The 188,025-nt window shown below is 42.7% G+C and carries 205 protein-coding genes and 4 tRNA genes; 100 read left to right on the plus strand and 109 right to left on the minus strand.

Annotated elements, in window-relative coordinates; translation table 11 throughout:
- Positions 1 to 47: 47 nt before the first annotated feature.
- A complete protein-coding gene (locus tag NITUZ_RS08560; RefSeq protein ID WP_048197385.1) occupies positions 48 to 494 on the plus strand; it encodes a YbhB/YbcL family Raf kinase inhibitor-like protein in 447 nt (148 codons plus the stop codon).
- Positions 495 to 496: 2 nt separating this feature from the next.
- Here the strand turns inward: NITUZ_RS08560 and NITUZ_RS08565 are convergent, their stop codons facing one another.
- The 4 genes from NITUZ_RS08565 to NITUZ_RS08580 form a co-directional block, all read right to left on the minus strand.
- Positions 497 to 874: a PIN domain-containing protein gene (locus NITUZ_RS08565; RefSeq protein WP_320409007.1), complete on the minus strand. Its 378-nt coding sequence runs from the start codon at positions 872 to 874 to the stop codon at positions 497 to 499.
- On the minus strand, positions 855 to 2,117 hold the full coding sequence (locus tag NITUZ_RS08570) for a translation initiation factor IF-2 subunit gamma (protein WP_048197189.1): 1,263 nt from the start codon (positions 2,115 to 2,117) through the stop codon (positions 855 to 857). The genes NITUZ_RS08565 and NITUZ_RS08570 overlap by 20 nt, the downstream gene beginning before the upstream one ends.
- Positions 2,118 to 2,148: 31 nt before the next feature.
- Complete coding sequence (locus NITUZ_RS08575; RefSeq protein WP_048197389.1) at positions 2,149 to 2,532, minus strand: 30S ribosomal protein S6e; 384 nt, start codon at positions 2,530 to 2,532, stop codon at positions 2,149 to 2,151.
- Between the two features lie 202 nt (positions 2,533 to 2,734).
- On the minus strand, positions 2,735 to 2,908 hold the full coding sequence (locus NITUZ_RS08580) for a hypothetical protein (RefSeq protein ID WP_048197190.1): 174 nt from the start codon (positions 2,906 to 2,908) through the stop codon (positions 2,735 to 2,737).
- Between the two features lie 113 nt (positions 2,909 to 3,021).
- Here NITUZ_RS08580 and NITUZ_RS08585 point away from each other — a divergent pair.
- A tRNA-Gly gene (locus tag NITUZ_RS08585) sits at positions 3,022 to 3,095 on the plus strand.
- A 2-nt stretch (positions 3,096 to 3,097) separates the two neighbouring features.
- Here the strand turns inward: NITUZ_RS08585 and NITUZ_RS08590 are convergent.
- Together NITUZ_RS08590 and NITUZ_RS08595 are read right to left on the minus strand one after the other, a co-directional pair.
- Entirely contained in the window at positions 3,098 to 4,039 is a 942-nt protein-coding gene (locus NITUZ_RS08590) for a tetratricopeptide repeat protein (protein ID WP_048197191.1), read from the minus strand.
- A 13-nt stretch (positions 4,040 to 4,052) separates the two neighbouring features.
- Entirely contained in the window at positions 4,053 to 4,613 is a 561-nt protein-coding gene (locus NITUZ_RS08595) for a type 1 glutamine amidotransferase (protein ID WP_048197390.1), read from the minus strand.
- Between the two features lie 86 nt (positions 4,614 to 4,699).
- Between NITUZ_RS08595 and NITUZ_RS08600 the strand changes: the two genes are divergently transcribed.
- The gene (locus NITUZ_RS08600) at positions 4,700 to 5,341 is read left to right on the plus strand and encodes a hypothetical protein (RefSeq protein ID WP_244443855.1); all 642 of its coding nucleotides are present in this window, start codon (positions 4,700 to 4,702) and stop codon (positions 5,339 to 5,341) included.
- Positions 5,342 to 5,356: 15 nt separating this feature from the next.
- Here NITUZ_RS08600 and NITUZ_RS08605 read toward each other — a convergent pair whose 3' ends face one another.
- From NITUZ_RS08605 to NITUZ_RS08615, 3 genes are all read right to left on the minus strand, one after another.
- Entirely contained in the window at positions 5,357 to 8,203 is a 2,847-nt protein-coding gene (locus NITUZ_RS08605) for a UPF0182 family protein (RefSeq protein WP_048197192.1), read from the minus strand.
- Positions 8,204 to 8,280: 77 nt separating this feature from the next.
- On the minus strand, positions 8,281 to 9,402 hold the full coding sequence (locus NITUZ_RS08610) for a DNA primase small subunit domain-containing protein (RefSeq protein ID WP_048197193.1): 1,122 nt from the start codon (positions 9,400 to 9,402) through the stop codon (positions 8,281 to 8,283).
- Positions 9,395 to 10,405: a DNA primase gene (locus NITUZ_RS08615; RefSeq protein WP_048197395.1), complete on the minus strand. Its 1,011-nt coding sequence runs from the start codon at positions 10,403 to 10,405 to the stop codon at positions 9,395 to 9,397. The genes NITUZ_RS08610 and NITUZ_RS08615 overlap by 8 nt, the downstream gene beginning before the upstream one ends.
- Positions 10,406 to 10,504: 99 nt before the next feature.
- On the opposite strand from NITUZ_RS08615, the gene NITUZ_RS08620 reads away from it, so the two are divergent.
- Entirely contained in the window at positions 10,505 to 11,344 is an 840-nt protein-coding gene (locus NITUZ_RS08620; protein ID WP_048197194.1) for a deoxyribonuclease IV, read from the plus strand.
- Positions 11,345 to 11,380: 36 nt separating this feature from the next.
- Complete coding sequence (glyS, locus tag NITUZ_RS08625; protein ID WP_048197195.1) at positions 11,381 to 12,838, plus strand: glycine--tRNA ligase; 1,458 nt, start codon at positions 11,381 to 11,383, stop codon at positions 12,836 to 12,838.
- On the opposite strand, the gene NITUZ_RS09750 is transcribed toward glyS, so the two are convergent.
- The 3 genes from NITUZ_RS09750 to NITUZ_RS08645 form a co-directional block, all read right to left on the minus strand.
- The gene (locus NITUZ_RS09750; RefSeq protein WP_052370151.1) at positions 12,835 to 17,337 is read right to left on the minus strand and encodes a fibro-slime domain-containing protein; all 4,503 of its coding nucleotides are present in this window, start codon (positions 17,335 to 17,337) and stop codon (positions 12,835 to 12,837) included. The two genes, glyS and NITUZ_RS09750, sit on opposite strands and share 4 nt — an antisense overlap.
- Positions 17,338 to 17,504: 167 nt before the next feature.
- Complete coding sequence (locus tag NITUZ_RS08640) at positions 17,505 to 26,048, minus strand: LamG domain-containing protein (RefSeq protein WP_155991553.1); 8,544 nt, start codon at positions 26,046 to 26,048, stop codon at positions 17,505 to 17,507.
- Positions 26,049 to 27,150: 1,102 nt separating this feature from the next.
- The gene (locus NITUZ_RS08645) at positions 27,151 to 27,924 is read right to left on the minus strand and encodes a glutamate racemase (protein WP_048197197.1); all 774 of its coding nucleotides are present in this window, start codon (positions 27,922 to 27,924) and stop codon (positions 27,151 to 27,153) included.
- A gap of 106 nt (positions 27,925 to 28,030) precedes the next feature.
- Here NITUZ_RS08645 and NITUZ_RS08650 point away from each other — a divergent pair, with 106 nt between their 5' ends.
- Entirely contained in the window at positions 28,031 to 28,681 is a 651-nt protein-coding gene (locus NITUZ_RS08650; protein ID WP_048197198.1) for a Snf7 family protein, read from the plus strand.
- Positions 28,682 to 28,934: 253 nt separating this feature from the next.
- Here the strand turns inward: NITUZ_RS08650 and NITUZ_RS08655 are convergent, their stop codons facing one another.
- Positions 28,935 to 29,597: a uracil-DNA glycosylase gene (locus NITUZ_RS08655; RefSeq protein ID WP_048197199.1), complete on the minus strand. Its 663-nt coding sequence runs from the start codon at positions 29,595 to 29,597 to the stop codon at positions 28,935 to 28,937.
- Between the two features lies 1 nt (position 29,598).
- A complete protein-coding gene (locus NITUZ_RS08660) occupies positions 29,599 to 30,318 on the minus strand; it encodes a hypothetical protein (RefSeq protein WP_155991556.1) in 720 nt (239 codons plus the stop codon).
- A 180-nt stretch (positions 30,319 to 30,498) separates the two neighbouring features.
- Between NITUZ_RS08660 and NITUZ_RS08665 the strand changes: the two genes are divergently transcribed.
- Positions 30,499 to 31,161: a hypothetical protein gene (locus NITUZ_RS08665; RefSeq protein ID WP_052370153.1), complete on the plus strand. Its 663-nt coding sequence runs from the start codon at positions 30,499 to 30,501 to the stop codon at positions 31,159 to 31,161.
- Between the two features lie 25 nt (positions 31,162 to 31,186).
- Here the strand turns inward: NITUZ_RS08665 and cobM are convergent, their stop codons facing one another.
- The 4 genes from cobM to NITUZ_RS08685 are packed head-to-tail and all read right to left on the minus strand — an operon-like array spanning position 31,187 to position 33,708.
- Complete coding sequence (gene cobM, locus NITUZ_RS08670) at positions 31,187 to 31,963, minus strand: precorrin-4 C(11)-methyltransferase (protein ID WP_048197201.1); 777 nt, start codon at positions 31,961 to 31,963, stop codon at positions 31,187 to 31,189.
- Complete coding sequence (gene cobI / locus NITUZ_RS08675) at positions 31,956 to 32,669, minus strand: precorrin-2 C(20)-methyltransferase (RefSeq protein WP_048197202.1); 714 nt, start codon at positions 32,667 to 32,669, stop codon at positions 31,956 to 31,958. The genes cobM and cobI overlap by 8 nt, the downstream gene beginning before the upstream one ends.
- Before the next feature lie 34 nt (positions 32,670 to 32,703).
- Positions 32,704 to 33,291 carry a precorrin-6Y C5,15-methyltransferase (decarboxylating) subunit CbiT gene (cbiT, locus tag NITUZ_RS08680; RefSeq protein WP_048197203.1) on the minus strand — a complete coding sequence of 196 codons (588 nt, stop codon included), beginning with the start codon at positions 33,289 to 33,291 and terminating at the stop codon, positions 32,704 to 32,706.
- A gap of 3 nt (positions 33,292 to 33,294) precedes the next feature.
- Positions 33,295 to 33,708 carry an EMC6 family protein gene (locus NITUZ_RS08685; protein ID WP_048197204.1) on the minus strand — a complete coding sequence of 138 codons (414 nt, stop codon included), beginning with the start codon at positions 33,706 to 33,708 and terminating at the stop codon, positions 33,295 to 33,297.
- Positions 33,709 to 33,803: 95 nt separating this feature from the next.
- Between NITUZ_RS08685 and rqcH the strand changes: the two genes are divergently transcribed.
- From rqcH to NITUZ_RS08700, 3 genes are read left to right on the plus strand one after another with little or no spacing between them, the layout of a single operon-like run.
- Positions 33,804 to 35,723, plus strand: coding sequence for a ribosome rescue protein RqcH (gene rqcH / locus NITUZ_RS08690; protein ID WP_048197205.1), 1,920 nt, complete (start codon positions 33,804 to 33,806; stop codon positions 35,721 to 35,723).
- Positions 35,716 to 36,189 carry a Mut7-C RNAse domain-containing protein gene (locus NITUZ_RS08695; RefSeq protein WP_155991562.1) on the plus strand — a complete coding sequence of 158 codons (474 nt, stop codon included), beginning with the start codon at positions 35,716 to 35,718 and terminating at the stop codon, positions 36,187 to 36,189. The genes rqcH and NITUZ_RS08695 overlap by 8 nt, the downstream gene beginning before the upstream one ends.
- Positions 36,164 to 36,766, plus strand: coding sequence for a TIGR00296 family protein (locus NITUZ_RS08700; RefSeq protein ID WP_048197206.1), 603 nt, complete (start codon positions 36,164 to 36,166; stop codon positions 36,764 to 36,766). Before NITUZ_RS08695 ends, NITUZ_RS08700 begins: the two co-directional genes overlap by 26 nt.
- Here NITUZ_RS08700 and NITUZ_RS08705 read toward each other — a convergent pair.
- Positions 36,761 to 37,129 carry an aconitase X swivel domain-containing protein gene (locus NITUZ_RS08705; RefSeq protein WP_048197207.1) on the minus strand — a complete coding sequence of 123 codons (369 nt, stop codon included), beginning with the start codon at positions 37,127 to 37,129 and terminating at the stop codon, positions 36,761 to 36,763. The two genes, NITUZ_RS08700 and NITUZ_RS08705, sit on opposite strands and share 6 nt — an antisense overlap.
- On the minus strand, positions 37,126 to 38,277 hold the full coding sequence (locus tag NITUZ_RS08710) for an aconitase X (RefSeq protein ID WP_048197208.1): 1,152 nt from the start codon (positions 38,275 to 38,277) through the stop codon (positions 37,126 to 37,128). Before NITUZ_RS08710 ends, NITUZ_RS08705 begins: the two co-directional genes overlap by 4 nt.
- 83 nt (positions 38,278 to 38,360) lie before the next feature.
- Between NITUZ_RS08710 and NITUZ_RS08715 the strand changes: the two genes are divergently transcribed.
- The gene (locus tag NITUZ_RS08715; protein WP_048197209.1) at positions 38,361 to 39,011 is read left to right on the plus strand and encodes an endonuclease III domain-containing protein; all 651 of its coding nucleotides are present in this window, start codon (positions 38,361 to 38,363) and stop codon (positions 39,009 to 39,011) included.
- Here the strand turns inward: NITUZ_RS08715 and NITUZ_RS08720 are convergent.
- The 3 genes from NITUZ_RS08720 to NITUZ_RS08730 are packed head-to-tail and all read right to left on the minus strand — an operon-like array spanning position 38,995 to position 41,528.
- Positions 38,995 to 39,663 carry a hypothetical protein gene (locus NITUZ_RS08720; protein ID WP_048197210.1) on the minus strand — a complete coding sequence of 223 codons (669 nt, stop codon included), beginning with the start codon at positions 39,661 to 39,663 and terminating at the stop codon, positions 38,995 to 38,997. The two genes, NITUZ_RS08715 and NITUZ_RS08720, sit on opposite strands and share 17 nt — an antisense overlap.
- Positions 39,664 to 39,666: 3 nt before the next feature.
- A complete protein-coding gene (gene sat / locus NITUZ_RS08725) occupies positions 39,667 to 40,809 on the minus strand; it encodes a sulfate adenylyltransferase (RefSeq protein WP_048197211.1) in 1,143 nt (380 codons plus the stop codon).
- On the minus strand, positions 40,806 to 41,528 hold the full coding sequence (locus NITUZ_RS08730) for a phosphoadenylyl-sulfate reductase (RefSeq protein ID WP_048197212.1): 723 nt from the start codon (positions 41,526 to 41,528) through the stop codon (positions 40,806 to 40,808). The genes sat and NITUZ_RS08730 overlap by 4 nt, the downstream gene beginning before the upstream one ends.
- Positions 41,529 to 41,618: 90 nt before the next feature.
- Here NITUZ_RS08730 and NITUZ_RS08735 point away from each other — a divergent pair, with 90 nt between their 5' ends.
- The 4 genes from NITUZ_RS08735 to NITUZ_RS08750 all read left to right on the plus strand — a co-directional run bounded on the left by NITUZ_RS08735 (position 41,619) and on the right by NITUZ_RS08750 (position 44,843).
- Positions 41,619 to 42,734, plus strand: a complete 1,116-nt coding sequence (locus NITUZ_RS08735) for a hypothetical protein (RefSeq protein WP_048197213.1) — start codon at positions 41,619 to 41,621, stop codon at positions 42,732 to 42,734.
- A gap of 32 nt (positions 42,735 to 42,766) precedes the next feature.
- Complete coding sequence (locus NITUZ_RS08740; RefSeq protein ID WP_048197214.1) at positions 42,767 to 43,999, plus strand: glycosyl transferase; 1,233 nt, start codon at positions 42,767 to 42,769, stop codon at positions 43,997 to 43,999.
- A 150-nt stretch (positions 44,000 to 44,149) separates the two neighbouring features.
- Positions 44,150 to 44,434, plus strand: a complete 285-nt coding sequence (locus NITUZ_RS08745) for a hypothetical protein (RefSeq protein ID WP_048197215.1) — start codon at positions 44,150 to 44,152, stop codon at positions 44,432 to 44,434.
- 13 nt (positions 44,435 to 44,447) lie between these two features.
- Positions 44,448 to 44,843 carry a hypothetical protein gene (locus NITUZ_RS08750; RefSeq protein ID WP_048197216.1) on the plus strand — a complete coding sequence of 132 codons (396 nt, stop codon included), beginning with the start codon at positions 44,448 to 44,450 and terminating at the stop codon, positions 44,841 to 44,843.
- Here the strand turns inward: NITUZ_RS08750 and NITUZ_RS08755 are convergent, their stop codons facing one another.
- From NITUZ_RS08755 to NITUZ_RS08765, 3 genes are read right to left on the minus strand one after another with little or no spacing between them, the layout of a single operon-like run.
- Positions 44,844 to 45,629, minus strand: coding sequence for an SDR family oxidoreductase (locus NITUZ_RS08755; protein ID WP_048197403.1), 786 nt, complete (start codon positions 45,627 to 45,629; stop codon positions 44,844 to 44,846).
- Positions 45,630 to 45,674: 45 nt separating this feature from the next.
- Positions 45,675 to 46,325: a hypothetical protein gene (locus NITUZ_RS08760; protein WP_048197217.1), complete on the minus strand. Its 651-nt coding sequence runs from the start codon at positions 46,323 to 46,325 to the stop codon at positions 45,675 to 45,677.
- Between the two features lie 38 nt (positions 46,326 to 46,363).
- A complete protein-coding gene (locus NITUZ_RS08765; RefSeq protein ID WP_048197218.1) occupies positions 46,364 to 47,374 on the minus strand; it encodes a lysylphosphatidylglycerol synthase transmembrane domain-containing protein in 1,011 nt (336 codons plus the stop codon).
- 52 nt (positions 47,375 to 47,426) lie between these two features.
- On the opposite strand from NITUZ_RS08765, the gene NITUZ_RS08770 reads away from it, so the two are divergent.
- The 3 genes from NITUZ_RS08770 to NITUZ_RS08780 are packed head-to-tail and all read left to right on the plus strand — an operon-like array spanning position 47,427 to position 49,779.
- The gene (locus NITUZ_RS08770) at positions 47,427 to 48,185 is read left to right on the plus strand and encodes an ATP/GTP-binding protein (protein ID WP_048197219.1); all 759 of its coding nucleotides are present in this window, start codon (positions 47,427 to 47,429) and stop codon (positions 48,183 to 48,185) included.
- The gene (locus NITUZ_RS08775) at positions 48,185 to 49,099 is read left to right on the plus strand and encodes a homoserine kinase (protein WP_048197220.1); all 915 of its coding nucleotides are present in this window, start codon (positions 48,185 to 48,187) and stop codon (positions 49,097 to 49,099) included. Before NITUZ_RS08770 ends, NITUZ_RS08775 begins: the two co-directional genes overlap by 1 nt.
- Positions 49,096 to 49,779, plus strand: coding sequence for a 7-cyano-7-deazaguanine synthase (locus NITUZ_RS08780; protein ID WP_048197221.1), 684 nt, complete (start codon positions 49,096 to 49,098; stop codon positions 49,777 to 49,779). The genes NITUZ_RS08775 and NITUZ_RS08780 overlap by 4 nt, the downstream gene beginning before the upstream one ends.
- Here NITUZ_RS08780 and NITUZ_RS08785 read toward each other — a convergent pair.
- Genes NITUZ_RS08785 through NITUZ_RS08820 form a run of 7 tightly spaced genes read right to left on the minus strand, consistent with a single transcriptional unit; the run spans position 49,762 to position 54,460 of the window.
- Positions 49,762 to 50,016, minus strand: coding sequence for a hypothetical protein (locus NITUZ_RS08785; protein WP_048197222.1), 255 nt, complete (start codon positions 50,014 to 50,016; stop codon positions 49,762 to 49,764). The genes NITUZ_RS08780 and NITUZ_RS08785 overlap by 18 nt on opposite strands.
- Positions 50,017 to 50,051: 35 nt before the next feature.
- Positions 50,052 to 50,603 (minus strand): GTP cyclohydrolase I FolE, encoded by a 552-nt coding sequence (folE, locus tag NITUZ_RS08790; RefSeq protein WP_048197223.1) that lies wholly within the window; start codon positions 50,601 to 50,603, stop codon positions 50,052 to 50,054.
- Entirely contained in the window at positions 50,600 to 51,313 is a 714-nt protein-coding gene (locus NITUZ_RS08795) for a 7-carboxy-7-deazaguanine synthase QueE (RefSeq protein ID WP_048197224.1), read from the minus strand. Before NITUZ_RS08795 ends, folE begins: the two co-directional genes overlap by 4 nt.
- Positions 51,314 to 51,350: 37 nt before the next feature.
- Entirely contained in the window at positions 51,351 to 51,545 is a 195-nt protein-coding gene (locus NITUZ_RS08800; RefSeq protein WP_048197225.1) for a hypothetical protein, read from the minus strand.
- 46 nt (positions 51,546 to 51,591) lie between these two features.
- Positions 51,592 to 52,962 carry a hypothetical protein gene (locus tag NITUZ_RS08805; RefSeq protein WP_048197226.1) on the minus strand — a complete coding sequence of 457 codons (1,371 nt, stop codon included), beginning with the start codon at positions 52,960 to 52,962 and terminating at the stop codon, positions 51,592 to 51,594.
- Complete coding sequence (locus NITUZ_RS10310) at positions 52,959 to 54,170, minus strand: hypothetical protein (RefSeq protein ID WP_052370155.1); 1,212 nt, start codon at positions 54,168 to 54,170, stop codon at positions 52,959 to 52,961. The genes NITUZ_RS08805 and NITUZ_RS10310 overlap by 4 nt, the downstream gene beginning before the upstream one ends.
- A gap of 2 nt (positions 54,171 to 54,172) precedes the next feature.
- Positions 54,173 to 54,460, minus strand: a complete 288-nt coding sequence (locus NITUZ_RS08820; protein ID WP_177309500.1) for a winged helix-turn-helix domain-containing protein — start codon at positions 54,458 to 54,460, stop codon at positions 54,173 to 54,175.
- A 224-nt stretch (positions 54,461 to 54,684) separates the two neighbouring features.
- On the opposite strand from NITUZ_RS08820, the gene NITUZ_RS08825 reads away from it, so the two are divergent.
- Positions 54,685 to 55,149, plus strand: coding sequence for a hypothetical protein (locus tag NITUZ_RS08825; RefSeq protein WP_048197227.1), 465 nt, complete (start codon positions 54,685 to 54,687; stop codon positions 55,147 to 55,149).
- A gap of 101 nt (positions 55,150 to 55,250) precedes the next feature.
- On the opposite strand, the gene NITUZ_RS08830 is transcribed toward NITUZ_RS08825, so the two are convergent.
- The gene (locus tag NITUZ_RS08830) at positions 55,251 to 55,892 is read right to left on the minus strand and encodes a Snf7 family protein (RefSeq protein WP_048197228.1); all 642 of its coding nucleotides are present in this window, start codon (positions 55,890 to 55,892) and stop codon (positions 55,251 to 55,253) included.
- A 393-nt stretch (positions 55,893 to 56,285) separates the two neighbouring features.
- A complete protein-coding gene (locus NITUZ_RS10215; RefSeq protein ID WP_177309492.1) occupies positions 56,286 to 56,429 on the minus strand; it encodes a hypothetical protein in 144 nt (47 codons plus the stop codon).
- A gap of 208 nt (positions 56,430 to 56,637) precedes the next feature.
- Here NITUZ_RS10215 and NITUZ_RS08835 point away from each other — a divergent pair, with 208 nt between their 5' ends.
- The 5 genes from NITUZ_RS08835 (at position 56,638) to NITUZ_RS08855 (ending at position 60,113) form a co-directional block, all read left to right on the plus strand.
- Positions 56,638 to 57,549 (plus strand): transcription initiation factor IIB, encoded by a 912-nt coding sequence (locus tag NITUZ_RS08835; protein ID WP_048197229.1) that lies wholly within the window; start codon positions 56,638 to 56,640, stop codon positions 57,547 to 57,549.
- A 50-nt stretch (positions 57,550 to 57,599) separates the two neighbouring features.
- Positions 57,600 to 58,025: a hypothetical protein gene (locus tag NITUZ_RS08840; RefSeq protein ID WP_052370156.1), complete on the plus strand. Its 426-nt coding sequence runs from the start codon at positions 57,600 to 57,602 to the stop codon at positions 58,023 to 58,025.
- Between the two features lie 266 nt (positions 58,026 to 58,291).
- Positions 58,292 to 59,032 carry an SDR family NAD(P)-dependent oxidoreductase gene (locus NITUZ_RS08845; protein ID WP_048197230.1) on the plus strand — a complete coding sequence of 247 codons (741 nt, stop codon included), beginning with the start codon at positions 58,292 to 58,294 and terminating at the stop codon, positions 59,030 to 59,032.
- A 45-nt stretch (positions 59,033 to 59,077) separates the two neighbouring features.
- A complete protein-coding gene (locus NITUZ_RS08850) occupies positions 59,078 to 59,287 on the plus strand; it encodes a hypothetical protein (RefSeq protein ID WP_048197231.1) in 210 nt (69 codons plus the stop codon).
- A 1-nt stretch (position 59,288) separates the two neighbouring features.
- Positions 59,289 to 60,113 carry a 3'(2'),5'-bisphosphate nucleotidase CysQ family protein gene (locus NITUZ_RS08855; protein ID WP_048197232.1) on the plus strand — a complete coding sequence of 275 codons (825 nt, stop codon included), beginning with the start codon at positions 59,289 to 59,291 and terminating at the stop codon, positions 60,111 to 60,113.
- Here NITUZ_RS08855 and cysC read toward each other — a convergent pair.
- The 5 genes from cysC to NITUZ_RS10065 all read right to left on the minus strand — a co-directional run bounded on the left by cysC (position 60,096) and on the right by NITUZ_RS10065 (position 63,036).
- A complete protein-coding gene (gene cysC / locus NITUZ_RS08860; protein ID WP_081844932.1) occupies positions 60,096 to 60,608 on the minus strand; it encodes an adenylyl-sulfate kinase in 513 nt (170 codons plus the stop codon). The genes NITUZ_RS08855 and cysC overlap by 18 nt on opposite strands.
- A 37-nt stretch (positions 60,609 to 60,645) precedes the next feature.
- Positions 60,646 to 61,191, minus strand: coding sequence for a hemerythrin domain-containing protein (locus NITUZ_RS08865; protein WP_048197233.1), 546 nt, complete (start codon positions 61,189 to 61,191; stop codon positions 60,646 to 60,648).
- A 132-nt stretch (positions 61,192 to 61,323) separates the two neighbouring features.
- Complete coding sequence (locus NITUZ_RS08870) at positions 61,324 to 61,968, minus strand: SDR family oxidoreductase (protein ID WP_048197234.1); 645 nt, start codon at positions 61,966 to 61,968, stop codon at positions 61,324 to 61,326.
- A gap of 32 nt (positions 61,969 to 62,000) precedes the next feature.
- Positions 62,001 to 62,837: a metallophosphoesterase gene (locus tag NITUZ_RS08875; protein WP_048197235.1), complete on the minus strand. Its 837-nt coding sequence runs from the start codon at positions 62,835 to 62,837 to the stop codon at positions 62,001 to 62,003.
- Between the two features lie 46 nt (positions 62,838 to 62,883).
- Positions 62,884 to 63,036, minus strand: a complete 153-nt coding sequence (locus NITUZ_RS10065) for a DUF2312 domain-containing protein (RefSeq protein ID WP_155991564.1) — start codon at positions 63,034 to 63,036, stop codon at positions 62,884 to 62,886.
- Positions 63,037 to 63,239: 203 nt separating this feature from the next.
- On the opposite strand from NITUZ_RS10065, the gene NITUZ_RS08880 reads away from it, so the two are divergent.
- Positions 63,240 to 63,569, plus strand: a complete 330-nt coding sequence (locus tag NITUZ_RS08880) for a hypothetical protein (protein WP_048197236.1) — start codon at positions 63,240 to 63,242, stop codon at positions 63,567 to 63,569.
- A 132-nt stretch (positions 63,570 to 63,701) separates the two neighbouring features.
- Here NITUZ_RS08880 and NITUZ_RS10370 read toward each other — a convergent pair whose 3' ends face one another.
- Positions 63,702 to 63,824, minus strand: coding sequence for a hypothetical protein (locus tag NITUZ_RS10370; protein ID WP_255569377.1), 123 nt, complete (start codon positions 63,822 to 63,824; stop codon positions 63,702 to 63,704).
- A 105-nt stretch (positions 63,825 to 63,929) separates the two neighbouring features.
- Between NITUZ_RS10370 and NITUZ_RS08885 the strand changes: the two genes are divergently transcribed.
- The 4 genes from NITUZ_RS08885 to NITUZ_RS08900 are packed head-to-tail and all read left to right on the plus strand — an operon-like array spanning position 63,930 to position 67,367.
- Positions 63,930 to 64,805 (plus strand): ribose-phosphate diphosphokinase, encoded by an 876-nt coding sequence (locus tag NITUZ_RS08885; RefSeq protein ID WP_048197237.1) that lies wholly within the window; start codon positions 63,930 to 63,932, stop codon positions 64,803 to 64,805.
- Positions 64,806 to 65,753 carry a DNA methyltransferase gene (locus NITUZ_RS08890; protein ID WP_048197238.1) on the plus strand — a complete coding sequence of 316 codons (948 nt, stop codon included), beginning with the start codon at positions 64,806 to 64,808 and terminating at the stop codon, positions 65,751 to 65,753.
- A complete protein-coding gene (gene rnz, locus NITUZ_RS08895) occupies positions 65,750 to 66,649 on the plus strand; it encodes a ribonuclease Z (protein WP_048197239.1) in 900 nt (299 codons plus the stop codon). Before NITUZ_RS08890 ends, rnz begins: the two co-directional genes overlap by 4 nt.
- A 1-nt stretch (position 66,650) precedes the next feature.
- Positions 66,651 to 67,367 carry an SIR2 family NAD-dependent protein deacylase gene (locus NITUZ_RS08900; RefSeq protein ID WP_048197240.1) on the plus strand — a complete coding sequence of 239 codons (717 nt, stop codon included), beginning with the start codon at positions 66,651 to 66,653 and terminating at the stop codon, positions 67,365 to 67,367.
- Here the strand turns inward: NITUZ_RS08900 and NITUZ_RS09760 are convergent, their stop codons facing one another.
- From NITUZ_RS09760 to NITUZ_RS08915, 3 genes are all read right to left on the minus strand, one after another.
- The gene (locus NITUZ_RS09760) at positions 67,368 to 68,183 is read right to left on the minus strand and encodes a hypothetical protein (RefSeq protein WP_052370157.1); all 816 of its coding nucleotides are present in this window, start codon (positions 68,181 to 68,183) and stop codon (positions 67,368 to 67,370) included. It lies immediately after the preceding gene.
- Positions 68,184 to 68,256: 73 nt separating this feature from the next.
- Positions 68,257 to 68,646 (minus strand): RNA-binding domain-containing protein, encoded by a 390-nt coding sequence (locus NITUZ_RS08910; RefSeq protein WP_048197241.1) that lies wholly within the window; start codon positions 68,644 to 68,646, stop codon positions 68,257 to 68,259.
- The gene (locus tag NITUZ_RS08915; protein WP_048197242.1) at positions 68,643 to 69,191 is read right to left on the minus strand and encodes an AAA family ATPase; all 549 of its coding nucleotides are present in this window, start codon (positions 69,189 to 69,191) and stop codon (positions 68,643 to 68,645) included. Before NITUZ_RS08915 ends, NITUZ_RS08910 begins: the two co-directional genes overlap by 4 nt.
- A gap of 56 nt (positions 69,192 to 69,247) precedes the next feature.
- Between NITUZ_RS08915 and thpR the strand changes: the two genes are divergently transcribed.
- The 5 genes from thpR (at position 69,248) to NITUZ_RS08940 (ending at position 73,446) form a co-directional block, all read left to right on the plus strand.
- A complete protein-coding gene (gene thpR, locus NITUZ_RS08920) occupies positions 69,248 to 69,799 on the plus strand; it encodes an RNA 2',3'-cyclic phosphodiesterase (RefSeq protein WP_320409008.1) in 552 nt (183 codons plus the stop codon).
- Positions 69,796 to 71,130: a CCA tRNA nucleotidyltransferase gene (gene cca, locus NITUZ_RS08925; protein ID WP_048197244.1), complete on the plus strand. Its 1,335-nt coding sequence runs from the start codon at positions 69,796 to 69,798 to the stop codon at positions 71,128 to 71,130. Before thpR ends, cca begins: the two co-directional genes overlap by 4 nt.
- Positions 71,105 to 71,875, plus strand: a complete 771-nt coding sequence (locus NITUZ_RS08930; RefSeq protein WP_048197245.1) for a serine/threonine protein kinase — start codon at positions 71,105 to 71,107, stop codon at positions 71,873 to 71,875. The genes cca and NITUZ_RS08930 overlap by 26 nt, the downstream gene beginning before the upstream one ends.
- Positions 71,865 to 72,467 carry a DNA-3-methyladenine glycosylase family protein gene (locus NITUZ_RS08935; protein ID WP_048197246.1) on the plus strand — a complete coding sequence of 201 codons (603 nt, stop codon included), beginning with the start codon at positions 71,865 to 71,867 and terminating at the stop codon, positions 72,465 to 72,467. The genes NITUZ_RS08930 and NITUZ_RS08935 overlap by 11 nt, the downstream gene beginning before the upstream one ends.
- Before the next feature lie 73 nt (positions 72,468 to 72,540).
- On the plus strand, positions 72,541 to 73,446 hold the full coding sequence (locus NITUZ_RS08940) for a hypothetical protein (protein WP_155991567.1): 906 nt from the start codon (positions 72,541 to 72,543) through the stop codon (positions 73,444 to 73,446).
- 46 nt (positions 73,447 to 73,492) lie between these two features.
- Here the strand turns inward: NITUZ_RS08940 and NITUZ_RS08945 are convergent.
- Positions 73,493 to 73,567: transfer RNA gene (locus tag NITUZ_RS08945), tRNA-Pro, on the minus strand.
- A 53-nt stretch (positions 73,568 to 73,620) separates the two neighbouring features.
- Here NITUZ_RS08945 and NITUZ_RS08950 point away from each other — a divergent pair.
- Entirely contained in the window at positions 73,621 to 73,830 is a 210-nt protein-coding gene (locus NITUZ_RS08950; RefSeq protein WP_048197248.1) for a hypothetical protein, read from the plus strand.
- Here NITUZ_RS08950 and NITUZ_RS08955 read toward each other — a convergent pair.
- Both NITUZ_RS08955 and NITUZ_RS08960 read right to left on the minus strand, forming a co-directional pair.
- Positions 73,825 to 74,958, minus strand: coding sequence for an NAD(P)/FAD-dependent oxidoreductase (locus NITUZ_RS08955; protein ID WP_048197249.1), 1,134 nt, complete (start codon positions 74,956 to 74,958; stop codon positions 73,825 to 73,827). The genes NITUZ_RS08950 and NITUZ_RS08955 overlap by 6 nt on opposite strands.
- Positions 74,958 to 75,698 carry an SDR family oxidoreductase gene (locus NITUZ_RS08960; protein ID WP_048197250.1) on the minus strand — a complete coding sequence of 247 codons (741 nt, stop codon included), beginning with the start codon at positions 75,696 to 75,698 and terminating at the stop codon, positions 74,958 to 74,960. The genes NITUZ_RS08955 and NITUZ_RS08960 overlap by 1 nt, the downstream gene beginning before the upstream one ends.
- Before the next feature lie 78 nt (positions 75,699 to 75,776).
- Between NITUZ_RS08960 and NITUZ_RS08965 the strand changes: the two genes are divergently transcribed.
- Positions 75,777 to 75,986, plus strand: a complete 210-nt coding sequence (locus tag NITUZ_RS08965) for an AN1-type zinc finger domain-containing protein (RefSeq protein ID WP_048197251.1) — start codon at positions 75,777 to 75,779, stop codon at positions 75,984 to 75,986.
- Here NITUZ_RS08965 and NITUZ_RS08970 read toward each other — a convergent pair whose 3' ends face one another.
- Both NITUZ_RS08970 and NITUZ_RS08975 read right to left on the minus strand, forming a co-directional pair.
- The gene (locus tag NITUZ_RS08970) at positions 75,987 to 76,262 is read right to left on the minus strand and encodes a hypothetical protein (protein ID WP_048197252.1); all 276 of its coding nucleotides are present in this window, start codon (positions 76,260 to 76,262) and stop codon (positions 75,987 to 75,989) included.
- Positions 76,263 to 76,295: 33 nt separating this feature from the next.
- Positions 76,296 to 76,853 carry a DNA replication complex subunit Gins51 gene (locus NITUZ_RS08975; protein ID WP_048197253.1) on the minus strand — a complete coding sequence of 186 codons (558 nt, stop codon included), beginning with the start codon at positions 76,851 to 76,853 and terminating at the stop codon, positions 76,296 to 76,298.
- A 162-nt stretch (positions 76,854 to 77,015) separates the two neighbouring features.
- On the opposite strand from NITUZ_RS08975, the gene glnA reads away from it, so the two are divergent.
- A complete protein-coding gene (gene glnA, locus NITUZ_RS08980) occupies positions 77,016 to 78,488 on the plus strand; it encodes a type I glutamate--ammonia ligase (protein WP_177309493.1) in 1,473 nt (490 codons plus the stop codon).
- Here glnA and NITUZ_RS08985 read toward each other — a convergent pair.
- Positions 78,485 to 78,766 (minus strand): hypothetical protein, encoded by a 282-nt coding sequence (locus NITUZ_RS08985; protein ID WP_320409009.1) that lies wholly within the window; start codon positions 78,764 to 78,766, stop codon positions 78,485 to 78,487. The two genes, glnA and NITUZ_RS08985, sit on opposite strands and share 4 nt — an antisense overlap.
- A 47-nt stretch (positions 78,767 to 78,813) precedes the next feature.
- Positions 78,814 to 80,523, minus strand: a complete 1,710-nt coding sequence (gene thsB, locus NITUZ_RS08990) for a thermosome subunit beta (RefSeq protein WP_048197255.1) — start codon at positions 80,521 to 80,523, stop codon at positions 78,814 to 78,816.
- A gap of 86 nt (positions 80,524 to 80,609) precedes the next feature.
- Between thsB and NITUZ_RS08995 the strand changes: the two genes are divergently transcribed.
- Complete coding sequence (locus NITUZ_RS08995) at positions 80,610 to 81,932, plus strand: serine hydroxymethyltransferase (RefSeq protein ID WP_048197256.1); 1,323 nt, start codon at positions 80,610 to 80,612, stop codon at positions 81,930 to 81,932.
- Here NITUZ_RS08995 and NITUZ_RS09000 read toward each other — a convergent pair whose 3' ends face one another.
- Both NITUZ_RS09000 and NITUZ_RS09005 read right to left on the minus strand, forming a co-directional pair.
- Positions 81,933 to 85,301 carry a DNA polymerase II large subunit gene (locus NITUZ_RS09000; protein WP_048197257.1) on the minus strand — a complete coding sequence of 1,123 codons (3,369 nt, stop codon included), beginning with the start codon at positions 85,299 to 85,301 and terminating at the stop codon, positions 81,933 to 81,935. It lies immediately after the preceding gene.
- Position 85,302: 1 nt separating this feature from the next.
- Complete coding sequence (locus NITUZ_RS09005) at positions 85,303 to 86,055, minus strand: phosphoglycerol geranylgeranyltransferase (protein WP_048197258.1); 753 nt, start codon at positions 86,053 to 86,055, stop codon at positions 85,303 to 85,305.
- A 65-nt stretch (positions 86,056 to 86,120) separates the two neighbouring features.
- On the opposite strand from NITUZ_RS09005, the gene NITUZ_RS09010 reads away from it, so the two are divergent.
- The 3 genes from NITUZ_RS09010 (at position 86,121) to NITUZ_RS09020 (ending at position 87,449) form a co-directional block, all read left to right on the plus strand.
- The gene (locus NITUZ_RS09010) at positions 86,121 to 86,483 is read left to right on the plus strand and encodes a hypothetical protein (protein WP_048197259.1); all 363 of its coding nucleotides are present in this window, start codon (positions 86,121 to 86,123) and stop codon (positions 86,481 to 86,483) included.
- Between the two features lie 126 nt (positions 86,484 to 86,609).
- Positions 86,610 to 87,167, plus strand: coding sequence for a cyclic nucleotide-binding domain-containing protein (locus tag NITUZ_RS09015; protein ID WP_048197260.1), 558 nt, complete (start codon positions 86,610 to 86,612; stop codon positions 87,165 to 87,167).
- Positions 87,168 to 87,290: 123 nt separating this feature from the next.
- Positions 87,291 to 87,449: an AbrB/MazE/SpoVT family DNA-binding domain-containing protein gene (locus NITUZ_RS09020; protein ID WP_420887321.1), complete on the plus strand. Its 159-nt coding sequence runs from the start codon at positions 87,291 to 87,293 to the stop codon at positions 87,447 to 87,449.
- On the opposite strand, the gene NITUZ_RS09025 is transcribed toward NITUZ_RS09020, so the two are convergent.
- Positions 87,446 to 87,832 (minus strand): hypothetical protein, encoded by a 387-nt coding sequence (locus NITUZ_RS09025; protein ID WP_048197262.1) that lies wholly within the window; start codon positions 87,830 to 87,832, stop codon positions 87,446 to 87,448. The genes NITUZ_RS09020 and NITUZ_RS09025 overlap by 4 nt on opposite strands.
- Before the next feature lie 478 nt (positions 87,833 to 88,310).
- Here NITUZ_RS09025 and NITUZ_RS09030 point away from each other — a divergent pair, with 478 nt between their 5' ends.
- Together NITUZ_RS09030 and NITUZ_RS09035 are read left to right on the plus strand one after the other, a co-directional pair.
- Complete coding sequence (locus NITUZ_RS09030; protein WP_155991570.1) at positions 88,311 to 88,610, plus strand: hypothetical protein; 300 nt, start codon at positions 88,311 to 88,313, stop codon at positions 88,608 to 88,610.
- A gap of 12 nt (positions 88,611 to 88,622) precedes the next feature.
- The gene (locus NITUZ_RS09035; RefSeq protein ID WP_048197264.1) at positions 88,623 to 89,822 is read left to right on the plus strand and encodes a Cdc6/Cdc18 family protein; all 1,200 of its coding nucleotides are present in this window, start codon (positions 88,623 to 88,625) and stop codon (positions 89,820 to 89,822) included.
- Here the strand turns inward: NITUZ_RS09035 and NITUZ_RS09040 are convergent.
- Positions 89,819 to 91,249: a DNA-directed DNA polymerase II small subunit gene (locus NITUZ_RS09040; protein ID WP_048197265.1), complete on the minus strand. Its 1,431-nt coding sequence runs from the start codon at positions 91,247 to 91,249 to the stop codon at positions 89,819 to 89,821. The genes NITUZ_RS09035 and NITUZ_RS09040 overlap by 4 nt on opposite strands.
- A gap of 107 nt (positions 91,250 to 91,356) precedes the next feature.
- Between NITUZ_RS09040 and NITUZ_RS09045 the strand changes: the two genes are divergently transcribed.
- Both NITUZ_RS09045 and NITUZ_RS09050 read left to right on the plus strand, forming a co-directional pair.
- Complete coding sequence (locus NITUZ_RS09045; protein WP_081844935.1) at positions 91,357 to 91,905, plus strand: stage II sporulation protein M; 549 nt, start codon at positions 91,357 to 91,359, stop codon at positions 91,903 to 91,905.
- A gap of 126 nt (positions 91,906 to 92,031) precedes the next feature.
- Entirely contained in the window at positions 92,032 to 92,868 is an 837-nt protein-coding gene (locus tag NITUZ_RS09050) for a cupredoxin domain-containing protein (RefSeq protein WP_048197266.1), read from the plus strand.
- Here the strand turns inward: NITUZ_RS09050 and cbiE are convergent.
- Together cbiE and NITUZ_RS09060 are read right to left on the minus strand one after the other, a co-directional pair.
- Entirely contained in the window at positions 92,865 to 93,569 is a 705-nt protein-coding gene (cbiE, locus tag NITUZ_RS09055) for a precorrin-6y C5,15-methyltransferase (decarboxylating) subunit CbiE (RefSeq protein WP_048197267.1), read from the minus strand. The two genes, NITUZ_RS09050 and cbiE, sit on opposite strands and share 4 nt — an antisense overlap.
- Position 93,570: 1 nt before the next feature.
- Entirely contained in the window at positions 93,571 to 94,056 is a 486-nt protein-coding gene (locus NITUZ_RS09060) for a hypothetical protein (protein WP_048197268.1), read from the minus strand.
- A 76-nt stretch (positions 94,057 to 94,132) separates the two neighbouring features.
- Between NITUZ_RS09060 and NITUZ_RS09065 the strand changes: the two genes are divergently transcribed.
- A complete protein-coding gene (locus NITUZ_RS09065) occupies positions 94,133 to 95,680 on the plus strand; it encodes a peptidylprolyl isomerase (RefSeq protein ID WP_052370158.1) in 1,548 nt (515 codons plus the stop codon).
- Here NITUZ_RS09065 and NITUZ_RS09070 read toward each other — a convergent pair.
- Positions 95,672 to 96,085, minus strand: a complete 414-nt coding sequence (locus tag NITUZ_RS09070) for a DoxX family protein (protein ID WP_048197269.1) — start codon at positions 96,083 to 96,085, stop codon at positions 95,672 to 95,674. The two genes, NITUZ_RS09065 and NITUZ_RS09070, sit on opposite strands and share 9 nt — an antisense overlap.
- Positions 96,086 to 96,144: 59 nt before the next feature.
- Here NITUZ_RS09070 and NITUZ_RS09075 point away from each other — a divergent pair, with 59 nt between their 5' ends.
- The gene (locus NITUZ_RS09075; protein ID WP_048197270.1) at positions 96,145 to 97,002 is read left to right on the plus strand and encodes a class I SAM-dependent methyltransferase; all 858 of its coding nucleotides are present in this window, start codon (positions 96,145 to 96,147) and stop codon (positions 97,000 to 97,002) included.
- 127 nt (positions 97,003 to 97,129) lie between these two features.
- Here the strand turns inward: NITUZ_RS09075 and NITUZ_RS09080 are convergent, their stop codons facing one another.
- Positions 97,130 to 98,191, minus strand: a complete 1,062-nt coding sequence (locus NITUZ_RS09080; RefSeq protein WP_048197271.1) for a M24 family metallopeptidase — start codon at positions 98,189 to 98,191, stop codon at positions 97,130 to 97,132.
- 101 nt (positions 98,192 to 98,292) lie between these two features.
- Here NITUZ_RS09080 and NITUZ_RS09085 point away from each other — a divergent pair, with 101 nt between their 5' ends.
- The 3 genes from NITUZ_RS09085 to NITUZ_RS09095 all read left to right on the plus strand — a co-directional run bounded on the left by NITUZ_RS09085 (position 98,293) and on the right by NITUZ_RS09095 (position 100,792).
- A complete protein-coding gene (locus NITUZ_RS09085) occupies positions 98,293 to 99,303 on the plus strand; it encodes a tRNA (5-methylaminomethyl-2-thiouridylate)-methyltransferase (protein ID WP_420887322.1) in 1,011 nt (336 codons plus the stop codon).
- Positions 99,304 to 99,376: 73 nt separating this feature from the next.
- Positions 99,377 to 99,655: a cell division protein SepF gene (gene sepF, locus NITUZ_RS09090; protein WP_048197272.1), complete on the plus strand. Its 279-nt coding sequence runs from the start codon at positions 99,377 to 99,379 to the stop codon at positions 99,653 to 99,655.
- 63 nt (positions 99,656 to 99,718) lie between these two features.
- Complete coding sequence (locus tag NITUZ_RS09095; protein ID WP_155991575.1) at positions 99,719 to 100,792, plus strand: hypothetical protein; 1,074 nt, start codon at positions 99,719 to 99,721, stop codon at positions 100,790 to 100,792.
- On the opposite strand, the gene NITUZ_RS09100 is transcribed toward NITUZ_RS09095, so the two are convergent.
- A complete protein-coding gene (locus NITUZ_RS09100; RefSeq protein ID WP_048197274.1) occupies positions 100,789 to 102,726 on the minus strand; it encodes a beta-CASP ribonuclease aCPSF1 in 1,938 nt (645 codons plus the stop codon). The two genes, NITUZ_RS09095 and NITUZ_RS09100, sit on opposite strands and share 4 nt — an antisense overlap.
- Positions 102,727 to 102,733: 7 nt before the next feature.
- A complete protein-coding gene (locus tag NITUZ_RS09105) occupies positions 102,734 to 103,366 on the minus strand; it encodes an Ntn hydrolase family protein (RefSeq protein WP_048197275.1) in 633 nt (210 codons plus the stop codon).
- Positions 103,367 to 103,461: 95 nt separating this feature from the next.
- Between NITUZ_RS09105 and NITUZ_RS09110 the strand changes: the two genes are divergently transcribed.
- Positions 103,462 to 104,508: a sn-glycerol-1-phosphate dehydrogenase gene (locus NITUZ_RS09110; protein ID WP_244443856.1), complete on the plus strand. Its 1,047-nt coding sequence runs from the start codon at positions 103,462 to 103,464 to the stop codon at positions 104,506 to 104,508.
- Here NITUZ_RS09110 and NITUZ_RS09115 read toward each other — a convergent pair.
- The 3 genes from NITUZ_RS09115 to NITUZ_RS09125 form a co-directional block, all read right to left on the minus strand.
- Entirely contained in the window at positions 104,505 to 105,227 is a 723-nt protein-coding gene (locus tag NITUZ_RS09115) for a peptidylprolyl isomerase (protein WP_048197276.1), read from the minus strand. The two genes, NITUZ_RS09110 and NITUZ_RS09115, sit on opposite strands and share 4 nt — an antisense overlap.
- A gap of 93 nt (positions 105,228 to 105,320) precedes the next feature.
- Positions 105,321 to 106,466, minus strand: coding sequence for a pyridoxal-phosphate-dependent aminotransferase family protein (locus tag NITUZ_RS09120; protein ID WP_048197277.1), 1,146 nt, complete (start codon positions 106,464 to 106,466; stop codon positions 105,321 to 105,323).
- Between the two features lie 42 nt (positions 106,467 to 106,508).
- Positions 106,509 to 107,003 carry a nicotinamide-nucleotide adenylyltransferase gene (locus NITUZ_RS09125; RefSeq protein ID WP_048197278.1) on the minus strand — a complete coding sequence of 165 codons (495 nt, stop codon included), beginning with the start codon at positions 107,001 to 107,003 and terminating at the stop codon, positions 106,509 to 106,511.
- Positions 107,004 to 107,060: 57 nt separating this feature from the next.
- Here NITUZ_RS09125 and rtcA point away from each other — a divergent pair, with 57 nt between their 5' ends.
- Positions 107,061 to 108,092: an RNA 3'-terminal phosphate cyclase gene (gene rtcA, locus NITUZ_RS09130; protein ID WP_048197279.1), complete on the plus strand. Its 1,032-nt coding sequence runs from the start codon at positions 107,061 to 107,063 to the stop codon at positions 108,090 to 108,092.
- On the opposite strand, the gene NITUZ_RS09135 is transcribed toward rtcA, so the two are convergent.
- Complete coding sequence (locus NITUZ_RS09135; protein WP_244443857.1) at positions 108,072 to 108,566, minus strand: CopD family protein; 495 nt, start codon at positions 108,564 to 108,566, stop codon at positions 108,072 to 108,074. The genes rtcA and NITUZ_RS09135 overlap by 21 nt on opposite strands.
- 78 nt (positions 108,567 to 108,644) lie before the next feature.
- Here NITUZ_RS09135 and NITUZ_RS09140 point away from each other — a divergent pair, with 78 nt between their 5' ends.
- Positions 108,645 to 109,139 (plus strand): LEA/WHy family protein, encoded by a 495-nt coding sequence (locus NITUZ_RS09140; RefSeq protein ID WP_239654880.1) that lies wholly within the window; start codon positions 108,645 to 108,647, stop codon positions 109,137 to 109,139.
- A gap of 14 nt (positions 109,140 to 109,153) precedes the next feature.
- Here NITUZ_RS09140 and NITUZ_RS09145 read toward each other — a convergent pair.
- Positions 109,154 to 109,227 (minus strand) — tRNA-Val (locus NITUZ_RS09145).
- Between the two features lie 101 nt (positions 109,228 to 109,328).
- On the opposite strand from NITUZ_RS09145, the gene bluB reads away from it, so the two are divergent.
- The 3 genes from bluB (at position 109,329) to NITUZ_RS09155 (ending at position 110,719) form a co-directional block, all read left to right on the plus strand.
- The gene (gene bluB, locus NITUZ_RS09150; RefSeq protein WP_048197281.1) at positions 109,329 to 110,042 is read left to right on the plus strand and encodes a 5,6-dimethylbenzimidazole synthase; all 714 of its coding nucleotides are present in this window, start codon (positions 109,329 to 109,331) and stop codon (positions 110,040 to 110,042) included.
- Between the two features lie 21 nt (positions 110,043 to 110,063).
- Positions 110,064 to 110,157, plus strand: a tRNA-Arg gene (locus NITUZ_RS10070).
- A 37-nt stretch (positions 110,158 to 110,194) separates the two neighbouring features.
- Entirely contained in the window at positions 110,195 to 110,719 is a 525-nt protein-coding gene (locus NITUZ_RS09155) for an NADPH-dependent FMN reductase (protein ID WP_048197282.1), read from the plus strand.
- On the opposite strand, the gene NITUZ_RS09160 is transcribed toward NITUZ_RS09155, so the two are convergent.
- From NITUZ_RS09160 to NITUZ_RS09170, 3 genes are all read right to left on the minus strand, one after another.
- The gene (locus tag NITUZ_RS09160; protein WP_048197283.1) at positions 110,706 to 111,101 is read right to left on the minus strand and encodes a hypothetical protein; all 396 of its coding nucleotides are present in this window, start codon (positions 111,099 to 111,101) and stop codon (positions 110,706 to 110,708) included. The genes NITUZ_RS09155 and NITUZ_RS09160 overlap by 14 nt on opposite strands.
- A 172-nt stretch (positions 111,102 to 111,273) precedes the next feature.
- A complete protein-coding gene (locus NITUZ_RS10315; RefSeq protein WP_244443858.1) occupies positions 111,274 to 111,486 on the minus strand; it encodes a hypothetical protein in 213 nt (70 codons plus the stop codon).
- Positions 111,487 to 111,823: 337 nt separating this feature from the next.
- Positions 111,824 to 112,060 (minus strand): hypothetical protein, encoded by a 237-nt coding sequence (locus NITUZ_RS09170; protein ID WP_048197285.1) that lies wholly within the window; start codon positions 112,058 to 112,060, stop codon positions 111,824 to 111,826.
- 232 nt (positions 112,061 to 112,292) lie between these two features.
- On the opposite strand from NITUZ_RS09170, the gene NITUZ_RS09175 reads away from it, so the two are divergent.
- Together NITUZ_RS09175 and NITUZ_RS09180 are read left to right on the plus strand one after the other, a co-directional pair.
- Positions 112,293 to 112,772: a peptidylprolyl isomerase gene (locus tag NITUZ_RS09175; RefSeq protein ID WP_048197286.1), complete on the plus strand. Its 480-nt coding sequence runs from the start codon at positions 112,293 to 112,295 to the stop codon at positions 112,770 to 112,772.
- 13 nt (positions 112,773 to 112,785) lie between these two features.
- The gene (locus tag NITUZ_RS09180; protein ID WP_052370159.1) at positions 112,786 to 113,676 is read left to right on the plus strand and encodes a PEFG-CTERM sorting domain-containing protein; all 891 of its coding nucleotides are present in this window, start codon (positions 112,786 to 112,788) and stop codon (positions 113,674 to 113,676) included.
- Here NITUZ_RS09180 and NITUZ_RS10220 read toward each other — a convergent pair.
- Together NITUZ_RS10220 and NITUZ_RS09190 are read right to left on the minus strand one after the other, a co-directional pair.
- Complete coding sequence (locus tag NITUZ_RS10220) at positions 113,663 to 113,818, minus strand: hypothetical protein (RefSeq protein WP_177309494.1); 156 nt, start codon at positions 113,816 to 113,818, stop codon at positions 113,663 to 113,665. The two genes, NITUZ_RS09180 and NITUZ_RS10220, sit on opposite strands and share 14 nt — an antisense overlap.
- Before the next feature lie 256 nt (positions 113,819 to 114,074).
- Positions 114,075 to 114,560 (minus strand): hypothetical protein, encoded by a 486-nt coding sequence (locus NITUZ_RS09190; RefSeq protein WP_048197288.1) that lies wholly within the window; start codon positions 114,558 to 114,560, stop codon positions 114,075 to 114,077.
- A gap of 133 nt (positions 114,561 to 114,693) precedes the next feature.
- Here NITUZ_RS09190 and NITUZ_RS09195 point away from each other — a divergent pair, with 133 nt between their 5' ends.
- Genes NITUZ_RS09195 through NITUZ_RS09205 form a run of 3 tightly spaced genes read left to right on the plus strand, consistent with a single transcriptional unit; the run spans position 114,694 to position 116,405 of the window.
- Positions 114,694 to 115,137 carry a hypothetical protein gene (locus tag NITUZ_RS09195; RefSeq protein ID WP_244443859.1) on the plus strand — a complete coding sequence of 148 codons (444 nt, stop codon included), beginning with the start codon at positions 114,694 to 114,696 and terminating at the stop codon, positions 115,135 to 115,137.
- Positions 115,138 to 115,149: 12 nt separating this feature from the next.
- Positions 115,150 to 116,043 carry a PfkB family carbohydrate kinase gene (locus tag NITUZ_RS09200; protein ID WP_048197290.1) on the plus strand — a complete coding sequence of 298 codons (894 nt, stop codon included), beginning with the start codon at positions 115,150 to 115,152 and terminating at the stop codon, positions 116,041 to 116,043.
- Between the two features lie 32 nt (positions 116,044 to 116,075).
- Entirely contained in the window at positions 116,076 to 116,405 is a 330-nt protein-coding gene (locus NITUZ_RS09205) for a dUTPase (protein WP_048197291.1), read from the plus strand.
- Here NITUZ_RS09205 and NITUZ_RS09210 read toward each other — a convergent pair.
- Both NITUZ_RS09210 and NITUZ_RS09215 read right to left on the minus strand, forming a co-directional pair.
- Complete coding sequence (locus NITUZ_RS09210; RefSeq protein ID WP_048197292.1) at positions 116,402 to 116,866, minus strand: tetrahydromethanopterin S-methyltransferase subunit A; 465 nt, start codon at positions 116,864 to 116,866, stop codon at positions 116,402 to 116,404. The two genes, NITUZ_RS09205 and NITUZ_RS09210, sit on opposite strands and share 4 nt — an antisense overlap.
- The gene (locus tag NITUZ_RS09215) at positions 116,863 to 117,945 is read right to left on the minus strand and encodes a DegT/DnrJ/EryC1/StrS family aminotransferase (protein WP_048197293.1); all 1,083 of its coding nucleotides are present in this window, start codon (positions 117,943 to 117,945) and stop codon (positions 116,863 to 116,865) included. Before NITUZ_RS09215 ends, NITUZ_RS09210 begins: the two co-directional genes overlap by 4 nt.
- Before the next feature lie 81 nt (positions 117,946 to 118,026).
- Here NITUZ_RS09215 and NITUZ_RS09220 point away from each other — a divergent pair, with 81 nt between their 5' ends.
- Both NITUZ_RS09220 and NITUZ_RS09225 read left to right on the plus strand, forming a co-directional pair.
- Complete coding sequence (locus tag NITUZ_RS09220; RefSeq protein WP_048197294.1) at positions 118,027 to 118,599, plus strand: hypothetical protein; 573 nt, start codon at positions 118,027 to 118,029, stop codon at positions 118,597 to 118,599.
- 33 nt (positions 118,600 to 118,632) lie between these two features.
- Complete coding sequence (locus NITUZ_RS09225; RefSeq protein WP_048197295.1) at positions 118,633 to 119,676, plus strand: tyrosine--tRNA ligase; 1,044 nt, start codon at positions 118,633 to 118,635, stop codon at positions 119,674 to 119,676.
- Here the strand turns inward: NITUZ_RS09225 and cobJ are convergent.
- The 6 genes from cobJ to NITUZ_RS09255 are packed head-to-tail and all read right to left on the minus strand — an operon-like array spanning position 119,673 to position 124,739.
- Positions 119,673 to 120,452, minus strand: coding sequence for a precorrin-3B C(17)-methyltransferase (gene cobJ / locus NITUZ_RS09230; RefSeq protein WP_048197296.1), 780 nt, complete (start codon positions 120,450 to 120,452; stop codon positions 119,673 to 119,675). The genes NITUZ_RS09225 and cobJ overlap by 4 nt on opposite strands.
- A 26-nt stretch (positions 120,453 to 120,478) precedes the next feature.
- A complete protein-coding gene (locus tag NITUZ_RS09235; protein WP_048197297.1) occupies positions 120,479 to 121,912 on the minus strand; it encodes a DUF7482 domain-containing protein in 1,434 nt (477 codons plus the stop codon).
- A gap of 29 nt (positions 121,913 to 121,941) precedes the next feature.
- Positions 121,942 to 123,342 (minus strand): aspartate kinase, encoded by a 1,401-nt coding sequence (locus tag NITUZ_RS09240; RefSeq protein ID WP_048197298.1) that lies wholly within the window; start codon positions 123,340 to 123,342, stop codon positions 121,942 to 121,944.
- A gap of 35 nt (positions 123,343 to 123,377) precedes the next feature.
- The gene (pcn, locus tag NITUZ_RS09245) at positions 123,378 to 124,121 is read right to left on the minus strand and encodes a proliferating cell nuclear antigen (pcna) (RefSeq protein ID WP_048197299.1); all 744 of its coding nucleotides are present in this window, start codon (positions 124,119 to 124,121) and stop codon (positions 123,378 to 123,380) included.
- A gap of 39 nt (positions 124,122 to 124,160) precedes the next feature.
- On the minus strand, positions 124,161 to 124,457 hold the full coding sequence (locus NITUZ_RS09250) for a transcription factor S (protein ID WP_048197300.1): 297 nt from the start codon (positions 124,455 to 124,457) through the stop codon (positions 124,161 to 124,163).
- The gene (locus NITUZ_RS09255) at positions 124,458 to 124,739 is read right to left on the minus strand and encodes an RpoL/Rpb11 RNA polymerase subunit family protein (protein ID WP_048197301.1); all 282 of its coding nucleotides are present in this window, start codon (positions 124,737 to 124,739) and stop codon (positions 124,458 to 124,460) included.
- 42 nt (positions 124,740 to 124,781) lie between these two features.
- Between NITUZ_RS09255 and NITUZ_RS09260 the strand changes: the two genes are divergently transcribed.
- The gene (locus NITUZ_RS09260) at positions 124,782 to 125,318 is read left to right on the plus strand and encodes a hypothetical protein (protein ID WP_048197302.1); all 537 of its coding nucleotides are present in this window, start codon (positions 124,782 to 124,784) and stop codon (positions 125,316 to 125,318) included.
- A gap of 29 nt (positions 125,319 to 125,347) precedes the next feature.
- Positions 125,348 to 125,500, plus strand: coding sequence for a hypothetical protein (locus NITUZ_RS10225; RefSeq protein ID WP_177309495.1), 153 nt, complete (start codon positions 125,348 to 125,350; stop codon positions 125,498 to 125,500).
- 9 nt (positions 125,501 to 125,509) lie between these two features.
- Here the strand turns inward: NITUZ_RS10225 and NITUZ_RS09265 are convergent, their stop codons facing one another.
- Positions 125,510 to 126,007 (minus strand): dual specificity protein phosphatase 23, encoded by a 498-nt coding sequence (locus NITUZ_RS09265; RefSeq protein WP_048197303.1) that lies wholly within the window; start codon positions 126,005 to 126,007, stop codon positions 125,510 to 125,512.
- A gap of 119 nt (positions 126,008 to 126,126) precedes the next feature.
- Between NITUZ_RS09265 and amrS the strand changes: the two genes are divergently transcribed.
- A complete protein-coding gene (gene amrS / locus NITUZ_RS09270; protein ID WP_048197304.1) occupies positions 126,127 to 127,185 on the plus strand; it encodes an AmmeMemoRadiSam system radical SAM enzyme in 1,059 nt (352 codons plus the stop codon).
- On the opposite strand, the gene NITUZ_RS09275 is transcribed toward amrS, so the two are convergent.
- Positions 127,182 to 127,823: a cyclase family protein gene (locus tag NITUZ_RS09275; RefSeq protein ID WP_048197305.1), complete on the minus strand. Its 642-nt coding sequence runs from the start codon at positions 127,821 to 127,823 to the stop codon at positions 127,182 to 127,184. The genes amrS and NITUZ_RS09275 overlap by 4 nt on opposite strands.
- Positions 127,824 to 127,899: 76 nt before the next feature.
- Between NITUZ_RS09275 and NITUZ_RS09280 the strand changes: the two genes are divergently transcribed.
- Positions 127,900 to 128,160 (plus strand): Lrp/AsnC ligand binding domain-containing protein, encoded by a 261-nt coding sequence (locus NITUZ_RS09280; protein WP_048197306.1) that lies wholly within the window; start codon positions 127,900 to 127,902, stop codon positions 128,158 to 128,160.
- Here NITUZ_RS09280 and NITUZ_RS09285 read toward each other — a convergent pair.
- Positions 128,155 to 129,303, minus strand: coding sequence for an aminotransferase class V-fold PLP-dependent enzyme (locus NITUZ_RS09285; RefSeq protein ID WP_244443860.1), 1,149 nt, complete (start codon positions 129,301 to 129,303; stop codon positions 128,155 to 128,157). The two genes, NITUZ_RS09280 and NITUZ_RS09285, sit on opposite strands and share 6 nt — an antisense overlap.
- 34 nt (positions 129,304 to 129,337) lie before the next feature.
- Here NITUZ_RS09285 and NITUZ_RS09290 point away from each other — a divergent pair, with 34 nt between their 5' ends.
- The 3 genes from NITUZ_RS09290 to NITUZ_RS09300 all read left to right on the plus strand — a co-directional run bounded on the left by NITUZ_RS09290 (position 129,338) and on the right by NITUZ_RS09300 (position 130,884).
- On the plus strand, positions 129,338 to 129,946 hold the full coding sequence (locus NITUZ_RS09290) for a hypothetical protein (protein ID WP_048197307.1): 609 nt from the start codon (positions 129,338 to 129,340) through the stop codon (positions 129,944 to 129,946).
- 116 nt (positions 129,947 to 130,062) lie between these two features.
- Positions 130,063 to 130,362, plus strand: coding sequence for an NADH-quinone oxidoreductase subunit I (locus NITUZ_RS09295; RefSeq protein ID WP_048197308.1), 300 nt, complete (start codon positions 130,063 to 130,065; stop codon positions 130,360 to 130,362).
- A gap of 78 nt (positions 130,363 to 130,440) precedes the next feature.
- Complete coding sequence (locus tag NITUZ_RS09300; protein WP_244443861.1) at positions 130,441 to 130,884, plus strand: GNAT family N-acetyltransferase; 444 nt, start codon at positions 130,441 to 130,443, stop codon at positions 130,882 to 130,884.
- Here the strand turns inward: NITUZ_RS09300 and NITUZ_RS09305 are convergent.
- On the minus strand, positions 130,876 to 133,002 hold the full coding sequence (locus tag NITUZ_RS09305; protein WP_048197309.1) for a CDC48 family AAA ATPase: 2,127 nt from the start codon (positions 133,000 to 133,002) through the stop codon (positions 130,876 to 130,878). The genes NITUZ_RS09300 and NITUZ_RS09305 overlap by 9 nt on opposite strands.
- A gap of 16 nt (positions 133,003 to 133,018) precedes the next feature.
- Positions 133,019 to 133,516 carry an archaeal heat shock protein Hsp20 gene (gene hsp20, locus NITUZ_RS09310; protein ID WP_048197310.1) on the minus strand — a complete coding sequence of 166 codons (498 nt, stop codon included), beginning with the start codon at positions 133,514 to 133,516 and terminating at the stop codon, positions 133,019 to 133,021.
- A 108-nt stretch (positions 133,517 to 133,624) separates the two neighbouring features.
- Here hsp20 and NITUZ_RS09315 point away from each other — a divergent pair, with 108 nt between their 5' ends.
- Complete coding sequence (locus NITUZ_RS09315) at positions 133,625 to 134,287, plus strand: hypothetical protein (protein ID WP_048197430.1); 663 nt, start codon at positions 133,625 to 133,627, stop codon at positions 134,285 to 134,287.
- Here the strand turns inward: NITUZ_RS09315 and NITUZ_RS09320 are convergent, their stop codons facing one another.
- A complete protein-coding gene (locus NITUZ_RS09320) occupies positions 134,288 to 134,608 on the minus strand; it encodes a hypothetical protein (protein ID WP_048197311.1) in 321 nt (106 codons plus the stop codon).
- A 111-nt stretch (positions 134,609 to 134,719) separates the two neighbouring features.
- Here NITUZ_RS09320 and NITUZ_RS09325 point away from each other — a divergent pair, with 111 nt between their 5' ends.
- Together NITUZ_RS09325 and NITUZ_RS10230 are read left to right on the plus strand one after the other, a co-directional pair.
- The gene (locus NITUZ_RS09325) at positions 134,720 to 136,072 is read left to right on the plus strand and encodes an NAD(P)/FAD-dependent oxidoreductase (RefSeq protein WP_048197312.1); all 1,353 of its coding nucleotides are present in this window, start codon (positions 134,720 to 134,722) and stop codon (positions 136,070 to 136,072) included.
- A 456-nt stretch (positions 136,073 to 136,528) separates the two neighbouring features.
- Positions 136,529 to 136,693 carry a hypothetical protein gene (locus tag NITUZ_RS10230; RefSeq protein ID WP_177309496.1) on the plus strand — a complete coding sequence of 55 codons (165 nt, stop codon included), beginning with the start codon at positions 136,529 to 136,531 and terminating at the stop codon, positions 136,691 to 136,693.
- Between the two features lie 320 nt (positions 136,694 to 137,013).
- On the opposite strand, the gene NITUZ_RS09330 is transcribed toward NITUZ_RS10230, so the two are convergent.
- The gene (locus NITUZ_RS09330; protein WP_052370160.1) at positions 137,014 to 137,382 is read right to left on the minus strand and encodes a hypothetical protein; all 369 of its coding nucleotides are present in this window, start codon (positions 137,380 to 137,382) and stop codon (positions 137,014 to 137,016) included.
- A 130-nt stretch (positions 137,383 to 137,512) separates the two neighbouring features.
- Positions 137,513 to 137,743, minus strand: coding sequence for a hypothetical protein (locus NITUZ_RS09335; RefSeq protein WP_155991578.1), 231 nt, complete (start codon positions 137,741 to 137,743; stop codon positions 137,513 to 137,515).
- Positions 137,744 to 137,799: 56 nt separating this feature from the next.
- Here NITUZ_RS09335 and NITUZ_RS09340 point away from each other — a divergent pair, with 56 nt between their 5' ends.
- A complete protein-coding gene (locus NITUZ_RS09340; RefSeq protein ID WP_048197314.1) occupies positions 137,800 to 139,242 on the plus strand; it encodes an FAD-binding oxidoreductase in 1,443 nt (480 codons plus the stop codon).
- A 171-nt stretch (positions 139,243 to 139,413) separates the two neighbouring features.
- On the opposite strand, the gene NITUZ_RS09345 is transcribed toward NITUZ_RS09340, so the two are convergent.
- A complete protein-coding gene (locus NITUZ_RS09345; protein WP_155991581.1) occupies positions 139,414 to 140,940 on the minus strand; it encodes a tetratricopeptide repeat protein in 1,527 nt (508 codons plus the stop codon).
- A 114-nt stretch (positions 140,941 to 141,054) separates the two neighbouring features.
- Here NITUZ_RS09345 and NITUZ_RS09350 point away from each other — a divergent pair, with 114 nt between their 5' ends.
- Positions 141,055 to 141,840: a GNAT family N-acetyltransferase gene (locus tag NITUZ_RS09350; RefSeq protein WP_081844933.1), complete on the plus strand. Its 786-nt coding sequence runs from the start codon at positions 141,055 to 141,057 to the stop codon at positions 141,838 to 141,840.
- On the opposite strand, the gene NITUZ_RS09355 is transcribed toward NITUZ_RS09350, so the two are convergent.
- On the minus strand, positions 141,832 to 143,655 hold the full coding sequence (locus tag NITUZ_RS09355) for a helicase C-terminal domain-containing protein (protein WP_177309498.1): 1,824 nt from the start codon (positions 143,653 to 143,655) through the stop codon (positions 141,832 to 141,834). The genes NITUZ_RS09350 and NITUZ_RS09355 overlap by 9 nt on opposite strands.
- 175 nt (positions 143,656 to 143,830) lie before the next feature.
- Between NITUZ_RS09355 and NITUZ_RS10375 the strand changes: the two genes are divergently transcribed.
- The 4 genes from NITUZ_RS10375 to NITUZ_RS09370 all read left to right on the plus strand — a co-directional run bounded on the left by NITUZ_RS10375 (position 143,831) and on the right by NITUZ_RS09370 (position 149,249).
- Complete coding sequence (locus NITUZ_RS10375; protein WP_275040831.1) at positions 143,831 to 143,959, plus strand: hypothetical protein; 129 nt, start codon at positions 143,831 to 143,833, stop codon at positions 143,957 to 143,959.
- 60 nt (positions 143,960 to 144,019) lie between these two features.
- Positions 144,020 to 145,591: an L-glutamate gamma-semialdehyde dehydrogenase gene (locus NITUZ_RS09360; RefSeq protein WP_048197317.1), complete on the plus strand. Its 1,572-nt coding sequence runs from the start codon at positions 144,020 to 144,022 to the stop codon at positions 145,589 to 145,591.
- A 105-nt stretch (positions 145,592 to 145,696) separates the two neighbouring features.
- The gene (locus tag NITUZ_RS09365) at positions 145,697 to 147,895 is read left to right on the plus strand and encodes a beta-propeller domain-containing protein (protein ID WP_048197318.1); all 2,199 of its coding nucleotides are present in this window, start codon (positions 145,697 to 145,699) and stop codon (positions 147,893 to 147,895) included.
- Between the two features lie 124 nt (positions 147,896 to 148,019).
- Positions 148,020 to 149,249 (plus strand): acyl-CoA dehydrogenase family protein, encoded by a 1,230-nt coding sequence (locus NITUZ_RS09370; protein WP_048197319.1) that lies wholly within the window; start codon positions 148,020 to 148,022, stop codon positions 149,247 to 149,249.
- A gap of 1 nt (position 149,250) precedes the next feature.
- On the opposite strand, the gene NITUZ_RS09375 is transcribed toward NITUZ_RS09370, so the two are convergent.
- The 5 genes from NITUZ_RS09375 to NITUZ_RS09395 are packed head-to-tail and all read right to left on the minus strand — an operon-like array spanning position 149,251 to position 154,230.
- Entirely contained in the window at positions 149,251 to 150,474 is a 1,224-nt protein-coding gene (locus NITUZ_RS09375; protein ID WP_048197320.1) for an aminotransferase class III-fold pyridoxal phosphate-dependent enzyme, read from the minus strand.
- A 53-nt stretch (positions 150,475 to 150,527) separates the two neighbouring features.
- Positions 150,528 to 151,772, minus strand: a complete 1,245-nt coding sequence (coaBC, locus tag NITUZ_RS09380) for a bifunctional phosphopantothenoylcysteine decarboxylase/phosphopantothenate--cysteine ligase CoaBC (RefSeq protein WP_048197321.1) — start codon at positions 151,770 to 151,772, stop codon at positions 150,528 to 150,530.
- A complete protein-coding gene (gene panB, locus NITUZ_RS09385; protein ID WP_048197322.1) occupies positions 151,762 to 152,601 on the minus strand; it encodes a 3-methyl-2-oxobutanoate hydroxymethyltransferase in 840 nt (279 codons plus the stop codon). Before panB ends, coaBC begins: the two co-directional genes overlap by 11 nt.
- Positions 152,594 to 153,334, minus strand: coding sequence for a 4-phosphopantoate--beta-alanine ligase (locus NITUZ_RS09390; protein ID WP_048197323.1), 741 nt, complete (start codon positions 153,332 to 153,334; stop codon positions 152,594 to 152,596). The genes panB and NITUZ_RS09390 overlap by 8 nt, the downstream gene beginning before the upstream one ends.
- On the minus strand, positions 153,331 to 154,230 hold the full coding sequence (locus NITUZ_RS09395) for a pantoate kinase (protein WP_048197324.1): 900 nt from the start codon (positions 154,228 to 154,230) through the stop codon (positions 153,331 to 153,333). The genes NITUZ_RS09390 and NITUZ_RS09395 overlap by 4 nt, the downstream gene beginning before the upstream one ends.
- A 66-nt stretch (positions 154,231 to 154,296) precedes the next feature.
- Between NITUZ_RS09395 and NITUZ_RS09400 the strand changes: the two genes are divergently transcribed.
- Positions 154,297 to 155,274 (plus strand): phosphate signaling complex PhoU family protein, encoded by a 978-nt coding sequence (locus tag NITUZ_RS09400; RefSeq protein WP_048197325.1) that lies wholly within the window; start codon positions 154,297 to 154,299, stop codon positions 155,272 to 155,274.
- Here NITUZ_RS09400 and NITUZ_RS09405 read toward each other — a convergent pair.
- The 3 genes from NITUZ_RS09405 to NITUZ_RS09415 form a co-directional block, all read right to left on the minus strand.
- Positions 155,271 to 155,786 carry an NUDIX hydrolase gene (locus NITUZ_RS09405; protein WP_048197326.1) on the minus strand — a complete coding sequence of 172 codons (516 nt, stop codon included), beginning with the start codon at positions 155,784 to 155,786 and terminating at the stop codon, positions 155,271 to 155,273. The genes NITUZ_RS09400 and NITUZ_RS09405 overlap by 4 nt on opposite strands.
- A 46-nt stretch (positions 155,787 to 155,832) precedes the next feature.
- Positions 155,833 to 156,678, minus strand: coding sequence for a carboxypeptidase-like regulatory domain-containing protein (locus tag NITUZ_RS09410; protein ID WP_048197327.1), 846 nt, complete (start codon positions 156,676 to 156,678; stop codon positions 155,833 to 155,835).
- Positions 156,679 to 156,910: 232 nt separating this feature from the next.
- Positions 156,911 to 157,816, minus strand: coding sequence for an Lrp/AsnC family transcriptional regulator (locus NITUZ_RS09415; protein WP_048197435.1), 906 nt, complete (start codon positions 157,814 to 157,816; stop codon positions 156,911 to 156,913).
- Between the two features lie 146 nt (positions 157,817 to 157,962).
- Here NITUZ_RS09415 and NITUZ_RS09420 point away from each other — a divergent pair, with 146 nt between their 5' ends.
- The 3 genes from NITUZ_RS09420 to NITUZ_RS09430 are packed head-to-tail and all read left to right on the plus strand — an operon-like array spanning position 157,963 to position 161,124.
- Positions 157,963 to 159,120 carry an ABC transporter permease gene (locus tag NITUZ_RS09420; RefSeq protein WP_048197437.1) on the plus strand — a complete coding sequence of 386 codons (1,158 nt, stop codon included), beginning with the start codon at positions 157,963 to 157,965 and terminating at the stop codon, positions 159,118 to 159,120.
- A gap of 1 nt (position 159,121) precedes the next feature.
- Positions 159,122 to 159,823 carry an ABC transporter ATP-binding protein gene (locus NITUZ_RS09425; protein WP_244443862.1) on the plus strand — a complete coding sequence of 234 codons (702 nt, stop codon included), beginning with the start codon at positions 159,122 to 159,124 and terminating at the stop codon, positions 159,821 to 159,823.
- Entirely contained in the window at positions 159,820 to 161,124 is a 1,305-nt protein-coding gene (locus NITUZ_RS09430; protein ID WP_048197328.1) for a COG1361 S-layer family protein, read from the plus strand. Before NITUZ_RS09425 ends, NITUZ_RS09430 begins: the two co-directional genes overlap by 4 nt.
- Before the next feature lie 8 nt (positions 161,125 to 161,132).
- Here the strand turns inward: NITUZ_RS09430 and NITUZ_RS09435 are convergent, their stop codons facing one another.
- On the minus strand, positions 161,133 to 161,594 hold the full coding sequence (locus tag NITUZ_RS09435; RefSeq protein WP_048197439.1) for a universal stress protein: 462 nt from the start codon (positions 161,592 to 161,594) through the stop codon (positions 161,133 to 161,135).
- Positions 161,595 to 161,751: 157 nt separating this feature from the next.
- Here NITUZ_RS09435 and NITUZ_RS09440 point away from each other — a divergent pair, with 157 nt between their 5' ends.
- Complete coding sequence (locus tag NITUZ_RS09440) at positions 161,752 to 162,144, plus strand: hypothetical protein (protein ID WP_048197329.1); 393 nt, start codon at positions 161,752 to 161,754, stop codon at positions 162,142 to 162,144.
- A gap of 16 nt (positions 162,145 to 162,160) precedes the next feature.
- On the plus strand, positions 162,161 to 163,711 hold the full coding sequence (locus tag NITUZ_RS09445) for an ABC1 kinase family protein (RefSeq protein ID WP_048197441.1): 1,551 nt from the start codon (positions 162,161 to 162,163) through the stop codon (positions 163,709 to 163,711).
- On the opposite strand, the gene hsp14 is transcribed toward NITUZ_RS09445, so the two are convergent.
- Entirely contained in the window at positions 163,712 to 164,092 is a 381-nt protein-coding gene (hsp14, locus tag NITUZ_RS09450; protein ID WP_048197442.1) for an archaeal heat shock protein Hsp14, read from the minus strand.
- A gap of 74 nt (positions 164,093 to 164,166) precedes the next feature.
- Between hsp14 and tmk the strand changes: the two genes are divergently transcribed.
- Genes tmk through pyrH form a run of 3 tightly spaced genes read left to right on the plus strand, consistent with a single transcriptional unit; the run spans position 164,167 to position 166,654 of the window.
- Complete coding sequence (gene tmk / locus NITUZ_RS09455) at positions 164,167 to 164,751, plus strand: dTMP kinase (RefSeq protein WP_048197331.1); 585 nt, start codon at positions 164,167 to 164,169, stop codon at positions 164,749 to 164,751.
- The gene (locus NITUZ_RS09460; RefSeq protein ID WP_048197333.1) at positions 164,748 to 165,977 is read left to right on the plus strand and encodes an HD domain-containing protein; all 1,230 of its coding nucleotides are present in this window, start codon (positions 164,748 to 164,750) and stop codon (positions 165,975 to 165,977) included. The genes tmk and NITUZ_RS09460 overlap by 4 nt, the downstream gene beginning before the upstream one ends.
- Positions 165,977 to 166,654: a UMP kinase gene (gene pyrH, locus NITUZ_RS09465; protein WP_048197335.1), complete on the plus strand. Its 678-nt coding sequence runs from the start codon at positions 165,977 to 165,979 to the stop codon at positions 166,652 to 166,654. The genes NITUZ_RS09460 and pyrH overlap by 1 nt, the downstream gene beginning before the upstream one ends.
- Here the strand turns inward: pyrH and NITUZ_RS09470 are convergent.
- Entirely contained in the window at positions 166,651 to 167,004 is a 354-nt protein-coding gene (locus tag NITUZ_RS09470) for a hypothetical protein (protein WP_048197337.1), read from the minus strand. The genes pyrH and NITUZ_RS09470 overlap by 4 nt on opposite strands.
- A gap of 77 nt (positions 167,005 to 167,081) precedes the next feature.
- Between NITUZ_RS09470 and NITUZ_RS09475 the strand changes: the two genes are divergently transcribed.
- Together NITUZ_RS09475 and NITUZ_RS09480 are read left to right on the plus strand one after the other, a co-directional pair.
- Positions 167,082 to 167,627, plus strand: a complete 546-nt coding sequence (locus NITUZ_RS09475; protein ID WP_048197338.1) for a hypothetical protein — start codon at positions 167,082 to 167,084, stop codon at positions 167,625 to 167,627.
- Positions 167,628 to 167,666: 39 nt separating this feature from the next.
- Positions 167,667 to 168,257, plus strand: coding sequence for a hypothetical protein (locus tag NITUZ_RS09480; protein WP_048197340.1), 591 nt, complete (start codon positions 167,667 to 167,669; stop codon positions 168,255 to 168,257).
- 209 nt (positions 168,258 to 168,466) lie between these two features.
- On the opposite strand, the gene NITUZ_RS09485 is transcribed toward NITUZ_RS09480, so the two are convergent.
- Genes NITUZ_RS09485 through NITUZ_RS09500 form a run of 4 tightly spaced genes read right to left on the minus strand, consistent with a single transcriptional unit; the run spans position 168,467 to position 171,154 of the window.
- Positions 168,467 to 169,111: a Dna2/Cas4 domain-containing protein gene (locus NITUZ_RS09485; RefSeq protein WP_320409014.1), complete on the minus strand. Its 645-nt coding sequence runs from the start codon at positions 169,109 to 169,111 to the stop codon at positions 168,467 to 168,469.
- Positions 169,112 to 169,124: 13 nt separating this feature from the next.
- The gene (locus NITUZ_RS09490) at positions 169,125 to 169,361 is read right to left on the minus strand and encodes a hypothetical protein (protein ID WP_048197343.1); all 237 of its coding nucleotides are present in this window, start codon (positions 169,359 to 169,361) and stop codon (positions 169,125 to 169,127) included.
- Positions 169,362 to 169,396: 35 nt separating this feature from the next.
- Entirely contained in the window at positions 169,397 to 170,446 is a 1,050-nt protein-coding gene (locus NITUZ_RS09495) for a V0D/AC39 family V-type ATPase subunit (RefSeq protein ID WP_048197344.1), read from the minus strand.
- Between the two features lie 54 nt (positions 170,447 to 170,500).
- On the minus strand, positions 170,501 to 171,154 hold the full coding sequence (locus tag NITUZ_RS09500) for a hypothetical protein (RefSeq protein WP_155991584.1): 654 nt from the start codon (positions 171,152 to 171,154) through the stop codon (positions 170,501 to 170,503).
- 130 nt (positions 171,155 to 171,284) lie between these two features.
- Between NITUZ_RS09500 and NITUZ_RS09505 the strand changes: the two genes are divergently transcribed.
- Positions 171,285 to 172,856 carry an ammonium transporter gene (locus tag NITUZ_RS09505; RefSeq protein WP_048197348.1) on the plus strand — a complete coding sequence of 524 codons (1,572 nt, stop codon included), beginning with the start codon at positions 171,285 to 171,287 and terminating at the stop codon, positions 172,854 to 172,856.
- Between the two features lie 68 nt (positions 172,857 to 172,924).
- Positions 172,925 to 173,698: a sulfurtransferase gene (locus tag NITUZ_RS09510; protein WP_048197350.1), complete on the plus strand. Its 774-nt coding sequence runs from the start codon at positions 172,925 to 172,927 to the stop codon at positions 173,696 to 173,698.
- Here NITUZ_RS09510 and NITUZ_RS09515 read toward each other — a convergent pair whose 3' ends face one another.
- Positions 173,699 to 175,792 (minus strand): V-type ATP synthase subunit I, encoded by a 2,094-nt coding sequence (locus tag NITUZ_RS09515; RefSeq protein WP_048197351.1) that lies wholly within the window; start codon positions 175,790 to 175,792, stop codon positions 173,699 to 173,701. It lies immediately after the preceding gene.
- Positions 175,793 to 175,868: 76 nt separating this feature from the next.
- Between NITUZ_RS09515 and NITUZ_RS09520 the strand changes: the two genes are divergently transcribed.
- The 6 genes from NITUZ_RS09520 to NITUZ_RS09540 are packed head-to-tail and all read left to right on the plus strand — an operon-like array spanning position 175,869 to position 180,747.
- Complete coding sequence (locus NITUZ_RS09520) at positions 175,869 to 176,462, plus strand: V-type ATP synthase subunit E (protein ID WP_048197353.1); 594 nt, start codon at positions 175,869 to 175,871, stop codon at positions 176,460 to 176,462.
- 5 nt (positions 176,463 to 176,467) lie between these two features.
- Positions 176,468 to 178,240, plus strand: a complete 1,773-nt coding sequence (locus NITUZ_RS09525; protein ID WP_048197354.1) for a V-type ATP synthase subunit A — start codon at positions 176,468 to 176,470, stop codon at positions 178,238 to 178,240.
- Positions 178,237 to 179,619 (plus strand): V-type ATP synthase subunit B, encoded by a 1,383-nt coding sequence (locus tag NITUZ_RS09530; RefSeq protein WP_048197355.1) that lies wholly within the window; start codon positions 178,237 to 178,239, stop codon positions 179,617 to 179,619. The genes NITUZ_RS09525 and NITUZ_RS09530 overlap by 4 nt, the downstream gene beginning before the upstream one ends.
- 3 nt (positions 179,620 to 179,622) lie before the next feature.
- A complete protein-coding gene (locus tag NITUZ_RS09535; RefSeq protein WP_048197357.1) occupies positions 179,623 to 180,255 on the plus strand; it encodes a V-type ATP synthase subunit D in 633 nt (210 codons plus the stop codon).
- Positions 180,255 to 180,401, plus strand: a complete 147-nt coding sequence (locus NITUZ_RS10075) for a hypothetical protein (RefSeq protein ID WP_155991585.1) — start codon at positions 180,255 to 180,257, stop codon at positions 180,399 to 180,401. Before NITUZ_RS09535 ends, NITUZ_RS10075 begins: the two co-directional genes overlap by 1 nt.
- Before the next feature lie 34 nt (positions 180,402 to 180,435).
- Positions 180,436 to 180,747 (plus strand): ATP synthase subunit C, encoded by a 312-nt coding sequence (locus NITUZ_RS09540; RefSeq protein WP_048197359.1) that lies wholly within the window; start codon positions 180,436 to 180,438, stop codon positions 180,745 to 180,747.
- Positions 180,748 to 180,784: 37 nt separating this feature from the next.
- On the opposite strand, the gene pyrI is transcribed toward NITUZ_RS09540, so the two are convergent.
- Positions 180,785 to 181,246: an aspartate carbamoyltransferase regulatory subunit gene (gene pyrI, locus NITUZ_RS09545; protein ID WP_048197360.1), complete on the minus strand. Its 462-nt coding sequence runs from the start codon at positions 181,244 to 181,246 to the stop codon at positions 180,785 to 180,787.
- Between the two features lie 41 nt (positions 181,247 to 181,287).
- Here pyrI and pyrB point away from each other — a divergent pair, with 41 nt between their 5' ends.
- Positions 181,288 to 182,217 (plus strand): aspartate carbamoyltransferase, encoded by a 930-nt coding sequence (gene pyrB, locus NITUZ_RS09550; RefSeq protein WP_048197443.1) that lies wholly within the window; start codon positions 181,288 to 181,290, stop codon positions 182,215 to 182,217.
- 1 nt (position 182,218) lies between these two features.
- Here the strand turns inward: pyrB and NITUZ_RS09555 are convergent, their stop codons facing one another.
- The 3 genes from NITUZ_RS09555 to NITUZ_RS09565 all read right to left on the minus strand — a co-directional run bounded on the left by NITUZ_RS09555 (position 182,219) and on the right by NITUZ_RS09565 (position 186,531).
- Positions 182,219 to 183,199 carry a matrixin family metalloprotease gene (locus NITUZ_RS09555; RefSeq protein ID WP_052370163.1) on the minus strand — a complete coding sequence of 327 codons (981 nt, stop codon included), beginning with the start codon at positions 183,197 to 183,199 and terminating at the stop codon, positions 182,219 to 182,221.
- Complete coding sequence (locus tag NITUZ_RS09560) at positions 183,200 to 184,090, minus strand: hypothetical protein (protein ID WP_155991587.1); 891 nt, start codon at positions 184,088 to 184,090, stop codon at positions 183,200 to 183,202.
- A gap of 128 nt (positions 184,091 to 184,218) precedes the next feature.
- On the minus strand, positions 184,219 to 186,531 hold the full coding sequence (locus tag NITUZ_RS09565) for a hypothetical protein (RefSeq protein WP_177309499.1): 2,313 nt from the start codon (positions 186,529 to 186,531) through the stop codon (positions 184,219 to 184,221).
- Between the two features lie 77 nt (positions 186,532 to 186,608).
- On the opposite strand from NITUZ_RS09565, the gene NITUZ_RS09570 reads away from it, so the two are divergent.
- The coding region (locus NITUZ_RS09570; RefSeq protein WP_155991589.1) for a tetratricopeptide repeat protein at positions 186,609 to 188,025 on the plus strand (1,417 nt) is incomplete at its 3' end.

The following is a 188,025-nucleotide window of genomic DNA, read 5'->3' on the forward strand; positions in this document are numbered from 1 at the left end:
CATGGCAGAAAAATTTAACTTTGGGAGCATACATTCGTGCATATAACTTGATTTTACAAAGCCCTGCATTTGAGGATGGAAAAGAAATCCCAAAAAAATACGGATACAAAAACGGTAATGCCAGTCCACCCCTCAAGATAAGGGACGTTCCAGAAGGAACAAAATCACTTGTTCTTATAATGGACGATCCTGATGCAATGGGCGCAGTAGGCAAATTATGGGTTCACTGGATAGTCTGGAACATCGATCCAAACACTGCAGATATAGCAGAATCTACAGTTCCAAGTGGCGCAGTACTTGGGATGACAGACTTTGGCCAGATAGGATATGGCGGGCCTGCACCACCTGACAAAAGGCACACATACATCTTCAAATTATACGCACTGAATTCTAGGTTATCTCTTCCAAGTGGAGCTACAAAAAAGCAAGTTGAGGAAGCGATGCAAAATCACATCATTGCGCAAACTTCACTATGTGGGACGTTTGCACCATAGAATTACTCTAGGACTATCTTGTTATTTGAGATAGAGATCACCGAGCCTCCAGATTTTTTTAATTTTGATTTGAGCTCCTTGTCCATCGTGGCCACTATGCCACCATGCTTTTTTATATATGAGACAAATTCCGCATCCGCAAATCTTCCGCCAAGCTTGACTGTCTTGAATGTCTTTATGTAGGAGAGCGTAGCTTCTGCGGCCGATTTTTTTTCCTGATTTTGTGCAAGCTTGGCCAGCTCTGCAAGTACCGTGTCAGGCACTACAAACTGAATGCTGCCTATCTCAGCATCAATTGATGATAGGTTCTTTATTCTGTTATTAGCTAGATGAATTAGAAAGCTGGTATCGCATATTACCTCAACCAACTGTGCCTGCACCAATGAGTCTCCATCTGTCTTCGATTTTTCTGCTGATTGCCACGTTGCTGTTATCAAAGAGGCATACCGGTCTTTTGAACTGGACCTCGATTTTCTCTGCCTTTACCTTGCTAACCTTGGCAAGAACTGGTGCGGTGCCAATGTTAAGGCGTAGTGATTCCCCTGCCTGTATTGGTGTTACCTTGATGTCATTTACAGTTCCAACCGCAGAATCAAACAGATTTACCTCAAGCCTTGCCTCAGACGAGTTGTCAGGTAAGGTTCCCGGCTTGCCTATTACAGAGCCTACTAGCGAATCACTGCGCGTCATGGAAGGGTCCAGTTTTGTTCCTATTGCAACTAGGCCGCCCGGCTTTACCGAGTCGACTATTCCTGCCGCAGTTCCAAGCGAAACAATCTCAGTTATGATTGGCTCGTAGCTGTTCTTTTTAGGATTTACAATTCCTGGTTTGATTTCAACTTCCTCGCCGACTGAGAACAGTCCCTGTGTGAGGCTTCCCCCTATGACACCACCCTTGATTTCCTTGATTCTGGTGCCAGGCTTGTTAACGTCAAACGATCTTAGGACATGCATTACCGGCTCTTTTGACTCTATTCTTTTTGGCGTCGGTATTGTATCCTCTATTGCTCCAATGAGGGCATCTATGTTCAGGCGGGACTGCGCTGAAATTGGAATGATTGGAGATTTTGCGGCCTTGGTTCCCTTGACAAACTTGACAATATCAGAATAGTTTGCAGTTGCCTCCTTGTATGATATTAAATCCACCTTGTTTTGGACTATTACTATCTGCTGTATACCAAGTATCTGTAATGCCAGAAGGTGCTCCTTTGTTTGCGGCTGCGGTACTTTTTGGTTTGCCGCAACAAGAAGCATTGCTCCGTCCATCAATGCCGCACCGGAAAGCATGTTTGCCATCAGGCTTTCGTGACCAGGGCTGTCAACGAAGCTTACTACTCGCGATAGTTCGCTTTCTGCGCCGCAGTTGGGGCATTTTGGCGTTGTCGAATATCCAAGAGGAGGCTCGCAGTTCTTGCACTTGTAGAATGCGGCATCAGAATAACCCACTCGAATAGTGATTCCCCGTTTTAGCTCCTGGCTGTGAATGCTGGTCCATGTACCTGTAAGAGCCTGAATAAGTGTGGTCTTGCCGTGGTCTACATGACCTGCAGTGCCGATGTTCACGCATGGTTGGTATCCGTATTTTTTTACATACCAGTCAGGAAGTGTGTCGCGCCAGTGCATTAGTAATCTGCAAAAATGCTGTTATGTTAATCTATGCCTTTTTTTCTTCTTCTTTTGGAGCTTGCTCTATTTTGAGCTCGCCATCATATGCACAGTTTATCTGGTAGATTTCTTCTGAGATGGTGTTTCCGCGTATAAGTCGCCTTCTTCGCTCTCCCTTCTCGACATTCTTGAGCCCCACTCCCTTTGAGAGCAAAACGGGCTTTCTTGCAGAGCCATAGATATCGTCCCTCATCGGGATGCCAGATTTGTCACTGCCGCCAGTGATCTTGAGCTTTCCTGCAAGGCCCACTATGGCAGCATCAATCTCGTTGCCTATGTGCAGGCCGACAAGTACGTTTGCTTCTTTGTCTTTTAGCTCCTTTGATTGGGATTTTCCTTTCTTGTCCGATACTGTGAGCTTAAAGTTAGCCAAGTATTGCTCAAAAAATCTGAGCAACTAATTAACCTTTGGAGGAAAATTTTTAGTTTCATTCGGGTTATTTTATACGGATGAAAGAGGAGATCGTTTGTCCAAGGTGCAATAATAAGATGACAGACATGCAGGCATGCCACATGATTTGTAATAACTGTGGTGCCCACCTTGATTGCTCTGACAAGGGATCCTTTTGGTAATATCAGAATCCCGGTCTTTTTGGGATATAGTCAGCTGCCATGTTTAGCGCCTTGTCCTTCATTATCTCAAGATATCTTTCATAGTCTGCCTCAAAGCTGCAGTGTGGACACTTGATGTATTCCATATTATCGTCTACTGTTGCCGGTCTTTCACATTCAGGGCACTTGGCATCCATGATATGCTATAGATTTGAAATTATTTACACTTATCCAAAAATCGGATTTGTGTAAAATAAGCTATTACGCCAAGTCAATTACTAGAAATATCTAAAAAACCACCGTAATGTGAGCGGAGTTAGTCCAGCCTGGCAGGACGTCAGCTTCCCAAGCTGAAGGTCGCGGGTTCAATTCCCGCACTCCGCACTCTATAGCTCTTTTATTGCCTGCATTATACTTTCTTTGTCTTTTGCATTTGGCATGTGTTTTAGATAGCTCTCAAAGTCTTCTTTTGCTTCTTTTTTCTTGTTCTGCTCCAGTCTTGTTATGCCTCGATTCTTGTAGATAGGTCCAAATCTTGTCGGGTTTATCTTGATTGCCTTGGTATAGTAAGAGTCGGCCTTGTCGTATTGTTTTGTCTTCAAATAATAGTTTCCCAGTCCCCGGTATGCAAGGTAACATGAATTGTTGTGTTTTATGCTCTGCTCGTAATACTGTACGCATTCTTGCATGTTCTTCTCATTGTATATTCCGCCAAGCAGGCACAATGCAGTGGAGTTGGAGCCGTCAATTGTGATTGCCTCCCTGAGAGTCTTTATTGCCTCTTCCTTTCTGTTTTGCAAGTTGAGTTTCTCTGATACAAAACAGAGTCTGTTTGATTTTTCCTTCGATTTATTTTCAGTCTTTATTTTAGATATTATATCGGATGGTGCCAAGAGTATCATAAGCCTTCCATCTTCTTCCCACAGCTTGTCAAACTGTTTTTCAGGTATTACTCCTATCTGGTCAGGTTGAGGCATATAGTGTATGATTGATTTTTCCTTTTCATCATACCCAGATATGACCGATGCATGCTGGACAGTCTCAAACAGCCCAGGTAGTATTACTATTGGAGGTACGCCCATATCGATTACCTTTTTGAGCTCAGAGAGTGTGGAATGCAGTATGAGGCTGCCAAGGCCGTGTCTTTCGGCAAGTTCTATTCCTTCAATTAATATGCTGCCGTGCATGTTCGGATATTTTTTTGCTATCTCTTTTGCTTCTGCAATAGGCAGGTTTACGTTCCAGTATTGCGATACCGCGCTTACCGCAAGCGGCAGACAGATGTTTTCCTCTGCGACTGCAGGAAGTAAAAGCTCGTGCTCGCTCATGATCTGAGACGCCTCATTTTGTATTAAAACTGATCAGGGATGCAAAGTTTTCGATTATTTTGAGCCCATCATCAGTCATTTCAGGATGGAACTGCGTTCCGAATATTTCAGAGTCTTTGTACTGTATGAGTTCATATCTGCAGTTTGCAGACTCGCCAAGGTGAACAAGATGCTTGCCAAGCTGCGATATCTCGTAGCTGTGGCTCTGGTACACGTTTATCATTCCACTACACAGCGGATTTTCCCGTATGGTCTTAATCGTGCCAGGTCCCTTTTGTACGGCATTCATTTTCCTTATAGTTCCACCTACTGTCAAAGCTAGGATCTCTGCGCCATAACATATGCCAAGTAGCGGTTTTTTCTCATATATGGAATGATTTATCAGCTTTGAGTTTATCGCGTTCATCTGCTGGTTGTTTGTACGTCTTCCAGAGAGTATGAACGAGTTGAACTTTGCAAAGTCGTCTTCGTATAACCTGTCGAACGGAACAAGCTGAAACTTTATTTTCTTTAGTGCAAGGAATTCCGCAATATTACCCGTAAAGACCGAGCCGTTGTCAACTAGCAGTAGCACGCATATGTTCAGCAAGAACTTCTTTTATTTGTGAGCATAAAGTGTGGCTTCAAGCTTTTATAGAGCGAACAATAAATTGGAAACGTTTGAAATCACTTGCTTTGCTGCTAATAATGATAGGTATTGTAGGAGTCAATGTAGCTGATGCGGATCTTGTTGTTCTTGGCAAGGGCAAAGCCCCCATCTATGTTTCCGACAAAAATACGAATCATTTTGATTTTAACAATGATGGTCTAATAGACTATTACGTAAAGGCTCACTATACTGGGAATTCCAAGCAGACTCTCAAGGTAGACTATAAGATACAAGATGAGTGTGTCGATGGCAACACCTATGAGGCGGCCAAGATGAAGCTGGGCTTTACAAGTAGGGATTTTTTCTTTTTTGATAGGACGTGGTTTACCAATCTGGTTGCATGGAATCCATGGTTCAAAGCAGCATCAAATGACGATAACAAGAGAATCGATCTAGTGTCTCTTCCAAAGGGGGCCCTGCCCATAGACTTTCCAGAAAGCGGTGATGATGTCTTGGCAGGTACAGGTAAGAAAGGATCATTTACTCACACAAGCACCATAAAAGAGCTTGATGGTCAGCCTGGCTGGGAAGGTACCATATTCTTTAGCGGTCCGGCAGGTGAGTACTTTATGTGGACAGTACACCCAGCAGACGGAACGGAAGGGTGCGATACACTTTCGGCGTTTGGAATACCCATCATAATAGAGCCGTAACTACAGGCGCTCGTTTTACTTGCCGACATCGATTGTGATATAGTGCAATTCAGGTATTCCATCTACTGTCTTGATGACGCCCAAGTTTATTGCCTCCTCATCTTGCCACAAGAGTACTCGTTTGGTACCTGCAGTGACATGTTCTGAGATGAACTTGTTTAGAAGCTCGTTTGTCGTATCCATGTCCGCCCTGCTAAACAGTGACACGTCTCCTTCCTTGAACGAGAGCGGCACCTGCAGTGATGTCGGCGTGACAATCTCCAATCCACGCTCCTCAAATATTGTACGGACGGTTTTTATTCTCTCATCCTTGTTGAATCCTACTTCGGCTTGCTGCGATGATGGTGATACAACTCCTGCCAGCTCACGCAGATAGGTCTCAAATGCCTCCTGCGGCGTATTGCCAAGGCCTACATAGTATTCACCGTTAAATGCAGCGCCCACTGCTGCTATAGTCCCAAGCTGGGCTACGACGCCTCCGCCAGAGCCTGCAGTGTATACTGGAATAAAGTAAACATCGTGCTGGCCTACCTGATACAGTATGTTATCGCCTATTCTCGGAGTTCGAAGTAGTGTCTTTAGTTGCGCAAACTCGCTGTCCTTGTCAAGCGCTTCCCTTACAGCTGTTGGGCCAATCAGTTTTGTAGCTGAATCCCTTGGTACCTCGTAGAACTGCATATTGCCAAATGTGGCCAGATCGTTCTCAACTATCATGTATCCTGAGAGGTTTCTTCCCTGTCCTCCCCTTTGCTCAAGCGACAGTAACCCAAGGAACTTGACGCTATCAAATCCCGGAGGTTTGGCGTTGATATAGTATGCTTCCAGATTGGTTGGAATGACGTAGAATTCGCTTGCCTGAATGAACTTTTCAGTGTCTGTGACATGATAGATGTTGAACATTTCCGTCTTCCATGTGAAGAGCTCTTGCGGGTATCTTAGCTGATCAGAGAGCCAAGCCGGCATCGGATGGAACTTGTCTCCATATTGACTCTCTATTATGTTTGCAAAATAATCATCGCCGTACTTGATCAGGGTGATGTCTCCATGATACGTGTCAATCAAAGCAAATCCAATCAGTCGTAGGTACGGGTTGCCCATTGACCAGGGAACGGCATGTGTGTCAAACCCGACTATTAGCGGCATGAGCCAGTAAGTGTTCTGGCCATCAGTTACGGGGAAAAAGTCAAGCTGCTGGCCGAATAAATTATACAGGAAATACGGATACAGGGTGCTCATTCTAGAGTATACATCCTTGTACCTCATTACGTGAACAGAATCTGCTGGAAATGAAAGAAGGAAGTTTGGCTCAAAGACATAGCTTGTGGGTGGTGATACTGTGATACCTCCCCTTCCGGCGTAAAACGCGTTGTTAAGCTCTGCACTTACATCCCCACGATTTGTAGGGTATGCAGACCAGTTGTCCGCAAACAGGCCTCCTTCACCATAGTAGATTGTTCTCTGGGAGAAGAGCCTGCTGCTTTCCACCGATTGACCTGTGGTTGCATCAAGGGTAAGGAATCCATTTGGAACGTGAGTGTATACTAGATGCTCGTTGTACCATCTGTTCTCAAGGCTTACCGTAGGCGGGAGCACAGGCTTCATGGAAGCAGTCCAGTACAGTGTGTTGTTAAATCTGAGTATGTCATTGTCCTCAAAGTCAAGGTACGGAATAAGTCCTATCTCCGGCTTCATCTTGGCAAACGCTGCCTCCCAGTCCCAGATTCTAACAGAATTGAGCACGTCGTTATTTTGCGATATGTAACTTCGTATGTTGTTTGGCGATACGGATGTCAGCTTGACATCGTTTGTGGTGATCTTGATTTTGTCAAGCTCGCCAAGGTAGCGGTTGACATCTATTTGCTGCTTTGTGTACGGGCCAAGGAACTCTATTTTTCTGGCATCGGCAATACTGTTATTGACTGCCATGATAGAGCCAGCAATGATTGCAATTGCAATTAATGCAAACACGCGTACATAGATGTCTCGCTTAATTGGATGCGTTAGCACCTTGGACCTGAATTTATCAAATATTGAAAATGCGATCAGTACAAAACCTGCTGCCAGAGTACCTCCTATTGCATACTTGGTGTTGTAGTCAATCTGTGGGGTAAAGAACATGTTAATGCCTGCCCAGACTATGCCTATTCCTATCACTCCTTCTATAGTGGAGACATAGTTGAGGAATTTGGGCTTGCCCTGCATCGAGTCAGATATGTAAGAGGTGATCACCTTCACTATTGAGTGCAGGCCGACATAGATTGCAAGCCTTACGCCGATTACTGCAAGTATTGGAGGAATAAGGATTGTCAGCGCAGGTATGAGCGGTATGACTGCATCTGTGGCATTGATTGTTTGTGGTGTTACAAACGGCAGTGTAAATATCTGCGGCAGGTTTTCCACTCCAAGATCGTTGCCGTCCATAAGATACGCGATTGCAAGTCCGAACATAATGTTCACAAAGAATACGCCAAAGAGGAAGATCTTTGTTATCTGCCATATTACAAATTGGGGAACGCTTAACCTATAATCACGAAAATTGGAAATGTTTCTTGATACCGGATCATGTGTGGTTCTGTTCAGGAATGTGATGGCCACATGCACGGCATACCAGAATATCGAGGAGCGGTTTTTGACATCCACGTTTATGAGTGCTATTGCAGAGAGGACAAGTGCTGAGATTATGGAATAGTGAAGCGGTTTTGTGAACTGCTCGCCGAACTCGGCCATGTTCATGGCCAGTATGACGCCTTGGTTGCCGACTATAACAAGCACTATTATGCCTATTGCGGCAATTATTCCAAGTCGTATGTATCTACCTGCGTCTGGCTGCGGCGCGTTAGATTCGGTCGATGAGCTATACAAAATCAAAGTAGCTCCTTTGTGGACAAATTAATGTCTTAGCCTCCATAATGCTCAGTTTTTGGTGTGTTGGGCATGTTTTATGATAATGTAGCATACCCCTTGCAGAGCATATAGACTGCGGCGTACTTTGGTATCTCTACCCGATCTTTTTTGTATGGGCCGAATTTTTTGTTTTTAAGCTTAAATGTCACCGGGCAGGACGCGGTGACTGCCACCGCATCCCCGTCTATCAGACAGGCATCGACGCCAGGGTTGAATTTTGCAATATCAGAGCATGCCATCTTTGTGAGGCCGCTTTTGCTGTTTATAGTGCCGCCCAACCGGAATATCCTGTGAACATCAATAGTCACGTTTGGGTCTATCTGGACTCCGATCGATTTTTGTAGTGCATCGATTCTCTTTTTTAATGCAAGGTATCCTTCCGAGATAAGCTGCTTTGATACCTTGGCCCTGTTTGATTTTGAGCCAAATAATTCCTTTGCCATTCTTCCCGGCCATCCCTTCTCGTCAAGGTCCGGGAATTTTGATTTTGTAAAGTCGGATGCCTTGGCGCCGAATGTTTCTGGCATTACACCCTTGAACATGATATAGTCGACAAGGTCCGATCGCTCCCTTGATTCGAGTTTTTCATACTCGGAGTTTGTAACGTATATGTGGAACCCTTCATTGCCCGAAAAATAAATGGCAATATCGTCCTTTTTTATTCCAAGATCGGTAACAAGAATTGCTATCAGTTTTCTTACCTCGTTCTTTGCAGCTGAAATGCAGTCAGTGCATAGAACTGATGTCTTTTCATGTTTTGTAGAGTTGCATGCTGGGCATTGCGGTTCTGCAAGAAATACGTTTTTGCAGTCAGTGCAGATCTTGCATGTGTGTCCAGTCCTGCAGGGCAGATTGAGGTCTTTGGCATCGATATCAAAGATGAGATCAGCTCCCTGCCAGTCCTTTTCTGCCATAGGCAGGTTCGGAAACGAGTATCTTGCATTTGAGCAATAAACATCAGACGGAATGTTTGTCATGAGCATCAAGTGCAGCTCCTTGTCCGACTTTAGCGAGATGTGCCTGTTCATGCCAGAGTTGAATTTCTGGTATCCGAACTCGCGCATCTGCGGATTTGGCGGCGTGCGAATCAGATCAAAATGCTCAAAATAATATTTCTTGAATGACTCTTCAAGGAATTTTGCGTCTTTTTCATGCATTTACTTTCTTCCTGCCAAACTGTAGCGGGTTGATTATATTGTTGCATTCTGGTATTGCAAAGCAAAGGTTCTCGCTTCTGAGCTTCTCGCATGATGGACACGCGTATTTGGTGCCACTTCCAAAGTTACCTGCAAGATGTTTTAGCTGGTATAGAGTTATTTTTTCGTTATAATCAGGTGCATTCTTGAATAGTGGGGCGATCTCTTCTATACTCTGACCCTTGTTAAGAAGATACGTTGCAAGCATGAACCTGCCTGAGTGGGGAAGGTTCTCTCCCTTGTTCATTATCTCCATTGCATGCTTTATGCAAGGCGGATATTCCGTTGTCTCGACTATCTGGACGTTGAACTTTTTTGCTAGTAACAAGAGCTGTTCTACTGGTTGTCTGAATGATTCGGCAACATCAGGTATGCTGGAAGAGCGGATCTTTGAGCTTATAAAATTGTCAAGCTCTTTTCTGATCAGCCTGACAGTCTCATGAGCGGTAAGAAACACGCTACCATTGTCTACCAGCCTGTTTACCAGTTTCCACTCTTGCTCGTGAAAATGTACTGCATGCTTTAGATAATCTGAGGCCGGAATTACAAAATAGTCGCTGTTTTTTGTGATATTCATAGAGAAAAGCTCACGGATTATTTTTATTGCAAGCTCGCTTGTCTTGTTTGCAGAATCGTTAAGATCTCGCTCAAGGAATCTTTCTGCTCGCCTTGCTTCCGCAAGAGAGAATCTTTTGATCAGGGTGTTCATTCCGCTTTGTTTGAGCAGAACGACTGCGATAAGAAATGAAAATACTTCCATGTCAAGGTTTTTTATGCTAAAATCTGAATTGAATATCTTCCCGTCTGCTGCCGTCTCGATTCTTCTTACGGCAAGGTCCACTATTGGCTGCAAATCCTCGTCCTTGGCAAACTGCTCCAGTGTAAAACCTTTCTCTCTAAGATAGTTACCAGCTTCAGTCAAAAACGGGTATCTGGCAATCTCTTCTCTTCCCAGTATTAGCACAGAGTTAATCACGTCGATTGCCATTAAAAATCTGAGGTCTTGCTGCCAGTTGCCTCCAAATGGGTGTCGGTTTAAATTATTCAAAAATATCTGCAAGGTATGCGCGTAGGCGTCCACGTTTCTATCTCAGGCTCAATTTCCGCTGCAGTTGATAACGCAATAGAAAGAGACTGCTCTGCGTTTCAGATTTTCACGCGCAGCCCACGTATGTGGACTGCAAAAGACATACCTGAGAAGGACGCCAAGGAGTTCAAGGAAAAACTTGCCTCAAGTAAGATCGACGTTGATGCCACCGTTGTGCATATGCCATATCTGCCGAATCTGGCATCGCCCAATGCAGCAACTCATGCCAAATCGGTTCAGGTTCTGGTAAAGGAAGTCGAAAGATGCGGCAAGCTTGGGATTCCATACCTTGTAGCTCATCTTGGCAGTCATATGGGAGAGGGGGAGCAGAAGGGGATAAAGCAACTTGCGGATGCCTTTACAAAGGCTGCAAGTGTGAAAAACGACGTAACAATACTGCTTGAGAATACCGCAGGACAGAAAAACTCTGTTGGCTCTGACTTTGATCAGTGGGGTGAAATACTCTCCCAGATAAAACCAAAGAACAGGTTCGGTGTCTGCTTTGATACCTGCCATGCGTTTGCATACGGATATGATTTGAGGACGGAAAAAGATGTTGCAGAGACATTCAAAAAATTTGATACCAGTGTGGGATTTGATAATTTGAAGATACTCCACCTCAATGACTCAAAGGGCGAGCTTGGCTCAAATCTTGACAGGCACGAGCACATAGGACTTGGAAAGATAGGTGAGAAAGGCATGGCTGCAGTCATAAAGCTGGCTAACAAGAGAAACATTCCCATTATACTTGAGACTCCCATAGACAATACGCGAGATGATTTTGGTAATTTAAAGAAAGTAAAGGAGCTCGCATAGCTTGAAATTTATTTTTCTATACATGGTGAGACAGCATTGAACTATGAAGAGGTAATGAAGCTTGCACTGGAGCGAGGATTTTACTTTCCAAGCTGCGAGATCTATTCTGATGCACAGGCAGGATTCTGGGAGTATGGTCCGTCCGGCGTGAGTATGAAGACAAAATTCATCGAGTTGTGGAGGCGTGAGCTTGTAAGGCGTGATGCCATGCTGGAAATTGACGGCTCGCAGATAATGTCAAAGTCTGTCTTTGAGGCATCTGGTCATCTGGCAAGCTTTGCTGACCCGATAATAAAATGTAAAGTTTGCGGCCTTAACTTTAGAGCTGATAAGCTGATATTTGATATTACAAAAACAGAGATTCCAGAATCTGCCGATCTAGCAGATTTTGATAGGGCAGTCTCTGAGAAGAATATCCGATGTCCAAAATGCAAAGGCGAATTTGAAAAGGCGCGCAAATTCAACATGATGTTCAAGGTGGAAATAGGTCCAGAGGCAGAAGCTGCATATCTGAGGCCGGAGACGTGTCAGTCGATCTTTGTTGATTTTCCAAGGCTGTTCAAGACCATGAGGGGCAAGCTGCCCCTTGGAATTGCCCAAATAGGAAAAAGCTTTAGAAATGAGATCTCGCCTCGTCAGAGTCTGTTAAGGCTGCGAGAGTTTTATCAGGCAGAAATTGAGGTCTTTTGCAATCCGAACAAACTAGACAAACTTGAGAGATTTTCCGAGATAGAAAACACCACAATCAGAGTATGGATTGATGATGAGCTAAAAGCGATGAGCTGCAAACAGGCTGTAGACAGTGGTGTTCTGCCAAACAAGTTTGTAGCATATTATCTTGGGCTTTTAACAGAGTTTTATGAAAAGACAGGCATCGATATGACAAAAAGTAGATTCAGAAAGCTTGGCGAAAAAGAAAAGGCATTCTATGCTACTGTGGCATTTGATTTTGAAGTGCAGACTACGATAGGCTGGCTTGAGCTGGTGGCGTGTAACTATAGATCCGATTATGATCTGACCAGTCATGCAAACAAGAGTAGGGAAAAATTTGAGGTCTTAGATGATGAGCAAAAGGTTCTTCCTCATGTATTTGAGATATCCATGGGCATAGACAGAAGTCTGTATACAATATTGGAGCATAGTCTACGTGATGAGAAGGAAAATGAAAGAATTGTGCTTTCGATAAAGCCATATCTTGCACCCGTACATGTTGGAGTATTATCCTTGGTCAAAAAGGACGGCCTCAAGGAGAAAACCGATGAGATTTACATGAAGATAAAGCGAAGATATGATGCCTTTTTGGATCATTCCGGCGCAATTGGGCGAAGATACAGAAGGCTTGATGAGATAGGTGCTCCGTTTGCAATTACAATAGACCACCAGACACTGCAGGATGATACCGTCACACTGAGAAAACGCGATTCAATGCAGCAAGATCGGATAAAAATACAGGATCTTGATACTGTGCTATTAAAAGAGACTGCCTTTCCTTAGCTTATTCCAAACGATGTGTCGATTCTAAAGTTAGAGTCTACTGTCTGGCGCTCTGCAAAGAATATGTCTATTTGATAATCCTTGCCAGTAACCAATCCCATTGATTTGAGCTGGTTCGAAGTCACAGTAGCTGAGCTTTTTGGGTGTACACCGCCAAGATCGATTACAAGCTTTTTGTCTATGAACACCCACACATCATCATCTCCAGTAAACTTGAACATCTGACCATCTGAGAACCTGAATGTGGAGTGAAGCTCTAGTGTAAAATGATAGTTGTGAGTCCGCCCCTCGTTTCCGAACAATTCCCCATCAATTGGGAAAAAGCCGGAACTACCAGAATCGAAGGTGTAAATGCTAGGATCAGATGATTGTGTTAGTGTGAGTGTGAAAGGTTTTGCAGAATTAACCTTTGATACGTCGTTGTACCATTGCTCAAAGTTCTTTTTTCCGTTGGTAGATATTGTATCTTTATTGAAGGCTGGCTTGCCGTCAGAGCCTAGAGTAGTTTTTACTATTCCGGGCTCTACTGCGTTGCATATTCCACCAGCGCATCCCTGCTCCATATCAGGGTGAGCGGCCTTAAAGTCGCGAATTGTTCCAGTTAGCGTAACCGTGGTTGGGGCAGGTCCGGGTGGAATTATAACAGTATTGGGATCTCCTCTTTCACAGTTAAGTATGGTATTATTGCCGCTATGACCCCTGCATTCATCGATTCCGTTGCCTCCGTCAATTAGGTCATCGCCGTTGTTGCCAAAGATTTTATCATTGCCATCTTCTCCGTACATAAAGTCGTCGTCGTTGTTTCCGTATAGCTCATCATCTCCAGCTCCGCCATAAATCGTATCGATTCCGTTGTTGCCATTTATTCTATCGTTGCCATCGCCTCCATAAATGCAGTCATTGCCGTTGAGTCCTTCTATTTTGTCATCGCCTCCAAGGCCGAATATGAGATCGTTTCCTTGCGTTCCACGTATGTTCTCACCCCTGTTCGTACCATGGATCACCTTATCATATGCTGACTCTGGGAGGCCACAGAATAATGGCGTTGGAGATTCAGACTTTATTGTAACCACTGCAGTGTCTGTAAGTCCGGCTCCGTTGGATGCCTCATATGTAAGATAATCAATTCCAACAAAGCCGGTATTTGGAGTGTATGTTATTGTTGTACCTGAAATTGTTGCAACGCCGTTAGAAGGCTGCCTCACTATTTGTATGGAGGAGGCTGATACATCGTTTGCAAGCACGTTAATTGTTACTGGGATTGCTGTGGTTGATGCCAAGTCATCTACTGCATCTACTACCTTACATTGCTGTGCTGGGACTGGTATGAATTCGATGTTGGTTGAAATTCCCAGATTAGACTGGACTGTATGTCTTTCTGCAAAGAACAGTGCAAAATCGTATGTCTGGCCAGCGGTCAGTCCTAATGTATCCAGATTTATTGTTCCGGTTCTTGGTGGTTGGACCCCGCCCTGATCAAGTGCTAGTTTACCATCTATGAATATCCAGATATCATCATCTCCTGTTATGGTTATTGTCTGACCTGGCTGGTAGACAAATTGTGCATATATTTGGTATGTAAAGTGGTAGTTGTGCGGATTTCCTTCATTTCCGAAAAGCTGACCGTCAATCGGGAAAAATGAATTATTACTGTATACAAACTTGCTTGGATCTGCCTCGGATGGAACCAGAGTGATATCATATGCGGTGCAGTCATTGACTGTGCTTACGTGGTTGTACCACTGGTTAAAATTGACAATTCCTGTGGTGGTTATTGTAGCTGGGTTGCCGTTGTAGATTGGCTCACTGTCAGCTCCGATGAGATTTTTTACTATTCCATCATCATCAGAAATCACATATTCGAAATCCGGATGTGATTTCTTAAAGTCTCTAATTATTCCAGATAATGTGACCTCAGTTGGTGCAGGTTTTACAAAAGTAGTCACTGTTGATACATTATTGCTAGGGTTTTCATCAGTTGTTTGTGGTGTTCCAATAAACACTTCTGCACTGTTTGTGTGGTCTCCTGTTGCGGTGCGCTCAATTGATACTCTGATCGATTTTGTTTGTGTGGAAGCCGGTCCCATATCACCATAGCTACAAACTACGAGTCCTCCTGCATCAAGCTGACAATCCGGATCCGATAAATGATCAATAGTGTTATCAAGGAATACAAAATCATCAGGAAGCTCATCTTGTACAAATACGCCGACAGCTGTTGCTGGACCCATGTTAGTTACTGTAAGGTTGTATGTCATGATGCTTCCTGCTACAACCGTTGCAGAGCCGGTTTTTGTTAGCGATATGTCTGTTTCCGATATTACATCAATTGGATCGGAGGTAGCGTTGTTGTTAGATGGGTCAGAGTCGGAGGAGGTCGTAGTGACGCTTGCGGTGTTTGTTATTGTTCCTAACGCATTAGAATTTACTGTACCATTAATAGTTACTACATGCACCCCAGCAGGCGGTATCGAGTCGGGTATAACGCAGGTTATTTTGTGAGTTTGAGAATCATAGGTACATTCCGGAGAAGAGCCAAGTATGCTAAATGTAACTTCAACTGGGAGATTATCGGTTATTATTACGTTATCGGCATCAGATATTCCATTATTAGTAACTGTGATTTCGTATTGTATAGAATCTTGTCCTGCAGTTACCACGGTAACATCAGATTGTTTTTCTAACAAAAGATCAGATTCTTTTATCACTGTAGTTGATGTACTGTCTGTTTGTGTTGTTGCACAATTATCGCATGTAACGCTCATGGTATTTGTAAATGGATTTTGTGCATTAGCACCAACTGTCACGGTATATTTTATTTGAATAGAATTGTTGTTGTTAATTGTATATGGACCGCAGATTAGCTTGGCTGAAGTATCAGGGTTGTGTTCAACCTGACAAACATTTGGCGCCGGCTGGGACGTTATCTGTACGTCAACAGTTCCAATTGGCAACATATCGGTTATGGTTACGCCATGAGCGTTCGAAGTTCCTACCGCAGAGTTGTCTAGTATAATTGTGTAATCAATTGAACCATCTCCGGCAACAACAGAACTGGGAGTTGATGTTTTAGAGATGGTAGAAAATACGATTGCAGGATTGATGTCTACTTTGACGGAATGGGTTGCAAATGTATCTGCGTTGCTGACAGTCGCAGTATTTACGGCCTCACCACTGGCTCCAGGTCTTACCTGTCCTTCAAGCTCAACTATGATGTAATCGCCAGCATCAAGTGTGCCAAATCCTGTGCAGTCAACACGGAATTGATCACCGACTCTGACACACGTACCAGCGGCAGTAGATGTTCCTGCACTCACATCAAACACAGTAGAAGTATATGATAGATTGCCATCTACCAGAACGGATTCGATTTGGGCATTTCCTGTCTTTGGAAAGTCGTCACGAATTGTTATTCCAGATGTCGGTTCGTTACCGCTATTGGTTGCTGTAATTGTGTAAAGTACTCCGTCTCCAGGCAATACCGATGTTACATTCGCGGTTTTTATGATTGTAAATAAGGCATCCGGTGGAGATGTAGTCAAAGTCATTATTGCAAGGCCTGAGGGAAGCTCCAAGAATCCAGACGATACATCCACAGGAGAAGGAGATACACTAGATAAATCTAGTCTGTATATTTTGCCCACGTCAACATCGGTGTTTGTTGGTTGGTCACTTACGTAGAGATCACTGCCTATAGGATCAACCACTAGAGCGTATGGAAGTGATAGCTTGCCTGAAGAGTTGTCTGAAAATTCTGAAGTAGTATCTGATACGGTATCAATTTTGAGGACACCCGGGCCAAAACCGAACGTGCCTGCTACATATACATTAGTGCCATGAACTGCAATTCCCCATGAATTGACAAGTGATACTCCTAATGCACCCTCGTATACTAGTACTGCAGTATAGTCAGGCGATGGTGAGCTTGACAGATCTATCAGATATATTTCGCCGTCTGCCGCACCTGCATCAAATATGTATAGTTTGTTATCAGTAATGGTCATGTCACGTATTTCAGAAAACTCGTGATCGATTGGTACAAGCGTTGGTGTTGCTGGTAGCGTACCAGAAGGGTCTACGCTGTAAATTAGATTATCAGAGTCTGCTACATAGAGAATGCCATTGCCATCTACCGCAATACCTACAAGAAATTCAAATTCATCACTGGTTACGCTTATTACGTTACTGGCCGGCGGTGCTGGATCTGGCTGTCCTGCTGTATCAAGATTAATTTTAGAAATTCTTGTAGAGTCTGCTACATATACAGAGCCTCCAAATGCTGCTATTCGTTCTGCAAACTTGATAGTGCCAGTATTATCTATTGGGGCTGTGTGTCCAGTATTCGGATTTACAAGATATGTCATGCCAGTGCCAAATCCACCGCCTGATGAATCAATAACAACCACGCGCAAGTCTGAGGATGGAATTGCCAAAGCTTGATGAGCACCAAAAATTGTCGCTACAAGTCCAAAAATCAGCAGAATTGACGCATTTCTCATCAGGTATCACCTGTGGTTTTTGTTATTTAATGTAAGCATAGACATACCAGTTTTGGAAATGCCATAGCCTTGTTCCAGCCTCATTGAAGACTCTGTTTTCCCATTTTATTTATGAAAAGTGGAACTTTTGGCAAAAATCAGGTTCCATAGTGGCAAAATGGTGCGATCTATTCTGATGTCATAGTAAGGAGTTTTGTGTATGTTGCTCTGTATTTTGCCTTTACCTGTATATCCTCCGTTGCGTGTGCCTCTGGTACTAGTCCTCCATCTGATTCAAGCGTGATACTCCAGTTGCCAACTATTGGGTCAATTGATGTGATTGAGAATCTCTCAAGTGGATTGTCCTGACCAGAGTATCTTATTCTGTAGACTTGTCCCTCAAGCTCAACGCTCACAGAATTGCCTCTGTTTCCTGCGGTGGATCCGTTGACCATGCAGGAATCTGATTGACCTATGACGCATGTACCATCGGGTGATACTACCCTATAATGTAATGATGGATTGACATCAGATGAGTATAGCAAACCCACTCTTGCAACCATCTCACCTGCTGCCACCACAGAGTTTACCAGTACTGGTTCTGATATGGAATATGTTCTTGTCTCTTGGAATGTTCTTAGTGTTGCTTGGGCGGTTTCGATTGTCATATCATACAGGTTAATTTGGGCTTTAACCGAATATTCTGATTCTGCTTGTGTGTTAGGTACCTTCCATTCTAGATTAACTACGGATTGTCCGTTGTTGAAGAGTTGCTCTGGTGAAGTGTAGACAATCTTGCCATCGATTACCAAAGACACTGAGCCGAACAATGGCTTTTCACTCTTGTTGAATATGTATGCTGTAGGCTTGTAGGTGGTTCCCTGTGCCTTGCTTGGGGTTGTATCAAGCTCTATTCTTGCATCAAGGTCATATGTAGGCTTGACACCAAGGAAGTATCTGTCCGAGGTCTGTATCTTTTGTTCCTCGTTTATTACATGAATCCAGTATATGATGGCTGGGGCCTGCAGGAATGAAGACGGTATTTCAGCTGATGCAATGTATGTATTTGTGATGTTTTGTAGAGGTACCACGTTCATTCTTACTGCTGCATAGTCAGTATAGTTGTCTCCTGCGGTGATAACCCTTAGCTCTGCCCTTTGGATTGTTGTGGGGCTATCAAGTATTGAGCTGAATTTGATCTTGGCATCATGTTCCACATACTGGTTTACTTCGTATGCACTGACGGGCTTGCTGCCGCCTACTTGGAACTTGATGTCAAATATGTTCGGTCTGCCTGCCTCTACAGTTGGCTCTGAGATCATCTCCTTGTCAAGGTCTCTCATCGGATTAACAATGATGGTTTCTCTGCATTGGTAGATGTTTGCCAGATATGAGGCCGATACTGCGGTCCTTCCTTCTGCCTGCTCTGCTGTGACTATGAAGAAGTTCAGATTCGGGTCAAGTGGCGCTTCATAGACATACCTGCTTATCTGCAATATCTTGTTGGCCTCAAGATATGGCTGCTCTCTTGCAAGTGTTGCAGTGTAGACTTCTTTTTGTGGTGTTCTTATCTTTACGGCTGGCGCTGGCGCTTCTGTTCCGTGTACTCCTATAATTATTCTTGCCATGTTGGTATCACAGACATCGTATGTGATTTGGTATATGATGATAGGCTGGATCAGCCTTCCTCCAAATCCTTGTCCGGTGGTTCCAGCCGTTCCAACAGCACCTCCACCACCGGAGCTTCCACCACCGCTGCCAGTGCTTCCGCCTGGAGTGCCTGGTGAGCCTCCAGGACCACTTGGGCCGGTGGTTCCACTTGATGGTGCAGATAGACTGAATCTGCTAAAGTGATCTACGGTCAGGTCGAGCTCACATGTGTTTGTGTTGATTGATACTGCATTACCTACTTGGATTCCCTGCGTCTTCCATGTATTGGATGTAGTATCGAACATGTATCCTGTCAACACTGGACATCCATTAGCATCAGATGCAAGTGAGCTAGATTTTGCCACTTGTACTTTGAGTACTGGCTTTGTTTTGTGGTTGGCTGTCTGCGACCAGTCGTATCCTATTCCATCTTCTGCATGACGATATTTTACCTCAACAAACAGCCTGACATTGTTAGATATTCCGTTTGTTCCTACTGCGGACGGTACTGTTGGAGCACTCTCTATTACTAACCAGTCACCAGGCGCTGCAGTTGGGATTACGCCATCTTTTGATTGTACGCTGAGCTGTTTGAGTCCTCCCCATGAAGGCATAAGATCTGTTTCCACGGGTAAGATCATTGTCTGTCCTGGAATTATTTTGTTCATGGGTGGTGTCATGACAAACTGTGGGGATGTTCCAGACGGAGCTGTAACTATGCTCGGGATAACAGAAGTTATCTCTGGAGATTCTGGGACCGAGTAATTCTGTATTCCTATTGTATTTTGTATGGTCTTGCCTGAAGATAGTGATGAAAATGATATGCTCAGCTTTACGGATGCTTGTTTTGTTATTGCACTGTTAAGCAATGTTGTGGCATCTTTTCCTACGGATATTATTGGTGGTAGATCTTGCACTTTGTCAATTACATGTGTAGATGTTCCGTTCACGATGGTTGCAGAATAGGTACTGGTCCATTTGTCATAGACAGTACTATTCAGTGATGGTGCCGTAGTGATCACAGTTGGTGCAATTGTTGATAGAGGAGTGGATTGTGGAGACACTCTGAACACTGCAGTTCCGTTTATCTGGGTTCTGTGTACTTCATGTATGGTACTATTGCCCAATACGTTGTATGTGGACGGAATTACGGTCATGGTAAAGTTGTATGTACCAAATGGAACAAGATCAAATGTGACTCGTCCTGGAATGCTGTCGTTGTCATTTGATACGTTATCTACTATTAGTAACGGTGTATTTCCTCCTGTTGGGTTTGGATAGACAGTATAGGATGCACCCGGAACTAGATTATTAGATAGATCTCGTGCTTCTATCTTTGCTCCTCCCTTGAATAAGATGGTATCACTCATACCCAATCTTTCACGTAATGATTTTGTCAGAACTGCAAGTTGCTGCTGATCGTCAGGCACATCAAATACACCTAATCGTTCGCTGAGTAACTTGACATTATTAGCAGTGCGTGCAGCGTTGTCTGTCATTCCTAGATTTTCTGTCAGTGACTTGGTGACGGTCTTGGCTGTGTTGTCAGTGATTCCCAGGGATTCGGTGAGGCTCTTTGATGCGGTCTTGGCTGTGTTGTCAGTGATTCCAAGGGATTCTGTGAGTGACTGTGTTCTGGTTGCTGCGGCAAATACGGTATCTTTCATTCCGAGGGACTCTGTGAGTGACTGGAATTGTGTAATAGATGTAGCTACGGTGTCAGTGATTCCAAGGGATTCTGTGAGTGACTGTGTTCTGGTTGCTGCGGCAAATACGGTATCTTTCATTCCGAGGGACTCTGTGAGTGACTGTGTTCTGGTTGGAGTAGTTATCACGTCTGAAATACCAAGTTTTTCAGTACGGAAGATTGTAGAAGTTTTGATGATAGTATCCGTAATGCCTAGTTTTTCATTTAATGAAACAGAGAAGGTTTTTGACGGTTTTATTGGCCACTGTACCACTTGGAATCGGTAATTTTGAGTATTGGCACTATCAGAAGTAATAAGAACAACATTATTTGTGGAAGTTAAATTGAATGCTATATGTCCAACTGGAAAGCCGGTTCCAGTTCCTGAACTACGTGTATTTTCTCCCATGATAGATGTTGTGCTCAAGCTTCTAACAGTACTTATTGAAATGTTCTGAGTAAATTCTTCAGAGCCAGCTCCGCTTCTAGTACCACTTTTGTGTTGAACAATCATTGCATCTGGTCCGGTTTGGCTGTTTGATACCACCCAAGCAACTCCTGTTATGGAGCTGGCAGGTGATGCAGTATCCTCCAAATCAAATGTAATTTGGTTAGTTGCACTAAAGTATACTTCTGATCCTGCCTCATCAAGACCAGTCGACGTGATTGCAGATCTGTGTTGATATTGGAAGAATGCTCGTTCTATGGAACCGACATCAGATATGCTAACTGTTTGAGCGCTTGTTGCAGTATATCCATGTTGTATTCTTTGTACAGACCAATTACTGCCAGTGAACTCTACTATTGCGTAGCTGAGGGGGTTTGCGTTGCTATTAGAAATCCCTCTTGTAAATCTGGCAGTATCAGAAGCTGCGAGCCATTCTGCAGTGTTTAGTGATGAAGACCACCTGGTTGAACCAGCATGAACGCTGCTTTGTCCTGTAATGAAAACAAAGATGTCATTATCATCTACTACTCCAGATACGGTTGGTGTATCTACCGTGAGTCCGGAAGCACTGTGTGTGACAGTACCCACTTGTCGTACTTTTATGGCGTTTGCACTTGTTGGGCTTCCCTGATAATCAACTATTTGCCAGCATATTCGATCATCATTTGTAGTACCTGCTCTTGTGAACGTAATAGAACCTCCTGCAAAGTCAGGATCACTAATGTAAGCAGTTACTCTGTCTGCGTTTTGTGTTCCACCCCCAGATGTTCTACCGATTCCTTGCTGTCTTGTGTCAACGATTCTTACAAATGCCTCTCCTTGCGGGTCGGTATAATCAGTTCCTGCAAATAACGTCTTGGATGTACTTCCGTTGCTTATGATTGTACATCCATTCTGCGTGTTAAACTCAATTCCTGGGAACTTTTGTGTTGTAATTGCACTGTTAAATCCTAATTTTTCTGTCAAAAATATATTCCTAGTAATTTTAATTGCATCCCTAATTCCGAGTTTTTCCAAAAGTGATACAGAATGAGCTTTACCTGCTACCAATGAATCGGTAAGACCTAACCTTTCTGTAAGATGTAAATCGGTAACCTGTCTTGTCAGTCCAACATTAGCATCAAGTATTCCAAGTCTTTCGTTGAGATTGATTGTTGTTTTCTTTACAGTGATTGTGTCTTGTATGCCCAGTCTTTCGTTAGCGGTTTGGATTTTAGTTGAGATAACGGTTTTAGTGATTCCCAGGTTCTCTGTGAGTGTTTTTATCAGATGCTTGTTTACAAGTAATAAGTCACGCATTCCAAGCTTGTCTGAGAATTGTTTGCTTATGTTCTTGGTAAATGAGATAGAATCCTTAATTCCCAGTTTTTCTGATAGTTTTGCCTTAAAGTTGTAGGTTACTGTCATTGTAATTGCACTGAATAATGATCCACGTTCGGATGGGTTTACTGTTGGTCTTACCTCATCATCTAATTTCCATCCCAACGCAAACCATGTCTGACCATTATCGATTGCAGTCTGCAGATTATTGTCAGCGCCTGAGCCGAGATCTATGGGTCCTCCCGATGTTGCTGCACATACTATGCCAGTGGCATATTGTGTGCCATTTCCAATATCATCCCATAGAATTTGTGCATCTGGTTCTGGAGATGATTGTGTTCCACCAAGTGTATGCGAGGTAGGTCGTATTTCAATTGCCCGTACTTCACAAGTTCTTGTGGATGCAAATGATGCTGTTGTAAATGAAGTTTTGACGTCAGTGATTACAGCTCTACTGTCAATTGAGCTGATATTGTATTCTACCGCAGTTCTGTAACATCCGTTAGCGTTGTTGGTTCTTGTAATGGAAGCCCTTGACTGTGATGGTTGGGATACTGTTGCAGGAGTTTTGCATACTGGGTTTCCATTTGTAGTTGTACCCGGAGCCTGCACTTGAACGAATGTACCACTACTGAATACTACTGTTGGATCTAAAAACGCAGTCTCACCATTTTGCAATGGTTGTGCGATTTCTAGGAATTCCACCGTGGTTTTCAGCTTTCCATTTCTGTTTTCAAGATTTATGTTCGAGAATTCCTTGGATGCCTTGGAAAAATCAAATGCGAGTGATGCCTTGCCGGTCTTTTTAAATTCAATGGTTTCGGTTACCATATCAGGTTTTTTCTTGCTTAGTTTTTCATTCTGTCTTAGTTCTTTTACCTCAGAGTTTGACATGTCGTTGAGGAGTTTCTTTAATTGCTTTCTTGCCTTGTCTGCAAACTTTTGTGCAATTTCTGGCTTTGATGTTATTATTTCATCACCAAGATCTGCCTCATCTGATTCTATGTTCTCAAGTTCATTGACAAATCCGTACTTTGTGTTTGTCTTCTCTGGATTTTTGTTAGTATAATACAGGAAGGATTCAAGTGGTTGGTCGACTTTTTTGCCATATGTGGTGATAAATGTACCATCTTTGTTCTCTCTTATTGCATTAATGAAGAATCCAGTGGAATTGGAGAATACTTGAATGTTGCAGGAATTTTTGTTGATTTGCGATTCTATCCATTGGTTAGAGCCTGCCTGAGCCTCCATTAGTTTCCAGTATTTCTTTCCTATTGCAAGCTGTGAGTTTGCATCAATCTTTCCTTTTTCGTAAATACGAACTGAACAGTCTGCCTTGTCAAATACGAATGGAATTTGCATAGAATCATAGATTATTTCATTTGGAGTTTCTGTCACTATGTGCTCTACGTATTTGTTTGTTGAAGGATCTAGTATCCATTCTGGGAGACCGAATGTGATCTGTCCTGTTCCATTTTCATATTCAACCTTATAGTAATCCTTTCCCCTTTCCTCAAAGATTATGCTGTCAGCTGTTATTTGTGGAGATAATTTTTGAATGCTTAAGCTATCTGCAATTCCAAACATTTCATCGTAAATTGTATTATTTGAAGGCAGTACGTTTTTGACCAATTCTATGGAATCTGAAAGACCCAAATAGTTACTGGAAGATATGCTTGGTTCGGTAGTTGAAGTTAAGCCAATAACATTTTCCATGCCAAGGTTTTCATTAAGCGATATGTTTGAGAGTTCGTTTATGATCGACGTATTATCTGTAGACTCTGTAATTTGTAGTGATTCAGATATAATTTGCGTGTAATTTGTCGGTGTCGTTACTTTTGGAATCAGAGTCAGTGTTACAATATCAGTAAATGAGAGTATGTTTTCGGTGAATAAGGGCAACTGTTTTGATTCATTTTTTATTTCTGATAGATACAGTTGCTTAATTTCCTCACTAGATAGAGAGCGGTTGTAAATTATTGCATTCTCAATTATTCCAGAGAATTTGTTGGACATGTATAACTCCCCTTTTCTTGTGTACATGTAAGCGCCGATTATGATATCACTGTCAGTGTTTGCCATTTCCGCAGGAGCTACATCCAGTTTACCATTTGACATTGAAAACGAGCTGGAGAGTATCTTGCTTGCTTGCAATTCACCATTAACATAAAGGAATATTCTTGTTCCATTTACAACAGCTGCAATATGAGATGGATTTTCTATTTTGCTTGTACCATACACATCAGTCCATCTTATACCGTCAAATACTGAAAATACTGCAGTACGTTTAGGATCGATAACATTGTTTATCGACAATGAAAATGATCTTTCCATTGATACAATAGTAAATTCATCAGAGAATTGGTTGTATATTGGATCAACCCATGCAGATATTGTGATCTGGTTTGTCTGATTTAATGTAGGTAGCGATACAAATTGTGTCATGTTAGTGTTAAGCGTGCCATTGATGTTGGTTTGATTGAGCAAGTTGATTGGGTCTAGCTCGATTTTCTCGATGTTCGGAACGATCACGAGTTTTGATAATATGGAGGGAAGCGTCTTGCTGTATATCTTGAGGATCTGGTCAGGTGTTAGATAGCTATCATAAATTTCGACATAGTCAAGACTTCCAGAAAATATACCCTCAGAATTGTCAACCTTTCTTCCATCCAATGCTGCACCTATTGCAACATCAGAGTCTGTACTAGATACGCTTGGAGTCACTTTTTGTACTGTTCCAGTAGAATCGACAGTAAGTGATTGTGTTGTCTTTTTTGTATTAGACAGAGTTCCGTTTACATAAATTGAGATATTTGTACCGTTAAATGTTGCTGCAATATGTGTCCAGTTCTGACCAATTTCCGAATTTGTCTGTATTTGGTGCCATTTTATGCCGTCAAATACAGAGAAAATTGCTTTATGCTGAGGATATAAAATATTATTAAGGGTTAATTCGAATGTTTTCTCTTTTGATATTATAGTGAATTTTGATGTATCTGATGAATAATCCGGCTTGAGCCAGGCAGCAACGGCAATGTTTGATGTATGGTTTGTGTTGTTTCCAGCGTATTTGATAAAACCGCCTTCAAGAACGATTCCAGTCTGATTTATTGCAACTTGGCCAAATAGCTGTGAGCCAATTTCAGTAGAGTTTGAGCCCCATGATCTGGTAGCATCCGGTACTATCACTGTACCTAGTGATTTGTCCGGAGTTGACTCTATCATAGATAGGTCTTCGGTTAGCTCCTTGAGGGTGGTCGAGTTGGATGTGGGGGTGACAGTATTGGTTGGAAGGGGGGTATTTCCAGTGATTTGAAGGGTCTCGGTTAGCTCCTTGAGGGTGGTCGAGTTGGATGTGGGGGTGACAGTATTGGTTGGAAGGGGGGTATTTGCTTCTGTGGCATTGGCAGTAGTAATTGAGTCCGTAGTATTGACTGGAAGTAGAAAAACAGGTTCATTAATGGAATCTACTGCTTCCGTTAGATTGGCTTCAGGTATAATCAATGTCGTTTCATTTTGTTCATCCACATCCATTGGAGTAAGAGATTGTCTTTCTAGTAAGGCAGGCTCAGTTGTTATTTCATGGTTAGTATCTGTTGTTGCTTCGTCAACAATTAATTCATCCATGGCTTCAGCATATGCTTCAGGCCAGTACGCCCTCGAGATTGAAACTGGTGTTATAACAGCTGATGATGAAAGGATAATTATGAAAATTAATGATAAAACCTTTTTATAATTTTGAATTTTGGTGTTTGGATTTTCAGATCTTACGATAATATAAAATGCAGAAATAGCAAAAACGAGTAGTAATGATTGGGATTGCCGCTCTATCGAGTCAGTAACATATTGTGTTGGTTGTACAAAGTTTTCAAATTGCAATATTTGTGAAACAGTATTTGTATCAAATCCATGATCATAGAAAAATTGTTGTTGTATCTTGAATAATTGTTTGTCATGTTGATGGTTTTGTTCAACATCAAACATATCAAACTGATCACTAGACAACCCTCCTATGGGATCAGTGGGTGGGGATACAGCTGTATTAGTGGATAAGATACTCCAAATATTATCAAATTCTAACTTTCGCTGATTGAAAATTCTTTCAAGTACTGCATGGACTGGATTGTACTTCAACAGAGAAATTGGATTATTCGAACCGTCGCCATTAGAAAACATCATTTTCTCTGATATGTCTAATCTGGTTGTATGATCAACTGTCGGTCTTTTTGTTAGAACTAGTGATATCTCTTGGTTAGCAAATTGTGTTTTCATTTCATCAATGCTGACTTTGTAATGTTTTGTAAGTATTGTATCAGATTTGCCATCATCAAAAATGATCGGTTGTTCCGATGTTTTTGGTAGAGTAGCATTACTATTAGATGATACAAACGATGAGATTATCAAAATGGCAATTAATGATAATGAAATGATTTTTGCACTTTTCAAACTAGTTACCTCGTGATGATTTAATCAGAATCATTAGACTGCGCCGATCGATTGAGTCGCTTGCAATTCCAACTTTAGCAGTATCAGCTATACCAGTTAGAAAATTAGCGATCTTATTTTCAGACATTATTGAATTAATTTAATGAAAAAAATCGAATAAGTCATGAGGAATTTTTGGGTGAAAACGCATGCCGCCATGGCAAATTACAGTTTTCATGATGCCAGATTGGATTACTGCTATTTTGTTCAAAATTACAAATTTTGTGATCACAGTATCAGAAATTCAATCTAGATCAAGATCATGTACAGTTTCTTTTATTCCAATTAATTCCAAATTTTTTTGAAATCTAATTGAATTTGCTGAGCTAAATATTTTCAGAGTATTTTTTGGAGACGGAAAAAATGACTTATGACTTGTAATTTGTTTTGCTACATCATCAGCAGGATCAAGAAATATTACATTTGGAAATAATTGTTGCATATATGAAAGCAAAAATGGCAGATGTGTGCTGGATAATGTAGCAACATCAATATCATTTGCAATAAACTCTTGTTTTAAAACTGAAACGATTTTATCATTACACAATTTTACATCATGAATAAATTTTCCAGATTCAACCAGATCAACAAGAGAGCTTGTATTAATTATTGTAATTTTTATTTGATTGGACATATTGTTTTTGATATAATTATTCAATTCCAAACTTTGTGAAATTGATTTTGTAACAAGAATTGCGATTGAATTTGTTTTTGTAATAGTTTGCGCAATTTGTATGGGCGGTAGTACACCTATCAGTGTGTCATCATCTTCAAATAATTTTCTAAACAATAAAGATGGAGTGTTAGAGCCGACAACAATAAGATCGGGTTTGAATTTTTTACGCAAGTACGATATGTTGCTTTTTATTATCGTTTCAAGCTTTTTTGGAGATTTCATACCATATGGATAATTTTTCTGATCAGCAAAATAGATGATATCGGACTTGGTATGTTTTTGAATCGATTTTATTATTGATAGAGAACCAAAACCAGAATCAAATACAACTATTTTTCCCATGTAGTTATTGCATAGTATTTCAATTTACATCTTGTCAGCTAAATTTACTCAACTGTTGATTATAATCAACTACAGCAATTAAGAATTAAATTCTAAACAGTTGCGCATGACCAGCTTCGAGAAGAATTGGGCACGTCAAGATACTGCAAGCATATCAGAGAAACTTCGAGACTCTGTTAAGCCGCAAGGAGCATTGAAACCAAGAATTCAGACTGCAGTCAACAAACTGCAACTGCAAATTTCAAAAATGGATTCAATGCTAAACAAGCTGCACGAACGTGACGCTCAACTTTTTAAACGAATCGTAGCTGCAATGCAACACCACGACACAAGCGCAAGCAGAGTGTTGTCAAACGAACTAGCTGAAATACGCAAAGTAACAAAAATGCTAAGCAATGCAAGAATGGCATTAGAACAAGTACAACTACGTTTGACTACAATTCACGACTTGGGCGATGCAATGGTTGCAATCGGTCCAGCAATGTCCACCATGAAGGGACTAAGATCATCACTTGGCCGATTTATGCCAGAAGCAGATGCAGAACTAAATGCAATGACACAAACCCTAGGCGGTTTGATGATGGATTCACTTGCGGGGGACGCCTTCAGCATGGATTCAGAAATATCAAACGAGGAGACAGACAGGATATTGCAGGAAGCATCAGCGGTTGCAGAACAGCAAATTGGGGAAAGATTCCCATCCGTACCCTCTCCATCAGGACTTTCGTCCCAATCAAGTTCCACAACTTACGAATAAAGAACTTGAAAGACGAAAGATTCTTTTTGTTTTATTAAAATGAATGATTGGTTATAATTCAAGTTTCTATGAAGCGTTATTACAATAATCTATAGCAGATTCGTATGCAATAATACAAAAAATTCGCAAATAATGGTTAGCTGTGTCGGAATAGTACCAGATAATAGAAATTGGTATTAGTTATTCCCACATTATATGCATAATTGGATGCAATCCATTGAATTAGTGATTTTTACTCGTAATGTACTAATGATTATTTGGCCAAAAGTGCCCTTACATCAAGAAAGATCTTGTTCCATTGACTCCAAATTAACTTGCCTGTTTGGGTATTCTGTCTACTCGGGTGATAACTTGCAACAATCACAATACCGTTATGGAAAAACCTGTGGCCATGAGAAAAGTTTTGGTACTTGACACCACATAAGCGTTTTACTGCATCAAATGCAATTTTGCCAAGACAAACTATCACTTTAACATCTTGTAACAAGGCCAACTCCTGCTTTAGATAATCGGCACAGGTCATAATTTCATTCCTAGTAGGCTTGTTGTCAGGAGGCGCACATCGTACTGCTGCCGTAATATACGCATCAATGAGAGTAAATCCATCGTTTTTATTCTGACTTGTAGGTTTGTTTGCAAATCCATTATCAAACAAAACCTTTGCAAGCCAATCGCCAGAACTGTCTCCTGTAAACATTCTACCTGTCCTATTACCCCCATGTGCAGCTGGTGCCAGACCCACGATCAGTAACTTTGCATTAGGATCTCCAAAGCTGGGTAGTGGTTTGCCCCAGTATTTGTCATCATAAAATCGCTTTACTTTATTTTTAGCTACTGACTTTATGTAAGAGTGTAATCGAGTACATTTTTTACATTTAACCACTTTGTCGTTTAGTTTTTCAAGTGATCGTTCCATTTCAGGTATGGTTGAACAATCCAGTTCTTGATAAGAGTATTATCACACTAACTGAAGCCAGTAATGCAAGAAATGGCAGATGAAATTCCGGCAGTGACTTGTCTGGAGAGTAGATGGTTCCCCATTGTGCAGGTACAGGTACCATGGGGTTTTGCGGTGTAAATTCAGTCACATTAGGAGGATATGTGAACAATTTCTGTGAGTTTTCATCATATACTGCGAAATAAAATCCGTATTCATTACTGCGTCCGATCAAACTTGTTGGTATTTTAAACTCGTATCCAGGGTGTGGTATACTTGAATACCTGTCATTCTCATCTGAAACCGTGCTTATAGATTCCAATCCTTCAGGACGCGAGATCTCTACGAATATTTGTTCTAAATCACCTTGGAAAACTGTGGAGTTTGAATCCAAGATAGCCACAATACAATAGTCATCACGGTCAAGAAATTGTGTTTTGTCATTGTTTGAATCAAAGCATACAACTGCCTTGTCTTTTCCCTTGTCAAGTGTAAAGTCAGTCAGCATGTCGATAAACATATAGACAAAATCGCCCTGATGTGCGGTACGAAGTACGGCTTGGTGTTCATCTGGATAATTATAGGTGTTAAGACTTGATTGTTTCCATTCCGTTTCAAACGACCACTTTCCATCAAAGTGGACATCCTCCATTGTGCCAGAATACGTGATCGGTATTGCCTCAAAAGAATCATCTGCCATGGCGGCAAACAACACTAAGGCTAAAAATAACACCTCCAGCATAAATCAGGTCACGGATTTAAAAATAAAAGAGTTATCCAGTCTTACCGGATCTATGAGCACGTATAATTGCCATTTTGGAGCTTTTTGTCTAAAAAAAATTCCACCATTTCTATATACTTGTACCCGAACTGGTAGTTAATGAAATTGAGTACAACGACACTAGTCCTTGGAGTTGCACTAGCGGTTGTAGCCGGCCTTTTTAGTTCTACTATTTTTGGTATAACCGGAATTAAAAGCGACGCACAAACCAGTACGACTGCCACAGGTCTAATTACAGGACATGTAGTCACGACATTGACAGACTCTGATGGTAACATCAAAGCATATAGACAATCAGACAACCTAATTGTAAACAACGGTGAGAACTGTGTTTCAAAAATGTTGTTTGGTGCTAGTGGTGGAAGTAGCACTGGTACCAACGTTTGCACAGGTGCAATAACTGAAGGATTCAGATACATTGCAATTGGCAACAGCTCTGCAACAGTTGCCAGTGATAATACTGGGCTTGGAGCAGAATTGACTGCAAGCGGGCTTGGAATTAAATATAGCACCATCACTTGGACTAACTCAACAGGTTCCGGTTCAGGCACCACCGCACAGGCTGTGATGGCGGCTACATTTACAAATAGTGGACCAACACAAGCCGTAACAGAGTCAGGACTGTTCAACGGTACAAACGCCTCCACAAACGGCATGTTTGCAAGACAGACATTCTCTAGCATCAGCATGAATAACGGTGACTCATTGACTGTCCAGTGGACTATCAATGTAGGTGGAACCGCTAACGCACTGACACCATAGTCCTAAAAACTCTTTCTTCTTCTTTTTATTTTAAATTCTGCCTAGCCTTTGCCTTTCTGTATCCATGACTGAACGACTTGTCATATAGTTTTGAATACTCGTATGACTTTGGTTGTATCACATCGCCGATAATCACAATTGCTGTGCGTGTTATCTTTTCTGCCCAGACCTTCTTTACAATATCAGATAACGTTCCAGTAATTACTTTCTGGTCAGGCCAGCTTGCCCTGTACACTACAGCTGTTGGTGTGGATAGCGCGTATCCGCCCTTGACTGCCTCCCTTACTATATCAGATAACAGGTGCACGCTCAGATAGAATATCATGGTGGACTTGTGCTTTGCAAGCTCGCTTATCTGCTCCTGCCTTGGAACCTTGGTGCGCTTTTCTGCCCTTGTGATGATTATTGTCTGCGTTATGCCAGGCAGCGTAAGCTGTAAGCCCAAGGCAGCAGATGATGCAAGAAACGATGTAACCCCAGGGACCACCTCAAACTCTATTCCCTCCTTTTGCAGACTGTCTGTCTGCTCCCTGATTGCCCCGTAAATGGCAGGATCCCCGTCGTGCAATCGTACAACTGTTTTGCCCCTTTTCGCATTCTTGCTCAAAATATCAAATATCTCCTCTCTTATCAGGCCTGACGCATCATGCATTTTTGCCTTTTTGCACATCCCAAGTATCTTCTCAGGTATCAAAGATCCCGAATACACCACAACGTCGGCCTTTTGCAGTAGCTTTTTTGCTTTGACTGTTATCAAATCCGGATCGCCAGGCCCGCAACCCACAAAGTAGACTTTATGCACGTTTTACCACCATTATAGAAAAATACTTTGTAGTCAACGTGCTCTCATTGACATCTCCAAGCCTCATCTTCCTTACAATCTCGTTTGGGGTTCCAAGGTCCTGCCCTATTGCAAATATCGAATCATCTGAAAACCCAGATTCTTTTAGCAGCTTGATTACCTGATCAAAATACCTTCCATCCTTGAGAAATATCATAGTATCGCAGTTCTTTGCCGTTTCCTTGACACGTGACAGATCATAGCATGATGGTATCACTGCCATGGTCTCCGCCCCCTCCGCCAGGCTTATCCCAACCTTTGATGCAAACGTAAACATCGAGACTATACCCGGAATGACTGAGATCTTTATCTGCGGAAACTTTAGCTGCAGTTCGCGGTGCAGATAGATCCACGTGCTGTAAAGATATGGATCTCCAACAGTAAGATAGACGACTTTTTTTCCTTCAAGAACCTTGTTTGCAAGAATCTGTGTGTTCTTCTCCCAGGTGCTCTCCAGCGTGTCCTTGTCCTTTACCATAGGGAACACCAGATTGACTATCTCATGATTTCCAATCAGTGATTCCACCACAGATAGCGCTATGCTAGGCTTGCCTTCCTTTGCCGTCGGGCACGCGATGACCTCGGCCGACTGGATTGCCTTGACTGCCTTGACCGTTAAAAGTTCCGGATCCCCCGGACCGCAACCCACACAGACAAGCTCGTGCATGCTCTAGACCAATTTTTTCCTAGATAAAAGTGCATTATTTTGTGGCAGATATTATCGTGACCGGGTTCCTTGCCAGCATCATAGTTCCAGTGGACGTTTTTTTGCTTTTTGATATCGTAACCTGTGTTATGTCAATTTCTGAAAAGCCAAGACCTTGCACCACATTTAGCACTGCATAAAGCGTCTCTATCAGAATCACGCCAATCACAATCCTTGATTTTGGCTTTAGTTTCTCGTAGCACATCCTAACTATCTCTTCAGTGTCACCTCCAGTACCGCCTACAAAAATTGCATCAGCTGGAGGCAGCTCTGCTATCTTTTGTTTGGCATCAGAGAGTATCACATCAACATTTGAAATTCCAAACTTTGCAAGATTTTTCTTTGTCAGCTCCACTGCTTTTGGATCCACATCTATCGCATACACCCTGCCATCCCTTCCTACCTGCAGCGCAGCTTCAACCGTTATCGAGCCGCTGCCGCAGCCTATATCGTATACAATGTACCCCCCAGACAGTCTTGCCTTGCTTATCTGTAGTGACCTTGGCTCCTCCTTTGTTATTGGAACCTCCTCTGTTCTCTCAAAGTATTCATCAGGTATGCCTGGCGTTCTGTATTCCCACATGCCCTAGATCGGCTTTATCGGACCCATTGTAACGTCCGGGTGGTGCACCAGAGTATAGGTAATAATCCACATAAACAGATAGATGAACACAAAGCTGCCAATTCCTGTTGTGACTATCTTTTTCCTATCGGAAGGAGGCAGTCCTATCTTCATCCCCTTGCCGACTATAGCAGACGCAATAAAGACTATAATCATGAATGCAATGGAAGCCCATCTCCTCTCCTCCCCCTCAATGGACTCGAACAAAAACGTGGCAATTATTCCGCCTATAGCTGCCATGCCTATTCTAATCCAGAACAGTCTGTCAAGAAGCTTCTTGCGCCTCTCTGACTCATCCATGTTGTCCGGCGCTTCAGTCTTTGGCGCCTCGTCCTTTGGCTCATCCGGATTGGCCTTTTTCTTTGGATGCTTGGTCAATGAAATTTCTACGGTGACTCAAAGCCATCCAGTTTAAAGTCTTTGGTCGAACCTGCATCATTAAGAGTATATTTGCAGCTTTATGCAAGATCAGCATGGCGCTGGCTGGAATTGAGCTCACCTTTCTTGTAAAAGAAATAGCACGAGCCGCTGACGGATATTATGTAAATAACATTTACGCAATAAATCGCAACAGCATTCTCTTCAAGCTCCACCATCCGGAAAAGCCAGACATATTCTTGGTGCTCTCAACTATCGGTATGTGGCTTACCGGCATCAAAATAGACCAAATAGAGGAAAACCGCATGATAAAGCGCCTGCGCGATGACCTGCTAAGAATGAAGATAACAAAAATAGAGCAGATAGGCGTGGAGCGGATCGCATACATAACGTTCTCAGGTTTTGACAAAGAATTTGTGCTTATCTGCGAATTTTTCGGCGACGGAAACTTACTGCTCTGCGATAGCAATCTGAAAATTCTTGCCCTGCTCCATTCCATCGAGGTAAGACACCGTGAGCTCAAAGTCGGCATGACATATGCCCCCCCTCCCCAGATGGGCCTTAACATATTTGATATAAACGAGAAGAATTTTGATGAGGCAAGATCAGTTACAACACCGATAGCTAGGTGGCTTGGCAGAACCTTCGGCCTGCCTGCAAAGTACGCCGAACAGATACTAAATCTTGCAAAAATTAATCTGGAAACACCTGCAGATCATCTAACACATGATGACATAAAACAGATCGTCCAGGTGGCAAGCACCCTGACAAAAAGAATTGTCAGTGGCCAGCACGAGCCTGCAATACTCAAAACTGAGAAAGGACTTGATGTATACCCAGTAAAGCCTGATGGTGCGCAAGATACGGAAAACGTCCCGACCTTCATGGAAGGACTTGATAGGGTTTTATCAAAGACACTGCTTGAGCAGGGCAAAAAAGCTCAGAGTACCGAGATTGACAAAAAAATATCAGAGCTGCAAAGTGTAATAGACGAGCAGGACAGGGCAGTCCAGCAGGTGAAGGAAAAATCCGAGTCAATAGCCAAGGTGGCAAAGGCACTTTTTGCACTAAGCTCGCAAGGCGTAATCTCAATAGCAGATCCCCGCTCTATTGAGACCCTCAAGTCACAAAACGCCGAGATCATCAAGGAAAAAGGAATAACATATGTAAAGATAAACAGTGAAAAAGTGCAGATAAAGGAGAACTCTTCCATACCGGCAATAGCCTCACTCCTTTACGATGAATCAAAAAAGCAGGCATCTGCAATTCAATACATACTCAACCTAAGGGAGAAAAACCAAATAGCAATAGAAAAGCTCAGAAAACAATCAGTTACAGCAAAGGATTCCATCTCATATACACAAATGCAAAAGAAGAGCTGGTTTGAGCGGTACCGCTGGTTCTTCACATCCGATGACCTCCTTGCAATAGGCGGCCGCGACTCCTCGTCAAACTCGGCCATTATAAGAAAGCATCTTGCCAAGTCAGACAAGGTGTTCCATGCAGAAGTGTTTGGCTCGCCATTTTTCATTTTAAAGGACGTGCCAGAGCAGATCCCATTTGACTCTCTAAATGAAGTGGCCCATGCCACTGTATGCTTTAGCAGGGCATGGAGGGAGGCAATGTACGGAATGAGTGCCTACTGGATAAACCCAGAGCAGGTAAAAAAGGCAGCACCAAGCGGGCAGTTCCTCGCAAAAGGATCCTTTGTGCTGGAAGGGCAAAAAAATTTCGTAAAGATCTCAGATCTTGTGCTTGCAATCGGAATCATGAAAAAAGACAACCGCCATATGATAACGTGCGGTCCGCCAGAACCAATAAAGAAAAACTGCATCTGCTTTGCTATAATCAAACCCGGAGGATCCGATATGCCGGACGTTGCAAAAAAGCTCCGGTCTGATTTTATCAAACTGGAAGAAGATATTGCAAAAAACTTTACCGTCGACGACTATGTTCGCGTTTTGCCCGCAGGCCAGAGCCATATAACAGAGGTTGTCCATTCCAAAGTTGACTGAGTTTGTTGCAGACGCAATGCTTGGAACGCTGGCAAAGAAATTAAGGATTTTGGGCTTTGACTGCAAGTACTTTGCGTCAATAAATGATGAGGAGATTGCCGCTCTTGCAAAAGCCGACTCTCGCACAATTATTACAAAAGACAAGCTGCTTGCGCAAAAATGCAAAAAGCAGGATATCAGAGTAATCTACCTTGAATCACATTCTGAAAAGGAACATCTAATCAAGATAGCAAGAGTGTGTAATCTAAGATACGCCGTAGACGCATCAAATGCGCGCTGCACATCATGTAATGGTTGCCTTAAAAAAGCAGACAGGTCCATCATAACCTTGATGCCTCAGCTCACCCATATCAGTCAGTTCTGGCAGTGTCTTGACTGCAAGCATATCTACTGGGAGGGAAGTCATATTAGAAACTTGAAGAAATTCATAAGTGAAGTCAATGTCGAATTACAAAATAAGCGATGAGGACGGCGTCAGTCTTGTCAGAGCTGCAAGAAGTATAGTTACCGAATTTGTCAAGAGCGGCCGCAAAATCAAACTGGACGAAAATGAAAGAAAGCGATTCTCCTTTGAATGTGGAATATTTGTCACACTTGAAAAAGAATCTGATCTGAGAGGCTGCATAGGCTTTCCACTGCCCCGCAGGCTTGATACTGCGCTTCCAGAGGCTGCCATAGCTGCTGCAACAAATGATCCCAGATTCCCCCCAGTCACGGTTGATGAGCTTGACAAGATAACATTTGAGGTAACAGTACTCACGCCACCAGTTGAGCTCAAAGTCGAGCCATCCCAGATACCATCATCAATCAAAGTAGGCAGGGACGGCCTCATAGTAAAGCAGGGACCATACTCCGGCCTGCTGCTGCCCCAAGTGCCGGTCGAATATGGCTGGAACGAACAAGAGTTTCTAGCTCATACGTGCCAGAAGGCAGGCCTGCCGCAAGACTGCTGGAAGAAAGAAGACACCAGGGTGTTCTCGTTTGAAGGAATAATATTCAGAGAGAGCAGTCCAAACGGCCAGGTAGTAAGGCACTTTCTATAACATGTCAGTGTCAATGCTAAGCTGCTGGCCGCTTTGCAGCCTTTCGTATTCTTGCTCTGATGCAATTACCAGCGGAATGTTGGCAAGCGCGCATCCTGAGGCCACCGTGATGTCTGCCTTTTTGCACACCATCGCGTACGGCGCAGAGCCGCTTGACTTTAACGAGTATATCGTGTACGCCCCAACACTGCTGCCAACCCCATGAGGAAATACAAGGATGCAGTTCTTGACTGACCTTCCAACTAGATCGTGCTTGTCATCAGATATGATGCCCGATTTTTTGTCAACGGAGCCAAGAAAGTTAATCGGCGTGTTTGTCTTCAGAATGCTGCCGCTGGCCTTACCCCTCACTATCACCTTCATTTTGTCTCATCTCGTATTATGTGTGATAGCGGTTTTAGATTCACATCAACTCCCGTCGAGTTCTTCAGATAGTATGCACCTTTGATGCTGTTTGTAGTCACAGAGTCTATCTGGCTTTTGTCTACAAGCGGCGTCAAGCACGTGCAGCAGTCAGAGAGAATCTCGCATCCTGCCCTCTCTATCTCGTTTGTGTATCCAAGCTTTCTTGCCTGCTCTTGTACAGCTCTTGGACAGAACACCATGCACCTTTTCTTAAACGAGCGTCCCTTGAGCATCACTGAAAGATCCTCCATCTCTCCAAGGCCCAGCTGTGGGCTGCCCAGTGTCACTATATCACCCCTGTCTGCAGTGTTTAGCTCATCAAAGACATTCTGCATTTCTTTTTTGTCAAAATCTATCTTCTCCGAACCAGGAGTATCCTCCAAAAAGAACTTGCCGCATCGTCCTGATGTTCCCATGCCGCCGCACAGGGATTTGCAGCTCCGCCTATCAAGGTTTTTGACTCCAGATATTGAAACTGAATTGTCTGCAACCTTGCCTGCAAAGTAGCCTAACATTCCCATGGTCATCTCGTTTGGCTCGTCAACTTTCATTCTTATTGTAAGGTTGGGCTTGTCATTCTTTCTAAGATCCGAATACGGGCTCTTGCCTGTCAGGGCGCTTGCCAGAGCCGAGAACGCTGATTCTTTGTTGGTCCTCAGGCCGCTAACAGAGTTTGCATAAATTGCAGCGTTACTTTCCGCAAACGATACCTGTGTTCCGTTCTGAGGAATGTCAAATATCTCGTACGGTATACAGGAAAACGAAGGAACCACGCCCATCCTTTCATACGATTCCTTGATGCTCTTCTGTTTTTGTATGAACTCGTCTGAAAGGTTATAGTTTGATACCTTTTCAAAATCAAATCCCATCGGGTTCACCGTGGTCATCACCTTTACTCTGGCGTTCTGCGATAGCTTTGAGAGAAACTCTTGGCCTGCATCGCCGATGGTGTTATAGTTTACGCCAGAGAGGTGCGCCCACTTGATCGGCACGAGTCTTTCTGCATTTGTTGCCTCTCCTATTGCCACCAGGATCCTGTATGCAGTCTCCATGGTCTCCCCATATTCGCCCTTTAGCGCAAGCTCCTCTTCTCGTGTAAGCTCCACGGTATGATCTTGGCCAATGCCGTATAATACTTAATTGGAATTTTCCAAGTTTAATTATTATTGAATGCCTTGCATGTAGAAATATGGAAAAGATCCTGCGCGGCATGATGGAGACAATGAACTCAGTCAGGCCGCCCCGCATGACTGCGTTGCGCCAGCTGCATGATGTTGAGAACGGCCGACCCTTTGCAATCCTTATTGGAACCATACTGTCCGCAAGGACAAAGGATGAGAACACCACAAAGGTTGTCAGGGATCTGTTTTTGCACTACAAGACAGTCGACGAGCTTGCATCTGCCAAGATAAGAGATGTTGAAAAGATAATCAGGTCAATCGGGTTCTACCATGTAAAGGCAAAAAGGATAATCGATGTTGCAAAGATAATCAAGTCCCAGTACAACGGCAAGGTACCTGAAGATATGGACGAGCTCATCACGCTGCCCGGAGTTGGAAGAAAGACTGCAAACTGCGTCCTAGTTTACGCGTTTGAAAAGCCTGCCATACCAGTAGACATCCACGTGCACCGCATCTCAAACAGGCTAGGCCTTGTCAGCACAAAGACGCCAGAAGAGACCGAGCTTGCCCTGATGGAAAAAATACCAAAAAAATACTGGCTTGAGATTAACGATACATTTGTCATGTACGGCCAGAACATCTGCAAGCCTGTATCGCCGATGTGTGATGTGTGCAAGATAAAAAAGCTCTGCAAATATTATTCTACGAGCGCTTCTTGATCAGCAATAATATGCCGATGAGGGCCCCGACGGCCCCGCTCACAATGAACGGATAGTAGTGGAACGGGTTCTTTGATACGTCGCCTGACATTATGTCTATTGTGAACGTGCCAGAGTTTATTGCAGGCGGATCTGACCTTTCGTCCATCCCATATACTGCATATCCGCCGACTGCAAACTCGTTCAAGTCCACGTTGCTGACAACTATCCTCTTTCCGTTGCTGATGGTAATCCCAGGCGAATCACCATGGGCCGCAATTATCTTAGAGTCAGGAGACCATCCATTGACGTCAACTTTGGTAGCAGGTATGTACCCTATGTCAGGAAGGTTGAAGGCTGCCCAGAACCTGCGCTCAGGCGGGCTTCCCATGCCTATGTCGATGTATTTTTCATGATCGTTTGCATCATAGAGCCTTAGCACTGCATTTCCTTTTGGGTTTGCGTAAAGCAGGTTGTTCTGTATGGTCACCTGCCAGTTGCCATGGTGCGACTTTTCAAAGCTCTTGAACTCTGCGTCGGCCCTCACCCTGTTAAAGTCCTGCGCCGGAATCTGTATTTCCTGTAGCGTCAAGGTAGGGTTGGCAAACTCTTGCGCATATACTGGCGCCACAGACAATGCAAAGAACAAGGCAGCGACGATCAGAATATTCATTTTTTAATCCACAAACGGTTTTTTGTGGCCCATTATTACCTTTGAGACCTCAGGTCGCAGGATGAACTCTGATGGGGCCTGGCCTTCCTCTATCATCGAGCGCAGCTTGGTTCCGCTTATCTGCTCGTGGAATTCCGGACTGTGCGGACATGCGCGCTCGTTTGTAAATGTGAGACATTTTTTGCAATAGTAAAACGCCGGAAAGAATATCGGCTTTATCTCAAGGTCGGTAAAGTCAGAGAATATCTCCTGCGCGGCAAACGGGGAATAGTACTTGCCCACACCTGCATGATCCCTTCCTATTATGATGTGCGTGCACCCGTAGTTCTGCCTCATGATTGCATGGTGTATTGCCTCTTTGGGCCCTGCATACCTCATCTCTGTGTGCAGTGTGGCAAGGACGCATCTGTTCTTTGGATAATAGTGCTCTATCATTGCAAGGTACGATTCCAGTATGACATCGTCTGCAAAGTCGCCTGACTTTTTCTTTCCAATCAGTGGGTTTACAAACACGCCATCGTGTGTGGTAAGCGATGTCTTTTGCAACATTTCGTGCGCCACGTGAGGAGGATTCCTTGTCTGGAATGCCACTATGGTTTTCCATCCGGCATCAGAGAATGCCTTTCTTGTCTGCTCGGGGTTCATCCTGTACTTTCTTATCGGGTCATCCTTGGGCCTTGTAATGTAATCTATCTTGCCGCCAACCAGATAATCGCTCATCGAAAACGTCTTTGCAACCCCGGGGTGGTTCTGGTCCGTCGTCCCATACACTGCCTGCGCCGTTGCCTGCTTGTCAAATGTGTACACTTGCTCCACGTGGAGCAAGGCAAACTGGCCTCCCTGCTTTGTCTTTAATGCGACATCGCCTGCCTGCCTCATCTTCTCTGCTGTCTCCTTGTCAACGTCAAGCACTATTGGAACGGTCCACGGAAGATCGTTTCCAAGCCTTCCCCTTCTTATGACGCTCTCATAGTCGTCCTGGAGCAAAAACCCCTCCAGCGGGCTGAATATCCCGTCTGCAATATTTTCAACATCGTTTGCAAGATCATCGGAGACCGTAATCGAGTACGCCCCGCTTGCATCCTTGTTTGAGATTCTGCTAATCAGCCTGCCGCCATGAGGCCTGATAGCGCCCTGTGAGCTCATCTTGCCGTGTGGTCCATGTGAAGACCACATTCCTTGTGTTGATCGGATTCCCACCACCATCGCCCGGCCCTCAGATCCTCACCAGGCTTTATTGGGCGCGTGCACGGCTCGCAGCCGATGCTTGTGTATCCTTTGTCCAGCAGCTTGTTGTACGGGATGTTCTTTGATTTGATGTAATCAAGTACCTGCTCCCATGTCCACTCTATAATCGGGTTTACTTTGATAATTCCTCCGTGCATTCTGTCTATTTCGACCATCGATGCCTTGGACCTATTTTCGTTTTGGTCTCGCCTCAGGCCGGTAATCCATGCATCAAGTGTTCCAAGAATCTTGTTTAGTGGGTGCACCTTACGTATCTCGCAGCACAGCTTTCTGTTCTCCACGCTCTCATAGAACAGGTTTATGCCCTTGGTTCTTACCATCTGCTCGACCTGTTGAGTATTAGGGAACATCACCTCGAATTTTATTCCGTATCTTTTGCTCAGGCTGTCCATCACATCGTATGTCTCCTGATTGAGCCTGCCCGTGTCCAGTGTGAAAAATCTTGCCTTGGGGTTGATCTTAATTATCATGTCGGTAACAACAGAGTCCTCTGCTCCAAAGCTTGACGCCTTGGCTATCTTTTCGCCAAAAGTATCATACGCCCACTTTAAGGCGTCCTCGGGTGTCTTTAGCTTGGAATTTATCTGATCTACCTGCTCTTGCGTAAATCTTGGCACGATCGTCTTGGTCGTAATTTGTCATATAATCATTTGTAGCCCTTGGGCATAATCGCTGAAATTTTAAACAGCTGCAGTCAAGGAGAACAGATGAGTGAGAACGCGTTCGTGGTTGTTTTTCCCTCAGTTTTTGCAAAAAGCAAACAAAGCAATCTTATGTCAAGCGTAAGGAAAGTTCTGCGCATTCAGGGCCAGCGCTTTGGCAGAATATCAAGGGATGAGGAGCTTGTGATCATAGAGGCAAACGATCCAGTATTTGCCTCCTCTGCTGTCAACTTGCTTTTTGGAATCTCGCGCGTGTGCATAGCAAGGAGGGTGGAGAACAAGTATGATACCGTGGTCTCCTCCATCGCAAAGATAGGAGCAAGCCTGCTGCTACAGGGTGAGCAGTTCCACGTCAAGGTGGAAGGCCGCGCACCAGGATACATTCCAAAGGATGTGGAGATAGCTGCAACTTCTGCGCTCATAGAAAGCTCGCACAAATCAGGCTGCAGGCCCGGCACCGAGGAAAAGCACGACAAGCAGATCTACTGTTATCTTACAAAAAAGAATGCTTACATTGCGATTTTTTCCGACGGGGGCCACGGTGGAGTGCCGTACAACTGGCAGGATCAAAAAATAGTATGCTGCATATACGATGAGCTCTCTGCAGTCTCGTGCCTTGAGGCAATCAAGCAGGGATTTGATGTCAGGATAATTGTTTGTTACAACGACTCTAATCTACTAGATATTGTTAGGATGCTAAACAGGATACTCCCACGAACAGTATCATCTCAAGTGGATATCGAGTTCTTTACTATTCCAAAAGGTCAGGGGGCAAAATCAGTCCTGCATAGGGCCAAGATTGCAACTTGGGTTTTGTGTAGTGTTGCAATGGAGCAGAAAATATCCAGGGTTGGATTGGCACTGTCCCCTCTGGTATACCCTGTATGGTTCATAGACGAGAATGCAGATATCATAATAAAATCAAAGCTGACACCGTGGCCGGTTCTTGCAGGACTTGATGAGCAGATAATCAGAACCGCAAAGGAAATAGGCTTGGGCAAGTACCTGCACAAAATAGAAAAGCTCGGAGCATACAACTTTTCCAAGGAAAAATTTGACGTATCCAGAATCGTAAAGGAATCACTTGGAACTAGGCAAAAGATTACCGTGAATGTGGGGCCCAACAATGTACATGAAATACTGGACCTGCTCAAGCATTGAGAATTTATGCGAGCACATTTTGATGTGAATTTGTGAAAAAGATAGGCCAGTTCATCTATTCGTGGGGAAATGGGCACTATTCCAGAATGATGAGATTTGATGAGGAGCTTGCAGAGCTTCTCACGGACGCTGAAATTCACTATTCCAGCAAGGACGAGATTTACCAAAAGCTGTTAAAGCGGTTTCCCCAGAAAAGGCAGCATATACACCAAATGCTCATGCCTACGCCTATTGATGGCAGATACGGTCCGAGTGTTTTTCTTTCCATGCTGAACTTTCTTTTGCCTGTGAGAGGCAATCCCCCGCTTGTCTCCCAGGTAAGCAATTACCTCAAAAAAGAAGCTGCGCTTTTTGACTCGGTAGGATTTGATCTTGTAGTAAACGATGGCGATATGGGTCCTAACATACTTGCGCGCAATCGCGGTGTAAAATCCATCTTTATCACAAACCAGTTCAGGCCTCGCCTCTGGAAGTCGCATTTTTTCTTCTATCCGGGAATGCTCTTTATCTCAAAGCAGATTGCAAAGGCAACAAAGATAGTGGTGGCAGACTCGCCTCCGCCATACACCATATGCGAGTACAACCTCAACTTTCCAAAATCTGTCAGTGAAAAGGTGGTATATGCAGGCCACTTTGCAAAAAACGCAAGACACGTTCCCTTGCCAGAGTCTGACTTTGAGAGGCTGATAAGGGGCGTAGAGTTTGGCTACTGGATGAGAACTGGCAACAAGTCTACAAACGAGGTGACCGGCAAAAAGTACGAGCGCGTGTTTGCCTCAGATCAAATGAAAAATGAAAGGCGAGTTATCTCGCATGCAACTGCCGACCCGTCAATTGATAGGGTGATTGGAAGGGACGGCAGAGTATATTCTATTTCCGAGGCGCTTGACAAAAAGGTCGACTGGCTCCAAATTGACGTCGGGTTTCTCACAGAGCAGCAAAAGGAGGCAACACTTGAAGGCTGCCAGTATGCGGTGGTAAACGGCTCGCACACAGTGATGGGCGAGATAATAGGCCTGAAAGGAAAGCCGATCATCGGAATTCCAGTATATGATGAGCAGGGAAATCAGATACAGTGGGCCCAAGAGCGCAGACTGGGCATAGGCGCAAAAAACACAAAGCAGGTCATTTCGGCCATAATGCACCTAAAGGACAGACGTGAGGATTTTGAGCAGGCAATTGCAGATTTCAGAAAGGGCTTTGTAGCAGAAGGGGCAAAGAACGCAGCAAAGATCGCAGTGGAAATGCTAGAGGACAAAAGATAATAGGTTTTTTCGGTCAACACAGAGAATCTGGTGCGCGGTATTTCGATGGGCGAACGGACCGAAAGGGATGACGAGATAAGCCGCGCACCAGAGGAATCGATCATAGTCCCATTGGGAACGCTTTTATGGAAAAATCTTTGACGCAAACCATTGGTAAATTGCCCAGAATGTGTTGCAAAAGAGCGTAAGGCAGCCTATGAACGCCACATAGCAAGCGGAAGTCAAGAGAGCGTCCAGAAGGTCCTAGAAGAAATAGAGATCCCAATGAAATTTGATCCTGTAACAAAGCACTTTATCTGCAAACGGTGCGGCCTTTATGCCACAAGGGAGCAGGTAAACGACATAAGAGACAAGATAAACCGCAGGGACCAGACAAGGGAGGATAAGCATTATGACTATCTTGACTGGTGGCAAAAAAGCAAAAAAGACAAGTAGGCAGTGACGCTTTATGGTAAAAAAGAAGGATGACATTCCAGACTGGGTATTAGACGAGATAAAAAATGCCAAGTTCGAAAAACCCGAATCTCTCACAAGGACCGGCTACATCCTCGAAGTCTATGATTCTGATAAAAAAATAGATGCACAGCTGTACGAGCAGGTCGAGGACGGCCGCCACATAATCACCATGGATTTGCCAAAAAACATCAAGCCGGAGGAATGCCAGAGGGGCATAGTTTACGAGTTTACATTTAACCAGCTAAAGGCGCCACTCTCAAAAAAAACAGTCGAGTTTCTCAAAAAGGAAAAGGAAATTGAAATCTCTGCCATATACCAGTTCGACCTGCAAAAGATGGAAGCACTCGATGTTGCCTCAGATGATGCCGGGGCAGACAGTGAGGAATAGCTATTCTCTCATCTGCCTTTTGAATGCGCTTCCAACTAGAGGGTTTATCAGATATGGAAACGTGTGTTTTGCCCAGACAGCGCCGCGCACTATACCTGGAACTATGATTTCAAACCGTGACGAGTTGGCAGCTGCCACCACCGCCTTTGCAACAGTATTTGCGGAAAGTGCAGTTGAGGATTTTGGCATCGACTTGAATGACGGGTTGTCAAAGAACTCTGTCTTTACCATTATTGGGCTGACGACCGTTATTCTAACGCCAGTACCCTTTAGCTCGTGCCAGAGCCCTTCTGAGAAGCCCAGCATTGCGAACTTGGATGCGCAATAAGATGCGATTCCGGGCAGACCAAAGCTTGCTGCAACAGAGGCCACGTTCACTATGTGTCCCGATTTTAGCTCAAGCATCTTTGGCAGGAAATTTTTGGTGCAATAGACCATGCCAAGATAGTTTGTTGCCATCTGGGATTCAATTTCTTCTATTGTGAGCTTGGATACAGAGCCCCATATTGCAAAGCCTGCATTGTTCACAAGTATGTCAACTCTGCCGAATTCGTCAAGTGTGCGCGTACGCATTTTTTCTACCTGCTCTTTTTGCGAGATATCGCACTGGTAGACAAGTATTTTTGTGTTGTATTTTTTGAGCTGGCTTGCAAGCTCTTCCAGCTTTTCCTTCCTTCTTGCTACAAGAATAACATTGGCGCCTCTTTTTGCAAATTCGATGCACGATGATTTTCCGATACCGCTTGAGGCTCCGGTGACAAGCACTATCTTATTTTGAAATGACACAGTGCTCAAAGTATCACCCAAAGATAAGTTGGTTTCCATATTTTCTCAGAGTCGGATTATTCCCTTTTCCACCATGTATTTTATGCCGCTCACAAAGTCAGAATCAGGTATTCTGCCTTCCGACCACCACTTGGCGCTGTTTTTTATCCAGCCTGGAATCTGACTTGGGCCGGTCTCCTGTTGAGCTGTCTTTGAGACCACAATGATGTTGTTTTTTATCAGGTATTGTATTCCCTGAACAAAATCGCTATCAGAGATCGCTCCCTCAGACCACCACTTGGCGCTGTTTTTTATCCAGCCTGGAACCATTGCATCTTGCAGATTTACTGACAGTGTCTGGCTTTGGTAGGTGCATATCTGCCTGTGAACCTCAAGGCAGTGTGATGTGATTACTATGTCGTATCTTCCTGGCTCAAGATCTCTTGTTTCGAACTCGAACGTAAAGTTCCCAGTATCATCGCTTGGAAAAGACCTCTCAGCTAGCACGCCCACAGGGCCTGTCACTTTGAAGTTGAGAAGAACGTCTGCTGTAGGTATCTCGTTATAGTTTACCCAGCCGCGGATAGCTACCTTTTCACCAATTATGTACTCGGTTTTTGGCTCCACCACCACTGGCTTTGATATATGGGTGGCACTTGCCGGAATCGACGCAAATGCAAACGCCATTAGTAATGCAAAGACCACCGTCTTTTTCATGAAAATGTTTGAATGAAACAGCCAAAAAGTTTTGCGCTCTATTCGACTTTCTGGTATTTTCTTAGCGCCATCTTCATCAAAAGAAACCATGCAATAGGAATAGGCAGCTGGTATGTAGCAATGCGCCATGCAATAATCGTGTTCCATTCAACGCTGTTCTCTGGAAGCTCTAGCTTGAATTCTGCAAGGTGGTTCAGGTACGCCCACACGCCAAACTCGGTAAGTCCGGAACCTCCTACCGTGATAGGCAGGTTCCCTATTGCATTGCCTGCCATCACAGCCAGTATCGAATCAATGGCAGAAACCGTGTTTTCAGTTCCCGACGATATCAGCATGAACGAGATGCCAAACACAAGCCAGGATGCAAGCGATAGTGCAAATGAAATGGCAAAGGCTCTTTTTGCATCCTTTGAGCGAAAGTTCTCCCTGCTCATAGTGCAGATATCATCCATCCACTGGTTTGTTTTCTGTATGTACTGCTGTCCCTTTTCCTTTCTTATCCGCACTGCAAGATTGGCAAAGATCTCAGGCACCTGGTATGTTTTCTTGCCGGTGCTAAAGAACAGTCCTGCCCAGAGACTTACAATCGGAATAGACGTGCCGAGCACCAGCATCCCTATCGCAGAATATCCCGAGATGATGGCAACAATGCCTGCGATTATCGAGACAAGTCCAGCTGCCAGCACTTCTGTTACTATCTCAAATATTCCAATCCACGAGGCCTTTGCGGTATTGATTCCGCGTTTGTTCATCCAGTAGATTCTGACCACCTCACCTCCGACGAACATCGGAGTAGTCAGAGTAACAAATTCCGAACCAATCCTGACAAATATCGTCTTCCAAAATGTCTCAAGTCTGCCGTGGAAGACCCTGATGATATAGTAGAATTTTACGCCCTGCAAAAGGAGCTTGCACATCATGGCGGCAAATGCCGCAAGAAAGCCTACAATGCCGACAGCAAAAATATCCTCAGGTTTTACGTTAAACGAGATTGCAATTATTACAAACGGCACAAGACTAGCTGCAAAGGACACTATTCGCCAGTTCAATTTAGTGAGCTCTTAATTGATTCAAATATAAGCCAACACTAGTTCAGTTAAATTGAAAGTAATTTTTGTCGCAGGCACAGCAGGCGCAGGAAAGTCACTGCTGACATCAAAGATTCATGAATATTATACTAGGAACGGCGCCTTTACCTCCATACTAAATCTTGATCCCGGAATAATTACTTCCCCATACACTGCTGACATTGACATCAGGGATCATGTGGATATTGTATCAATAATGAGGCAGTTCGATCTTGGCCCCAACGGAGCCCTCATGATGGCAAACGATCTTATCGCCTCAAAAATAGACGAGATCCAGCAGGAAGCAGACAGAATAAACCCTGACTATCTCATAGTCGATACGCCAGGACAGATAGAGCTTTTCGCATACAGGACAAGCGGGCCGTACTTTATCAGCAATTTTGTCTCAGAGCAGAAGGTGGGCCTGTTCTTGTATGACGGAGCACTTGTGACAACTCCCCTTAACTTTGTCTCGATGGCCCTTCTTGCAACGTCGATCAAGCTAAGACTTGGCATCCCCACAATCAACGTTCTGACAAAGACGGATCTGATTGCTGATAAGATATCAGAGATACTACGGTGGACTACGAATGTCAAGGCGCTAGAGAACGCAATTGCCGAGGGATCAGATGGGGAGACGTATATCCTCCTAACAAACATACTGCGCAGCCTAAACCTTGGCGGCTTTGCACAAGGATTAATTCCAATTTCAAACTCTACCGGTGACGGAATGATAAACCTTGAAGCAGCTTTGAGCAGAATTCTTAACTTGGGAGAGGAGGTAGAAGACTGATGCAAGTTACCGCAAGAGCTCCATCATCTACTGCAAACCTTGGCCCAGGCTTTGATGTATTCGGTCTTGCCCTTGACGCATTCTTTGATGAGATCACGCTTACAAAGACCAGAGCAGGCATAACCATAATCACCGAAGACAATATTCCTTTGAGCCCCTCAAAGAACACAGCCGGACTTGTAGTTGCATATATGAAAAAACGATTCAAGGTAAAAAGCGGAGTGCAAATCAAAATCAGAAAAGGCGTTCCTGCAGGATACGGAATGGGAAGCAGTGCCGCATCCGCTGCAGCCACTGCAGTGGCATTTGATAGGCTGTTTAGGCTCTATCTTGACGGCAATACGCTTGTAGAGTGTGCCGGAGTTGGCGAGCGCGCAAGTGCGGGCTCTATTCATTACGATAACGTCTCAGCCTCCGTCCTCGGCGGCTTTGTAATAGTGAGAACAAAACCTCTTGATGTAATCAGGATAACTCCGCCCGCTGACCTTAGGTTGTGTGTGGCAGTACCGAAGCTAAAAGTGCCCCCGAAAAAAACCGAGGTATCCCGCAGCGTAATTCCAAAACAAGTTAACCTTTCTGATTCGGTGAAAAATCTTTCCAACGCAGCTGCAATAGTTGCAGGCTTTCTGAAAAAAGATTCTACTATGATAGGAACCTCAATTCAGGACGTCATAGTAGAGCCGGCAAGGCAGCATCTCATACCAGGATTTTCCGCAGTGAAAAAAAACGCGCTGCGAGCAGGAGCACTTGGAGTTACGATAAGCGGAGCCGGCCCGTCTGTAATTGCATTTGCAACTAAAAAATCCGATCTTGCAAAAATTGCAACATCAATGAAGAATGGATTTGCTACGGCAAAAACTGACTGCGATGTCATAGTATGCAAGCCAAGCTCTGGCGCCAGGATAACCAAATGAGAAAGGCCGTAGTCGTACTCAGTGGAGGGCTGGACTCTCTGTGCCTTGGAGCGCACCTTGGCTCAAAGTACGAGCTTTACGGCATCACGTTTTCTTATGGACAGCGTGCCTCACAAGAGCTAAACTCTGCAAGACGAGTAGGTAGAACTCTAGGGTTAAAGGATCACAGAATGGTTCGAATTGATTTCATGAAGTCATTATACGGGGAAAGCAACGTGCTAACCAACACGAAAAAAAAGCTGCCAGAAAAGTTCGAGTATTCAATAGTCGTGCCAATAAGAAATGCCATATTTGTCACCATTGCATCCGCCTGGGCTTTTGCCCTTAACGCATCGATTGTAGCATACGGGGCACACACCGATGACACAAAGTACTCTGATTGCCGCCCGAGTTTCTCAAAAAAACTGCAGGAAGCGCTAAACCAAGGAGAGTCAGATGGAATCGCGCTTGGAATCAGAAGCAAGATTGAGATCTGGACGCCATATATTGCAGGCCTATCAAAGAGCGATCTTATCAAAGCAGGATACAAAAAATTTGGCAATGAGATCTTCAAAACGTGGAGCTGTTACTCTAATGCAAAAATACACTGCGGCAGGTGTGAATCGTGCAACAACCGCAAGACAGCGTTTGAAAAGGCCGGCATTGCCGACAGGACCAGATATTTAGTACCTAGTTTCTAGAATCTTTTTTCCGAGTATTCCATGTCTTATGCCTATGTACCAGCCCAGTATTATCAGCGCAATTATTCCAAAAAAGTACCAGTTCTGCATAGCAGGTTCAACATCCTTTGCTATGATGTTGACGATCTCGCGAGAGCTAAGGGCGGAGATTGCAAGCACTATAAAGAACTCTATTGCAAGCCACGTAAAGTGCGGCCACGATTCTCTTGGAATGTGAACGTTGTTGTGTGCTCCCACGATCGACTAGGATTCTGATTGATATTTTAGCTTTTTCAAAGCTGGTGTTTGTGGTTGCGGATCATAGCAATGACATCCTCGCGGTTCTCCTTCCTTTCATATACGCCCCTGAAGGCAGACGATGTCATTGTAGCATCGTTGCGCACGCCCCTCATTTTCATGCAGAGGTGTTCCGCATCAGAGAGAACTATTACCCCCTTCACACCCTGAGCATAAAGCTCGTCTGCAATGTCCTTTGTCATCCTCTCCTGAATCTGCAGGCGCTTGGCGTATTTTTCTACCAATCTGACCAACTTGGAAACGCCAAACACGCGACCATTTGGCATGTACGCTATGCTTACCTTGCCAAAGAACGGAAGCATGTGATGCTCACACATTGAATAGAATTTGATGTCCTTTACTACCACCGCATCCGAATCTTCAGAGAACTGGACTGAAAGCTCCGAGTCAGTGTCATACCCTGAGAAGATCTCCTCGTACATGTCCGCAATCCTTTCAGGCGTTCCCCTAAGTCCCTCCCTTGTGGGATCCTCGCCAAGCTCAATTATCAGCTCGCGCACAAGGCGTTTTACTCGTTCCTTGTTCATGGAGCGCCTATGAGTTTGTGCAGTTGCGGCACAACTCTTACCTCCGGATAATATGGATACACCAAATCATAAAAGCTCAAAAGATTTTGCAAGCTTGGTTCTGCTATTCCGTAGGTCGGTTGTATTATAAAACCCTTGAGATCTCCTGCGTCTGCGATACTAAAAATTTTTTTCACAAGATCTTCAAAGTCATTTCTTTCAGTTCTGCTGCTGACCACAATTTTGATGTACGTGGTCTTTTTCTCTCTGATCGAGTGCGCAAGGCATTGTAATGCGTTTTCTATAAGCTTGGAATAATGTTGTGTATCTACAAATTCCGAGTCTGGCGTCTTTAGCTCTATTTTGACAAAATCTATGTGAGGAAGAACGGTGGCAAATCTCTTTGAATCAAAGCATGATGATTCAAGATAGGTGGGTATGTTTTTTGCCTTGACGTGTTTTGCAAGCTCTGCGACCGCCTCATGCTGGACAAGCGGGTCGCCGCCTGTAAAGTTCACCTTGTATGTTTTCTTTTGCAGATGCTCGTCTATGAGGTTGTATGCATCGCTTATCTCATACTCTTGGCCCGAATCAAGAGGCAATGACTCTTTTGTGTCACAGTAAAAGCACGTGAATGGGCATCCTGCAAGCCTGACAAACAGAGTCTTTGTTCCATACAGTATGCCTTCTCCTTCAAGTGAGGTGAATATCTCGTAAAGTCTGACCTTCAAGTAGACGATCTAACTTGCATCGTTATTTAATTCAGATCTAGGTGACTACCGGCTCTTTTGTATACAAGAGGCCTGCTACAAAAAATATCACACCTAGTATTCCGATCAGGGCGCCCACAAACTCGATGGTCTCGAAAAATTCTGCATCAGTTGGAGCCCAGATAAATGCCATCAGTACGCCGACCACAATCATAGGGATGCCTACTCCTGCTGTGATCTGCTTTGATGCCATGTGAGTGCTAGTTTTCTAAAATGTATATGAAGTTTTGTTCAGTTGATCATTCTTTTTTCTCGGAGCTTCGCTTGAGGTTGGCAGCTCTTTCCTCTGCAGGCTTTGCCTTCTCTTCTGAGTGCTTCAAAGAGTCCTCCATGTCCCCGATTAGCATCTCTAGTGCCTTTGCCGTCCTTGTAAACGACGGATCACCTGACGCTGTCTGACTTTTTATCTTGTTCAGCAACGCCTTTGCGGTGTCAAGCTTGGGTTTCATTGAACTGTCTACTTTACTCTCAAGTTGCACAAGTCTTTCCTCCAGTCTCATTATCTCTTCAAGTCTGGGATTTTTGGTCTCTTTTTGCTCAGGTACTGGCTGGATTTCCGCTTTGTTTTCCCTGCTCTTTGATTGTACGTACGACTCGATCTCCCTTACAGCAGAGTCGATTAACGCCAGCTTTTCAAGTGTGTCTTCGCTTGCAGTCTGGTTCTTTATTTGCGTGAGAAGCTGCCTTGCCGCGTCAAATTTGGTTTTTACTGAGCCATCAATGCTTCTCTCAAGGCCCATCAGTCTGCCCTCAAGCTTTGCAATTTCGGACTGGATTTTCTGGCTCTTGTAATCAGATATGCTGATGTTAACAGAATAGTGTTTTATCTTGATAATGAGCTGGCTTGCATCTCGTGTTGAGACAAGTTCTTCCTTTATTTTGGTCAGCTTTGCAATGTCTACATCCGAGAGCCCAAGCTCCTTTGCCTGCAATAGTATGGCATCAATTTGCGCAATGTATTCATTTACAAATGCCTTCACTCTGGCGTTTGACTGTTGGATGGTCTGCTCTTTTATCTCGCGCTGTATCCTGTTCTGCTCAGCTTTGAGCTCGCCTAACATCCTGTCAACTTCTGCAAAGTTACCTGCTGCCAGACTTGATTTGGCATTCTGTATCAGCTCGTCGGCCTTTGCAAAGTCTACTGTAAGACTGTTTCTTATGACTGTAGTTCTCAGCGTGTCAATGTATTTCTCCGTCCTGACAAGATTATTCCTGTACGTTGCCTCCGATACCTGCTGGGTCGTGGCAGTCATCATGCTTGTGTCGGCTGCTGGCACTGCCTTTTGTGCAGGTGCCGGCTCTGAGAACGTCTGTGAGATCTGCCTGAAGATCTTCATTGCAGACATGAAGCGTTGCTTTGCCTCTGAGGTGTTGTTCTGATTTGCGGCCGCAACAAGTAGGTCCGTTTCCGCATCGCCTTTTGCGTACAGCTCCTTTACCTCTGCAGACACACTGTTCATCCTGTCAAGCTGTATCTTTATCTGCGCCCTTGCCTGCGTGGCAAGATTGACAAGCGAGTCAAGATAGGCATCTGCAAATACCTGCTCGTATCCTACCATCATGCTTCCTACCAATACAAGCAGTATTGCTGAAAATAGCTTTGATCTCATAGTCCTTCCTCCTTTTTCTTTAGCTTGACCAAGTTTTGAAAGTCCTTCTTTTCAATCTCAATAATACCTTGTCTTTCCAGACGCTTGACTGCCCTCCACATGGTGGTTCTAGGCATGAGGAATTTCTTGCGCAAATCACGTTCGTATGCTTGGCCCCCGTTTTGTGTGATAAACTCGACTAGCTGCTTGTCATCCTCCCTCATCTCTTGTCCTGTGGCCATATCGTCCACGTCCTGCTCTGCCTCCTCGACATTTCTCTCAACATGATTTGTCTTTTTTAGGACGCTCTTTGTCCTCTTGGCAATTAGTGTAATTGTTGTGATGGCGCCGCCTATTGCAGCTATCGATGTCGCAATTCCAACTATGTTGTTGCTAAAGTAGGTCAGAGGGTTGTTTGTAGTCGAATTGCCTTTGGAGCTTCCTTCGGCAGCTTCTGCAAGGACTTTTGCTTCGTTTGCAAGCTTTTCTGCCTGATCATATTTTCTTTCCTCAAATGCCTTCTTTGCGGCATCAAGCTTTGTTTTGATTTCAAAGGTAGCGATGCCCTGGCTTTCGAGTCTGCCTACCATCTCCTCGACTCCTGATATCAGGTTCCCGATTATGGTTCCCCTTCCAGTAACTCCGAAAAAGTAGTCCACCTCGTTGGGCCCGTTTGCAAGTGAGAGCCTTGGTTGGTCACCCACAGTAAGCACCGAGTTTGGAATGCTGGTCATGCCGACAACCACCGTGTTTTGCGGTAATGTCAGGGTGTAGTCAATTGGCGAATCTACTTTGAACGTCCAGATTCTGCCGTTTTTTGTAACCAAGTCATAACTGTCATAACCGACGAAAATGCTAGTAGCACCAAAAGTGTCAATTTTTGCAGTATCGCCAATAATCTCATACGATAGCAATAATCCGTCCTGGTCCTGCGCCACAAAGTTCTCTATTGTAATGCCAAAAAGTTCCACCACTATTTCTGCATCCTGTGGGCTGGACAGGACCTCCTGCGAGACGTGTGTAGTGCCATCAGGATAAACTGTAAAGTCCACCGTACGTAACGTAGATCCAAAAGAGTTGGCAGGCAGTACTACTGTAAGCAGTAGGCCGAACAGTATCAGGGGCGCCTTTAGCATTCTATTGAGGATATCTGCAATCCTTACAAAAAGCATTCCCTCCAGGTTCGGAATCTCCTGTGGGTTACAGAGTACTGCCTCGTGGTTTTCCATGGTTAATACCTTAAATTGAGCGCGTCTAGGAGCGATTGGAACTTACGGAACTCCTGGACAAACTCTATACCCTTTTCGGTTATGGTGTAGAGTCTGTTTTTGTCGGTTCGTACCGTCTGTACCAAGCCGGCAGTTGAGAGTTTTTCACACTTTTCTATTACAGCATAGTGTGAAAGGTTGGCTCTCCTTGAGATGGCAGAGACTATAGCACCTTGTCTGCCTCCCTCCATAGTCACGTTAAGGATATCTCCCATTATGCCCATTTCGGACCTGTATTGTTGTTTTGACATGGTATAGTAATAGTTGCCAGTATTCATTAGGGACATTTTGAAACCCCAAAGCGGAACAGATAGCGGAACGGGCGTTTCAGGTTTCTGAAACGGTGGAAAATCGCATTTTTCTGCGGCGGGGGAGCAAAAATAAAGTGAAGATTTGGTTTGGCAAAGGCCTAAGCTTTTCTACTGCTTCATCTTTATTAGGCATAATCCGGTATAATTTACAAACCCGTGATACAATGTTTGAAAAACTTAAGAGGAGTGAATCCATCGAACAGGATACTGGAATGATGGAGCAGGAAAATAAAGCGGAACAGATAGCAGAACAGCCCAAGACGGCATCTGATATAGGCATAGGCGAGCTGATTAACAAGCGTGCCAAGCTAGAGGAGGCAATCGACTATGTCGGCCTTATGATAAAGAATCTCAAGGACAAGAGGACTAGGCTGGAAAAGGAGATAGAGGAAGAGTCAGTCGACATAAAGAACCTCAAAGAAAAACTTGTCAAAGTCAGCGAGTATATCGAAGAGGAGAACCGTGGTATAAGAGATCTTTCCAACAAGAGGGCTCAGGTAGAACACGAAGCCGATGAGGTAGGGACCCTGATTAACAATCTTAGGAACAAGCTTGCCAACATAGACAGCATAGTCGAATCCGAGGAAAACAAGGTAAAAAGCATCAAGGAATCAAGGCCAAAGGCATAGAGTTTCACCGTTTCAGTACAGTATTCCTAGCGGAACGGCAGCTGTTTTTACAAAAATCTTTGATTTTAGGCAGTTAGAAAATGAAAAGAGGGGAAAGATACTTAGAGGTATCTTGTGGATTGGGCAGACTGGGTACTTGCTGGCATTGACGGGAATTTGTCCCCGATTTGCTGCTCTGCAAGGGCTGCTGCTTCCTCCAGAATCCTTTCGGACTCTTCGTTTGTTGTTTGATCCATGCCGAACGCTGAATCGCCTGAGAACGATTCCATCATTAGACCGTTTAGCATCTCCGTCATTGCGCCCAGTTCTCTGTCCGCTTCTGGCATGAATTTGCCAAGTGAGGATCTGAGACTCTTCATCAGGCCGATGGTTGGTGCTATTGTGACTACCGTGTCACCTAGATCATGGAATGTGGTTAGTCTAAGTTCTATTTGCTCTAACGCCATTCTGCAGTTTCCTAGCATTTTTGAGACTTTGCGTACTTCGGCAAGCTCGTTTGCCAGTACCTTGCTTGTGTGAATGTCGTGTTTTTGGGTGGCAGCTACTATTCTTTGGAATATCTTCTCGTCCCTTTGATGTAGTTTTGTAAGCATGCCATCAAGCTTGGCGATTTGGCCGTGGAGGTTCTTTACAGCCATCTCTATTCGTGGCTTTAGGGCTCCTTTTGGCTTGATCACGTCATTGAACTTTTCCGATATGCTCGGTGTTGGTGGTCTGGACCATGACTTTTGGAAGTTTGTCATGCTTGAGATTATGTAATTTATTCAAATTGGGAGGTGTGAAGGAGTTTTCACCAAAAGATCGAAGGGCCATATGTGTAACGCCCGTTTTTAGGCATGAAAACATATCTGTATGGTATACACTAGGCATAAAATAAAAGAAAAAACAAAAACGCTTTTAGCTTATTGGGCTAGGATGCTTTGTGGATGGAATTTTTTGATGTGAACCGATACCCCGTGTGAGGACGAAGCAGGTTCACCGCAACATGGACATTTTTCCATTTTATTGACCATACCTCAAATAAATACTATTTAAGCATTACGTTTTTCGGATCCGAAAAACGGTAGAAGGTAAGATCGGATGTAGACAGGATTTTTGTATGAAGGTACGAAATTTACAATTGCATGATCACAGATTTACAGAAGTGATTTTCTGAGAGTTTCGTTGATGAGGCTGGAAAAACTCACCGACTTGTTTGTCTTTCTTATCAGTTCTGCCTGCATCTTGCGCAAAGCTTGTTCTATGTTTTCGTCTAGTAGGATGGTGTGACGTTTACTCATCAAATGAAAACCGGATTTGTTATATTTAATCTACAGTTTGATTATCATATAATTATCATATTTTCAACAAATTCATGATTTTTAGTTTTTAAAGGCCTGGATCTGTGCCTTTTAAATACTATGGACCGAATTTCGGCAAAAATCGGTCTCAAATACGTCCTGATAGTTAAATCTTTTTATTGAGAATCGATAGAAACACTATGAACTTATGACACAAACTTCACGAAATAGCGATCGTTGTCCACGTTGCGCTAAAGGTTCCATGGTAACTGATGGAAGTACCGGCGAGATGTTTTGCAACACTTGCGGGTTTGTTGCCACGGAACGAGTCGAAGAAGAGGGACCAGAATGGCGTTCGTTTTCAAAGGAAGAAGGAGAAAACAGAACAAGAACTGGGACTCCGACCTCGTTGGCAATGCATGACATGGGTCTTGCGACCATCATTGGTCAGGCAGACAAGGACGCATCAGGCAAACCGCTAACCTCATCTATGAAGAGCACCATCGAGAGGCTCAGGACATGGGACTCACGAAGCCAGGTTCACGAGCCAGTAGACAGAAACTTTAGGCAGGCTTTCTCAGAGCTTGACAGACTAAAGGACAAGCTGGCACTATCTGATGCAGTGATTGAAAAAACTGCGTACATCTACAGAAAGGCGTTGGATAAGGGTCTTGTAAGAGGACGTTCAATTCCAGGCCTTGTTGCAGCAGCACTATATGCTGCGTGCAGAAACACGGAAACGCCAAGAACCTTGACGGATGTCGCAAACGGAATCAACATCAAGCGAAAGGATGTGGCAAGGTGTTACAGACTGCTTCTACGGGAGCTTGATCTGAAGATGCCCGTTGTGGATCCAATCAAGGGTGTGGCAAGAATTGCAAGCATTGCAGATCTTAGCGAAAAGACAAAGAGAAAGGCGCTAGAATTCCTCAAGGAAGCAAGTAGAATCGAGGTCTCGGCAGGAAAGGACCCGATGGGACTTGCAGCAGCTGCTTTGTATTTGGCATGCGTGATGCTTGGTGAGAACAAGACGCAAAAGGACATTGCTCAGGCAGCTGGTGTAACCGAGGTAACTATCAGAAATAGATACAAGGGCCTCAAGGAAGCACTAAAGCTCTAAAACCTCTTTTTTATTGGAAATTTTAAAAACAATCAGACTTGATTTCCCACATGAGAAAATTAGTCATAGCTGCGGTGGCAGTCATCATAGTAATCGTTTTGGGTCTTATTCTTACCCCGTCTGAAAAAACTGCAAGAACTCAGATTTACCATGTAAGACTTGCAGATCCGGACATGTACAAGGACGGGATATATTCAGAAACATTCCAGATCAAAAAGGGCATATATGAATTCAGATTTGTCCCAAATGGCGATAGCCCTCAGACACTATCGATTGCGCTAAAGGGGCCCACGTTTTCTTTTGCCGAAGATTTCAAGCTTGAAGGAACACCACACGATACTGGAATATCAAGATACTATACCTGGGAGTATATTGGAGAAAGTACGATTCAAGTTCCAGATGATCAACAACTTGAGATTCTCATTAATCCGCATGGAAACTTGTTAGGGCCGGTTTCCGTATACTTGATAGAATAAACGGCGGCGTGGCCCCAAGCGCAGAACATGAGAGAATACCTCTCGCTCCCTTTACGCCGATGCGTGTTATGGGACACAAACTAGTTCTACTGGGCCACGCGTCCTTTAGTCGATAGGATTTATGTCCTTTCGCATCAATTCTTATAGGAATTTATGATATTTAAGAATTAGTGTGATTTTTTACAAAAAAGAACCGCATATCGTTAAAAAATTTTTGCCTGTTCTTCCAACAAAGCAATTTATGATTTGCCAAAAAGAATACGGTGATGAAGCTTGGCGGAAAGGTTGCATTGGTCACAGGGGCAAGCCGTGGAATTGGAAAGGCTATTGCAGAGATGTTTGTACGTGAGGGTGCCAGTGTAGTAATAACATCAAAAGATCCGAAAAGGCTCAAAAGTACTGCAAAAGAGATTAGCGCATTTGCTGTTATTGCAGACATAAGAAAGGATATCCAGGTGAGGAATGCAGTAAAAACGGCCATAGATAAATTCGGCAGGCTCGACATACTTGTAAACAATGCCGGTATTTTTCCCAAAATCAAAAAGCTCCATCTGATATCCGAGAAGGAATGGAATGATGTGATCGATGTGAACCTCACAGGACAGTTCCGGTTCACAAAGTACGCCATTCCGCACCTACAAAAACACGGAGGCGTCATAATCAACATATCATCTGATGCAGGACTCAAGGCGTACGAGAATTTTAATGCCGACGCGTATACTGCGTCAAAGGGTGCACTTGTTTTACTCACAAAATCATGGGCTCTCCAGTATGCAAAAGACAAGATCCGGGTCAACTGCATATGTCCGGGAGTTGTCGAAACAGATATGACGCAAGGATTTCTTTCCAGCTTGGCAGACAGGGAGATTCTCAACGCTGAATATCCAATTGGAAGAATAGGTACGGTAGAAGATGTTGCCAAGTCTGCGCTGTTCTTTGCATCCGATGACTCTTCATGGGTTACTGGTGCAGTGCTTCCACTAGATGGCGGCGAGTCCGCAAAATAGAGTACAATCTAATCAATTTAATATTACAATATTTGAGATAACACATTGGAAACAAAGAGGAAAAAGCGGGCAAAGACGATAATTTTATTGGCAATAATCTGGTTTGTGGTGTCGCTCCCGTTACCGTGGCTTTTTACAACGCCTGACGAAGTAAGGCCGCAGACGTTCATACTATTGCAGATAATCGGTCTGATCTCGATCCCGTTTATCGTGCTTGCCATAGTTTGGACGATAAAGCCAGAGCTTGCAACATAACATGGCTGTAGACCTACCTTTTCCAGACCCTCTTGATGAGGCAAGACTTGCAGTAGAGGCGGCATTTAGGGCAAGCAAGGCAGTGATGGAGATTTACAGTAAGGACTTTGCCGCGCAGACAAAAAAGGACAACTCGCCTATCACCATGGCGGATTTGGAAAGTAACAGGATAATCAAAGAAGTGCTTGCGTCATCTGGGCTGCCCATTTTGTCAGAAGAAGATGATGATGACATCTCAAGACTAGACCACGACAGGATATGGATTGTAGACCCGCTAGATGGCACAAGCGACTTTGTCAACAAGACAGGCGAGTTCACCATAATGATTGCGTTAGTTGAGAACAAAAAGCCCGTGCTGGGTCTGATCAGCCACCCTACGACAAACTCGCTGTTCCTGGCGCAAAGCGGCAAGGGCGCACATATGCTAATGGATCACACATGGAAGAAGCTTTCAGTGAGCAGGACAAGTGAGCTTGCAAAATGCAGAGCAGTCGGAAGCAGATTCCATCTGTCAGAGCAGGAAAAAGAGTTTTTTTCAAAGCTTGGAGTTCTCAGCTTTGAGAGCAAGGGAAGCTCGCTAAAGGTTGCAGAGATATGCATGGGTAAGGCAGATCTGTACCTGACAGCGTCAAACAAGATAAAGCATTGGGATACATGCGCCTCATACTGCCTTATCACAGAGTCGGGAGGAATGATGACGGATATGAACGGCGGCGAGATATTTTACAATGTGGAAAAGCTAAACCACCAGAACGGCCTTTTGGTGTCTAACGGTCTTGTGCACAAGCAGATAGTAGACAGATATAGATCAGAGTACGTTCTTTGATTTTAGAAAGTTAACAAGGTTCTGGACGCTCTGCTCAAGTGTCTCTTTTTCCGTATCTAATATTAAATCGGGATTTTCTGGTGCTTCGTAAGGGTCGCTGACACCGGTAAAGTTTTTGATCTCGTTTGCCCTGGCCTTTTTGTACATTCCCTTGACATCGCGCGTCTCACACTCTTGAAGTGAGCATCTTACATACACTTCAAAGAATCTGCTGTCATCTGCGATAATCTTTCTTGCGTCCTCTCTGTTTACGATAAATGGGCTTACAAGCGATACTCCGCTTGAGACGTTGTGTTTTAGGAGCAGTTTTGCCAGGTGCGCCACGCGTTTATTGTGCTCGATCCTGCCTTCCTTGGAAAAGTCCTTGGGCGATAGCCATTCCCTTAGCTCATCACCGTCAAGTATTGCAAGGTTTGGCACGTGTTTTTGCATTGCTCTAACTATTGTGGTCTTGCCAGAGCATGGAAGACCTGTCATCCAAACTACAAACGCCATTTGCAGATTCTCCTCAAATTCCTAGTTCTTAAAGACTTTACGGAATGCGGTACCATTCCTGTTCTTCCAGATATTGTATCTGATCCATTATAGTCTGGATTTTTGTCGATACTGCCATCACTGATTGAAACTGCTCGTACATCTCCTTTTCCTCCTCTGCCGAGAGCACTTTGGACTGGGCCTTGGAGAAGAACTCTTCCTCTTTTTTTAGGTGATCATGCAGATAGATAAAATAAGTTCTCAGAAAGCGGGCAACTGGTTCGCGTGCATCATTGCCGGCTTTCCATTGCTGCAGATATTTTGAGATGTTCTTTGCTATCCTTCTGCTGAACTCGTGTTCGATCATGAACTTTCGGATCTCATCCTTTAGCGCATCATAGCTTGCAACACAGGCAAAGTAAGAATCTTCTTCCCTTGAATAGTGGATCGAATCAAGGAATTCTGATATTACAAATGTGATCTTTTCAATGTCGGAGAGCGGGATTTCCTTTCCGGCATACAGATCAAGATAGCATTTTTCAATTATTTTCTCAAGCCGTTTTATTTTCAGATGGTCTTCTCGGAGGGTCTCAGTGGCGCTCATTTCCGGTCAGGATTGGCAGACTGTGCATGTACACTTCATCATGTTTGCCTTGCCCATGCACTGATCGTGTTTTTCCTCAAAACACTTGTGACACACTACCATGGCTATCCAAAATCGCGCTTACTTTTATGTTTAAAGAACAAAGTTGGAATTTGCTCCATCAAAGTTGATGGTAACTCCGGAAAGATATTTGATCCTGTTTTTCACTATGGCAGCTACAAAATCACCTATTTCCCTTGGCTCGCCTACTCTCCTCATTGGAAGCGATTTGGCAAACTCGTCAAGATCCCCCACGAGCTCCCTCATCCTGTCTGTGTTTATTGGTCCTGGTGCAATGTTTACACAACTGATGTTCTTTGAGCTTAGATCTTTGCTTGCAAGCTTGAATACTGCGGTGAACGCAAGGCGGTATGCGCTGGAGATGACAAGTCTGGGGTTTGGTTCCCTTATGACGCCAGATGTTATCGCAAAGATGTAGCCGCCGTTACGAACCTTTAGTTTTTGCAACAGAATACAGAATCCAAGGAACAGCTGGTTGTGGTATTTCTGCCAGTCCTTCTCGGTTACTTGGGAGAACTGTTTTGGGACAGGTCCGCCGGTGTTTAGTACAAGGATATCGGTTTCCTTGTGTTTTTTGATGAATCGCTTGACGCTTGCAAGATTTGAGGTGTCTATGTCTTTTCTTGATGCGGCAATCACGTCGCAGTCTATTGTTCTAAGAGACTCTGCAATAGCTCTGCCGATTCCACTGGAGCCTCCAAGAACTATGGCCTTCATTTGCTTTCCGTATAAGTGCAATTCATTTTAGTTTAGCGATCCACGTTGACTGTAAACATGATTAGCTTTCTTGGATCATCCTGCATTACGGCAAAGTGCGGCCTTGCAAAGCCGCCAGTGTGGTGACCCTGTGGGCCCCCAAGCCCCATCCTGAAAAGATAGTTGGCCGTTTTTTCTATTAGAAACTCTCTTTTTTTGAGTGAGTGTGAGGAGATTCTTTCTAGCTGGTGGTCAAAGGACCAGATGTTAGTTATCCTATCGCCTTCCTGCTTGATGGCAGCCTCAATATGCTGGTGACCGCACAGTATGACAAAGTTGTCAAAATGCTCGCCGACCTCCCTGAATGCAGACGATGGTTTGTAGTGGTATCCAAAATAGCTGTAAAACTCCGAGTCCTGATCTGAGAGGCGCTGCCATGTCCGTTGGTACAACCACGGATCCTCACCGTTCTTTGTTATCTTGTCTGGATTTATCGGCCCCCCGTGCACGCAAAAGAGCTTGCTTTTTTTGTCCACTATGAATTGGTCTCCGTACGTTCCGTCTTTGTTTAGATTAAAAAACTCTAGATCTTGGGTTGATAGTGCTTGATGTGCCAGCACACTGGCATCAGAGCTTCCGCTGATCTCCTTTTTGTATAGGAATCCCTCGTCATGGTTCCCCATCACCGAGATCATCTTGTATGATTTTCCAAGCTCTGACATCTTTCTTAGAACTTGGGCTGGCCCGGTTCCACGCTCCATCAGATCACCCAGATTGATTATTCTTGATATCTTGCCGTATTTGTTCTCAAAGTCGGCCGAAAAGGCAATTTTTAGAATTGTCTCAAGCCCGTTTATGTCTGCATGAATGTCTGAAAATATTAGATCCACGACTAGAAAGAAATCTTTGCAGTAAAAATACCATGCATTATGAAAATTAGGTTAGGATGTTTATTCCGTTTTCTTTGGCTTCCTTTTTTATCTCTACTATCTGATTGTTAATCTCCTCGATTTCGTTTACAAGCTCCGTGCGCCTATCTATTAGCGTCTTTAGCATCGAAGTGTATAGATTGATTAGACTTTGGCTCATTTTTTCACAAGTACCCTTTTCGAGTTGACTCTTAAACCCTTACTGATGAATTGTCCTATCACTCTTGTCAACATCCAGCTCGCCGGCAGCGCTGGAATTTGCCATGACGGAAGGGGTTATTTTGTTCGTTGCCAAATCGGTCTTGCCCTCTTAATAAAGAACAGACATAGAAGTTAAAGGCAAATCAGGTTCACGGCTGCCAAATGTTCGAGGATCTGGTAAAGGAGGCAATAAGGGCGCCCAGTGCGGAAGGGGCAAGCGCAATAATGCAGTCAAGCGTGCCAAATGAGGTACAAGGATTCATTCCTAATCTGGTAGCTCAGCTTGACCAGGGCGCTGACCCGTCAGTGGTGGCAGACGAGGCCCTAAACAGGACGTTTGATATAGTCGAATCCACTGTTCTGACTGATGCGACAGCCCACGTTCTTGACAAGTTTTCAGACAGGATAGTGAATCTGCTCTTTGGGGAGCCGTTCCTGCGTGTGTTAGAGCAGGCCGCAATGCTGGTCACAAATAACATTGTGCCTTCCTAGGAAAAAGAATTGCACTTGCAGCCGCGCACAAGGCATTTTCCTTTCTTGTCGTGCGAGCTGCGGTGGTGAAAACATCCTGCCGAGACGTTTTTGCAGATCATATTTTGTATCTGCATAACTTGTTAATCCGTATTACGCTACCGCGATTTTGATCTGTCTTGATTCGTGGTTGCAGATATTCTTGTGCAGTGTCACAATCAGTTCATCCTTGAATGTCAGATCGCATCGGTAGCATTTCCAAGCAGTTGTTGTCATGATATCCAAAATGTGATTTTTGTATTTAACGCGCGCGTATCTTTTGTATGGATGATTTCTCAGTACTCATCAAAATTTAAGAATCCCCCTTAGTTGGTTGATTTGTTGTCAAACGTAACGGTGATTGGTGGGAATGCTTCTGGAGATCTTGCAAGAAGGCTGGCCAGAAAGCTAAAGGCCGGCTTTGTCGGCTCGAGTCTTCGTGTGTTTCCTGATGGGGAGGGCAAGATCACACTTCTTGGTAAACCAAAGAGTGGAAAAATAATAGTTGTAAACTCTACCTATCCGCCAGTAGACTCTAATCTTGTTTACACGCTGGCGTTGATTTCAAAGGCAAGCGAGTACTCAAACCAAATTACGGCTGTAATACCATATCTTGGATATGCAAGGCAGGACCGAGAATTCCTTGCTGGTGAGGTTGTAACGCTGTCGGTAATAGCTGACCTGCTCAAGGCGGCTGGGGCATCAAAGATGATTGTGGTAGACATTCACAGCCAGATGGGCATGAAACACTTTAAGATTCCAATCAGAAATGTTTCTGCGATCGAAGAGCTTGCAAGATATTTCAAAAAGATGCACCTAAAGGACCCGTTGGTTGTCTCTCCAGATTCAGGCGGGGCAAAAAGGGCAGAGATCTTTGCAGGATTTTATGGCACAAAATACATTGCGCTTAAAAAACAGCGCGACCGAAGGAACGGCAAAGTACGCATAATTACATCAGAGCTGGACGATGTCCGTGGACGCGATTTGATTCTGGTGGACGATATGATAAGCACTGGAGGAAGCATAGTAAAGGCAACAGAGTTTCTAAAAAAACAAAAATGTCGCAGGGTTTTTGTCGCATGCACTCATGCTCTGCTTATCGGTGATGCGGAAAGAAAGATGCGAAAGGCTGGCGTTACTCAGATCGTTTCTACTAATACGATTCCTAGAAAGACGGCAGCTGTCGATGTGGCAGGAATAATAGCAAAGGCAATCTAGATGCCGGAAAGCTTTTTCATAGTATCAAAAGAATATCCGGATCTTGCAACCGACGAGGTGATCACTTTGGCAAAGATGTATGATAGATTCTCAAAGGTAAAGGTGATCTCCAATCTTGTCATCATACAGTCAAAGACTCCTTGGGAGAAGATCGCAAGGCGGGCTGCATTTGTCAAGACTGCCGGCCAGCTAATAAGAAAGATGTCAAACGTATTCTTTGATGAGAGAAACTATTCGGTGCTTTTCGGCGCCAATACGTTCATGTGTAAGGCAATCAATCTCTCAGAAAAACCAATCGATGTTCCAGAAATAGAACGCTCGCTTGGAAACATGGTAGTAACATTTTGCAATGCAAAGGTATCCTTGGAAAACCCCAGCATGATAATTTATCTGATATTCACGGATGAGGAAAACTTTTTTGGCTTCTCAAACAGGCTCAACGGGGAACCGCGTCCGAAAAAAGAGATCAAGTTCCACCACGAGCTTGACTGGAAATTAACACGTGCCATGATAAACTTGGCAAGGATTAGGGAGGGCGAAACAGTGTGCGATCCATTCTGCGGTACGGGAACCACATTGCTGGAGGCCAGATCCATGGGCATAAACGCAATAGGCATTGACTTTGACAAGAGAATGTGCAGGATCTCAGAGGAGAATCTTGCAGCAAACAACTATGAACCACACATATTCAACGAAAATTACGACTATATGCTTCAGATAAAGGACAGGTTTGATGGCATAGTAACAGACCTTCCGTATGGAACTGCCTCCAAGACATCAGAGCCGCCGCAGAAACTGGTAGAGGATTTTTTTACCAAGCTCCCAAAACAGAAGAAATTTGTGATAATGTGCAAAAAGGGACTTGACAAGAATCTGAAGATAAAGCTAACAAAAAAATATGAAATATACAGGCACAAGAGTCTGACAAGGATGATTTTGGTAAAATGAAGCTCGTGATGCTGGGGACTTCGGCAGCCCAACCAACAGAAAGGCGGGGACTTTCGTGCACATGCATTGAAAAGGACGGCGAGATACTCATGTTTGATGCTGGCGAGGGTGCGCAAGTTGCCTTTCTGAAATCAGGGCTAGGTTGGAATAAAAAAATGAAGATATTCGTAACTCATATGCACGGGGACCACTGCATAGGCATTCTAGGTCTACTTCAGACAATGACACTACAACACAGAACAGAGAATATGGAAATCTACGGCCCTGATGGTATAGAAGAATTTATTGCAAACAACATAAAGTCATTAAATTTTGGATTGTCTTTTTCAGTAATTATTACGGCAGTGAAAAGAGGCCTTGTCTGCGAGGAAAAGACATACTGTGTTTACTGCGAGGAAGCAGAACATACGACTCCGGCGTTTTCCTACTTGTTTGAGGAAAAGGAAAGGCCGGGCAAATTTGACCTTCAAAAGGCAAAGGCACTTGGCATCCCAGAGGGTCCTCTCTGGCACGATCTTCAGATGGGTAAAGAAGTCAAGCTCAAAGACAAAACAATAAATCCATCCCAGGTGGTCGGCCAGAGGAGACCTGGAAGAAGAATTGGTGTATCTGGCGATACTAGGCCAACAAGCAAGCTTGAGAAATTTTTTGAGAACTGCGATTATCTAAGCTTTGACAGTACGTTTTCGGACAACCTCAAGGATAAGGCAGTGGAAACTGGTCATTCTACTGCCAAGGAAGCTGCCATTCTTGCAAGAAACGCAAACGTAAAGAATCTGATCTTGACTCATTTTTCAGCAAGGTACAGGGATGAGTCAGATCTTCTAGCTGAGGCAAGAACAGTGCACGGTTCCGTTATTGCGGCAAAGGATCTTCTGGAAGTTGAAATAAGATAGCATGTTCGGTTCGGTGGCCGCAAAAATCAAAGACGCGGAAAAGATTGTTTTCGTGACAGGTGCCGGCATATCACAAGAAAGCGGAATCTCTACTTTCAGGGGCAAGGACGGATACTGGAGAAGATATGATCCTATGCAGCTTGCAACAATAGAGGCATTTTATGAAAATCCCAAACTAGTCTGGGAGTGGTACGAGGACAGGAGAAGGACCATACTTGCAGCCAGACCTAATGCAGGCCATACTGCAATTGCAGAGCTTGCAAAATATAAGGAGGTAATTGTTCTCACGCAAAATATTGACGGCCTGCACCAGCGGGCAGGAAGCAGGAATGTCTACGAGCTGCACGGAAGCATAATACGAATCAAGTGCACTGCATGCACTTTTGTAGAAAACATCACATCGGGATTTGATGTTCTTCCTCCAAAATGCGTTTGTGGGAGCATACTCAGGCCAGACGTAGTCTGGTTTGGAGAGCCCCTGCCACAGCATGTCTGGGCTGACGCAATAATGCATGCACAAAGCTGTGATGTTATGGTGATTGCAGGAACCTCGCTCCTAGTCTCACCTGCAAATTCACTTCCCTTCTACGCAAAACAGAATGGGGCAACTCTAATTGAGGTAAATCCTGAGAGAACCGTGATGTCAGACGAGATGGACTTGTCATTGAGGCAGACTTCGGCAGCCATTCTGCCGCAACTTGTATCCCTCTTTAAGTGATTATTTGGTAAATACACCATTAATTGTGGTCTGCTCGTTGCCCTGTGGATTGAACACTGAAGAGTATACCGTTCCATAATCTGCGTGTTCCACTATCATCTCTATGATGTGCGGGCTGTTAGATACGTCGTTTACGTTTGTGTCAAACTTTGATGCAAAGAACTCGCCGGAGAATAGCTGTTTCTCAGAGTTTCTCAGGTTTACCGTCACTTTGAGCGTCTTGCCTGATGTGTCTTCATATTGTATTGATACTGTGTTGTCCATATTGCGCACGGTCTTTAGCTGTAACGTGTCAAATATCTGTGAGGAAGGCATGGCTGTGACCGTAAATGATGTTGCATCAGATGGTTGTGATGAGGACAGGTATCCAGAATTTGGGGTCTGTGTGATCTGAACCGGTTGATGCTTTTCAAACTGGCAGTCCGGAAGCGTGATGGTGTAAGTGAGTTCCTTGATTCCGTTAACAGTCCTTGCAAGCTTTGGCACGGAGATTTTACATGATTGATCTTGATTTTTTTCATATACCTGACCACGGTATGTTTTCGGTTCAGGCATGGTTATCTTCTCTTCAATCTTTTTTATCGGGTTTATCTCCTCTGCTGCAGGCTTGATCTGCTCTATCTTGCTGCCTACGGTGTCAACTGTTTTGTCTATCTCATGGTTAACTCGGGACGTTGTTGTGTCCTTGAGGCTATCAAGATCTTGGGCAACTGCGCTAACTGGAAGATATTTGTCAACAGTGCTGCCAAATTGGGAATATACAAGAGCACTGGCTGCTGCAATAATGAGGCCCAATACGAGTATTTTTTTTATCAACCATGCCTAATCTACTGAAAATCATAAAAGTGCGCAAATTCACTTTCGCTGAGCAACTAGGAAAAAAAGCTGACTAAGAAGTGAGCCACTCTATTATGCGCTCTATGTTCTCTGAGCTAACCGTAACTTTGATTGGCCCCAGTGGGGATTCGTTGTCTCGCTCGCACAACGCTATTGAGTTTGCAAATGCAGCCTGTTTGTTTAGATAAAACCACGTGGAATCACCCTCAAGATTGTTGTTAAGAAATTTCGAGTAAACGCGCTGTGAGTGGTGGTTATGTATGGATTCACGTATCTTGGCAAGAGATTCTGCTTGGTCTGATGTTGCCCTTGCAGAATATTTGTCAAGTTCAAGCTCAAATGCGTCTAAGATGTTTGAGATGGACTGCCGGATTTTCTGTGGATCCTCGGATGGATTTATCTGGCAAACCACCTCTACCGTGCAGTCGACCTGCGGAATCATTTGAGCCACTTTTTTATTATCTGGTATGCCGTGTCGACAAGCTGATCAATAGAAAGATTGTTGTTAGATATTGTCTCGTCTGCAAGTGCTATTGAGGCCGATATGCCGACGCCGATTTCTCGATTATCCCTTTCATCAAACATTTTCCTGTCAGAAGGATCGTCTGACCTTTTTCGCGTACTAAGAAATCCAAATCTTGTATCTGTTGAGGCATGAATGGCAAGCAGTTTGACCTGAGTAATTTTTTTCAGAACTTCGATCTCTGCGTTGGATCTGACACCGTCAATTACAACCACGTCAGACTTGGAGTTTACAATTTTGTCTTTTATCAATTCTGCTACGGCCCCCTGTCCGTTCTTTTCCCGCAGTTCAAGCATGAGTTTTCCAAGATTCTGCCCGCTGGGATCAATGTTCCTTCTTTTTGCTTCAGCACGCACAGCGTCGCCCATATTGATGCTGGTGAATCCCTTTTTTTCCAGGCCGGCGGCTATGGTAGACTTGCCTGCTCCAGGCATTCCAGTGAGGCATACAATTAGCTTTGGCATCGCAGTGACTTTTTTTGTCTACTCTATGAAGGTACCGAAAACCATGTAAGAGGAGCTTGGCTGATTGTAATATGCGAGCTTTTGTTGCAGTAGAGATAACCGACGGTAAGATTTTGGATTCCATAAAAAACGTGCAAAACGAAATTAAAATTGAAGCCAAGGCAGTAGATACACAAAACGTGCACTTTACATTATTGTTTCTTGGCGAGATTACAGAAGAAATGGCAGCCAAGGTGGCAGAACGGTTGAAGACAATAGAGTTTTCTCCGTTCGTCATAAATTTTGAGGGAGTTGGGGCATTTCCAAAACCCCGATTTGCACGCGTGATATGGGTCGGCATCAAGGAAGGAAGTGATGAGCTAATACGCCTTGCAAAATCAGTCGAGGAGAGACTTGCCGTGCTGGGCTTCAAGGCTGACAAGCCGTTCAAACCGCATGCAACGATTTTTAGAATCAAAGGTAGAGCCCTAGATGTAACTGAACGCATATCAAGTTGTGCTAAAATCAATTTTGGAACACAGCGTGTATCCGAGATTAAATTAAAGCGGAGCGTTCTTACCCCACAGGGGCCGATTTACTCTGACTTGGAAGTGATACATGCAAAATGAACCACGTGCTAAATCAGATCAAAAAGAAGGTAGTTCCAGCAAAAAGCCTGCAGGCCCGAAAGGACAAGTTGGTAAGTAAGGTTATAGATTTAGTAAGCCGGGAAACTGCAGAGTATTCTCAAGTAATAGGAATAGAGCTTGGCGGATCTTTTGCAAAGGGAACTTGGCTTCCGGAAAGGGCAGACATTGACATTTTCATAAAGTTCAGAACTGATGTAAGTGAAAAAGAGTTTGCGGAGGTGGGCAAGAAGATAGGCTTTGCAGCGTTGGCAGACTATATGCCGTACGTCAGATATGCAGAACACCCGTTTGTCGAGGCGCAAATAGGGGATACCAAAGTCAATCTTGTGCCCTGTTACGCGGTGGAGGAAGGTAGCTGGAAGTCTTCTGCAGACCGCTCGCCGTTTCACACCAGATTCATGAAGCAGTCGCTTACCGATGAGATGAAGGATCAAGTGAGAATTCTAAAATGGTTCTTAAAGTGCAATGGCATCTATGGTGCGGAGATTGCAAGGCAGGGATTTTCAGGGTATGTTGCCGAAGTGCTCATTCTAAACTTTGGGACTTTTGAGGGAGTGCTCAAGGCAATGTCACATCTAAAGTGTGGCGAAGTGATTGGCAAGGCGGCAAAAGAATTTGACTCTCCGATAGTGATAATCGATCCGATTGATGCTAACCGTAACTTGGGAGCAGCAATTTCCACTGAGAATTTGGGCAAGCTTGTTCTTCTGTCAAGGGCATTTTTAAGAAAGCCATCGCATCTGTTTTTCAAACCTAGAAAGCCAAATACATTTATGAAAAGTTCTCTTAGGAACGTACTGGTCATCAGCTTCAGATACAAGAAACGTAGCCCGGATGTGATCTGGGGTCAGCTAAAACGCGCAGCCGCCTCCATCGCAACGCAAATAGATCAGGAGGGCTTTACCGTCCTAAGAAAATCTGCGTTTGTTCTGCGTGATAATGAAGCGTTTTTGCTGTTCTTGCTCCAGTCACCAACCCTTCATGATAGCAAGTTGAGAGTGGGGCCGGATTTCTTTGTCTCCGAATATGCCGACAAATTCGTCATGTCCAACAAGAAAAAGAGCGTCATGATGTGGATTAATGACGATGGTAAGATATGTTCGCTACAGAAACGACCTTACACTAGCGTGCAGTCATTTGTGAGGGATTTACTACGCAAGAATCTGCAGAGTGCCGGGATTTCGGTAGGCCTGCAAGAAGACATCAAAGAATTCAAGATCACAGTAGGTGACAGGGTTAAGAGCAAATCCATTAAAGAGGCAATCGCAGAGCTTGTCTCAACCGATGAGGCCATATTTTCTTCCAATTAGCAGGCTGGCAGAACAGCCGTATTCCCAGATTCTTGGATATCCAAAGGCAAGCAGAACCCAAATAAGGTCACGGATCTCTGAGCTTAGGGCACTCAAAGTCGATGGTGTTGCGTTCGTAGGCCCAATGCTTATTGGCAAGACGTATGTCCTTGGGAAAGGATACACCGGAATAGTGGTTCTGGCAAAACTCGGCGGCAGGAAGGTAGCGCTGAAGATAAGGAGAACGGACTCTCCGCGCAAGAGCATGGCTGATGAGACTGCCTTCCTAGTTGCTGCAAACAAAGTTAACGTGGGACCTAAGATGATAGCAAGCAGTAGAAATTTTCTTGTGATGGAATTTTTAGATGGTATCAAGATTCATGACTGGGTTGGCCAAATTCACGGCAGGAAGGCTGTAAAACAGCTAAAATCGATACTAAGAAAGATCTTGTTGGACTGTCAGAAGCTTGATGGGATTGGCCTTGATCATGGGGAGTTAAGCTACATATCAAAGCATGTGATTGTGGGAAAAAAGACGACGATTATAGATTTTGAGAGCTCAAGCCTTGAACGCAGGGCATCCAATGTGACATCAGCTGCGCAGGGACTGTACATAGGCTCAGGACTTGCCAAGATAATTCAAAAGACATGTCCTGTTCCTCCAAAGAACAAAATTATTGCCGCCTTGCGGGAATACAAAAGAAACCAGACAAGAGAGAGTTTTGAGAACATATTAGGGGTACTAAAAATACGGAATGCCACATAGAGCAATCAAGTTTCTCAAAAAGGATCCAAAGCTTGCTAACATAATAGAATCGGTCGGAACCTACAAGATATCTTTCATAGAAAATCCATACGAATCTTTGGTGGAGGCAATCATAACACAGCAGTTATCTGGCAAGGCGGCAAAATCCATTTCTAGCAGATTCAGAAGCCTGTACAAAAAGTATCCAAAGCCTTCCGATGTTTTAAAGACGCCAGACTACAAACTGCAAAAAGCTGGTCTATCAAAGATGAAGATATCATACATCAAAGATCTCTCAAATCGAATAGAGGCAAAGGAATTGCGCCTAAAGGCACTCCACGAAATGTCAGATGATCAGGTAGTTGCAGAGCTGACAAAGGTAAAAGGCATAGGGCGCTGGACTGCTGAGATGTTCCTTATCTTTTCACTAGGAAGGGAAGATGTGCTTCCGGTAGGAGACCTTGGCCTAAAGAAGGGCATACAGAGGCTGTACTCGCTCAAGGAGATTCCAGAAGAAAAGCAGGTAGAGGAGCTTGCGGAAAGGTGGAGGCCGTACAGAACGGTTGCGACATGGTATTTGTGGAAGAGTCTTAAGCAGTTTGACAAAATCTGATGCCGGTCGCACCACTTTATTATGAGAAGGACAAATCTTGTTTGCTTTGCGAACTCTGAGCGTGTTGTTGGCCATGCTGTTTATAATAGGCATTATTGGGTCAGCCGCAGCTGAGATTCCAGACTCTATAAAAGATAGAATAGGCTTGTGGGCTGGCGGTAAGAGCACAGATGCCGAGTTTGCACATGTTCTAGTTGATCTGAGTAAAATGGGTATCGTAAAGGAAAAACTAGATCAGAACACCCATACGCTGCCAAGCTACGGCCAGACTGCATTCGTAAAGATAACAGGGAGGTCAGCAGAGTACGGTCAGACAAGCCCCGTCCGCCTGACGGTAACGGATCCTGATGGAGTAGTCTCAGAGTATACTGTGCCGATTCTAGAAAGCGGTACGTATTCCACACTCATACCTCTCAGACATGATTCCAAGATTGGTATGTATAGTGTTACAGCATATCATGCTGGAAAAAAACTCCACGATTCTGTATTTTATGTGGGATATCAAGCTAGAATTCCAGCATGGATATCACATCTTGCATTGTGGTGGCTTGATGAGAAAATCACCGAATCAGAATTTTTAACCAGCATCGAGTTTTTGCTAAAGACAAGGGTAATTGAGTTTGCAGATGTCACGGATTCTACTTTTCTGAATGTAAGCGTAAGCGGTCTGAATGCAGTAAGGCGCGGTACCACACAAAACATTACCGTATTGGTAAAAGACAGATACGAACCTGTTGTCGGTGTCAGTGTTTTTGTGCGAATTGAAGATTACGGTGAGAACGTCTTTGAAGAGTTTAAAGGTGTCACAGATAGCAATGGCAGATTCACAGTTTCATGGGAGATAAGCCAAGAGTTTCCAAATCTGAAGACGCTTTTGGCATATGTTGATGTGACAGACGGAGTTTTGTCAGGCAGTAAAGTATTCACTTTTCAAGTGTACTGTCTGTGTGGCGAGTCAAACTGCAAATGCAGGACATGAATACAAAACCTCTTTTGAGGTATTAATTGACTGCATCAAAAGGAAATGGGGCCGGTGGGATTTGAACCCACGATCTCTAGCACCCCAGGCTAGCATCTTAACCAAGCTGGACTACGGCCCCTCAAGAAAAGGCAAAGCGTGAAATTATTAAATTATGAGATCAACCTATAGACATTGAAGATCTGCTCTATTTGTCACAAGATTTCTGCAACCGATGATAACCATACTGATTGCAAGGAAAAATTAAGAATTGAGCTTGAAGCTGAGGATTTTAAGAAAAGCATTCCAGAAAAGCTGGATATGGCAAAAAATGCAAACGACATACAGCCCGATCTTAAGGCGCTCATGGATCACATGGCAAGAGAGAAGAAAGCCCAGTCATAGCCATTTTTGAATCCTTTCCTGCTCAAACTGTTCCTTTTCTGCCAGATGCTCGGGTGCTGGTCTATCAAGCCTTGTGATTGGGCCTTGTTCTGAAAACATGTCCACATAAACATATCCTGCGGTATTGCCCATCTCAACAAAGCATCCACCCTTGCCATCAAACGGAGTGGCGGTGCCTTCATTTTTTATCTGTGTGACTATTTGTTGTGCTACTGCGATGCCCTCCCCTTCTGCAAATATGCCGGCCTTGGGCACCGCAATTTTTTCTGTCACCATCATGTTCGTCACATCACCAATGGCATATACGCGCTCGAACTGTGTCTTGCAATCCCTTTTTACCTGTATGAATTGTCCGTCCTGTGCAAGACCGCTCTCATACACTACTTTTGGGGCTTTGTGTGGAGGGACTGCAATCAGCAGATCAAACTGTACCGATCTGCCGTCTTCAAACTTTAAACTATTTTTTTCAACAGATACGGTCTTGCATGATCCGTAAAATTTGATATTCTCTTTTTCCAGCATTTCTAAAAGTTGTCCGCTCACATCGGGCCCTGCAGCAGGAAGTGTGATTGGCCCCACGCTGTAAAATTCAATCGATATGGAATTTCTTGTGCCCATTTCCTTTAGCATAGAGTTTATGATCAGTGCAGCTTCAAATGGGGCTGGAGGGCATTTGTATGGCATGCCGGTTATGGCAAATACGATCTTGCCTGATTTTATTGAGATGATCTTCTCCCTGATTTTTGGACCATGCTCAAGATCATACAGGATTAGTCCATTATCTGCCAGACCAGGAATTTTTTCTGGAGCCAGTTCGACGCCAAGTGCCACGATCAGATAGTCATATGTGATCTCTTTTGTTCTAGTTTTTACTTTTCTGTATACCGGATTAATCTCCAATACCTGCTCGTTAACAAAATCAATTCCCTTTTTTGTGATTGTATTCAACGGCTTTTTTGAGGTTTCAAATTTTCTTGTGCCCTTGATTATCCATAGCTTGACAAGATCCATCATAAAATAGTCTTTTTTGTCAACTATGGTGATTTTCACATCGGGCAGTCTTGCTCTTATTTCATTTGCTGTCGCAAGACCTCCGAATCCTCCTCCAAGTATTACTATATGATGCATTAGCGTTCTTGTGTGGTGGGCCTGATCAGAATTTCGTTGACGTTTACATGGTTTGGAGATTCGGCCGCGTATAGTATTGCATTAGCTATGTCTTCTGCCCTAAGTGCTTCCATCTTTTTTGTGGATTCGACAAACGCCTTGAGGGATTCATCTGTTATGGTGTTGGTAAGCTCGGTGGCAACTACTCCTGGCTCAACGCAGGTCACCCTGATACCTGAGCGCTGGCTGAACTCCTGTCTGAGTCCTTCGCTTAAGGCCGTTACTGCGTGTTTTGTCGCACAGTATACGGAGCCGGCTGGAAAGACTATCCTGCCTGCAACAGACGAGATGTTGATGATATGGCCAGATTTTTTTGCAAGCATGTGCGGTATGGCAGCAGCAGTACAATACAATACTCCCTTGATGTTCACATCGATCATCTGATCCCACTCATCCAGTTTTCTATTCTTAAAAAAGCTCAGAGGCATTAGCCCGGCATTGTTGACTAGGATGTCCACTGTACCCCATTTTTTTACTACCGCATCAATAAAGGAATCACAGTCGGATCTTTTGGTCACATCGAGTTTTTGGACGTGCACTTGCCCGCCCATCTTTGTGATCTCTTCTCTGAGGGATTCCAGTTTGTCAGTTCTACGTGCACCCACTGCGACCTTGGCGCCTGCTTTTGAGAACGCTACGGCGGTAGCATATCCTATTCCGCTTGACGCTCCAGTAATAATTGCAATTTTGTCTTTTAGCATGAGGATTTTGTTGTTTTGTGTGCTTTATGTTTTTGGCAGATTTGAGAGTTTATTAGTGAAAAAAAATGAGATTATTTAGTGAAAAGAGTAAACTGCGCCTATTGTGGAAACGAAACCGACTTGCCATTCCAATGCAATTACTGCAAGGATGAATTTTGCGCCGAGCATAGGTTGCCAGAAGAACATCGGTGTGTGAAGCTGACTTCGATCCGCGCAAGAAAGTTTGGCGAAAAAAAGGTCGTAAGAGAGCAAAAGGGTGGATTTTTCAAGAAAATCTTTCGAAGATAGTCAGTAGACGGATTTGCCAGGTTTGATCTTTGCAAGTCTTGCCTGATAGAACAATGCGATTGCAAGCGCTAGCAATACTAGTGCGGTGAGCCAATGAGCTGTAATCAGCGTAACGTATGCTATTGCAAATCCTATCGATACTATACCCTGAGTGAGAAGCTTTATCCAGGTTGTAATCTTGGCCGCCCTGCTGATTATCTCTATTATGAAAAGTGCAGCTACTGGGTATACTGTGAGCAGCAAAAAATCAACCACATCTACATCTATGTGAGACATTTGCTTGTTTTTGTTACAAAGTCGGTATATCTGTTATTCTTCTATGGTTATCTTTACTGAGATGTTTTTTGCGATCAGGGCCTGAGCGTTTTCGTTTGGAAGTGTTGCTATGTCTTCTGCCTTATATGGACCATATTTGGTATAGTCTGCGCCCACGAATTGGTCAAAGTCTTTTAGGAATCTTACCGTGACGGGCTTTGTCTTGTGTTTTTTTGATACGGATTGAAGCGTCTTTGTCCTGCCGTTCAAAGTGGCAGAGAGTATCATCTCCTTTCTTTCTGCCAAGTCCTGCTGGGATTCAAGTATGTATTTTTCCTCATCCAAGAGGTTAGTAAAATCAAGAGTGTCGGAGGCGGATGCTTTTTCTATGCGTGTCTTGAGCAAGAGTGTCACAGACTGAGTTATCAGCTCTGTTAGTCTTGCCTTGATTTTACTCTCAATGCCATCATATCCCTCACTTTTTAGCTTGCCAAGATATTCTGAGAGAGTTCTGTAAAAGTCAGGATCTATTTCTTGGACCTGATCATTTTCAATTTCTCTGACAAGTACGGAATACAACAAGTTTAGATCAATTTTCTTTGTTTCCGACATGCAGGTCCTAGTTCTGTTAGATGTTGGGGGTTGATAATCCTTCACCCCACGATTTACACGCAGTTTGATTTCTTCCCAGCACTACAGGTATTAACTGTCCGTGTGTGGAGATTCGGTGCCAATATGACTTAAGCCTTAAATGCGAGGGTTTTTCGTGTATTCATGAAGGGAAACTTGCCATACAAAGTCATTCACGGTGAAACAACCCAAGTCAAATACTCTGCAGATGAGATTTTTGCAAAAATAAAACATGAAAATATCAGGTTTATCGATTTACAGTTCTCAAGCCTAGTTGGGAGATACCACCACACCACAATCTCTGCTGCCACATTTACGCCCGAGCAGATGAAGGACGGTCTTCCAAAGCTTGATGGCTCTTCAATAGTCGGATTTACGAGTGTGGATGATTCCGATCTGGTGCTAAAGCCAGATCCTAACACGTTTGCCATTATACCGTGGGTAACTGAAAAAAAGACGGCACGGCTCATCTGCGATATATACTGGGGAAGAGGCAGAGGAAGACTAGAGCGGGATCCGAGGGGAATAGCGCAAAAGGCAGAGGAATATCTGAAAACGCAAGGCTTTGATTTCAGTTACTGGGGGCCGGAGGTAGAATTTTTTGTATTTGACAAAGTGCATTGGGATGTCCTTACTCCGTACAAAGGACAGTCCTATTCCATCGAGTCAAAGGAGGCACCGTGGAATCAAGAGGGAACAGGCTATCCGATGGGATTGCAGGAAGGATACTATCCAAGCTCACCGTCAGATACACTAACTGAGTTTAGAAACGAATGCGTCGATATGCTAAATGAGCATTTTGGAATTTTGTGCGATAACCACCACCACGAGGTGGCCACTGCAGGACAGTGTGAGATAGACATCAAATACGATTACCTTACTAACGCTGCAGACGGCGCACAGACCTACAAATATGTGGTAAGGAATGTAGCGCAAAAATTCGGCAAGGTTGCAACTATGATGCCAAAGCCGATCTCAATGGATGCCGGCTCAGGTATGCACACCAACGTGAGCCTCTGGAAGGACAACAAGAATGCATTTTTTGACAGGGATGCAAAAGACGAGATCAGTCAGATTGGCAGATACTTTTGCGGTGGAATCCTAAACCACGCAAGAGCATTGTGCGCAATCACAAATCCTACTACGAACTCTTACCACAGACTGGTTCCAGGTTATGAGGCTCCAGTGTATATTGCGTGGAGTCCAAGTAATCGTTCAGCTGCAATAAGGGTGCCAGAGCATTTTAGAGGAGAAAAATACGCATATCTTAAAAGGTTTGAGTACAGAGCTCCAGATCCGTCATCAAACCCGTATCTAGTTTTCTCAGCTGTGCTAGCAGCTGGCCTTGATGGAATAAAAAAGAAGATGGACCCGGGTGATCCAGTGCTTGAGAACATCTACCATATGACAAAGGAAGAACGCGTAAAGCGGGGAATCAAGACGGTTCCTGCAACTCTAGGTGAAGCTCTAGACGAGTTAGAATCAGACAGGAAGTTCCTCAATCCAGTTTTCTCAAACGATGTAATTGATAAAATAATAGAGCTTGGAAGAAAGGATCATCGTGAGATTTCAATAAGGCCGCATCCGCACGAGTTTTATCTTTACTTTGATGTCTAGATAAGCGGTCTTCCAGTAGTTTGGAAGATGTAGAAAAGCGATATTGCAATTAGCCCAAATCCAATTCCAAAATAATATCCGCGTTTTTTGTCCGAAGTTGTTGCCTTGTAAACAAGTATGGCCCCTGCCAAGCCGACGAACAGGATGGCTATGCCAAACACTACATAGTCTTCAGTTCCACCTTGTATGAAAGGGTAGAACAGACCTGAAAGTAGCGCAAAGAACGCTCCCAGATATGCGTATTTGACGCCGGTGATTATCTTGGTTGCGCCGCTCAACAAAAAAGGTATGATATGTTAGGAAATAAACGTTTGATGGTTTGCGATTACATCTCGCCCATGCCGCCCATATCCATTCCACCCATTCCTCCCATTCCAGGCATTCCTCCCATGCCTCCCATACCGCCCATTCCAGGCATTCCGCCTTCTGGGCCTCCGGGTGGTCCGGATTTGGCAATAGCAATCACATCATCAATTCTTAAAATCATGCATGCTGCTTCCGTTGCAGCGGAGACTATCTGGTTCTTTACTGCCAGTGGCTCTACTATGTCGCTTGTCTTCATGTTGCCCACCTTGGATTTCATTACATCGATTCCGGTCCATTTTTCGCCCTTGAGCTGCTTTGAGCGGAGATTTGTTAGTGTGTCTATTGGGTCCATCCCCGCATTCTCTGACAGTGTTAACGGTATTACTTCAAGCGAGTCTGCAAATTTTTCCACCGCAAGCTGCTCCCTGCCTTCCATCGATTTTGCCCAGTTACGCAGCCTTGTTGCCGCAAACGTTTCAGGTGCGCCCCCGCCTGCAACGATGGACGGGTTTTCCATGACATCTTTTACCACCATTAACGCATCGTGAACTGACCTTTCGACCTCGTCGACCACTCTTTGGGAACCGCCCCTCAGAAGTAATGTGACTGCTTTTGGATTCTTACATCCTTCCACAAACACCCATCTGTCCTCCTCGATCTTTCTTTCTTCAACAAGCTGAGCTGAGCCAAGATCCTTTTCAAACAGATCATCAAGGTTTGTAACTATTCTTGCACCAGTGGCTTTAGCAAGTTTTGCCATGTCGCTTTCTTTTACACGTCTTACCGCTAGAATTCCAGCCCTTGCCAGATAATGCTGAGCCATGTCATCAATTCCCTTCTGACATAAAAGGACGGTAGCACCAGAACCGACAACCTTGTCAACCATATTCTTGATCATTCTGTTTTCCTCATCCAAGAATGTCTTCATTTGTTGCGGGTTTGAGATGTTAATCTTGGCATCAAATTCGGTCTTGTCTATTTCAAGCGCCGTGTTTATGAGTGCTATTTTTGCTTCGCTGATTTTCTTTGGCATTCCACCATGAACTACTTCCTTGTCCAGCACAATTCCTTCAACTAAAATAGAATCCTTCATAGAGCCACCTGCCTTTTTCTCCACTTTGACATCGTCTTGATCAACGATGAATTTCGTGCCTTCCTTTTCAGCAACTGCAAGCACTGCTTTCACTATCAGGTCAGCAAGATGATCAGAGTCCTTTCTTACCAGCTTTGTCTGCATTGAGGTTCTTGCAATCTTTGAGAGGATGTTTTTGTCGTTTGCAGTTACCTCCTCGGCTATTTCTTTTAAAAATTGTAATACCTTTTTTGAGGCCTTTCTGTAGCCGTCCACTATTATTGTAGGATGGACATCTTGGTTTATCAGCGATTCCGCATTTTCAAGCAATGCGCCAGCCAGTATGACTGCGGATGTTGTCCCATCACCTACTTCGCTGTCTGTGGTCTTGGAAATCTCCACTAGCATTTTTGCTGCAGGATGCTGCACATCGATTTCTTTGAGAATAGTAGCACCATCGTTTGTAATTGTGACATCTCCCAATGAGTCAACTAGCATTTTGTCCATTCCCCTTGGGCCAAGACTGCTGTGAACTATCTCAGCTATGATTTTGGCTGCAGCTATGTTGTTTTTTTGTGCTTCGCGGCCCTTGCTTTCTGTGGCACCTTCTTTTAGTAAAACTACAGGCAGACTACCTTTGGGTACTTGAACACTCATAACGAAGAAAATTTCTTCCTTCCCCTTTTATACTTTGCATCTTGCAGAATCGGTGTTTTTAAATTGGGAATTTCAACTGCAAATCCATGGGCAAATCCGCAAACAGGGCAGCATACAAAAAAATTCTAGACGATCTTGTGGATCACAACAAGTGGTTTGAAAATTCCATCCCGCTTATTGCCAGCGAGAATGTGCCCAGCCCGGCTGTAAAGGAGGCACTGCTTTCTGATTTTGGAAACCGATACGCAGAAGGATGGCCAGGAGAGCGAGTATATGCAGGCTGCATCTACATCGACAAGGTTGAAATCCAGTGCATGAATTTGGCAAAAAAACTCTACCGTGCCGAGTTTGCGGATGTAAGGCCGATTTCAGGTGTAGTTGCAAATTTAGCAGTTTATTCAGCGTTTACAAATCCTGGCGATGTCATGATTGCCCCCTCAATTCCTGCTGGAGGTCACATATCACATGGCAAAAAAGAGCACTCTGGAACAGCAGGTTTGGTGCACGGCCTTGATGTAGAGTTTTACCCTTTTGATGCAGACGAGATGACAATAGATGTCGATAAGACAAAAGAAAAGGTTGAAGAGCTCAAAAAGGCAAATCGACTTCCAAAAATGGCCATGTTCGGGGGATCACTGTTTCTGTTTCCACATCCTGTAAAGGAGCTCTCAGACTTTCTTAAGGGGCATGGAATGCACATAAACTATGACGCTGCGCATGTTGCAGGTCTGATTGCAGGCGGCCAGTTCCAAGACCCGCTCAGGGAAGGAGCCGATACGATGACAATGAGTACTCACAAGACGTTGTTTGGTCCTCAAGGTGGGCTCGTTCTTGGATCAGAAAAACATGCAGAGGCAATCAAAAAGGCAACGTTTCCAGGACTCACAAGCAGCCACCATATACACCACATGGCAGCAAAGGCAATCACGTTTGCAGAGGCGTTAGAATTTGGTAAAGAATATGCCAAACAAGTAATCAAGAATGCAAAAGCATTAGCAGAGGCTCTAAGCGGTGATGGATTCAAGGTGCTCGGAGAAAAGCGCGGATTTACAAAGTCGCACCAGATTGCAGTCAACGTACTCGATTATTCCGATGGAGGCAAGGTGGAGGCAGACCTAGAAAAAGCCAACATAATTGTAAACAGACAACTCATACCAGGCGATATCAAGGCGGGTAGAAATTATTTCCATCCTGGCGGAATCAGACTCGGTGTATCAGAGATCACACGGCTAGGTATGAAAGAATCGGAAATGAAAGAGATTTCCTCGTTCATCAGGAAGATAGTCATAGAGAAGAAAGAGCCGAAAAAATTAGCTGCTAAAGTAAAGGCTTTCAGGAAGGATTACCAAAAGGTGCGCTATTGTTTTGATAACAAGCTAGGCGCATACGAGTACGTCAAACTACGATAGTCATTGATAGTCCGTAAGCAGTAGTTGGTCTCCCGCTCTTTTGCCGAACACCAGGTCTATTTCATCGGACAGCGTGTTAATTCTACCTTTCAGATACGGGCCCACGTCGTATTTTTCTACCAATCTCTTTGCAAGGCGAAGGTACTTTTCAATTGACGGTCTTGTTATGGTCTGGATGAGATTGTTACCGCATACGCAGTGCTGGATTAACGGTACTCGGCGGTATTTCCTACCGCACGCTGTACACCTGAACTTTTGCCTACCGTATGCGCGAAGGTTGCCTATAATGTCTGGTACCAAGTGAGTTGTTATCACGTTAGTTACGATCTCTGTTGCGTCTACTGCACCTATCAGCTCGGCGTTTCTTATTTGCAGGTCGAATTTATCAAGCATTGAGCCCAGCGTAGAGTATGCACTGCGCGATCTTGAGGTTGTAAGAGTCGATGTCTCGTGGGTGTAATAGTAGCCGTAAAATTGAGTCTCCGTTTCCAGGCGAGCTTTGATTATCTCTACGGACGTGACCTCGGTCGCCTTTTTTCTCTGCAGTGTATCCTCAAAGAACTCGAGTGGAAGTGTTTTTGTCACTTCAAAGTTGTGCGCCTGAGGCTGAGATTCATGTGGAAGTACTACAGGTTGGATGAGCAACGGTGCGTCCATAAGGCCGCCTATTTTGTCGGAAAGAAACTGCCTTGAGAAGTTGAGCAAGGCGTCAAGCAATAGCATTATCGAGTCAGCATCGCCGTCTGCATCCCTGCGTTTTGCAGAGTGCCAGTTAGGGGTTCCAAAGCAGACATGTGTGTCTGTATATCCGATTATTCTTCCCACTATACCGACAGAGGTATGCGGTGCAAGACCGATTATTAGGTGGCCTACAAGCTCGTCGGTGTTTTTGACGTTATAGAATGGCTGCCTGCCATACAATTTTTCCAGCTCAAGATCAATGTACTTGCATGCCTGCACCAAGTATTTGCCGCTCTCGTGTGGAATTATTACGTCCTGCATTTTTATTTCGATCATTTGATCAGGACTGCTCAGTGGGATACCGTCAATGTCATGTGTATATCCAAGCTCGTGCAGTTTTTGTATGGGAGTACCTATCCAGCGCGGCTTAAAGTGGGTGAGCGGCGAGTTGGTTGCATCAAACCTGACTGTTCCATCCTTGAATACTGTAAGATCCAATGACTGCCTGATGAGTCCTTTTTCCAGCGGTTCGGCTATCCTGTCTTGACCGATAAGTTCCATTACCCCCTTGAAGGGCTCTTGTACTCTTATGCCGGTTTTTTCTTGCGCAAGAAAGAGCTTTTCTTTTAGCGGAAATGGCTTGAATGAATGTGTCGGGGCTTTTTTCTTGCATTTTTGGCAGAATGGTTCCTCAAGCGTAGCTCTGCAAATCGGGCATGTCAATTCCACCGCCGTTTTGTTGCCGCATTTTTGGCACATGATGCTAATTGATGGTTCATTGCATGCCTTGCACATTCTGTTGTTTATGTTGCAGTAAAAATTGGGAGACGTGCAAGCCTTGACTATATCTCGTGTTATGCCGCCCTTATCACCTGTTGGAAACAGTATATGGACTGGGGGCTTCATTAGCCTTGGCGCTGCCTTTTCCGGGCGACCTATTCTGACTCCAATAGATGTTGAGAATTTTGGCCTTATTGTTATGCCTGATGATTTTGAGATCGTTTCAGGTACGGTTTCAGCGTACTGCAGTGGGTTTGCAAAGAGAAGCTGGTAGAATATTTCAGCCTCCAAGTCTTGAATCACGATCTCCGATTCTGATACCTTGTGCGGTACGCCGATTTTTTCTAGAATCGGCTTGCACCTGCTTGCGTACCGAATCGCATTCTCTTCTATTTTTAGTGGTGAGGCAAGCTCACGAAGCTCCTCGATTGTGATTTGTTCCCAGTAGAAGAGGTATTGCGGGTGTAATGGGATTTTAAAGTTCAGTGAAATCTCAAGTGCCTCTTCAAAGTCGGGCGTCCTCTGCAGGAACTCGCCTAGCTCTGAATTCGGTTCGTATTTGAGAATCCGTTGTTTTAGCTCTTCAATCCAAAACTCTTCTACATACCCGGAAGGAATCAGCTGGGCGTTGTTCTCTAAAAAGTCGCCGTATGAGATCAGTATGTCCCCAAGATAAAGCACTTTTTCAATCTGGTCTCTAATTTTTATTCCATGTTCTACATCCTTTATCTTTACAACCTCGCCGCCCTTGAGCCGGACCGTCGGGGTTTCAATTGTGTCTACAAACGCCACCGTTGCCCCTTTTCCAGGAATATCGATCTTTATCTGGGTTCCAACCGCTATGGTGTGGTGTAGAATTTCTGCAATGACCGGATGAATTCCGACGGCTGCAAACCCGGTGTTACATGCCCGGCCGTACCTGAGCCTAAAACCTCCTATCTTGTTTGGTAGCGAAAGTACGGATCTGCCGGTAATTACCTCTTTGAGCCTTTTTGCAGCCGAGTCTTCTCCATCCCCTTTCTGCACTCCTCCCTTAATCAGGCCCAGCCATTCCCAGCCATCAAGCTTGTAGAGATCTATTCGTTTGAGTAGCTTCTTGGCCCGCCCTATGAGGCCGTCGTTTAGGACGCGCAGTGCGCCGCCCCGAACGCGGTCGGTTTTGATTCTCACCATGTTCTTGTGGTTTACTACTTCGTTCGGGTCTGTATCAACTCCATCAAGTTCTACTGGCAAGTTGGAGATTACAGTGACTATATCTTCATCATGTACGTGATATTGAAAGCTGCCCACATCCCGCTCGTAGATGCGCAGCTCCTCGACAAACCTGCCAGTTTCATCGTCAAACGAGTTTGCTTGGTATTTTTGCAGCCCTACAGTACGTCTTACATGGTCTGCTATGAGCATGGTGACAGCCGATTCTGTGCCTCCTGCAGAACGCATCGGACCGGCAATTGACACTGATAGATAGTCCGTGCCGTCCCTGTTTTTCTTGATTGTAACGCTGTTAATTCCCTGAAGAGGCGCTATTGTGACCCCCTCAGTAACTATGGCAAGCCCAACACGCACTGCGTTGTCAAGCCTTTTTTCAAGTGGCGTATCCTCTGGAAGGTACCTGCCAAGAGCTATGTTTTTTGAAATCTCAAGTGCGGCCAGCTCCTTTCCCATCGTCTTTAGTAACTCTCTTAGCGGTTCGGCAATGTCTATATCATGCATCTTTGCCACCCGATCTGCAAGATCAAATGCAATCTTAGGTTCCACTATTCCTGAAGAGTCCACAAGGGTGGATTTGGCCTGTGCTGCGTGCTCAAATATCTTGTATGTGTTCTCAGACAAGCTGGCGTAATAATCCAAATAGTATGTTGGCATAGGTATCCCATTAAGGCGGGATGTTGCCGCATTCTCCGACATGTTATTTCCTATTGTTTTTGAGGCTATTTGCTATTTCGGCCAGCTTTTTGAGGCTATCATTTTCCTTTTCAAGCAGTGTTCCTATGACTATGGCGTCAGCCCCAGCCTTTACAATCGTGGCCGCGGTCTTGGCATCCCTAATACCTCCACCCACGATAAGAAATCCCTTGAACACTTTTCTTACGGCCTGAATCATCTCTGGCCTGACACTTTGTTTTGCGCCTGAGCCTGCCTCAAGGTAAACAAACCTCATTCCTAGAAATTGTGCCGCAAGACAGTATGCTGCTGCTATTCCTGGCTTGTCAAACGGTATTGCCCGCGCGGATCCTACAAACCATGCAGTAGTTCCTTCACCAATTATTATGTATGCGGTTGGTAATGGTTCTAGGCCGAATTTGAGTACAGTAGGGGCTCCAAGTGCCTGAGCCTGCGTAATATAGTATGGGTTTTCTGAGTTCATAAGAGAGCTAAACAATATTGCGTCTGCCTTGGGAACCACACCAGTAACATTTCCAGGAAATAGAATTATTGGAATTTTTACGGATTTTTTTATAGTTTTTACAACCTGTGCCATCTCCAGTTGGTTAATTGCGGAGGATCCGCCCACCAATATGGCTGCCGCACCAAGCCTTTCAACATTCTTTGCAAGTTTGACCGATTCTTTCATTTTTGAAACCTCGGAATCAATCAACACGAAGATAAGACTGGCCTTTCTTTTCCTAGCCGACAGTAAGTATTGTTCTACTTTGCCCATGGGGTTGGTTTACCTATAGTGCTTTAAAGTTTAATTTAGACTGTGGTATACAGATCTGTATAGCTATGGGAGAGTTCGAAGGGTCTAATTTTAATAACATTATACGTCAAATTATAAAAAAATCATTATTTACAGAACGACAAATTGAAATTATTTTAAATCACAAGAATATCGAGCAGCTCGAGTTCAACATAAGTAAAGGAGCCTACTTTAGGCAGGTATCTCAGTCAAGGGACAAGCTCATGGGCTTGTTTTATTCCATCATACTGCTTCGGGGCCTCGGCATATTACTTCCAGATGACATTGATGTGATATCTAGGCTTGCGCAACAGGTTTCTGTGATAAAAGACAGTGATGTTTTTCCAGAAAGAGAGGAGCAAGTGATGAATGTCATAGACAAACTGGTCAGACAGGCGTGTGGAATGTGATGTATCACATTATTGCTGGCATCCGCTCTATCTAGATAGTGATTAGTGATGATGCACATGTTGACTCAAAGTGTGAAATTATGTTGTCCAATCACAATAAATCACAACATTTGTTCTCATTAAGTGATGCTAATCGAGATTCCTGACCCACAAATCATAGCTAGTGTGATTATCGCATTCGTGGTTGGTATATTCGGTATGACAATTTACAACAAAATCAGGTCATTTTCGGCCCAGAAAGGTATGGATCCTTCATATTTGTCACGCCTAGAGTATTATGAGAGGCAGTTAATCGACATGAAAATACGCATGGATGCACTTGATTTGGAAGAGACTAAGGTTCCTGCACCAGTAATCGAGAAAGTTGAGGCCGTTTTGGAGAAAAAGGTAGAGGAGCCGGTAAGAAAAGAGCCTGAAAGGCCGGTTTCAAAGCCAAGAATGCCCAATATGGACTTTAACGGCATAGCAGAACATGTGTTAGGATTAATCACAACCAAGGAAATGACGTCACGTGACATCCAAATCACAATAGGTCGAAGCCGTGAACACACATCTAGACTGATGAAGCGGCTTTTTGAGGATGGTTTGGTGGAAAGAAATACAAAAAAGAAACCATTCACTTACAAGATTACGGAAAAAGGCCGGGCCAGATTAGGAAACCTGGAATCGCCAATTACGGCCTAAGTCTACTGATATTTTTCGATCTGTTTTTCTGGATCAGTATGGTAAATTCTGGCCAGACGGTACTAAAATCTTATAATTTAATAATCTATAAAATATTAAATATCTTGAATTAATAAATTAATTATGCTAACAGAAAATGATGAGTTGGTAAAGATCACAGCAGTAGGCACAATCTCAATACCAAAGCAATTCCGTAAATACCTTGGTATACAGAAGGGTGACTATGTCAAAATCAGTTTGCAGGGCGATTCGCTAGTTGTTAGGCGGGCGACTATATCCTAGTCTGCTCTCTGTGGGATTTTTACCAGTTGGTATACCCATTCTCTACCGTTACGCAGCCTGTTAATCCTACCCTTGGTGTTAAACCTGGCCAAATAAGTCGAAATTATGCTTAGTTTTACAGGTTCGTTATACTCGTCTTCGTATTTTTCCAGTATTTCTGTAGAGGTAAACTTGCCCATAGGGAAGTATTTGTCTACTATGTGCCATATTTTGGCACCTACAGAATCCAGTTGTGGTGCCTCCTCCTGATCCTCAATATTCATCAAATCCATTAACTCGAATATCTTGAGAACTTTATCTCTAGTGATATTGCCTTCTATGTTAAAGTTGTATTTGGCACCATCTGTATCCTCCAAATCTATCCGTATCCTTTTCTTGGCCATTGTGATCGATCGTGTTAACTAGTTAACAGTTGAATTGATCCGATGATAATTGTTAACCAGTTGAGTTGTTAACATTGACTGCGTGGCTCACGCCTAACCGTTTTTAGGCTATTAACAATTACACCCACCTGAAAAACCCATATTAATTAGATTTCGTGCCTAGAGTGGAAATAAAGGGGTTGTTTTTAGGCTATTAACACTGTTAATATCGATCTTCACGCCTAGAGTGGAAATAAAGGGGTCAAATTCGGGTTTTTCCTACCCAATCTTAACATAAACTTAACAGTTTGTGAATAAACACACCCCCCATCTTTAACTAGAGACACACCTATACTTCCACTGTTCCTCTTTTCAAAATTTTTTTTAAAAAAGAAAATGAAATGAATGATTAGGTATAGGTTGTTATCAAAAACTAACATAATGATTGGAAATTATGGTGTCTCTCTATCTTTTAATGAGGGGTGTGATGGTTTTTCACATGCAGAAGGTAAACAAAGAAAAACATCAAGCGGCCCTGGAAGAAAAGATAAGAGAATTAGAATTGGAAGGATGGCGTGTTGTTAATCTACATGGAAAGTCACCTGATGCAATAGCAGTAAAGGATGACCGTATTGTTGCAGTTGAGATCCTAAAAAAAATAAAAACTGAGAGAAAGAACCCAGAGCTGGCCAAAAAGAAAGGCAAGTTCAAATGGACATTTGCAGGCGGGTTTACACTTACTAGTAAAAGGTCAAATTATGATATGTTTGATGATGTTATCTTTGGTTTCTACAAATAGGTGTGGGAGTAATTGAGTAACGATCCGGTTGACAAATTATTGGATAACGCAATACAAGGAAACTCACTACTCAAGGATAGAAGCGTCCTGCAGACAAAATTCGAGCCTGAAGTAATTTTGCATAGGGATGCAGAGCTAGCCAAGGTAACCCAAGCACTATTACCGATATTGAAGGGAAGTAGGCCATCAAACCTGCTAATATATGGCAAACCAGGAACGGGCAAGACCTTGGTAGTTTCCAAAGTACTCTCAAAAATAGAAAAAAAAGTCCAAGACAGCAAATTTCCAATCAAATTCATCTATGCAAACGCCAAAGACGAGACTACGATTTACGGTCTGCTGGTTCACCTTGGCTCAAAACTAGGTATAGAATTACCCACGACAGGCCTATCAATTAGCATCGTATTCACTAAAATCATAGATACCATAAAACACAATTCCATAAACGCCATATTCGTAGTCGACGAGATAGACTATCTGGCCGAGCTTGCATCAAAGACAGGAAAGGACATACTTTACAATCTTACAAGGGCAAACGAGAGGCTCAAAGAGGGGGGTTCATTGACCCTTATCGGCATATCAAATCTACTTACCTTCAAGGAACGTCTGGATCCTAGAGTAATCAGTAGCCTCAGCGAGGAGGAGGTGGTCTTTACCAATTATTCAGTTGATCAGATAAAACAGATTCTTGCGGAGAGAATCAAGTCTGCCTTCATAAAAGATGCGGTAGGCGAAGCGGCCCTAAATCTCTGCGCCGCACTGGCAGGCCAAGAGCACGGCGACGCAAGAAGGGCCATCGATCTGCTGCGTGTTGCAGGCGAGCTGGCAGAACGAGAACAGGCAAATCACGTGACAGAAGAACACATCCGACGAGCAGCACAGAAAATGGAGGAGGACAAGGAATTCACAGCACTCAACTCATACCCACTGCATGAAAAGCTGCTAATAGTTGCAGTGATGAGGAGCAACGGTGCCGCAACGGGCGAGGTATATCACACATACAAGGAGCTCTGCAAAACGATAAGACAGAAGGAGGTAACCCAAAGAAGGGCCACTCAGATACTAAGCGATATTGAGCTCTCTGGACTTATCACAGGAAAGATCATCCATCAAGGTATGCATGGAAGGACGAAAAAATACAACCTTACAATCCAACCTGAAACCGTCAAGAAGGCGTTTCAGAATGACATAATTTTAGCAGATATACTCTAAATTGCCTTTGGTACAAAATCCTTGGTGTAGACCTTGAACGTCTTTAGATTGACCAAAACCGCAACTGCCGACGTTGGAGTTACTCCTACCCCAGCCTGAAATGGAGTCTGTGACTGCCAAGCACCAGAGTTTACAAGTAACACGCCCCTGTACAAATCCAATCCTATTACATGAACGTGTCCTGTGTGAAAGATATCGGGCACATCATCTATTACCATCAAATCCTCAAGCTCAGGCGCAATCGGAGTTTGTGCCCCGTAAATTGGGCTCAGATGCCTTGCCTTCAGAAGATACTGCATGACCTTTGCAGGATTATCGTAGCTAAGACCCGGGGTTGTCTTTACTATGTCATCTATACTCTGTCCGTGGAATATGAGCACTTTGACACCGTTTAGCGAGATCATTGCAGGGTTGCCAACCATGAAAAAGTTCCTGCGGCCCCACATATCATGACTGTATTTTGCTGGTATTGCAGGCTGTGGTAGCGCGCGCCTACCAGGATCGTGATTTCCAGGCGAAACGAACACTTTGATGTGTTTTGGTATCTTATCAAGCGCCTCAAAGAGCATCTTCATCTGAGTTGCCGTATCTGGAGCCACAAGCTCTTTATCCTGATTAGGATAGATACCTACGCCGTCGATAACATCCCCACCAATAACTACGAATCTTACTTTGCGCGCTATGGGGTCTTGGCTTGAAAGCCACGAGATCATCTCGGAGAACTCTCTTTCCATAAAATACTTGCTACCTATATGCATGTCTGACAAAAACAATGCATAAGCCTCAGTCCTTGAGCGGTTGGGTGCATGATCGGGGATATCTGGCAATATTATATCCTTGACGATAAAGCCGCCATTCTTACTTGCCACTATTTTTTCCATGACAAACTGGTCCATGAGCAATGAAGCTGCGACATCTTTTAGATTCTCATCTAACACTATAGTTTCAATTAGACCCGTGTTGTCCTCAAGCGTGATTCTGGTTACATTTCTATCCGTTTTTCTATCTGTAACAAGCCCGCATACGTAGACCTCGTCCTTTGATTTGACAGACATGACTGCAGAGATCTGCTTTAGCATCTTTGATTCAGGCCTGTTCGAGACTATTTTCTTTAATTTCGAAAACCTGCTGGCAAAAAGGGCGTTAAATCCTGCAACGCCTTCGGCAGAGGCAATTTTGGGCGTGGGATCAAAGATAATCTCATGGTCAGAATCAATCACTTCGTCCTCAGATATGCCCAAAAATACTTCCAAATCCTTTTGTGAGATAAGATAGAGCCGCTGCTTTTCCTTCTCTCTAACTACCTGCTTGATTATGTTTTCCAAATCCTTGACATCAATCTGCTCTAAAACCTTGAGTGCATCTGGATGAATTTGGAATCCCTTGTTTAAGGCAAAATCAAGCGCAGCCCCTACATCTTTTATCATAACACAAAATCACTCAAACAAGTTTTAATTAAATCTGTAGCAGTGTTTTACCCTGCTGATTTTCTTCCAAGCAACAGACTCAAATAAGCTAAACCAAGAGCGTGGATGTGCTAAAGAAAAGAATACTGTATTTTTTTGTATTCCTAGGTGTCTTTTCAGCAGCCTTTTCGCTCGGTGCAGAGATGGAGGTTCCTGAAGAAGAAGCACAGATCTTTCTGGACGAATTCAACAAACTCCTGACTGCACTACAGACAGGCAACTTTGGATTTGAGATCTTCATGCACAATACTGAGATCGCACTTGCAATGTTTATACCAGGATTTGGAATCGGGTGGGGGATTTTCTCAGCGTTTTCTACAGGCTTTGCCTTTGCGGCGCTTGCAACCACTGCACCGTTTCTGGCCCAAATCCCGCCCCTTGCCCTGATCTTTGCTACTCCGTTTGGAATAATGGAGCTTGCTGCATACTCGATTGCAATGTCGCGCAGCTTTCTGCTAATATTGGGCCTTTTCAAGAAAATGCCAATCAGGCAGCAGATAAAACCACTTCTAATTGAAATCGGAATAGTGGTTGGACTTTTGCTTGCAGGAGGAATAATCGAGGCGTACATGATTGAGACCTTCTCCGAATCTAACGGCCCACTCAGGATAAATTAGGCGTAATTCTGCCTTGATAAAATTTAGCAGATTGGACAAAAATAATTTGGTAGTAATCTATAAACAAAATCACATCATCAATATATTGTGAAATTATATCTTATCGCAACACTGTTTTTAATAAGCATGGCAGTGATTCTGTCGTACCAGCCGGCAGAGGCGCAGATTGCTGCAAATAAAGCATACTCACTTACAGGCAACGGCTTTGCGGTCTCTGAACGGTCTATCACCGATACTAACATTGAGCTCATTTTCACATCAGGACAGAAGAAAACAAATGTAGATCTTTCATTATCTAGCATGCTGTTTGCCACTGACGGAAAAGAAATGACCATCTCAGGATTTAGTGGCACGGCGCTGCGGAACGGGCAAATAATCACGATAAGCTCTACTGCAACTGGTACCGATGGAAAACAATACTCACTCAAGGCACTTGGAAGGCTTGTCGGTAAAACCACAACAGACTCGATATACACCATATCTGGAACTCTTACTGATCCTTCTAGAAAATCAACAAAGCTCTTTTACACTGCAATGATCTCCGAATTTGCAATCGCTCCAACCCAGACTACGCAGAAATCAGACGTGGTCGTAAAAATATTGAAGGGAGCTGCAAACCCAGAAGATCGGACCTACGTAGACCAACAAGCTGGATTCAGTTTTAGATATCTCTCAGAGGATAGATTGACAATACCTCCTGGAACCAAGATCACGTTCATAAACGAGGATACACAATCACATTCGCTGGAAAGTGGCACTGCCAATTACAACTCAAGAAAAAAGACGTTTACTTCGGATGGCAAGATCTCAAGTAGTGAAATCCTACCGGGAAGATCGTGGACAGTAACATTTGATGAACAGGGATTTTACAGGCTATTTGATAAAAAATACCAATGGATAGACATGACGATCTTCGTTATTGATAGCTCCAAGGTCCAGTCTCCAAAGACCCAGATTAACTAGTCTTTGAAATTGATGTATGATTCCAACTTCGTCTGATTAATGACCATCACAGACAGATCCGAAAACTCTCTTCCCTCTAGCTCTTGGACGGTACCAACAAACTCGGTTTCTTTTTCAGTGGTCAAAAACTCGTAGACATGCACTTTTAATCTCGATGTGTCAAAGCCGTTTCTTTTCAAGTATTTTGCAATTTCTGATTGCATAAAGTGTTTTTCCGGCATCCTTGGCCATGGTCTTGGAACCAACACAACACTGTACCCGTCAATTAACGCCTTCTGGAGATCGAGTTTTTTGTCCTCAATCGACGTGGTTACATGCATGGTTATCACTCTGGACTTGTCAAGTGGAACCTGAGATCTTGCCGCCGCCACCTGCACGGCACTAACTCCTGGAACTATCTGGATCTTGCCGAAAATCTCAACTAACCTGTCGACCACTTCGGATTCTGAGAAATTAACATCGCCTGTAAACGGAATTACCAGCTTCTTTTCCCCCAGATTTCTTGCAACCTTCTGGTATGTGTCCTCCTGATCCTTCATAGTCACCTCATAGACTTCCTTTCCACCAAGGAGCGACTCTATTGTTTTGAGTGTATACTTGTAACCTATGACAACATCGCAATTTTGTATAATGTCTTTTACAATTTCTGTCACATACTTGCTGGATCCAGGTCCGACGCCAACGGCAAAAACATTTGTCAATCTAGTGTGTAACTCCTTTTTCCCGTATGTACTGCACTATGGGTTTCCAGTCAACCTTGAGAAACTTGATCGGGTCTCTTATTGGATAACCTACCCAATCCCTTACAATTGATAACTCAAAACTCTTTTCTTTCTCGCCATCTCGAATCTTGAGATTCAATACACTCCCCCAAGACTTTTCCTCAGAATCAACTGATATGACATCTGTTAACAAAAACACCTCGTTCTTTTCATTCTGTATATCTTCTTGCAGATTTTTCTCGTCATATCCGTCATGGATTAGCATAGTGTCTGGGGACTTCATCAGTATTATTGCCTGTCTCTGAACTGCCGCCTTCCACCACTTCATCTTTGCCTCAGTTTTTGATATGAACATGACGTGTTTTGTAGTGACAAGCAGCATGCATTCCTTTCCCCTTGAGAAAAGCTTCTTTTCTTTGCGCCAGACGGAAAGAAGATGGGCCTTTATTTTTTCATCTACATCCATTCATTTTAGTCTGAATCAAAACTTGTTAAAAACTAACCCAATTAGCTTTTATTTGAGACTAAAAAACGACCACTTGTTGAAACTAGGCATAGCAGTAATTCCGATCTTGCTTATTGTATTACTTGCTGTACCACAAGCATTTGCAGAGACTCGTATATCTGACAAGGTGGTGGTATTGCATACTCCGTCTGGAGAGATGGTAATTGAGCTTTTTCCTGATGATGCACCTGTGACAGTTGAAAATTTCCTCAACCTCACAGAACACCAATTCTATGACAGAACGATCTTTCACAGGGTGATCAAGGACTTTATGATTCAGGGAGGCGACCCAAAAACAAAACCTGGTGCCTACAAAAAAGTGGAAGAGTGGGGAACTGGTGATGCCGGTTACTTGATTCCCGGGGAATTTAACAACATAATGCACAAGAGAGGAATAGTCTCAATGGCAAGGGGGCTTGATCCTGACAGCGGAAGCTCACAGTTCTTTATCGTGCACAAGGACTCTCCACACCTTGATAGAAACTATGCAGCGTTTGGAAGATTAGCTACAAACTCTAGCTATGCCACACTTGATAAGATTGCCAATTTAGAAACTGGAGGCCAGGCAACTAACGACATACCTCTGAACTGGGGGCAGGGTGAGATCCTAAAAGCCGAGGTAAAACAAAGATCAGAGATTCCTGATCTGCTTGATCTTGGAGAACCACAAAGAGTCGACACTCCATCAGAGCAGATGCCACAAAAATATTCTAATGAAAAACTGGGAATATCATTTGATGCACCAGCTGGTTGGCTTGTACAAGAACCACCAAAAAGAAACTCACAAACACCTGATATTGTAGCTGTTGGCTCAAAAATCGGCGGATTTACACCGGCGATCTCTGTATCCATACTTGATGCTAATGGCACGTCAATTACCGACTATGCAGAATCCATTAAAAAATCACTAAAACCTGCAATTGAAGCAGGCACGGTAAAGATCATAAGCGAAGAGAGCTCCACTATCAACGGCAACGAAGCATTCATCAGATATGTTGACGGAAATTTTGACATGGACTCAGGACTTATCAACGTAAAATTCAAGGAAGTAGTTATCAAAAAAGATGACAAATTCTACGTGCTGACCTACACCAATAGCGAAAATGACTTTGCAAAATCCGAACCAAAATTTCAGGCAGTAATCGACACATTCCAAATATCCACATCCTATGCCACACCACCAACAAAAACATCAGATGAGAAGAACGGTGGGTGTCTCATCGCCACGGCAGCATACGGAACAGAAATGTCGTCCCAAGTCCAGATGCTCAGAGAATTACGCCAAAACGTCCTGTTTTCCACTGGCTCTGGAACTGCCTTTATGACTGCATTCAACCACATTTACTATTCGTTCAGCCCAACAATTTCTGACTTGGAGCGACAAAGCCCACTTTTCAAGGAGCTCGTAAGGATAACAATCACCCCTATGCTATCCACACTATCCATTCTAAGCTACGCTGACGTGCACTCTGAACAACAAGTCATGGGCTATGGAATTGGAATAATATTGCTCAATATCCTGATGTATTTTGCATTGCCTGCAATGCTGCTGGTAAAACTGAGATCATCTAAGAAACTAGTGTAGAAATCTTGGAATTCTTTTTACCACGTGCGATATTGACGCCCTTCCGGGGCCTGAAGCTATTACTAGTAGACAACACGCAAGAATAAGCAAGTCTAGCGCATATCCTCCCTGACCCGTAAGACTCTGGGCTCCCTTTACATGGAAGATGGCTCCAAGCATGATGATTGAAAGCAGCGATGCCGAGATTCTGCTCAGAACTCCAACTGCCAGTAGAATCCCTGAAACTACCTCTGCTAGCGCTATGGGAATCTGCATCTCGGGCGGAAGCCCTATGTTGGTAAGAAATCCGACAAAACCTTCATTGAATTTGCCCGAGCCCTGTACGATAAAAATTACGCCTACTGCCAATCTTACTCCCAACTGTGTGATATCGTGCAGCTTGCCTCCCTTCAGAGTTGCTTCCATAATGCATGATCAGGTTTTACGATATAATAAAGTCTGTCTTACGTCTAGTGTTAGAGAATATGGCAGGACTCAAGACACGTAAGCTCTATACTGAATACAAAAAAAGACTGATAAAAACTTGGAATGAAATCGCACCAAGATATCATCGGAGGTGGGCAAAAGACGGCGTAGGCCCATTCAAGAGTACCGACGAAATTATAAAATTGGCACAAATCCGTCATGGCGACACTGTACTTGATGTTGCATGCGGTACTGGAGCTGTAACAAAAAAAATCCTCTCAAAAATTGGCCCGCAAGGACGTGTAGTAGGAATTGATAGCTCTCAGACCGCAATATACATAGCAAAAAATTATGTCAAAAACAGAAGCGCGGATTTTATTATAGCTGATGCAGAATGTATTCATTTTAATGAAAAGTTTGACAAGGTAACATGTCAATATGCACTATTTTTCTTTCCAGACTCACAAAAAGTACTCAGAAACATAAAACGTTGTATGAAAAATAACGGAACGCTTGCATTGGCAGTTCATGGAAATGGTAATACGGTACCATTTTTTAGCAGCATTGTTGATGTGGTCACAAAGTTTATCCCCGATTACCTGCCCAAGGGCGCTCCATCCCTTGATAGGTTCGGAACAATACAGGAACTAAAAAGGGAAGCAGCAAAAGCAGGATTTTCAAACATCAAAATCATGCAATATCAATACAAATACTCACCTGGAACATTTGCAGAATATTGGAAAAACTACCTGCGGTATCTTGCGACTCCGCTAAAACAAAAGATATGCGAACTGGAAAAAAAAGACCTTAAACAAATGAAAGAAGAGATCAGAACAAAAACCCTACCTTTCACAAAAAAAGACGGCCGGATCGTCTTTCCATGGAAGGTGCTCATACTTGTTGCTAAAAAACCATAAGAAGAATGTTGGGAGGTATTTTCCGTTTTAATGGAAGCACACACCCAACAATGACTCCACTAATAACATCATTGTTGCAATTATAGTTAGATTGGTGTATGTGAAAAATGAACGACCATCGAACAGCCTAAACTATAATCAAATCTTTTGTAAACTTGTGCAAGACAAGAGGCCTGTCCCTTACAATCACAGAATCCTCAATACGCACACCGAACTTTTTGGGAATGTAGATTCCAGGCTCAACTGTTATTGCCATATTATTCTGCAAGATGACTTGGCTCTTTTGACTGATTGTTGGGAATTCATGCACTTCAAGTCCGATTCCATGACCTGTAGAATGAATAAAGTATTGGCCAAATTCTTTTTTGTTGATGTATTCTCTGCATGCATCATCAACAGCTTTGCAGGAAATTCCCGGCCTTACAGTCTTGAGTCCTGCACTTTGAGATTCCTTGACAATTTCATACGCCTGCTTTGCTATCTCGCTTACTTTACCAACACCAAATGTTCTAGTCGCATCACTTACATATCCTTTGTATCTTAGGGTAAGATCAACTACTACCAGATCCCCTTTGACAAACTTTCTGTCTGTCACTTGTGCATGCGGTAATGCCCCATTCGGCCCCCCTGCAATTATTAGCGGATTGAGTGTTGAGCGATACCCAGTGCTGAACATGCCGTGCTCGTTCGCAAACGACATTAACATGGATTGCAGCTGCGACTCCTTTTGCCCTACGTACATCTTATCTGCACATACCTCATACATCTGATCAATGATTTTTGATGCTTTTTTGAGGATCGTGATCTCTTTTTCGTCTTTTATCTCTCTGGCACGATAGAATGGCTCAGTAGAATGTTTTATACTGGGAACCGATTTACGGAGCAGTTGCATAGTAGTGTATGATTGACAGTCGGTGCAGATCTTTTTGCCCTTTATTCTAGCAATCAGAGAGGCCACAAGGCCAACTCCGCGCTCTGCTGTAACTACCTGACAATCAACTGACTCCTTTTTTGCTCGCCCTACCTCAAGCTCGGGTGCAATTATGGTGGTTTTGCCAGCCTCTAAAACACCGATCGCCTCGCCCCAAAATCCTGTCATGTAAAATAGGTTTTCAGGCTCAAATGTGACTAAAACATTGCAATTTACATCGGCTGCGTACTTTAGCAGCCTTTTTCTTCTATCACGCACAGTTAATCTGAAAAAGCGGCCGGATTAATGTTTTCATACTGTCTTCAGAACAATTATGTACTTTGCAAAGTTTGTATAATGGCGATCAAATCTTTTCAATGTTGGAAGAAAAAAAGAAAGTTGTCGCACTGCTCTCTGGCGGACTAGACAGCCAGCTTGCCGTAAAAATGATGCAAAGTCAAGGATTTGAAGTGTCCGCCGTTGCGATCAAGACCCCTTTTTGTGATTTTGATTGTGGTAGGGGATGTGGATTTGAGATAAGGGAGAGGGCCGACTCACTAGGGGTCGATCTAAAGACAGTATATCTTGGAGATGAATATATCGAAATGCTAAAACATCCAAAACATGGCTTTGGCGCCGGAATGAATCCATGTATTGATTGCAGAGCAATGATGTTCAAGGCCGCAAAAAAACACATGGAGGAGATTGGCGCCGAATTTATCATATCTGGAGAAGTGTTAGGACAAAGACCAATGAGTCAACACGGACCCGCATTAAGAACCATAGAGAAAGAATCTGATCTTGAAGGCTATATCGTACGACCCCTGTCTGCAGCATTACTGCCAAAAACAATCCCAGAAGAGCATGGTCTGATAAAAAGAGAGAATCTTGGAATGATCAAAGGCAGATCAAGAAGAACACAACTTCAACTTGCAAAAGAGTTTGGAATAGAAAATCCTCCTAACGCAGGTGGGGGATGCCTCTTGACTGACCCCGCATTTGGAAAACGCGCAAAAGATCTTCTTGCTCACGTGGAAAATCCTACCATCAACGACATTGATCTGTTAAAAATCGGTAGACACTTCAGATTAGATGAAAAAACGAAACTGGTTGTTGGACGAAACAAAGACGAGAATGAGATGATCAAAGCTCTTGCACTTCCAAACGATTTGATATTTTATGCAAAGGATCATATGGGGCCCACAGCAGTACTGCGAGGAGAAAACGTGCAAACATTTGCACAACTTTGCGCATCAATAACACTAAGATATTCTGATGCGCCAAGGGAATCCACTGGCATAGTTGTAGTCGAAAAAAACAACGGCGTAGAAAAATTAGAGATTTCTACAATCGGTGCACAAGAGCAAGACTATCTGCCCCTTCGAGTTTAGGAACAAAAGCCACATATTAGGTTCATAACCGATGCGAAAGACTTTTTGAGGGAGTAGATCGCATCATAATTGGATGCAAAAGCAGGAAAGCCCAACTTATCTGAAAGCAATCACAATTCGTGATCCGAGCGATATCCATTCAATCAAAGAGGACATGAAAAAAAACATGATACTCATCCTCCGGGTCACACCGCTGGCACAAAAAGATGTCGAGCAGCTCAGAAAGCTAGTTGAAGAACTTTATGCGCAAGCAAAAAACTACAACGCAGACATTGCAAGATTGGGAGAAGAGCGAATCATAGTGACTCCTCCGGACGTCAAAATATGGAAACCAGAATACGATCTAAAATAATATTAAAATGATTCGCATAATTTCTACGTGTCTTTAATTATGCATACACAAGGAACTTTCGCATTGAAACAACTTCTCATAGCAATAAGCGTGCTTGCTATATTCTCAATCGGCACTACAAACAAATCTTTTGCAGAGCTAGATACATCAAAGCTCTCTATTATTCAAAACTGCGAGAAGATCTACCCAGATCTTGACAAGCTTGGCAGGGAAAAATTCCAACAAAGACATCTTTACAACAAGGATCTGCGAAGCTGTCTTAAACTGTATAATGACATAGCATGGGGTTCCACCGATCCTGATCGCCTAGAAAGACTTGCGTCCGCACTAGATGCGCCATTGGTGACAAAAATAATCAGAGATCGCACAAGCGAAAGCGAGGGAATACCAAAATGGATCAAAGATGACGCCACAAGATGGTATCAGGGAAAAGAAAGAGATAACATTCTTTCGTACGGAATACGCCATATGATAAATTCCAACATAATACCAGTCCAACAGATCCTATCACACTCAATTACGTGCAGCGATATGATCTGTCTTACATACAATGATTACATGACGTACTCGATCTCTGAAACCAACAAAGAGACAGTTGTGGTAAAACATACAGTCCAACAGGTAAGCTCATCGTTACTGATAGTCTCTGATCAAATAACAAAGAAAGCAAAATCCACAGAATTCTTCCAAATAAACAAGGAAGGCCTTGTTCAGGAAACCCAAAAATGCTGTATCTATTACCAGTTTGCACACAAAGTACCGCTTGAAGTAGGCTCAAAGGTAAACTCGATAAAAGAGCTCACTGTAACACATGAGATACTCTTCCGTTACAAGGACATACAAAGACCGGCATTTATTGCCAAGGATAGTACCGGATACTACCAAGAAGTTATCGATAAGGAGACAGGCATAGTGCTATTCTCAAAAAATCAAGATAACATAAGAAAAGTAACCAAGACCGCTACACTTACCGATACTAACGCCTTTTCAAAAAACATCAGAATAGAATACGAAGACATGAAAATTCCACCTTGGTTCAGAAACACGGTAAAATGGTGGAGTCAAGGACAAATCTCGGATACAGAATATATTTTGAGCCTGAGCTATATGATAAAAAACAACATCTTGAGGATCTAAAACAGCTTGATGGCCTCTTGGACCTGCGGGTAATGGGCTGGTACCCTGAACATTCTACGTATGTTCATAGCTAAGTTCTCGCATTTTCTTCGCTCTCCATGGTTAACCAGGACACGTCTAAGCTTCGGTCTGAGCTTGTGCACGAACGAGAGAAGTTGATTGTAATCACTGTGGCCTGAAAAGCCATCAAGCTTTATCATGGAACAATTCACGTTTACAACTTCCACCTTGCCTTCTCGGCCAAGCATTGAGACTTGTTTTGCTCCGTCCAAGACCCTGCGTCCAAGCGTTCCGTTAACTTGATAGGAAACAAATATGATCTTGTTCTTGTTTCCTGGCGCAATGTTTCTGAAATATTCAAGAACTGGGCCACCTTCAAGCATTCCAGAAGTTGCCAAAATAATACACGGGGTTCCATCCCTTAATGGCTCTTCACGTGCATCGGAATGCTCGATATTTGTAAAGTATTCTGAATCAAATGGATTATCATCAGTTTCCAAAATCTTCTGTCGCAGCTCCCTTGCTAAATATTCTGGGTATGATTCATGAATGGCGGAAGCCTCGGAGATCATTCCCTCCATGAATACAGGAGCCTCAACCATCTGGCCTGCCTTCATGTAGTGATCTATTACCATCATTATTTCTTGTGCTCTTCCTACAGCAGGAATTGGGATGAGTACCTTGCCCCCATCTACCAGCGTGTTGTTTACCGCATTAATGAAAGCCGACTCTACTTCCTGCCTTGTAGGCTGCACGTCCTCCCTTGCACCATAAGTGCTCTCTATGAGCAAGGTTTCAACACGTGGAAAATTCCATGAGGCACTCTCAAACAAAATACTCTTGCCGAACTTTAGATCACCAGTGTAGACAAAATTATGATCACCATTTCCAATGTGGAAATGACATGTGGCCGAACCTAATATGTGTCCGGCATTTGAGAAAACCAATTTCATATCGGGCGCTATGTCAGTTACTGTTCCATATGGAATAGTTATGGTCTGTTTCATTATCTGTTTGACATCTCGCTCAGCATAAAGTGGGGCTCTACCTTGCGCAGATGCTACTTTAATTGCATCAAGCTGAATCAAATTCATCATGGGCAATGTGGGCTCCGTACAGTAAATTGGCCCCTTGTATCCATACTTGCACAAAACAGGAAGAAACCCGGTATGATCAAGATGTGCGTGACTGATCACGATTGCATCAATTTCGTCAAGAGTGAGATTTGCCCAGTCCAACCTTGGAAAAGATTCTGCCGGGGTACGTGCTCCCGGGTTTACACCGCAGTCAAGGAGAATCTTGCTCTCAGGAGTTGTTAAAAGCATGCAAGACCTTCCGACCTGGCCGAATCCGCCCAAAGTCAGAAGCGAGACTTCTGACTTTTGTGCAAGTCTTGGTCTGAATATGTTCTCCCCTATCTGTTTGAGGTGTTTTGCCCTGTCTGATGAGGAGACCTTTAGATTGTAATTGATAGCCTGAATGGTACTTGACTGGATGCTTGTTGCCTTCCTTATGCGGAGGCGCCAACCCGCGGCTTCTGTGACTTGCGCCACATTAAAAGCAGGATTGTTGTGCAAAATCCACGGCCTTTTTACTTCTACTGACACCTCGCCTGTTGCATTATCAAAGAAAGTTCCGGCAAGCTCTGCCTCCTTTGGAAGCGCCTTTGCGATTATCTGCCTTGCCTCCTCTTCTGTCTTTCTTATCGATTCTTCGGTTCTTACCACAATTCGCTTTTTGATTATGTTGACAAGATCCGATATAATCTCATTGTGTTCCATGAGGTATAGCGGTGACTTTGTGTATAATGCGATGCGCGGCCCCTCGTAATCTATCTTGGAGACTTGGGCCTCTTTTGGGATACTCTGCAGTATGGTTGCCATTACAGTTTGGGCTGATGAATGTGCTTCCTTTTCCTGTTGTTTTCGTTGCATTAAATCACTACAATGCGATTATGGCTTTCTTCTGCTCTCTTGTCAAGAGGCGGAATCCGTCCTTGTCTATGATTGCGACATTGATACCATCGCCAGTACCAATATTCCTCACTATTGCCGCCTTGACAGCGCGCAACGCAATAACTTTGGCTTCTTCTACCTTTAGGTTATCAGTGTATTCGTCCTCTAACAGTCCATATGCCACGGGAGATCCGCTACCGGTCGTAACATAGGATTTTTCTTCCACAGAACCGAACATGTCCACATTTATGAGTGCAGGACCCGTACTGTCGTAACCTCCAATTAGGATATCTGCAATGAAAGGATATCCTCTGTTCTGGTGGAACAGAAGGGAGCAAAGTCTTGCAAGCGTCTTTATCGGAATATCTTCGTTTTTCTGAACTTTGTGTATGTTTGAATGGTATCTTAGAACATCCGTGATGTTTTGTGCGTCAGCCACGCCGCCAGCCATTGTCATGCCTGCGTGTCTTGCAATCTGCTGTACTTTCATAGTGTTGTTGTTTGCAATAAAATAGCCTGCACTTGCACGCATATCTGCACACAAGACCACGCCGTCTGATGCCTTGATACCTACAGTGGTCGTTCCGTGTAGAATCTTCTCTTCTATGTTAGATGACAAATAAAATCTCCTAGATAGTCTGAAGAGGTTTATCCCCTTTTAAATAACTTTTTGTTCTCAGGGAAGTTGATAAGGAGTAAAACAACAGGCACCATATGCCTAATACTCCATCACACACAATGGAGCTTCCGCGCCTAATTGTGGTAGGCGAAAAGAACATCATACAAATAGGCAAATTCCTAAAATCTTTGGATTCTCCTTCCAGAGCCTCGATCATAGCTGGCAAGCACGTCCAGAAAATCATACAAAAGAAAATCAAAAAATCGCTTGCAAACTCGAAAATTCACAACTTCTGGCATGTGCCTGAGGGCAATGATGAAAAATCAATTATCACAATACAAAAAAAAGTTAGATCTGATAGAAGTGATATTATAGTAGGAGTAGGCGGAGGCCGTTCCGTTGATGTTGCTAAAATGATCGCGTTTAGCTTACACAAACCATTTGTCTCAGTACCTACTGCCGCATCTCATGATGGCATTGCAAGTCCGTTTGTATCCGTCCGCGGTGAAAAACCGCATTCCATAGTGGCAACTGCACCGCTAGGCGTTTTCGTTGATATTGACATAATAAAAAAAGCACCACGCAGACTTTTTGCAAGTGGATGTGGAGATCTTGTTGCAAAAATTACTGCAGTACGTGACTGGGAGCTTGGCCGGGATAGAACTGGTGAATACTATGGCAGATATTCAGCAAACCTGGCATCGATGAGTGCAAAAATACTTGTGGAAGCAGTAGAAAAACACAAAGTCCCTGATACAAGAGACGTGGTAGAAGCACTGATTAGTGCTGGGGTGGCATCCTGTATTGCAGGAAGCAGCAGACCCTGCTCTGGCTCAGAACATCTGTTCTCTCATGCACTTGACAAAATAGCCCCAAACGTGGGACTGCATGGAGAAAAATGTGGAATAGGCGCAATACTTATGGCAAAACTGCAGGGGCAAGACTGGAAAAAAATTGTGGCCACCTTGAAGAACGTTAATGCTCCGACCACAGCAAAACAAATTGGCCTGAAAAAAGAACACCTAGCTCAAGCACTCGTTATAGCACAATCGCTAAGACCTCAAAGATACACCATTTTAAAAGAAGTTGTTATGACTGAAAAGAAAGCACTAGATCTTGCCAGAGTTACAGGAGTAATCTAGGATTTGTTTTCTGTTGGCTGAGCTGGTTTTTCTACCTTTTTGTTACTGTAACTTTCTATAAAGTTGATTTTTTCAAGCGTAGGAATGAACTTGAAAATGTCAGTCTGAATAAAATGTTTAATTATCCTCAGGCCTTCAGCACCGAAAATCTCCTCAGGTATGGTTACATCCAGTATGTTTCCGTTTAGTTTTGATACTATCTTAGAGTCCTCGACTGGCATGTGGCGTTTCAATATGGCTGATATTTTGTCCTCGTTTGTCTCAAGGGATTTTAGCACATTGACATCATACACGATTGTCTTTCCGGCAAATCTGTGGTTAAAGTCCACCTGCACCCTACCTGATCCGATAAATCTGACAATTCCTGTTCGCTGATCCACCTCGATTACATCTCCTACTGATACTTTTTCGGCATCTTCACCGAGTTTGCGGAGTGGGATCATTCTCACCTTGCCTGGGTCCCTCTCGCCAAATCCTTTCTCAGGTGTAACATCTACAGTAATTTTGTCGCCAGGTTTTGCGTTAGCAAGAGCCTCGTCTAATCCCTTTATGACCCAAGACTCGCCTACAGAGACAAGCTTTGGTTGGTACTTTACATTTGCCTCAAATATGGAATGTTTTTTTGCATCGTCTGCAATCGTGGTTTCAAAGACCTCATTTGTGTCCTTTACCTTTGCAGTGTAATCAATTAAGATTAGTGAGCCTTTAGCCAAAGTCAACGCGATCCATCCTCGAATTTCCTAATATTAAGTTAAGGTGAAATAACACTCAAACTGGAACCATCGCAATTATCCTGAATATGTCGGGGCGTTTCAGAGTGATTTGAGTTTGTCTTCAGCAATCTTTAGGGCCTCCACCGAGTTTGTCTTGTAACCCATCATATCCAATGTGGAACCTATTGCCGATATAGTTCTCATGACATGATATCTGTGGACCTCTCCCATGCATCCTACTCTGAATACCTTGCCTTTGAGATTGCCAAATCCTCCTGCTACTAGAACACGGAATTTGTTTGCAAGTGTGTTTCGGAATGTTTTGTCTTCAAGACCTTCAAGGTAATTGAGCGCCACAACTACTGTGGATCTTGCATCCTCTTTTGCAAAGGGTGTAAGTCCTATTGCACTAAGTCCAGAATACAAAGCATCAGAACATATTCTGTGCCTTCTAATCCTCTTATCAAGCCCTTCCTCCAAAATAACATTCATTGCTTCTCTATATGCATACAAAAGCGGCAGAGCTGGTGTAAACGGTGTGTGCTTTGCCTCCTCGTAATATTTGAAGTATCTTGAGAGGTTAAAGTACATTGTCTTTGGCGGATTTTGTTCCATGTACTTTTTTGCGCGGGGGTTTACTACAATAGGTGATATTCCAGGCGGTGCAGCAAAGGCCTTTTGTGCTCCCGTCATGGCTACATCCACTCCCCATTTGTCCATGGGGAACTCTTCACCGCCTACAATTGATACTCCATCTACAACATAGTAAGAATCATTTCTTGCCGTTAGATCCTTGATTTTATCCAAATACTTTATCATGGTGCCAGTTGAGGTCTCGTTCCATACACAGTAAAATGCCTTGACATCCTTGTTGTTATCAAACGCAGCCTTGACCTGATCGAAGGTTGCATTCTCTCCTGGCTTTGTCTCAAGCTTTATCACGTTTGCACCTGCCCATTCTAGCATCTGGGCAAGCCTTCCGCTAAACTCTCCGTTTACTGGTATGATGACTTTGTCTCCATTCTTGATAAGATTGATAACGCTTGCTTCTACAGCTCCAGTTCCGGAAGCCGATAGCAACACTGCCTCGCCATTACTTTGAAAAACTTTTTTTGTACTTTCTACAGCATCTTCGTATAATTCGACAAAATCGTCACTTCTGTGATTTATCATGGGCGTGAACATAGCACGCATTACTCGTTCTGGCACGTTTGTTGGACCTGGAAGCATCACTAAATATTCCAAATAAGTTCGCCTGATGGGTTGTTTTGGCGGCCGTATTTATAACTACAGGTTTTTCAGTCTCTGTGGAGCATTAATTTTTAACAGCACTCTCTTGGTTCCATCCGGGACAAGATCATCCCATTTTTGCCCGGCAGCTATCTTTTCACGTATGTCAGTTCCAGAAAGAATTTCTCTCTGTTTGAGTGGAACTGGTACCACCTTGATGCCGCGCTTTGCATACAGTTCCTGTGTAAATTCATCGTTTGAGAATACTATATCGTATGTAGGTATGATCGAGTCCACATGGAAAGTCCACCTGGAATGATCATTTACGTCAGGCACGTAATAGATTTGAATCCTTCCCTTATCGGCTGCATCAAGTGAGGAAAGTATCATCTCTTTTCTCTCATCTGCAGTGAACGGGTTTCTCTTTTCATTGAATTTGTTTGAGCTACCAATGCCTATTGAGAGGTGATCCACGTTATCTAACGCAAACTTTACTGCAGCTAAATGCCCGAGATGAAATGGCTGAAATCTGCCTATCAAAAGACCGTTCATGCAGTCCTTGATTGCAATTCATTTAAAAAACTATCATGAAATCGAAAATAGCAAACAATGAACATCCTTGAAATTGATGGATCCTTTGGAGAAGGGGGCGGGCAGATTCTGCGCAGCACTCTTAGTCTTGCATGCATTACATCCACACCAATCAAAATAAAAAACATAAGAAATAACAGAAAGATGCCAGGCCTGCAAGCACAGCATCTTACTGCAGCAAAAATTCTTGCTAAAACATGTAATGCAAAAACGGATGGACTGCATCTTGGTTCTACATCACTTACATTTGTTCCAGGACAAATGCAGGATGTTTCGATTTCGGAAGACATAGGAACTGCAGGGAGCATTTCTCTGATTTTGCAGGCTGTGATACCAGCTGTTGCCTTGGCAGGAAAAAAACTGCACCTTCAAATCAGAGGAGGTACTGACGTGCCATGGAGTCCAACCTCAAATTATACCAAATATGTTGTTGCAGAAGCGTATCGAAGAATAGGAATTGATTTTACAATGAAAATAGAGCGCCGTGGATACTATCCAAAGGGCGGAGGACTAGTTGAGGTAATCGCATCGCCTGCCAAGACAGTTTTTCCCATTTGCCTTCAACAAAGAATGCAAAAAGAAGCGCGCATTATATGCAGCTGCACAGAGCTTACCGGTACTATTGAAAAATCCATCAACACTGCAAAGAATATGCTGGAACAAAATGGTTTTTCGGTTCTAATAGAAACAGCTCAGGAGAAGGCGGCCAATAGAGGTGGCTCTGCACTTGTATTTTCTTCAGACCCAAATTCAATCAATGGTGCAGATGAGCTTCTTGATATTCACAATGAAGACAAATTTACATCAAGATCCGCTATGACATTCATAAATTCTGATTTGGGGGCTGATGTGAATCTCTCTGATATGTTGGTAGTACCCTTGAGTCTTTGCAACGAGATGTCAATTTTCACCGTAAAAACCATATCAAAACATCTTGAAACAAATCTTTACATCACATCAAAAATTCTCGGCTGCAAATACGGCATAGGTAAAATTGATGGCGGGTATGAGGTAAGACTTCAGGGCATCTCAAATGCCCGCATCAAGTAAAGCGGCCACAAACAATATGGCAATGGAGATTACCACGGTTGTCTCCCCTACTATTATGATCTTTTTTCGTAATTTGGCAATCTGCACTTCTGAAAGCTGTTTTTGAACTATCTTTTGCTCTACTTCTTTTCGTATTATCCTAACATGAGCACCAAATGATATTAAAAGTGCAATGACCAAAATTATCTTAATGACAACCATGATCCCATAGCTTGTTGATAGAAGAAAATCAGGCCTGAGTATCATCTGGTGCACGTTGAATATGCCAGTGGCAATTAAGATAACCAAGGACGGTATGGCTATCTTGTTAAAACGTCGACCCGCTTTGATCATTATCTGCAATCGTTCCTCGACAGTTGGAGCCATTGTCTTTAAGAGCGGAGCAAAAACTATTGCGATAAATAAGGAACCACCAACCCAGATTGCCGCACAAACAAGGTGAATCCAAGTAATGATAGCCTGTTCGAGTGCCAACAAAGCACTGCGTTGGCTTTCAAATATTATCTATTGCAATGGAACGTTTTTTAGTTGTATGAATTTGATTACAAATGATTGGTTTCTCAGGGCAGAATGATAATTTATGCAGCAATAGCAGCACTATTAGCAATGCTTGGCGGTATAACCTGGTATGCAAGTCTTGATAATCCGAAACTTGAGATGGCCGAGCTCAGCTTGGGACAGGTAAAGATAATCAACGTAAACAGCATTGAAAACCGCGCAAATCTTGAGGTTGGACTGAAAATAAGAAATCCAAGCGATAAACCATTCACTGTTTCACATATTGATTATGAATTGTTTGCAAACGGACAATCATTGGGCAAAGGACAGTACTCTGCACAAGATATTCCAATGCCTGGGAGAGCTATATTCAGCTCAAACGCAGAAATCGAACTTCCCAGCATATTCGCACTAGTTCCTACACCTGCAACTTCGGAACTTTACACGGCAATAATTAGCGGCCAGCCAGTTCAATACACTGTAAAAGGTATTATGGTAGTGGAATCGGCATGGAGCCTGGTCGAAAAGCCGTTTGACACATCGCAGTAAATAAAAAATTAAGGTGGGCCGAGAGAGATTCGAACTCTCGATCACCGCCGTGTCGAGGCGGTATCCTAACCAACTAGACTACCGGCCCAATGAACTACAAGACTTGGTGTCTACATTATTAATCTTGGTTCTGTTTATTGCATGCAAAAACTGAATCTTTAAACTACAACTGTAACATGATATAGTAAATTGAGTGATTTTTCAAACCAAGAAAAGTCTGGCCTCTATAAGGCGATCTACACCAGACGCGATGTAAGATCTCATTTTGTACCAAAACCCATTGACGATGAGGTGTTAGCCAGAATTCTGAACGCCGCACATCACGCTCCTTCTGTAGGATTCTCACAGCCGTGGAACTTCATACTAATACGCGACCCTAAAACCAAATCACTGGTAAAAGAGTCATTTGAGCAAGAGAAAATCCGATCATCTGAACAAGTTGATGAACAAAAAAAGGAAAAATACCTCTCGCTAAAACTACAGGGAATTATGGAATCTGATATCAACATATGCATTACATATGATCCTAGCAGATTCGGCCCGTTTGTAATAGGCAGATCAAGCATACCAGAAACTGGAATCTACAGCGTTTGTTGCGCAGTACAAAACTTGTGGCTTGCTGCAAGATCGGAACAAATAGGAGTCGGCTGGGTTAGTATACTCTCAAATGAAGCACTCAAGCAAATACTCGGACTTCCAGAACACATAGTTCCAGTAGCATACTTGTGCTTAGGGCACGTCAATGAATTTGCAGAAAAACCTGATCTGGAGACCGCCAACTGGCTTCCACGCCTTGAACTCAAAGATGTTGTATATTTTGAGACTTGGGGTCAAACACATAGTCCAGCCTGGAACAAGATACACGATCTGGTTCGTACTAACCTTGATTACGCTTTTAAATGAACGACAGGTGAGTTTTTGCAAGGGCTTGTAGCGCAGAGTCATTATTGACGCGCAACATGGATAGCGCGGCAGCCTCCTAAGTTGCAGGTCGAGGGATCGAAGCCCTCCAAGCCCGCTTTTAATTTAAATACAAAAACAAATTCTTGAAATTCGTGAAAATATTAGTAATTTCTGGCAGTCCAAGGAAAACAGCAAACACACAAGTCATGATGAAGTTTGTTTACGAATATGCAAAATCTAAAAATCCTGATACAAAGTTCGTCAATCTCTCTGAAGGCGGAATCGACTATTACCGTGGCCCAAACGAAAATTACTCGCAAACAACGATGCAAGCTGCAAAGGATATCATGGAAGCTGATGTCTGGCTTGTTGGCTCGCCGATTTACAACTCGTTTTTCAGCTCTGCACTGAAGAATCTGTTTGAATTTATAAACTACAAAAGCACCGCCGGAAAGACAGCAGGCCTTGCTATATTAGCGTCAGGAAATATCGGCTTTACTAACGTACAGACGTTACTGACGCAATTAATGAGTTATTTCCGCGTGGTAACAAATCCAAAGGCAGTTTACATGACTGCGGATATGATACAAGATGGGCAGATTACAGATGAAGAACAAAAAACACGACTAAAAGAACTAGTGGATGAAACTATACTTTTAGCTTCTAGGCCGAAGTAGAACCCTTATCCAAATACACGACTTTGAATATTTTCACTACGTAGTCGCCTTCAAAAATCTTAGTTATCTTGCCATTTGTTACATCAACTACCCTGAATCTGTACTCATAACTGCCATCGTCGTTCACATCAGTCTGTGCAAAATGAACTGCTTCTCCATTCTTGAAGAACTGAATTATAACAGGATGCCCTTCGACAGGATTTGCAATCTTACCCTCTACAAAGCCCCATGGTAGCCTGTTATTAGATGGTGCATGGAACTGCGTAATGGTTTTCTCAAGTCCGATCTCTGAATTAAGCGGCATGATTGTAGTTTCCGCAAATGCAGATGCCGACAATGCTGCAACAAGAACCATACTTGCAAGCGCGGCCTTTAAAATCATCAGCAATCATTTCCGTCAGTCAAATATTAAGATGACGTATCAATTATTCTATACATGAATGACGCATTATTAAATGACGGTTGCGTTTGTAAATGCCATTTTGGCGGAGCGGTAAGCTGCCCAGGATGTAAGCGACACCACCGTATGGGCGGATGTAAGCACTGTCAATAGGCTACTTGCGTTTTCGTTCTTTTGCAGCTAGGACCTTCAGATTTGCAAGCTCTGCCTTTAATGCCTCTATCTGTACCAGAGTCTCCAAGTTTGCAATCTCTGCTCGCAGCTTAGTAATTTCATTATCCTTGAGCTTTACTTGATCCTTAAGCTCATTCAAATCGGCAGTAAACGACTCTTTGAATTGTTTTAATTCTTCTACAGATACTGACACAGGCGGGTGTGTTACTAATTTAGCCGAGCTTTTTTTTTCGTCGTGCGAGTGACTCTCGTGGCTATGAGAACTGCCCCATTTGTGCGCATAATCTGCACTTTTTTGAGCAATCCAACAAATAAAAGCCAAAAACCAAGTTACTACTGCAGATACAAGTAATAGTTGATGCAACGCGTCTGGCATAACGAAATACATTCCAGTTAAAAACGCGGCAAAGGCAGACACAACCACCGTAGCTAAGTGATTGCCAAGATAACCCATAATTTAGTGCAACCTACAAGTCGAATATAACAGTAGTGTTAGTTTTCAGAATAATAAAAGAAAAGATAAACGAATTTTATTCGTCTTTCTCTTGATTCGCTAATAATTCTGCTTGTGGGACCTCAGACTGTAAAATCTTAATCTTTGCCAGTAACTCATTTCTTAGATCGCGTGCGACTCGTCTTACCGTTGGTCTTGGAACCCCAAGCTCTTCAACAACCTTTGAGTAAATGTCTTGTTTGTCAGTCAGCCCCTTTTCAAGATAAGAATTGATTGCCTGTTTGATGACGGTGCTTTGGTTTGTGCGATTCACAACCTGTAATTTTTCTCGTTCTATATAAGACTATAACTTTACATGCCGAAAAATTGTGATATTGTTTGAACTACAAAAAATTATTATACACAAAAATTTCTGGTACTCTAGTTCAATTCACGGTTGAACCGATTGCGATATCCGCAGACATTGTAATTTTTGCAATTTACTTTCCAAATAATCCATCAATGAATAGCAAGACTCTTATGATAAGAACGAATCTTGGCAGTAATTGACAACTGCCACAATTGAAACCAAGTTTGGGAAAATTATATTTAAATTACTACCAGATATTGCGCCTGAGACTGTCAGGAATTTTGTTAGCTTGGCTCAATCGGGATTCTATGATGGCACCAAATTCCATAGGGTAATCCCGGGATTTATGATTCAGGGAGGCGATCCCAACACCAAAATGCCTGACAAGAGCAAATGGGGGTTTGGAGGACCAGGCTATACAATCAAGGCAGAATTTAACTCCCGCTCACATCTGCGCGGCATAGTTTCTATGGCAAGAGCAGCAGATCCTAACAGCGCAGGCTCACAGTTTTTCATAGTTACCACAGACAGCACATTTCTGGACAGGCAATATACCGTTTTTGGTGAAGTGATTGAAGGCATGAATGTAGCTGATCTGATAGTGAACCAGCCACGCGACAGAAACGACTGCCCACTTGACGAGGTAAAAATGTCCAAAGTTATCATCTCTGAATAGAGGTAAAATCACATTGAAACAAATCGTATTTGCACTGGTGATCATATCGCTGCTCTCCAGTATGGCATTTGCACAAGAAATCAGCTTTGGCAAACCTGCAATTCAAACGGTAAAAATAGAAATAGATGAAAAAGGAAATGCTCACGTCACACATATAGTAGAAAAAAGTTCTAGCTCGCAACAACTCGAGCTGATCAGTAGTAATTTTACAAACCTGTCAGTTAGAGACGAAAAGGGTGGTTCTGCAGAATATGCGGAAACCGGAGGTGATAAGACAAGCCTTTTGATCTTACCTTCACAAAACAAGGTTTTAGTCGAATACGATCTTGAAAACGTCGTTGCTGAAAAAAACGGCTTCTGGAAATGGGATTACAGGTATGTTGCAAGCACCTCCTTCTTTTTGCCAAATAGCACTGATACAGTATTTGTCAATTCGAACCCTATCCTACTAAGAGAAGTGGATGGCATTAGATGTCATGGATGTCAAGTAAAGCTGGAATATGGCATGAAAAGTTTGGAACAAACGCAAAAAATAACTTGGGAAGGAAAAATCTTTGATGTAATAATCTCTACAAACGGAAAAATCTCTAAAGTAAAACTTGATCAGGCAAACAAAATGCTCAGCCTCGATGTAATGGAAAAAGACCAGTATGTCACACTGGTAATTCCTAAAGAACTACTCTGGAACCCGTACGAAGTGTTTCTAAACGATAAGAAGATTCCAACACACGAATTCTATCAAACCGAGGATATGGTCTGGCTCAACTTTAAGACAAACAGCACTGGTAAGGTGGATATCGTTGGGGTGTCGGTAGTACCTGAATTCCCATTTGCCGCGGTGCTAGTTCTTGGGGCTGCAATGATTATAGCAGCAAAACTCTCTGGAAAACTCAGTCTCCACTAGAGCCGCATGAACAAAACCCATATTCATCGATTCTAACATTGCAAACTGGACATTTTTCTCCATAATCTACCTCCCATGGTTCCTTGCCAAATAATCTGTAATGATCATCAATCTCAATAGGAATTTCTCGTTTTTTTACCATCAATCATTTTGATTTTTAATTAATAATAAATATTCAAACGCCTTAAATTAACAAAACTTGATCCAACAATCATGAAATGTGATTGCGGATGTCACTGTATAAGATGCAAAAGCACCGACCTTGAATCATTTCAAGTGGGAAACGTTGAACAAGACGGATATTTTGACATGCATCATACATGCAACAGTTGCGGTGCACACTTTGATCATCTTGATGGAACAATCTTTGTAAAGTGTCCAATTTGCAAATTTAATGTTTAGCTTATCAACTGTTCTTTGAAATAGTATGTTTTGCTTTCTTGTATGTTCTTTGCCAAATTCTTGTTAAAGGCAAGTCGTGCAAGTGCCTTTGATACCTCTAGCGGGCTTGCAACCCATCCATGATCGCGAAGCTGCTCTACTGTTTCAAGAACAGTTCGCGGCTTGGCAAAAAAAGAATCTCTCTCCAGCATCTCTATTTTGCCTGGAATCTCGCTTTCTGTTATCGGAATGGGGGCAGTAAACTCGGGTTCATGAAACTCTACATCCTTTAATGTTTTAAGATAGTCAAGATTCTTTTGATACGTTGAGCTTATCTCTTGTGGAAGAGAAAAGTGATCTTCTTCTACTATCTTTGCAGTGTTATCGCCCAAAGTTCTAGCAAGCTCAGAAATCACTTGTGTTGCAGAATCATTATCAATGTAAAAGTCTCTGGACTCGATTTCTACCTCATTTTCTCCAAATCTGAGCCGGATCTTGGCCATTTATAATAAAATAAGCGGGTTTTGATTTATTCTGCTAGCTTAACGTCGCTTGAAGATCGGATCAAAACTTTTACACATATTATCAGAAAATTTTTTGCCATTGAGCACAAAAGGCAACTATTAATCAAAAATCGTGCGCAAAAAGATAATCATAGCAATTATAGTAGTTGTTGTTATAATCGGCTTTGGCTACAGCCAATATGCTTCAGCCCTGCAGATCAACGCCAAGATAGTAGAAAGCAAACTCTTAGAAAAAACAGAGCGTGGATCACTTTACAATCTTGAACTAGAATTTAACAATCCTTCATTGCTTGTACTAAATGCAGGCAAGACTGAATTCACAATAGAAGCAAACGAAAAATTGCTTGGAGGAGGAGATCTTGATCCATTCTTGTTGCCCGCACTTGGCAAAGCTACCACTTCAGGAACCTTTCTGAGAGAACAACAGGCAGATGATAACTCTAAAGTAAAAATCTCTGGAGTGACCAAGTATCAACTACTATTTGCGTCAATCGATATTCCGTTTACATATTATCCTACATACGAACAGACTAGAGGATTTATACAAGACTCGTAATTTTTCAAATCATTGCTAACAGTTTTCGGTTCTACCGCACTAGATACAATCCGGACTCCTACTAGGGTACTAAAAGATGTACTTGGAGGTGCAGCAACATTTGCTGGAATTTCTGCAAGCTTTTTTGTCGATACAGGATTGATAGCAGTTGTAGGCACTGACTTTCCAAAAAAATACCGCAATCTTTTGTCTCGATATCTTGATCTATCTGGATTTGTGACACAAAAAGGAAAGACCTTCCGTTATGATGGAAGCTATGATGATACACTCAGCAAACGTACCACAAATAAAACGGAGCTAAACGTGCTAGGTCAATTCAAGCCTATTGTACCAGAAAAGTATCGCAAATCCGAGTTCGTGTATCTGGCAAACAACGATCCAGACCAAAACTCTTCTCTAATTAAAGAATTTGATAACGTCAGATTCTCAATGTGTGATACCATAGAATATTGGATTGCCACAAAACGTGCGTCTGTAATTAAGATGATCAAGACTGTCGATGCGGTGGTCATAAACGATGAAGAAGCAAAACTACTCACAAAAGAACACAATCTGATAAAATGCGCAAAAAAAATGATGAGCTGGGGAGCAAAATACGTTATAATAAAAAAAGGAGAACACGGTTCACTTCTTTTCGTAGAAGACATCATCTTTCCGTCTGTTGCATTCTCACTTGAAGATATAGTAGACCCGACCGGAGCTGGTGATTCTTTTGCAGGCGCAATGATCGGTTACTTGGCAAACAAGAGAAAAACAAGTCTTTCCGAAATAAAAAAAGCCGTCATATATGGAAACGTGCTAGGTTCATTTGCAGTTGAAAAATGGGGACTGGACGGACTTACAAAAATCACAAAAAAGCAAATCGAAAAAAGAGTAAAACAGTATCAAAATATGGTTGAGTTCTGAAAGGTTATAGATTAGGACCCTAGAATCAATTCATGGATAGACTTGATTCTATTTTCTCGATGCAAAAAGGTCTTGCAGAAATGATGAATTTGGATAGATATCCAAAAGATGCTGAAGGAAGAGTCTCAGCTTTGTGTACTGCCATAATACATGAGGCAGTTGAACTGCAGCGCACTACCAACTGGAAATGGTGGAAGAAACCAACACAATTTGACGTTGATGAAGCAAAGGAAGAGCTCATCGACATTTGGCACTTTGTAGTTCAAGCATCACTTGAGCTAAACCTCACGCCAGACGACATACTTGAAGAATATAAGAAGAAAAACCAGATAAATAGAGACAGACAGAAAAACGGCTACTAAATCAGCGACTGTATCTCTTGAATGCTGGTAATGCCTATCCTGTCAACAATTCTTATCTGCTTTTGAAAAATCGAAATCTCCAATTCTGATACTGACAGAAATGGGTTAGGGCTGAGTGAGTTTACTATCCTTCCATTCTCATCTATTCCATATCTATGTGCTAGCAAAAGTGAGTGGCCTGCTCTATGCCCTGCTACATCCTTGCCACAAAGAACGAGTGTAGTAATATTCGGACTTTTGTTTATGCTGCGTATGAGGGCATCAATTCCTTTATTCTCTGATAGCAACCTACCTGCAACTGCCACACGTCTTATCACATCGGATTCTGCTATCTCTCTGAGAAGACCCATACTGGACAAGGTGCATATTGCTGTACTGGAGCGAGGATCCCCGTAAAAAACATCTTCACGTATGGGCAAAACCGCCTTGCAAATCTGACCTGCAATATCTAGTAGATTCATATCGTTTTACGCATTATCTTTGCCATCCTCTGCAGATCTTTCTGTTTTACCATAGGTTGGACAGGGAGAGAAAGCACGTTTGCAGCCGCCCATTCTGTATTTGGCAGTTTGATCTTCTTTGCATAATATGGAGTCTTGTGTACTGGTGTTGCATAATACACAGCAGCTCCCACACCACCTTCATTGAGCGCCTTCATCATCTTATCACGCAATTTTGTTGCAATCGTGTAAAGATACCAATTTACTTTTACGCCCTTTCTTTCGCTTGGCAAAACTATATCCAGTCCTGAAAGCAGCTCAGTGAGAATCTTTGCGTTTTTTTGCCTTGCTCTCAAAAAGGCAGGAAGCTTTTTCATTTGTACCTTTGCTATTGCCGCATTAATTTCCGGTAATCTGAAATTTAATCCCAAAACTCGCGTATCATATCCGTGTACCATTCCGTGGTTTCTTATCATAAGCAGCTTTTCCCAAATATTCTTATTTGATGTGACTATGACTCCGCCCTCGCCCGACGTCATCACCTTTGCTGCGTAAAGTGAAAAACAGCCTATCTCTGATAACGTACCTGTCTGCCTTCCCTTATACGTTGAACCCATCGATTGTGCAGCGTCCTCTATAACAGCGATGTTATTTTTGCTCGCAATCTCGGAGATCTCATCCATGTATGCTACATTGCCATACAAGTGAACTGGAATTATTGCCTTGGTTCTACGCGTGATCTTTTTTTTAAGATCTGCCGGGTCCATAGTATAGTTCTCTCTTAAAATGTCGACAAAGACAGGTTTTGCACCTACAGATACAACTGAATTGGCAGTAGCCACAAATGTAAAGGACGGAAGCAGAACCTCGTCTCCTTGCTTTATGTCAAGAGAATATAGCGCGGCCTGCAGGGCGGCAGTTCCAGAGTTGACAGCTACGGCATATTTTGATTTTATAAAAGAGCAAACCCTTCTTTCAAACTCACGAACATTCTTCCCACCAAGATTTGCAGATGATGTCAATCCGCCGCTTCTGAGCACCGAATTTACTTCCGCCACCTCTTCCTTTCCAAGATATGGGAGGTTTACGGGAATTTTCACGAGACTGTCTTTTCATGCTGTGCTAATAAACCTGTCAACATCTTTGATGATTTTTATAGCTAAAACAGATTCTGACGTAACATGCGCTCAAACCACCTGCAGGAAAATGACCCTGGATACAAGGTTTTTCTTTACATATTCTATGTCTGTGCCTTCATGATGGCGTCCATAACAATCTACGGAGCATACGCAATGATCCAGGAGTGGCAGGAAAACGGAACATACGTGATGGGTGAGGTGCTAGTAAAGACTGAATTTCCGTTCCCACACTTTGCCAAGCTCATTACATGGCTGTTCTTTGCCTGCATAATTGGTTGGTATTGCGTGTCAAGAATAGGATGGAAAAAGGCGGTAAGACTGTACTCTTGGAAGATGGCGTTACTGCAACTGATGTTATTGGGGTTTGCGATAATCTGTCTATATGAGGTGCTGTACAACTTTACAGTTCTTAACGCACACATCGGAGCTGGAATACGAGATGGCCAGCTACCTGACATCGATTATCTGACTGTCGCATATCCTGATCCGAACAGACCATGGAACCTGATATTTGCCACCAAGATCTTCCTTGTTGGATTCCTGATTTCAGCACACGCGTTTTATCTTAGCACAAGACCTCGAAAGTCGCTAGATGAGCTGGAATCCCAAAGCTAGCTTTATAGAGATTGGAGCAGGAGTCCAAACGAATTGGATGTTGCAGAGAAGGTCGAGCTGATTGCAAGGTCGCCGACCGAGGAAATTGTAACAAGGGAAGAGCTTACACAGTTACTTGAAACAAACTCCAAACCAAAACACTACATAGGACTTGAAATATCCGGCTTTTTACATCTTGGCAGCCTGATAAGCACCGGCTTTAAAATCAACGATTTTCTAAAGGCCGGGATCCAATGTAACGTCTTTCTTGCAGACTGGCATACATTGATCAACGACAAACTCGGGGGAAATTGGGACACAATATCCCGAGTCTCCAACTATTATGAAAAGGCCTTCAAGCTTGTATGTCCTGGCGTGCAGATAATACGTGGAACCGAGTTGTACGAATCCAAAAAAGACTATTGGAAGGATCTAGTTCAGTTCACAAAACACATGACGCTTGCAAGAACCATGCGTACATTGACAATAATGGGAAGATCTGAAACGGAAGAAAAAATTGAGCTTGCCAAGCTGTTTTACCCACCGATGCAAGCTGTTGATATACACGCCATGGAGATAGACATAGCTCATGCGGGCATGGATCAGCGTAAAATACACATGTTAGTGCGCGAAATCTTTCCAAAAATGAAATGGAAGGTCCCAGTCGCAGTTCATCACAGTCTCCTGCCAGGCCTTACCGAGCCTGCACCTGCTGATCAAGATGGTGCAGGAACGAAAATGAGCAAGTCAAAACCTGCGTCCGGCATTTTCATACACGATACTGACGAGGAAATTAAATCCAAAATCAAGAAGGGATGGTGCGAGGCAGGAAACATAGGAAACCCGATTTTGCAAATAGCCAAACATATTGTATTTCACCAGTTCTCTGAGATTACCGTTGAAAGGCCAGAAAAGTTCGGCGGAAATGTGACATATTCGGATTATTCCCAAATTGAATCAGACTTTGGCACAGGCAAGCTACACCCAACTGATCTGAAACAAACTGTAGGAAACTATTTGGTCAAAATCATAGCACCCATAAGGGACAGCCTTAGGATGGACGAGGATCTGTACAGTGCAATAAAGAACAGTGTCTAGGCAGGAGTGCTTTCCAGATTGTATTTTGACGTGTAGCCCCTCGGGTTTATCATCAAATTCTTAAAATTATACGTTGAAGAGTTGCCTATGATCACAGTGCTTATCATACCGAGCTGATCAGAATACTTTTCCATGTTTTCCAAGTCAGTCATCACAATTGTCTGGGAATCCCTGTATGCTCCCTTTATGATTGCTACCGGCGTTGTTGGTTTTCGGTACTTGAGAAGTAACTTTCGTGTGTCTTGCAGCTGATGTATTCTTTTCTTACTTGCCGGATTGTAAATTACAATCACATAATCTCCCTGCGCTGCAGCCTCAACCCTCTTTACTATGATATCCCATGGAACCAGAAGATCGCTCATGCTTACCACGGCAAAATCCGTCATAAGCGGCGAGCCTACAAGTGATGCGCAAGAGTTCAGTGCGGAAACTCCCGGTACGATCTCAACATAAAGTCCATTGTCAGGCTCCCAACCCGATTCGGCTAAAATCTCATATATCAAGCCAGCCATACCATAAATTCCAGGATCTCCGCTTGAAACAAGAGATACTATCCTTCCTTCTCTTGCCAAATCAATGCATTGTTTTGCACGTTCAACCTCCTGTGTCATGGCGTATCGGTGAATCTCTTTTCCCTTGATAAGATCCTCTACCAGACTAACATAGGTATCATATCCTACTATGGTATCGCTTTCCTCGATTACCTGTTTTGCCCTGAATGTCATATGATCATGACTGCCGGGGCCGACACCAACAATGTAGAGTTTTCCTTCCAAGCGATCCTAATCGATTGCCAAGTAATTTATCCTTTATTGGATACAAGCGGACAGTTCATTACGTAATCACTACTTAGAGGTCTTGCCAAGGTGACATGAATGGATCCTTCTGATTTTTTGTTGTTAATGTCTGCTACAGTTTCCAAAACCAATGCATCCTTTGCATTCTTCCACTCTACTATTGAAACCCGGCATAGCGGCACGTAACTCTGATCCGTTATCACATCAAGTACACTTTGCTGGAATCCCAAAGGCCCAGTACCCTTTATTCCATTCTTGAACTGATACATATCTGAAAATACCTGTGCCGCAAGAGCATTTGCAAGCTTGGGCACTGTGGGAACTCCGATAGCCTGAGCAGGGCCTGCAGGTGTTGCATCTGGTATGATGTAGTAGATGGCTCTCCCGTCCAGACCCCACGCTCTATGTGCAACAAAAACCACCTTCTTTGAATCCTTGTTTATCTCTATTACCTGGCCGTTGTCGTATGGAGCATAATTGATCTGTGTAGCATTCTTTAACAACAATTGACCTCCAGGCCAGACTACCTGGGGTGCATTGATTGTGATATTGGAATTTGCGATTGTAATTCTACCGGCCTTTTGGGCCTTTAACACTTCGTCTGCAGAATCAAGAATTTGGGCCTTTTGCCCAGATTTCCATGATACAAAAGAGATGCTCCGAAGCGGACTGTATTTTTCAGGCTGCGCTGGCGTGCTCAAGAATACTTCGCCCTGAAAGCCGTATACACCTTCTCCTTTTACTCCGTTTGTAAACACGTACACAATATCCTGCGATGATGCAGGCGTCCACCTTAACTTTGGCGTGAATCTAACATCGGAACCGTGAACAGATATTTTCTCTGCCACAGTCTGATTGCTGGAATCCGTTATGATATAGTATACAGAGTTCTTTTCAAAAAAACCTACACGCATTGGGATTGTTGTAGTTACATGTGGCTGTGGTAGACTAAATGACCGCTCTTTGATATCAAGCGTCTGCATTATTACTTCTGTTGGTTGTCCTCTCACCCAGCCATCAACACTCACAGTTACAGTGAATGGGTTATCCGATTGAAATCCCAGAGCGGACCCTGTGAATTCTAATGTGTCAGCACTTTTTGGAGGTTCCAGTTTTGTGATGCCATAGATAGTACTGCCATCAACACTCCATGTGGGCTGCCCCTTCGAATCATCCCTTGCGATCTCATGTAATACTATCACTTGAACAGGATCGCTTGCAGCATACGTCAGAGATCCCGTGTAGAGACTTCCCTTGTTTGGGGCAAGTATGAGTGCAAACTGCTCCCTGCCTGCAGCAGGATCCAAAGATGATGTTATGGTTTTTGTAAACTGGATCTTAGATTGTGGCTTTGCAACTACCAACTGGTCGGAGAAAACTGACAATAAAACGGCAGAAACTGATAATGCGACAAGCACGCCAACTACAAGCTTTCTCAACGTAGTCTATTTCCCAAAAGCCCTTTAAGTTAGTTACTTGCTAGCTCAAACTCATCGTGTAATGCTTGCACCGCTGCCTGGCAGTCGCTGTCTTTGACTACAAACGCCAAGTTAAGCTCGGATGATCCCTGTGCTATCATCACAACGTTTACCCCATTTCTTGCAGCTGCCCCAAAAACCTTTGATGCCACCCCGACAGTACCACGCATTCCAGATCCAATAAGTGCTATGATGGAAACATCGGTAGTAACGTCAATTTTCTTTATCATCTTTCCCAGCAGATTCATTTCAAGTGTATTGACAGCTTTGTCCAAGTCCTGTTTTTTGACCACTATTGTAATGCTTGATTCTGAAGGGCTTTGTGATATCATCATAATGTTGATGCCGGCCTTGGCTAAGGTTGAAAATATCGTGGCAGCGGTTCCAGGAGCTCCTACCATGCTTCCTCCCCTCATATCGATAAGGCCATTGTGGCGTATGACGCTGACGCACTTGACAGTCCTCATTGTATCCTCACTTGGATTGGCAGTGACCAACGTTCCAAGATTATCCACATTGAAACTATTGCGAATTCTCATAGGAATCTTTTTGCTCAAAAGCGGCTCAAACGATCTTGGATGTATCTGCTTTGCTCCAAATAAGGCCATCTCCATTGCCTCAACATATGATACCTCTGGAATCACCTTTGCATCCTTTACCATCTTTGGATCCGCGGTCATAAGACCATCAACATCACTCATAAGCCAGACCTCATCTGCCTTCACACAAGATGCAATTATGGTTGCAGTGTAATCCGAACCTCCCCTGCCGAAAGTGGTTATGTGCCCGTGCTGATCAGCTCCTGCAAACCCGCCTATGACTGGAATGATTTTCTTTGTCAGCAAAGGTTCTATCTTTGAGAGAACCCTGAGCCTAGTAGTGTCCATAAGCGGCTTTGATGAGCCAAAATTAGAATCTGTCACAATTCCGGCCTCCTTTCCTGTCAGTGCAACCGATCTTGATTTCATATCAATCAATACAGCTGAAACTATCTGAATGGATAGACGCTCACCAAAAGAGATCAGGTAATCTAATGATCTTGGAGTTACTTCTCCCAACAAGGAAAGTCCATGAAGCAGACCTTCGAGCTCACTCAGATCCAAATCAAGCTTTTGTAAAAGCTGCTTCCTTGTCTTTGATCCCATTACAGAATCTCTGGCAATCTGGTAGTGTTGCCTCTTTAATTTTGCAAGTTTGGCTTTTGCCGCATCTTTGTTTGCCTTTTGTATGTGTCCTGAAATATCTAAAAGCTGGTCAGTAACATCGTTTATTGCAGAACAAACTACTATTACTTGATTATTCTTACTTGTGTTGTGGATGAATTTAGCAACTTCTCTTATCTGTTTTGCAGTTGCAAGCGATGTGCCACCAAATTTTACTACTATTCTCAATTCAGATGTCCTCTTGTTTCTAAACCTTAAATGCTTTAACTTTCCACTCTCGGCGCAAGATAGAAGTGAATTCGTCCCATGTTCGCAACTTTGAATTCTATCCTAAGGGGCTTGGCAGACGAGTATTCGCATACGATAGAGCCTGATGCCGTGCCTACTGCCTTGACTATCGGATTGAGATACTCAAGGCTATACGTTCCGGTGCTTTCCTCCTTTACAGAAATCTCAGATAGCTCATCCTGCTGTTTTTGCAAAGAGATCAGCACCTCTCCAGAGTCTCCTTTGCCGGAAAATTCTGCTTTGTCCTGTGTCGTCTTTATTGTAAGATAATCTGAGACTACTTGCACATCGCCTAATATCTTGTCAAATAGCGTGCTTCCAAGACTGATCTTCGTATCGTATGGTATTTTCGGCAACGGTGTGTCTGTAGCTGAGCTTTCGATGAGCCTCATTTTGTACTGTTTGTTCTTTCCTATTATAATCTCAAGCAGAGTGTCTACAATGCTAATGGTTATGCTGTCTGTTTTGTCTGCACGTTTGATCAGCTTTGAAAATTCATCAATTCTTACGCCAAATTTGATATCTCCATCGCATTCATATTTTTCAAATGCTGAGTTTGGCCAAGAAATATCAATTAACGCAACATGGGATGGATCCATACCGCGAAAAGAAATTCCTTCAGCGGTAGCCTCGAAAGTAGCTTCTTCCACAAGAGTTGAAATGGCAGATAAAATCGCCTTCCATTCATCCGAACCGCTAGTTTTAGCTGAGAAGACCAAAGCTAATTGAGTTGTCTTTATGCTTCCAGTTAAACGTTATCACGCATAGTTGCGCCATGTGTGATTGCATTTTGTGCATCGGTAAAACTGAGTTGTCGGCTCATCAGCACTTCTGGTCTGCAACATCCACCATACTGCCTCTGTATGACCGCATTTCTCACAGTCTATTTTTATTGTGGGTAGCGCTTCTTTTCCATCGTTTTCCTCAAGAACTGTGAACGACTTGTCCATCTCCGCATTTTCCTTTTTTGCCTCTTGCTTTTCTGTTTCAGAATAACCACATTTGGAACAAACACCCTTCTTTAGGCGTATGCCGCACTTGGGGCAAAATTGCATCTAATCACCTTTTAGTTTTGAGTGAATTAGTTTTTTGAGCTCTGATGTGATTCCGATCGCCGTCTCGGTAGCCTTTATGATCTCTTTGAGCGGGCTTCCCTTTGAAGCATTTACACGCATCCAATACTCGTTTGTCAGAGGATGTCTGAGAATAACACCGGCAAAGTCAACCTGCTGATCCTTTAAGAGCTCATGTTGAACTATGTACAAAGTTCCAATATCGGAGCCCTTGAGCGAGAGGTTTGCTTCCTTCGATGAGGATTTTTGCAATTGTGCGTTCATTAGCGGAAAACCACTTATTGTGGATATAAATCATGATGCATTATGGGAAGCGAAAAGACGTTCATACCGCAAGTAGGCCTTGCTCTGGACAAACCGGAATATGGCATAAACGATGATGTTACAGTAAGAGTGACATTTTCAATACAAGGAGCATTAAGAGAAAATTTTAATGAAAAAAACTGGACTGACTCTTACAACAAATACGATAACCTGTTTAAGCTAAAGTATGGGATAAAGCTGTTTTCTGGAGGTTTTAGAAAAAAAGAACTAAAGCAAATAGACACCTATCGTAAGGCGTCCATGTTCTGGACAAGAAATCCCAAACTTGTCAATCCAATGCAAGAAAAGCGCGTCTGGGTACAGGTTGCAAAAAACTTTGAGCCGTTCATCCGACTTACGGAAGAAGAAGTGAGGGCAGAGCTGTTCGATTTTGAAGAAAAGGTAACATTCAAGGCATCTGAGCTTGGAACGGGAACGCATAAAATCGGAGCTGAAGTTTATTCATCTTGGCAAAAACACCATTTCACGGAACCTGGTGATGCTAAATCTGCAAATGAAATAGAAATAACTGTCAGATAGCATATATTCAAGATCAATCGGAAATAAACATGGCAAAATATGATGGGTTGCTGGGTCAACCAGTGCTTGAAGTGGAAGAACCTGACGCAGAAGGTGGCGTCACACTGATCTTCAAAGACAACCGATTTCTGTTTATCAAAGTAGTTGATGGTAAAATAGAAACCATATCTATTCCAGAATAGATAACTACCTCATCTCTGTTTTAGATATTTTTCATACATAGACACTGCAATTTCTTGGGACTCTGACTGGATTGATCCCGGCCTTTGCTCTCTTACTTTTTCTATTGCTTCTTTTGCGTCCATGTTCTCATATTTGATAAGATAGCTGGCAAGAATGGTTCCAGTTCTTCCAATTCCTGCAGCACAGTGAACCATCACCGGTTCCTTGTTTTTTATTCTATTATGTATGAACTCGACTGCAGAATCTATCCTGTCAATGTCTGGCGCGGTAAAATCTTCTGTGGGCACATGAAGATATTTGACGCCATCTAACCACGAAGCAGGCAGCCCCTCCTCGGTCATCGTGACAATGGATTTTACTCCTTGTTTTTGGATCCAGACAATCTCTTCATAACTTGTGGGCATGCCTGAGCCAGCAAGTTTGTTGTCAATCAACCATGAAAAGTTAGTGGGCCTCTTTGCAATCTTGCCGTGAATTTTGCGCCAAAGGTTTCCAGGTTTGCTCATTTCTATCCTTGTCGAATTCTCAGATATTTAGTTAATCATATTCTATGAACCTGAAAGACCTCAAGAGCTTGGATACCATAATGTACTCTTTATATTAGAAAAGAGCGTAACAGTACGGTTTGAGCAGAGAAGCAATTTTGTATGAGAAGCTGCCTGAAGACAAAGTACGCTGCACTGCCTGTGCAAGATACTGCGAAATAGGTAAGGGTCAGATAGGGCTGTGTGGAATAAGAGCAAACACTGGAGGCAGATTGGATCTGCTCTCATACGGAAAAGTCATTACTGGAAATGTAGACCCAATTGAAAAAAAGCCCGTAGTTCACTATATGCCAGGAACTAGAATATTTTCAATTGCTACAACTGGCTGCAACTGGCTGTGCAAGTATTGCCAGAACTATGACATCTCACAGCGTAGAAAAATCGAGGGAGTTGATATGACCCCTGAACAAGTAGCACAGATTGCAGTAGAGCGTAACTCACAAGGCATAGCGTATACATATAACGAACCGTCAATTTTTATCGAATTTGCACGGGATTGTGGAATTGAAGCTCACAAAAAGGGACTCTTTAACATCTTTGTCTCCAACGGATATGACACGCCACAATCAGTAAGGATGATGAGTGAATTTCTTGACTGCATAACAGTTGACTTTAAGGGAAGTGCGGAACCACAATTTACCAGAAAGTACATTGGGATTCCAGACCCCAAACCAATCTTTGATACACTAATCGAAATAAGGGACAGAACAAAGATCCATGTAGAAATAACCGATCTCATAGTGCCGCAGGCCGGTGACAGCCAAGAACACGCAAAAAAACTTGCCAAATTCTTGTATGATAATTTTGGATCTGAGATTCCAATTCATTTTCTGAGATTCCATCCTGATTATAAGATGATGGAATTCCCACCAACACCGATTAAAACACTGGAAAAACATTACGAAATTGCCAAAAAAGAGGGACTAGATTATGTCTACATAGGCAATTTACCCGGACATCCATATGAACACACTTACTGTCCTGGCTGCAATAAGATCGCAGTAGGTAGATACGGATTTGATATTACATCTTGGAATCTTGATAAAGACAACAAATGCAATACATGCGGGCACAAAATCCCAATCACAGGATCATTGGATCCAAATTACAAGCGCAACAGATTCCAGCTTGTTGTCTAAAATGCGATTGCTCGCACAGGCGAACCGGTAGCGTTCTGCAATTTGAGGGGAAATGCAGCAAGATTAAAGGTGGAACCTTTTATCTTGGATAAATTGCAGAGATTCTCCAAAATCAGCACATTACCTTTTAGCAGTATGTGATGTGCTGAAAATTTTTTATTTGAACCTACGTCAATACTAGGAGAGTCTATTCCGACCAGATTCGTCTTCTTTGACACAAGGTATCTGGAAGCCGACTCAGAAAGCCCGGGATTTTCTTCAAAAAATCCAGATCTACCAAGATTACTATTCCATCCTGTTGCAAACACTATCGTTGAGCCGTTCTCAATTCTGCCAAACTCTCTTTCGTAGGATTTTATGTCAGACTTTGTAATCGCATAGTTAGGTTCTGCATGTATTCTGATGAGCCTTGAGCTGCGCAGAAATCTTCCCGGATCCAACTGGTGGATTTTTTTCCCACGTGGTAGAAAGTGAAACGGTGCGTCTACATGCGTGCCTGCATGAGAGCTCAAAAATAGCAGCTCCAGATTGTAGCCATCTTTTCCCAATTCTTCCCACGGAATGAAAAATGGTGCAGGTGAGCCAGGAAAACTGGGAGTTTTTTCGGATATTGCAAGTGTAAGATCTACTGATTCCACAAAAATACTTGCTACCGACTAGTATTTTTTCATGATCAAATATATTAAATAGATCTCAGTTAGAATAAACTCTACCTTGCCTATCGCATTCATTCTCCTGAACTCTGATCTTGGCTCCGATCAAGAAATAGTTACCAAGATAAAGGAAATTCTAAGTGTTGAAAAGGGGCTCAAATTTGAGGTACAGGGGGTCTATGGGATATATGATATTGTGGTAAAAATAGAGGCAGACAACGCAGATCATCTCAGAAGCGTAATTACAAACAAAATAAGAAAAATCGACAAAGTCCAGTCGACTCTTACCATGATGGTAATAGAAGAACAGGGAAGATCATAGGCGCCTTATCTTATCAATCACAGCTTGAATCTCTGAATCGGTATTAAAAAAATGCGGAGAAGCACGCACAATCTTTAACTCAGATATCTCGCGCAGAGCAACAACCACATTCTGTTTCTCTAGTTTCTGGACTACATCTGATGACTTTTGGCCTTCGATGGAAAATGATACTATGCTTGTCCGTTCCTGCGGATTCTCAGGCCCGTACACCGTAATGCCTGGAATTTTTCTCAACTCATCTCTCATTAAATTTGCCAATCTGATTATCTTGTCCCTGATATTCTGCAACCCTATGTGCATCAGAAGAGAAATTGAACTCTCAAGTCCTGCAATTGCAACAAAATTTCTATAACTTGCTTGAAACTTGTCTGGAATGTCCTTGTATGCAAGCTTGTCCGTATCATAAGCTATGGCTGACTCTCCAGCCAGATATGTGGGCTCCAAAAGCGCCGCTACGTCTTTTTTGCACACAAATATCCCAATACCCATAGGGCCACAAAGCCACTTGTAACCGTTAAACGCCATAAACCCATATCTGGCCTTGCCAAAATCATAATCTCCAATACAACCTACTGTCTGTGCAGTGTCGACAAAGTACGGAATTGCTTTTTCTTCTAAAATCTTTCCAACTGTATCTATTGGTAGTATTGCTCCAGTGTTATACAAAGCATGGCTCAGGGCAACAAGTTTTGTGTTATCATCCAGAAGATTCTCAAATTCTGATATCTGAAAAAAACCGTTCTGATCATGACTGATATTTCTAATTTGTATTTTCTTTCCAAGACGCAGCCAGGGAAAATAATTTGCATGATGCTCATGTGTGGTTCCCCGTATTACGATGTTGGAATCTCTATCAAACTCTAATCCATTTGCAACAAAATTAATCCCTTCGGTCGTGCTCTGAGTTAGAACCACTTCTTCCTTTCTGCATCCTACCAGCCTTGATATGGTGTCTCTGAGCCTAGAGGTCTTTTCTGTTAATACTGCTGCAAAATCCAGTGAATCGGGACCAAGACTATTGTATTGAAGCATAAAATCAGTCATGGCTTTCATGCTCTGAATGGGAATCAACGAAGATGAAGCGCTGTTCAGATAAATCCTATCTGACTTGACAAACGACTGAGAAACAAACTCTTGATCCAAATTAATTTTATACCTCACCGGATCTCCATAGCTGTTGCATAAAAATCAGAGGGGTCATCCAGTCGAAGAAATACTCAAAATTCTTTCCAGCCAAACTCTTAACTCAATCTCATTTGATGATGCCGTGGCAAAAACATATTTTTTTCACAAAATATCCATGCTCTTGCGGATTCCGACATTATATTTTGACTTTGATATGCTCTACAGTGGATATACAACATCTGGAATTTTGGAGAAGGGTGAGAGCACAGAAATAATAGTTCCAACAGCTGATAGAATAAAAGAAGATCTGGCAGCAGGCGTTGAAAAAATATCGTTAAATAAGTATCTGGTAATTTTTGATTCGCTCAACGGATTTTTTACAATGCTAGATCAAAAAGACGCGGGCAGGTTGGTCAATAGTATGGTAATGTTGCTTGCCAGTGCAGGAAGATACAGTTCATCCACAATTCTAATTGGCAGTATTTCAAAATTCAGGGAAGGCCAAGGATGGATCTTGTCAGCTCTTGGAAGACGTGTCATTGAAATTGAGAAAATGAATATCATCTCTGTAAAAAAACAAGAATCATATTTCCAACTGTCCCTAGTGGATCATAACAATTTTACAAAATCCTCAATTCAATTCGATCTGGATGCAATGTGAAATCGACTTGACGCGTTCTACTCTATAACACCGTTAAAAATTTCCTAACGCCGTTATAATTGGTAATTTTTAGGGAAATTATATTAAGATCCAAAAGGTAGTTAGTTTGATAAAAAATGCCAGTAGCAATTTTACCAGACATTGGTGAACAAATGTGCATTGGATGCGCACTCTGCGTTGAAATCTGCACAAGCTTGGGACCAGATGTACTTAGAGTAAAACCAGTAGAAGGCTGGAAGAGAGGTAAGGCATTTGTCTTTTATCCAGAAAGATGCATCTCCGACGGAGCATGCATTGGCGTTTGCCCAACAAAGGCAATCTTCTGGATGAGACCAATGGACTTCACAGTAGGTCAACCAGTTCCTCTATACAAGAATTCAGTCTTCGTTAAGGGCTGGACTGAACTTATCGATTAAGTTCAGTCATCAAAAATTTCTTTTTATAATCTATCTCTAGAGGATACTTTATTCAAGCGTACTGCTACAACATTTTGCTTGATCAGTATCCAAAACGCATCTAAAAAACACATGAATGCAATACTCGAACTGCTAGTTGAGCTTGGCAGACCCGCACCTGCAAACAAATCAGAAAAAATCCGATTTGAAAAGATGATCGTAGCGTATATCTCAAATAAAGACAAGATGCTGCTTGTCGCACGCGAGAACTCCAAAATAGTCGGGCTGGTAAGCATTGTGCTGATGGACAGATTAAACCAGGTCGGAAAAGAGATGTACATACCGGAGCTCATAGTATCGTCCAAATACCGTGGAAGGGGAGTTGGAAGAAAGCTTGTCAATCAATGTGTAAAAATTGCAAAAAGCAACAATTGTTTTAGAATACGACTTGAATCAGGATACGCAAGAACGTCATCTCATAAATTTTACAAAAAACTAGGATTTGAGGACTATGCCCTCACTTTTAAAAAAATCTTAGGCTAGTGAGGTTGCAACTGCAGGTGACCTCACTTTTTTTATTGCATTTTCCAAGTCTTGATGAGTTATCTTGATGTCTTTGTATGATTGCACTTCCCCACTAACATGTCGTTTCAATGCGCTTATTGCAGCTCTGCTACATACGGCAGCAATCTCAGCTCCGGTGTATCCGTCTGTAGCTTCTACAAGCTTGTCGATATTCACATCTTCTGCAAGTGGCTTTCTTCTTGTGTGAATCTCAAAGATATGCTTTCGTCCTGCCGCGTCAGGTCTTGGTACTTCGATGATCCTGTCAAATCGTCCTGGCCTGAGAAGTGCCGAATCAACGATATCAAGCCTGTTTGTCGCTCCTATCACTAACACGCCGTGCAGCTCTTCAAGTCCGTCAATTTCGGTTAGTATTTGGGATACTACGCTCTCCGTCACATGCGATGAATCACCTCCACCTCTTTTTGGGATAAGGGCATCTATCTCGTCAAAGAATATGATACATGGGGATGCTTGTCGTGCCTTTCTGAATACTTCACGTACTCCCTTCTCGGATTCTCCTACCCATTTTGATAGTAGCTCAGGACCTTTGACACTGATAAAGTTGGACTCGGTCATCTTTGCTAGGGCCTTTGCTATCAAAGTCTTTCCAGTTCCTGGAGGACCATGCAACAAAATCCCCTTTGGCGGTGATACGTCAACATACTTGAATGCTTCCTTGTGTTTTAACGGCCACTCAACTGCTTCCTTCAATTCTTCCTTGAGCGATTCTAGTCCGCCTACTTCGTCCCATGTTACATTCGGTATCTCGACTAGCACCTCTCTCAATGCGGATGGTTTTACCTCCTTTAGCGCTTCTTTAAAGTCCTCATCAAGAATCTTTATCTTTTGTAGTATCTCGGAGGAAATCTTTTCCTGATCCAAGTTGATTTCTGGCAGAATCCTCCTAAGTGATCTCATTGCAGCTTCTTTTGCTAATGCTTCAAGATCAGCTCCCACAAATCCGTGCGTTATTCTGGCAATCTGTTCTAGGTTCACTTTTTCGTCAACTGGCATACCACGTGTGTGTATGTTGAGAATTTCAAGACGTCCCTCTTCATCTGGTATTCCAATTTCTATCTCCCTATCAAATCGCCCTGGCCTTCTTAGTGCAGGATCTATTGAATCGGGCCTGTTTGTAGCAGCAATTACCACTACCTTGCCTCTTGATTTCATTCCATCCATTAGCGTGAGAAGCTGTGATACGACTCTTTTTTCTACCTCTCCTGTAACCTCGTCACGTTTTGGTGCAATCGAATCAATCTCATCAATAAAGATGATACTGGGTGTGTTCTCCTCGGCCTGCTTGAATATCTCTCGCAGTCTCTCTTCTGATTCCCCATAGTATTTGCCCATTATTTCGGGCCCAGAAATAGACGTAAAGTGAGCATTTGTCTCTCCAGCTAGGGCCTTTGCAAGTAATGTCTTACCGGTTCCTGGAGGACCGTATAATAAGACCCCTTTAGGCGCCTCTATGCCGATCTTATCGAAAATCTCTGGATGACGCATTGGAAGCTCTACCATCTCGCGTATCTTCTGTACCTCCTTTTTAAGACCACCCAAGTCATCATATGTAATTCTTGGAATCGTGTTGTCCATAGCCTGTGTCATAGAGCCTAGTACGAACTGTGTTCTTGGAGTAACAATAACAGGTTTTGATGGGCTAGTGGAAGTGACTATAAGCTGGGTCTTTCCTCCAAGGTGGGTGTTTACTATTACGGTATCTCCGGTCGTAAAAACATGTCCTTCATAAAGTGTAGACATGTATTCCTGTAGGCCTTCCACCGACATTTTTTCCACCGGAGATAAGACAATTTTCTCGGCTTCGGCGGCATTTACTGTCTTTACTTGCACTTTCTCTCCTATAGCTGCCCCTATGTTATGTCGCGTTAATCCATCAATACGTATTATTCCAGAACCATAATCATCTGCAGATCCCGGCCAGATCTTAACGTGAGTCTTCTTGTTGGCCAAAAGCTCAACAATCTGCCCTGTGTGCCAATCATTATCCTTTACTATTTTCGGGTCAATTACAGCTATTCCCTTTCCAACATGTCTCTGTGATATCTCGTCGATTTTTAGTATTATCTCGCTCATTTAATCACCTAAAAATTTAGGAGACCTCCACGGTCTTACCCTTTGGTTTGTCTTCTTTTTTGAGTCGGAATTGAACTTCCAATATTCCGTTAGTGTATGATGCCTTTACAGAGTCAACATCTATCTTATTTCTGATGGGTATGGTTGTATGGTATTTTCTGTCTCCCTTTTCTGCGTCAATGTTTACCTTATTGCCTTCTACTACTACCTTGATATCGTTCTTTTCAACTCCGGGCATTTCTGCTACTAACTTGAGGACTCCCTCCTTTTCATCCACCAATGTGTCAACCAGTGGCTCTCTTGCGTCTGCTGTCGGCAGTAGGCTTGGTTTTATGTTTCCGTACTCCCTTACTTGCGGCTTGCCATCAGGCCCAACGGTTACTGTGTATCCGTAATAATATGGTCCTACGGTCTTGCCGTCGGCTCTTTTGATACTCTCAAAGACATCATCAAAATCCATGAAAGACCTTGACATTCTCTGAAAGAGCCTATCGAATTCTTCATCTAAGAACATGTAATATTCACCTATAGATTGTAATATCTATTACATTATATAAATTTTTATGATATTTGTTTATATCATTACATAAGGCTATTATATATGACATATGATAATGTTATCGTGAGAACATCGAATCTATCTGTGCCGGAAGTAGTTCGCGAGATAATAACCAGAAACCGTTCCATATACGACTGCATGAAAATGGACGTGATCAACTATACTGCACTTGCAGTCAAAATTCAACCTGATGTTGAAAAGCAGTTAGGCAACCCCGTAAATCTGAACACGATAGTTGTAGCCATCAAGCGATATGCCGATTCGTTCGTAGAAAAGGAGGATGTAAAGACAGAATCCGTGCTCAAAAACGCAAGGCTTTCACTAACTGACGGCATTCTCGATATCAAGTTCTCGTCAAGTGATATTCAAGATGATCCTGCCTCGATACTTGGCAAGTTTGAACAGTATGATTCTGATTATGAGTTTTTCAAGCTGGCCGACTCGACGGTTAGAGTGTTAACTGAGGATCTAGCGGACATTAGGAGGATGTTCGAGTCTCTTCCCTCTGCTAAAAACATAGTCAGTACAGGTCTTGCAAAAATAAAGATCCGCATATCTGCTGACCAAAATAGGTCTGATGCAGTATCATATGTGGCAGAAATTCTGCATGATAACGGGATAGAGCTGCAGAACGCGTACTTTTCGCAAGATGACATAATCCTTATCCTAAAGGAACATGATGCCTCAAAAGCATATGAGGTTCTGAGGGCAGAAATATCTAGGTAATTAAACGCCTAGGGTCTCTGCTTTTGATATTTCCAGAAAGACCTTATCGCCAACTGACACGCCAAGGTCCTTGTATTCACGCATGTCAAGCTTTATGCTAGTCAGACCGCCAGGCATTCCAAACGCTCCTCCAGAAAGCATCTTGTTGAGGCTCTTCATCATGTCATCCATGTTGGAAAAACCCATAACCCCAGAACCAAACGGGGACTGGGGGAAAGATTGACTTTCCTTAAAATCCTTGGTAGGGGACAAAGATAACACTACATATGGTGCCCCGTCAGGCGCCGCATCGATACGCACTACGACATACTCTTTTTTCATGAAAAATAGGTCTTTTTGTGATATTTTAATTATGGTGTTGCAATTCTTACCGTAACAGCATGCCTGCTATCGCTAATCAAACATTATATCAACAGAATTTGAAGTAAATAGGTGACAAAGAAAAGAATTCTGGTCTTGGGCGGTGGTTTTGCGGGTGTAGAATGCACGCGCAGGCTGGAATCATATTTCAAACATGATTCTGACGTTGAGCTAGTGCTAGTATCTGAGGACAACTTTCTTTTGTTCACACCAATGCTGCCTCAGGTGGCATCTGGCATGATAGAGACGCGCCACATAATAATACCGATCAGGACAATATGCAAGAAAGCGACGTTCTACGAGGGGAGAGTCAAGAACATAGACCCATACGGGAAGCGCGTTACACTTTATGGCACGAACGAAAAGCGTGGTATCTCCCTTGATTATGATTATCTGGTTGTGGCGCTGGGAAGCCAGACCAATTTCTTTGGCAACCAGTCGGTCGAAACTTATGCGTATACTATGAAGACACTCAATGATGCAGTCGTGTTGCGAAACCGAATAATAGACATGCTAGAGCAAGCAGAAAACGAGACTGATCCGATACTCAAACAATCATTACTGACATTTGTTGTAGTAGGTGCCGGCTTTGCGGGAATAGAGACGGCTGGAGAGATGCTAGATTTTTTACATGACGCAAAAAAACACTATCCGCATATCTTGGAGCAAGACATCAGAGTAATTATTCTTGAAGCTCTCTCTGTAGTCCTGCCAGGATTCTCAGACAAGCTTGCCAAATTCACACGCGACAAACTGATACAGAGGGGGATCGAGATAAGACTTAACACACTTGTGGTCAACTTTGACGGTTCTGAAGTGATAATAAAAAACGCCACAGATCCTTCAAAAAATCCCGTAAAGGAAATCACTCTTGATTCCATACAGACCAAGACGTTGATATGGACAGCTGGTGTTACACCTGTGGATACAATCAAAAACTCTTCTTTTAAGACTGACAGGGGTAGAGTAATTGTAAATGAATATCTTGAGGTACCAGACTTTGCCGGAACGTTTGTTGTAGGGGACTGCTCACTTACAATTGATCCGAACACGGGAAAACCATACCCGCCAACTGCCCAGAACGCAGAAGCTGAGGCAAAGATTGCTGCATACAATCTATATGCTGACATCAAGGGACACAAGAGGAAAAAGATAGATTATGTGTCAAAGGGTCAGATGGCGATCATAGGCAAAAGAACTGCGATTGCGCAGCTAGGCGGCCTGAATATTTATGGGATAGTAGCATGGTGGATCTGGAGAACGGTGTATCTTCGCAAGATTCCAAAACTGAACAAAAGACTCAGAGTCATACTTGACTGGACGGCAGATCTTTTCTTTGATAGGGATATTTCCAGACTGAAAATTATAAGAAGAGAGCAACCGGTGGATTACAAGGAATTAGACGAAGTGGATGATGTCTGGTAAAAACTGCCTAATCTCTAACTTGGACCATAAGTCTTTCTGAACTCACATTTGGTGCAATACAATTCCTTCTTGTCCACTCCATCATCTGTTATATCCTGAATTTCCAAATGCGAGCCACATTTTGGACAAAATACAAAAGGCATATCATGTGAAACTACACCGACTTTATTTATCTGGAATGATCAAATCTAATTAAAAGCTGATAGCTAAGCTAAAAAGCTGAAAAATTTTTAAAAATTTTTCCAATTAATTATACATCATGATAAAAAATCCCATTAAGAGCCTAACCGCAAAATATACCGTAGCTGTAATGGGAGCTTTATCTGTGCTGATGCTCTCATTTGGTTACGTGTCTGCTTTCTAGAGGCGCTTATGCGCCATTTTTTATTCATTTTATGACAATATTCAAAATGTTGAACAGAGCTTTTATAATGGATTTTTAGATCTGGTTGAGTAATGGGTCTATTTAACAAAAAGGACGATGCAAAGGAAACAAAATGCAAAACATGCGGATTAGAATTACATGATCCTGAACGCCTGCAAAGACATATCAAAAAAGCACACGGACACCTGCCTGCCAAAAAGATGGAACCTGGAAGCGGCGATGGCGGCCTCTGGTAACTGACTACACAAATCGTCATCCTGCGTTGACACTGGAAATCTTTGGTCAAAACTTTTGGATAAAAAGTGTTTTAGAGTGCGACGACGAGGAAATGGTACAACCCAATGCCGGGGGGCAATTTGGGCGTAGAATGCAGCGGCATGGTAATCCAATGCATTCCTCAGACTTTTGGATCCTATCCGTTCACCTACGGACGAGCTCAATCTGAGTATCCTCGTTTCGCCGCATATTATACGTCGAAATTATATTTAAGGAAGGGTTTGAATTTCACGTAGCGGCATATCCAGTAGGGAGACGCTTCTGGTCCTAACCTATCATCTTAATAGTGGGTATAGTCACCGTGTAATTCGTTCTCAAGTTTCTCGATAATGTCCATTTGTCCGCCCTTGTTATCTATGCTAACCAAAAGCAAATGTGCATCACCAAGCGGCATGGTGACTCGCCTTAGCTTATCGTATACTGCAAGCACATACCTTCCTTTCCCTATCTTGTGTGCAAGCTTTGCCCTGATCTTCCAAGAATTCACCGAGTACTTTAGCGATTCTTGGGTTTCTTCCTCTGTAAGTAGATTTGTTACATCCCTTCTTTTTGCAGAACAGACAACATTTGCATTCATATCGCATATTCGTGCGTGCCTGATATTTTCGTCAAGATCCATTATCCTATCCAACAGATGCTCAAAATCCATTTGGCAGTATTCTATGGTCAAAATTTGTTAAAAAGATTCTCATTTTACTTTAGTGATTCTAGAATATCTAGATCAAACTCCAAATGGCCGTTCTTTTTTATCGATCTGAGTAGACCATGAATGCTACGTATCAATAGTCATCCTCTAGCAGCATCCAAGTAAGGCCTATCAGATCCTTGCCTGTTATGGTTACATTGGTTGGTAAGTCAAGACGTGTTCCTGAAGCATTTGCGCCCTTTTTTACTGGTGATGCTTTGACCAGATTCTTTGCAGGCTCGGGCTGCCCTTTTACGATTTGTATGGTTGACATGCATTGAGTTACGTATGCAATTATATCATAATGTACCCCGCTTTGCGGCATGCCTTCTTGCAAGTCTACGATGAAAATTTGAATAGAGGACAGACTCAAAATAGACCATGAATGTAGAGGTACTGCAAAGGAGCATACGGGGCAGGGTTTTCTCGGACAGGCAAACACTTGAAAACTATTCGGTAGATTCTAGCCTATATCAGATAAGACCTTCTCTCGTGGTTGTTCCAAAAACAATCAAAGACATAATCAAGACGCTATTGTTTGCAACTAAAAACAAACTTTCAGTAACTCCACGTGGGGGTGGCACGGGGCTGGTCGGAAGTGCTCTCAACAGCGGAATAATAATTGACTTGCGTAACCTTGATAGAATTAGGATTTTTCAAAATCATGTGGAAGTCGGAGCTGGTGTCCACAAAGGAAGATTAGATCAAATTCTGGAAAAACACGGAAAATTTCTTGGACCCAATCCATCGGTTGGACCGTATTGTACAATAGGAGGCATGATTGGAACTAACGCCAGCGGAAGTAGGTCTCTTAAATATGGCAGCACGATAGACAATCTTCTTGAAGTTACAATGATAACGGCAAGCGGCAAGATGCTTAAGCTTCCATCAAGAACAAGACTTGCGCAATCAGTAGTCAAACTGGCAAGGCAGGTTGACAGACAAAAATATCCTCAAGTATCAAAAAATTCATGCGGATACAGACTTGATGCTGTTTCCAATATCTCGGAAACCCAAAAAATAATTGCTGCATCAGAAGGGACTCTTGGAATTGTTGTATCTGCAAAACTGCGTATATATGATCTTCCAAAGAAAAGAATACTTGTCATCTTAGGATATGAATCCATAAAAGAAGCAGCTATTGACTGCCAGAAAATCGTAAAGCTTAGACCATCTGCTCTAGAATTTGTCGATCATAACACAATGAAGAATATTACAGCCAGATTTCCACATGAAATAAAATGCCTCTTGTATGTAGAGTTTGATGCCAATACAGGAAGGAATGTTTCCTTGTTATCAAATATAATAGCAGGACAAATTCTTTACAAGTTTAGCGACAAAAAATCCATAGCAAAATGGTGGACAGCCAGAAATTCGGCATTATATTTTAGCCTGAAAAATCTTCTTTCCAGCAAAACACTTCCTCATATAATTGAGGATGCTACGGTTCCCCTGCATAGTCTAGCTGACCTTCTATTGCTTGCAGAAAAAACAGCAAGAAGATATGGCGTCAGATTGGTAATGTATGGTCATGCAGGAAATGGGAATATCCACATACGTCTTGCATCCAAAAACAAATGCAAAAAAACTATCAACACCATTGCCAAAGAGTTCTTTACTCAGGTCATAACCATGAAAGGGACCATAACTGGCGAGCACGGTGATGGCATCGCCCGCACAAAATTCGTTAGAATGCAATATGGACACAGGACATACGAGCTATTTTACAAACTTAAAAACGAGTTTGATCCGCACAACCTGTTAAACCCACAGAAAATAGTTCTGGCAAGACATTCTAGGGGTAGACAGCAACTTCTTCTTTGAAGTTTGGCAGGCCATACGTACATTCAATTGAACAGTATCTTGTATCAGTCGGCATACCAATCAAAGGCCTTCCACAGGCTCTACATTTGCTTTCCATAATTGAGATCCTGACCGTAAATCTATAACCTGTTATGATTCTGAAATGAACAGACAACCAAACTGGGATAATATCTATCTCACAAGGCCAAAAATTATGCCAATAGTGGAAAAGACACTTCCTATTTGTTCTAAAATACCCTGTTCGGTCTTTTCTACAATCTGCTCACGCATTTCTGGCTCCGGCTCGTATTCAATTAAAACGGGTTCTTCTATTTGTTCTGCAATTTGCGCCTTGACCATGATTGTCTCTGATTGTTTGGATTGCGCTCTTTCCAGATTGGTCAGTGTCACAGAATAGTTGGGGTCTATAGCAAGAACCTTTCTGTACGTTGAAATCGCATCATCAACACTGCCAAGGTGCATTAGCAAATTTGCCTTGTTATTAAGAGCTGGTATGAACTTTGGATCAATTTCCAATGCGGCATCATAATATGCAATTGCATTACTGTATTGACCAAGCTTTGCAAGAGCAGAACCTTTGTTTGAGTAAATCTCCGCTCGATTTGGAGTGATTAGGAGAGCAGCATCAAAATAAGATATTGCCTGCTCATACTTACATAACCTCATCAATGCAGGACCCATGCCGTCATAGTACACCAAGGAGTCTCTGAATTCACTCGTATCACAGTTCAGCGTGATCTCATTTAGCATCTTGCCTAACTCTTCATCATGAACAGTTAGATTGTCGGCATATCTGAAATCATCCTCAATTCCAACATCTGACTTGTGCTCTGTAGGTTTGGTTTCTGAAGGTATGGGGCGGGTGATTTCTTTTCCATCTTTGTTTGAAATTGGTTCGGTTTCGGTTTTTGGAGTATTTTCCGGTACTTGTTTATCGGCATTACTTACAGTTTCATTAGATGACGGCTTATCGTTTTGCACTGGGATATCTGCATTCATTGCTGTCTCAAGAAAGTCAAATGTGGTGACCAGTTTTGTATTTGCATAATGTGCCTTGACAGAATACGTGCCAAAAGTTTTGAAGTTGATTCCACTCTTTGCCAAAAATTTGGCTGAAAAATTCAAATTCTGGTCTATCTCTGCGGTGTAAAAGCTGGCAGGAGAACCGTCTGGATTGTAAATGCCCACAAGCACAGTTGGTTCTGCAATAGCAGATACCGTTCCAGTGATCATAATGAATTCATCAGTATGGTATGAATTCTTATCTGCTTTCAGGCTTGTTACCTCAGGTATTATCTTTGAAGGTGGTAATACTGGCTCATTATTAGTCTGATCTGAAAATACCTCAAAAACAGTAAATGCACTGTTCTTGCCATAATCTACCGTAATCAGATAAATGCCTGTCTTGTCATAAAAAGGAGAATCAAGCGTAACTATTCTAGTAAACGTGCCATCGTTTTCTATTTCTACATTGTTTGCAGACAGAATGTCTCCGTCTGGATCAAATATGCTCATTGCAATAACTGGCATTTTCCAGTTCGGCACATGTCCTGAAATTATCATCACATCACCTGTAAAATATGCCTCTGCGTCAGTTTCTAGTGTTATGATCTCTTCGGCAAATACTGGAACCGTAACAAACAGTATTGGCATCAATACTAGAATTGAAGGTAGTAGCTGCCCTCTCCTAGGGTCCAATTCAGCTTCGCATGGCTGCTATTTTGTATTTAACAATCTCGTAGGAATTGTACTTGCTTTTTTTATATGATTGAAACAAATAATCAAACATAAGTGACCTCATAGTGGATATAGGTGCTATTGCGAATTCGTAAAGCAAAGACGAGCGATAAAGAATCAATATTGAAATTTTGTCAAGACACATTTTCTTGGGGTGACTATATCCCATCCGTCTGGGATGCGTGGTTAAAGGATGGAGGATTGACCGTAATTGAAAATGATAACGAGCCGCTGGGCATGTGTCACCATGATTTCCTAAAAAATCAAATCTGGATTGAAGGATTGCGAGTAAATCCTAGTTTTAGGCGCAGAGGCCTTGCAAGCAGGCTCGTAAGATACTCTGAAAAAATTGCCAAACGTAGAAACTGCACTGTGTCACGGATGCTAATAGCACAAGAAAATAGAAAATCTCTAAAGATGGCAAAATCCCTTGGATACATAATTGAGAGCAGATGGTGGCTGTACTATGCTAAACCTAGAAAAAGAAAATCTAAAGCAATCACAGTCTCAAATCCAACTTGCGTGAAAGAATTTGCTTTTCAGACGTTTACAGAATCTTGGAGATGGTACGAGCTTGACCGGCACATAATAAGACGACTTGTCAGAAATGGAAGAATAATTGCATACAAAAATGCAATTGGAATATGGAACAAATCTAATATTGATGATTGCATAGTGCAGCTTGGATATCTGCAAGGCACAACATCTGCAATACAGGAAATTATCAAATTTATTCAAAATAAAGGATATCTTCTGAAAGCAAGAAAAATCCAAATACTTGTTTCAGATCCTGTTGATCTTAGAGCAAAGACTGTCAATAAAATGATGCCATTTTATCTTTTGAAGAAAGATTTACTTTGAAACTCCCTCACAGGCCTCAATAAACCATTTTGGAAGATCTTTTTTCTGGTAATAGATCATCCTCTCGGCCTTGGAATCTAGTACATAAGTTGTGGCGTAATCTTGCATGTGTCTGACGCTTCTGCCTGCCATCTGCAAAAGACGATATGCGGATTTTAGAAAGTATCTACGGTGGTCTGACTCTGAATCATATATCTTCTTCATACGTAGGTCGTCTACTGTTGGATAGTATGGAGCTTTTACAATGATCTGAAATCTGCTGTCGTCATCTGGAAGGTTCACACCAGATTCTAGTCCAGGTGAGATGAGAACGGAGTTTTTTGAGCTTTTATGCGATTCCAGTATCTCATATTTGTCCTGACCCCTAAAAATCGGTAAAAGTCTTTTTTTATTCTCATCTGAGATGTTTTGCAATATGTGCTCCATTTGAGAGTAACTTGTAAGCAAAATCACTCCACGCTGCTCTGATCTTATTTTCAAAATAGCCTCAATTTGTGATATAATGCTGTTTGAGAGAGCATCTGATGCCTCAACATAGTCTGTCTTCAAAAATATGATCTTCCTGTTCTGAATAGGGATATTGGAATCCTCATCGATAAAATATACTTCATTTTCCTTAAATCCAGTCTCCTTGCAAAAAAGCTCAAGATTAATTGTCGCCGACATGAACACTGTCAAATCAAAACCGGATGTGAGATCTTCAATAAACCAATCTATCTTCCATGGCTTTATTGTCACTTCATCAAAGTTATGCGATTTATCATCTTTTGATTGAATATCTGTTATGATATAATTCTGGTCTGATGAATGCAGTCCTTTTTGTAATGTTTTTATTTTTGTAGAATAATTTTTCAAATCATTCAAAACAAAATGGTTTACAAATCTATGATCGTTTTTACAACTTACATGATCTTTGCATTTTAAAAATTCCTTGCTTTTTATGTATTCCCGAACCTTAGAACAGCTTGCACAATCAGTTTTCATTTTCAAACCGTGTTTTAAGCAGCTTGCGTGTTTTTTGATATGCTGCTCTGATTGCAATTCTAATGTGTGTTCCGCACATACTTTTATGATGGCCTCACGCATCTTGTAGCTCTCGGAAATAGAATCTACATAATTTTTAATCGATTCTAGTCTTGACGTGGTTGAAAATTTTGGCATGTCGACTCCAAGTATGGCACCATAAAACCCGGAAAGATTTATCGCAAGCTGGTTTGATATCTCTTCATCAAGCTCATGAGCCTCATCGCATACAAGCAGCTTCCTTTTTGGCATCTCTTCATCAGATAAAAGATGGGATAGGTACGATGCGTACGAATACACTGCAAAACTAGCCCTCTTGCCGATTTCTATTTGGTCGTAATATTGACACTTTCTTGGCATATCATGGCCCTGGATTGTCTCTGCTATAGTACCTCGTCTTTGTACAGTATATGCGTCAGATTCCGGTTTGTATTGACAATCATTACAATATCCTTGAGTACAGTCAAAGACACGATTTGACTGTTCGCACAAAAACCGCTTCTTACCACGTATCGTGTTGACAAAACCAAACTCTTTTCTGTACTGATCCTGTAAGAGTACAGTAGACGTAAGAATTGTGGCAGATCTAAAATATAATGCGAGGGCCATGGCAATCCAGGATTTCCCAGTTCCGGTAGGGGCCGATAGTAGTATCTTTTTGTAACCAAGTCCAATTGCGTATTGGATTTTTTTGATTACATCGCGTTGTTTTTGAGTAGGTTCTTTTCCAACAAACTCTCCTACCAAATCCAACGCTTCATTGAGCGAAATAGGTTCTCTTACTTTTCTCAAATTGACTTCTCGTGGACTTGTGCTGGTTCGTATTCTATTTCCAGCAGAATCAAACTGCAATGATGAGTGGCAAAAATGATTTCCTTATATTTGTAGACTGAATGAATTCAAGCTAACCAAAGCTTAGCGTTCATTCAATAAAGATATTGATATCAAACTACTCCGTATCGAAATCATGAAAGCAAAATTTGCAACCTCATGCATAGCATGCGGAGACAAGATTTCACCTGGCAAAGAGATCGCTAAAAATGAACAGGGCAAGTGGGTTCACAAACACTGTGCACCGGAAGATGAGCTTCTATAAGCTATTCTCTGACTATTTTTGATGCTAATCATTTTATTGGAATAATGCATATGTTATGCGTTGATTGAAAATGAAAACACGTGGTTAAAGGCAATACAAAATAAGACAACTGACGAATTTCATAAAAAATTCGATCAAGCACTCGAATCATTAAAAAATGAGCTTGGAAAAACATACCCGCTTATAATCAACGGCAAAGAGATTAAATTCGATCAAACGTTCGAAGTGCGTTCACCATCAGATACATCAATCATACTAGGAAAATTCCCACTCGCAACCAAAGAACATGCGGATCAGGCAATTCTTGCGGCAAAAGAGGCATTTCATTCATGGAGCCAGACCCATTACACAGAACGTGTCAAATTATTCTTCCAATTAGCTGACAATTTCTCCGCACAAAAATTCCGTCTTGCGGCAATCATATCAATGGAAAACGGCAAGAACAGACTGGAGGCTATGGGTGAGATTGACGAAACAATCGACTTTCTACGATTTTATGCTGATCAACTTGACACAAATCAAGGCTTTGTAAAACCCACAAAAAGCGCAAATCCCAACGAGAAAACTCAGTCAGTTCTAAAGCCTTACGGCGTATGGGGGATAATTCCCCCATTTAATTTCCCGTCTGCAATTGCGATAGGCATGAGCAGTGGAGCTCTGATCACTGCAAATACAGTTGTACTCAAACCTGCAAGCGATACACCAATCTCGGCATTCCAATTTGTTGATGCAATATATAGAAAAATCCCTGCAGGCGCAATTAATCTGGTAACAGGCAAAGGAAATATTGTCGGACAAGCTATAATTGAAAACCCAGATGTTTCTGGAATTGCATTTACGGGTTCAAAAGAGGTTGGCATTTCTGGATTCAGAACATTTACACGTGATTTGCCAAAACCATTCATTTCTGAGATGGGCGGTAAGAATCCTGTTATAGTTACAAACTCGGCAGATCTTGAAAAAGCTACAGACGGCGTCCTGCGTGCTGCGTTCGGATATGGCGGTCAAAAATGTAGCGCCTGCTCAAGAGTGTATGTGGAAAAAAATATCGCAAACCAATTTTTAGAAAGACTAGTCTCAAAAACAAAGCAACTCAAAATAGGACTGCCATGGGAGAAGGATACCTATCTTGGACCTGTAATTAACGAGAATGCAAGAAAAAAATATGAAAAGGCAGTTGAAGAGGCAAAAAAAGATGGCAAGATAGTTTTCGGCGGCTCAGTGCTAAAAGATGGGCAATACCAACGTGGGTATTACGTGCAGCCAACCATTGTAACAGATCTTCCAAAAAACCACCATCTGATAAAAGAAGAACTGTTCCTGCCGTTCCTATGCGTTCAGGAATTTGAGAACTTTGATGATGCAATCAAGCAAGCAAACGATTCGGAATATGGACTCACTGCCGGCATATTCAGCCAAGACAAAAAACAGATCGACGAGTTCTTTTCAAAGATTGAGGCAGGTGTAACATATGCGAACAGGGCACAGAGCGCAACTACAGGGGCTGTAGTGCAAGCGCAACCATTTGTAGGATGGAAGAGCTCCGGCATTTCTGGCAAGGGTGCGGGAGGAGCGTACTATTTGACACAATTTCTGCGTGAGCAGACACAAACCATCTGCAACGAAACATAATTTGGTTTAATTTCAATTTAATCAAACCTCTTATAGATTTTCATTAGTAATTGATCAGATGACATATACGCAAACCTTAACTGTCAACTGGGAGCCTCGGTTGTATTGAACATCAAAATATTGATAGGAGTAATTACTGCAATAGCTGTAGCAGGAATATTGGGAATATACATTGCGTTAAGCCCGTCGAATCAACCTCAAACTCCGTACACAATACCGCCACAGATCTTCGATGAGCCAAAGATCGTATCCATTGATGACACACAACAGGTAAGAAAATTCGAGTCTTACGACGAGCTAACAAAATTCCTTCAGAGTGCGCAATCTCTTAACAATCAATACGCCATTTATGAAAGTCCCGTTCACGGAGGTATTGTAAGGACTGGATCACAATGGAACAGTGGCGTCCAGATGGAGCTTGACTCGCAGCTAACACCCAGACCATCCCTTCCTCCACATGATGCAAATGCTCCGAGCCGAGCTGACTTTCCATCATATTCGACCACTAACATCCAAGTCCAAAACGTGGATGAGCCAGATTTTCTAAAAAATGATGACAAATATGCATACATCGTATCTGGAGATAAACTGACAATAATCGAAGCATATCCAGCAGAATCTGCAAAAATCATCCTCAAAATAGGACTTGATATTCCGCAAGGACAGTCACTTCAGAATATCTTCCTAAACAAGGACAGACTGGTGGTATTTTATCAAGATTATAAGGAAACAGAGTATATTCCGGAATATGGATTTACCCCTACCAAAATTTACGCATCACTCTCACATGCAGTAATAATAGATGTGACTGACAAAGAAAACCCCAAAATCCTAAAAGATTACTCTATCACTGGCTATTATAACAATGCACGAATGATTGGTGATAGTGTCTATCTGATTACTACAAACGACGTCAATTATCCAAGACCAATCGTACCACTAATACGCGAAAGTTCCGGCATAATGATTACACCCGACGTGTTTTATTTTGATAATCCAGAACAATACTATAACTTTAACACAATTACTGCTTTTGGCATATTCAACGAGACAATAAATGCGGAGACCTTCCTTATGAGTGGCGCAGGAACAATCTATGTCTCGGAGAGCAACATATACATCACATATCAGAAGAACATTCCATACAACTACTACAGAACCCTAGAACAAGACAGGTTCTTTAATGCCATAGTTCCTGCACTTCCGCAAGACGCACAAAATAAAATCAAGGCTGTCATGGCAGATTCCACATTAACACACCAAGAAAAATGGAATCGCGTATCTGATATTCTGCAAGAAACATACAACAAATTGTCATCATCGGACAGATCATCTCTTTTTGAAAAAATCCAAAATGCGATAAATGACTATGATACAAAAGTGCAACAGGATACATTCAAGACAGTAGTACATAAAATTGCAATAGATGGCACAAACCTCACTTATGTTGCAAAAGCGGAAGTTCCTGGCAGACTACTCAACCAGTTCTCAATGGATGAATCTGGCAACAGGTTCAGGATTGCCACAACTTCAGAATTCTGGGGCACCCGCAATTACATGTACAACAATGTGTACGTACTTGATGCCAATCTAAGACAAGTGGGAGCACTTGAAAAGATTGCACCTGACGAATCAATCTATTCTACCAGATTCATGAATGATAGGCTCTACATGGTAACATTCAAGAGAATCGATCCGTTCTTTGTAATAGATCTCTCAACAGATTCACCCAAGGTGCTTGGGGAACTAAAGATTCCTGGTTACTCTAACTACTTGCATCCATACGACCAGAATCATGTAATAGGAATAGGCAAGGAAACAAAGGAAAACCAGCACGGTGGAATCGAGACGCTTGGAGTTAAAATCTCATTATTTGACGTAACAGATGTCAGACGTCCAGTCGAACTTGATGTTGTTACTATAGGAAAACAAGGAACCGACTCGGAAGTTCTCTCTGATCACAAGGCGCTTTTGTTTGACAAGGAAAAAGGTATACTCTCAATACCGATATGGGAACAGGAACATGATTACGCACCAAACAGGCAGTATGTGGAACCTAAAATATGGAGAGGCTTTTATGCATTCAACGTAAATACTGTAGACGGTTTTACATTAAAGGGGAAAATCACCCACTTTAACTCAACCGGCTATGATTACTATATGGGCAGCAGGTCATTTTACATTGGAGATGTTCTATACACTGTAAGCTCCAATCTAATGAAAATGAATGATTTGTCCGACATGCATGAAATCAATCAGCTGAAATTCAGGGACGAGGCAAAGATAATCCGCTACATAGACTAGATTTTTCAGATACCTAGTACTCATTATCTTCAGAACACCCATCTGAAGATCTACAGTTGATAAACATGAAGATGCTTTTATAGTAAATCGGCTGTTTTGCACTGTGTATTCGAATTTATCTCAGATGAATTTTGATCTGACACAAAAGCAAAAAGATCTTCTACAAAAAGTTGATCTTGCATGCAAGAAGATTCGTGACAATGAAGAGAAATCATACCTTGAAGAAAAACTAAACGAACTGGTAATCCCGGAATTTGCCAAGATTGGAATGTTGGGTTGTCCAATATCAAAAAAGTACGGAGGTCTTGGTTTTGATATCACAACGTACACGCTCGCTCTGGAAAGAATAGGAAGAGAAGGTAGCTCACTGAGAACGTTCTTTTCTGCACACATATCAATAGGCCAAATGGTCTTACAGGGATGGGGAAATGAGGAACAGAAAAAGCGTTATCTACCACATACGGTCTCTGGTAGGTCTGTAATGGGATTCGCTCTTACGGAACCGGAGGCAGGCAGCGATCCTGCATCACTACAAACAAAATTCGTAAAAAAGGGCGATAACTATATCTTGAAAGGAAAAAAGCATTGGGTCGGCAATGGAACGTTTGCCAAAGTGATAATAACTTTTGCAAAAGATAAAGACGGTAAGATATCCGCATTTCTAATTGATTCTGATTCTTCTGGCTTCATTGTAAAAGAGATGAAAAACAAGATGGGCCTGCTAACAGTAAAAAATGCCGAAATCACTTTGCAGGATTGCGTAGTTCCAAAAAATAACCTGCTTGGTAAACTTGGAGACGGGCTTAACATCGCCTTTTCTTCGCTTATTGATGGAAGATTGAGCGTGGCTGCAGGATCTCTGGGAGTTATGCGTGACTGCATGGATGAATCAATATCTTATGCAAAACAAAGACGGCAGCATGGCTCTGAGCTAGCAAAAAAACAGCTAATCCAGCAACATGTTGCAAAAATGGCAATAAACCTTGAAAGCGCAAGATGGCTCGTATACAAGGCTGCAGATTCGCGCCAAAAACTACACGATTATGTAGAACGATTCAAAGTCATAACAAAATCATGGTCTTCCAAACTCAACCGAAAAAATCTACAATATTCAACACTACGATCGAACGCTGACAACTTGGCGTCAATTGCCAAATTTCATGCAAGCAACGGTGCCTTTGATTCATCAAACCGAGCAGTACAAATATTTGGTTCCGAAGGATACAAAAAAACCACCCGAGTTACAAGACACTTTCTTGACTCAAGAGCAATAATAATCTATGAAGGTGCAAACGAGGTATTGGAAATGAAAATTGCACTTCATCAACTAGGAGACAAATATCGTTCTTACTAAATCACAGCGCACTACACGATTCATGTATTACTGATATTCCTTCGTTTACCTGCTCTTCATTGATTATGAGTGGGGGGATTATTCTGATAGCTTTCTGCCCTGCACCCAATGCCAATATACCGTGTCTGAACATACTCAGAAGTACTGCATCTCTCCTTTCCTTTGACTGGCATTCTATGCCTATCATCAAACCTATTCCACGAACATCCTCTATTCCATTTTTTCCACACAATTCAGAAATTCCGTTTTTTAAAACTGTGCCCATCTTTATCGCATTTTCTAACAGTTTTTCCTTTTCTATTACCTGTATCGTTTTTGCTCCTACTGCCATATCTATCCTGGCGCCTCCGCCCCACGTGCTTGATATGACGCCTTTTTCAGTGGGTTCTAATTCCACTCGGAATCCGGTTGCACCAACCTGTAGAGCTTTTGCCATACTCATTATGTCTGGTTCTACACCATAGTGTTCAAAAGCCCACCATTTGCCAGTATGCCCTAAACCTGACTGTACCTCATCTAGGATGAGTGGTACGCCATATTTTGTAGCAAGCTTTCGTAGATTCTGAATGAATTTTTTTGAAGCGATCGAATACCCACCTTCCCCCTGAACCGTTTCACTTATGATGAAAGCCACCTTATTCTCTTTTAGAATATTTTCTGCAGAATTGATTTCAGGATCGTCATCTGTTATACAAAATTTTATTCTCAACACGGGAAGCTCAGGGAAGTTCGTTTTCTGTACTGGCTTGCTTGAAGTAAACGTCAGGGCGCCAAGCGTTCTTCCATGGAATGCATTTTTACAAGATACACCGGGAAGCGGACCCATCTTGCGGTATGCGATTTTTATCGAGTTTTCAACTGCCTCAGCTCCACTGTTTATCAAAAACACTTTGAAACCTCTAGGCAGGATTGATACTAATCTCTCTGCTAATGCAGCGTGCTCTTCCGAGTAAAAATCTTGTCCTGCAATCTTATGGGCTCCATTATTAGAGTATTCTTTTAGAACCTGTAGAATCTCTGGGTGAGAGTATCCTAAAGGACAAGAGCCCACATTTGATGTAAAATCTAGGAACTCGTTGCCGTCTACATCTTCAATAACGCAGTCATGACCACCCTTTATCACTAGTGGATAGACAAAAGTTGAATCATACGTGTGCTTTTTTGTAATCTCGATAATCCTTGATGCTTTCGGTCCGGGCGGGGCAATCCTAATGTGGTGTTTCACATAGTATTGTACACTTTATCGAATAAAAACAAATCATGAAATATTACGGAAAATCAAATACTAGCTTCTAATTTCCTTTCTATGTGTTTTCGTATGAATCTGACAATCTCAGATTTTTCTTTTCGTGCAGATCTCTTTACCTTTCCTGAGCTATCTATGATAAGAACCCTGTTTAAGCGGGGATTTCTTTGATATTCTGTACCTACATCATTTGCAACTATCAGATCTGCATTTGATTCTCTCATCTTCTTCTTTGAAGAGTCTATGAGAAGTTTAAGGGGAACGTTTGCTTCCGCTTTGAATCCCACCAGAAAAACGTCATTTTGCATTTTTTTCACATGATCAATTATTTTCGGGGCCTTTTGTAGTCTTATTATCAGCTCTTTTTTTGCACTCTTAATTTTGGCTTTATTCGGAGTTAGCGTATAATCCGCAGCTGCTGCAGCCATGATCACTATATCGAATTTCCTTCTCAACTGTCCTTTTACGGCATCAAACATCTGGTTTACGGTTCGCACACGTATGACTTTGGCTCCTTTCGGGGGTTCTTCCATGCCTGGACCGTAAACAAGTGTGACAGATGCTCCAGCAGAAATCATCTCTCTTGCAAGCAGTATTCCTGTCGCGCCTGTGCTCTGGTTGGTGATGACACGTATGGGATCAATAGGCTCAACAGTTGGACCGGCTGTGATCAGTATCCGTTTACCTGAAAGGATAGACGAGTGACCAAATTTTTGTAGCACATATTCTAAAACACCCTCTGGTTCGGCCGCCTTTGCTTTTCCTTCTACCATGTTTGGTGTTATGAACTCTATTTTGTCTTTGAGGAATTTCATGTTGCGGAGGACTGCGGCATTTTCATACATCGCTTTATGCATGGCCAACGCCATTATTATTGGAATTTTGGCCCCAAAACCCACAGTTAATACGGTTGATACAGGTGTATCATCAATTCCGTTTGCAAGCTTGCCCAAAGTGTTAGCAGTAGCTGGATACACTAGGATGAGATCTGCCTGTCCATAGTCGGCAAGCTTGATGTGTTCAAGATCTCCAGTAAGCTTGGTAATCACTGCATTCCCTGTGGCCCATTTAAAATAATCAGGCTGGATAAGCTTTGTTACAGCTTGACTTGCAACGCAAGTAACATGTGCACCGTGTCTCATAAGAAGTCTTGCAAGTTCAATTGACTTGTATGCAGCAACACTTCCGGCCACACATAAAATGATTTTCTTGCCTGACAGATGCGTTCCGTACGATTCTACTATATCCAATGATGGATGTTTTCTCTTAGCTTCCAATTTTCCTAATCAACTTGTCAAGCTCGACTCTATCCATGGAGAACCAGTTCTCTTCTGCAGGAAATTTGCCTGATTCCACCTCTGACTTGTAGCTTGTAACTGCCTTTGTTATCTGCTCTGATAAAGAAAGATACTGTTTTACGAATTTAGGCTTTATTTTTTCATACATTCCTAGCATATCATGAATCACTAACACTTGGCCATCACAAAACCTTCCTGATCCTATACCTATAATCGGAATAGAAACCGACTCTGAGATTATCTTGGCAACCTCAGCTGTTACCATTTCTAAGACGATTGAAAAGACTCCTGCTTCTTCTAGTGCTTTTGCATCCTCAATTAGTGTGACTGCCGTCTCTTCTGTCTTTCCCTGTACCTTGTAGCCTTGTGATAGGGTGGTAGTTTGAGGCTGGAATCCTATATGTCCCATCACAGGAATGCCTGTCTCTACTATTGCAGATATGGTCTTGGAAACAACCTTTCCGCCTTCCAACTTTACAGCATCTGCTCCAGCCTTGACCAATCTGCCGGAATTTGCGATGGCATCAGAAATGCTTGCCTGATACGACATAAATGGCATGTCGGCCACAACTAGTGAGCTCTGTCTTGCGCGTGCTACTGCTTCTGTAAACATGATCATCTGCTCCATAGTTACTGGTACCGTATTCTCATAACCTAGCATCACCATGCCTGCACTGTCACCTACCAACAGGATGTCTATGCCTGTCCTCTCACACAGAGATGCTAAGGTATAATCATATGCCGTAATTACAGATATTTTCTGTCCTAGCTTTTTCTTTTCGATTATGTCCTTAACTGATTTATGCATGGTTGGCCTTCCTTGTCAAGTTGTCTCGTATCTCAAGTATGGCATCAGAGAGATTCTTCTTGTTGTCGAATTTTACTTTCGACTGATTTTTCCTGCATTCTAAAATCAGATTTCTAATTCCACGTACTATGTTGTCCACTATTGTAATATCCGCTGTCTGTGCCGTTCTTGACAAAGGATTGAGATCAAAGGTAATCACTTTTTTTCCTGCATTCTTGAGAGCCTGTGTTCTATCTCCATCTTCTAGCGGAACTAAAACCACGTCAGCTGAATAAATCCCATTCACATCCACAATCCTTCTGGCGCTATCTAGGCCGGAAATGCGGATAGAGTTTTTCTTATTTAACCCCAAAATTTGTACTGCGCCGTTCTTTTTCAGCACTCGGTGGATCTTCCGCTTTCTTTCCTCGCTTGAATAAAACAAATTCACCTCGATTTTTGCTTCCGTTGCCTTGGCCAATTGCACTATTTCCTTAGGGCACAGTCCTGCAACATTCCCATTTACAGAAATTACAGGATTCTGTGCGTGCATTAGCATAAAAGCTGCAGCCTTTGTTGCCTTTTTTGCACTCCTTGCAGTTTTCTCTCCCAGCAGGTAATCAAACGCCTCACCTCTGCCATGAGCCATCAGGCCCTCTTTAGCGACCAATCCATCATCGAATGCGGCCACAAGCTTCTCCCTAATGTATAGTGATTGGGCCCGGGGATGGGATTTTGGAATTGGTGATTTCATTTGCCTAACAATCTTGCCCCAGAATCGTCAATTTTTGACTTGATAATAATGCCATCTGAATACTTGTCCAATACATTAATGACCATATCTTCTTGTTCTGGTGGAACAAGACTGAAAATTGTTTCACCAAACAACGCAACTCCACATCTTATCCCATTTGCCCTAAGATCATCTATTACTTGTTGCATTCTGGGAGTTATGATGTTTACATATTTTGCAAATTCTACGGAATGATCATGGAATTCGTCGATACTATGAGTCTTTTCAAGACTAGTGACCATTTTCCCACCAAGACCGTTTATTGACGATAATCGTTCCTTTAGGAATTGTTTTGTAGAAATAGACGAAAAACAGATCATGACCGCTGAATATGCGCCAATAGGTAGTTTTTTTAGCTGACCTATACCCGGGGCGCCCTCCTTTACCCTGATTTCAAATCCTCCATGATATGATGCAAGAACGTCACCAAGTCCTGTTTGGCACATAACTTCAGCCTTGTGTGCTATCTGCCCCAACTGTTCCTTTGAGAATCCCATATTGAATGCCTGGTTTAATGCATATGACAATGATAATGCAACAGCGGCAGAACAACCCAGTCCGTAGCCTACCGGCACTTTGATCTCATGATTTACATGCACAAAATAATTTCCGTTAACATGTCTTAGGAATTCTCTGATTACAAATTCTGATACTTGGGTATTGTCAGGCTTGTAGCCGCTAACTGAAATACTAAAATCGGAGAATTCGGCATCTTCAACGCTAACCGTGGTAGTCACCCCTGTCTGTATTGAAAAACCTGCACCTATTGAGCCCTGAAATTCAGGCCTCAGCTCCCTGTTTACCTCTGCCTTGAAGAATCCAGTTACATGTGCCGGTGAGAATGCAACCCCTCTCATCTGATCCGAATTTAAATTTGAATAAAAATATAAGAATATGGCTTAAATTAATTAAATTGATTTAAATTGACTAAATTCATCAGACGCCTACAAAGAATAGGAAGCAGCATACTTGTTTCTCTTCCCAAGGAATGGGTTGAAGCACACAAGCTTGACAAAAGCATGGAAATCGAACTAGAAACAAACGAGAACACAATATCCATCACTGCAAACAAGACGGAAAGACCGTCAAAAGAGGTGGTGATCTCATATCCGCTACCAGAAAATGAGAACATTGTGGCGGACATAACTGGGGCGTATTTGCTCGGATATGATATCATCAGAATCAAAGGCAAGTCGATAATACCTGTGGAGGATCGTGAAAAAATTCGAAATTCAATGAGAAGATTGGTAGGCATGGAGATAGTCGAAGAAGATTCTTCTAACATCAACGTGCAGTTTCTTTTGGATGCAACAACTCTAAGTCCTGAAAAGATCCTAAAACGAATAAGCTCGATCGCACTTGGAATGTTCAACGATGTTTTGGTCGCACTAACATCAGATGATAGATCAAATCTACAGACCATGTCAAATAGAGATGATGAAGTGGACAGACAGTACTTTCTGCTTGTCAGGCTTATACGTAGTACGATGATAGATAACCGTCTGGCATCTGCATTCAGACTTGAGAACATAGATGTTCTAGACTACAGAATAGCTGCCAACGTACTTGAGACTGCCAGCGATACAATAGTGGAAATCGCAAATTCCGTACTAAACACAACTCTGACAAGATCTGATTTGAAGAAAATTTATGATATAACAAAAGATATTGAAGCAATACACAAAAAATCAATTGATGCATTTATTGCACAAGACAGGCATCTTGCAATCGAGGCAATATCAGGATATAGAAAATTCCAGAAAAAGATCTCCGATATCAGATCATCAATAGAACAAAAAAATCAGTTGCAGATAGACTTTCTTGATCTTATCTACATGTTCGAGCGTGTGTCAAGATCGTGGGCAGATATCGCAGATCTTGTTAAACCTGTATATTACTAGATCTTACCTTTTTTTGCCAGAAAAGTCAGCACGGCACATATTGTTTTGGAATCTATGATTTTTCCCTGTTTTATCATGTTGACCAATTTTTTCATGTCCATCTTGACCACTGACATTATCTCGTCATCGTCTAGCGCCTGACCGCTGATCTTCCTTACGTTTTCTGCCACAAAGCAGTGTATTGCCTCCTTGTTGTATCCTACTGATGGATAATACGTAAGAAAGTGTTTCATCTTCTTTGCTACATGTCCAGTCTCTTCCTGAATTTCTCTCATGGCGCATTCAAGTGGTTTTTCGCCCTTTTCTAGAGTACCTGCAGGAATCTCAAGCACGTATCCGTGTGGAAATCTGTGCTGTTTCACCAAAAGCACTTTACCTGTCTCATCAAAGGCAAGTATTGCAGCAGCGCCACGGTGTTCTATGACCTCTCGCTTTATCTTTCTGCCATTTACTGACAGTTCGTATATTGAAAGGCCCAAGATCTTTCCATCATAGATGGTCTTCTTTTTCATCCGTTTTTCTAAAAGATAATTCCACTTAATATGTCTCTATGACTGTCTAGTCTACAGGATCTGTGTGATTTCTTCCATATTTGATGTTCAACTCGTTATTCACCTTGTGCATATCTGATTGTTTGATGGCCGCTTTTTCATAAAACGCCTTCCTTGCATCATGTGCGGTTCCATTACTATCTAGTACCTGCTGCATTGCAAGAAGCCCTTCTCTTGTCTTGGCCTCGGTAAAGTTGAATTGGCCCCAATAAATGTCTTGAACGGTAGCGTCAATCTGTGATACAAAAGCCGCAAATACATTTCGTGGTTTGAATGGATCAAACTGGTCTATCCATTCCTGTAGATCATTTAACAATGCGATATTAGCTAGCTCACGTTGTTCTGCAAGCATCTTCTGTCGCTCCTCAATTTCCTTTAGCTTTTTTTGCATCTGTGCTTCCTTCTGTTTGTTTTGTTCTATGCTTTCAATAATTTTCAACGCCGTAGGATCCTCTCTTAGCTTGGTTGCGGTTACAACTTTGAATCCATATTCATTTGGCTCTCCATTTTGTACCGTATTATTTACAAAAAATGATGTGTTTGCATAACTTGTCTGGTAGCCGTCTTTGTAAGCTTTTATGCTTACCGTAAACTTGTTTTCTTCTGGCATGCTTGGCAGCTCATATACAAATACGCCGTTGTTATTGGTGGTTGTCTCGGCAGTTCCGAATGGAGTATTAATCTGCACAGTGGCTCCTTCTATCGGTTGCATTTGTTTCCCTTTGATGGTACCGGTAATACTGGGGGTTACGTCAGTTTCCATATGTACACTAATAACGAGTTTTTCGGCCGTTTGAGCGTCTGCAATACCAACTATGCCTGCAAGCATGAAAATCAGAAGGAAAAATCTCATTTTTTGGCCGTCCGTATTTTCTACCTTAAAATAATGAATCGATTTTTTCACAGCTCATTGTTTAAAGTATGGAGCTTGTGTAATTTGACGATTTTTTTTATTAAATTCATCTAATTTTCAAATTATTGGAAATTCTAACAAGGTTTTTTCAAGACTTTTTTTCTAATCAAAATTTATATAAAAACTCTATAAATTCGTGAATCTTTTAGCGTGGTTACTTGACAAATCGCAACTATTTTACACTTTGATATGTCAGATGTAGTCTGTTCGATGCCTCTGCGGTCTTTATTGCATTGTTTATCCATCTCTGCGGCAAAATAATCTGTCTTGGTATGAACAGATCTGCGGTGGCCACTCCATTCACACTACGGATCTTCTGTGTTATGTTATCCAATTCGAATATGTTGTTACTATAACAGAATAACACAATCTGATTCTTTGCAATGAACGGTTTTTGTAAAAACGCACTAGAAAAACTCTTTTTTAACTGATTCATGGTGCTGACAAGATCGTCTTTTATCCATACCAATACTGCAAAAGGTATGTACTGACCAAATTTTTCCGGATCATAAACTAATGTGAACTGTATGGCTTCATCATCCTGTAATTTCTTTAACGATCTGGTTATCGTCTTAGTGGATAGCTTGGTAAGCTTTGATAGATCTTCAATCTTCAGCTGAGGATCTTTCATCAAATAACGAATAATCTCAAGATCCGTCTTTGTAAGATCAGATCGTATGCCGGGATTTTCAGCTTCAAAAATGTTCAATATTCTTACATCGCGCATAAGATTTTTGGCCAGCTCTATTTTCTGTTCCACATCCTCTTTTACAACAATGGCACAGACAGTGATCCCTCCAACACATGGAACCACAAAGAACGGCTCGCCTATCAGTCCGACCTGTTTTAAAATTTTGGCCACATCTTGACCCGTCGTAACCACATACAAAACATTGTATCCCAAAACCGTTGGTTCTATTTTTAATGCAAAGTTTTCTATAATCCTGTTCTCAATCATGCGTGCGATTCTTGATTTTACAGCATTCCCGGAAATTCCTATTTTATTGCCAATTTGCCTGTCTGACTCGCGACAGTTATCAAGCAGAGAACTAAGGATTTTCAAGTCTATATTGTCCAATTTGTCATGATTAGGCATCAGTTTCTTATTAAAGAATACTATTCTTTTATAAAAATGTCTGAAATATTCAAAATTTATAGCTAATACATTAAATATCAGACTATTTTAGTATCTCTGTGGACTATAGGATACAGCTGGCCAAAAGAATGCTGGCCAACAAAAAGGGCAGTCTGATCGGCGCTGTTCTTGCAGTCTCAATTGGAATTCTAGTAATACATGTCAATTTTGTAATATTTCAGGGATTATACGATGCAATCATCAGGGATCTATCAGATTATCGCTTTGGTGATGTAAGAGTAACAGACGAAGAATCCTTTATCACAAAATCCGACATATTTTTGGTAAACTGGTTTGAGCGTATACCATATGTAGAAGCTGCATCGCCAAGAATGCAATCAAGCGCTTCAATAAACTCTACAAAATGGGGCGTGCGAGTGGAAGAGTTTAGAGTTCCAGTAGTCGGAGTCGATCCTTTCCGTGACCCACGAGTATCTACAGTATATCAAACCGTAATTGACGGACAGTACGTCTTCTCAAGAAATTCCGTGGTACTAGGATCATCAGTTGCACGTGATCTTGGAGACTTGCAGGTAGGTGATGTAATAAAGATCAAAATAACTGACAGATTCGGAGTTGACAGGGTACGACAATTTCTTGTTTCTGGAATAGTACGCTCACCTGGAGGACAGGGCTTGGATACTAGCATCATAATCCATATTGACACATTGCGTGACATGATGGAACGGCAAGGGGAAACTGGAGAAATTCTAGTCAAGCTAAACGATAGAAAAAAAGCCGATGAAGTAAAGAACTACTTTCTGACGACGTTTCCAAATGATGATTTTATTGCAGAGACAATAGAAGAATCCGCAGAGCAAGCCTTAAGCGGTTTCCGTTCAGGAATCGCGATGATCAACATGATTGGGTACTTTGGTATGATGTCATCTGCTTTTGCCGTAGTGACAATTCAGATGATGCTGGTGTCAAGCAAGACACGCGAGGTCGGAATCATGCGAGCCATAGGGGCCAAAAGAAAGGACATTCTAATTATATTCATAGTACAAGGCATGATTATTGGCGCTATGGGTGCAAGCGTGGGAACTGCCATGGGTCTGGGATACACATTTTATGCAAAGGAATCAAAAATGTCCTTCCAAGGCAGTATACCTTTAGAGGTAAGCTATGATTGGCCTAAAATTATCCAGACTGCTCTTATGGCGTTTGGTCTTGCCGTGATGGCTTCAGTATATCCATCATTCAAGGCCACGAAACTTCAACCTGTGGAGGCAATGCGTTATGTCTGATATGGTATTGGAAGTCAAAGACCTGAACAAAATCTACGGAGAGGGAGATACCCAAGTGCATGCACTCAGAGACATATCATTCACAGTAAAAAAAGGAGAGTTTTTACTGATTGTCGGAAGTTCAGGTTCTGGCAAATCCACATTACTAAATATGATTGGATTGCTTGACAAACCTACAAGCGGGAAGGTATTCGTAGACGGTGTAAACACTACAAAGCTGAGCGACAGCAAGCTTTCCTCATTTAGAAACTCAAAGCTCGGGTTCATCTTTCAATTCTCTAACCTTCTGGCAGATCTAACTGTGCTTGAGAACGTACTGCTTCCAAGAAGCATACAACACACGGATCAAAATGCCATGTCGGAGGCAATCACATTACTAAAGGCAGTCGGCTTGGAAAAACAAATGCACAAGCGTGCTAACAAAATTTCCGGAGGACAAGCACAACGAGCTGCAATTGCGAGGGGCTTGATCAACAAACCTTCAATAGTGCTGGCAGATGAGCCCACTGGAAATCTTGATTCTGTAACTGCTGACACTACAGTACAATTGATGAAATCTATGGCAAAAAAACTCAATCAAACATTCATCATCGTTACTCACGACAGACAACAATTTGGAGATGTGGATAGAGTGATCACAATAAGAGACGGCAGAGCGTTTGAAGGAGAGGATATTCCGCCAAAAATGGAAGTGACAGCATGAAAAAACTAATTCTTACAGTATTTGCTGCGATCTTGGCAATTCAGATTGGATCCGTATATGGACAACTGGGCTCTGACAAGTCACCGTTTGATAGAAATTTTGCAGATGTTAAATTTCTTGACGCATATTTTGGAAGACCTAATGAGAAAATAGAAGTCACTCCGGGAGACAAAAATGTACCATTTACTGTTGTATTTGCTAATGTAGGATCACAGGATATTACTGGAATAAAAGGACAACTGCAAATGCCAATTGGATTTGCTCCATCTGATGGAAAGGGAGCACTTATTCTGGCAGATAGCGACTCTGAAGCAATAGCTGGAAAGCACTTTTCGCTAACGTTTTTTGTAAATATAGACGAGCATGCTCCAATACAACAATACCCTGCATCCGTAAAGCTTGACTATTCCAGACTACGTGAGGCTGGACAGCGAACGTCTTTCTTTGATTTCAAATTCAAGGTAACCGGCGAGAGTATACTTAACATGAAAGCAGTTGATCCAGTTTTGACCTCATTGAAAAACAACAAGGTTACAGTTGAAATCACAAATGCAGGCACAGCTCCAATGTCCAGTGTAAAAATCGTTCTACAAAATACACAGACTGCGCTTAGCAGTACTACGACATCTATTACAAACATGGAAAACGTAGTGTTTGATCAGAGCAAGTGGACTCTTGGAACCATCAACCCGAAATCTACAAAATACTTTACCTTCCATGTGTACATACCGGAAGGAGTGCGTGGAAACACCCTGAGGGCAATAATGGATGTGACTCATTTTAACGCGCACGGTGATCAGGTAAACACACAAAGATCCGTCGACTTTTTCATAAACGGCTTAATTGATGCAAGAATCTACAACATAGGTGTAATCAAACTAGGAGAAAAGCAGACTGTGATAGGCGAGGTCATAAATGAAGGAAATGTAAACGCCTTGTTCTCGTTTGTCACGCTTGAACCTCTTGATGGCTCGAATCTAAAGCCACAAACTCAGTTCATAGACGAGCTTGAGACTGATTCACCAGTGCCGTTTAACATTCCGATTGAATTTGACGGTGAGCCAAAGTACGGTGATCACAAAGTCAAGATAACGGTGCGTTACAAAGACAGCATGCGACAAGAACACTTGATAAGCGAAGAAGCAACCATCACACTGGAGAACACCGCCAAAGCCCCAGAGCCGTCTGTATCTGATTACATGCCTGGCATGATCGTCGTCATAGTTGCAGCTATAGTAGGTACAGTAATTTACAAGAAAATCAAAAGGAAAAAAGAAGTAACGTCTGAGCCAGAATCATAAATTAGAGTCTAGCGTACTATCATTACAGGACACTCTGCAAGCTCGGACACCTTTCTACTTACGCTACCTAATGCCCTGAGTCTACCGAATCCTGTCAATCCCTGACTGCCCATTACCACAAGCTCCACCTTTTTCTTCTTGGCAAATTTAAGAATCACGTTGACTGGAGAGCCTACAACTATTTCATAATCCGCACACACATCTTTTTCCTTGCATTTAAGAACCGCATCGCGAAGCACCAAGTCAATTTTGGAAAACGCACCCTTGAGATATTTATCTAATTTTTTACCTTCTCCACTTCCAGGTTTGAGATAAAATCTAGAAGGTGCAACAGTGAGTGCATCTACGACTGTGAGAAGATACAGATCAGAGCCAAACATACGTGCAATTTCCAGTGCCTCTGTCAATGCCTTTTTAGAATATTTTGAATTATCATATGGCACAAGGATTGTCTGGTACTTCTTACCCATGATAGTGTGTATTGATTTTTGTATAAATACAATATGTGCGAATCTAGTTAGGTCCACCAATACGTTTCCTTTGGATCGAATTCGGTCCATATCTTACGCACACAATTATAACAACCCAAAGATCAAATTATATCCAATCTGCTGCCTAACTGATTAAATGGCAGCTGGCGAAATCGAGGTTCCAAAGGAAGTGCGACCACTCATGCTCAAAGACGCAAAAGAAACAAAGCTTGGTCACAGAAACGGTGCAATCAGGCAGTATAGATACGGGAACCTGCATATTCGAGAATACAAGGACAAATATCTAGTACATATGGATAAAGTTGATCCGCTAAGTGATCCGTTGGGGCACCTGATATTTGATGCCCCAGAAGTGTTTATCGGACTTGTAAGCGCGGCACTGGGAGGAACAAAGATAGCATCCTACATATACAACAATTCCAGAAAATCCAAAAAGGACAAACAGATTGCAGTAGCCGCCGCATTGGCATCATCACTAGTTACAGGATATGTAGGATACAAACTCACAAAAAAAGTAAAGAACAGCTGATGGGGAGGTAATGAATATTTCATTAATTAGAACAATCAACGTGCTTGTAAAACTTGTCCCAATAATTCTCACGCTCAGAAAAGACAGACGAGAATGGGTGCGACAGGAGGGTAAAAACATTGATCACGAAAAGTTTCAAAAGCATGCAAGAAAAATCCTTAACACGTTTGTTTCGCTTGGTCCAGTATACATAAAACTAGGCCAGTGGCTTTCATCTAGGGCCGACATTCTACCGCAGCCCTATCTTGAAGAGCTTGCAAAACTGCAAGACGATGTGCCGGCGGCCCCATTTGATCAGGTAAAACCAATCATAGAAAATAGCCTTGGCCCTATAGATGAGACCTTCTCGTCAATTAACGCTACGGCCGTATCTGGCGCATCTTTAGGACAGGTTCATCTTGCAAAAATAAAGGATCAGGAAGTCATTGTCAAAGTAAAACGACCCGGAATCGAGCAGCTAATCCAGCAGGACATCAAAGTCCTAAAAAAAGTAATTCCATTTGCAATACGATTCATAGACCCTAACCTGCGCTTCTCGGCACAATCCATGCTGGCCCAATTCATAGAGACTATACACGAAGAGCTCGATTATTCAATAGAATCATCCAATCTCAAAAAAATAAGGCAAAACCTTCGCAGGCATGATAAGGTCATAATTCCCCAAGTATACGATGACTACTCCTCAAAAGACGTACTGACTATGGAGTACATCCCCGGTATCAAAATAACGAATATCGAGGATCTGGATAAGAAAGGAATAGACAGACAAAAGATCGTAATTGACGTGCACAAGGTGTTTTTTACCATGCTCCTGCGCGATTCGATATTTCATGCAGACCCACATCCTGGCAACATCTCGATATCTGATGATGGCTCTCTGATCCTCTACGACTTTGGAATGGTAGGGAAAATCGACAAGGAAACAAGAATGAAACTAGTCCGCCTCTATCTTGCGCTTGTTGAAAAGGATCCGGCAAGAACCGTAAATGCAATGAACGATCTTGGAATGCTTACTCCTGACTTTAACCGCTCAATAATAGAGCAAGGAATCGACCTTTCAATCCGTACTATGCACGGACGGAAGCCGGACGAGATGGAAGTAAAGGCACTCATGGAGCTTGCAAACAAGACCATGGCAAAATTCCCATTCATGCTGCCCAAGAATCTGGCGCTTTACATGAGGATGAGCTCAATCATAGAGGGAATATACAAGACCCACAAGGTCGATTTCAAGTTCGTCAAAGTTCTCAAAGGCATACTGGAAGAAGAACAGCTCATCAAAGACGCCTACATTGAAGAAATAAAATACTCATTTACACGTTTTGCCAAATCACTTGATGCAACAATTTCGATAGCCCCAGAGCTGAAAAAATTCATTGAAGAAAATAGATCCCTCCAATTAAACGCAAAGCCAAAAAACAACACACTGTTAGCAGGAAGCATCCTCTCATCCTCGATTTTCATAGGCTCCTCACTCCTATACTCATCAAATCAAACTGCAGCTGCCGCAGGCATGCTCGGCTCGCTTGTAATAATGGGAATATTTGTTATCTTCAGAAAATATTAGTTATTCTATTGAAATCTGCTTGCCATTTTTCACAATGGGAATTCTGAGGGTAAGTACCCCCTGAACAAGCTTTGCAGAGATGACATCATCATCCTTTACTTGCACTGGAAGTGGAATCTTTTTGTCAATTACGCGCGGCCTTTGCTTGTATACTGGATTCTCCGTCCGGGTCTCGTGTTTTTCTGCTGTAACGGACAAAATATTCTTATTCAGAGTAAGCCTTATGTCCTTCTTGTCAAACCCAGGCAGATCTATTACAGCAATCAGAGAATCATCTTCCAAATACATGTCGACAGGAGGTAAAACAAATTCGTAGAATTCGCGCGATTTATTTCCTATCTCTTTAGCTACCTCTTTTGCCATGTAATTTACTATGCCCATTTTATCCAGATCACCGTTTTTAGTTATAAATTTTGATAGTTTTATAATCACTGCTAGTAACCCCAATACGTACAATGATTATTGTAATTGAGGGAAGTGACCAGGCAGGGAAAAAAACCCAATCTATGATGCTGACAAAAGCTCTCAAAAAAAGAAAGATAAAGACCAAAGTGTTCAGCTTTCCAGATTATACAACTCCACTTGGAAAGGAAATAAACAAGTTTCTTCATGGGAAAAGAAAATTTCCCCCACAGGTCATACATTGCCTTTTGGCAGCAAATAGATGGGAAAAGGCAGATCAGATTAGAAGGGCTCACGAACAAAACTCTATTCTTGTCATGAATCGTTATTATCAATCAAATCTTGTCTACGGTGCCGCAAATGGCCTGAGCATAAAGTGGCTTGAAGGCCTTGATGACGGCCTCCCAAAAGCCGATCTTGTAATAGTTCTTGACGTCTCGCAGCTAGAATCTTTCAAGCGCAAAAAATCAAACAGAGACAAATTTGAAAAAGATACCGAGTTTCTCAAAAAAATATCTCTTACATACAGGAAATTGGCAAGAAAATACGGCTGGCATCTAGTGGACGCATCAAAAACAAGAGAGCAGGTACATCAATCTGTGATGGGAATAATCTCCAAAAAGCTGGCACGACTATGACTGTACTAGACATCATTGATCCAATACACGACTTTATCCGCGTCTACGAAACGGAACTGAAGATAATCGACTCACCAATATTCCAGAGGCTAAGGCGAATCAGACAACTTTCAGGCGCACATCTGACTTATCCGAGCGCACAGCATTCAAGATTTGAGCACTCACTTGGCGTCATGCATGTGGCAGGACAAGCAGCGTCAGCTCTTAAAGAAAATGGATTTTTGGACTCTGACCAGGTTGCAGATATCCGGCTTGCAGCTTTGCTACACGATATTGGCCACGGACCGTTTTCACATCTTTTCGAAGAAGTTCTACAGGAAAAAAAGAAAATATCTCACGAAGATCTAGGTAGGCGTCTCATACTAGACTCTGAAATAGGGGACATACTATCAAAATCGGGATTTAACAAAAAACTCATTGTAAAACTTGCCTTTGGCGATCCCAGATATCGATTCGTTAACGAGATAATCTCAGGATCACTATCTGCTGATATGATGGATTATCTGCAACGTGATGGCTACTTTACTGGAGCAGAACATGCAAAAATAGATCACAAAAGAATCATCCAATCTCTTGATGTCTACAAAAGCAGACTCGCACTGGACAGATCCGCATTGTATTCCTTTGAGTCAATGATATTATCGAGGTATCAAATGTTCAAGGCCGTATATTTTCACAAAACGGTGCGCTCCGCCGAAGTTATGATGCTTGAGGCAATCAGACTTGCAGACAAGAGCGTTGGATTTACCTCACTTGATCTTGACGAATACGTCAAGCTTACTGACGAGTTTGTCGTGTCAAAAATTCTCTCTCTACCTGAGAACAACGAGAATCTGAGGAGAGCAAAAAAACTTGCACAAGACTACCAGAACAGGAGATTGTTCAAGTGCGTTTTCGAACGAATTATGACACAAAAAGATCTCAAATCAAAAGAACCTTTACGAGACAAGATTGCAAACAAATCAAAAATCAACAAAAACGATGTATTTGTGGACACATCGACAACGTCCTCATTACCACTCACACCATCAAAAGAAAAAACAAAATCGATCACGCTTATAGCAAAAGACTCTGGCAAGTCGATAGCAAAGGAAATACCGTTCTCCAAAATACCTGTTGTCGCCTCAATGGCAGAATCCATGAACATACTGAGAGTGTATACTACTGCCCAGTATAGAAAAAAAGTTGAAATTGCAGCAAACTCGATTCTCGGTGGTCAGAAATAATGAAAAAAAGAATAGTCATCAAACTGTCTGGCAAGATATTTGGGATGGAAAACAATGAAAAACTACTCAAAAACTATGCCGAGTTCTTGGTCAAAATAAGCAAAATCTGCCAGCCTGTAGTGATTGCAGGTGGAGGAAAGATAGCGCGTCATTACATCTCACATGCAAGGTCTTCCGGAGCTGACGAGTCAACCCTGGATGAGCTTGGAATCGAAGTATCAAGGCTTAATGCAAAACTTTTGATATATGCACTAAAAAACAAGGCATACCCACACCCGCCAACCACTCTGCCAGAAGTACGACACGCAGTAGACAGCGGCCTTATAGTAGTCTGCGGAGGATTGCATCCGGGGCAGAGCACGAATGGAACTGCCGCTCTCATCGCAGAAAAAATAGGCGCAGTGGAATTCCTGAACGCGACAGACGTTGATGGAATATATGATTCTGACCCGAACAAAAATCCCAAGGCAAAAAAATTCAAGCGAATCGAGCTAAGAAACCTGCGGAACCTACTTGTACACGAAGATTCCGTTGCAGGCGGCTATGATCTGATGGATATTGTTGCCCTAAAGGTAATCGAGCGTTCCAGAATAAAGACGCGCGTTATCAAGGCAGATATACCAATAATTGAAAAGGCAATCAAAGGCCAAGCAGTAGGCACCGAAATAATCCTCTAATCTGGCTTGTTCTGTACTGTAGGATACTGCTCCGTCCATATCTCTACATGATCGCCAGCATACTCTTCGATTCCAGAGTCACGCGCTTTTTTGAATATGTTCATTGCAGCTTCCCTCTCAAGAGGCTTTGATTGGGCCTTCGTGTACCCGTCTCCGTCAACTAGAATTGTGACATACCCATCAACTGTCTTGATCACGGCAACAAAATCCTCTTCTCCAACAGGAACGAACTGTCCATCTTTTTTCTTTGTAGTCAAAGTTAGCATCGCAAAACCACACAGATTGAAAAGCGTCATCTGTGATTTGTTTGCCCTTTCTTTACCTATTCTTACGGCTTGGAAATACTGCACAAATAATTTTCAAAGAATTAACACTATAAGCATTTTCGGCCCTAACGTTTATGACATACAAAATACACAATTGATCATTGAATCCCAGAATAACTCTTGCGATAATTGCAGCAGGGATGGCTGGAATAATAGGAATCATAGCATTTTCTGGGTCACAACTAATCAACGATGTAACAGAAGAGGGCCTAGGCACTATTCCCTCTTCACCAATAACTGTTATACCTCTCGAGCCGCAACTTGAAAAAATCCAAGTACTATCGGTGAACGAAGAAGAAGCTACAATTAAGATCACATTCAAGATAACAAATCCGAACTACAAATCAGCCCTACTTCACGTGGTGAAATATCACCTATATGCAGATGATAAGAGAATCGCTACGGAAGAAATAGGAGACCGTGCGGAAGGAATGGTAACTGGCTCTAACTACTTTACGATTCTTCGAGATTCGCCACAAATGCTGGATGATACAATAATCCTCAAAAACATGGGTGGAGATCCACAATTCTGGTCCTCGCTTTCAGCAGGAAACATCAAATGGAGGGTGGACGGCGAGCTATACTTTAACCTCAGCTCAATGACAAGCGGGCACGAAAACATCGTCCAATTCGAGTTCACGTACTAGATCGTTTAGATTAAACAAACACAGCTTTAGTTTAGTTTTTTGCCAATCCAATTGGTGCTAAGCCAATATTCCATAGATAATCTGGTAAGATCAGCCCAGTTTCTTGCAGATCTCACAAAGACGCTAAGTTCTGAAATTTCTGCCATGGAGCGAATCAAAGCAGACGTGGTCTTGCAGCAGCGTGAAACCCACAAACAAGGCATGCTGGTAAGAAAAATGACTGACTATCTCTCCGATGAGCTTGGAAGAATAGAGATGAGTCTTAATGACAACGCATCCCATTCACTGAACAAAAAACTATCAAACTTGAATGAAACGGAAACAAAACTGCGACTGCTACGGGGACGACTAGACGAATTTGTCAGCAACGATGATGCAGAAAACCTCAAAAAATCCGACACTACTTTGGTAAGCGATCTTAAGCGTTATGAGGCATTTCTACTTGATCTGACAAGCATGCTCAATGAGAAAATACCTCAAATCGAAAGGATCACAGACAGAGCAAGAGCAGAAACACGGGAAGCCCAGCAGCAAAAACTACTACTCAAAGAAATGACAGACCTGTTCAATACCGAGCTTGAGGAGCTTGATTCGGCATTCTGTGAGATACGTGGCAATACCGTATCATAAAATATTAAAATTGTGATATTTTGCTCAAATAAAAAAAATTTTAGAAAAATTATATAAAATATGACTGGACTAGCCAAGCAAATGGCAGAAGCATCATTGGCAGCCTATGGCTCAGTAATTGGGGTTGGCATCGCACTGGCAGTAGTATTATTTGCGCTGCGAGGAAAGGGCCATCCAGAATCATTAGAATAAGATCACAAGATCTTTTTTTACTTATTTTTCAGACCAAATAACTCTGTGAGTGAGAACTGTTTTCCTTCATTTCTTTTGATGTAACAACGCTCGTAATACTGGCACTGGGTGCATTCCGCAGAAGGCTCCAGTATAGGCACCTTTCTTTCGCCTACCAGATTGCTAAAAACGCGTACTCTTCTGATTACTTCCTCAAACATCTTTTTCTCCTTTGCTGATACGAATGATGTCTCAGAACCATCACCTGTAATGTATATTATAACGCCATCCTGCTTTCCTGATATCCACATGCAGGCATTAAGATACAGAATGTCAGATGCAAAAGGTGTCTCAGGCGCAATGGAGACGGTCTTGAAGACTATGACAATATCATCAACTATCATATCTGACTGGCCCTTAAGCTTGATGTCTTCAATTGCAAATTCGGCCATCTTTGAGCCGTAAGGAAGCTTTCTTATCAGACCGCCAAACAGATTGCCAAATCCTTTAGTCTCTGGCTCTAGCCTTTCGAATCTGTCATAATATGAGCGTCTCATACAACGTGTCACCTCGTGAAGATATATGGTCTTGTTATCTGCAGGTTCTGCAACCTGTAGATCGACTTCCTTTGTTATAGCATCGGCAGCGCTTGTGATTGTTTTCCTGTAATCGCGATCACCCATCATATGTGTTCACTCAGCTCAGCAGCCTTGTCAAAAATCTTGAAATTCTATCGGAAAATGCAAGAGCCACAAAATGTAAGCCAAATCCGACTATGGCACCAACTAGAAGATTTGAAGTAGTAAAATAAATTCCCAAAAACACGCCTAGCGCAGGCAATGTCAGGACCAATGCCAAAAAGGTGCTAACCCAAATGGTGTTAACTATTGCATCAGCAGTAAGCTCGGACTTTTTCTTATGAAGCCTGATCATCGATGGGGTTACTCATATTGCACTATATAACTGGATTATTCTTCCTGTTCCACTATTAGCCTTGACATGGTCGTTTGCGGCGGTATCTTCTGCTCTACTGCAAACGCAATTGCCGCAATATTTCTTACCTCATACAACGTAAGCTTTGTTATTCCAACTATGGTGGAAAAGCTAAACATCTTGGTAAACGACCTGTTGACTGCCTTGTAGATTGCCATCTCAAAATTGTGCTCAAACTGTGATACTGCCTCAATTTCGTTATCTGTCTGCGGGACCAAATCCTTGTATCGTGTGGTTGCAAGCTCATCAAGCACGCTCTTTACAGAATCAGATGATATCATCTTGCCTAACAGATCCTTTGGCACGCTCGGTGTATGAGTTACGATCAGATTCTTTATCTGCTCCTCGTCCAGTCCCCAGAACTTGCCTCGCAGAATTGATAGTATGTTGTAAAAATCAATATCCATACCGGCAAGCCTGATAAGGTCACGATCACGAGAGTTTCTGACGGCCCTGCCTAACTGCTGATACAAAATCTTGTCCAAAAACACATCGAATACCTGGATGTTTTTTTTCTCATTGTACACTGCAATTGATTTGGCAACCTCATCGCCGAACTCAATTGCTCCAAGTGATGCTACTGCCTCCTCAAGATCTTTTGAGACAAGCGCCTTTACAATTACATCGCGCTGTCCTATCAACTCCTCTGCATGCAGATTCAGGTGCGGCTCTATTTCCTCCTGTGTCTTTCCTAACGCCTTTCCCTTTAGGATTACCTTCAGATTCGATATTAGAAATTTCAAGTAATAGGCATCCAAAACGTCTGACTTGCCAGCAGTACTTGCAATGGAATAATGAATTTCGGCAAGCTCACTACGCAAGGCAGATTCTATGCCAGCCGCTGTGTACGGCTTGGAAACCTTGGAAACGGCGTCAGCATATTTGGTATTCTTTATCCTTGTTATCAGCTCATCAAGGTCGCGTGCTTCGGCCAAAGTCTGAAGCTCGGATTTTGAGAGCAGTTTGCCTCTTTGGCTAAATGACTTGACAGAGGCAAATACCTTCTGCGATCCACCAGAACCCATTGTTTTGGCTCCTATTTCAAATGGATTTTAATGTTTGGGGATTATGCACGTGATTTAGCTGATACCCTTCAGAAAATTCAGCGTCTTTTCCTTCTCAGTTTTTGGCATGGATGCAAAGCTTTCCAAAAACTCCTTCTGAATCAGAATTGTTTCATCTGATGCCTCAAGAAACCGCCTCTTATCCAGCGGCAAAAGCTCTATCCTTCCATCACAATATGCTTTCACATATGCCTTGAACAAGGAATAGGCAAATCTTGGGACGAACCTTACCAACGTCATAATCTGCTCCTCAAACTCGCTGTCGTGATTCTTTGCCGCAGAGAAAAACTTCTCAAGTATTTTTTCCCTGCCGATTATCTCATCAAGCGATAACGAGACTAAAAGGCCACTTTCAGTCAATGCGTAATATGGCATGCCCTTTTCTTGTAAGGCCTTGGGGCCCCTCTTTAGTGGCAGCCTACCAGCTTCACTTACTATGCCCAAAGGGATCAAAATCTCATCAAGGTCGCGGAATATCCCAGAATAGATGTTCTTCCATACTGTGCCGCTTTCTTGTGCTATCTTTTGCGCTATCGCAGTTCTGGTGCATTGTGCAGGATTATTTTGAGTTGCAAGACATACTATTATGGCCCTCTGTCTTTGGGCTTCACCTGTAAGCTCCTCTCTCTTAGTCTTGAACGTTTCAAAAATGCCTAACCTTGGCCTCATCTTGCCCCCGTCCATAGCATAATTTTTTAATTTTATGTTATTATCCAAGAAACAGTCTATTTAACAATTTACGTTTTTTGATAATAAAACTTCCCTATCCTTAAATAATTTTCACCTTTTCGGAATTCCAATGAAGAACAGGAATCACAAGTATGCTCTATTACTTGTGGTAGCAGTTGCCGCAACATCTACGGGAGTACTCTCTCATGCCTACGCACAACAGGTAACCGATGGAATGGACGGGTACGTAAAAGGTACCTCTGGCGTTTACACCGGAAACCCGAACGAGTGCTGGTATGAAGAAGAGCCAGGCTCTGGAACGTTCTTCCCTTGTATGATTGATACAGGTGATACCGCATGGATGCTTACTGCAACATCTCTGGTCCTCTTTATGACCCCAGGTGTAGCATTCTTCTATGGTGGTCTTGCCAGATCAAAGAACATGGTGAACGTACTAGGCATGACTCTTATCGTAATGGGTCTTATCTCAGTGCAGTGGATCCTCTGGGGTTACACACTGGCATTCGGTCCAAACGATACTGATGCAAACATGTACATGGGTGCACTAGATTATCTGGGATTTAACAAAGTCTCGCATCTTGCACCCCTTGGGGAGCTAGGCGCGTGTACCGACCAGGATTACTATGCCCTCAGATCGCCATATGTGATCAGCGAGGACGTAAAGTGTAGTCTATCTTGGCCAGGAACAATTCCGCACCAGCTGTTTGCAGTATTCCAGATGACATTCGCAATTATCACACCGGCACTAATCATCGGTGGATTAATTGATAGAATAAAGTTCAGCGCATTCGTAATCTTCATTCTACTATGGGCAACCTTTGTTTACGATCCGGTAGCACACTGGGTCTGGGGCGGAGGATTCATAGGAGGAGGAGCGCTCGATCTGAACCCCGATCTATCGCCAAGCTTTGCATTAGACTTTGCAGGCGGAACGGTAGTTCACATCACATCAGGATTCTCTGCCTTGGCAGGAGCACTGGTGTTGGGAAGAAGACTTGGGTATGGCAAGGTTCCGATGGAACCACACAACATCCCATTTGTCGTCTTGGGAACCAGCATTCTCTGGTTTGGATGGTTCGGATTCAACGCAGGAAGCGAAGTAGCAGCTGACGGCATATCTGTAAGTGCATGGGTTGTGACAAATACAGCAACTGGCATGGCAGTAGTAACCTGGATGCTTATGGCATGGGCCCACACGGGTAAGCCTAGCGTTGTAGGTGCCGCATCAGGTGCAGTTGCAGGACTTGTCACCATCACACCAGCAGCTGGTTGGGTAGGTCCGATGGCAGCAATCATACTGGGTATTGCAGCCGGAAGTGTCTGTTATGGATGCGTCGCGTTCAAGAACTCACGCAAGTGGGATGATGCGCTCGATGTATGGGGAGTACACGGAATGGGTGGCTTCACAGGAGCAGTTCTAACAGGAACACTCGCTAGTCCACACATCTGGGATACGGGCGATGGAATAGGCGCATGGACTGGAACACCAGAAGGCTACGAGCAGCAAGCAATCAACGTCCTAGGGGCATTGATCTCTGTAGGATACGCATTCGGTCTTACAATCGTCATATTGAAAGTAATGGACGCAGTATGGCCAGGCGGAATCAGAGTAACTCCAAAGGAAGAAGAGATTGGACTTGACTTGGCTCAACACGGAGAAAGAGCATACGTAAACGAGTAAAAAACTCACACCTTTCTTTTCCTTTTTGTTTAGAAACACAATTTAACGCATTTATCATCCACTAGGATGTGCTCATATCTGTAAGAGAGCTTGCGGGCAGGCTTTCAGAAAAAGATCTAATAATAATCGACTGCAGATCGTACAAGGAATATTCAGAGGGCCACATACCGGGCGCCGTCAACCTCGATCTATTTGCATTTCACTGGTTTGACACATCAGAAAGCGGAATTGAGGGATTTGATGCCCAGACAAGGCAAATTTTCTCATTTGTTGGAGTGACAAACAACAAAATGGTTGTATTCTACGATGGCGTCTCTGGGATGCTTGCAGCCAGAGGCGTCTGGATGCTATTGTATTTCTCACACAAAAATGTGGCAATGCTTGACGGTGGCCTGAAAAAATGGCAGGCCGAGGGACTGGAAATTCAAACAAAGACAAACGGATACTCGCCAGCAAAATTTGATGGAAAGCCAAGCTCAAATCTGCTGGCCAGCTACGAATACATTAGGAAAAATCTTGGCAAATTAATTCTGATTGATGCAAGATCAAGGGAGGAATACTCGGGAGATGTGATCAGGGGCTCAAGGCGTGGCCACATACCAGGCGCAATCAATGTAGATTTTAATTTGAATATCTCAGATGACGGCACATTCAAAGACGAAGGATCTCTTTCAGCACTATACAAAATTCCAAAAGACTCTCAGATTGTCACTTATTGTCAGGGAGCATATCGTGCAGCCAACTCGTTCGTGGCTCTCAAGAAACTTGGCTTTGAGAACGTTAGGGTTTATCTTGGTTCTTGGGGCGAGTGGTCCAACAGGACAGAGCTGCCCGTTGAATAGTTATTTTTTCTTCCAGATTAGCTGGTTGTAGAGCATTTCTGGTACGACCTGTCTGAATGGCTGTGCTCCGCCGTCATACCACTTTGTAAAGAATTCGTACAAGTGTAACCTGAGTGACTGTATGTATACAATCAATCCCTCGATCATCATGATGCCCAAGTTTCCGCCTACGATCATCGCTATCCCTCCAGGCGATGACCATCCTCCAAGTGAGGCAAAGGAATTATTCACAGTCATAAGTAGGGCCGCGTGCACAAGCAACATGATTCCAAGTCGTGCATAGCTGATAGTATGTGCAAGACATTCTACTGTCTTGCCAAGAAGTACTTCCATGACAACATTTGCCGCACTTCCGCCGTCCTCTGGGTGGTGCTTTGCATGAAGAATTCCTCCTACCATCATTACTGCCATTGAGCCTAAGACGATAACTACTGCAATTCTTGTAACAATCCATACGGTTGCCCAGTCGCCAAGGAACACCGTGACCCATGGCACCGGCTCGTTATGTACACGAGAATACATATTCATTACATCATAGCTAGAACCTATCGCACACATCATGATTACCACTATTCCTCCATAGAGGGTCAGATTTGGAATCGCCTCTAAAATCATCATCTGTTTGTGACCTTCCTTCCTCAACCTCTTGATTCTTAGTATGAATGCCCAGACCAGATGAATTATTCCAAGGAATATTGAGACCTTTAGAATGGTGATGACTTGCTCGAAAGTAAGCTCTGCAACGCTTATGACTCCGACAAGCCAGGATACTGGCTCAAGTGGACCGTGCAAGATATCCTCAAACGGCTGCAAATGATCTATATGGAATCCAAACATCTCGCCTGCTCCTACTCCAGCAACTGCGGCGGATGCTCCTGATATCGCAATTAGCATTCCCCATTTTGACATGGTTCCCTGTCCCTTTACTTTGAAGAGCAGTCCCAATCCCATAAGAAGAAGGCCGTGTCCCAGATCAGCAAACATCACTCCATAAAATATAGGCCACATGAGCGAGATCATGGGCGTCGGGTCCGCCTCCCCACGCCTAGGAATCCCTTGGCTTTGCGTGATTACCTCAAAAGTCCTAACCCAACGCTTGTTCTCAAACAGCGTGGGTCTGTTCTGTATTAGTTTTGGATCAGTAAGATCTTCTACAACTGACATCCATTGCTTTGTAACCTCTCTGAATTTTGATTCCATGTTCTTTGGGATGTATCCTTGAATTACAGCAAATCTTTTCGTTCCACCCGGCTTGCGCAACGTTTCTAGCACCTCTTTTGCCATGTATGCACTCTCATGCAAAGACAGAATATCGCGTCGCAGTGATTTCTTGAGTCCAGCTATTTGCTCGTCTGTTTTTTTCTGTTTTTGTGTAAGCTCTGCAAGCTTTGACTCTATGAGAGAGTATGCTTGCGAAGGGATTTGCGGCAGTCCGGCTGGTATGACAAACGGGTTTGCATTAAACCCACGGAATACCTTCAATACCCTGTCAGAATCATCAGCACTGCTAATAATAATGAGCGCCGTCTTGTCCTTTGATTCTAAATCATACTTGTAAATCGTCACCCCTTCAAGGGAACGGGACACTTCGGCAAACTCTGAGGAGTTTATGACAAACAGATTGGTGTAAAAATACCTCATCAGCCCAAAACCGCCAAGGTCCACATTCAGTTTTTTCACTACGTCAAGAGTCTCTTTTATGGTAGAATACTCTTCGATTGCACGCTGGGTGGTAGATGCTTCGTCTAGAAGCTGCGCTGCATTGTTAATTACTCCTGGAGACTTGGTTTCAAGATCGGAAATCATCGTTTCAAGCTCCTCAATTTCATATTGCTTCTTTTTGATGACTGTTCCCTTGAATAAAATCTCCATAATTCCTACCTGCAGCGGGATCTGTAGTCCCTTTACCACGTCGTCAACTGACTGGTAGATCTTTTGGGCTCTAAGTAGCAAGTCATCGATTTCAGGCGTTACGATGTCGTTTTCAGTCTCTATCTTATGAAACCACTCGAATTCGGCTAGGCGAGAAACAGCTTGGGGCGTCTCCGATCTAGGTAGAATTATACTTCCTAACTTTAGATCCGCAACAACCAAGTCAACTTAACGCTTTTCTGGCGATTTTAAAATCTTTTCCAAACATTAAAATCCATTTGAAATAGGAGCCAAAACAATGGGTGTAGACTCTGCATTAGAGAAGACAATTGAAAAAATTCTCCATACTACAGAAGAGCAGATCCTTTCCAGCCTCAAAGAAGCCCTAAAATCATCAAAAGATACGCTTGCCAGCTCTAGAACCTCACTAGAAGCAGAATATGAGAAGATACTGGCAGAGGGCAAAAAGGAGGCAGAAAAACTTGAAAAACAGATCGTGGGTAATGCCGATCTTGATTCTAGAAACAAGCAACTTTTACTAATTGAGGAATCCATCGGAAAGGTGTTCGAGAAGGCAATCAAAAAGATCCAAAGCGCAGACCGCGACAAGGAATATTCGAAATTAATATCATCAATGCTTGATGAATCAATCAAAACAATTGGAACTAAAGAAATAGTAATACAAACAAATTCAAAAGACAAACCAGTGGTTGAATCACTCCTATCGAAATTCCCAGGAGCTACTTTATCCAAAGAAACAATAGATTGCCTTGGAGGTGTTAGGGTGCAATCAAAAGACGGGACAATGGTTTTTGATAATACTATAGATGCTAGAGTAGAACGTCTGAAGCCTTTAATAAGGAAGGATATTGCATCAAAATTCGGAAGGTAGTTGGAATGGTAGCAAAAGGCAGAATTGTTTGGGTTAGCGGGCCAGCAGTAAAGGCAGACGGAATGTCTGAAGCAAAAATGTACGAGACTGTTTCTGTTGGTGATGCAAAGCTCATCGGAGAAGTAATTCGTCTCACAGGGGATGTGGCATTCATACAAGTTTACGAATCAACAAGCGGACTAAAACCGGGCGAGCCGGTGGTAGGTACTGGAAACCCGCTAAGCGTTTTGCTTGGACCTGGAATCATCGGCCAAATATATGACGGAATCCAAAGACCGCTAAAGGATCTTGCTGACAAGTCTGGTTCATTCATAGGGAGAGGAATTACCACAACTCCTGTCGATCTTACTAAAAAATACAAATTCACGCCCTCAGTAAAGGTTGGAGATCAGGTAGGACCTGGAAGCATAATTGGTATTGTAAAAGAGACAGACCTTATTGATCACAGCATAATGGTTCCACCGGATCATCCTGGCGGAAAGATAACAAAAATAGTAAGCGAGGGAGATTATGACCTAGAGACAGAAATAGCAACAACTTCTGAGAGTAAGACTCCTCTGAAAATGTACCACTACTGGCCAGTAAGAAAACCAAGGCCGTACAAAAGCAGGTATGATCCGACAGTACCGCTTCTAACAGGTCAGAGAGTAATTGATACATTCTTCCCAATTGCAAAGGGCGGAACTGGTTCAATACCTGGCGCATTCGGAACTGGAAAAACCGTAACACTACACCAGATTGCAAAATGGGCAGACTCTCAAGTCGTAGTATACATAGGATGTGGAGAGAGAGGAAACGAAATGACCGAAGTGCTAGTTGAATTTCCACACCTAAAAGACCCAAGAACAGGAAAGCCACTCATGGATAGAACAGTGCTTGTCGCAAACACATCAAACATGCCAGTTGCTGCAAGGGAGGCAAGCATCTACACTGGGGTTACAATTGCAGAATACTATAGAGATATGGGTAAAGACGTGGTTCTTGTCGCAGATTCTACAAGCAGATGGGCAGAAGCGCTCAGAGAAATGAGCGGAAGATTGGAAGAGATGCCAGCAGAAGAAGGCTATCCATCATATCTTGCGTCAAGACTTGCGGAATTCTACGAGCGGGCAGGACGAGTTCGTGCAGAGGGATCACCTGACAGAGATGGTTCTGTAACACTTATCGGTGCAGTGTCTCCTTCAGGTGGTGACTTTACTGAGCCTGTGACAACACACACAATGAGATTCATCAAAACGTTCTGGGCGCTTGATGCCAAGCTTGCCTATTCAAGACACTACCCGTCAATCAATTGGATGAATAGCTATTCTGGCTATCTTGCTGATATTGGAAAATGGTGGGGTGATAATGTGAGCAAAAACTGGTTTGAGCTAAGGCAAGAGGCTTACGGAATATTGCAAAGGGAAGATACGCTAAAAGAAATTGTAAGGCTGCTAGGTCCAGAAGCGCTACCAGATGAGGAAAAACTCATACTTGAAGTGGCAAGAATGATCAAGATAGGCATCCTACAGCAAAACTCTTTCGATGATGTTGATACATACTGCAGCCCGCAAAAACAGTTCAAACTACTGACACTGCTAGTTGACTTTTACAAGAGAGGACAAAATGCACTAAAGGAGGGAGCCTCACTTGCAGACATCAGAGCAATGTCTGTGATTGCGACCTTGCTGAAAGCAAGAATGGAAGTAAAAGAGGATGAGCTGGCAAAGCTTGACTCGATTTCAAACACACTTGACGCTGAATTCAAAAAGATCTCGGGAGTAAAAGTTACGGCATGAGCACTCAAGGAGGAGTTCAGTACAGCAAAATAGCGGAAATTAAAGGACCTCTAGTAGTAGTTGACGGAGTAGAATCAGTTGCATTTGACGAACTAGTTGAAATCCAAACCTCAGAGGGAAAGCGACTTGGCAAGGTACTTGAAGTAGGAAACGGAAAAGCGATAGTCCAAGTCTTTGAGGGAACAACGGGACTTTCAGTATCGGGAACAAGTGCAAAATTTGTAGGCAAAGTCATGGAGATGCCTGTTTCAGAACAGGTGCTAGGAAGAGTCTTTGACGGCCTTGGCAGACCTATTGATGGCCTACCAGATCCAATAGCGGAAAAATTCCTAGACATCAACGGCGCACCAATGAATCCTGAACAGAGGGAATATCCAAGAGATTTCATTCAAACAGGTGTTTCAGTAATTGATGGCATGCTGACGCTTGTAAGAGGACAAAAACTCCCAATATTTTCTGGCTCTGGAATGTCTCATAACATCTTGGCAGCACAAGTAGCAAGACAAGCAGCTGTAGTCGGAACCTCAGACGAGTTTGCTGTAGTGTTTGCGGCGATCGGCGTGCAGTATTCTGAGGCAGAATACTTTAGAAGAAGTCTTGAAGAATCAGGCGCACTAAAGCGAAGCGTACTATTTTTGAACCTTGCAGACGATCCTGCAATCGAAAGAATCATCACACCTAGAGTAGCATTAACCGTTGCAGAATACCTTGCGTACGATCTTGGAATTCACGTGCTAGTAATCCTAACTGATATGACAAACTATGCAGAGGCTCTAAGAGAGATCAGTGCTGCAAGAGAAGAAGTACCTGGAAGAAAAGGATATCCTGGATATCTTTACACCGACCTTTCAACCATCTACGAGCGGGCAGGAAGATTACGAGGCAAAAAAGGTAGCGTAACACAGATGCCAATTCTTACAATGCCATCTGATGATATCACACACCCAATTCCGGACCTTACAGGCTACATCACAGAAGGACAAATAGTACTGGGACGAGATCTTTTCAGACAAGGCGTATATCCGCCAGTAAACATCTTGATGAGCCTCTCAAGAATCATGAAAGATGGAATCGGGGAAGGCAGAACAAGGGCAGACCACCAAGAAATATCAAATCAAAACTATGATGCTTATTCCAGAGCGCAAGAAGTACGCGCATTGGCTGGAATTGTAGGCAAGGCAGGACTTACTGGCGTTGATCTCAAATACCTTGAGGTAGGAGATGCATTTGAAAAAGAGTTTCTAACACAGGGTGTTGACGAGAACAGAACTATTGAAGAAACACTTTCCTTACAATGGAAGGTAGTCTCACTGTTGCCAAAGAACGAATTAACCAAAGTTAAAGACAAATTCATCGATCAATATTACAAGGAAAGATAACTAATGTCGTTTGGACAGAATGTTGCGGCAACAAAAATCGAGCTGCTCAAGTACAAACGTTCAAGCCAAGTTGCAACAATGGTTCAAAAAATCCTGGACGACAAACGCAAAGTTTTACTAAAAAACATAGAAGAGATGATTACCGAGGCAAATAAGGCTAGGGGCGGAATATGGGAACCGCTGCAAGACATATACAAGTCAGTAAATGATGCGTACCTTTCCCTTGGCACATCTACTGTTGACTCTACTGCTCAGTCTACTCCGGCGGTGATGGAGGTGGATACCAAAGTCAAACGCATCGTGGACGTCTCAATCCCAACCCTTAATGTAACTGAAAAAGACACAAAATCAATGCCTTACGGATTTGCAGATACTAACTCCTCAATAGATAGGGCTGCAAAACAGATCAAGGTCGCACTGCCAAAAATATGCAAGGCGGCAGAGTACGAAAACTCTATCTTTGCTCTCGCAAAAGCGCTAGAAAAGACACAAAAGTTACTAAACGCGCTGGAAAATGTAATAATTCCGCAGTACAAACTTAGAATAAAATTCATCTTGGCAACACTTGAAGAAAGGGAACGCGAAGAATTCGCAAGGTTAAAAAAAGTAAAGGCAGTGATGGAGAAGAAGAAGTAATGGCAAAAGAAGACATACAGAAACTCATTGAAGATGCAAATACCGCATTAGAAGCCGAATACGAAAATCAGATAAACACAATAAAATCGGAAATCAGATCTTTCAAAGCTAAAACGGTGGACAAGATTTCCAAAAATACACCATGATTTAAATAAAGGAGATTTTGGAGCGTAATTGAAAATGAAACCTTTCGCATTATTGCTTTTGGCAGCAGCCCTGTCTGTTACAGCTATGACAGGATTTGCCTTTGCAGCTGAGGAAGGTGTTGCAGCAGGAGGAGATTCCGGCTCACTGAAAATACTGGGAGCAGGTCTTGCCTTTGGTCTTGCAGCATTTGGCGCAGGTATCGGCTTGGGTTATGTAGGCTCAGCAGGTCTTGCCGTAATCAGTGAAAATCCGGCATTGCAGTCAAAAGTATTCATCTTCGTAGGCATGGTCGAGTCAATCGCAATCTACGGAATAGTCATGATGTTCATTATCTTGGGACAGTAAATCCCAACGCGTTTTTGAATTTTTTAAAAAATATTTTTCAGTAATATTTCAACTGATTTACATCCAGTATTCTGGTGCAGTATTTGCACTTGAGAACTAGACCATTTTTGTCAATAACATCCATTATTGACTCGATATACTCGTTACTGTTGGTTATACAGTCTGGATTAGAGCACCTGAAGATCTTTTCTATTTTATTTGGAAGAGATACACGCCGTTTTTCTACCAGCTTGTAGTCTTTTATGATGTTAATAGTGGCTTTTGGGGATATTATGGCAAGCTTGTTAGTGTCATGATCTGCCAGATACTTGTTTTCCACCTTTATGATGTCTTTTTTGTTGAATTTTCCGCTTGGAACGTTAAGAGCTATCGTGATGACATTCCCATCCTTTCCATCAATGCCAAGTGCTTCAAGCACTCTTAACCCCTTGCCTCCCTCAATATGGTCTATAACAGTACCGTCCTTTATCCTCCTGACAATGAGGTTTGATTCCTGCATCAGAATACTTTGTATACTAACCCGTATATATGATTGAAAGATTGAACGACTTTTACGACCAAGACATAATATCGGTTAAGGATTTTGACAAATCCAAGTTTGAAAAGGTGTTCTCGGCTACTGACAAAATAATGAAAATGGACCCCAACGAGAGGCGTGAACTTGGAAGGGGAAAGACGTTAGGTTACCTTTTCTTTGAGCCTAGCACTAGGACGCGTCTTAGCTTCCAGGCAGCCATGGCACTTATCGGTGGCTCGTCGCTTGGAATCGCAGACGTCTCTTCTTCCTCCACAAAAAAGGGAGAAAGTCTTGCAGATACAGTGCGAATGATGTCAATATACTCTGACGTGGTTGCATTAAGACATCCACTAGATGGCTCAAGCAGATTTGCAGCTGAAATATCGCAAAAGCCTGTGCTCAATGCAGGAAGCGGGACAGAGGAGCATCCAACACAAGCAATACAAGATCTTTACACGATAAAAAAGGAAAAAAACAAAATCGATGGATTGAAGATTGGAATAATTGGAGATCTAAAGTACGGCAGAACTGTGTACTCATTACTCTACGCACTTTCAAACTATGATGTGGATGTCCGCCTCATATCTCCGGAATCGTTGAAAATACGAGCAGATTCAATATATGAAATCCAGAAAAAACTCTCACTTAAAGAATCAACCAATCTGGATGAGTTCATTGACGAGCTTGACGTAGTATATGTAACTAGGATTCAAAAAGAAAGATTTCCTGACGAAGAAGAATATCAGAAAGTGCGTGGCAGCTATAAGATAGGGCTTGATATTGTAAGTAAGATGAAGGACAACTCCATAATACTACATCCTCTGCCAAGAATAGATGAGATATCTGCCGAAGTGGATTCGACAAAACAGGCGCGATATTTTGCCCAGGCAGAATACGGTAAATTCACAAGAGCTGCATTACTTGCACTCGTGCTGAACGAACACGATCTGTAGTTTATTTCTCGCAAACTGTTTGTGCTGCTTCATTACCGTTGTACAAGTCCACAATTGCAGCTACATTACACTCGGTAATGTATGGAATCGTCATGTCTATTGTAGGCGCCATCAGATCCTCAGGTGCGGTAGAATGTCCAAGTCCTAACGCATGACCGAATTCATGTCTGACTATTGTAGCAAGCTGCTCGTCTGTAAGATTTGAAATGTCGTATATGGTGATAAATGACTTTAGTATCTCGTTATCCTCAGTTATTGACTTGGTGTATCCTGTATATCCATCAGAATCCCTCACATTAGATAATGTTATGATGATGTCGCCTTCTCCACCCGGCGTGCTTATAAAGTTGAAATTGCTTGGCAGGTTGTACTTGGTTTGCGTTTGCACGCTTTTGAGTGCCCCAGCCCATCCTACGTAGTATGTGGACTGTGAACCTTTTGATCCCTTATGAACAAGATAGTCATCAAACTGAACTGTTCTCTCAGACGAAATGGCATCGCGTATGATCCGTAGTTGGTGATCTGTAACACGAGGAGATTTTAGGATGTTCACATTGAGTGTGTTATCAACAAGCCTCCATGATTTCCAAGTGTCTATGGTGTCCCCGCGGAGGTTTTCAGTTAGATACCTTGTTTTTAGTATTGGTGAGGAAGCAGGAGATTTATCTACAACATCAAATATTCCTGAAAAAACAATTAACAAAAAAACTGCAGGCAACACAGCCAATTCTGCTACAAGCAGACTTTTTGAGCGATATTTCTTGATCTCCTTTTGCACTTTTGAAATTTCTTTGACTAGCTCTGATTGGTGTTCTCTGAGTTCATTAATTGATGTGCCTTTTATGTTGTCAAATTCATTCCAGTCTGAGCGCTTTTTGTCATTTCGCTCTAATTGTTTTATCTGCTCTGTTGTATGTCCAAGTTCTCTTTTCATCATTTCCAAGTGATCTCTTAGGCGATTGATTGATTTTGTATCTGCCATTTAGATCCCCTTACACATAAGCTCAACAATGTCTTCCGGTGTGATGATCTGATCCTGCGTCATAACATACGGATATCGGAGACTGAGCATGACTTTACAAATTTCTGCAAGCGAGAGCTTCTCGGAAATTAATGTGGGAGTAATCGTCTTCAGTGTACTTGCACTCAGATCAAAGATCTTGTCGTTTTGTGGCGTATTAAGTTCCTTGATTTTTTCCAAAAGCACCTCATAACTGATGAATGCAATATCGTCTTTTAGCGCCAGTAATCCTATCGGTTCATTTTCAAGTCTTCGTATGACATCGTTAATTCTTTCATCACGATCAAATGTTCGTATTTTTCTTCCCGGTATGTCGCTTACAGTGATATCTGATCTACACAAAGAACCTACCTCCAAAATCTGCTTTATTGAGAACTGTGAAAAGTTAGCTTTATCATTCTCTATTACCGTAAAGAAATTCTTTGTCTTGTTCATGCGCTTTAATATCGAGGAAATGTTGACATTTCGTGAATCTATGTAAAAGTCAGGACTCATTATTTTGGAAACACTCTTCTCAAAGTATTTTGCTGTTGGATTTTTTTGCAATCCAGAAACTATCTGTTTTGCGTCAATCGTGCCTATTGGAAATCCGTCCTCTACAACCACCAGATTGTTGGTCGCATCAGATATTCTTGCAAGCATGGCTGCAGCAATCCATATGTTGTCATGGGTGGATATTGTAGAAATGGGGTTTGAGAGAATTGAGTATGGCAAAACCTCCTCAAACGAGCATATGTTAAGTGAAATATCCTCGCCATTTAGCAACGATTGGAAGATAAGCAATTTTTTTGGTTTAGATGAATCCTTGCTTAACAGTCTTCCTAAACTTCCAAATCTGCGATTAAATATCATTTGATCATCTCTCCTTGTTTTACTGAAATATCGTTTCAAAACAAATTTGATAATCAAATCGATGTTCGAACTGAACATACGATTTCCCTGTTTGTTTAATAAAACAAATCGTCAGACGTGCAAGAAATTTATTTTCTTATTTTTAGTTGTCCTTTCTTCTTTAGCATGAATCCGGAGGCAACGATTGCAACTGGAACTACTATCAAAACAGGATCGATACCAAGGATCTCAGGAGTCTGATATTGCTGTTCGATGTTTTCTTGTTGAACAAACAATTCTCCAGATTCTCTGTTAACGGCAACTGTCTTTGAAACCGTCGTGTCAGGATACCACTGACTTCCAACAGTTGCTTTTATGCTAATTGGTGAGTCCTGGGCTATGATGGCAGCCATGGCCTCTCCAGTCGAGCCTGTTTTTGAATCTGAAATCTGTACTATTCCTCCGCTTATGTCCCAACCCACATTCATGTCAGCGAGGGGTTTCCCATTAGCTGCTGCAGAAATTGTCACCATGAAAGATTCACTTGCATTAACAGACTGTGGACTGTTAATGGTTATTGTCGGCTTTAGGCTCACAACTTTGACCTTCTCTGTGAATAAAGGCAGTCCTTTTGCAAGTAATGACACATCAGTCTCTCCTGCGGATTTGGGGGCTGCATCAAACAAAGCGTAATACTTGCCTTTCTCTATAGTTATTTTTGATGGCATTTCTATTATTCCTTGGTCTTTTGTCACAATGCTAACATCAACATTGTCAGTTGCATATGTGGGCAGTCCAGCGGCATTGAGAAGTTGTATAGAGAAAACATCATTTGTGCCAACAAAGACTGTCTTGGCACGATCTAATCTGGCTGATGCAGGCTCTAATGACATGCTATCAACTGACAAGCTGGACTTGAAATCACCTATCTCAAAACTCAAACTAGTCGCACCTTTTTTCAACGAGCTTGCCTCAGCTACGACCAGTGTGTCCCTTGGTAACACTGTTTTCGGTTTGAGTGTAACATATTCGTTTGGTGATATGAAAATATTCTTGCTTTCCGGGAATGCGGTAATCTCATTACCATCTTTAAGATAAAATACAAACGGAAAATCAGTTCCTGACAAGACCTTTGAGATCAAGGGCTCTACTACTAATTGAAGCGAATCCTTGTTGGGACCGAATACATCCAGTGTGGTGAGATCGCCCCCTGCAACGACTGGCCTTAGCTTTAACTCAGTTGGTGCACTGTGACTTGTCTTGCCGAATACCAATGCCACCTGATCACCTCTTGTGATTATTGTATCCTTTATGGTAAGGGAGGAAGCATCGGATGAATCAATTCTTATCATAAGGTCTTTTTTTGCACCTATCGGGTTTCCAGATTCATCTTCAAGATATACTGCACCTATCAACTCATTATTTCCTGTGGTCAGGACAGGTATTGTTTCAAACTTTACCGTTTTATCATCCATAAACTGAAGATTCTTGGCTTCAATCTCCTCTGTTTCTACCGTGAGCGGATCCTGTGTTGATATTGATACATCGTATGTACCCTCGATACCTTTTGGAAGTGAGTATTGCGTGTATCCCCAATAGGATCCTTTCGGTATTGTAAAGTATCCTGTGTTCTTTTGCTTGTAGTTGTTACTATAGTTTGATGTTTCCGAATATGTAGAGTCAATAACTTTGTAATGAACCGTGATATCCTTTTGTGCAAGTACTGGGCGCCCACTGGAATCTTGTAACTGGGCTATGATGAATCCCTTTGAAGCGTCGTTGGTTGAAAGTATTTTTGGATAAGTATACATCTTGACTTTGATATCCTCATCCTTTTTTATGGTAATAGTAGCGCTTTGCGTCTCGATACCGTTTGATGTTGCATACATTATTGCGTTACCAGATTTTTTAACAAAGAATTTCGAGTAAGCATAATACTGTCCTTTTTTTATGATCAAACTTGAGTCTCCAAATTCTAATACATCCTTGTTTGCTGTGCTCAAAAGTATCGTAACGTCTTCCTTTGCAATCACAGGAAATCCGTCCTCATCTGCTAGCTCAACTGAAACATATCCTTCGTTTGAGCCGCTTGTTGTGAAAGTATTGGGTGTGACCTTTAGCAAAATCTTTGCAGCGTTATTCTTGTTACCATAAACTGTAACTGGAATCTCTTTTGAGGTAAAGCCGGGAGCTGCAAGGTATATCTTGGTGGTGCCTGCTTTGACTGCTTTTACTGATACCTCTGTGATAAACGAGCTAGTACTACTTACCTTTTCTATATGCAAAATAGTGGAATCAAGCGATGTTACTGTAAGATCTGTAACCTTTTTTGGCATTACCTGATCACCATCTGTAACAAAAACATGCATTATGCCATGGGAATTTTCAACCATTTTTGAGGGAAGAAATCTCACATCCAGTTCTTCAGCGTACGCTAAGCCTGTAGCTACGCTGATTGCCATGATGATGGCTAGGCTAATCCCAGTCTTCAAACATTCTTGTGGCTTGTAAAAATCATATAAGACGGTGTTTGGATGTTTTGAACAAATACTACGATATTAGAAAAAATTCCCCAAAATTTTACAATGTTATGGGTTCATCAAATGACGTTGCACTAAATCAGCTATACCTGGTCAATGGTGTAATTAGGAAGCTAATAGAAGATCAAGGAATAAACCTAGAGCTGAATCTAAATGAAAAGCCGGATCTTTCATTTGAAAAAAAATCAAAGATATTGAGCATGTTAAAGGTTCGGGAGAAAATAAATGAAAGACTCTCAAAACAACAGCAAAAACAATCATTTGATAAAACGCTTGAAACGCTTATTGGTAACTTTTATTCCCATGACAAAGAATATCAAAAGGCATTAGTCTGCTACGATAAGGCTCTTCGTTCAGATCCACACGAAATAAACGCCATTATTGGTAAGGGCGTTGTAACATCAAAGCTTGGCAAACACAAAGAGGCAATAGCACTGTTTGACAGGGCGCTCGAGATAGACCCGCAATATTTTGACGCTTTGCACTGCAAAGGTGATTCACTTACATTGTTATCAAAACATAGTGAAGCTCTTTCATGCTACGAACAGACACTGCAGATAGACCCGAACTATTTTGATGGTTTGTATAAAAAAGGCCAAGCACTTCTCAATCTACAGAATTACTCTGAAGCAATGGCTTGCTTTGATCGTGCGCTTGACATAGAAGCTGATCACGTACCAGCTATTGTTGGCAAAGGAATGGCAGCATCAAAGCTTGGCAAACACAAAGAGGCAATAGCACTGTTTGACAGGGCGCTCGAGGTAGACCCGCAATATTTTGACGCAATATACCACAAAGGTTTGGCACTTGTGGATACTGAAAGATATGATGAAGCCCTACTGTATTTTGATAGAACTCTTGAAACCGACCCTCACCATACAGATTCACTCTATTACAAAGGACTCTGCTTGACAAGTCAGCAAAAATACCAACTTGCCATCTCTTACTTTGAGAAAACGTTGGAATTTAATCCACAACACATCATGGCACTCTACTACAAAGCTTATTCACTGCAGAATCTTGGAAAAAGAACCGAAGCTCTTGAATGCTTTGACAAAGTACTTGAAATTGATTCTACATTCGAATACGCATTGCTAGATAAGGCAAGATTATTGCTATCTTTGAGTGAATACAAGCAGGCTATTGCAAGCTTTGAGCGGATTTTACAGAATAATCCTGCATCCATTGACTCACTATATGGCAAAGCAGTAGCGCTATCGCGCCTTGGAATGCATCATCAGGCGCTTTCCATTTATGATGAGATTCTAGAGATCACACCGAGGCATTTTGACGCAATATGCCACAAGGCAAGAACGCATCAAATACTGGGAAATCATAACACGGCATTAGAGTTCTTTGATAGAGCTTTGGGCATAAACCCAAAACACTCTGAATCAATCTTAAACAAGGCACACT

Source organism: Candidatus Nitrosotenuis uzonensis (assembly GCF_000723185.1).
GTDB classification, from domain to species: domain Archaea; phylum Thermoproteota; class Nitrososphaeria; order Nitrososphaerales; family Nitrosopumilaceae; genus Nitrosotenuis; species Nitrosotenuis uzonensis.

What these genes read in the sequence shown, in the direction of transcription:
- NITUZ_RS08870 (WP_048197234.1), bottom strand. Translation starts at nt 61,968, where the DNA reads ATGAAGGCCATAGTTCTTGGAGGCTCCAGTGGAATCGGCAGAGCTATT.
- NITUZ_RS09460 (WP_048197333.1), top strand. Translation starts at nt 164,748, where the DNA reads ATGACTGTACTAGACATCATTGATCCAATACACGACTTTATCCGCGTC.
- NITUZ_RS08935 (WP_048197246.1), top strand. Translation starts at nt 71,865, where the DNA reads ATGCCACATAGAGCAATCAAGTTTCTCAAAAAGGATCCAAAGCTTGCT.
- NITUZ_RS08750 (WP_048197216.1), top strand. Translation starts at nt 44,448, where the DNA reads ATGGTAAAAAAGAAGGATGACATTCCAGACTGGGTATTAGACGAGATA.
- NITUZ_RS09110 (WP_244443856.1), top strand. Translation starts at nt 103,462, where the DNA reads ATGCCTAATACTCCATCACACACAATGGAGCTTCCGCGCCTAATTGTG.
- NITUZ_RS09560 (WP_155991587.1), bottom strand. Translation starts at nt 184,090, where the DNA reads ATGATATTTAATCGCAGATTTGGAAGTTTAGGAAGACTGTTAAGCAAG.
- NITUZ_RS08855 (WP_048197232.1), top strand. Translation starts at nt 59,289, where the DNA reads ATGGCTGTAGACCTACCTTTTCCAGACCCTCTTGATGAGGCAAGACTT.
- NITUZ_RS08570 (WP_048197189.1), bottom strand. Translation starts at nt 2,117, where the DNA reads ATGCACTGGCGCGACACACTTCCTGACTGGTATGTAAAAAAATACGGA.
- NITUZ_RS09010 (WP_048197259.1), top strand. Translation starts at nt 86,121, where the DNA reads ATGGGAGAGTTCGAAGGGTCTAATTTTAATAACATTATACGTCAAATT.
- NITUZ_RS09330 (WP_052370160.1), bottom strand. Translation starts at nt 137,382, where the DNA reads ATGGATTTTGAGCATCTGTTGGATAGGATAATGGATCTTGACGAAAAT.
- NITUZ_RS08610 (WP_048197193.1), bottom strand. Translation starts at nt 9,402, where the DNA reads ATGCATGAAAAAGACGCAAAATTCCTTGAAGAGTCATTCAAGAAATAT.
- NITUZ_RS08665 (WP_052370153.1), top strand. Translation starts at nt 30,499, where the DNA reads ATGAAATTGAGTACAACGACACTAGTCCTTGGAGTTGCACTAGCGGTT.
- NITUZ_RS09295 (WP_048197308.1), top strand. Translation starts at nt 130,063, where the DNA reads ATGCCAGTAGCAATTTTACCAGACATTGGTGAACAAATGTGCATTGGA.
- NITUZ_RS09435 (WP_048197439.1), bottom strand. Translation starts at nt 161,594, where the DNA reads ATGGGTAAGAAGTACCAGACAATCCTTGTGCCATATGATAATTCAAAA.
- NITUZ_RS10215 (WP_177309492.1), bottom strand. Translation starts at nt 56,429, where the DNA reads ATGAGTAAACGTCACACCATCCTACTAGACGAAAACATAGAACAAGCT.
- NITUZ_RS09260 (WP_048197302.1), top strand. Translation starts at nt 124,782, where the DNA reads ATGGGAAGCGAAAAGACGTTCATACCGCAAGTAGGCCTTGCTCTGGAC.
- cbiT (WP_048197203.1), bottom strand. Translation starts at nt 33,291, where the DNA reads ATGTGGGAATACAGAACGCCAGGCATACCTGATGAATACTTTGAGAGA.
- tmk (WP_048197331.1), top strand. Translation starts at nt 164,167, where the DNA reads ATGATTATTGTAATTGAGGGAAGTGACCAGGCAGGGAAAAAAACCCAA.
- NITUZ_RS09020 (WP_420887321.1), top strand. Translation starts at nt 87,291, where the DNA reads ATGCTAACAGAAAATGATGAGTTGGTAAAGATCACAGCAGTAGGCACA.
- NITUZ_RS09525 (WP_048197354.1), top strand. Translation starts at nt 176,468, where the DNA reads ATGGTAGCAAAAGGCAGAATTGTTTGGGTTAGCGGGCCAGCAGTAAAG.
- NITUZ_RS09390 (WP_048197323.1), bottom strand. Translation starts at nt 153,334, where the DNA reads ATGAAATCACCAATTCCAAAATCCCATCCCCGGGCCCAATCACTATAC.
- NITUZ_RS10375 (WP_275040831.1), top strand. Translation starts at nt 143,831, where the DNA reads ATGAAAGCAAAATTTGCAACCTCATGCATAGCATGCGGAGACAAGATT.
- NITUZ_RS09340 (WP_048197314.1), top strand. Translation starts at nt 137,800, where the DNA reads ATGAATGTAGAGGTACTGCAAAGGAGCATACGGGGCAGGGTTTTCTCG.
- NITUZ_RS10230 (WP_177309496.1), top strand. Translation starts at nt 136,529, where the DNA reads ATGGGTCTATTTAACAAAAAGGACGATGCAAAGGAAACAAAATGCAAA.
- NITUZ_RS09405 (WP_048197326.1), bottom strand. Translation starts at nt 155,786, where the DNA reads ATGAAAAAGAAGACCATCTATGATGGAAAGATCTTGGGCCTTTCAATA.
- NITUZ_RS08820 (WP_177309500.1), bottom strand. Translation starts at nt 54,460, where the DNA reads ATGTCAAAACAACAATACAGGTCCGAAATGGGCATAATGGGAGATATC.
- NITUZ_RS09070 (WP_048197269.1), bottom strand. Translation starts at nt 96,085, where the DNA reads ATGGAAGCAACTCTGAAGGGAGGCAAGCTGCACGATATCACACAGTTG.
- NITUZ_RS10310 (WP_052370155.1), bottom strand. Translation starts at nt 54,170, where the DNA reads ATGGAAAACCACGAGGCAGTACTCTGTAACCCACAGGAGATTCCGAAC.
- NITUZ_RS08930 (WP_048197245.1), top strand. Translation starts at nt 71,105, where the DNA reads ATGAGGCCATATTTTCTTCCAATTAGCAGGCTGGCAGAACAGCCGTAT.
- NITUZ_RS09535 (WP_048197357.1), top strand. Translation starts at nt 179,623, where the DNA reads ATGTCGTTTGGACAGAATGTTGCGGCAACAAAAATCGAGCTGCTCAAG.
- NITUZ_RS08650 (WP_048197198.1), top strand. Translation starts at nt 28,031, where the DNA reads ATGACCAGCTTCGAGAAGAATTGGGCACGTCAAGATACTGCAAGCATA.
- NITUZ_RS10370 (WP_255569377.1), bottom strand. Translation starts at nt 63,824, where the DNA reads ATGACAACAACTGCTTGGAAATGCTACCGATGCGATCTGACATTCAAG.
- NITUZ_RS08655 (WP_048197199.1), bottom strand. Translation starts at nt 29,597, where the DNA reads ATGGAACGATCACTTGAAAAACTAAACGACAAAGTGGTTAAATGTAAA.
- NITUZ_RS08840 (WP_052370156.1), top strand. Translation starts at nt 57,600, where the DNA reads ATGAGAAAATTAGTCATAGCTGCGGTGGCAGTCATCATAGTAATCGTT.
- NITUZ_RS09305 (WP_048197309.1), bottom strand. Translation starts at nt 133,002, where the DNA reads ATGAGCGAGATAATACTAAAAATCGACGAGATATCACAGAGACATGTT.
- NITUZ_RS09505 (WP_048197348.1), top strand. Translation starts at nt 171,285, where the DNA reads ATGAAGAACAGGAATCACAAGTATGCTCTATTACTTGTGGTAGCAGTT.
- NITUZ_RS09205 (WP_048197291.1), top strand. Translation starts at nt 116,076, where the DNA reads ATGGATAGACTTGATTCTATTTTCTCGATGCAAAAAGGTCTTGCAGAA.
- NITUZ_RS09265 (WP_048197303.1), bottom strand. Translation starts at nt 126,007, where the DNA reads ATGAGCAAACCTGGAAACCTTTGGCGCAAAATTCACGGCAAGATTGCA.
- NITUZ_RS09395 (WP_048197324.1), bottom strand. Translation starts at nt 154,230, where the DNA reads ATGAGAGGGGTTGCATTCTCACCGGCACATGTAACTGGATTCTTCAAG.
- NITUZ_RS08580 (WP_048197190.1), bottom strand. Translation starts at nt 2,908, where the DNA reads ATGGATGCCAAGTGCCCTGAATGTGAAAGACCGGCAACAGTAGACGAT.
- NITUZ_RS09005 (WP_048197258.1), bottom strand. Translation starts at nt 86,055, where the DNA reads ATGGGCAAAGTAGAACAATACTTACTGTCGGCTAGGAAAAGAAAGGCC.
- NITUZ_RS08975 (WP_048197253.1), bottom strand. Translation starts at nt 76,853, where the DNA reads ATGTCGGAAACAAAGAAAATTGATCTAAACTTGTTGTATTCCGTACTT.
- NITUZ_RS09440 (WP_048197329.1), top strand. Translation starts at nt 161,752, where the DNA reads ATGGCAGCTGGCGAAATCGAGGTTCCAAAGGAAGTGCGACCACTCATG.
- NITUZ_RS09255 (WP_048197301.1), bottom strand. Translation starts at nt 124,739, where the DNA reads ATGAACGCACAATTGCAAAAATCCTCATCGAAGGAAGCAAACCTCTCG.
- cysC (WP_081844932.1), bottom strand. Translation starts at nt 60,608, where the DNA reads ATGGCGTTTGTAGTTTGGATGACAGGTCTTCCATGCTCTGGCAAGACC.
- folE (WP_048197223.1), bottom strand. Translation starts at nt 50,603, where the DNA reads ATGAACAAGGAACGAGTAAAACGCCTTGTGCGCGAGCTGATAATTGAG.
- rnz (WP_048197239.1), top strand. Translation starts at nt 65,750, where the DNA reads ATGAAGCTCGTGATGCTGGGGACTTCGGCAGCCCAACCAACAGAAAGG.
- cca (WP_048197244.1), top strand. Translation starts at nt 69,796, where the DNA reads ATGAACCACGTGCTAAATCAGATCAAAAAGAAGGTAGTTCCAGCAAAA.
- NITUZ_RS09160 (WP_048197283.1), bottom strand. Translation starts at nt 111,101, where the DNA reads ATGATTTTAAAGGCCGCGCTTGCAAGTATGGTTCTTGTTGCAGCATTG.
- NITUZ_RS10220 (WP_177309494.1), bottom strand. Translation starts at nt 113,818, where the DNA reads ATGGTAAAAAAACGAGAAATTCCTATTGAGATTGATGATCATTACAGA.
- NITUZ_RS09520 (WP_048197353.1), top strand. Translation starts at nt 175,869, where the DNA reads ATGGGTGTAGACTCTGCATTAGAGAAGACAATTGAAAAAATTCTCCAT.
- NITUZ_RS08960 (WP_048197250.1), bottom strand. Translation starts at nt 75,698, where the DNA reads ATGCTAAAAGACAAAATTGCAATTATTACTGGAGCGTCAAGCGGAATA.
- panB (WP_048197322.1), bottom strand. Translation starts at nt 152,601, where the DNA reads ATGCATAAATCAGTTAAGGACATAATCGAAAAGAAAAAGCTAGGACAG.
- NITUZ_RS09490 (WP_048197343.1), bottom strand. Translation starts at nt 169,361, where the DNA reads ATGATCAGGCTTCATAAGAAAAAGTCCGAGCTTACTGCTGATGCAATA.
- NITUZ_RS09500 (WP_155991584.1), bottom strand. Translation starts at nt 171,154, where the DNA reads ATGAGGCCAAGGTTAGGCATTTTTGAAACGTTCAAGACTAAGAGAGAG.
- NITUZ_RS09495 (WP_048197344.1), bottom strand. Translation starts at nt 170,446, where the DNA reads ATGGGTTCTGGTGGATCGCAGAAGGTATTTGCCTCTGTCAAGTCATTT.
- NITUZ_RS09075 (WP_048197270.1), top strand. Translation starts at nt 96,145, where the DNA reads ATGGCAGGACTCAAGACACGTAAGCTCTATACTGAATACAAAAAAAGA.
- thsB (WP_048197255.1), bottom strand. Translation starts at nt 80,523, where the DNA reads ATGAGTGTTCAAGTACCCAAAGGTAGTCTGCCTGTAGTTTTACTAAAA.
- NITUZ_RS09320 (WP_048197311.1), bottom strand. Translation starts at nt 134,608, where the DNA reads ATGAAAAAAGAGTATGTCGTAGTGCGTATCGATGCGGCGCCTGACGGG.
- NITUZ_RS08890 (WP_048197238.1), top strand. Translation starts at nt 64,806, where the DNA reads ATGCCGGAAAGCTTTTTCATAGTATCAAAAGAATATCCGGATCTTGCA.
- NITUZ_RS09100 (WP_048197274.1), bottom strand. Translation starts at nt 102,726, where the DNA reads ATGCAACGAAAACAACAGGAAAAGGAAGCACATTCATCAGCCCAAACT.
- NITUZ_RS09565 (WP_177309499.1), bottom strand. Translation starts at nt 186,531, where the DNA reads ATGGCAATCAGCGTAGCTACAGGCTTAGCGTACGCTGAAGAACTGGAT.
- NITUZ_RS08915 (WP_048197242.1), bottom strand. Translation starts at nt 69,191, where the DNA reads ATGCCAAAGCTAATTGTATGCCTCACTGGAATGCCTGGAGCAGGCAAG.
- NITUZ_RS10065 (WP_155991564.1), bottom strand. Translation starts at nt 63,036, where the DNA reads ATGAGCCAAAGTCTAATCAATCTATACACTTCGATGCTAAAGACGCTA.
- pyrI (WP_048197360.1), bottom strand. Translation starts at nt 181,246, where the DNA reads ATGCAGGAATCAAACCTCATTGTCAGGAGGATAAAGGACGGTACTGTT.
- NITUZ_RS09425 (WP_244443862.1), top strand. Translation starts at nt 159,122, where the DNA reads ATGGTATTGGAAGTCAAAGACCTGAACAAAATCTACGGAGAGGGAGAT.
- NITUZ_RS09210 (WP_048197292.1), bottom strand. Translation starts at nt 116,866, where the DNA reads ATGAATCTACTAGATATTGCAGGTCAGATTTGCAAGGCGGTTTTGCCC.
- NITUZ_RS09540 (WP_048197359.1), top strand. Translation starts at nt 180,436, where the DNA reads ATGAAACCTTTCGCATTATTGCTTTTGGCAGCAGCCCTGTCTGTTACA.
- NITUZ_RS09555 (WP_052370163.1), bottom strand. Translation starts at nt 183,199, where the DNA reads ATGGCAGATACAAAATCAATCAATCGCCTAAGAGATCACTTGGAAATG.
- NITUZ_RS08825 (WP_048197227.1), top strand. Translation starts at nt 54,685, where the DNA reads ATGTTTGAAAAACTTAAGAGGAGTGAATCCATCGAACAGGATACTGGA.
- NITUZ_RS09485 (WP_320409014.1), bottom strand. Translation starts at nt 169,111, where the DNA reads ATGGGTGATCGCGATTACAGGAAAACAATCACAAGCGCTGCCGATGCT.
- NITUZ_RS08780 (WP_048197221.1), top strand. Translation starts at nt 49,096, where the DNA reads ATGAGAAAGGCCGTAGTCGTACTCAGTGGAGGGCTGGACTCTCTGTGC.
- NITUZ_RS09125 (WP_048197278.1), bottom strand. Translation starts at nt 107,003, where the DNA reads ATGAACGGTCTTTTGATAGGCAGATTTCAGCCATTTCATCTCGGGCAT.
- NITUZ_RS08645 (WP_048197197.1), bottom strand. Translation starts at nt 27,924, where the DNA reads ATGGGAAAAATAGTTGTATTTGATTCTGGTTTTGGTTCTCTATCAATA.
- NITUZ_RS09060 (WP_048197268.1), bottom strand. Translation starts at nt 94,056, where the DNA reads ATGGATGTAGATGAAAAAATAAAGGCCCATCTTCTTTCCGTCTGGCGC.
- NITUZ_RS08775 (WP_048197220.1), top strand. Translation starts at nt 48,185, where the DNA reads ATGCAAGTTACCGCAAGAGCTCCATCATCTACTGCAAACCTTGGCCCA.
- sat (WP_048197211.1), bottom strand. Translation starts at nt 40,809, where the DNA reads ATGAGCTCACAGGGCGCTATCAGGCCTCATGGCGGCAGGCTGATTAGC.
- NITUZ_RS08880 (WP_048197236.1), top strand. Translation starts at nt 63,240, where the DNA reads ATGTTCGAGGATCTGGTAAAGGAGGCAATAAGGGCGCCCAGTGCGGAA.
- NITUZ_RS08700 (WP_048197206.1), top strand. Translation starts at nt 36,164, where the DNA reads ATGTCGAATTACAAAATAAGCGATGAGGACGGCGTCAGTCTTGTCAGA.
- NITUZ_RS09190 (WP_048197288.1), bottom strand. Translation starts at nt 114,560, where the DNA reads ATGGCCAAGATCCGGCTCAGATTTGGAGAAAATGAGGTAGAAATCGAG.
- NITUZ_RS08940 (WP_155991567.1), top strand. Translation starts at nt 72,541, where the DNA reads ATGCTGTTTATAATAGGCATTATTGGGTCAGCCGCAGCTGAGATTCCA.
- NITUZ_RS09410 (WP_048197327.1), bottom strand. Translation starts at nt 156,678, where the DNA reads ATGAGATTTTTCCTTCTGATTTTCATGCTTGCAGGCATAGTTGGTATT.
- NITUZ_RS08720 (WP_048197210.1), bottom strand. Translation starts at nt 39,663, where the DNA reads ATGAATATTCTGATCGTCGCTGCCTTGTTCTTTGCATTGTCTGTGGCG.
- NITUZ_RS09420 (WP_048197437.1), top strand. Translation starts at nt 157,963, where the DNA reads ATGCTGGCCAACAAAAAGGGCAGTCTGATCGGCGCTGTTCTTGCAGTC.
- cobI (WP_048197202.1), bottom strand. Translation starts at nt 32,669, where the DNA reads ATGCACGAGCTTGTCTGTGTGGGTTGCGGTCCGGGGGATCCGGAACTT.
- NITUZ_RS09220 (WP_048197294.1), top strand. Translation starts at nt 118,027, where the DNA reads ATGCGCTCAAACCACCTGCAGGAAAATGACCCTGGATACAAGGTTTTT.
- NITUZ_RS09040 (WP_048197265.1), bottom strand. Translation starts at nt 91,249, where the DNA reads ATGATAAAAGATGTAGGGGCTGCGCTTGATTTTGCCTTAAACAAGGGA.
- NITUZ_RS08660 (WP_155991556.1), bottom strand. Translation starts at nt 30,318, where the DNA reads ATGGCAGATGATTCTTTTGAGGCAATACCGATCACGTATTCTGGCACA.
- NITUZ_RS08830 (WP_048197228.1), bottom strand. Translation starts at nt 55,892, where the DNA reads ATGACAAACTTCCAAAAGTCATGGTCCAGACCACCAACACCGAGCATA.
- NITUZ_RS08760 (WP_048197217.1), bottom strand. Translation starts at nt 46,325, where the DNA reads ATGAAAAAGACGGTGGTCTTTGCATTACTAATGGCGTTTGCATTTGCG.
- NITUZ_RS09000 (WP_048197257.1), bottom strand. Translation starts at nt 85,301, where the DNA reads ATGTCGGAGAATGCGGCAACATCCCGCCTTAATGGGATACCTATGCCA.
- NITUZ_RS09250 (WP_048197300.1), bottom strand. Translation starts at nt 124,457, where the DNA reads ATGCAATTTTGCCCCAAGTGCGGCATACGCCTAAAGAAGGGTGTTTGT.
- NITUZ_RS08715 (WP_048197209.1), top strand. Translation starts at nt 38,361, where the DNA reads ATGGAAAAGATCCTGCGCGGCATGATGGAGACAATGAACTCAGTCAGG.
- rtcA (WP_048197279.1), top strand. Translation starts at nt 107,061, where the DNA reads ATGAACATCCTTGAAATTGATGGATCCTTTGGAGAAGGGGGCGGGCAG.
- NITUZ_RS09030 (WP_155991570.1), top strand. Translation starts at nt 88,311, where the DNA reads ATGCAGAAGGTAAACAAAGAAAAACATCAAGCGGCCCTGGAAGAAAAG.
- NITUZ_RS09015 (WP_048197260.1), top strand. Translation starts at nt 86,610, where the DNA reads ATGCTAATCGAGATTCCTGACCCACAAATCATAGCTAGTGTGATTATC.
- sepF (WP_048197272.1), top strand. Translation starts at nt 99,377, where the DNA reads ATGCAAAAGCAGGAAAGCCCAACTTATCTGAAAGCAATCACAATTCGT.
- pyrH (WP_048197335.1), top strand. Translation starts at nt 165,977, where the DNA reads ATGAAAAAAAGAATAGTCATCAAACTGTCTGGCAAGATATTTGGGATG.
- hsp14 (WP_048197442.1), bottom strand. Translation starts at nt 164,092, where the DNA reads ATGGGCATAGTAAATTACATGGCAAAAGAGGTAGCTAAAGAGATAGGA.
- NITUZ_RS08590 (WP_048197191.1), bottom strand. Translation starts at nt 4,039, where the DNA reads ATGAGCGAGCACGAGCTTTTACTTCCTGCAGTCGCAGAGGAAAACATC.
- hsp20 (WP_048197310.1), bottom strand. Translation starts at nt 133,516, where the DNA reads ATGTTCTTAGATGAAGAATTCGATAGGCTCTTTCAGAGAATGTCAAGG.
- NITUZ_RS09050 (WP_048197266.1), top strand. Translation starts at nt 92,032, where the DNA reads ATGGCAGTGATTCTGTCGTACCAGCCGGCAGAGGCGCAGATTGCTGCA.
- NITUZ_RS10075 (WP_155991585.1), top strand. Translation starts at nt 180,255, where the DNA reads ATGGCAAAAGAAGACATACAGAAACTCATTGAAGATGCAAATACCGCA.
- NITUZ_RS09335 (WP_155991578.1), bottom strand. Translation starts at nt 137,743, where the DNA reads ATGCCGCAAAGCGGGGTACATTATGATATAATTGCATACGTAACTCAA.
- NITUZ_RS08705 (WP_048197207.1), bottom strand. Translation starts at nt 37,129, where the DNA reads ATGAAGGTGATAGTGAGGGGTAAGGCCAGCGGCAGCATTCTGAAGACA.
- NITUZ_RS10225 (WP_177309495.1), top strand. Translation starts at nt 125,348, where the DNA reads ATGGCAAAATATGATGGGTTGCTGGGTCAACCAGTGCTTGAAGTGGAA.
- NITUZ_RS08835 (WP_048197229.1), top strand. Translation starts at nt 56,638, where the DNA reads ATGACACAAACTTCACGAAATAGCGATCGTTGTCCACGTTGCGCTAAA.
- NITUZ_RS09750 (WP_052370151.1), bottom strand. Translation starts at nt 17,337, where the DNA reads ATGAGAAATGCGTCAATTCTGCTGATTTTTGGACTTGTAGCGACAATT.
- glnA (WP_177309493.1), top strand. Translation starts at nt 77,016, where the DNA reads ATGAAGGGAAACTTGCCATACAAAGTCATTCACGGTGAAACAACCCAA.
- NITUZ_RS09430 (WP_048197328.1), top strand. Translation starts at nt 159,820, where the DNA reads ATGAAAAAACTAATTCTTACAGTATTTGCTGCGATCTTGGCAATTCAG.
- NITUZ_RS08845 (WP_048197230.1), top strand. Translation starts at nt 58,292, where the DNA reads ATGAAGCTTGGCGGAAAGGTTGCATTGGTCACAGGGGCAAGCCGTGGA.
- NITUZ_RS08865 (WP_048197233.1), bottom strand. Translation starts at nt 61,191, where the DNA reads ATGAGCGCCACTGAGACCCTCCGAGAAGACCATCTGAAAATAAAACGG.
- NITUZ_RS09025 (WP_048197262.1), bottom strand. Translation starts at nt 87,832, where the DNA reads ATGGCCAAGAAAAGGATACGGATAGATTTGGAGGATACAGATGGTGCC.
- NITUZ_RS08640 (WP_155991553.1), bottom strand. Translation starts at nt 26,048, where the DNA reads ATGGATGAATTAATTGTTGACGAAGCAACAACAGATACTAACCATGAA.
- NITUZ_RS08995 (WP_048197256.1), top strand. Translation starts at nt 80,610, where the DNA reads ATGGGCAAATCCGCAAACAGGGCAGCATACAAAAAAATTCTAGACGAT.
- NITUZ_RS08910 (WP_048197241.1), bottom strand. Translation starts at nt 68,646, where the DNA reads ATGATTCCGCAGGTCGACTGCACGGTAGAGGTGGTTTGCCAGATAAAT.
- NITUZ_RS09530 (WP_048197355.1), top strand. Translation starts at nt 178,237, where the DNA reads ATGAGCACTCAAGGAGGAGTTCAGTACAGCAAAATAGCGGAAATTAAA.
- rqcH (WP_048197205.1), top strand. Translation starts at nt 33,804, where the DNA reads ATGGCGCTGGCTGGAATTGAGCTCACCTTTCTTGTAAAAGAAATAGCA.
- NITUZ_RS09370 (WP_048197319.1), top strand. Translation starts at nt 148,020, where the DNA reads ATGAATTTTGATCTGACACAAAAGCAAAAAGATCTTCTACAAAAAGTT.
- NITUZ_RS08805 (WP_048197226.1), bottom strand. Translation starts at nt 52,962, where the DNA reads ATGAGATCAAAGCTATTTTCAGCAATACTGCTTGTATTGGTAGGAAGC.
- NITUZ_RS08735 (WP_048197213.1), top strand. Translation starts at nt 41,619, where the DNA reads ATGAGTGAGAACGCGTTCGTGGTTGTTTTTCCCTCAGTTTTTGCAAAA.
- NITUZ_RS08900 (WP_048197240.1), top strand. Translation starts at nt 66,651, where the DNA reads ATGTTCGGTTCGGTGGCCGCAAAAATCAAAGACGCGGAAAAGATTGTT.
- NITUZ_RS08800 (WP_048197225.1), bottom strand. Translation starts at nt 51,545, where the DNA reads ATGGCATCAAAGCAGATCACAGCAGGAGTAGGCATCCCTATGATTGTG.
- NITUZ_RS08955 (WP_048197249.1), bottom strand. Translation starts at nt 74,958, where the DNA reads ATGCATCATATAGTAATACTTGGAGGAGGATTCGGAGGTCTTGCGACA.
- NITUZ_RS08970 (WP_048197252.1), bottom strand. Translation starts at nt 76,262, where the DNA reads ATGTCTCACATAGATGTAGATGTGGTTGATTTTTTGCTGCTCACAGTA.
- NITUZ_RS08620 (WP_048197194.1), top strand. Translation starts at nt 10,505, where the DNA reads ATGCGCGTAGGCGTCCACGTTTCTATCTCAGGCTCAATTTCCGCTGCA.